The sequence below is a fragment of the Rathayibacter sp. AY1E6 genome (assembly GCF_002931115.1).
In the GTDB taxonomy this organism is placed as follows: domain Bacteria; phylum Actinomycetota; class Actinomycetes; order Actinomycetales; family Microbacteriaceae; genus Rathayibacter.
In genome coordinates this window covers 55,048-282,398 of sequence record NZ_PSVK01000003.1, presented here as the reverse complement: position 1 = coordinate 282,398, position 227,351 = coordinate 55,048, and the positions used below count along the sequence as shown (strand labels likewise).

Genomic DNA, 227,351 nt, shown 5'->3' with positions numbered 1-227,351 from the left:
TCACCCCGATGATCTGCTTCCCCGCCAGCAACGCCTCAGCGAGCTGTGCGGACTTCGACGCATCCCCACCGCGCGTGATCGGCTGGAACACACCCGACGTGGTCTCGAGCTGTTCGACGGCACGCTGCAGCTGCCCGTCGAGGACCTGCCGGTCCGAGACCACGATGACGCCGTCGAACACCTTCTGACCGGTCGCGTCGTGCAGCTGCGCCATCCGGTGCGCAGCCCACGCGATGGAGTCGGTCTTCCCCGAGCCGGCGGAGTGCTGGATCAGGTAGTTGTGACCAGGGCCCTCCTCCAGCACGGACCGCTCGAGCTTCGTGACGGCCCGCCACTGGTGATACCGCGGGAAGCGCAGCGACTTCGCGTACGTCTTCTTCCCATCGATCGGGTCGGTCTTCTCCTCGAACCGATAATGCAGAAACCGCCCGAGAAGATCCAGCCACGTACCCCGCTCGAGAATCTCCTTCCAGAAGTACGCCGTTGGGCTCGTCCCCGGAATAGCCGTGTTGCCCGCGCCGTTCGCTGCGCCGCGGTTGAAGGGGAGGAAGCGCGTGTTCGGCCCGTCGAGCTTCGTCGTCATGTGCACCTCCTCGTTCGTGACGACGAAATGCACGAGAGCACCCCGACCGAAGGTCAGCAGAGGCTCACCCTCCGGCTTCCGGTCCTGGGCGTACTGCTTTAACCCCGCGGCGAGGCCCTGCGTCAAATCGGTCTTCAACTCGATCGTCGACACCGGTATACCGTTCACGAACAAGACGAGATCGATACGATTCCCGTTCTTACCCGAGTAGACGACCTGACGCATCACCCGCAGACGATTCGCCGCGAAGCGCTCGGCCGTCTTCGAGTTCAGTGAAGTCGCAGGCCGCGTCTGAAACAGCGAGAACCTCGCGTTCAATGCCCCGACGGACGTCTTCAGCACGTTGAGTGTGCCGCCGCCGTTCATCGGATCATTCGTCTGCGCAGCGACGATGCGATCGAGGATCTGCTTACGCCCGACCACCTGGGACGCCTCGTTCGCACCCGGCTTCACCAGCTTGTCGAGCTGCTCCGGCTGCGTCGCCTCCAGCCACGCGAAAACGTCGGTGGGAAACAGTGCCCGCTCCGTGTCGTACCCCTCGTCATCGGTGGAGTACTCCCACCCGTGTGCCGCGAGGTACTCACACAGCTCAACCTCGAACGCGTCCTCGTGCTGGATCGCCATCAGTAACCCCCGGTCAACGCCCGCAGCCGTCAGGCCACGCCGCGCACATCGATCTTGCCCGTCACCGCCGCCGAGATGAGAGCGGCCCGCCGCTCCTTCGACAGCGCGATTGCCTCACGCGCATCGGCGATCGCGGCATCCAACGTTCCAACAATCTCGCTCGTCTCATTTACGACGCGTCTTTGCTCATCAAGGCTCGGCAAGGGGATGAAAACATCCTGGACAACCGCCGTGTTGAGCCTCTGCCTTGTTGACCCTCTCGCCATTAAGGTGAACCTTGCTCTGGTCTGTGGTGCCGAGAGCACCCAGGCGAGATACTCGCCGGTGACAAGTCCGTTTGATCTCACCCGGTAGCAGTCGGCTTTGACGATTGCAGGACCCAGATCAGGTACGACCGCGGCTCGACCAAGAGGCATGCGATCATCCCCAAGTCCCGCAACTACGACGTCCCCGGCACGAAGGGAGTGCGCTACAAGATCAGCAAAATAGGGCAACGGTATGAAGGCTCGGTCCGCGTCCTTGAACGAGTTGATGCCGATGTTACCGAGACGAACGACGCGCGCGCCCTCGTCAGAATAATGCGCCGAAGTAAGGCTCGATCCAAAAGGGCCATCGGTAACTGAGGATGTCACCCTGCGAAGTGGGACATCGGTCACGTTCAAACCATCGATAGCGGACTGCCAGCACGCATCTCGCCGCTCGGCGAGCAACGCGATGAGCTCCTCCTGATCCGCGATGAACGCGTCGATCTCCGCCGTCTCCCGATTAAGGAAGGCACAGATTGCTAACTGTTCATCACGAGAAGGCACTAGCACCGGAAAAGAAGTAAACATCGGTCGGCGCAAGGATGCGACAGTGGTCAGGGCCCCGCCATATGCCACAACCCGCTTGAACTGTGAGGAAAAGTAGTAATAGAGAAATCGTGGAAGAATGGTCCGAAAGTTTCGGAGCACGTAAACTCGCTGATGGACATCGAATTTTCCAGTGAGATGATGAAAGACCTCTCCAACATCTCCATCTCCCGCCGTGAGGATAGCCTCCGTATCGTAAGTAAAGCTGTCAATACTGAGAAGCGTTTTCGACCTCACGACGAATGGGTAGGACCCATTCGGTACGGAATCGATCGTATCTTTCGTTCCGGTTTCTACGACGGCTAGATATCGCAATGCCTGTAGCGACCATTTCATGGGAGCTTTTTCGAGCCATGGAACTGCAATACCTTGATACTCGGGATACGGCTTCAACTTCGTCATGACTTCACCGCCTCAAGGCGCGCGCGAATGCGGCCGAGCACCGCTTCGAGGTCAGCGTCGATCTCTTCGAGTGAGCGTGGTGGCACGTACTGGTAGAAGTGGCGCGTGAAGGGTATTTCGCAGCCCTCCTTCGTTTTCGACTCGTCGATCCACGCATCTGGGGCGAACGGCGTCACCTCGCGCTCGAAGTACTCGTGGATGCTTTCGGTCCACGGGACGTTCTCGGTGTCGCGAAGTGTGGCATCAGCCTCAGGGCGACCCTTCGCGTCCTTCACGATCGGCGCGTTCTCGTCCCGCTCCGACAGCGCGCCCAAGAAGGCCTTGTACTGCGCCGGAGTCATCACGACGCCGTCGTCGTCGAGCCGGCGCTTGAGCTGCTTGCGGAACTCCGCAAGGTCCGTGGTCGGCGCGATCCCCGCCTCCTCCACCGACGCGACGAAGTTCTTCCACTCCACCTTCGCCAGGGCCTTTATCTCCCGCGCGATGGCCAGCCGTTCCGGTGTGAGTGCCCAGTTCAGCCGCAGCGGGCGCTCGACGGTGATGGTGCGGTAGAAGAAGTCCTCTGTCGCGAAGGTCTTCGACCGCGCATCATCCGCCTCACCGCTGTAGAGCTTCACCAGCGTGTCGATGTCCTCGGGGCCCAGCTCGTTGCGCTTGGAGCCGAGGCCCTTGCGCATCTTGCGGAAAAGCTTGGTTCCGTCGATGAGCTGCACCTTGCCGACCCGGTCGGCGTTCTTCTTCGTCGCGAGTACCCAGATGTACGTCGCGATTCCGGTGTTGTAGAACATGTCGGTTGGCAGCGCGATGATCGCCTCGAGCAGGTCGCGCTCGAGCACCCATTTGCGGATGTTCGACTCCCCAGACCCCGCGCCGCCCGTGAAGAGCGGGCTGCCGTTGAGGACGATCGCGGCGCGCCCGCCGCCCTGCTCGGCAGTCCGCATCTTCGAGATGAGGTGCATCAGGAACAGCATCGAACCGTCCGACACCCGCGGCAGCCCGGCCCCGAACCGCCCCGCGTAACCACGGAGAGTGTGCTCCTCAGTGACCGCTCTTTGCTGCTTCTTCCAGTCGACGCCGAACGGGGGGTTGGAGAGTCCGTAGCTGAAGGTCGCGCCGGCGTGGCCGTCGTTGATGAGGGTGTCGCCGAAGTAGATCGCGTCGACCGACTGGCCCTTGACCGTCATGTCGGCCTTGCAGATCGCGTACGACTGCGGGTTGATCTCCTGGCCGGCGAGCGTGAGTACGGCAGACGGGTTCGCGCTGCGGATGTGATCCTCCGCGACCGAGAGCATGCCGCCGGTGCCGGCCGTCGGGTCGTAGACCGACCGCACGACGTTCGCCTTCGCGAGCGTGTCCGACTCCGGGGCGAGCAGCACATCGACCATCAGTTCGATCACGTCGCGGGGCGTGAAGTGCTCACCCGCCGTCTCGTTCGACGCCTCCGCGAACTTGCGGATGAGCTCCTCGAAGATGTGTCCCATCTCCTCGTTCGGCACCTGCGCCGGTGAGAGGTCGACCGCCGCGAAACGCTGCGTGACGTGAAACAGGAGGTCGTGCTCGTCGAGCTCGGCGATGCGGTCGGAAATCTTGTACTTGTCGAAGATGTCCTTCACGTTCTCCGAGAACCCGGAGACGTAGTCGAGCAGGTTCACCCCGAGGTTCTCCGAGTCGCCGAGGGCGGTCTTGAGGTCGAACTTCGACTCGTTCCAGAAGGAGTACGGGTGGCTCGCCTTGTTGCGCAGCAGCGACGCGCGCACGGGTATGCCGGCGGCCGCGGCCTGCTCCACCGCCGCGAACACCGCTTGCTTCGTGGGCTCGAGTACCGCGTCGAGGCGGCGGAGCACCGTGAACGGCAAAATGATGTCGCCGTACTGGTGCGCCTTGAAGCTCCCGCGAAGCAGGTCAGCGATTGACCAGATGAACGTGGCGTGATTATTACTCAAGTCTTCAGGACCCCTCATGAACTTGTGAACGAGTCTATTGACGGGAGCCGAGGCCTTGAACAGCGACGCGGCCGGTCAGTAGCGTGCTGGAACCGTGGGGGCATCACCGTCCCCTTCTCGGCCGAATGTAGACGGCGGCAAGGTGTCACCAGGAGGGCCATTCGCTTGCGGACTTCGCCAACTCCTTCAGCAGAGCCGCCACTCTCAGGGTCCCGTGGAGTGACACCATTGCGAACCCTACGTGGGGCGCCTCCCGACTGAGAGGTCGCCCGTACTCTGAGTGCACCGCCCACCCCAAGAACAGGACCAGCCGCTCATGGACGTGCAAGAGACCCGACTCCAGCAGGTCCTCGAGGGCGCCAAGCAGTACCGCGTGCCGCTGTACCAGCGCCCGTATTCCTGGACCGTGAAACAGCTCGATCGGCTCTGGTCAGACGTCGTCGACCTCGCCGAGCAGCGCGTCGACACTCCGGGCGCCACTCACTTCACCGGCTCCCTCGTCCTCTCGCTGGGCGAGATCGGGCCGGCAGGGTCGCAGTTCCTCGTCGTCGATGGTCAGCAACGCCTCACCACCCTCAGTCTGTTCATCTGCGCCCTCCGCGACCACTACGCGGAGACGGAGCCGGAGAACCCCGAGAAGGTGCAGCGGCTCGAAGAGACGTACCTGTTCGACCGGTTCAAGCGCGGCGATGATCGGTTGAAGGTCCTGCCCACGCAAGCCGACAGGCAGGCGTTCCGGGCGATCGTCGACGGGAACATCGATCAGTCCGTGGCGTCCGGCGTGCTCGACGCCTACCGGTTCTTCCGCACGAAGCTGCACGGCGCCGATGATCCCGACGACGCCTACGACATGGACCGCATCGAGTCGGCCGTTTTGAACGGTCTGGTCTTCGTCTCCATCACGGCGCACGCCCACGACAACGTGTACCGGATCTTCGAGTCGCTCAACAACACCGGCCTCAAGCTCACCCAGGGCGATCTGCTGCGCAATTACATCTTCATGCGGCTCGGGTCGCGCAGTGAGGAGATCTACGACGGCTGGTGGCTGCCCCTGCAGAAGGCTCTCTCGCCGGCAGATCTCGAAGCGCTCTTCTGGATCGACCTGATCTGGTCCACACCCGATGCGAAGCAGGGAGACATCTACTCGCTGCAGGTCGATCGGATGCGATCGCTCACTGAGGATCAGATCGTCGCCGAGGTCCGCCGGTACAGCGGACTCGCCCAGTTGCTGGCGGTGATCCGGAACCCCGAGAACGAGCCGGACCCGGACGTCCGAGCCGCGCTGCAGCGCAATGTGCAGTGGGGGCTCTCAGCGACCGATGCGCTCGTCCTCCACCTCCTCCGACTGCGCGACGCGGGCTCGGTGAGCTCCTCCGAGGTCGCCGAGTCGTTGCGGCTGCTCGAGTCGTTCATGGTCCGCCGAGTCATCATCGGAGCCAGCAGCGCGGCTCTTTCGCGGATCCTCTACCGCGCACCTCTCGAGGTCGGGGAATCGGATGGCGTGGCGACCCTCCACCGCTACTTCTCCGTGGGGCGGAAGTTCTTCGCCACCGACGCGCAGATCCGCGAAGCCGTCCTGTCGAAGCCCTTCTACTACCAGGGCCGACCAGCGCAACGGAAGATGATCCTTGCCTGGCTCGAGGACGCGACTCCCATAGAGTGGCGGAACAGAGACGTCTCCGCGAAGGAGCACACGGATCCCAGCGCAGCCACCATTGAGCACGTCATGCCGCAGACGCTCAGTCAGACCTGGCGCGAGGCGCTGGCCGGCGACCTCGAAACTTTCGACACCGTCGACGAGATGCACGAGTCCTACGTGCACACGCTCGCGAACCTGACTCTGACCTCGTACAACTCCGAGCTCAGCAATCGCCCGTTCGCCGAGAAGCGGGAGCTCCTCGACGCGTCGAGCTTCCGTCTCAACCGCGAGATCGCCGGCCAGACGGCCTGGACTCGGCGTCAGATCGTCGAGCGCGGCTCCGCGATCGCCGACAGGATCGTCTCGACGTGGGCCGCACCGCTCACTGACTCGGAGACCCGCGATTCCGGGGTCTCCTGGAGGCTCGTCCTCGACCTGGTCGCGGCGATCCCTGCGGGCCGGTGGGCGAGTTACGGCGACATCGCGACAGTCGCCGGAACCCATCCCGTTCCCCTCGGGCAGTACCTCACCCACAACCCGGTGCCGAACGCGTACCGGGTCCTCAAGCAGTCCGGGCAGATCTCGCCGGGCTTCGTCTGGGAGGCGGACAGCCCGCACGCGGAGGTCGCCCCTGACGAGCTGCTGAGGTCCGAGGGCCTGATCTTCGACCCCGCCGGCCGCGCTGATCCCGGTCAGAAGCTGACGGTTCCGGAGCTCGCGGAGCTTGTGGGGCTCTCGATCCACTCCGACATCGACTCCGTCCCCGACGAGGGGAACAGCGAGCGAGCCGATTTCCTCTCCGGCGTCGCCGACAGGCAGGCACCGTCGACCGTCCACGGTGTCGTCGAGCTCCTCGACGAGTGGGAACGTCTCGGAGGCATCCTGGACTTCGGTGCCGCGGAAGAGAAGTCGTGCTTCCTCGTCGCACGCGGCTCCACTCCGGCGTCGAAGAGCATCTGGCCGCTGACGCTCTACCCGAGCGGCAGTGTCGAGGTCGTCTTCCAGCACATGCGGAGCCGACCGCCGCTCGACTCCGTCACGCTCCGACAGGCGCTGCTCAGCCGCCTCAACGCGGTCAGCGGCGTCGACCTGCCCGCCGACCGATTGGAGAAGCGCCCATCCTTCGATCTCGAAGTCCTCGCCGACCGGACTGCTCGGCTGCAACTCGTCGAAGTGCTCGAGTGGTTCATGAGTGAGCTCGTGGTGTATGACAATGCGCGCATGGGCAGTAGCGAATGATCTGGCGACGGATCATTCGCTGCCGGCTCGAGGAGCGGATCCGATCCGGCGTGTGAAGTCGCAGTTTCACTGGCGCCACTCGCCGCATCCAGGACTCCGCGCCATGGCTTCGCTACCGCTCCTCGGTGTTCAGCTCCGTCCCCGACGTGACAGGAGAAGTCATCGCGAGCGCTTCGGGTGCTGTGATCGACCTGGCTCCGCGGTTCAGAGAGGGCCGACCTGCTCCGCTCCTCGCTTCTCGTCACCCGGACACCAAGCCTCCGGGACTTCAGGAGGAGAACGCCGTCCATCCCCATCCTCACTCAGCGAGCGACTTCCACAGCGAGGCGTTGGTCTCCGTCATCGCCCAGCCGTCGCCGGGCCAGAAGATCGGCCAGCGGGTGTCGCCGCCCATGCGGTTCTTCATCCACACCGTTGCCCGGCCGAACGCGCGCTGCATGGTCAGCGGCTCGACGCCGGTCACCTTCGCCACGTCCTCGAGGGCGACCGCCGACGGCGACGCCGCGGCAAGGACGTCGAGGACCTCGCAGAAGAGCTTGATGGACTTCGCTTCGCCGGACCGGAGGACCTCGAACTCCTCGAGGGTCCACTCTCGCGAGTCTTCGATCATCTCGTCATCGTTGTTCAAGACTCTTGCGGCCCCCAGGCTGCTCACGCTCGCAGCGCTGGAGTTCTGCGCTGCGATGAAACGCATCACAGGAATGACAAGGTCTCCGGGCACGGGCACGTTCACGTAGGCGGTCATTGTTCTTTCCTTTTCTCTGAGATGAAGTCGAACAAGAAGACAATAACACGTCTTGCATGAGTCTTGCAAGACCGGCCGGTGCTGGGCGTGCGCGCCAGCGCCCCCGAGCGCACGAGGCGAGCAGGAAGATCACCGCCGCCGCCCGGCGTCTCGAACGGGAGGCTCGGGCCACTGCCGTAGCCGAGAGGCCGGCTCCTCCCGCCTGCGCACACCGTCAAGCTGCCGAATAGGGCGCACCGATCGCCTCTGCGCAGAGGCTCACGATCTCCTACAGGAGTCCCCTCCGCCCCGTTCGATACCGTCTCCCCCATGCCCGACTCCACTCCCGACACCCCCGAGGTCGCCGCCGAGCACCTCCGCGCCGAGCTGCAGCTGCGGCGCTTCGGGCGGCTCCGCCTCACCATCGACATGGCGCTGGGCAGCGGGATCCTCGCGCCCTACGACCTCGTCGTCGTCCGCCTTGACACCGGCGCCGAGATCATCCGCGTGAAGGCCGATCTCACCGATCCCCACTACCTCCTCGGGCAGGTCGAGCTCGACCTCGAGACGAAGACGGTCGCCGAGTTCCTCGAGGAGTGGCGCCCCGCCTGACCGGGCCGGCACAGCCGCGATCCCGGGGAGAGCACGGCGCTGAAGCGACCGGAGCAGGACGGTGGAGATCCGTACCCCCTCGCCTCACAGATCCGCAGGAACCTTGTCCCGCTCGTCGGCGACCACCACCGGCACCCACGCTCCGCGCGCCGGCCGCCCCGCCCACCACACGTACACCCCGGCTGCGACCACAGCGCCTCCGGCCGCGACCGCCCACCACGGGAACCCGGCGACGTCGGGCGACTCCCCCGCCGCGTCCACGTCCGACTGCGGCGTCGGGATCACCCGTTCGCCGGTGACGAGGATGCGGTGGGTGTTGATCCCGAGCGGGGTGCAGGTGACGAGGGTCAGGAGGTCCTGGCCGGGCTGCACGAGGAGGCTCTGCGTGTCCTCCGGCTCGACGACCAGCGTCTCGCGCACGCGGTAGGTGACCACCTCGCCGTAGACCTCGATGGTGAAGGTGTCGCCCACGTCGACGCGGTCGAGGTGGGTGAAGAGCTCGGCCGAGGCGAGGCCGCGGTGGCCGGTGAGCACCGAGTGGGTGGACGGGCCGCCGACCGGCAGGGCGGTGCCCTCGAGGTGGCCGACGCCCCGCTCGAGGACGGCGTCGCTCGTGCCGTGGAAGATCGGCAGGTCCACGTCGATGGCGGGGATCCTGATCCGGGCCATCAGACCCTCGGCGTCGCCGCGCAGGAGAGAGGAGTAGCGCTCGCGGTCGGCGACCTGCTCGTCGTCGGCGAGGGGGAGGCGCTCGTTCGCGGCGACGGCCGCGCCGCCTCCGCTCAGGCTCTGGTTGTAGGCGCGGGCCTCGACGAGGTTCTGCCGGAGGGTCTCGGCGCCGAGGTCGGTGATGTCCTGCGTGAGGGAGTCGATCTCGCGCGCCTGCTCGACGGCGCTGAGCCAGCTCGCGGCGACGGGGTACAGCAGCAGCGCCACTCCCGAGAGGCTGATGAGCGCGATGACCAGCGGGGCGATCGGCAGCCGCCACCGCGGCCGGCGGTGGATCCGCCTCCGCGGAGGAAAAGGGCTGGAGACAGAGGAATGCGGGGCACCCGACGGGTGCCCCGCATTCGACTTCGTCATGGTGTGACGTTACTCCGCGGTCTGAGCAGCCAGCGCGGTGCGGCGGCGCGAGGCGATCAGGCCCGAACCGATCGCGAGGGCGAGGAGCGCGCCTCCACCGAGGGTGAACCACTGCGCGCCGCCACCGGTGAGGGGCAGGGCGAACGCCGGCACCTGGGTGTGGAGGAACTCGACGTAGTTCTGGATCGGCGCAGTGGCCGAGCTCGGTCCGGCGACGACCTGCGTCAGCACCTGGGCCGGGGTGGGCAGACGGAATCCGGCGGGCGGGGTCAGCTCGCGGACGTAGTAGTTGCCCGGCGTGATGATCGGGATCTCGACGAAGCCGTTCGCTCCGGTCGTCCAGTTCTGGTTGCCGTTGATGAACACCGGGTTCTGGCCGAGGTTGGCGTCGTTCTCGGTGAGGAACACCTGGTAGACCGCACCCGCGAGCGGCACACGGTTGGCGCCGTTGTTCTGGTACGCGTACACGGTCAGCTGACCGATCGGGGTGCTGCCGGTGACCGTCTCCGTGGCCCCGTTCACGACGCTCGTCGCCGAGTTGGTGATGATGCCGTTGGCCGGGATGGCGGTGGCGCGGGTGAGCACCGTGAGGGTGACGACACCGCCCTGCAGGCCCTGGAGCTTGGTGAGGCCGGACTGCAGGAAGTTCAGCGTCACGTTCCGGGTCGCGGCGTCGTAGCCGAGCGTGTAGTCCGTGTTCGCGATGAACGCCGGTGCGGGCGCGGTGCCTGCGGCGCTGGTCACCGTGATGCCGGTGGGCGCGACGCCGGCCGGTCCGGTCGGCAGGTAGGTCAGCTCGGCGGGGAGCGTGTCGGTGAGGGTGAACGTGTCGAGCGTGTCACCGGCGGCGAGCACCGGCACGTCCGAGGCGATGGCCCAGCGGATGAGGTCGGGGTTGCGCGCCTCGACCGAGTTCGCCGCCGCGGGGACGCGCGTCTTGGTGAGCTCCGTGACCGCGTTCTTGGGGTAGACGTGGACGTCGTAGATCCACTGGTTCGCCGGCGCACCGGTCGGGCCCGTCGGGAACGGCAGAGTCACGAGGAACGGCGCCGCGCCGTTGGTCGCTCCGGCGGGGAGCTGGGTCTCGGTCACGAGGTAGAGGCCGAGCGGCATGCTCGCGCCGTTGTTGAACACGGCCTCGCCGTCCGTGCCGCTGGTGGCGGTGAAGGTGTCGGCGGCGGTGACACGGGTCGCGGCGGTGCCCGGGGTCAGGTTCGCGACCTGGTTCCAGCCGTCGGGCGTGGTGAGGTCGACGCCCTGGACGCGCGCGGCGGTGAACACGGCGCCGGGCAGCGCGTCGCCGGGGACCGTGATCTCCTGGCCGGTGCCGATCGCCTGGCCGTTGTTGGAGCCCAGCGCGAGCTTGTGCACGGTGAGGGTGCGGCTGATGGTGGGGTCGATGTTGCCGGGCAGCGTGACCGCTGACGCCGGCGCGACGGCGGTGAACACCGCCGCAGCGCTCAGCGCGAGGACGCCGGCTGCGGCGGCGAGCCGCCTGGTGAGTGAGCGGGACATGTGATCTCTCCTACTGAGGTCGTGAGTGCTGATGTCGTGGAGTCGAAGGTGTGCGGGAAGGGGTCTGCGGGAGAGCGCCGGGGCTCTCGGTCGGGGCGTCACCGGGAGGGGCCTCGCAGCCTCCGGCGCCGCTCCCAGAGGAGGAGGCCGAGTGCGAGAGTGAGCACCGACCCCCCGCCCAGGAGGAACGCGTCGGTGCTGGCGCCACCGGTCAGCGGCAGGCGTGTGGGGTCCACGGGGGCGTTGACGAAGCGGTAGACCGCCGTCTGACCGGCCGTGGGGGCCGTGATCGTCCGCGAGGCGACCGGGGACCACGTCGTCCCGGTCAGGCGCTCGAGACGCAGTTCCTGGTAGGCGAGGCGGCGGGTCGGATCCGTCGCCGCCTCGGACAGCGTGTAGCCGTGACCCGGTCGCACCTCGAAGGTGCTCGCCGGGTTGCCCGCGGCGGCGTACTCCGCTCCGGCCCGGGTCTCCGTCGGGAGCGTCGCTCCGGCCAGTGCGGCGGGCGTCGCGGTGACGCGCCAGTCGGCGGCCTGGAAGCCGGGCTGGGGGCGCAGGACCTGCTTGACCACGGTGATCGTCGCGCTGGCGTTGTCCACGGTGCAGGTGACGGCGGCGCCGTTCGTCGGGGTCACGTCTCCGGCAGCGCTCACGGTGAGGGCGGCGCCGGTGTCGGTGCGGCACTGCCAGGGTGCGGTCTGCACGTAGGTCGCGGAACCGCCGGTCTCGGCGAGCCGGTAGGCCACACCCGGGGTGACGGGGATCGCCGACACGCCAGCGGAGCCCGCGCGGCCGGTCGGGCCGGGCAGGGCGCCGGTCGGGCCGGTGGCGCTGAGCGTGAAGTCGCTGGGCAGCGCGCTGCCGGAGCTCACCGTCTTCACGAGCGTGAGGGAGGCCGTGGGCCGGTTCACGATCGAGCACTCGACGACCGCCGCGGAGGCGATGCCGGTGAGGCTCGCGCTGATGACGGTCCCGGACTGCGAGAACGTGGTCGCCCGGGCGGTGCCGTTGACCGTGCAGGCGCCGCTGACGAACGCGAAGCCCGTCTGCTGCACCTCCGAGACGGTGAGCGTCGCCCGCGACGCCTCCGTGCCGAACAGGACGGTCCAGGCGGCCTGGCCCGCCGCGTCCGTCTGCTGGCGGGGCGACTGCTCCGGCAGCAGGGCGACGGCGCCCGCGGTGGCCGTCGCCGTCGTGCCCACCGTCCAGTCCACGCCGGGGCGGGTCGTACCGGAGGCGTCCCGGATCGTCTTGGTGATGCGCACCGTCGAGGCGGGGCGCGGGGAGTTGAAGAAGGTGCAGGTGACGTTGACGCCGAGCCGGTTCGGGAGGGTGACCGTCCCGGTCGGGTTCGAGCCCGTGCTCACCCGCACGCCGTCCGCGTAGCACTCGTAGATGCTCGTGTAGGCGGTGATCGGGGAGGCGGAGCCCGCGGCCATCGCCTCCGAGACCGTCACCGTGCTGTTGATCGGAGTGGGGAAGGGGCCGATCTGCGCGGTCTGGCGGCCGGTGGTGGCGCCGGTGGTGGTGGCCGTGGCGAACGGCGACGCCGGAGAGCCGGCGGCGGCGGTGAGCTGGAACTGGTCCGCGGCGGCCAGGCGACCCACCACGCTCTTCTGCACGGTGATCGTGGCCGGCGAGGAGCAGCCGGAGAGGTCGACGGCGTTGACGCTCACGCGCGGCGTGCCGCTGACGCGGGTCCACGTGGTGGCGTCGAATTCGTACGCGCTGCCGGGGATGGCGGGGACACCGTTCGCGGCGGCGACGTCGCCGTTGGCGAGGTAGACGGTTCCGCGCGGCGAGAAGGCGATGCCGTTGATGTTGGCGAAGGCGGCGTCGGTCCCCGTCACGGCCTTCGCGATCGACGTGTTCACCGGGAGGGTGCCGCCGGTCGCCGCGGCCAGGGCGTCGGCCGGCACGGTGAAGATCGCGGCGCTGCTCGCGTTGTTGACCGAGCCCGCGCCGACGACGTAGAGGTTGCCGCGAGCGTCGAACGCCATGTCGCCGTTGCCGTTGGGGGTTCCGGAGGTGGGGAAGGAGCCGACGAGGGCGAACCGGGTGGCGACGGGGTTGGCCTCGGTGAAGCTCCAGATGTAGAACTGGCCGCTCGCGAAGCTGCCGAACAGGTACCGGCCCGTCCGGAGGTCGACCGCGCCGGCGACGATGCTGCCGGTCACCTGCGCTCCGCCGGCCACGGTCGTGTACGCGCTGTTCGCGATCCTCTGGAAGCCCGCCTCCGGCGTCCACTTGAGGACGGCGTCGACGTCCGTCGCGTCGGACGAGCGGTCCAGCGCGTAGGCGAAGGCACCGTTCGCGCCGACGCCGAGCGCGTTGGCCTCGGCGGTCCCCGACCAGCTGCCGATCGAGGTCAGGGATCCCGTGACGATGTCGGCCTGCTGCAGGGCGCCGGCCGCCGTGAGGGAGTAGAAGCGGCCGGTGTCGCAGAACAGGCGCGGCGTCTGCACCGTGTTCGTGAAGGTGCAGAGCACCTCCGCTCCCGCCTCGCTGGGGATCGTGATCGACCCGGCGGCGGAGGCTCCGGAGGCGATGACCGTGCCGCCGCGCGAGCACTCGTAGCTGTTGGAGTACCCCAGGCCCGCGCCCGCGGTCTGCGCCTCGGCGATCGTGTACGTCGCTCCGGACTGCACGGTGAGGCGGCTGATCTGCGCGGCCTGGATCCCGGTGGCGGTGCCCGTGGTGGTCGCCGACGCGAGGACCGTCGTGCCGCTGCGCACCGAGAGCGTGAACTGGTCGCCCGTGGCGCTGCGCACCGGCAGGTTCTTCCGGACGGTGAGGGTCGTCGCGGCCTGGATCGTCACCGAGGTGGGGGCGGAGGCGATGAGGCCGGTGGGAGTCGTGGTCCCGGTGCTGTACGTCCCGGCGGCGGCGGCCACCACGTCCACGGAGATCGTGCACGAGGTCGCACCCGCGGCGAGATCGCCGCCGAGCGTCGAGACGGAGGAGGATCCGGCGGCCGCGGTCACGGCGAACGCCGTTCCGGTGACGTCGGTGCAGGACCCGCCGACAGCCGGCGTCGGGGCCACGACGAGGCCGGCCGGGAGAGCGGTCGAGAAGCGCCAGTCCGCCTTCGCGAGGAGGTCGCTGGTGTTGGTGACCGTGTAGGTCAGCGTGGTCGGCACCGTCGCGGTCGGCACGGCCTGCGTGAAGGCCGCATCGAGAGCGGGGGTGACGTCGAGCACGCGGAGGTCGTCGACGGCGAAGGCGCTTCCCGTGCCGGTGACCGTGTTCACGAGCTGCACCTGGGCCGCGGCGATCTGCGCCGGAGTGAGGAGCGCGGTGCTCGTGCCGGTGTAGGCGGCGGCGCGAGCGGAGGCGGGGAGCGCGGGATCGACGAGCGAGCCGAGCCCGCCGACCAGCGGGAGGGTCGGGGACGTGTAGAACACGCTGCCGGTCGCGGCGCAGGGCACGACCGGTGCGGCGAATCCGGTGAGGACGGTGGACCCGCCCGAGACCAGGTTGAGGGAGAGGGACGCGTTGTTCGTCCCGCACTGCCCGCCGGCGGCGTTCATGCCGACGGCGTAGTAGCGGGCGGCGGGAGCGGAGACGCCGATCCCTGCGGCGCTCTGGGCGACGGTCGTGCCGCCGGTGATGGTGGCGTACGGGTACTCGACCAGGGCGTGGTTCGCCTGCGTGCCGGTGTTCGAGCCGTTGGCCGGTGCGGTGCTGGAGGTGGACCCCGGCACTCCGGCCGCCACCTGTCCGAGGACGTCCGCCATCCGACGGGTCTCGCGTGCGGCCGACGATCCCGTGCCGACGGTGAGGAGGGGCCGGGTCGGGCAGAAGGCGGAGTTGGGGTAGGGCGCCGTGTAGTTGACCAGGACGCCGGTGCAGTTCGTGGCGGTCGACCAGCCGGTGGCGGCCGTGTAGCGGCCGTTCGCGTAGGCGGTGAGCGCGCTCGGTGCGGTCGTCAGACCCTGCTCGAAGGTCTCCGTCCACACCTGTCGCGGGGCCTCGGCGACGCCGGCGGCGAGTGTGGAGAAGCCTCCCGCTGCTCGCGCCGTCGCGGGTGGTCCGCGGTCCGACTCCTGATCGTCGTCCGAGGCCGCCGGAGGAGCGGGCGCCGACCCGGCCGGCGCCGGCTCGACGGGCTGCTCCGTCTCTGCGGCGCCGCGGGGTGCTGCGGGATCGGGCTCGTCCTGAGCGGGCTCCTCCGCCGTCGCACTCGGCGACTCCGCGGCCTCGGCGGGTGCCGACGGGGCGGACGCTGACGGAGTGGGTGCCGAGGTGGCAGATGCGGAGGGGGCGGGTGCCGGATCGGCCTCGGGGGCTGTCGGCGGTGTCGGTGCGACCGGCGTCGGGATAAGGGCGGGGGCGTCGCCGGCGACCGGATCCGCCTGGTTCGCGGCCTGAGCGGGAGACGAGGCGGAGACGTCGCCGAGCCCCCACGAGCCGACGAGGAGAGCGCCGATCGTCGCGAAGACGACGGCCCGCATTCCGAGGCGCGACGGCGCTCGGTGCCGTGAGTGGCGGCGCCGCCGGGTCGTGAAAGCCATGGTTCTGCTTCTCAGTCGTGTTGTCGATCGTGGAGATGAGCGAAACGTCGACACGACGAACGACACGGATGTCGCAGCGAGTGCGGAGGCCCCAGACTCCGGAGGGGAGCACGCATTCCCCGCGGGCTTCCGAAGATGAACGTATAGGTCGGCCTCCCTCTCGCCATAGAGAAGTGAGCCCCCCTTGTCGGGGCCATAACCGATGAGAAAAGGACCGGGGTGAAGCCGAATATGGCGCCTTTTGACGGGTCCTCGCGAAGGAGTTCTAAGAAGTGAGCGCGCGCGACCGGCTCGGCTCACTCCTCCCGTCAGGTCCCGTGCAACGCTCGGGCCCCACCCGGCCACGTACTCGGTAGACGCCCGACCGACGAAGGATGGACCCGATGACGCGACGCACACTCGACGACCTGCTCTCCCGCAGCGACCCCGCGACCGACGACCGGGCGCCCGGTGTCCGCACCGCCCTGCACAGCGTGATCGCCGAGACCCGCGAACGCGCGCCCCGCCGTCCCGCGCGGTCGAGGGCGTGGTGGCTGGCGGCTCCCGTCCTCCTCGTCCCGGGTCTCGTGCTGGCGACCAGCGCCGGCACCGACGTCCGCTCGGTCCCCGACTTCACGATCCCGATCAGCTACACCACCGACTCCGGCGCGGCGGTGTCGTGCTCGATCGACTACTTCAACGGCGAGATCGACTACCGCGAGGTCACCACCTCCGCGACCGACTACCTCCGCGCGCAGGACTGGAGCGGCGTCGGCCAGCGGATCCACGACGACGCGGTCGCCTACACGACCGACCCCGTCTGGCTGGCCTCGGACATGAACAGCGACGGCCCCGGCCTCTCGGACGAGACGATCCGCTGGCGCGCCTGGATCACCGCGGCGGACGACCACATCCTCGACACGATCCCCGAGGGCGTGATCGTCGAGGGCGACGGCGGCCTGGGCGGCAGCACCGACTGCACGGGAGAGCTGTGATGAGCGCCGGCGAGGCGGCGCCGTCCCTGGCCCGCAGCGTCGTCCGCTCCCCCGCGCGCGATCGGGAGGCCGAGATCACGGCCCTGGTCGAGCGGGAGGCGCCGGACCTGCTCCGCTACTTCGCGCGGCGGACGGCGAGCCCCGAGGACGCCGCGGACCTCCTCAGCGACACCCTCCTGATCCTCTGGCGGAAGGAGCGGTCGATCCCCGAGGACGAGACGCGCGCGCGGATGTGGGCGTTCGGCGTCGCACGGCGGGTGCTCTCGGGCCAGCGCCGCACCGCGACCCGGAGGAGCGCGCTCGTCGAGCGGCTGGCGGAGGAGCTCCGCATCACCCCGCCCGCACCCGCCGACGACGCGGCCGAGGACGTCCGCGCCGCGATCGCGCAGCTGAAGCCCGTCGACCAGGAGATCATCACCCTCGTCTACTGGGACGGCTTCTCCCTCGCCGAAGCGGCCGAGATCCTGTCCCTCCGCGCCGCGACCGTGCGGAGCCGGCACGCGCGGGCGCGGGCGACGCTGCGGGACGCGCTGGGGGCGGCGATGTGAGGAGGGGTGCGCAACCCTTCACCCGGCACCCCCGCCTGAGTAGCATCCCCCGCATGAGCAGGCTCGTCGTCTCCGTTCTCACCTCGCTCGACGGCCGCTTCGAGGGGCCCGGGCACGACCTCTCGGCGCTGCCGTTCGAGGACGCGTTCAACGACCACAACCTCGAGCTGCTGCGCCGCGCGGGCACGCTCGTCTACGGCGGCGGCTGGTTCCGCGACAACTGGGACAGCTGGAGCGCCGTCGCCGCGGACGGGACGGCGGGCGAGCGGGAGCACGAGACCGCGCGGCTGGTCACGTCGCTCGACGCGCTGGTGATCAGCGACTCCCTGGCTCCCGATCCGGCGGCGCCGTGGGCCGCCACCACGCGGATCGTGCCGCGGGAGCAGGGTCCGGCCGAGATCGGACGGCTCAAGCAGGGCGATGGGGGCGACCTGCTGATGTTCGGCAGTGGCACGACCTGGAATCCGCTCCTCGAGCAGGGTCTGGTGGACGAGCTGATCGTCCTCGTCGGCGCCGGACTCGCGGGCGGCGGGACGCCGCTCTACTCCGGGGCGCCGCAGCACGGGCTGCGCCTCCTCGACGCGACGGTTCTGCCGGGCTCGGAGCTGGTGCGGCTCCGCTACGACGCGAGCGGGGCCGGCGAGCGGCCGCACAACCTCCGCTGAGACAGGGCGGCCTCCCTCGGGAGCCCGCGCCCCCTCCTCTCAGCTGACGTCGTGCGCGCCCGAGGCCGGGGCAGCTGGTGAGAGCGAGCCTCCAGCGGACTCCTCCGGCCGGCGGAGTGCCCGAGCGCACAGCCGGACCCCCAGAAGCGCAGTCGCCGCGCCTCCCGCCAGCATCCCGGCCCCCACCACCGTCCACGTCGTCAGGCTGGAGCTCGGCGCGCCGTGCAGACCGTAGAAGAGCCCGACCCCGCTGCCGACCAGAGCGGCCGCGACCAGCGGGATCGCCAACGCCGATCCCTTCTCGGACCGCGTCCACGCCGAGCTGCAGAGAACGGCGACGGCGCCGATCAGCCAGCCGACGCCGGGGATCACCAGCCAGCCGAAGGCGAAGACCAGGGAGGCCGCGACCGCGAACCACGGGCGGTCGAGGACCGTCCGCTCGTCACCGCGATGGACTCCGGCCTCGACTCCGCTCGTCATGCGTCGGAGCCTACGGAGACGGCCCGGACCGCGGCACGAAGTGGCGCGGGATCGGCCGGACGGCGCCACACCCGCCTCCGCTCGGTCCTGAGGAGCCGGTCCTGCCGAGCCGGTCCTCGAGCGCTGGCACCCGGCCCACCTGAGGCACGCCCCGGCCTCCCTCACCCCGCGACCGTCAGCGACACCTCGACCGCCACGTCCTCCGGCCCCTCCCCCAGCACCGTCTGCCGCACCTCGACCCCGTCGAGCCGCAGGCCGCGGTCTCCGGCGGCGTCGAAGAGCGCGACGATCGCCGGATGCAGGGTCCCCTCGGGCGGTTCCTCCCCGTCGCGGGGGCGCCAGGTGGCGACCAGCTCGGTGCGCGCCGGGAGGATCGCGGCGAGATCGGCGAGGTCGCCCTCCGCCTCCGCCGACGTCGGCCAGCAGCAGACGAGCTCCACCGAACCCGGCTCGCCCGCCCGGAGCGCCGTCCAGAAACGTCCCGTCGGCCCGAGCCCTGCCGCGTGCACTCGGGTGGCGAGCGCGCCGAAGATCTCGTTCGCCTCGTCGTCGCCCGGCCCGTCGGCCTCGTCCAGGGCGATCGTGAGGACCTGGCCGACGTACGGCTGCGCCGGCATCGTCCGCTCGGCGACCTCGACCGGCACGGCGAGCGCCCGCAGCGTCACCTCGGCGGCCTCGAACGCCCGGTCCTCCTGCTCCCGCTCCGCGAGCACGCGCTCCCTGTGCGCCTGCAGCGCCTCCGCCGCGGTGCCGGCTCGAGTCGCCGCTGCGACCTCGGGCAGCGGCACCCCCGCGCTCCGGAGGGCGCTGATCACGACTCCGACCCGGACCTGGGCGTCGGCGTACCGGCGGTACGACGACCGCTCGTCGACCTCCGCCGGGACCAGCACGCCCTTCTCGTCGTAGTGCCGGAGCGCCTTCACGCTCAGACCCGTGATGCCTGCGTACTCCCCGATGCCCACCATGCCTCCAGCATCCCGTCTCCCCCGGCGGGAGGGTCAACGAGCGGGAGGGTCGATGGGCGGCAAGGTCCACCGACCGGCCGGTCGACCGGCGGCACGGGTCGACCAGCGGGACGGCCAGCAGCGGAGCCGGGCGGGAGGCGACGCGACCGGCGTCGGCGGACCCGACCCCGCATCATGCCACGCGCCGACGCCTCAGCCCGCCCGCCTCACCGCGCGCTCACCAGCCCTCGGGCCCCGCGCTCCCCGCCTCGTACTCGTCCAGCGGAGCGTCGCCCGCGGCCCAGGCGGAGAGCACCGGAGTGATGATGCGCCAGCACTGCTCGGCCACGTCGCCCGGGACCGAGAGCAGGGTGTCGCCCTGCAGGATCCCGGCGAGGACCTGCGCGTAGGGGTCGAGCGTGGCCGCGCCGGGCTGCGCCGTCAGGGTGGTGCGCTCGAGATCGGTCAGCTCGTCGGCGCTGTTCACGACCAGGTCGAGGCTGACGTCGCCGCCCTTGAGACCGATCCGGAGGACCGTCCCGGCGTCGCCCTCGGCCGCCTGCAGGCCGCGCGGGGGCGTGGCGGCGCGGAAGTGGATCGCCACCTCCCGGCGCGGGTCGCCGATCGCCTTGCCGGAGCGGAGGACGAAGGGGACGCCCGCCCAGCGCGGAGTGTCGACCTGGAGCAGCAGCTGCGCGAGGGTCTCGGTGCCGGTCTCGGGGTCGACGTCGGGCTCGTCGACGTAGGAGGGGAAGAAGCGGCCGTCGACGCGGCCCTCGGTGTAGCGGGCTCGGCGGGCGGAGGAGGGGTCGTCGCGCCAGAGCCGCACGGCGCCGAGCACCTCGGCCATGCGCGCGTGGACCTCGTCGGGCGCGACCTCGTCGGGGCGCTCCATCGTGGTCAGCGCGAGCACCATCAGGAGGTGGCTCTGCAGCATGTCGCGCAGCGCGCCGGTCTTCTCGTAGAAGGCCGCGCGGCCCTCGATGCCGAGCGTCTCGTCGTAGACGATCTCGACCTTCTCGATCCACTCGGCGCTCCAGCTCGCCTCCAGCAGGCTGTTGCCGAAGCGCAGGCCCAGCATCCCCAGCACGGTCGCGTTGCCGAGGAAGTGGTCGATGCGCCAGAGGCGGCTCTCGGGGAGGACTTTCGCGAACGCCGCGTTGAGGGCGATCGCGTCGTCGAGGTCCTCGCCGAACGGCTTCTCGATGGCGACGACCAGCTCCTCGGGCAGGTCGAGCTCGGCGAGCGAGGCGGCGACCTTGTGCCCCATCGCCGGCGGCAGGGCGACGTAGAGCACCGGAGTCGACGGGCAGGCGTCGAGGAGGGCCTTCAGCTGCTCCGGGTCGGAGGCGTCGGTGGCGACGAAGCGCGCGCGCGACGCGAGGGCCTCGACCGTGTGCGCGGCGACTCCGGCCGCCTCGAGGCTGCGGCGGACGAGGCTCTGCCACTCCTCGTCGGTCTGGGGCGTGCGCGCCGCGCCGATCAGCGTGAGCTCGAGGTCGCGCGCGAGCTCGGCCACCCGGCCCAGGCCCGGCAGCAGCAGCCGCTCGGTGAGGTCGCCGCCCGCTCCGAGGATCGCGATGCTCCGCCGCTCGCTCCCCAGTGCCGCGGCCTCGGGGATTCCGATCTGCTCCGTCATGGTGTCTCCCTCGTAGCCGTCGTGAGTCAGCCGCCACAGTACGCGCCGGGCCCTGGCGCGAGGCCGGGAGCCGGGAGGGGTTGAGGAAGCGGGCGCGGAGTGGCAGGGCGGCGCGGTCGGAGAGCTGCACGACCTCGGCCGAGAGGGGCCTGCCTGCCGTGTCGGGGCAGGGACCCCCTTCTCCGCCGACGTCGGGCCGCGACCCACGACGCCCGGCCCGCCGCAGCCGTCCCGCACAGCACGTCATCCCTCTCCGGTGCCGTCCGGCGGTACCCTGCCCGCATGCGCCTGCGCCAGGTCGTCCTCGACACGGAGGACGCTCGCGCCCTCTCCGCCTTCTACCTCGCCCTGCTCGGCGGCGAGTACCGCCCCGGCGACGAGCCGCCCGCGGACGGCTCGGACGACGAGGCGGAGTGGGTCGCGATCGTCACCGCCGACGGCGCGAAGCTCACGTTCCAGCGGGTGGCCGCCCTGCCGCGCGCGACCTGGCCGGAGGGGCCCGTCCCGCAGCAGCTGCACCTCGACTTCATGGTCGCGGACGCGGACGAGCTCGACCGGCAGAAGACCCGGGCGCTCGCCCTCGGCGCCGAGCTGATCGAGGACAGGAGCGTCGACCCGGAGGAGGCGCTCCACGTCCTCGCCGATCCGGCCGGCCACCCGTTCTGCGTCTTCGTCGCGCCCGACTACCCGGCGGAGTAGGGACGCGCGGCTTCAGCGAGTCGCACGCATCGGATCACATGCCGGTGATCGTGACCGTCGTCGTCGCCGCGATCACCGCGGCTCCCGTGACGCTCGCGGCGGTTCCCGCGAGGACGGCGGCGGCCGCCGGCCCTGCCCAGTGCTGCGCCGCGAGCGACCGGATCGCCTGCCGGTCCGGGATGCCGGGCCTCGGCGAGAGCGCTCCGGCCGCGTCGAGCAGGCCGATGAGCGCCGCGTCCGACGGAAGGGGCGCCGTCCGAGCCGCGAGGACCTCGGCGACCCGGATCCGCAGCCGCTCGTCCTCCACCGGCTCCACGGCGGCGACCCGCTCGAGGAGGGCGGCATGCAGCTCCCTCCGAGTGAGGCGGGCGATCCACCAGGAGACGCTGCGCGGTGCGCGCTCCGCTGCGATCCACCCGAGTGCCCCGTCGAGCACGGCGTCCCCGAGCGCCGACCGCTCCGGCCCGAGGGCGACGGCTCCGGCGTCCACCTCGACGCGCCGCTGGAGGGAGAGCTCTGCGAGGACGGAGGCGGCCAGGACGGTGTCGCGAGCGCCCGACGAAGCCGCGGGCCGCCCGTCGCTCCGCCGCAGCAGGAGGAGGAGAGCGACGGGGAGGGGCGGCTGCCCGGCTCCGGGGGGCGCAGCGGCCGGCGGGGTGGTGGGAGCGGGCTGTTCCGAGGAGTTCCGTGTCGAGTCGTCCATCCCTCGAGCCTGACACCGACCCCTCGAGACCGCATCCGCCGGGCGACGGGTCCTCCGTCGTCCCACCGATCGACCGGCCGGACACGCCCGAGAGCCCACGTCGCGCCCCGAAGCGGACCGCTCCTCCGCCACATCGGGCGTCAGACCACCTCCGCCGCCGTCCCCGACACGATCAGGTCGGCGCGGTCGCGAGTGGCCTCGATCAGCAGCGCGTTCCGCCCGTCGACCTCGGAGGCCCAGGCGGAGGCCGCCTCGGGGGCGCGGCCGAAGGAGACGTGGCGGTCGACCAGGCGCTCGAAGCGCTCGGTCTCGGGAGTCGCGCAGAACCAGGCCTCGTCGAACTCGGCGCGCAGCAGCGCCCACGGGCCCTCGTCGACGAGGAGGTAGTTGCCCTCCAGCACGACGAGCGACGCGGAGGGGTGCACGGCCAGCGCGCCGGCCACTCCCTCGTCGACGGTCCGCTCGAAGGTGGGCGCGTAGACGACGTGGTCGGTCTCGGCGCGCAGCCTCCGCACCAGGGCGAGGAAGCCCCAGCCGTCGAACGTGTCGAGGGCGCCCTTGCGGTCGTGGCGGCCGAGCTCGTCGAGCGTGGCGTTGGCGAGGTGGAAGCCGTCCATCGGCACGAAGGCGGCGGTCCCCTCCCCCGCGAGCTCGTTCGCGCGGGCGACCACCGCCCGGGCGAGCGTGGTCTTGCCGGCCCCGGGGCTGCCGGCGATCGCGACGATCGCGCGGCGGCCCGGCGAGGTCAGCGCGAGCGCGCGCCCGGCCAGCTCGTCGAGGCCGGGCCGCACCGCGTCGGGCGCGACCTCGGTCTCAGGCCTCGCCACGGCTGCTCTCCAGCGCGTTCACCAGGAAGCCGTGGGCGTGGCGGGCGAGCGCGGGGCCGTCGTTCCAGAGGTTCCGCCACACGGCGAGGTCGTTCGAGAGGGTCGGCGAGACGACGGCCGACGAGAACGACTCGAAGGTGATGGGTCCGCGGTAGTCGATCGCGGCGAGGGCGTGGAAGAACGTCGTGAAGTCGAGGTGGCCGCTGCCGAGGTAGCCGCGGTGGTTCTCGCCGATGTGGACATACCCGAGACGATCCCCGACCAGCAGCACCGGGCGGAAGAAGTCGTCCTCCTCGATGTTCATGTGGTACGTGTCCAGGTGGATCAGGACGTTGTCGGCGCCGATGTCGTCGGCGAGGCGCAGGGCGTCCGCCGCGGTGTTGATGACGTTGGTCTCGTAGCGGTTGCAGATCTCGAGGCCGAGGGTCATGCCCTTCGTCGAGGCCTCGGCGGCGAGGTCGGTCAGCACCGAGACGACGTTCGCGCGGCCCGCGGCCGAGAGGGGCGCGCTGTACTTCCCGAGCGCGCTGTAGAGGGCGCCGGTGAAGTGGGTGCCGCCGAGCGCGTGGGTGGTCTCGAGGGAGTCGGCGAGCAGCTTCGCGCCGCGGGCCACCACCTCCGGGTCGTCGCTGGAGACGTCGGCCGAGAAGGCGAGGCCGCGGGAGCAGACGATGCCGAGGTCGTTCGCCTCGAGTGCGGCGCGGGCGGAGGCGGTGTCGAGGTTCTGCACGTCGTGCAGCGAGAGCTCCAGCAGGTCGAATCCGGCCGCCTTGGTCTGCTCGATCGTCGCGGTCACTTCGTCGGGGGTGGTGCCGCCGGCGAAGACGAGGGCGTGCACTCCGAGAGGGTTCGTGGTCATGGTGGTACTCCTTGGTTCGAGAGGTTCAGGGGCGGCGTCGGGCCGCGGGGTCGGTGTCGAGCAGGTCCGCGAGGAATGCGCGGCCGGAGGTCGCGAGGGCGACGGGGTCGTGCCAGAGCTCGCGCCAGAGACCCATGCCCTCGGCCGAGGCCGGGGGCTGGACGGCGGGCGAGAAGCTCTCGAGGGTGAGCGGACCGCGGTAGCCGGAGTCGGCGAGCGCCGCCGCGAGCCCGGTCCAGTCGGTGCTCCCGGTGCCCAGCTCTCCGCGGTGGTTCTCGGAGGCGTGGAGGTAGCCGAGCAGGTCGCCGGCGTCGCGGACGGCGCTCGCGAGGTCGACCTCCTCGAGGTGGGCGTGGAAGGTGTCGAGGTGCAGGAGCACGTTCGGCGCGTCGAGCTCGCGGAGGAACCCTGCGGTCTGGGCGGCCGTGTTCAGCAGGTTGCTCTCGTAGCGGTTCACGTACTCCGCGCCGACGACGACGCCGGCGGGAGCGGCGGCCGCGGCGACCCTCCGCAGCACGTCGAGCGAGCGCGAGCGGGCAGCCGCGTCGGCCGCGTGCTCGTACTTGCGCATGGCCGAGTAGGTGACTCCGCCGACGTACCGCGCGCCGATCGCCTCGGCGAACCGCACGGCCGCCAGGAGCCGCTCCTCGCCGCGGCCGGCCGTGGCCTGGTCCGTGATGTCGGAGTCGGCGTCCAGCGCGAGCGAGACGACCGCGTCGATCCCGTGCTCGTCGAGCAGGTCGGCGGTCCACGCGGAGGCGTCGGGGTCGGCGGGAGCCGGGATCTCGATCAGGTCGAAGCCGATCGAGGCGGCGGCGCCGATCGCGCGGCGCCCCGACTCCGGCGTCCAGTCGCCGACGAGCAGGCCCGCGTGGACCCCGATCGGCGACGAGCGCTCCGTGCTCCCGCGGTGCAGGAACTCGGGGTGCATCAGGCGGCCTTCGCGCCCGTGATCAGCGAGACGAGCTCGTCGCCGCTGGTCTCGGCGGTGCGGCGGCCGGCGACGGCGAGGCCCGCGCGCATCACCCACACCTGGTCGCTCAGGCGCATCACCTGGTCGAAGTTGTGGCTGATCAGCAGCACGGCCACTCCGGCGTCGCGCAGCTTGAGGATGATCTTCTCGACGCGTGCCGTCTCCTGAACGCCGAGCGCCGCGGTCGGCTCGTCCATGATCACGATCTTGCTGCCCCAGCCCGCGGCCCGGGCGATCGCGACCGCCTGGCGCTGGCCGCCCGAGAGGCGGCGGACCTTGCTGGTGACCGGCGGGACGTTCACGGCGAGGTCGCCGAGAAGCTCCTGGGCCGTCTTCTTCATCTGCGTGCGGTCGAGGAACCGCACCCCGGGCACGCCCTTGGTGAGCTCGCGGCCGAGGAAGAAGTTCTGCCACACGGTCAGGTCCTCGACCAGGGCGAGGGTCTGGTGCACCGTCTCGATGCCGCCGTCCCGCGCGCCGAGCGGAGTGGTGAAGTGCACCACGTCGCCGTCGAGGGTGATGGTGCCGGAGTCGGCGGGGTGCACCCCGGAGAGGCAGCGGACGAGGGTGGACTTGCCCGCGCCGTTGTCGCCGATCAGGGCGGTGATCTCGCCGCGGCGCATCGACATCGACGCTCCCTTGAGAGCGTGGACGCCGCCGAAGGACTTCTTGATGTCCCGCGCTTCGAGCAGGATGTCGCTGGTCATGGCTGGGCTCACTTCTTCTGGTAGCGGGTGATGAGGGCGGCGAGCACGACCACCAGGCCGACGGCGAGGGGCTGGTAGAACTGCGAGACGCCGAGCAGGGTCAGGCCGTTGGTCAGCGCGGTCAGGAGGAACGCTCCGATGATCGGGCCGACGATCTTGGCCTTGCCGCCGGTGAGGCTCACTCCGCCGAGCACGACGGCCGCGATGGAGTTGAGCAGGTACTGCGTGTTGATGGCCGGCTCCGCGGCGCCGACGCGGGCGACGAGGAGGAGCGAGCCGACTCCGGCGAGGACGGCGGCGATGATGTACACCGCGATGCGCACGCGTCCGGCCTTGATGCCGTTGGCGACCGCGCTCTCCTCGTTGCCGCCGACCGCCTGCACGTGCAGGCCGAAGCGGGTGCGGAACATGACGACCCAGGCGACGACTCCGATGACCGCGGCCAGGATGATCGGGTAGCCGATGATCCCGATCGAGCCGGTGGTGAGGCGGAGCAGCTCGGGGCTGCCGACCGTGATCGGCTTGCCGTCGGAGACGATCAGCGCGAGTCCGGTCGCCACCGAGAGCGTGCCCAGTGTCGCGATGAAGTCGGTGACCTTGCCCTTCGCGATCAGGAAGCCGTTGATCACTCCGATCAGCCCCGCGAAGAGCAGGGCCGCGAGCGCCGAGAGCCAGAAGCCCCAGCCGGCGCTCCAGCCGATGCCGAAGCCGACCGCTCCGACGGTCATCGTCGCCGAGATCGAGAGGTCGATGCCGCCGGTGGTGATGACGAAGGACTGGCCGATCGAGAGGATGACCAGGATCGCGGCGGCGACGAGCATCGCCTTGATGTTGCCGAGGCTGAGGAACGTCGGCGTCGCGATCGAGAACACGATCACCAGGGCGACGAGCCCGATCGGTGCGGCGTTCTCGGCCCAGAAGCTGAGCTGACGGAGGTTCGACAGCAGCGGGGAGGCGCTGGCCGGGGGTCGGGCGGTGACTGAGGTCATGGTCGCTTCCTGGGTTGCCATGGGCGGGAGGTCCTACTTGCTGGGGACGAGCGCGGCGAGCGGGTTGTCGAACTCCTCGAACGGCTGGGGGAAGGCGCCGAGGGCCTGCTCCGCGGTCTCGGAGGTCACGAGCGCGGTGGGCGACTCGATCTCGGCGGGGATCTCCTCGCCGGCGCCGACGGCCTCGCACGCCTGCACGCCGAGCTGGCCGATCGCGTAGGGGTACTGGGCGACGGTGGCGGTGAGGCCGCCGTCCTTCACCGACTGCAGCGCGTCCTCGTTGCCGTCGACGCTGACCACCTGGACGGAGCCGGTGAGGCCCGCGTTCTCGACGGCCTTGACGATGCCGAGGCCCATGTCGTCGTTCGCGGCGAAGAACGCCTTCACGTCGGGGTTCGCGGCGAGGATGTCGGTCGCCTTGGTCAGCGCGACCTCGCGCTTCCAGTCGGCCGCGGCCTCCTGGACGACGGTGAGGTCGGAGCCGATCGCGGCGGTGAAGCCGTCGACGCGGGCGGCGCTGGTGACGTCTCCCGAGACTCCGCCGATGACGGCGACCTCGGAGCCGGCGGGCAGCTGCTGCAGGAGGAAGTCGCCGGCCTTGCCGCCCGCGGCCTCGTTGTCGGTGCCGATGTAGGTGGTGACGTCGAGGTTCGCGGCCTCGACCGCGTCGGGGTCGAGCGGGCTGTCGATGTTGACGATCGTCTTGCCGGTGGCGGAGGCGAGGGCCTGCACCAGGTTCGTGCCGCTGATCGGGTTGACGATCAGGCAGCCGAAGTCCTGGCCGGCGACCGTGGTGAGCTTGTCGGCCTGGCCGGTGGTGTCGCCGATGTCGGCGGCGGCCTGCACCGAGACGTCCACGGAGTCGTCCTTCGCGGTGTCCTCGATGCCGTTCTCCATCGCCTGGAAGAAGGGGTTGTCGAGGCCCTTGATGACCGCGGCGACCTTGGTCGATCCGGAGCCGCCGGCGGCCGTGTCGCCACCCGAGGCGCAGCCGGTGAGGAGGAGTGCGAGGGCGCCGACCGGTGCGAGAACCGGGAGGAGGCGGCGTGCTGTGCGGTTCATCGTCATCCTTGAGGATCAGTGGCACCACTGCGTGCCGGTGTGTGAAAACTACCGGGACTTTCGCGTTACCGCAATACGAAAGTCGGGGAACTTCAGGTTTCCCGTCGGCAGGCATGTACGCTGACCGTGACAAGAGGGGGAGCGATGACGGGGTACTCCACCGGCGAGGCCGGTTCGCACGTGGCCGACGTCCTCGCGCTGTTCCGCGAGCAGGGCGAGGTCTCGCGCAACGCGGTGATGGAGCAGACGGGGCTCTCCCGCTCCACCGTCAACCAGCGCCTCGCGACCCTCGTGGAGCTCGGCCTGATCGCCCCCACCACCGGCGGCGAGTCGACCGGCGGGCGCCCCTCGAGCATGTTCGCGATGAACCTGGTCGGCACGGTGTTCCTCACCGCCGACATCGGGGCGAGCGGATTCGTCGCCGCCGCCTGCGACCTGCGCGGCACCCCCCTCCGGCACGAGAGCGGCGTCGTCGACGTCTGGGAGGGGCCGGACGCCGTGCTCTCGCTGGTGATCGCCGCGTTCGAGCGGCTGCAGCAGGGCGACGCGGTCGCCGGCATCGGCGTCGGAGTCCCGGGGCCGGTCGAGTTCGCCGCCGGGCGCGTGCGCAACCCGCCGATCATGACCGGCTGGGACGACTTCGACATCGCCGGCTACTTCGCCGAGCCGTACGAGGGCGTGCAGGTCGTCATCGAGAACGACGCGAACGCCCGCGCCCTCGCCGAGTCGCGCCACCACGGCTCCGACAACCTGATCAGCCTGAAGCTCGGCACCGGCATCGGCTCGGGCCTCGTCTTCAACGGAGCGACGATCCGCGGAGCCGTCGGCGCGGCCGGCGACATCGGCCACACCCGCGCGGTCACGGGCACGGTCGACGCGGATCCGCTGCCCTGTCGCTGCGGCAACGCCGGCTGCGTGGAGGCGTATGCGAGCGGCTGGGCCCTCGTCCGCGACCTCTCGGCCGACGACCCCTCGATCAAGCACGTCGCCGACGTCACGGCCCGCGTGCTCCGCGGCGACATGCGCGCCACCCAGGCGGTGCGCCAGGCCGGCCGCGTCCTCGGCGAGGCGGTCGCCGACCTCGTCAACATCCTCAACCCGCGGACCATCGTGATCTCGGGCCAGCTCGGCGACTGCGGCGAGGTGCTGATGTCGGGCCTGCGCGAGCGCGTCTACCTGCGCACCCACCCGCTCGCCACGCGGCACCTGACCATCCACACGTCGGACCTGGGCGAGCTGGCGGGCGTGATCGGCCTCGCTCTGACGACAGCCGATCAGGTCTTCAGCCGCGAGCGCTTCGACCGCGAGGCGAGCGCCGAGAGCCCCCGCGCGGCGGCCGCCGCGAGCTGAACGGGAGCGCCCTGCCGCGCCCGGCAGCGGCGGGACCGGCGTGAGCGACCCCCTCCGCCCCGCGCACTGTTACGCCCGGCGACGAAGGATTACGCCGGGCGACGCGGGCCGGGACGGGCGGGCCCGCGGTGCTCCATCATCGTGTCCGGGACGACGCGGAGAGGCCGCGGCCGCCCGACCCGTCCGAAGGAACGCGATGATCCGGCTCGAGCAGCTCAGCAAGTCGTACGGTCCGGCGACCGTGCTCGACCGCCTCGACTTCTCGGTCGCGACCGGCGAGATCTTCGCCGTCGTCGGCCCGAGCGGCGCGGGCAAGAGCACGCTCGCCGCCTGCGTGAACCTCCTGGAGCGGCCCACCTCGGGCACGGTCGTCGTCAACGGGGAGGCGCTCTCGCAGCTCTCGGAGGAGCGGCTGCGCGTCGCCCGCCGCCGCATCGGCACCGTCTTCCAGTCCGACGGACTCTTCAGCCGCCGCACGGCCGAGCAGAACGTGGCGCTACCGCTGGAGTACCTCGGCGTCACCGCCGCCGAGACGAAGCGCCGCGTCGCGGAGCTGCTCGAGCGCGTCGGCCTCTCGGACCGCGCCCGCTACTACCCGCACCAGCTCTCCGGTGGTCAGCGCCAGCGCGTCGGCATCGCCCGCGCTCTCGCCCTCCGCCCCTCGGTGCTGCTCTCGGACGAGGCCACCTCGGGCCTCGACCCCGCCTCGACCACCGCGATCACCACGCTCCTGAAGGAGCTGCGCGACGACCTGGGCCTCTCGATCCTCTTCATCACCCACGAGATGGAGACGGTGCGCCAGGTGGCCGACTCCGTCGCCCGCCTCGACCACGGCCGCATCGTGGAGTCGGGGCGCCTCGTCGACCTGCTGCGCGACCCCGCGTCCCCGCTCGGCCTCGCCCTCAACCCGGTGCGCCCCTCCGTCGCGCCCGGCCCGGGTCTGGGCGAATGGGTGGTGGGCTACTCCCGCTCCGGAGTGCCGACCGACTGGGTCACCCGGCTCGCGGAGGCGGTCGGCCCCGTCTCGCTGCTCGGCGCGGCGATCGAGACGGTGGACGGGCAGGCGGTCGGCCACGCGACGATCGGGCTCGGCCCGGTCGACGAGGCGCGGCTCACCCGTGCGGCGGCCGAGCTCGGCCTGTCGGTCCGGCCCGCCGGCGTGCGCGTCCTCGCCGAGGAGGTGGCGGCATGATCCTCCACCTCGACAACAAGGTCCCGCTCGAGCAGATCCCCGCGCTGGTGCTGCCGGCGCTCGGCGAGACGCTGATCATGGTCGGCATCGTCATGGCGATCGTGGTGCTGGTCGGCGTGCCGCTGGGCGCTCTCGTGCACAACCTCGCTCCGGGCGGGCTGGCCGAGAACCGGGCCGCTCACCAGGTGCTCAGCGCCGTCATCAGCGTCGGCCGCTCGCTGCCGTTCCTCATCCTGATGGCGTCGATCATGCCGTTCACGCGCCTGATCACCGGCACCAACATCGGGATCGCGGCGGCCGTCGTGCCGATGTCGATCGCGGGGATCGCCTTCTTCACCCGCATCGTCGAGAACGCGCTGCGCAGCGTGCCGCTCTCGCTCACCCGCGTCGCCCGCGCCTCCGGAGCGTCGCGGCTGCAGGTGGTGCGGACCGCCCAGCTGAGCGAGGCGGTGCCGCAGATCATCGGCGGCCTGACGATCAACACGATCGCGATGATCGAGTACTCGGCGATCGCCGGCACGATCGGCGCCGGCGGCATCGGCTACGTCGCGGTGACCTACGGCTACCAGCGCTTCGACACCACCGTCATGCTCGCCACCATCGTGATCCTGGTCGCCACCGTCGCGACCGTGCAGCTCACCGGCGACGCCCTCGTCCGCGCGACCACGCCCGGCGCCTCCCGCTCGCGGCGAGCGCCCCGGGTCGCGGCCGCCGTCTAGAACCACCACTCCTCCTCCTGCGCCCTCGGGCGCCCCTCCCGCGCGCCCGCGCACCCCCTTTTCGAAAGGCACCGCCATGTCCACTCCCGACGACCTCGGATTCGATCTCAAGAAGAAGCGCCGCTGGCCCTGGATCGCCGGAGCGGCCGTCGTCGTGGTCGGCGTCGCCTCCGCGATCGCCGTCCCGCTCCTCTCCCCCGCCGTCTCGGCCAACGAGCAGGAGGGCGCGACGCTCTACGTCGCGACCGCCGAGGGCAACGCCTCCGAGCAGGCCCTGGTCGACTTCGTCGCGGAGGAGGTGGCGCCGCGCTACGGCATCACCGTCGCCTTCAAGGGGCTCTCGGACAGCAACACCATCAACCGCGCGGTGAGCGAGGGCGAGGTCGCGGCCACGGTGTACCAGCACAAGCTCTGGCTGGGACAGGTGCTCGAGGCCAACCCCGACTTCGAGGAGGAGGCGGCCACCCCCGTCTTCCGCTGGGGCTTCGGGCTCTGGAGCGACAAGTACTCCGACGTCTCCCAGATCCCCGACGGCGGCACGGTCTCGCTCTACTCCGACCCCGCCAACGAGGCGCAGGGCCTCTGGCTGCTGCAGAACGCCGGCCTGATCACGCTGAAGCCGGGCACGGAGCCGGGCACCGCGACCCAGGACGACATCGCCGAGAACCCGAAGAACCTGCAGTTCACCCTGCTCGACTTCGCCGCCCAGTCGCGCGCGCTGCCGGACCTCGACGCGGCCGTCGGCTACACCGAGTACTACCTCGCCGCCGGCATCCCGATCGAGCAGCAGATCTTCGCCCCGCAGGCCCCCGACGACTTCGCCGGGCAGCTCACCATCGGCTCGAAGTACCGCGACACCGAGAACGTGAAGAAGCTCGTCCAGGCCTTCCAGGACCCGGCCGTGCAGGAGTTCCTCGCCACGGACGAGACGGTGAAGGGGATCCTGCTGCCGATCGACGGCTGAGCAGGGCCGGAGCGACGGGTCGCCTGAGGAGTCGCGCGCGGCTTCCCGGGCGACTCGGCGTCTGCGGACGTAGCGTGGGCTCATGAACACGTTCACTCTCCACAACGGTGTCGAGATCCCCGCCCTCGGACTCGGCGTCTTCCAGACTCCGCCCGACGAGACCCGCGCCGCCGTCGCCGCCGCGCTCGACGCGGGGTACCGGCACATCGACACGGCGGCGGCCTACGGCAACGAGCGCGAGGTGGGCGAGGCGATCGCCGGCCGCGACGACGTCTTCCTCGAGACGAAGGTGTGGATCAGCGACTACGGCTACGACGAGACGCTGCACGCCTTCGACAAGAGCGCGGGCAAGCTCGGCGTCGAGCGGATCGACCTGCTGATCCTGCACCAGGCCCTGCCCGAGGCCTTCGATCGCACCCTCGACGCCTACCGGGCGCTCGAGCGGCTGCTCGCCGACGGGAGGGTGCGGGCGATCGGCGTGAGCAACTTCATGGTCGAGCACCTCACCCGCCTGCTCGCCGAGACCGACGTCGTCCCCGCGGTGAACCAGCTCGAGGTGCACCCGTACTTCCAGCAGCGGCGGGTCGAGCGCTTCGGCTGCGAGAACGACATCCTCACCCAGGCCTGGTCGCCGATCGGCGGCATCACCGCCTACCGCGACTCCCCGCGCCGCAGCTTCGACGACCCGGTGCTCCTCGAGCTCGGCGCCAAGTACGGGAAGACGGCCGCGCAGGTGATGCTGCGCTGGCACCTGCAGGAGGGCCGCCAGGTCATCCCGAAGTCGACCCGCCCCGAGCGCATCGCCGAGAACATCGACGTGTTCGACTTCGCGCTCTCCGGCTCGGAGCTCGCCCGGATCGACGCCCTCGAGGCCGGCGTGCGCGGCGGACCGGAGCCCGAGGCCGTGACGCTGGAGGCGTACGGCCGCGACATCCCCGAGGCGTGAGGAAGGCGCCCGCGACGGGAACACCGGAGCCGTCGCGGGCGTTGCCCTCACCATGAGCGTTCCCCTCTCCATCCTCGACCTCGCCCCCATCGCCCCCGGTGAGACCGCTCGCGACAGCTTCGCCGCCTCCGTCGCCCTGGCCCAGGAGGCCGAGCGCAACGGCTACCGCCGCGTCTGGTACGCCGAGCACCACAACATGGCGAGCATCGCCTCCAGCGCGACCTCTGTGCTCATCGCGCACGTCGCCTCGCAGACCTCCACGATCCGCCTCGGCTCCGGCGGCGTCATGCTGCCGAACCACTCCCCGCTCACCATCGCCGAGCAGTTCGGCACCCTCGAGACGCTGCACCCGGGCCGGATCGACCTCGGACTCGGCCGCGCCCCCGGCAGCGATCAGGCGACCTTCCGCGCGCTCCGCCGCGACCCCGACTCCTCCGAGCGCTTCCCGCAGGACGTGCTGGAGCTGCAGGCGTTCCTCGCCGGCGAGTCCCGCATCCCCGGAGTGAGCGCGACGCCGGGCGCCGGCACCCGCGTCCCCCTCTACATCCTCGGCTCCTCGCTCTTCGGCGCGCAGCTCGCGGCCGCTCTGGGCCTGCCGTACGCGTTCGCCTCGCACTTCGCTCCGGACGCGCTGCACCAGGCCGTCGCGGAGTACCGCCGCGGCTTCCGCCCCTCCGAGCAGCTCGACGCGCCCTACGTGATCGCCGGGATGAACGCCATCGCCTCCGACACCGAGGAGGACGCACAGGAGCAGTTCGCGCAGATGAAGCGCGCCCGCCTGATGATGCTGCTGCGCCAGAGTGGGCAGATCCCCGTCGGCCAGACCTTCGACGACGAGGAGCTCGACGCCCTGCTCAGCGCCCCGATCGGCGCCCACGTCGCGAGCATGACCACCTACACCGGTGTCGGCACCGGCGACCAGGTGGCCGACTACGCCGCCGACTTCGCCCGCTCCGCCGACGCCGACGAGGTCATCGTCGCCCACGCGTCGCTGCAGACGGAGGCGCGCCTGCGCTCGGTCGCTCTCCTCGCGCAGTCGAACGCGCGCGTCGCCGCCTGACGGGCGGGCCAGTCCGTCGACGCCGCCGCACGGGCCCCGCGCGCGACCGGGGCCGCACATCGGCGGGCGTGCGGCGCGCATCGGCGGACTCCTGTGAAAGTGAGCCTCTAACGGGGGCCACCTCACAGGGGGCGACCTCGGGAGGAGCGCGTCCGCGGTGCCAGGCTGAGCCCTGTGTCGACGATGACGGGCAAGCGGCTTGAGCCCGGGGACGGCCCTGCGCGGTCGGCGGCCCTGCTGCTGCGGGTCTGCGCGGGCGACCGGACCGCCTTCCGGCAGCTCTACTCGCTCACCGCGGGCAGGGTCGTCTCCGTCGCGGACGCCGTGCTCGACGACCGCGCCGCCGCCGAGGAGGTCGCGCAGGAGGTCTACCTCGAGCTCTGGCGCACCGCGCGCTCGCTCGACCCGGGCCGTCCCGTGCTCGCCTTCCTGGCCCAGGTCGCGCACCGCCGGGCCGTGGACCGCGCCCGTGCGGACCGGTCGGCGCGGCGCCGGGAGCTGCAGTACACGGTCCTCGACCGGCCGCGCGATCACGAGTGGGAGCGCTCGGACGTCCGGCTGGCCCTGGCGCCCGCGGCCGGCGCGATCCGGCAGCTCGCCGCCATCCACCACGACGTCCTCTACCTCGCCTACGTCCGCGGGTACAGCCACTCCGAAATAGCGGAGGAGCTGTCGATCCCGCTCGGCACCGTCAAGACCCGGCTGCGCGACACCCTCATCCGCCTGCACACCCACCTGCAGTCCGCCGGCCCGGCGGATCCGGACGGCGGACCGGGACGGCGCATCCGGCACTGACCGGTGGCGCGAACGCCTCTACGCGACCGGGGTCGCACGCTTCAGGACCGTGTCCGGCCCGCTCAGCCCGCCTGCGTCGCGCCCGAGACCGCGAGCCCGACGATCACCGTGAGCACCGTCGTCCACAGCGCGATCGCGACGCCCTGCCAGAGCAGGATCCGCCCGCGGCCGACTCCGGCGCCCGCCAGCATCACCGCGGTGAAGTGCGTCGGGAGCAGCAGCGGCCCCAGCAGGCTCACGCCCGGGACGCCGTAGCGGGTGAAGGCCCGCTGGAACTTCTCGCGCCGCGGAGTCGTCCGCTTCGCCTCCGAGCGGCCCGTGATCGCCGAGCGGACGCCGGTGCCCAGCAGCACGAGCAGCGCCACGCAGACGAAGTTGCCGATCGCCCCGGCGAGCCCGGCGACGACCGGGTGGATGCCGCCGATGATCCCGATGCTCGCCGCTCCCTCGCCCTCGATGAAGGGGACGGCCCCGGCCGCGGCGACGACGAGGGGCTGCACGAGCTCGGGAACGCGGCCGATCAGGTCCTGGAATCCGAGGATCGCGTCGCTGATGATCGTCATGGTCGTGCCTTCCGGTACGTGGCCCCGGCTCTCGGGACTCCTCCATCCGACCGTGTCCGCGCCCGACGCGGCAGTGCCGCCGGGTCACCGCGTCCCGGGAGGATCGACGGCCCGAGGGGTGACAAGTGTCATGGTCGTAGCCTGGGCCGCATGGTGAACTCGACCGAGGCGGATCCGCCCGTGCGCGCGGGCCGCGGCGTCGCCGTGACCTGGTGGTACACCCTCGCGTCGGCCGCCTCCTTCGTGGTGATCGTCCTGGCCGTCTGGTCCGTGGCGGTGCTGAGCGCCGAGGCCGAGGAGTGGCGGAAGGGCGCCTACTTCCTGGGCGCGGCCGCCTGGGTCGCGGTGTTCTCGCCGACCGCGCTCGCGTACCGGCGCGCCGACCGCGAGGGCCCGGTGCGCCTCCGGGCTGTGCCGACCCTGGTCTTCTGCCTCGGAGTGGCGGCCGCCGCGCTCACCGGCACGGCCGCCGGGAGCCTCGCGCTCGGGCTCTCGCTCGCCGCGACCCTGGTCGCCGTGCTGCCCTGGCAGAGCGGGGTGCGGCTCCGGGTGATGGTGCTCTGCACGATCGTCCTCGCGGTCGCGGCGGTGCTCGAGCAGACGCGAGCGGCGCCGGACGCGTCGGCCGCGCTCTCGACCCTCCTGCTGTTCGCGACGCTGCTGCCCCTGACGGTCGTCAGCGCGCTGTGGTGGTGGGACATCGTCCGCGAGCTCGACCGGGCGCGCGCCGCCGAGGGCCGACTCGCCGCCGCCCAGGAGCGCCTGCTGCTCGCCGGCGACGTGCACGACCTCCAGGGCCACCACCTCCAGGTCATCGCGCTGCAGCTCGAGCTCGCCGAGCGCCTTCTCGGCAGCGACCCGGAGGCCGCTCTCGAGCAGCTGCGCGCCGCACAGCGCTCGGTCGACGGCGCCCGCACCGGCACCCGCGAGCTCGCCACGCGCTTCCGCAGCGTCCCGCTCGCCGACGAGCTGGCCAACGCCGCCGACCTGCTCCGCTCGGCCGGGCTCCGCGTCGAGCTCGAGGTCGACCCGGCGGCGGCTCACGCACCGGCCGAGACGCTCGGGCCGGTGGTCCGCGAGACGACGACGAACATCCTCAAGCACGGCGGCGGCTCCAGCGCGCGGCTGCGGCTCGCGCGGGAGCGGGACGAGTGGCGGTTCGAGGCGGTGAACGACCTGGCACCGGACGCGGAGGAGGCGGACGGGACCGGCTCGGGCGTCCTCGGCATGGCGGAGCGGGTCGAGCGGGCAGGGGGGACGCTGCGCGCCGCGGCGGTCCGCCGCTCCTTCGAGCTGGACGCGCGCCTGCCGGTGGGGAGCGACTCGTGATCCGGGTGCTGATCGCCGACGACGAGGACATGATCCGCACGGCGCTGGCCGCGCTCCTCCGCCTCGAGGAGGACCTCGAGATCGTGGGCGAGTGCCGCGACGGCGAGCAGGCGGTCGCGGAGGCGCTGCGCCTGCAGCCCGACGTGTGCCTGTTCGACGTCGAGATGCCCGGGCTCGACGGGATCGAGGCGGCGGAGCGGCTGCGCCGGGTCTCCGCGACGCGGGTCGTGGTCGTCACCCGGCACGCGCGGCCGGGGGTCCTGCGGCGAGCGCTCGGAGCGGGCGTCAGCGGCTTCCTGCCGAAGTCGCGCCGGGTCGAGGACGTCGCCGAGGTGATCCGCCAGGTCGCGAGCGGACGCCGCTACGTCGATCCGGAGATCGCCGCCGACGCCCTGGCGAGCACGCGCAGCCCGCTGACCGACCGCGAGCTCGACGTGCTCAGCGCCGGCTCCCGCGGCGAGACGATCGGCGAGATCGGCGCGGCGCTGCACCTCTCCTCCGGCACCGTCCGCAACCACGTCTCGTCGATCCTCCGCAAGCTCGACGTCGACACCCGCCAGCGCGCGGTCATCGAGGCCCGCGAGCGCGGCTGGATCTGAGCGCGGGCGCCGCGACGGCAGCCACAACGCAGAAGTCGTCGCACTCACACTCGAGTGCGACGACTTCCGCGTTCTCGCGAAGCGGTGCCCGTCAGGCCGTCGGCGTCCAGATCCGCATCGTCGACGGCCCGCGGTTCGCCCAGCGGTGGTACGGCCGGAACTCCGCCTCGAAGCGGCGCCCCTCCTCCACAGGCACGGAGCCGTAGGGCCAGCCGGGAGCCGCCTCCCGCGCCACGAGGGACACGCGCGCTCCCTCCGCCGTCACGACGGGCGGCACCGAGGCGTCGACCGCGATGTGCTCTGTGTCCAGGCCCTCGGGCAGGTCGAGCGACTCGATCGCCAGCACGAACGGCCCGCGCTCGAGGGCGACCTGGCCGCGCACCGCGTCGATCCGGGGGTGCGGGGCGACGAAGCGGGCCGACATCGGCAGCGAGAGCCGCACGGTGTCGCCGGCGGAGAACGCCCGGCGGACGGTGACGGTCGGCGTCGAGACCGGCTCGCCGTCGAGCAGCGCCGAGCCCCGCGCGAACGGCGGCACCCGCAGCGTCAGCGCGAACTCCGCGTCCTCGAGGATCCGCACGACGATCTCGCCGTCTGCCGGGTACTCCGTCTCGACGCGCAGCGCGACGCCTCCGGTGCGCACCTCGTATGCGCCGTACTGGTGCAGCTGCACGCCCTCGTCGGTGGCGGTCGCGAAGCCGAGCTCGACGCTCGCGAGGGTGCGGGCGGTGTTGGTCGGGCAGCACGAGACCCAGAACCAGGGCGCGCGGAGACTGGACTGCGCGCGGTCGGTCTCGCGCGACTCGTCCGGCGCCACTCCGTCGACGCGCTGCTGCAGCGTGTTCGTGTAGAAGAAGGCGCGGCCGTCGTCGCGGGTGGCGGGGAGCACCGCGTTCAGCAGCGTCCGCTCCATCAGGTCCGCGTAGCGGTGCTCGTTCGAGCCGAGCAGGAGCCGCCAGCTGAGCATCGTGGAGCCGATCGCCGCGCAGGTCTCGGCATAGGCGCGATCCGGCGGCAGCTCGTAGTCGGCGCCGAACGCCTCGTCCTGGTGGTGCGAGCCCATCCCGCCCGTGACGTAGGTGCGCCGCTCGACGGTCGCCTCCCACTGGCGGCGGACCGCCTCCTCCAGCTCGGCGTCGCCGGTCTCGACCGCGACATCGAGAGCCCCGGAGGCGAGGTAGAGGGCCCGCACCGCGTGGCCGCGCAGCACCTCCGCGTCGCGCACGGGCACGTCGTCCTGGAAGTACTCGGCGCCGAACGCGATCGGCTTCAGCGTCCCCGTCCCGCGCCGCTCCACGAAGAGGCGGGCCAGCTCGAGGTAGCGCTCCTCCCCCGTCGCCCGCGCCAGCTCGGCGAGCGCCGGCTCGATCTCGGGGTGGCCGCACACGGCGACCCTCCCCTCGGGCCCGAACTCGCGGTGCACGTGGTCGGCGAGGCGCCGGGCGACCTGAGGCAGGAGGTCGTCGTGACCGGTGCGCAGCCGCGCCACGGCGGCCTGGATCAGGTGCCCGAAGCTGTACAGCTCGTGGCCCCACTCCAGGTCGGAGTAGCGCGCACGCTGGCCGGGCCGGCCGAAGCTCGTGTGCAGGTACCCGTCCGGGTCCTGGGCGGAGGCGACCCGCGCGACGAGGTCGTCGTACCGCTCCTGCAGCCCGGCGTCGTCGCTCCGGCCGAGCTCCCAGGCCATGGCCTCGAGGAGCTTGTAGACCTCGGAGTCCACGAACTCGATGCCCGCGTGCGCGTCGCCGCTCTCGGCGGACGAGATCGAGCCGTCGGCCGCGCGGTCGAAGTTGCCGGCCCAGCCGACGCGCTCGATCCACGAGCGGCAGTGCTCGATGACGGCGGAGGAGTTGAGGTCCTGGTAGTGCTTCCAGAAGCCGCCGGTGAGGCGGATCTCGTCCTGGCGGAGCGGCCGGAGCACGCTCCGCGAGGGGGCGACCGGGCCGCCGAGGGCGGTGGCGGTGGGGGCGGTGAGGGTCACGGTGTCTCCTTGGAGGGACGGGTCAGTCCTTGACGGCGCCGGCGGTGACTCCCGCCGAGACGTACCGCTGGGCGACGACGAGGAGGACGGCGGCCGGGAGCGAGGCGACCACGGCGGTCGCCATGATCGAGTTCCACTCCTGGTTGTTGTTGCCGATGTACTTGTAGATGCCGAGGGTGATCGGCTGGAGCTTCCCGCCGCTGTCGAGCGTCGAGGCGAAGATGAAGTCCGACCAGGCCCAGAGGAACGCGAACAGCGAGACGGTGACGACGGAGTTGCGGCTGATCGGCATGATCACCGAGGTGAAGGTGCGCCAGGCGCTCGCTCCGTCCATCCGGGCCGCCTGGGTGAGCTCGTCGGGGATCCCCGACATGAAGGCCGTGAAGATCAGCACGCCGAACGGCACCGCGATGGTGGAGTCGGCCACGATCAGGCCCGGGATCGAGTTGAGCAGCCCCAGGTTGAGGTAGATGGCGTAGAAGCCCATCGCCATGATGATCGCCGGGATCATCTGCGCGATCAGTAGCACGAACGAGAGCGCCTGCCCGCCGCGGGGCCGCAGCTTCGCCAGCGAGTAGGCGGCGGGAGCGGCGATCGCCACGGTCAGCAGCACCGTGCCGAGGCCGACGACGAGGCTGGTGCCCAGGTAGGGCAGCTGCTCGCTCAGCACCGCCTGGTAGCCGGTGAACGTGGGCGAGAACGGGAACCAGTCCGGCGGATCCTTCCGCATCGAGCCGGTCGGAGTGAGGGAGACGTTGATCATCCAGTAGACGGGGAACAGCATGACCGCCGTGAGGGCGATCCCGACCACCGTCAGGTACCAGGGGCGTCGGGCGGTCACGAGTCGGCCTGCTTCCGCTGGACCCGGATGTACACGAGGCCGAAGACGAGGGCCAGGATGATCAGCAGGTTGCCGACGGCCGCGGCCGGTCCGAAGTCGGGCAGCATCGAGCCGAAGCCGAGCTGGTACGTCCAGGTGGCGAGCGTGGTCGAGGAGTCGGCGGGGCCGCCCTTCGTCATGATCCAGATGATGTCGAACACCTTCAGCGTGTAGACGAGGCCGAGCAGGATCGTGATCGCCGACACCGGCCGCAGCAGCGGCAGCGTGATCCGCCAGAACTGCTGGGCGCCGGTCGCGCCGTCGAGCGAGGCCGCCTCGTAGAGGTCCTGCGAGATGTTCTGCAGGCCGGAGTAGAGGATCACCAGATTGAACGGGATGCCGATCCAGATGTTCGCGATCAGGACCGCGATCAGCGAGGTGGTCGGCGAGGTGAGCCAGTTGATCTGGCCGATCCCGAACGACTCCAGGAACGCGTTCACGATGCCGGAGTCGCTGTTGAGCATCCACGACCAGGTCGAGGCCGAGACGATCAGCGGCAGGAGCCACGGCACCAGGAACAGCGCCCGGAGCGTGCTCGCGAGCGGGAAGCGGCGGTAGAAGAACACGGCGAGCGCCAGCCCCAGCGTGAACTGGAAGAGGAGCGAGACGCCGGTGAAGACCGCCGTGTGCAGCAGCGCCGGGCCGAAGGTCGCGTCCTGGAACACCTGGACGTAGTTGTCGAACCAGACGAAGGGCGCGTTCCCCTGCACGAACGAGCGGACCGTGTAGTCCTTCAGGCTCAGCTCGAGGTTGCGGTAGAGCGGGAACGCGTAGAAGACGAGCAGGTAGGCGACGAGCGGGGCGAGGAACGCCCACGCGACCAGGCGGCCGCCTTCGGGTCGCCAGCGGCGCCGACGGCTCTCGGCGGCCGGGGCGGGCGGGGCCGGCGGCTCGGTGCCGCGCCGCAGGAGGCGGGCGGTCTCGGTGGCAGTGGTCATGGTCTCTCCCGTCCCCCCGGCCGGTGCGCGGAGCACCGGCCGGAAGGACCTCGTTCGGGGAGCGGGAGCCCCCGGTCGTCCTACTTCGTGGCGGATTCGGCGGCCGACTGGGCGGCCTTCAGGGCGTCCTCGGGAGACTGCGAGCCGCTGAGCACGGTCTGCACCGCGCCCCACAGCTGCTCCGAGATCTTCGGGTACTTCGTGCCGAGGTCGTCCGAGGTGCGGCCCTTCGCGGCCTGCACGGCGGTGACCCACGGCTCGAGGTCGGCGTTGCCGGCGACCTGCTCCTGCTGCGCCTCGGCCGTCGGCGCGATGTACGAGAGCGTGTTGTCGGTCGTGACCAGGCTCTCCGTCGAGGTCAGGCACTCGGCGATCTTCTTCGAGGTCTCGTAGCGCGCCGTGTCCGACTGCACCGGGAGGGTGAGGAACTCGCCTCCGGTCGGTGCGGGGGCCGCTCCGCCGTCCTTCGACGGGATGGTCAGGACGCCGTAGTCGATGCCCGAGGCCTTCGCGTTGGCCAGCTGCCAGGTGCCGTTCTCGCCGAACGCGTACTCGCCGGTCTCGAACTCCTGCCAGCTCGTGGTCTGCGTGTTGCCGATCACGGAGTTGGGCGCGTAGCCCTTCTCCAGCCAGTCGCTCCAGAGCGAGACGGCGTCGACCGCGGCGGGCGAGTCGAGGTCGGTCAGCTCGGCGCCGGAGCCCCAGAACCACGGCAGGAACTGGAAGGTCCCCTCCTCCGTGCCGATGCCGGAGAACGTGATGCCCTTGCCGCCGGAGGCGGTGACCTTCTCGAGCGCGTCGGTCAGCCCGGCCCAGTCGGTGATGGAGGCGGCGTCCACGCCGGCCTTCTCGAGCACGGCCTTGTTGTAGTACAGCGCGAGCGTGTTGGCGCCGATCGGCACGCCGAAGGTGTCGCTGCCGGTCTGGCCGGCCGCGAGGATGTTCGCGTCGATCCCCTCGGTGGAGAGCCCGGACTCGGCGGTCGTGGTCAGGATGCCCGACTCCGCGAGCGTCGAGACCACGGGGTTGTCGACGAGCAGGAGGTCGGGCGAGTTGCCCTGCTGCCCGGCGAGCAGCGCCTTGTTGGTCAGGTCGGTGGTGTCGTAGCCGGTGCGCTCGACGGTGACGCCGGCCTCGGTCCCGCAGGAGTCGATGAGCTTCGCCCAGTCGGACGACTCGTCGAACTGGGGGTACGGGTCCCAGAACGTGTAGCTGCCTCCCGCGGCGGAGCCGGAGTCTCCCCCGGAGCCGCTCGCGCAGCCGGTCAGTGCGGCGGCGGCCGTCCCCAGCAGGACGGCGGCGGCGAGGCCCCGAGCGTGCTTCCTCGTCTTCACGGATGATCCCTTCGTCGTTGATGGATTCCTCGGCAGTCGTCCCGATCGTCTGCGCCGGGCCGAAACTACTTTCTGTCGGGTAAACCTAGGCAGGCGCCGTCAGTGCGTCAAGAGATGCGGCCTTTTCGGTCCTTTCGGTTTTTCGCCGGAGTCGTGCGAGGATCGACGCGGCGGCCCGCCGGGCCCGGAACGGAGGCGCGGTGCCACCACGCAAGCCCACCGGCACCATCACGCTCACCGACGTGGCGGCCGCCGCCGGCGTCTCGATCGCCACAGCCTCCAAGGCGCTCAACGGCCGCGACCAGGTGCGCGCCGAGACCCGCCAGCGCGTGCTGGACGCCGCCGAGGCCCTCTCCTTCACCCCGAACCCGTTCGCGCAGGCCCTCAACTCCCGGCGCACGGGCACCATCGGGATGCTCACGAACGACCTCGACAACCGCTTCGTTCTCCCCGTGCTGCTCGGCGCCGAGGACGCGTTCGGCGCCGGATCGACGTCAGTGCTCCTCTGCGACGCCCGCGGCGACTCGATCCGCGAGCAGCACCACATCAAGAATCTGCTCGCCAAGCGCGTCGACGGGATCGTGGTGCTCGGCCGGACGACGAACCCGCGCCCTTCGATCACGCGCACCATCCCGGTGCCGGTCGTCTACGCCTATGCGCCCTCGGAGGATCCGCGCGACTCCTCCTTCACGCCCGACAACGTGCAGGCCGGCGTCCTCGCCGCCCGCCACCTGATCGAGCGCGGACGGACCAGGATCGCCCTCGTCAACGGCGAGCCGAGCTACACCGCCGCGCACGACCGCGCCCGGGGCGTCGAGCAGGCGCTGACGGAGGCGGGGCTGCCGCTGGTCGGCGGCGGCGTCCTCTTCGGGCAGTGGTCCGAGAGCTGGGGCCGCCAGTGCGCTGAGACGCTGCTGCGCGCGCATCCGGACCTCGACGCGATCATCTGCGCGAGCGACCAGATCGCCCGCGGCACCCTCGACCACCTGCGCGAGACCGGCCGGCGGGTGCCGCAGGACGTGGCCGTCGTCGGCTTCGACAACTGGGACCTCCTCGTCGAGGCCGCCCGCCCGCCGCTCTCGAGCATCGACATGATGCTCGACACGCTCGGCCGCGCCGCCGCGGAGGAGCTCTCGAACGCGATCCACGGACGTCCGACCGCGGGGGTGCAGGCCATGCCCGTCCGCCTCGTGCCGCGGGAGTCCTCCGGCTGACGCCCCCGCCCTCCGCGAGAACGTGGAGGACACCGCCTGCTCAGCGGTGTCCCGACGCTCGGAGCGGCGTCTCGACGCACGAGCGGGCCAGCGCGCATCGGCGAGGACACCGGAGGGACGGGCGGAGCGCGATCGAGGGCGCAGACGTGCGCCGGACCCCTCGGGAGTCCGGCGCACGGCCTGGCGGTGATCAGCTTCCGGTGATCAGCCGGGATCAGCTCCCGGTGCGCTCACCGCGGCGTCGGAGGGTGAGGAGCATCAGACCGCCGCCGAGCAGGGCGAGCAGGCCCAGCACTCCGGCGGTCGCCGTCGCTGCGGCGTCCACTCCGGTCGAGGCGAGAGCCGGACCGCGGGGACCGTTCGACCCGGACACGGGAACGACCGCGGCGTGGGAGGGCGCCGGTCGCGGCGCTGTGGTCGCGGTCGGAGTGGGCGAGGCAGTGGGCGTCGCGGTCGGCGTGGGGGTGGGGGTCGCCGTCGGAGCCACGGTCGGGGTCGCCGTCGGCGTGGTCGTCGGCGTGACCGTCGGAGCCACGGTGGGCGCGATCGTCGGAGTCACCGTCGGCACGACGGTGGGAGTCACCGTCGGAGTCACCGTCGGCACGACGGTGGGAGTCCCCGTCGGAGTCACCGTCGGCACGACGGTGGGAGTCCCCGTCGGAGTCACCGTCGGCACGACGGTGGGAGTCACCGTCGGAGTCACCGTCGGCACGACGGTGGGAGTCACCGTCGGAGTCACCGTCGGCACGACGGTGGGAGTCACCGTCGGGGTGACGGTGGGAGTCACGGTCGGCGTGACAGTGGGTGTGACCGTCGGCGTCACGGTCGGCGTGACGGTGGGGGTCACGGTCGGCGTGACGGTGGGGGTCACCGTCGGGGTCACGGTCGGAGTGATGGTCGGGGTCACCGTCGGCGTGACCGTGCGCGTCACGGTCGGCGTGACCGTGGGGGTCACGGTCGGCGTGACTGTCGGCGTGACCGTCGGCGTCACGGCGGGCGTGACCGTCGGGGTCACGGTCGGCGTCACGGTCGGCGTGACCGTCGGGGTCACGGTCGGCGTCACGGTCGGCGTGACCGTCGGGGTCACGGTCGGCGTGACCGTCGGCGTCACGGTCGGCGTCACGGTCGGCGTCACGGTCGGCGTGATGGTCGGCGACGATCCGCCGTCGGTGGGCTCGCAGCCCGGCTCGGTGAAGTCGTTGGAATCGAGCGTGACCGCTCCCGTGCGGGCCGGTGCGCGGCCCTCGACGGAGACGCCCGTCGTCACCGTGATCGAGACCGAGGCGAGCACGGAGCCCACGAAGTCCGAGTCGGTGCCGAGCGTCGCGGAGCTGCCGATCTGCCAGTAGACGTTGCAGGCCTGCGCTCCGTTGATCAGGGCCACCGTGCTCGACGAGGCCGTCGTCAGCGTCGACGCGGCGCGGATCACGAAGACCGCCTCGTTGACGCCCTCGGCGTCGAGCGTGAGCGTCCCCGTCACTCCGACCGGTCCGGCCGCGGTGTAGACCCCGGGCTTCAGCGTGCTGCCGCCGATCTCGGCGCCGATCTGCGCGGTCGTCGCCCGCGAGGCGAGCTGTCCGTAGGCGGTGCCCACGTCGGCCTGGGCCTGAGCCGCCTCCGCGTCTCCGCGGTGGGTCACTCCGTCCGTCCGTCCGGGCGGGAACCCGGTGACGGCGGTCAGCGGGCTGACCCCGACGCTCTGGTCCAGGACGCTCGACCCCGTGTTCGTCACGGTCGACGCGGCCAGGACCGAGTAGTCCTCCGCCGTGCCGAGGTCCGGAGCCGTGGCCGCCTGCGCCGAGACGCCGGCGAAGAGCGCGGCGCCGACGACGGCGAGGACGACACCCGTCCCGATCGCCCCTCTTCTGCGGTTCTGCCGATGACGGCGGAGCGAGGTGCGAGAGGACACGTGCGGCACAAGGCCAGCGATCTGCCCACGTCAGCGTGAGCTCAATAACCCGAGGTGGGAGGCTCGAACCGTAGGTCGCGCTCCTCGCCCGTGTCTACGCCGCGACCCTGACGGGGGGCAGGATCCGCCGACGGCGTCCCCCGACCCGGGACATGCCCGCCACTGGAGTCCTCGCGCCGGTGACGGCGGACCCGGCCGGCGGAGCGGATCAGCGGTGCCGCCCGCGGCACCCGAACCGGTCGGAGTGCCGTACGTCCCGGAGCCCTCAGCCGAGAGCCGCCACCCGCTCGATCACGCCCTCGCCCAGCCGGGCGACGTACCCCTCCGGATCCGGCCCGGCCGGGGCCAGCTGCACGTGGTCGATCCCCAGCGCCGCGTACTCCTCCATCGCGCGGACGAAGCCGTCGGGGTCGCCGATCGGATCGCCGCCCCCGGTGATGGTCTTCGTGATCGTCGCGTAGTCGCGCCCGAGGTCGTCGCAGTGCCGCTTCAGCACGTCGAGCTTGTGCGCCACGTCGTCCGCGCCGGTGCCGAACAGGTTGCAGGCGTCGCCGTACTGAGCGACCAGCCGCAGCGTCTTCCTCTCGCCTCCGCCGCCGATGAGGATGGGCGGGCCGGGCTGCTGGATCGGCGCCGGGTGGTTCAGCGTCTCGGCCAGCCGGTAGTGCGTCCCCTCGAACGGCCCGTCGTCGTCGCTCCACATCTGACGGCAGATCCGCAGCGTCTCCTCCAGCCGCTCGAACCGCTCCTTCAGCGGCGGGTACGGCACGCCGAGCCCGAGGTGCTCGCGCTCGTACCAGGCGGCGCCGATGCCGAGCATCGCGCGCCCGCCGGAGAGCACGTCGAGGGTGGTGACGATCTTCGCGAGCAGTCCCGGATGGCGGTACGTCACGCCGGTGACGAGGAGCCCCAGCCGCATCCGCTCCGTCCGGCCGGCGACGAAGCCGAGCGAGGTGTAGCCCTCGAGCATCGGATCCTCGCTCGTCGCGAAGTGCTCCATCTGGAAGTAGTGGTCCATCAGCGTGAACCAGGCGCAGCCGACGTCCTCGGCCGTCCGCGCGGTCGCTCCGAGGATCGGCGCGATCTGGGCGCTCCCCCCGGGCAGAGTGAAGTTCATGAAGTGAATGCCGAGCTGCACGCGCGTCTCCTGTCGTCCCGGGATGTCCAGGAGCCAGTGTGCGCCGAGCCACCGCTCAACACGCCGACGCGCCCGCCTCTGAGCGGCGTCTCATCCGTTCCGCGGCGTCTCGGCCGATCGCACCCGCCGAGGGGCGGCCGCCCTCACTCGCAGACGCGGAAGCGGTTCCGATCGAACCCGACGACGTCGCCGACGGCGAGCTGGCGCCCGCGGCGCAGATCCACTTCGCCGTTGACGGTCACCATCCCCTCGGCGACCGCCTGCTTGGCCTCGCCGCCCGAGAGGATCCCCGCGAACTTGAGGAACTGGCCCAGGCGGATCGACCCGCCGCCCAGCGGGACGTCGACGGGCTCGGGGACGGCAGCGGCACCTGTCACGTCAGACCGCCGGGATGTCGGCGAAGCGCGAGAAGTGGCCGTGGAAGCCCACGGTCACCGTGCGGGTCGGGCCGTTGCGGTGCTTGGCGACGATGAGGTCGGCCTCGCCCGCGCGCGGGTTGTCCTTCTCGTAGGCGCTCTCGCGGTGCAGGAGGATCACCATGTCGGCGTCCTGCTCGATCGAGCCGGACTCGCGGAGGTCCGAGATCGCGGGGAGCTTGTCGGCGCGCTGCTCGGGGCCTCGGTTCAGCTGCGAGAGCGCGATGACCGGCACCTGCAGCTCCTTCGCGAGGAGCTTGAGGGCACGCGAGAACTCCGAGACCTCCTGCTGGCGGCTCTCGACCTTCTTGCCGGAGGTCATCAGCTGCAGGTAGTCGATGACGACCATCTTGAGCCCGACCCGCTGCTTGAGCCGGCGGCACTTCGCCCGGATCTCGACGAGGGTCATGTTGGGCGAGTCGTCGATGTAGAGCGGCGCGTCGTTGATCCGGCCGCGGGTGGAGGCGATGGTCGTCCAGTCGCGCTGGTCGACCGTGCCCTTCCGCATGTGCTGCAGCGGCACGGACGCCTCGGCCGAGAGGAGGCGCATCGCGATCTCGCTGCGCCCCATCTCGAGGGAGAAGAAGATCGTGGCCATGTTGTGCTTGATCGCGGCGGCACGGGCGAAGTCGAGCGCCAGCGTCGACTTTCCGAGCGCGGGGCGCGCGGCGACGATGATCATCTGCCCGGCGTGGAAGCCGTTGGTCAGGTCGTCGAGGTCGGCGAAGCCGGTGGGGACGCCGGTGAAGCTGCCGTCCTTGTGAGCGGCCGCCTCGATCTCGTCGATCGCGACGGTCACCGCATCGGTCAGCGGGACGTAGTCCTCCGCCGTCTCGGAGCCGGTGACGTTGTAGATCTCGGCCTGCGCCGTGTTGACCAGGTCGAGCACCTCGCCCTCGCCCTGGTAGCCCATCTGCGCGATGCGGGTGCCCGCCTCGACGAGGCGGCGCAGCAGAGCGCGCTCGGCGACGATGGAGGCGTAGTACCCGGCGTTGGCCGCGGTGGGGACCATCGAGGTGAGCGTGTGCAGGTAGTCGGCGCCGCCGGCACGCTGCAGCTCGCCCTGCTTCGTGAGCTCGTCGGTGACCGCGATGACGTCGGTCGGCTCGCCGTGCGAGTAGAGGGCGAGGATCGCGTCGAAGACGATCTCGTGCTTGGGGATGTAGAAGTCGGTGCCCTTGACGCTCTCGACGACATCGGCGACCGCGTCCTTCGAGAGCAGCATGCCGCCCAGCGCCGACTGCTCGGCGAGGAGGTCGTGCGGAGGGGTCCGCTCGTTCCCGCGCGACTCGCCGCGGTCTCCGCGACCGTCCCGTCCGTCCGAGCCGGGTACCGCCAGGTGCGCGATCGTCATGCCTTCGCCTCCTCCTGTCGGGTGCTGCGCGTCCGGTCGAGCCGGTGCCGGGATCCGGACTACCAGCGACCTCCGACAGCGGCGCACGGGCGCCTGCCCGCACCCCTCGCGGGGCGCTGCGCCACCCTACGGACCGCCGCCCGCGGCACGCAAACCGCCCTGTGGAGAGAGCTGTGCAGAACCGAGGGGAAACGCCGGGCCCACTGTGGGCAACATGTGCACAACCCTGTGGGAACAGCGGCCGTCGGCAAGTTTTTTCTGGGCCCTGACCAGGCATTCACCGCTTTCCACAGGTGTGTGGGGAAAAGAGTCTCAAGACCACAGTGAAGGTTGGTCCCGCCGGAGGGTGTATGTGGATGGAGCTGTGGAGAACGGGAACGACGAAGGGCGGTGCGAGGGGACTCGGAAGTCCCGTCGCACCGCCCTCCGCGGCGTTCTCGCGGCCTTACTTGGCCGCGACCACCTGCAGCTTCACAGTGGCCTGGATGTCGTCGCGCAGACGCACCACGGCCTCGTGCTCGCCGACGTGCTTGATCGCGTTCGAGATGACGATCTTGCGCTTGTCGAGCTCGCCGAATCCGGCCGCCGCCACCGCGTTCGCGATGTCGGAGGTCTTCACCGAGCCGAACAGGCGGCCGTCCTTGCCGGCCTTGACCGTCAGCTTCACGCGGTTGGCCTCGAGGACCTGCTTGGTGTGCTGGGCCTCTTCGATGGTCTTGTGCTCACGAGCGGCTCGCGCCGACTTGATCTGCTCGACCTGCTTCTCGCCACCGCGGGTCCACGCGACGCCGAAGCCCTGCGGGATGAGGTAGTTGCGGGCGAACCCGTTCTTCACGTCGACGACGTCGCCGGCCGAGCCGAGTCCGTCGACCTCGTGGGTCAGGATGACCTTGGACATACCGTTACCTACCTTCCGCTGCCGGCGTAGGGCAGGAGCGCCATCTCGCGGGCGTTCTTGACGGCACGGGCGATGAGGCGCTGCTCCTGAACGGAGACGCCGGTGATACGACGGGCGCGGATCTTCCCGCGCTCCGAGATGAACTTGCGGAGGGTCGCGACGTCCTTGTAGTCGATGACACCCACGCGGACCGACTTCGCGGGGGCCGCGTTCTTCGCGCCCTTGCCGCGGATCGGCTTGCGGCGGTCGCCGCTGCTCTTTCCAGCCATAGTGGTTTCCTTAGATTCTGGTTCGCCCCTGCCCCGCCGCGAGCGATCGCGGTGCGGGGGAGGCGTGATTCAGGTGAGGAGAGCGTCCGAGCCGAGGCTCAGAACGGCGTCTCGTCGTTGTAGCTGCCCGGCGTGCTCCACACGTCGCCACCGGCGGGAGCGCTCGGCGCCCACGGCTCCTCGGCCTGACCGCCACGGTTGCCGCCGGCGTTGCCGGAGCCCCCCTGACCGCCGCCGCCGAAGCCGCCCTGGCCGCCGCCGATCTGACCGCCGTTGCCCTGGCCGCCACCGGCCTGGCCGCGTCCGCCTCCACCGGAGGCGCGCGTGACCTGCGCGGTCGCGTAGCGCAGCGAGGGCCCGATCTCGTCGATCTCGAGCTCGATGCTGGTGCGCTTCTCGCCTTCCTTCGTCTCGTAGGAGCGCTGCTTCAGGCGGCCGGTCGCGATGACGCGGCTGCCCTTGGTCAGCGTTCCTGCGACGTTCTCGGCGAACTCGCGCCAGACGGAGGCGCGGAGGAACAGCGCTTCGCCGTCCTTCCAGTCGTTCGCCTGACGGTCGAAGGTGCGCGGCGTGGAGGCGATGGTGAAGTTCGCGACCGCGAGCCCGCCCTGCGTGTAGCGCAGCTCGGGGTCGGCGGTGAGGTTCCCCACCACGGTGATGATCGTCTCGCCGGCCATGAGCGCTACGCCTTGGGAGCGGCCGAGGCCTTGGCGGCCTTGCGGGCGGCCTTCTCGTCGGCGAGCTTCGCGGCGGCCGCGACCTGGGCGATGCCCTCTTCGGCCCGCAGCACCTTGGTGCGCATGACGGCCTCGGACAGCTTCAGCTGACGGTCGAGCTCGTTCGCTGCGGCGGAGGTCGACGTGAAGTCGACGACGGCGTAGATGCCCTCGGACTTCTTGTTGATCTCGTACGCCAGACGACGGCGGCCCCAGACGTCGACCTTGTCGATGGATCCACCATCGGTGCGGATGACGTTGAGGAACTTGTCGAGACTCGGAGCGACGGTGCGCTCATCGATCTCGGGGTCCAGGATGACCATGATCTCGTACTGATGCGTCACTAACCCACCTCCTTCGGACTGAACGGCCACGGTATTTCCGTGACAGGAGGGTATGTAGCATCTGCCCACTCCCGCGGACGCGAGTGCGTCTGGTCGTGGACAACCTGTACAGACTACAACAGGACCGCCGCGACGCGCCGGACGGATCCGCTCGAGGCGCACCATCCCGGGCGCAGGGCGGGGCGAGCACGGGGCCCGGCTCAGCGCCTCAGCGCGACGCCCACCATTCGCGGAGCCGCTGCGTCGCGACCTCCTCGCCGAGCGGACCCTCCTCGAGCCGCAGCTCCAGCAGGAACCGGTACGCCTGCCCGACCTCGGGGCCTGGGGCGAGGCCGAGGATCTCCATGATCCGCGTGCCGTCGAGGTCGGGGCGCTTGGAGGCGAGCTCCTCCTTCTCGGCGAGCTCCGCGATGCGCGCCTCGAGGTCGTCGTAGGCGTGCGCGAGCCGGTCGGCTTTGCGACGGTTGCGCGTGGTCACGTCGGCCCGGGTGAGGATGTGCAGCCGCTCGAGCAGGGGCCCGGCGTCGGTCACGTAGCGGCGCACCGCGGAGTCGGTCCACGCGCCGTCCGTGTACCCGAAGAAGCGCAGGTGCAGCTCGATGAGGCGGGCCACGTCCTTCGTCGTCTGGTTGTCGAACTTCAGGGCGCGCATCCGCTTGATCGCGAGCTTGGAGCCGACCAGGTCGTGGTGGTGGAAGCTCACCGCTCCGGCCGGCTCGAGCCGCCGCGTGGCCGGCTTGCCGATGTCGTGCAGGAGGGCGGCGAGCCGCAGCACGACGTCGGGCGCGGCTCCGGGGTGCCGCGACTCCTCCAGCGCGATCGCCTGCTCCAGCACGGTGAGGCTGTGGGTGTAGACGTCCTTGTGGTGGTGGTGCTCGTCCTGCTCCAGGCGCAGCGCGGGCAGCTCCGGGAGGAAGCGACCGGCCAGACCGGTGTCGACGAGCAGCTCCAGGCCGGCTCGGGGCGAGGCGGTCGCGAGGAGCTTCCGCAGCTCCTCCTGCACGCGCTCCGCCGAGACGTCGTCGATCCGGCCGGCGAGCTCGGCCATCGCCCACTCGACCTCGTCGGTGGTGCGGAAGCCGAGCTGCGAGGTGAAGCGCGCGCCGCGGAGCATCCGGAGCGGATCGTCGCCGAAGGAGAGGTCGGCGGGGGAGGGGGTGCGCAGCCGGCCGGCGAGCAGGTCCTCCACTCCTCCCGAGGGATCGACGAGGACGACCTCCGGGAGCCGCAGCGCCATCGCGTTGACCGTGAAGTCGCGCCGCACCAGGTCGCCCTCGAGCGAGTCGCCGAACTCGACCTCGGGCTTGCGGCTCACCCCGTCGTAGCTGTCGCTGCGGTAGGTCGTGATCTCGACCGTCTCGCCGGCCACGCGAGCGCCGATCGTGCCGAAGGCCCGGCCGATGTCCCAGTGCGCCTCGGCGATCGGAGCGACGATCCGCACGATGTCGTCGGGGCGCGCGGAGGTGGTGAAGTCGAGGTCGTGCACGCCGTGGCCGAGGAAGGCGTCGCGGACCGGGCCGCCGACCAGCGCGAGCTCGTGGCCCTGGGCTGCGAACGCCTCCGCCAGCCGCGCCACCGTGGGCGTCCCCGCGAGCGCGCGGAGGGTCTCGAGAGCGGTCTGGACGCTGTGCATTCGCACGATCCTAGTGGCGGGGGGTGTCCCGTCAGCGGGTGACCGTGCCAGGGGGTTACAGGGGGAACCGCGTGCACAGCGGACGCACCGCCTGCCCCGAGGAGGGCTGCCCGTAGAATCACCCGCATGGAGGCCGAGTGAGTCCGATGCATCGGCGCGACCCCTCCCTCCGCTCCCGCCGCTCGCGGGCGGCACTCCTCCTGCTCCGCTCGGCAGGTGCCGCCGCCCTCGCGCTCGGCCTGACCGGCGTGGCCTCCCCCGCCCTCGCGGCCCCGGTCGCCGCCGCGACGGCGATCTCGACGCCCGCTCCCGGCACCGTCACCACGACCGCCGGGGCCGGCAGCGACGGCGTCCTGCGGCCCGGTCAGGACCTCGAGCTCTCGATCGCCGTGCGCAACGGCACCACGGAGGCGATCGACAGCGCCGACGTGACGGTCGCCCTCTCCTACGCCACCCTCGACACCCGCGCGGAGCTGCACGACTGGCTCGACGCCGAGGCCGACAACGACACCGACCCGGTCCGTGCGACCGCCCAGCTGCGCCTGCTGCCCTCCAGCACCGCCGAGGCCGGCCTCACCGTGCCGGTCGACCAGATCCCCTTCTCCAACGACCGGACCGCGCTCGGCACCCACGCCGTCCTCGTCACGGTCACCGGTCCAGGTGGTGTCGTCTCGACCGCCCGCACGGCCGTCGAGCTGACCGACGACGCGGCGGTCCCGGAGAGAGAGACCGGCGTCAGCGTCCTCGTCCCGCTCACCGTCCCGGACACGGCCGACGGCCTGCTCTCGGCCGAGGCCCTCGCCGACTACACCGACGGCACGGGAACCCTCACCCGGCAGCTCGACGCGGTCGCGGGGAAGGGCGTCACGATCGGGGTCGACCCGCGCATCCTCGCCTCGATCCGGATCCTCGGCAGCGCCGCTCCGGAGTCGGCCCTCGACTGGCTCGACCGGCTGCAGTCCGTGCCGAACGAGCGCTTCGCCCTGCCGTACGCCGACGCCGACGTCTCGGCCCAGGCGCAGGCCGGGCTCTCCGCCCTTCTCTCTCCCACCTCCTTCGAGTACGCGATCGACGACACCCGCTTCGCCGCGGTCCCCGGCACCGCCAGCCCGGCGCCCACGGTCGCCGTCGACTCCGACCAGCCGGCCGAGGACCTGCCGGCGCGTCCGAGCACCGAGTCGCTGCTCGCCTCCGACTGGAGCACTTCCCTCGGCAGCGTCGCCTGGCCCGACGAGGGCACCCTCCGCGGGTCGGACCTCGACGTCTACGCGGCCAGCGGCATGAACCGCACGGTCGTCCCCTCCTCCGGTCTCCTGCTGCCGGAGGAGGTGACCACGACCTCGCGCGCCACCGTCGGCGACTCGGACCTGGTCGTGGCCGACTCGCGCCTCACCGAGGCGTTCGACGCGGCCGCCACCGCCACCGACGACACCGAGTGGCGCGCCCGCATGTCCGAGATCGCCACCGATCTCGCCGAGGTGCAGGAGGAGGGGACCGCGCCGGACGTCGTGCTCACCCTCGGCCGCGGCTCGGCGATCGGCGCCGCGCGCCTCTCCGAGACCCTCGACGCGATCGAGTCGCTGCCCTGGGCCCGCGGAGTCGCCCTCTCCACCGCCCTCGCCGTCCCCGCGACCGAGGGCGCGAGCGTCGTCGACTCGCCGGAGTCGGAGTCGCGGCTCGACCGGGTGCGCGACCTGCTCGACGCCGGCTCCGAGGTCGAGGCGTTCTCCTCCGTGCTGCAGGAGCCGGAGCTGCTGTCGGGCAAGAGCCGCAACGACGTGCTGGCGCTGCTCTCGGTGACCTGGCGCGGAGACGGCAGCGGCTGGGGCGACGCCGTCGGCGCGGCCATGACCGAGGCCGACCGGACGCTCTCGCTGGTGTCGATCGACGCGACCGGCAGCATCCTGCAGGTCTCCCGCGACTCGAGCATCCCCGTGTACGTCCGCAACGAGCTCCCCTGGCCGATCGCCGTCCGCATCCAGGCCTCGACCTCGAACGCCGTCCTCGACATCGACGAGGAGGCGATCGAGACCACCGAGATCGACGCCCGCTCGCAGGGCCGCGTCCTCATCCCCGTGAAGGCCCGGGTCGGCAACGGCGAGACGAGCCTCGGCCTGCAGCTGACCTCGGCGCAGGGCGTCCCCATCGGCACCCCCACGGGCATGACGACCAGCGTCCGCGCCGACTGGGAGACCGTCGGCACCCTGGTCATCGGGATCGCGCTCGTCGTCGTCTTCGGAGCCGGCATCCTCCGCAACATCCGCCGTCGCCGTCGAGGCGACACCCCTGAGGACGAGGAGGACCCGAACGCCGTGCTCGAGGTCCAGCCCGATCTCGACGACCAGCGATCGGAACCGCGTGGCTAGCTTCTCCCTCGGACGCGCGAGCGCCGTCCTCGCCTCCGGCACGATGGTCTCGCGGATCCTCGGCTTCATCATGTCGATCGTCATGGCGAACACGATCGGAGCCGCGGTCGCGCCGGGCGCGGACGCCTTCACGACGGCGAACCTGCTCCCCAACACGATCTACTCGATCATCGCGGGCGGCGCTCTGAACGCCGTCCTCGTCCCGCAGATCGTGCGGGCGGGCCTCGACGCCGACGGCGGCCGCGGCTACATCAACCGCCTGCTGACCCTGGCGCTCGGCCTGCTCCTGGTGACCACGATCGCCGCCACGGTCCTCGCTCCCCTGCTCGTGCGCCTCTACGCGCCCGGCTACGGACCGGAGCAGTACCAGCTGGCCGTCGCCTTCGCGTTCTGGTGCCTGCCGCAGGTCTTCTTCTACGGCCTGTTCACGATCCTCGGCGAGGTGCTCAACGCCCGCGGCTCGTTCGGCCCCTTCACCTGGGCGCCCGTGCTGAACAACGTCGTGGTGATCGCCGGGCTCGTCGCCTTCATGGTGCTGTTCGGCGCCGATCCGGAGGGGAACCGTCCGGTCGACTCGTGGTCCCCGGCGATGGTCACCCTCCTCGGCGGGAGCGCGACGCTGGGCGTCGTCGTCCAGTCGCTGTTCCTGATGCTCTTCTGGCGGAGGGTCGGCCTCAGCTACCGCCCCGACTTCCGCTTCCGGGGCGTCGGCCTCGGCACGGCCGGGCGGATGTCGCTGTGGTCGTTCGCCACGGTGCTGCTGACCATCGTCGCCGGCATCGTCGAGAGCCAGGTCTCCTCCACCGCGTCCGGCGAGGGGCCCTCGGCCGCGGCGCTGCAGAAGGCGTGGCTGATCTTCATGCTGCCCCACTCGGTCATCGCGATCTCGATCGCCATGGCGTACTTCACCAAGATGAGCGGCCACACCGCACGGGGGGAGATGAAGGAGTTCCGCTCGGACGTCTCCACCTCGCTCCGCCTGGTGCTGATGATGCTCGTCTTCGCCGCCGCCGCGATCGTCGTGGTCGCAGTGCCGTTCGGCTCCGTCTTCACCGACTCGTTCGCGGACGCGCAGGCCATCGGAGCGATCGCCGTGGCGTACGTGATCGCCCTGCCGCTGTTCTCCTCGATCGCCATCATGCAGCGCGCGTTCTACGCCCTGAGCGACGGAGCGCGGCCGTTCCTGTTCACCCTGGTGCAGGTCGTCGTGGCGGTCGCCGGGTACCTGATCGTGCTCCGGCTCCCCGCCGACCGCACCGCCGTCGGCATCGCCGCTGCGACCTCGCTCGGCATCTGCGTGCAGGCCCTCGTGGCGGCCCTCCTCCTGCGCCGCCGGCTCGGCGGCCGCGGAGGCAGGCGGATCCTCGTCAGGCTCGCGCAGTTCGTCCTCGCCGCGCTGCCCTCCGCCGCCGCCGGCTACGGCGTCCTGGTCGCCCTCGGCGGCACGCGCGCGGGCGGTTTCGCCGTCTCGAACTACGTGGAGCCGCTGCTCTCGATGGCCGCGATCGGCACCGTGATGGCGCTCGTCTACTTCGCGGTCCTCTGGTTCCTCCGGGTGCCGGAGCTGCGCGCCGTCCTCGCTCCGGTGATCCGCCGACTCGGCCACTGATGCTGCTCCGGTAAAAGCCTGGTCAGATTGCATTTCCTGGGCTGCTGCATCGAGCGGCGCGTGGCACGACCGGCACTCCCGGGCCCGCGGAATAGTGCCCGCCTAGGATGTGTTGTAGCCCACGGAGCCGCGGAACGATTCGAGCGACCGGCTCCGGGTGCTCGGCTCCCGCCCCACCCGTCACCGCTCGTACAGACCCCGAGGAGTTGCCGTGCGCGACATCGTCATCATCGGATCCGGCCCCGCCGGCTGGACCGCCGCCATCTACGCGGCGCGCGCCGAGCTGCACCCGGTGGTCGTGGCCTCGTCGGTCGAGATCGGCGGCGACCTGATGAACACGACGGACGTCGAGAACTTCCCCGGCTTCCCCGACGGCGTCCTCGGCCCCGAGCTGATGACCTCGATGCAGGCGCAGGCCGAGAAGTTCGGCGCCGAGACCTTCTACGACGACGTCACCTCCCTCGACCTCGAGGGCGAGGTCAAGACCGTCCACCTCGGCTCCGGCGAGAGCATCGAGGCGAAGACCGTCGTCGTCGCGACCGGATCCGCCTACCGCAAGCTGGGCCTCCACGATGAGGACCGCCTGTCGGGACATGGAGTCTCGTGGTGCGCCACCTGCGACGGCTTCTTCTTCAAGGGCAAGACCATCGCCGTCGTCGGCGGAGGCGACTCCGCCATGGAGGAGGCGACCTTCCTCACCAAGCACGCCGCGAAGGTCTACGTGATCCACCGCAAGGACTCGCTCCGCGCCTCGAAGGTCATGCAGAAGCGCGCCTTCGACAACGAGAGGATCGAGTTCATCTGGAACGCCGAGGTCACCGGCATCACCGGCGAGAACCACGTGGACGGCGTGAAGCTGCGTGACACGGTCGACGGCACCGAGTCCCACCTCGACCTCGACGGCCTGTTCATCGCGATCGGCAACGACCCGCGCACGCACGTCGTGCACGGCAAGCTCGACCTCACCACCGAGGGCACCATCTCGGTGGTCGGCCGCTCCTCCCAGACCTCCGTTCCCGGCGTCTTCGCCGCGGGCGACGTGATCGACCCGACCTACCGTCAGGCCGTCACCGCCGCGGCATCCGGAACGGTCGCCGCCCTCGACGCGGAGCACTACCTCGCTTCGCTCGCCGATGGCACCGCCCACACCGAAGGCTCACCCCGGGCCGAGCTCATCACCCGCTGACCGTCCGGTCATCGCACATCGGAGCCGGCAGCCCGCCGACTCGTGAAGGAGAGAACACCATGTCCACCGCGAAGAGCGTCACCGACGCATCGTTCCAGTCCGACGTCCTCGACTCCGAGAAGACCGTCCTGGTCGACTTCTGGGCCGAGTGGTGCGGCCCCTGCCGCATGGTCGCGCCGATCCTCGACCAGATCTCGGCCGAGCACGGCGACAAGATCGAGATCGTCAAGCTGAACGTCGACGAGAACCCGCAGACCGCCGCGAAGTACCAGATCACGTCGATCCCGGCGATGAAGGTGTACCAGAAGGGTGAGGTCGTGAAGACCGTCATCGGCGCCAAGCCGAAGCCGGCCCTCGAGGCCGACCTGGCCGCGTTCCTCTGAGTTCGCACTCCTGACCGCCCTGCGGTCTCCGAGAGCCCCTGTCACGTCGTGACGGGGGCTCTCCTCGTGCAGGGCTGTTTCACGTGAAACAGCCCTGCTTTGGCGCAGGCCACGATCCCTGCAGTGGCGCCCGACCGCCCCGCCGCAGCACAGGACCGGCCGGTACTGTGGATCCACCCGGCTCCGGCCGGAGAGACCCTGTCCACCGAGCGAAGCGGAACCATCGTGACCAACCGCGGCACCAACCTCGACCCCTGGTACAACTCCTACGCGGAGCGCACGGCCGGTCTGGCCGCCAGCGAGGTCCGAGCCCTGTTCGCCGTCGCGTCACGCCCCGAAGTGGTCTCGCTCGCCGGCGGCATGCCGTTCGTGTCCGCGCTCCCCCAGGACCTGGTGACCGGCGCCATCGACACCGTGATGCGGGAGCAGGGACCCGTCGCGCTGCAGTACGGGTCGGGGCAGGGCGTCCCCGTCCTGCGCGAGCAGATCCTCGACGTCATGGCTCTTGAGGGCATCTCCGCCAGCGCGGACGACATCGTGGTCACCACGGGCTCTCAGCACGCCCTGGAGCTCGTCTCGAAGCTGTTCCTGGACCCGGGGGATGTCGTCCTCTCCGAGGGCCCCAGCTACGTCACGGCGATGGTCATCTTCCGGTCGTACCAGGCCGAAGTCGAGCACGTCCCCATGGACGAGCACGGGCTCATCCCCGCGGCCCTCCGCGAGCACATCGCCCGCGTGCGCGCCGCCGGGAAGACGATCAAGTTCCTGTACACGATCCCCACCTTCCACAACCCCGCAGGCGTGACCCTCAGCTGGGAGCGCCGCGTCGAGATCCTCGAGATCTGCAAGTCCGAGGGAATCCTCGTGCTCGAGGACAACCCCTACGGCCTCCTCTACTTCGAGGATGTCCCGCCGAAGGCGATGCGCTCGCTGGAGGAGGACGGGGTGATCTACCTCGGGACGTTCTCGAAGACGCTCGCTCCCGGCTTCCGGGTGGGCTGGGCTCTCGCTCCGCACGCGATCCGCGAGCGGCTGATCCTCGCCAACGAGGCGGCCGTCCTCAGTCCGTCGTCCTTCAGCCAGCTGGTCATCTCGAAGTACCTCGAGACGGCCGACTGGCGCGGACAGATCGACACCTTCCGCGGCGTCTACCGCGAGCGGAAGGAAGCGATGCTGAAGGGCCTGCAGACCCATCTGCCCGGCCTCAGCTGGACGAACCCGAACGGCGGCTTCTACGTCTGGGTCACGCTGCCCGAGGAGCTCGACTCCAAGGCGATGCTGCCGCGCGCGGTGAAGGAGCTCGTCGCGTACACGCCGGGCACTGCGTTCTACGGTAACGGAGACGGACGTCAGAACATCCGCCTCTCGTTCTGCTACCCGACGCCGGAGCGCATCGGTGACGGCATCCGCCGCCTCGCCACGGTCATCAACGGGGAGCTCGATCTGCTGTCGACCTTCGCGGGCACGGGCCGGCTGAGCAGCGCCGACGCGAGCAAGCGTGACGCCGTCCTGCCGCCGAACGTCTCCTGACACCGCTCCTTCGATAAGAAAGCCCTGGTCATGACTGATTTCTCTGTGCTCGACCGTACACTCGACATCGTCGTCATCAGCGGTGGCATCAGCCACGAGCGCGACGTCTCCTTGCGGTCGGGCCGTCGCGTGGCGGATCGTCTCTCCGCGATGGGCCACCGCGTCTCCCTGCACGAACCGGACGCCGGCCTCCTCTCGACGCTCCTGCAGAAGCGTCCGGACGTCGTCTGGCCCGCGGTGCACGGCGCGAGCGGTGAGGACGGTGCGCTCCTCGGGCTCCTCGAGGCGGCTGGCTTCGCCTACGTCGGCTCGCAGACGGACGCGGCGCGCCTGGCCTGGTTCAAGCCGACCGCGAAGACGCTCGTCGCTCGCGCGGGCTTCTCGACCCCGAGCTCCGTCACCCTCCCCCGCGAGACCTTCCGCGAGCTCGGAGCCGCCGGGATTCTGGAGCAGGTCGAGGCGCACCTGCCGGGCTCCCTCGTGGTGAAGCCCGCTCAGGGCGGTTCGGCCCAGGGCGTCAGCATCGTGACGGAGTCGTCGCAGCTCCCGCGAGCGATGGTCGAGGCGTACACCTATGGCGACGTCGTGCTCATCGAACAGCAGATCCAGGGGACCGAGGTCTCCGTCGGTGTTCTCGACCTCGGTGACGGTCCTTTCGCCCTGCCGCCTGTCGAGATCGCACCCGTCGCGGGCCAGTACACATTCGAGGCGCGCTACAACGCGGGGGAGACGCACTTCTACACGCCGGCACGGATCTCGCCGGAGATCACGGAGGAGGTGTCCCGCGTGGCCGTTGCGATCCACGAACTGCTGGGACTCCGCCACCTGTCGCGGCTCGACTTCATCATCGACGACGCCGGACTCCCCTGGTTCTTCGACGCGAACGTCCTTCCCGGAATGACCGAGACCTCACTCGTTCCCCAGGCCATTGAGGCATCCGGCCGCTACCTCGGCGACGTCTACTCCACCCTCGCGAAGCTCGCCGCCTCCTGACCTTCACCGTTTCACGTGAAACGGTCCGCTGCGCGTACGCTCCTGATCACGTGGCTGCTGAGTTCTGAACACTGCTCGAATCCATGCCAGACGAGTAATTGCGTCGCGGCCGATCAGGACCCTCTATCGCCGCCTTCTCCCTACAATGCGGGTCGAGTAGCCACTCAATAACGGTTCCACGTCTTCATCTGCAGACCAGTAGTGCCAACTTGGGGAAGAACCCGAGGCCGCGCATCGACTCCCACCAACGTTAGACATCTGTCGCCGCGCCGGTCGATTATCCGCAGATCAGCGTGGTACATCCCGCCCCCGCCGCCACCTTTTCACCAGGCTCGCGGGTATCCATCGCCACCTGGTCCTCGTCGTCATGCTGGTCGAGTAGACGCATTGCCGCGTATCGAGAACCGGCCACCCCCAGTGGGTCCCTGGCGGGCGTTGCCTGGAGCGATGTATCCACGCCCACTGTCTGGCCATATCCGCAGACATACCGGTGAAGAGCAGTAGTGCGTCGAATCGAGGCTCACCACGATTGCCACCCGCGCCATCTCTGGGGAGACACAACATGGTCGATCGACGCTGATCGACACCAGGCACCCGTCGCCATGCTGGTCGAGTAGCCACTACGCGACGTACCGAGACCCACGGCCCGAAGGGACCCCTTTAGCTTGGTTCTCCGACCTCAACTTCGCCTCGGGGGGGTGGTGTCTCTATTCCGCTGGTCAGGCGAGAAATCTCTTTCGAGCATTGCGGTCGAGTCGGTCCCACGATGATCCGCATGGGCGTCCACTGTTCTCGGCAGGGGCGTTTCACGTGAAACGCTTCCGCAGCCGTTGAGCAACTTCGATCCGAAATGTTGCGCCCGGTGGAGCGAGTCGAGCCAATGAGGGCCTCCTCTCCTACATGACAAGTTCGTAGCTCTTCAATGGCTAGGCCGCCCTAGAGCGGACCGTTTCACGTGAAACGGCCCTTCCATCATCTCTTTCAGTGCTCTCTGGGGGCGACCGCCGACGGGGTCCTCCTTCAAATCTCGGCGAACCCACTCATCACATCTGCATCGATCCGCGAGGACGAAGCGATACTGCATTTCGTCTAAACGTGCCCCCCGGCCGGCCAATTTCTGGAGGCTCAGGAAGCACTCCTCACCGGCTACTTGCGATGCACGGACAGCCGAGGTGATCCTCATCTCGGCGGCCAACGTAGGAATGTTTCACGTGAAACATTGTGCACGCGAATATCGGCGACCATGACGTCGCCCTGGGCAGCGGAGAGCGCCACCGAGTACGACCCGCCCAGGCACCCGTCCTGCGCCCGCCAGCGAGTCACCGAAAGCGACATGAACTCCGGAGGTCAACGAGGTCTGAACTCAGCCAACCCTAGATCCGGCGCTCCACGCCTACTCAACCGCCATATAGGCGCATCGTGAGCTGCTCTATCCAGAGATCAATGCCCCAGATACCCGGCGATCGTCACCGATCGGCAATACCAGCCGTATTCTCGACCAGGACCGGAGTAAGCAGCGCCCCGCAGAACCCGGAACCACTTCATCGGACTGTACCGGTCAGAAGGGCCTATCAATCAGAGAGAGGACGACAACCGAGAATCCTCAGCTCACAAGGCATCTCGAAGATCACCCCAAGCGTGCTGATCTGCGATCGCGGTGCCGACGAGGGGAGCGGATACCGCCACATCGGCGATTGCGGCCAAGAACACAGCGCGAGCACGCGCACGCCAGCCGCACGGCGAATCAGTGGCGGCCGCTAGGCCGGCCCTCTACGGAGCGAGCGACACCTCGGTCGGCTCCCCGATCTCGGCGAGGATGCGGTTCAAGTCCTGGATGGTCGCGAAGTCGATGACCATCTGACCCTTACGAGCGCCCAGGGTGACCTTGACGCGCGTGTTCAACCGGTCGCCTAGGTGATCCGCGATCGACGAGAGGTGTCCGGAGTGCCCGCCCTGCTCCTCCACCACGGGACGCACGGTCGTCCGCGGCGCCTTCATCAGCGCGGCGGCAGACTCGGCGGCACGGACGGACAGGTCCTCGTTGACGATCTTGTCGGCCAGGCGGCGCATCATCCCGACGTCGTCGAGCGACAGAACCGCTCGCGCGTGTCCCGCGGTCAGGACGCCGGCAGCGACACGGGCCTGCACGTCAGCCGGGAGGCGCAGAAGACGGAGTGTGTTCGAGATCTGCGGCCGCGAACGTCCGAGCCGCGTCGCCAGGGCCTCCTGGGTGATCCCGAAGTCGCTGAGGAGCTGCTGGTACGCGGACGCCTCCTCGAGAGGGTTGAGGTCGGCGCGGTGCAGGTTCTCCAGCAGCGCGTCGCGGAGCATGTTCTCATCGGCCGTGTCCTTGACGACCGCGGGGATGGTGGTCAGTCCCGCTGCCTTCGAGGCGCGGAACCGGCGCTCACCCATGACGAGCTCGTACTTCGCTCCGCCGCGAGCCGTCACGGGCCGGACGACGATCGGCTGCAGCACCCCGAACTCGCGGATGCTGTGGACGAGCTCCGCGAGGTCGTCCTCGTCGAACACCGACCGCGGCTGCGCCGTGTTGGGGGTGATGTCGGCGAGGGGGAGTCGCGCCAAGCGCGCTCCGGGGACCTCGAGGAGCTCCTCGGCACGGGCCGAATCGCCGACCTGATCAGGGAAGAAGACGTCGACGGGCCGGGAGCGCGACTCGTCGCTGGTCGGGATGAGCGAGCCGATCCCCCGGCCGAGTCCCGTGCGCTTGGTCGCCATCAGCGTGCCTCTCCTTCGTGTGCCGTCTCGGGTGTCTTCCGGGCTCCGCGTCGTGCGATCTCCGCGGCCGCCTCCAGATACGCCAGCGAACCGGACGACTGCGGGTCGTAGCTGATCACGCTCTGTCCGTAGCTCGGCGCCTCCGAGATCCTCACGTTGCGCGGGATCACCGCGCGCAGCACCTCCTTCGGGAAGTGCTCTCGGACATCCGCTGCCACCTGCTGGGAGAGGTTCGTGCGGCCGTCGTACATCGTCAGGAGGATCGTCGAGACACCGAGGTTCGGATTGAGGTGCCGCTCGATCAAGTCGATGTTCTTGAGCAGCTGGCTGAGCCCCTCGAGCGCGTAGTACTCGCACTGGATCGGGATGAGCACCTCGCGAGCGGCGACGAACGCGTTGATGGTCAGCAGACCGAGCGACGGCGGGCAGTCGATGAAGACGTAGTCGAACGGCTCGTCCATGGTGTCGAGCATGCGGTCGAGCGCACGCCGAAGACGCTGCTCGCGTGCGACGAGCGAGACCAGCTCGATCTCGGCGCCGGCCAGGTGGATGGTCGCCGGCACACCGTAGAGCGAGGCGAACTCCGGGCTCTTCTGCACGACGTCCGCGAGGGGAGTGTCGTTGACGATCACGTCGTACACGCTGGCCGTCTCGGCGCGGTGCTCGATGCCCAGGGCCGTCGATGCGTTACCCTGCGGATCGAGGTCGATGACGAGCACCTTCGCCTCACCGCGGGCGAGCCCGGCGGCGAGGTTGACGGTCGTCGTCGTCTTGCCGACGCCGCCCTTCTGGTTCGAGATCGTGATGACGCGCGTCGACTCGGGCTTGGGCAGCGGCTGGGCGTTCAGCAGTGCGCGCCGACGGGTCATGTCCGCGATCTCCCGGGCCAGGGGAGTCGAGGAATCGAAGCCTCCGGTCAGACCGGCGGAATCGGTTTGTTTCACGTGAAACCTTCGCTCAGCGAGTGGGACGGACATCAGCACCGAGGAGTCGACGGACGAGGAGTCGGGGGCTCACTGCGGCGTCGTGGCGATCAACCCACTGTAGCCCGGACGACCCTCGTCACCTCGGAGAGCACGCCGTCGCCGAGCACGACGACCTCGGGCGGGGAGACCCGGAAACGACGGATCTGCTTGGCCGCCGCCTCGATCTCCTTCTCGGCGTTGATGCCCTTCAGCAGGACCAGCTCGCCTCCGGGCCGCAGCAGCGGCGCGGTCAGCGGGATCAGCTTCGAGAGGGCGCTGACCGCCCGAGCGGTCACCTGGTCGAGAGGCTCCGCGAGCTCCGCCTCTTCAGCACGGGCTCGAAGAACTGAGACATTCTCGAGTCCGAGTCCGTCCACCTGCTCCTGAAGCCAGACGACGCGACGCTCCATCGGCTCGATGAGCACGAAGCGGACGTCGGGCCGCACGATGGCCAGGACGAGCCCGGGAAGGCCCGCGCCACTGCCGACATCACCCACCAGTCCCGGACGCAGGAGAGGGGCCACCAGGGCGCTGTTCAGCACGTGCCGCGTCCAGAGCCGGGGGAGCTCGAGGGGCCCGATCAGGCCGCGCGCCTCGCCCTGGTCGGCGAGAGCCTCCGTGAAGCGCCGCAGGAGGGGCAGGCGGTCGCCGGCGATCGCCGCAGCGGCTGCAGGCTCGGCCTCGAGGGTCGACTCCACGCCGCTCAGCCGCGGGTGATGACGGTGTGGCGCTCGCGCGCCTCGCCGCGCGACTCCGACACGAAGCCGCGCTCGCCCACCATGTCGTGGACCAGCTTGCGCTCGTACGACGACATGGGCGGGAGCGAGGCCGACGTGGCGCCGTCCTCGATCCGCTCGATCGCGCGGTCGACCAGCTGGGCGAGCTCCGCCTCGCGGGCGTCGCGGGAGCCGCCGATGTCGAGGATGAGGCGGGAGAACGCGCCGGTCTTCGTCTGGACCGCCAGGCGCGTCAGCTCCTGCAGTGCCTGGACGGCGTCGGGGCGGGAGAGCACCCGGAGGTTCGTGTCTCCGGAGGCGGTGACCGAGAGGTAGGCGCGGCCGTTGCGGACCTCGATGTCGATGTCGCCGTCGAGGTCGCAGATGTCGAGGAACTCCTCGATGTAGTCGGCGGCGACGTCGCCCTCGTCCTCGAGCTGCGAGAGCGTGGACTCGGGCGCCTCGTCGACGGCGGACGCGTCCACGTCCGCGGGTGCGGACGCGTCGTCGGTGATGGTCTGCATCGGATCGGTCATGGCGGCTCTACTTCTTTCCGGCTTGCTTCTTGGAGCGGTTCTTGCTCACGGGCTGCGTGCGCTGCACGGCCTTCTTCTCGACGAGGGTGACGTCGCCGGCGGCCGTGGTCTCCTCGACCAGCTTGCCCTTGCGGCGCAGGCGCTCCTCGCGGGCCTTGGCGGCCTCGCTGCCCGGGGTCGGCATGTTCCGGATGACGATGAACTGCTGGATCATCGTCCAGATGTTCGAGGTCAGCCAGTAGAACATCACGCCGAGGGGGAAGGCGAAGCCCGAGAAGGCGAAGACGAGGGGGAGGATGTAGAGCAGGATCCGCTGCTGCTTGAACGTCGGCGAGGCCTTCGCCTCGGGCGACATGTTCTTCGAGACGATCTGCAGCTGCGTGATGAACTGCGACGCGGTCATCAGGACGACCATGATCACCGCGATGATGATGACCGGCTCCTGGCCGCCCTCGGCGAGTGCGCCCTGGATCGACTGGTGCAGCGGTGCGACGCCGAAGAGGTTCGCCTCGCCGAACTGGCGGGCGAGCGTCTCGTCGAGCGGGCCCACGCCCTTCTGGCTGTGCTGCGCCGCGTTCAGCACCGAGAACAGGCTGAAGAAGATCGGCATCTGGATCAGCAGGGGCAGGCAGGAGGCGAGCGGGTTGGTGCCCGTCTTCTTATAGAGCTCCATGGTCTCGCGGGACATCGCCTCGCGGGACAGCTGGTCGCGCTTGCCCTTGTACTTGTCCTGGATCTTCTTGAGCTGGGGCGCGACCTCGAGCATCCGGCGCTGGCTCTTGATCTGCTTGACGAAGATCGGGATGAGCGCGGCGCGGATGACGATGACCAGGCCGACGATCGAGAGGACCCAGGTGATTCCCGCGGCCGCCTCCATGCCGGTGAAGGTCAGCAGCTGGTGGAAGGCGACGAGGAGCAGCTCGACCACCCACTTGAGGGGCCAGAGGATCGTGCCGAGGAGGTCCATGGAGTGGGGTCAGTCCTTTCGAGGGCCCACGACGAACCCGGCTCGCGTCACGGCGAAGCGGGTCCGGCCGGAAGCCGGTCGGTGCAGGGGGATCGAGGTCGGGACGTCGTCGATGCCGCCGGCCGCCCACGGGTGGCAGCGGAGCAGACGGCGGGCCGCGAGGACGGAGCCGAGGACGAGCCCGTGGAGCTGGACCGCCTGGAGCGCGTACGCGGAGCACGAGGGGTAGTAGCGGCAGACGTCCCCGTAGAGAGGGGACACGACCGCCCGGTAGACGATCAGGAGCAGGACGCCGATGTTCCGCGGCAGCAGGAGGATCGCCCACCCGAGCCGGGCGAACGGCGCCTCGCGGCGGGGGAGCACGGCGGTCACGAGGACGCCCCACTCTTCCGCGCGGCTCGCGCCATCGCGGACCACACCTCGGAGCGCAGCTCCGACCAGGGGGCGTCGGCGCTGCCGGGCAACGCGCGGACGACGACCTGGGTGCCGGGGTCGATCTCGGGGACGAGCTCGAACGCCACGGCCTTGAGCCGGCGGCGGACGGTGTTGCGCGTCACCGCGGTGCCGACCGTCTTGGCGACGATGAACCCGAACCGCGCCGGATCGCCCGCGGAGGACCGGCGGACATACGTGACGGTGTGCGGTCCTGTGGACCGCACACCGCGACGGACGACTGTCCGGTACTCGCCTCCGTGGACGATGCGATTGGCTCTGGCCAGCACCGCTGGTCGGTACCGCTCGCTGCTAGGCGGAGAGCTCGGTGCGCCCCTTGGCGCGGCGCGCGCTGAGGATGCCGCGGCCGGCACGGGTGCGCATGCGCAGACGGAAGCCGTGCACCTTGGCGCGACGACGGTTGTTCGGCTGGAAGGTTCGCTTGCTCATAATCAGATCTCCACGTACGTGTTCCGCGGCGCGAACCGGCACCACCCGCTCGGGCGGAGACTCGGATCCTCCGGGAAGAAGGGGTGCCCGGCTGCGGAATCCGCTCGGCCTGCGAGGGCCGCACGGACGACACCGGGCAGGCGTCAACTGATTTAAACTACGGCCTGTTCCGTCACCGGTCAAATGTGGACGGCGCTAAACCTCGATCATGCACACGGGACACGGGGTTCCGCGCATTGACACGCGGGTGTCGCTGTGGTGGATTTGTCTCCCGTCGGCTCCGTTCGTTACGGTGTTGAGCCGCAGTTATCCACAGGTGGGATCCGCGTCCTCCCGCGCCCGCACAGGCATCGCTCGAGGCCGGTGGACAACCCTGTGGAGAGAGCGGCACTCGAGACCCGGCTCCGCGCCCGGTCCGCGACGCCCCTGCAGCGGGCGGCGACGGGTCCGGCGGAGACGGCGATCCCGCAGCGACTTCACAGCGACAGCACCCAGGACCGGAGACAGATGGCAGACGACACGTCGATGGTCGACGCGTGGAACGTGATCCTCGGCGCACTGTCCCAGGACGAGCGGATCACCGCTCCCCTCTACGGGTTCGTCTCGCTCGTGGAGCCCAAGGGCATCATGGCGGGCACCTTCTACCTGGAGGTCCCGAACGAGTTCACCCGCGGAATGCTCGAGCAGCGCGTGCGCGTGCCCCTGCTCAGCGCGATCGGGACGCTCGACGACTCCTTCGGCGTCACGACGTTCGCCTTCGTGGTGAACCCCGACATCGAGCACGAGCCCCTCAGCTCCCCGTCGTCGCAGGAGTCGATGAACCCGTTCGAGCCGATCACCGCCTCCTCGGCGACGGTCGCGCCGACCCGCGGGGTCGAGGAGCTGCGGACCGTGCCGGCGACCGACACCCGGCTGAACCCGAAGTACAGCTTCGACAACTTCGTCATCGGAGGCTCCAACCGGTTCGCGCACGCCGCGGCCGTCGCCGTCGCCGAGGCTCCCGCCAAGGCCTACAACCCGCTCTTCGTCTACGGCGACTCCGGGCTCGGCAAGACGCACCTCCTCCACGCCATCGGCCACTACGCGATGAGCCTCTACCCGGGGATCCGCGTGCGGTACGTCTCGAGCGAGGAGTTCACGAACGACTTCATCAACTCGATCGCGAACAACCGGGGCAACGCCTTCCACGGCCGCTACCGCAACGTCGACATCCTCCTGATCGACGACATCCAGTTCCTGCAGGGGAAGGCGGAGACGCAGGAGGCGTTCTTCCACACCTTCAACCAGCTGCACGACCACAACAAGCAGGTCGTGATCACGTCCGATCTGCCGCCGAAGGCCCTGACGGGCTTCGAGGACCGGATGCGCTCGCGCTTCGAGTGGGGCCTCATCACCGATGTGCAGGCTCCCGACCTCGAGACCCGCATCGCGATCCTCCGCAAGAAGGCGGTCAGCGAGAAGCTGCTCGTGCCCGACGACATCCTCGAGTTCATGGCGTCGAAGGTGTCGAGCAACATCCGCGAGCTCGAGGGGACGCTCATCCGCGTCACCGCGTTCGCGAGCCTGAACCGCACGCCGGTCGACATGTCGCTCGTGCAGACGGTGCTCAAGGACCTGATCACGCTCGACGAGGACAACGTCATCTCGCCGGTCGACATCATCAACCACACCGCGGACTACTTCAAGCTCACGGTCGACGACCTCTACGGCTCGTCGCGCTCGCAGGCCGTCGCCACCGCGCGCCAGATCGCCATGTACCTGTGCCGCGAGCTGACGAACCTCTCGCTGCCCAAGATCGGCCAGCTGTTCGGCAACCGCGACCACACCACGGTCATGTACGCGAACAAGAAGATCTCGGAGCTCATGAAGGAGCGCCGCAGCATCTACAACCAGGTCACCGAGCTGACCACCCGCATCAAGACGAACCGCTAGCCGGCAGTCGTACGGTCCCCGGGACCACCTGTCCCGGGTGGCGTGCCCCGGGGTCCATCGGCGTCCGTGCGCGGTGGTCGGGTAGTCGCTCCCCTTTCCTCGTGTGAGGGGAGAGAGCGACGGGGATCGCGGCGCGAGCAGCAGGACGTCGGTGTCGGCGCGCGTGGAGGTCAGGCGAAGGCGCTGGCGGGGGTCTCGATACGGCTCGCTGGGGCTACTCGACCAGCATGAACCGCACGTGCTCAAGGGGTCCGGGTGAGCGGCTGAGCGGCCGGCGTGCGATCGGACGGTGTCGATCCGCCGTGCGTTGGCCCGGAGGGCAACGGGGGGAGAGGGAGCGCGCACTGTCTTCCGGGCCGCTCGGACGGCGGCAGCTGCCCTCGACGGTCTCCGTCGTGACCGGAGAAGTCGTCGACGGACTCCTCGGACCTTTCGCGCGCGCCTCGGACACGCCGCCTCGCGCGCCCCGGAGGGCCGATTTCCACAGTGTGAGGAACCTGTGGATAACTGTGGACAACCGCCTCGGGACTGTGCGCCGGGAGAGCCCGCCTGTGGAGGGCGACAGGTCGGCCCGGATCGCTCCACAGGGCCTCCACGGGCCCGCTCACACTCCCTCCACAGGGGCGGGTCCCTCCGATCCCACCCAGGAGTAGGGGTCCGAAGCGTTTTCCACAGTTTCCACACGTGTTAACACTGTTAACGCAGTTCTCTCTTTAATGAAGCCTCGACCGGCAACCTCTCCACAGCGGCTCGGGAGTGCTCGGCGGTCCACCCCCTTCCGAGCTCGTCGAGCCCGGCGGGTACGATGGGCGACGGTCTTCGTCCGCGACTCGTCAGGGGTGTACTCGTGAGGTTCCAAGCCAACCGCGATGTCTTCAGCGAGGCGGTGTCCTTCGCGGTCAAGCTGCTTCCGCAGCGCACGACCCTGCCGATCCTCTCCGGAGTCCTCATCGAGGCGACCTCCGAGGGTCTGACGCTGTCCTCCTTCGACTACGAGGTGTCCGCGCAGACGCAGATCGCGGCCGACGTGGAGGAGACGGGGACCGTGCTCGTCTCGGGCCGTCTGCTCGCCGACATCGCGAACCGCCTCCCCAACGCTCCCGTGCGCATCGCCACGGAGGAGTCGCGCGTCTCGGTCTCGGCCGGCTCGGCGCACTTCACGCTCCTGCAGATGCCCGTGGAGGAGTACCCGAGCATCCCCGAGATCGACGCCTCCACCGGCCTCGTCCCGGCCGACGCCTTCGCGGCCGCCGTCTCGCAGGTGGCGGTCGCCGCCTCCCGCGACGACGTGACCCCCGTCATCACCGGCGTGCAGCTTGAGATCACCGAGAACACGATCGGCCTCGTCGCGACGGATCGCTACCGCGTGGCCGTCCGCGAGATCGACTGGGACAACGGGGACAACCCCGCGCCCACCCAGCCGCTCACCGCCCTCGTGCCCGCGCGCACGCTGCAGGAGGTCGGCAAGACCTTCGGCCACTCCGGCACCGTCTCCGTCGCGATCACCAACCGCGACGAGCGCGAGCTGATCGCCTTCACCGCGGACCGCAAGACCGTCACCTCGCTGCTGATCAAGGGCAACTTCCCGCCCGTGAAGCGCCTCTTCCCCGCCTCCGTCGAGAACTACGCGGTCATGTCGACCAGCGACCTCATCGAGGCCACCCGCCGCGTCTCGCTCGTGCTCGAGCGCGAGGCGGCCCTCCGCTTCAGCTTCAGCAGCGACGGCCTCACCCTCGAGGCCATCGGCTCCGAGCAGGCGCAGGCGTCCGAGAGCATCGACGCGATCGTGACCGGCGACGACGTGGTCGTCTCGCTCAAGCCGCAGTTCCTGCTCGACGGCCTCGCCGCCGTCCACTCGGAGTTCGTGCGCATCGCGTTCACGAAGACCGAGAACCCCAACAAGCCCGGCCCCGTCCTGATCACCGCGCAGACCTCGCGGGAGCAGCCCGGCAGCGACAGCTACCGCTACCTGCTCCAGCCCAACCTGCTGCTGCGCTGACCACTCCCCGGATCGCAGAGCCGCGACCGCCCCGCTCCCGACGAGCGCCCGCCCGCCGGACAACGAATCCAGGAAGGTTCACCATGCACATCGGACTCGTCGGCCTCGGCAAGATGGGCGACAACATGCGCTCCCGCCTCCGCTCCAAGGGGCTCGAGGTCACCGGCTACGACCGCAATCCCGACGTCTCGGACGCGGCCTCTCTCGACGAGATGATCGCCGCACTCCCCTCGCCCCGCATCGTCTGGGTGATGGTGCCGGCCGGCGAGATCACCGACGCGGTCGTCAAGGACCTGTCGGAGAAGCTCAGCGAGGGCGACCTCGTCATCGACGGCGGCAACTCCCGCTTCACCGAGGACTTCAAGCACGACGCGCTGCTGAAGCCCAAGGGCATCCACTACATCGACGCGGGCGTCTCCGGCGGCGTCTGGGGACTCCAGAACGGCTACGGCCTGATGGTCGGCGGCCCGAAGGAGCTCGTCGAGTACGCCATGCCCGTCTTCGACGCGCTGCGCCCCGAGGGCCCCCGCGAGGAGGGCTTCGTCCACGTCGGCGAGGTCGGCGCCGGCCACTACGCGAAGATGGTCCACAACGGCATCGAGTACGCCCTGATGCAGGCGTTCGCCGAGGGCTACGAGCTGCTCGAGACCCGCAGCGACATCATCAAGGACGTCACCGGCACCTTCAAGGCCTGGCAGCGCGGCACGGTCGTGCGCTCCTGGCTGCTCGAGCTCCTCGTCCGCGCCCTCGAGCAGGACCCGGACTTCAAGAACATCGAGGGCTACGTGCAGGACTCGGGCGAGGGCCGCTGGACCATCGAGGAGGCCATCAACAACGCCGTCCCGGTGCCCACGATCAGCGCCTCGATCTTCGCCCGCTTCGTCTCCCGCCAGGAGGACTCCCCCGCGATGAAGGCCGTCGCAGCGCTCCGCAACCAGTTCGGCGGGCACTCCGTCAAGGCCGTCGACTGAGTGGGCTGGTGAGGACTGCCTCCGGCAGTCCTCACGGCGGTCGGCTTCCCGAGGGGGGCGCGTTCCGTAGAGCCGGTGACGGACGGCGGACTGCGGCCCGCCGCCCCCGTCAGGCAGGGATGCTCTCACGGAGGCGGCGGGCCTCCGGCCGCCTCCACCCTGCTACCGGGGTCGGGCGGCGAGCCTGCGGCCGCCTTCACGGGCAGGGACGGGGCGCCGCCGATCATGCTGGTCGAGTGGCCCCGCGACGGCGCATGGAGACCAGCCCGACGGATGGTCTTGCCAGCATGCTGGTCGAGTAGCCCCGGAGGGGCGTATCGAGGCTCGAGGCGAGGGCCTGGCCGGCGCTGGGAGAGCGGATCGCAGGCGCCGGAGCGGGTGGATCGGCCGATCGGGACGGGCGAGGAGCCCGCAGGGGTGCAGGGAAGGCCCGCGACGACGGGTGGAGGAGAGGAGCGCGACGTGCAGGTGACGCAGCTGGCGCTCAGCGACTTCCGGAACTACGAGTCGGTCGACGTCGAGCTCGTGCCCGGACCGAACCTCTTCGTCGGCCGCAACGGCCAGGGCAAGACGAACCTCGTCGAATCGCTCGGCTACCTCTCCACCCTGGGCTCGCACCGCGTGTCGAGCGACCAGGCGCTCATCCGCGCCGGCCGGGACAGCGCCGTGGTGCGCGCCCGCCTCCGCAACGGCGAGCGCGACCTGCTGGCCGAGGTGCAGATCAACCGCTCCTCCCCCAACCGCGCGCAGATCAACCGCGGCGGGATCAAGCCGCGCGAGCTCCCCCACTTCTTCTCCAGTGTCCTGTTCGCGCCGGAGGACCTCCTCCTCATCCGCGGCGATCCGTCGGCCCGCCGCCGCTTCCTCGACCAGCTGGTGATCCTCCGCTCCCCGCGGATGAGCGCCGTTCAGGCCGACTACGAGCGGGTGCTGCGCCAGCGCAACTCGCTGCTCAAGTCGGCGCGCGCGAGCGGCGTCCGCGACCCGTCGAAGCTCGGCACCCTCGACATCTGGGACGAGCGCCTGATCGCGCTCGGGACCGAGATCATGCAGTCGCGCCTCACCCTGGTGGAGGAGCTGAGCGGACCCGTGCGCGCCGCGTACGAGGCGGTCGCCGGTGCCGACCAGCGTCCGGTGCTCCGCTCCCGCCTGAGCATCGAGGGCGCGGTCGACGACGACGGCGAGCCCGTGGAGCAGCCGGGCGCCGCGTCACCGGCGGCGGGCGAGGGACTGGCGGAGGCGTTCGCGTCCGCCCTGGCCGGGGTGCGCCGCCGCGAACTCGACCGGGGCGTCTCCCTCGTCGGCCCGCACCGCGACGACGTGCAGTTCGAGCTGAACGCGCTGCCGGCCAAGGGCTACGCCAGCCACGGCGAGAGCTGGTCGTTCGCGCTGGCGCTGAAGCTGGGCGCCGCGGAGCTGCTCCGGCGCGACTCCCCCATGGGCGATCCGGTGCTGATGCTCGACGACGTCTTCGCCGAGCTGGACGCGCGCCGGCGCGAGCGGCTCGCCTCGGTGGTCGCCGACTACGAGCAGGTCCTGATCACCGCGGCCGTCTTCGACGACGTCCCGGAGGCGCTGGCCGCGCACACCGTGCGGATCGAGGCCGGCCGGATCGTCGGCACGGGCGCCGCCGCCGCGCCGATCGCCGTGCCGGAGCCGACCGCACCCGACTCCGCCTCGTCCGATCCGGTGTCCTCCGACTCCCCTCCTCCCGGTCCCGAGTCCTCCCGCTCCTCTTCTCCCGATCCGGTCTCGTCCGACTCCCCTTCTCCTGGTGTCGTCTCCTCCGCCGCGGAGCCCCCGCACCCGACTCCGAGGCCGCCCGCGTCTACCGCCACCTCAAGGAGGTGTTCGGCGCCGACGGCCCGCGCCGCATCCGGAAGACCGTCGAGCGCGCCGAGCCCAAGGGCGACGCGATCCCGTTCGGCAAGGGCCGCGACCCGCACGACCTCGGCGACGTCCTCGACTCCCTCACCGTGAAGCTCGGCTGGACGGCGCCGCTGGCGCAGGGCGACCTGATGTCGTCGTGGACGGCGATCGCCGGCGAGGAGACCGCGAAGCACTCGACTCCGGTGGGCGTCGTCGACGGCGTGCTGACGGTCGCGTGCGAGTCCACGGCGTGGTCGACGCAGCTCCGGCTGATGCGGATCGAGATCATGAACCACATCGCCGTGAACTTCCCCGACGCGGGCATCGCGTCGATCCGTTTCCAGGGCCCGGACGTCCCGAACTGGAAAAAGGGTCCCAGGTCGATTCCAGGGCGTGGTCCGCGCGACACCTACGGCTGAGGACGCATTTTCGGTCGACCGCCGATCTTTCGCGCCTCAGATCGCCGTCCAGCGCTTCGGATCGACCCGGCACGCGGTAGAATGGAGGGCCGCCGAACCGCAGTGACGCCGCCGCGCGGGCGATCTCCAGATCACCGTGCGCGTCGCGACGGACCGTCAGAGGAGAACTCCACAGCTATGACTCACGAGCCGAACGACTCCACGTCACCCGCAGCGAACGACCTGGACGCGAACGGCTCAGCAGCCCCCTCCGCTCCGCACGAGAGCATGTCGACCAAGTCGTCCGGCGACTACGGCGCGAACCAGATCCAGGTCCTCGAGGGCCTCGAGGCGGTCCGCAAGCGCCCCGGCATGTACATCGGATCCACGGGTCCGCGCGGTCTGCACCACCTGGTCTACGAGATCGTCGACAACGCCGTCGACGAGGCGCTCGCGGGCTACTGCGACAACATCGAGATCCTGATGCGCGCCGACGGAGGCGTCACCGTCTCCGACAACGGCCGCGGCATCCCGGTCGACATGCACCCGACCGAGGGCATCTCCACGGTCGAGCTGGTCCTCACCGTGCTGCACGCCGGCGGCAAGTTCGGCGGCGGCGGCTACGCGGTCTCCGGCGGCCTGCACGGCGTCGGCTCCTCCGTGGTCAACGCGCTGTCGACGCGACTCGACGTCGAGGTCAAGCGCCAGGGCGCCGTGTACCGGATGAGCTTCACCGACGGAGTGCCGGACGCCCCGCTCGAGAAGGGCGAGTCCAGCGACGAGACCGGCACGACGATCACCTTCTGGCCCAACGCCGGCATCTTCGAGACGGTCGAGTTCGACTACGAGACCCTGCGCGCGCGCTTCCAGCAGATGGCGTTCCTCAACAAGGGCCTGCGCATCGCGCTGACCGACCAGAACGAGGTCGAGTTCGAGGGGGAGGGCGAGAACGAGACCGAGGGCGACCGGACCGACGTCTTCCACTACGAGAAGGGCCTCGTCGACTACGTCGAGTACATCAACTCGCTGAAGAAGTCGGACCTCGTGCACTCCGAGATCATCGACTTCGAGTCCGAGGACACCGAGCGTCGCATCTCGCTCGAGGTCGCCATGCAGTGGACCACGGCCTACACCGAGAGCGTCCACACCTACGCGAACACCATCAACACCCACGAGGGCGGCACCCACGAGGAGGGCTTCCGCGCCGCGCTGACCACTCTGGTCAACCGCTACGCGCGCGCGAACAACCTGCTCAAGGAGAAGGACGAGAACCTCTCGGGCGACGACATCCGCGAGGGCCTCACCGCCGTCGTGTCGATCAAGCTCGGCGAGCCGCAGTTCGAGGGCCAGACCAAGACGAAGCTCGGCAACACCGAGGCGAAGGCGTTCGTGCAGCGCGTGGCCGGCGAGCAGCTGGCCGACTGGTTCGACCGCAACCCGAGCCAGGCCAAGGACATCATCCGCAAGGCGATCCAGGCGGCCTCGGCCCGCATGGCGGCGCGGAAGGCGCGCGAGACCGCCCGCCGCAAGGGCCTGCTCGAGGGCGGCGGCATGCCGGGCAAGCTCAAGGACTGCCAGTCCAAGGACCCGTCGATCTCCGAGATCTTCATCGTCGAGGGCGACTCGGCGGGCGGATCCGCGGTGCAGGGCCGCAACCCCGAGACGCAGGCGATCCTCCCCCTCCGCGGCAAGATCCTCAACGTCGAGAAGGCGCGGCTCGACCGCGCTCTCGGCAACAACGAGGTCCAGGCGATGATCACGGCGTTCGGCGCCGGCATCGGCGAGGACTTCAACCCCGACAAGGCGCGGTACCACAAGATCATCCTGATGGCCGACGCCGACGTCGACGGCCAGCACATCACGACGCTGCTGCTGACGCTCCTCTTCCGCTACATGCGCCCGCTGATCGACCTCGGCTACGTGTACCTCGCGCAGCCGCCGCTGTACCGCCTCAAGTGGTCGAACTCCCCGCACGAGTACGTCTACAGCGACCGCGAGCGCGACGCCCTGATCGCGCACGGCTCGGCGACCAACAAGCGCATGCCCAAGGAGAACGGCATTCAGCGCTACAAGGGCCTCGGCGAGATGGACTACAAGGAGCTGTGGGAGACCACGATGGACCCCGCCACGCGGACCCTCCTCCAGGTCACGCTCGACGACGCGGCCGCGGCCGACGAGATCTTCTCCACCCTCATGGGCGAGGACGTCGAGTCCCGCCGCTCCTTCATCCAGAAGAATGCGAAGGACGTGCGCTTCCTCGACATCTAGACGTCGAGGAAGCGGACGTCCTTCGAGAGGCGGCGGCCGGGCGGTCCAGTGGACCGCCCTCGCGACCACCTCGAACACGTGACGGCGGCCCTCGATGGGCCGCATCCTCGACCAGAACGCGACAGAGGCCCTCACCAGCCCGCACACCGACGACACACCTGACACCCAGCGCGACCGCCGCCCCCGCTCCTCCGGGGCACGGACCCACCTGAGAGACCAGAGATCATGGCAGAAGAACCCACCACCCCCACCGGCCCGGACGAGAGCGACGACATCGTCACCGAGACCGGTGTGGTGATCCACGGTCACGACAAGATCGAGCCGGTCGACCTGCAGCTCGAGATGCAGCGCTCCTACCTCGACTACGCGATGAGCGTCATCGTCGGGCGAGCCCTGCCGGAGGTGCGCGACGGCCTGAAGCCCGTGCACCGCCGCGTGATCTACGCCATGTACGACGGCGGCTACCGGCCCGACAAGGCGTTCTCGAAGTGCTCGCGCGTCGTCGGCGACGTGATGGGCCAGTTCCACCCGCACGGCGACTCCGCGATCTACGACGCGCTGGTCCGCCTGGTGCAGCCGTGGAGCCTCCGCTACCCGCTCGCGCTCGGGCAGGGCAACTTCGGCTCCCCCGGCAACGACGGCGCCGCCGCCCCCCGGTACACCGAGACCAAGATGGCGCCGCTCGCGCTCGAGATGGTCCGCGACATCGACAAGAACACCGTCGACTTCCAGGACAACTACGACGGCCGCACGCGCGAGCCGGCGATCCTGCCGGCCCGGTTCCCGAACCTGCTCGTCAACGGCTCCGTCGGCATCGCGGTCGGCATGGCGACCAACATCCCGCCGCACAACCTGCGCGAGGTCGCCGCCGGCGCCAAGTGGGCGCTCGAGAACCCCGACGCGACGCGCGAGGAGCTCCTCGAGGCGCTGCTGCAGCGGATCAAGGGACCCGACTTCCCCACCGGTGCGCAGATCCTCGGCGTCCGCGGCATCCAGGACGCGTACCGCACCGGCCGCGGCTCGATCACGATGCGCGCCGTCGTCTCCATCGAGGAGATCCAGGGCCGCACCTGCCTCGTCGTCACCGAGCTGCCGTACCAGGTGAACCCGGACAACCTGGCGATCAAGATCGCCGAGCTGGTCAAGGACGGGCGCGTCTCGGGCATCGCCGACATCCGCGACGAGACCTCCGGTCGCACCGGCCAGCGCCTCGTCGTCGTCCTCAAGCGCGACGCCGTGGCGAAGGTGGTGCTGAACAACCTCTACAAGCACACCCCGCTGCAGGAGAACTTCGGCGCGAACATGCTCGCCATCGTCGACGGCATCCCGCGCACGCTCTCGCTCGACGGCTTCATCCGCGCGTGGGTCGACCACCAGGTCGAGGTCATCGTGCGCCGAACCCAGTACCTCCTCGACGAGGCGGAGGCGCGGATCCACATCCTGCGCGGCTACCTCAAGGCGCTCGATGCGCTCGACGAGGTCATCGCCCTCATCCGCCGCTCCCCCACCGTGGAGGAGGCGCGCGACGGCCTCATGGAGCTGCTCGACATCGACGAGGTGCAGTCCCGCGCCATCCTCGACATGCAGCTGCGCCGCCTCGCGGCCCTCGAGCGCCAGAAGATCATCGACGAGCACGACCGGATCCAGGCCGAGATCGAGGACTACAAGTCGATCCTCGCGAGCCCCGAGCGCCAGCGCACGATCATCTCGGACGAGCTCGACGAGATCGTCGACCGCTTCGGCGACGACCGCCGCACCGAGATCCTCTTCGGGTTCGACGGCGACATGAGCGTCGAGGACCTGATCCCCGAGGAGGAGATGGTCGTCACCGTCACCCGCGGCGGCTACCTCAAGCGCACCCGGAGCGACTCCTACCGGGCGCAGCACCGCGGCGGCCGCGGCGTGCGCGGCGCGCAGCTGAAGGCCGACGACATCGTCGAGCACTTCTTCGTCACCACCACGCACCACTGGCTGCTGTTCTTCACGAACACCGGTCGCGTGTACCGCGCCAAGACCTACGAGCTGCAGGAGGCCGGCCGCGACGCCAAGGGCCAGCACATCGCGAACCTGCTCGCGCTCGAGCCGGGGGAGCAGATCGCGCAGATCCTCGACATCCGCGACTACGAGGCGGCCCGCTACCTCGTGCTCGCCACGCGCGACGGCCTCGTGAAGAAGACGGCCCTCTCGGAGTACGACACGAACCGCTCCGGCGGCATCATCGCGATCAAGCTGCGCGACGGCGACGAGCTCGTCTCGGCGCTCCTGGTCGAGGAGGACAGCGACGTGCTGCTGGTCTCCCGCAAGGGCATGTCGATCCGCTTCACCGCGTCCGACGAGGCGCTGCGTCCGATGGGCCGCTCCACCTCCGGAGTCCGCGGCATGTCGTTCCGCGGGGAGGACCGCCTCCTCGACGCGAACGTCGTCAGCGACGAGGGCTTCGTGTTCGTGGTCACCGAGGGCGGCTACGCCAAGCGCACCGCGGTCGACCAGTACCGCCTCCAGGGACGCGGCGGGCTGGGCATCAAGGTGGCCAAGCTGGAGGAGAAGCGCGGCGACCTCGTGGGCGCCATCATCACCGGAGAGGACGACGAGGTGCTCGTCGTGCTCGCCAGCGGCAAGGTGGTACGCTCTGCGGTGGCCGAGGTACCGGCCAAGGGTCGCGACACCATGGGAGTCGTCTTCGCACGATTCGCTGAGGACGACCGCATCATCGCACTCGCCAAGAACACCGAACGCAATCTCGACGCCCAGGACGAGGATCCCGACGCCGCGGCGCCGGGCGAGTCCGCTCCGGTGTCGGAGGAGGATGGGTCCGTAGATGAGTAGCACCGTCGCCGAGAAGCTCGCCAGGAAGTCCGCGAAGAGCCCGGCGGCGAAGCAGGTCCGCCTGAAGCTCGTCTACGTCGACTTCTGGTCGGCCGTGAAGCTCTCGTTCCTGCTGGGCCTGACGCTCGCGATCATCACGATCGTCGTCGTCTACCTGGTCTACACGGTCCTGGCCCAGACGGGCGTGTTCGACGAGGTCAACGGCCTCGTGCAGGACATCGCCGGCGCCGAGGCGTTCGACCTCAACACGATCATCTCGCTGCCGCAGGTCATGGGCTTCGCGATCGTCGTCGCGGTGCTGAACACCATCGTCACCACCGCGCTCGGCGCGATCGTGGCGCTGCTGTACAACCTCAGCGTCAAGATCACCGGCGGCCTCCTGGTGGGCTTCACCAACCAGTAGGGCGCACGGTCCGGCCGATTGGGATTCCTGCTCGATGTCGGGTAGAGTCTCCTCTGGCCATTCCGGGGGTATAGCTCAGGCGGTTAGAGCGCTTCACTGATAATGAAGAGGTCCCAGGTTCAAGTCCTGGTACCCCCACCCGGTCCGAACGGCCCGTCACCTCGCGGTGGCGGGCCGTTCGACTCTCGGAGACGGATCGCCCCGTCTCCGGCCCGGGGCCTTAGCTCAGTTGGTAGAGCGCCTGCTTTGCAAGCAGGATGTCAGGAGTTCGAATCTCCTAGGCTCCACACTTCCTCCCTCTCGCGGGTGCTTCCCCTTCGCCGGCCCTTCTGGTCCACCGGCCGACATCCGGGGTGGTCCCGCGTGTCGGCACTCTCGTCAGCGTGATCGCCGGCGGGCTCTCCTGTCGCCGACCGCGGGGTCGTGCGATCGAGGTCGCCACTCGGACGGCCGAGCCGCCCGCTCAGCGGTCCACGCAGGCGAGGCCGAGGAACTGCTGGACCGAGAGGGTCTCGGACGTGCCGTCGCGGATGTCGCCGACGATGATCTCACCGACGGAGAGCGTGTCGAACTGCTCGGCCGTGAAGACGACCGGGCGGGCGAGCACGGAGCGGTCGGTCGCGTAGGCGCCCAGCGCGAGGTCGACGCCGAGCGGGAACCGCTCGATCACCGTGTCGGCCGGCCAGACCGTGGATCCGGAGAGGTCGGTCGCGCCCAGCTGCGTGACCGGGGACGGGGAGACCCAGCGGGTGACCCTCCGCAGCCCGTCGCCGATGGTCAGGGGAGCGGAGTCGGAGGCGGCGAGGTCGAGGCCGTCGACGGACCCCGAGCACACGACGACGACCCCGAGGACCTCGCCTCGCTCGCCGCCCCGTCCGAGCCCGACCGCGGCCGTGGTCACCGGCTCCTCGGAGGCGCATCCCGAGAGCGCGAGGGCGCCGAGCAGAGCGACGGTGCTCGCGAGCGCAGCGCGACGGTGCATGGGTCCTCCCGCGGCCACCCTACGCGGGCAGGGCGAGGGCCAGAGCGGCGAGAGCCTGCGGGAGGGAGGGGGCGCCCTCCGCCCGGAAGACCACCTCTCCGGCCGTGTCCCGCACGACGACCGTGGGCGTCGAGCGGATGCCGGCGGCCTCGGCCTCGACGGGGTGGAAGGCCACGTCGCGCTCGCGGATCTCGGCGGCAGGGACGAGCTCCGCGGCGCGCTCCAGCACCGAGCGCGCGGCATGGCAGGCGCCGCAGAAGGCGGAGGTGTAGAGCTCGACGATCACGACGAAGGGAACGCCGGGGCGCGGCCGGGGATTCCCGGGCACCGTCAGCGGAGGAGCCAGGCCTCGTTCATGGTGAGGGCCGCGTCGACGAGCTCGACGCGCTCCAGCTCCTCGACGTCGCTCAGGGGGAACCAGGCGGCGGCGTCCGTGGAGCCGTCCACCTCGTGCGTGAGCTCGCCGCCCACGATGCGGGCGCGGTAGACGACGCGGATGGCGTGCAGGGGGCCGGCTCCGGGATCGCTGCGCCGGTGCGCGGGTATCACGTGCGAGTCCACGCCGATGAGGGCCTCGAGCTCGGCACGGTAGCCCGTCTCCTCGAAGATCTCGCGGACCGCGGCGTCGGCGGGCGACTCGCCCTCGTCGATCCCGCCGCCCGGAAGCGTCCAGGCCGACCAGGGGCCTTGGCTCCAGTGCGCGAGCAGCATCCGCTCATCGTCGATGATCACGCCGTACGCGGCGACCCGGATGTCCACCGCAGAAGCCTAACCCGGGCATGCAAAGGAGCCGGACCCCCTGAGGGGCCCGGCTCCAGCGACGAGAACGTCAGGAAGCGGTCGAGGCCGCGTTCTGCGCGGCGCTCTGCGGCTCGTCCTCGGCGACCCACAGCTCGTCGTCGGCGCGGAACGTCTGCCAGACGGCGTAGCCGATGCCGCCGACGGCGACCAGCGCGGCGCCGATCGCGAAGACTGTGCCGACCTTGCTCTTCTTCTTCGGCGGAGTGGTGAGCTCCTCCCAGCGCGCCTTCGAGATCTCGGCGAGCTTCGCGCGGTTCTTCGAGTCCTTGGCGGCCTCGAAGGCAGCGGCGGCCGTGCCGCCCACAGCGGTGAAGGTCGGGACGACCTTGTGCTTGTAGGCGTTGCGTGCCGAGGAGTACGTGCCCTCGACGGCCGAGACGCCGTTGTCGTAGACCGGCTTGACGCGCGAGTCGTACGTATCCTTGACGAAGGGGACGAGCTCCTTCTTGGCGTACTTGGACGCGTGGCGGCGGCTCTTCTCGAGCACGGAGGCCGCGTGCGCCAGCACCTCCTGCTGCTCGCCCCAGACCGCCTCGGCGTTCTTGCGAAGACGCTTGAGGTCCTTCTTGTGCTTACGTGACAGACCCATGTTGGTCCTCCATCGGCTACGAGCAGCGAACGCCTCAATACTGCCACTCATCGATCGGCGTCCGCATCGCGCACCCAGCGCATTGACACCGGGCGTTGCAGGGGCCTACAGACGCGCTGTGCGAGAATCCGAGCATGCCTTTGCACACCGCAGTCGCGACGTTCCACACCAACAAGGGCGACATCGTCGTCAACCTCTACGGGAACCACGCTCCCAAGACGGTCCGCAACTTCGTCGGTCTCGCGACCGGCGACATCGAGTGGACCCACCCCGCCACGGGTGCGAAGACCAAGGAGCCGCTCTACAACGGCACCGTCTTCCACCGCATCATCCCCGACTTCATGCTCCAGGGCGGCGACCCGCTCGGTCAGGGCATCGGCGGCCCGGGGTACCAGTTCGACGACGAGATCAACTCGGAGCTCGACTTCACCCAGCCCTACATCCTCGCGATGGCGAACGCCGGCAAGCAGGCGGGCCGCGGCACCAACGGCTCGCAGTTCTTCATCACCGTGGCGCCGACCACCTGGCTCCAGGGCAAGCACACCATCTTCGGCGCCGTCGCCGACGAGGAGTCGAAGAAGCTCGTGCAGTCGCTCTCGGCTGTTCCCACCGACGGCCGTGACAAGCCGCTCGAGGACGTCGTGATCGAGAGCGTCGAGATCACCGAGGTCTGATCGCCTCATCCACCACTCATTCGAGGGCCGGGTCCGTCAGGGCCCGGCCCTCGTTCTCCCCGGAGGCACGTCCGTGACCCAGGTCCCGCCGAGCAGCACCTACTCCTGCTACCGACACCCCGACCGGCAGAGCTTCGTGCGCTGCCAGCGGTGCGGCCGCACCATCTGCGGCGAGTGCCAGACGCCCGCTCCAGTCGGCGTGATCTGCCCGGACGACATGGCGCAGCAGCGCGCCACCGCGCCGCGCACCCGCGGTCCCCTCCTCTCCCGCGTGCGGGCCATGACCCGCGCCGACCAGCCGACGGTGACCTACGCGATCATCGCGCTCTGCATCGTGCTGTGGATCGTCGAGATCCTCCCCTTCGTCGGCGGGCCGGCGGTCAACGCGCTCCTGTACGCCCCCGCCTACACGCTCCCCGGCTTCGGCGCCGGCTTCGAGCCGTGGCGGATGCTCACCTCGGTGTTCCTCCACAGCACGTCGCTCTTCATCGTCATCCCGTTCCACCTGGTGCTGAACATGTACACGCTGTGGGTGTTCGGCATGGTGCTCGAGCGGATGCTGGGCCGCGGGCGCTACCTCACCCTCTTCCTCCTGAGCGGGTTCGCCGGATCGGTGGGCGTCCTGCTCCTCGCGAACCCGTTGACCCCGGTGATCGGCGCCTCCGGTGCGATCTTCGGGCTGATGGGCGCGTACCTGGTGATCCTCCGGCACCTGGGCGGTCAGGCGTCGCAGCTGCTGGTGCTGGTCGGACTGAACCTCGTCATCGGCTTCCTGCCCGGGATGAACGTGGCGTGGCAGGCGCACGTCGGCGGTCTGGTGGCGGGCGCGCTCATCGGGTTGGTCTTCACGAAGACCCGGCAGCGCGCCCAGCGGCGCACGCAGAACCTCCTCGTCGGGCTCATCGGAGTCGGACTGGTGGCGATCACCGCCGGCGCGTACGTCCTCGGCTGATCCCGTCCCCTCCCGCAGCGGCGGGTCCGGCAGTGCCTCGCGCACTCCCGGGCCCGCCGCTTCGTCGTTCCCGTGGCGACCGTCTCCACCGCTGTCCACAGGTGCTCTCAACAGGTGGGGAGGAAGTTATCCACAGAGTTGTTAACACTGGGGAGAACGTTCCGGGTGTCCTCCTCGGGAGGACGATCCGGGGACGGCGGCGCGTCCGAGGACCGGCGGACTGGTGCGGATCCGGGCCCTCCTCGCCTCGAGCAGGCCAGCTCGGCGGAGACCGCGGAGTTCTCCACAGGAGATTCCACAGTTGGGGATAATTACAGCGGTGTAGTTCTTCGGCGGACGGCCACCAGGGCGGTCGCCTCACGGTCGTCGTCGCGGTGCAGCGAGGTGGCGAACCCGGCCGCCTGGAACGCCGAGGCACTCGCCGCGGCCTGATCCGCGCCGACCTCGATCACGACGACGCCGTGGGGTGCGAGCCACGCCCCCGCCTCCTGAGCGATGCGGCGGTGCAGGGCGAGCCCGTCCGACCCGCCGTCGAGCGTGAGCATCGGCTCGTGTACCCGGGCCTCCGGCGGCATGAGCGCGATCGCCGCGGTGGGGACGTAGGGGGCGTTGACGACGACGACGTCGATCCGCCCGCGCTCACTCCCGGGGAGCGCGTCGAAGAGGTCGCCCTCGTGGACGTCGGCGCGGCCTGCGAGCGTGCGGCGCGCGCAGGCGACGGCGGCGGGGGAGAGGTCGGCCGCGAGCAGGCGGACGTCCGGCCGCTCCTCGGAGATCGACCGGGCGAGGGCGCCGGATCCGCAGCAGAGGTCGAGCACCACGGCGCCGTCCGGGAGGACCTCCAGGGCGCAGTCGACCAGCCACTCGGTGCGCACGCGGGGCACGAAGACGCCGGGTGCGACGGGGACGCGCAGGCCGCGGAAGGCGACCCAGCCGAGGATCTGCTCGAGGGGCTCGCCCGTCTCGCGGCGGCGGAGCAGCAGCTCGAGGTCGGAGGAGGAGTCGGCGGCCTCCTCGAGCAGGCCCGCCTCCTCCTCGGCGAAGACGCAGCCGGCGGCGCGCAGACGCTCCACCGACGACGAACGCCCCGTCGGCGGACCGGACGGGGCGTCGTTCACGACTGGGGGAGGCTCAGCGCCAGCGCGTCGTCATCAGGAAGCCGATGAACGCGATGCCGAAGCCGATCAGGATGTTGAGGTTGCCGAGATCGGGGATCGGCAGGGTGCCCTGGCTCACGTAGAAGACGATGATCCAGGCGAGTCCGAGCAGCATGAAGCCGAACATCACCGGCTTGAACCAGACCGGATTCGGTGCGTTCTCGCCGGTCCGGGCCTCGTCGCGCTCGGGCTTCGGGCTCTTCGTCGCTCGTGCCATGCCGACCACTGTACCGGGCGGAGGCTCCGGGCCGGGAGCGCCGGGGCTGCGCGGGTGCTGTGCGGACTCGCGGAGCGGCCGGTGCGGGCGCTCGAGTGATCCCATCGGGCCTCCTCAGGCGGCCATTCTGGAGGGCTCTCCACAGGTCCGGATCGTGCGCCACAGCCGGTCACGGCTCGCGCCTAGACTCGTCGCATGACCGCCCAGAACCCCGACGGGGCGGCTCTGCGGCCGCGAGCGAAGCGACGGAGGGCCCGCCCGGTCCGACGACTCTCGTTCTTCGGAGTCGTCGGTGAGCTCCTGATGACCGCCGGCGTCCTGGTCCTGCTCTTCCTGGCCTGGCAGCTCTGGTGGAACGACGCGGTGATCGCGGGCCGGCAGACGACGCAGGCGGCGGAGCTCCGCGAGACCTGGGGCGACTCCTCTCCGGCCCCGCAGCCGACCGAGGCCGCCCCGGCGGAGCCGGTCGTCGCGTCGGTCGCCGCCCTCGACACCTCCTTCGGCAACCTCTACATCCCCCGCTACGGCGAGGGGTGGGTGCGCACGATCGCCGAGGGCATCGACGCCGAGAACGTGCTCGACGAGGGGAGCATCGGCCACTACCCCGGGACGCAGATGCCCGGCCAGGCCGGCAACTTCGCGCTCGCCGCGCACCGCAGCGCGTACGGCGGAGGCATGCACCTGATCGACGAGCTCCAGCTCGGCGACCCGATCTACATCGAGACGGCGGACGGCTGGTACACCTACCGCTTCCGCAATCTCGAGTACGTCCAGCCCTCCGACGTCCAGGTGATCGACCCGGTTCCGTGGACTCCGGACGCGGCTCCGACCGATCGCCTGATCACGCTGACGAGCTGCAACCCGCTCTTATCGACGGCCGAGCGGATCATCGCGTACGGCGTCTTCGACTCGTTCCAGCCGCGGTCCGCGGGCGCCCCCGCCGAGATCGCCGCCTCGCTGGCTCAGGAGGGCTGACCGTGTACGCAGCGCTGTGGCGGCTCCTGCCCGGGCCGTGGTGGGTCCGGCTCCTGATCGTCCTCGTCCTCGTCGCGGCGGTCCTGGTGGCGCTCGATGAGTGGGTGTTCCCCTGGGTGCAGTCGCTCGTGCTCGACCGGAACGTGACCGTCGGCTCGTGACCGCCGGCGCGGCCCCGCGGATCCTGGTCGTCGACCACCACGACAGCTTCGTCTTCACGCTCGTCTCGTATCTCCGCGAGCTCGGTGCCGAGGTCGACGTGGTCGAGGGCGACGACCTCGGGACCACGGCGCTCCTGGCTCGCGCCGAGGAGGCGGACGGGGTCCTGGTCTCTCCCGGGCCGGGCCGTCCTGAGGACGTCCCCGCGTCGACGGCGCTCGTGCAGCGGGCGGAGGCGACCGGGCGGCCGCTGCTCGGAGTCTGCCTCGGCCACCAGGTGCTCGCCCATGCTCTCGGCGCCCGCGTCGCGGAGGCGCCGGAGCTGCTGCACGGCCGGACGTCCGCGGTCCTCCACGACGGAGATCCGCTCTTCGACGGCCTGCTCTCCGGATTCGCCGCGATGCGGTACCACTCGCTCGCGGTCGACGGCGAGAGCCTTCCCGAGGAGCTGCGGGTGACGGCGCGGACACCGGAGGGGGTGGTCATGGCCGTCCGGCACCGGAGTGCTCCGCTCGTGGGCGTGCAGTTCCATCCGGAGTCGGTCCTCACCGAGGGCGGGCGGCGGCTTCTCGAGAACTGGCTGCGCGAGGTGACGTCGATCGGGTCGTCCGTATCGGCCGACGACACGCCCGGACTCTCGATCTCGGCTCGATGAGGCGGATTTCGCCGGGCTTATCGGGCTGCTTATCGAATCGAGAGCGCTGAGAATGATCAGTGTCGGTCGTCCCCCGAACGGGGATGAAGCCCTGAGCGCGTTCTCACGCAGAAAACCGCCATGTGACGGCTAACTGGTCGTGCGCCGAGGAGTCCGCCCGGACAGGGTATGAGCGCGACCTTGTCCACCCCCTTGCGCACCCCCCGATCAGGTGGCGGGATTTGACGGGCTCCCGGCGGAGGATGCGGCCCCTTTTCCCTGCATAATCAGAGGGCGTCGACAGGGGGTCGGCGCCACAAGAGAAGTCCGGGGGGACCAGATGGTCGCATCGATCTCCTGGGCTTTCTCGGGAATCCGAGAACTAGAGAATCTCGGTCCGCGCATCGTCGTCAAACCCGGCACCGTTCCGAGCATCACCGGTTCGGGATTCGGCACCGCCGATCTGAGCGTCGTGCTGATGACGGTCTCGCCGCTGCGCGTCCTCCGCGGGACGTGGCCGGCCGACGACACATCCTTCCTCACCTTCAGCTTCCTCATCGACGGCTTCGTGCGCATGGTCGCCCCGGACCGAACGGTGCTGCTGCGTCCGGGCTCGATCTCGTACCAGCAGGGGACGACGACGTTCACGACCGAGTCGACGACTCCGGCCACGATCCTCCACCTCTCGCTGCGCGCCGACGAGATGCGCCGCTACGGCTTCGACACGTCGGCCCCGGTCTACGCGCTCGATCCCGACGCCCGGTCCACCCGCGCCGCATACGCCTTCACGACCGCCTTCGCCCTCGCGGCGGAGTCCGGGACGGGGCTGCCCGGCGAGGGCGAGGTCACCGGCTTCGCCCACGTGGTCAAGCAGCTCCTCACCAGCGCGTTCCTCGCGGCGGCGAGCTCGCAGCCCGGCACCACGAGCGTGCGCGCCGCCACGCTCGGGCGCGCGCGCACGGTCATCGACCGAACGCACCGCACGCCGCGCTGCACCCCGGAGGCGGTGGCCGACGCGGTCAACGTGTCCACCCGCTCCCTCCAGCGGCTCTTCGAGGACGCGGGCACCACGGTCGCGAGCGAGATCGAGCGCTCCCGGGTCGCCAGCGCCGTGGAGCTCCTGCGCCGCCGCCCGCGGGAGGTCCCGCTCGAGGCGATCGCCGCCGCGTCCGGATTCTCCTCGGCGGACCACCTCCGCCGTGCGCTCAAGCGCCGCGAGGGGCTCACCCCGAGCGACATCCGCGGCAGGATCGCACGCCCCGCCGATGGATCGGCAGCCGGCGAGGTCGTGCGGCTCCAGCCCCCGCTCGCCGACGCACGCCGGGCGTAGCCGTTCACCTCGGGGCTGTCGGCCTCGCGGAGCATCGACCCGACGAGCAACGTCCGGACGAGCCCTTCTCGGCGCGCAGAGCAGCGGCCCGGCCTCCACCGGGCACCGTCGGCCGACGCCGCAGCCGCAGCGGGCTGCAGGCCGGGTCAGCCCGCGCAGTAGCCGAGCTGGACGGTCGATCCCTGCGGGACGTCGCCCGGAGCCAGGGACTGGGTCGTGATGGGCGGGTTCGCCCGGGTCGCGTCGCAGGTCTCGTCCGGGACCTCGACCCCCACGAGCTGCAGCTTCTCGGAGGCGAGGGTGGCCAGCGCGCTGCTGAGGGATGTCCCGACGAGGTCGGGGAGCGTGACCTGGCCGGAGGAGACCGTGAGGTCGACCGGCGTGCCCGGGGCGACCTGCTGGCCCGCTCCGGGAGAGGCGGCGAGTACGACGTCGCCCGGGACGGTCGGCGAGTTCTCGCGGGTCTGGGAGCCCTCGACGAAGCCGACGGCGGTGAGCGCGTCGATGGCCTCGGCGAGGCTCTGCCCGACGGTGTCCGGCACGGCGACGGGCTGCGGGCCCTGGGACACGACGATGCGGATGACCGTCTCGGGTGCGACGATCGTGCCCGAGCCCGGATCCGTGCGGATCACCTCGCCCTCGGGGACGGTCGAGCTGTACTCCGCGACCTGGCTCGGCACGAGGTCGAGCTCGGTCAGGGTCGACTGGGCGCTGTCGTAGGTGGTCTCGGTGAGGGTGGGGACCTCGCGCGACTGCGACGGGAGGGTCGACGCGGGCTGGAGCGTCAGCACCCAGATCACGAGTGCGGCGACGATCACGGCCAGCACGACGATCGAGGACCAGATCCAGAGGACCGGCGGGCGGCGCTGGGTGCGGACGATCGAGTTGTCCTCGGCCAGCTGGCGGAGGGCGAGCTCGGAGTCGTTGACTCCACCCTGGCTGCGGGCCGCGAAGAGCGAGGTGGTCAGCTCGTCGATCGGGCGGTGGTCGGGGAGGCGTCCGGCGGCGGCGTCGCGCAGGTCGTCGCGGAACTCCGCAGCTCCCTGGAAGCGCTCGTAGCGGTCCTTGGAGAGTGCTCGGGCGACGACCGCGTCGAGCGCCGGCGTGACGGCCGGGTTGATGGAGCTCGGCGCCGGCGGCGTCTCGCTGACGTGCTGGTAGGCGACGGCCACCGGGGTGTCGCCGCGGAAGGGCGCACGGCCGGTGAGGAGCTCGAAGAGCACGATGCCGGCGGAGTAGAGGTCGCTGCGGGCGTCGACCTGCTCGCCCTTCGCCTGCTCGGGGGAGAAGTAGGCCGCGGTGCCGAGGATCGCCGTGGTCTGAGCGACCGTGGCGGCGGAGTCGGAGACGGCGCGGGCGATCCCGAAGTCCATCACCTTCACCTGGCCCGACGGGGTCAACATGATGTTGCCGGGCTTGATGTCGCGGTGGACGACGCCTGCGCGGTGCGAGTACTCGAGGGCGGTGAGGATGCCCTCCGTGATGCGGACGGCCTCGTCCACGTCGAGGGGGCCCTCGGCGATCAGGTCCTTGAGGAGGCGGCCCTCGATGTGCTCCATGACGATGAAGGGCCGGCGCGACTCGGCGCCGTTGTCGTCGAGCGAGACCTCCTCGCCCGCATCGAAGACCCGGACGATCGTGGGGTGCGACATGCGCGATGCGGACTGCGCCTCCTGGCGGAACCGCAGGCGGAAGGCGGAGTCGGAGGAGAGGGAGAGCTTCAGCTCCTTGATGGCGACGGTGCGGCCGAGCCGGGTGTCGGTGCCGAGGTACACCTCGGACATCCCGCCGCGGCCGAGCCGGGGCCCGACCTGGTACCGTCCCGCGATCAGGCGACCCTCATCCGTCACGCGCACGCTCCCGCCCTGTACTTCCGTGTGGTGCGGCCCCGAGGAGCCACGGCAAGTGTACCTATGGGCCCCTGGTGTTCCGGGCGGGGGCGCGACGCGACGGCCGCGAGGCGCCGGGCCGGAGCGGTGCCCCGGCCCGGCGCGCCGCCGCTACTCGGAGGGGGTGGGCGTCGAGGTGGCCTTCGAGGTGGGGGTCGGCGCCGGGGTCGGAGCCGGCTCCTCGACGGTGACGGAGAGGGTGGGCGAGGCCGCCGACTCCGACTCGCCGCAGAGCACGGTGTACGTGACGTCGATCGTGCCCGCCGTGGTGCCGGCCTGGATCGTCGCGGTCGTCGAGTTCGACGGGTTGGTGCTCGTCACGCTCGCGCCCTCGCCGGTCGCGGTCACCCGGTAACCGCTCACGGAGGTTCCGCTCGGGCACTGGTTGTAGTTGCTCCAGGTGACGTTGAACGTCGCGCCCGCCTCGACGCTGGAGGCGGCGGGGGTGACGGTCGGCACGGCGGTTGGTGCGTCCGGGGTCGCGACCTCGGTGAAGACGGAGACCTCGATGGTCGTGCCCTTCACCACGTTCGCGGTGGGGTTCACGTCCTCGACGAGTCCGACCTGCTCGGCGGTGGGGGCGCTCGGGCCGTCCGCGCGTCGGACGCCCATGCCCAGGGCCTCGAGCTCGGTCTCGACGTCGTCGAAGGAGCGCCCGACGTAGTCGGCCTTGTCGATGACCACCGTGTTCGAGGTCGGTGTCGGCGTGGGGCTCGGAGTCTCGGACGGCGTCGGCGACGGGGCCGTGCTGGTCGGCGCGGTGGGGGAGGCAGCCGGGTCGCTGCTCCCGCCGGTCGTCAGGGCGAAGATCGTGCCCGCGATGACGACGGCGAGGATCACGATGAGGGCGATCAGCGGCCAGGTCCAGGGGCTGCGCCTGCGCGGCTCCTCGACCGGCTCGAGCGGCTCCTCGATCGGCACGAACGGAGCGGCGGCCGCGGCCGCGGGCGCGCCGGAGGGCAGCACCGTGGTCGCCTGCGTCGCGCCCTGGTTGGAGGGGAGGACCGTGGTCGCCTGCGTCGCGGGAAGGTCGCTGAGGACCGCGGGGACGGCCAGCGCCGCTCCGCGCACGTCGCCCGAGCGCAGCGCCTGGGCCGCCCGCGCGAGGTGCGCGGCGGTGGCGGGGCGGTCGGCCGGCTTCTTGGCGATGCAGGAGTAGACGAGGTTGCGCACCGGCTCCGCGACCGTGACCGGCAGCTCCGGCGGGGTGTCGTTGATCTGCGCCATCGCGATGGCGACCTGCGACTCGCCCGTGAAGGGGCGGCGCCCGGCCAGGCACTCGTACGCGACGATGCCCAGCGAGTAGATGTCGGTGGCGGGGGAGGCGGGCTGGCCGCTCGCCTGCTCCGGGGACAGGTACTGGACCGTGCCCATGACCTGCCCGGTCGCCGTCAGCGGGACCTGGTCGGCGATGCGCGCGATGCCGAAGTCGGTGATCTTGACGCGGCCGTCCGGCGTGATGAGCAGGTTGCCCGGCTTCACATCGCGGTGCACGAGGCCCGCGGCGTGCGCGGCGTGCAGGGCGAGCGCGGTCTGCGCGACGATGTCGAGGACCTTGTCGGTCGAGAGTACGCGCTCGCGCTCGAGGACGGTCGAGAGCGCCTCGCCGGGGACGAGCTCCATGACCAGGTAGGCCGAGCCGTCCTCCTCGCCGTAGTCGTAGACGTTGGCGATGCCCTCGTGGTTGACCAGCGCCGCGTGGCGGGCCTCGGCGCGGAAGCGCTCGAGGAAGCCGGGGTCGCCGAGGTACTCGTCCTTCAGGATCTTGATCGCGATGGTGCGGCCGATGACCAGATCGGTCGCCTGCCACACCTCTCCCATGCCGCCGATGGCGATCCGGGACTGCAGCTCGTAGCGTCCCCCGAAGGTGAGGCCTGTCGTGGGTCTCATTTGTTCAGCACCGCCTCTAGTACCTGTTGTCCGATGGGTGCGGCGATCAGGTTGCCGTACCCGGTCTGGCCGAGCCCTCCACCGTTCTCCACGAGCACGGTGATGGCGTACTGCGGGTCGTCCGCAGGCGCGAAGCCGGTGAACCAGAGGGTGTACGGGTCGTCCCCGCCGTTCTCGGCGGTACCGGTCTTACCGGCCACAGTGACGCCCCCTATTGTTGCATTCGTCGCCGCGCCGCCCTGGACGCTGGCGACCATCATCGCCTCGACGGCGTCCGCGGTCTGCGTGCTCACCGCCCGGCCGAGCGACTTCTCCTGGAACTGCTGCAGCACGCTGAGGTCCTGCGAGCGGATCGAGTCGACCAGGTTCGGCTGCATCACCTCGCCGCCGTTCGCGATCGCCGCGGAGACCATGGCGATCTGCAGCGGCGTCGCACGCACCTCGTACTGTCCGAAGGCGGTGAGGGCCGTCTGGGCGTCGTCCGTCTTCGTCGGGTACGTGCTCGCCTCGACCGACATCGGGATCTCGAGCTCGGTGTCGAAGCCGAACTTCTCGGCCTGCGAGCGGATCGCGTCCGCTCCCAGCTGCACGCCCATCTCGGCCATCGGGACGTTGCAGGAGAGCGAGACGGCGGTGGCCAGCGTGACCGTCTCTCCGGAGCCGCAGAGACCGCCTCCGGAGTTGATCACCTGCGACGAGGAGCCGGGCAGCGTGTACGACTCGACGTTGGGGAAGCTCGAGTCGGCGGTGAAGCGGCCGGACTCGAGGGCGGCCGAGGCCACGACGAGCTTGAAGACGGAGCCGGGCGGGTTGAGCGAGCCGCCGATGGCCCGGTTCACGAGGGGCTCGGAGGAGTCGTCGTTCAGCGCCCGGTAGGCGGCGAGGACGTCGTCGGTGTCGTGGGAGGCCAGCGCGGTGGGGTCGAAGGTGGGCTTCGAGACCATCGCGAGGATGCGGCCGGTGGCCGGCTCCGTCACGACGACGGCCCCCGTGTAGTCGCCGAGCGCGTCGAAGGCGGCCTGCTGGGCGACCGGGTCGATCGAGAGCTCGACCGACGCGCCCTTCGGGTCCTGGCCCGTGACGAGGTTGTTGATCTCGTCGAAGAACTGCGAGTTCGAGGTGCCCGAGAGGTAGTCGTTGAGCGTGCGCTCGATGCCGGTGGTGCCCTGGTTCAGGGTGAAGTAGCCGGTCACGGCGGAGTAGAGCGGGCCGTTCGCGTACTGCCGCTGGAACTTGTAGAGGTCGTCCGACGGCGTCGATGAGGCGATCGGCTGACCGCCGGCGAGGATCGCACCGCGCTCGGTCGAGAAGCTCTCGTAGAGGGTCCGCGTGTTGCGGCCGTCCTCGTCGAGGGAGTCGGCCTGGATCACCTGGATGGTGGTGGTGGAGAGGAAGAGGGCCACGAACATCGTCAGCACGACGAGGCTCACCCGTTTGAGTTCTCGGTTCATCGACGGATCACACCACCAGACGAGGCTGACTGCGGACTGTGTCGGACAGGCGCAGCAGCACCGCCACGATCATCCAGTTCGCCACGAGGGAGGAGCCGCCGGCGGCGAGGAACGGCGTGGTCAGGCCGGTCAGCGGGATGACACGGGTGACGCCTCCGATGACGATGAAGCACTGCAGGGCGATCACGAACGAGAGGCCGACTCCCAGGAGGCGCCCGAAGTCGTCCTGCCCGGCGAAGCCGATGCGGAACCCGCGCGAGACCAGCAGGAGGTAGAGGCCGAAGATCGCGAAGAGCCCGGCGAGGCCCAGCTCCTCGCCGAGGCTGGCGATGATGTAGTCGGACTGCGGGACCGGCGTGAGATCCGGCATCCCCTGGCCGAGGCCCGTGCCGAGCAGCCCGCCGTGCGCGAGGCCGAAGAGGCCCTGCACGAGCTGGTAGCTGCCGCCCGGATCCGCCCCGTAGCGCTCGGCGCTGAAGGGCTCGAGCCAGTTGGCGAAGCGGTTGCCCACGTAGTCGAGCGTCTGGCTCGCCAGCAGCGCGCCGCCGAGGAACAGGCCGACGCCGATGAGGACCCAGCTGGTGCGCCCGGTCGCGACGTAGAGCATGACCAGGAACAGGCCGAAGTAGAGCAGAGCCGTCCCCAGGTCGCGCTGGAAGACGATGACGCCCATCGTGACCGCCCAGACCACCAGGATCGGGCCGAGGTCGCGCAGGCGCGGGAAGCGCATCCCGAGGACGGTGCGGCCCACCATCGAGAGGGAGTCGCGGTTGCGCACGAGGTAGCCGGCGAAGAAGACCGCGAGGGCGATCTTGGCGATCTCGCCGGGCTGGAAGCTCGCCACGTCGCCGATCCCGATCCAGACGCGCGCGCCGCTGACCTCGCGGCCGATGAAGGGCAGGAGCGGCAGCAGGAGCAGCACGATCGCCGCGAACCCGGCGACGTAGGTGTAGCGGAACAGCACGCGGTGGTTGCGGATGACCAGCAGCACCACGATCGCCGCGACGACGGCCAGGGCGCTCCAGAAGATCTGCCGCACCGCCACCGACTCCCAGCCGGTCGCGCCGTCGGCGATGTCGATCCGGTAGATCTCGGCGACGCCCAGGCCGTTCAGCACGGTGGCGATCGGGAGGAGGAAGGGGTCGGCCGCCGGGGCTGCGAAGCGCAGCACGACGTGCACGGCGAGCACGAGCGCCGAGAGGCCGGCGCCCAGCGAGACCAGCGTGGTGTCGATCGAGCCGAGGGCGCCGAGCTGCACGAGCACGATCGCGCCGGCATCGATGAGGCATGCGCCGATCAGGAGCAGGAGCTCGAGATTGCGCAGCTTCTGGCGGAAGAAGCCCTGCCGCTCGGGGGCGGGGCGGGCGGTGGCCGTGGCGGCGTCCGTCATGGTGCTCCGTTCGCGTCCGTGAGGCGCTCGACGATGTCGACTGCGCCGGCGTAGGAGTCGGCGCTGATCGTCTGCTCCAGCTGCTCGACGTCGTAGGCGCGGAGGGAGTCGAGCGGGATGCCCGTGTCCTCCTTCACCTCCGAGAGCGAGAGCGGGCCGACCGACTGCTGGATGCCCTGGTAGATGATCACGGTGTCCCCGTCGGTGCCGACGTAGAAGCGCGACTGCGTCCAGTCGTAGGCGAAGAGGATCCCGAGGAATCCGATGATGAGCACGAGGGACAGGCCGACGAGCCAGGTGATGCGGCGGCGCAGGTGCCGGCGGCGGTCCTCCTCGATCAGCTCGTCGAGGTAGTCCTCGGACGCGGGCTCGAAGTGGGTGGGGCCCTGCGCGGCGGGAGCCCGGGTGTGCAGGCGGAGGCCGGGGATCCGGACGCGGTTCTGCGAGTCGTCGGTGCTGAAGGGCGTGGGCGCGGCGGCCGATCCGACGACCACCGGCTCCTCCACGGGGGCGAGGATGCGCGCGGTGTCGCCCGCGCCGGGGATGTCGAGGACGACGACGGTGACGTTGTCCGGGGCGCCGTGCGAGAGGCTGTCGCGGATCAGGCGGTCGGCCACCTGCTGGGCGGTCTCGTCGCGGCTGAGCTCCTTGAGGATCTCGTCGTGCGGGACGACGCCGGAGAGGCCGTCGGAGCAGATCAGCCAGCGGTCGTGCGGCTCGGTCTCGAGCGTGAGCGTGTCGATCTCGGGGTTGGTGTGCACGTCGCCGAGGACCCGCATCAGGACGGAGCGGCGCGGATGCGTCATCGCCTCCTCCTCCGTGATGCGGCCGGAGTCCACGAGGCGCTGCACGAAGGTGTGGTCCGTCGTGACCTGCTCGAGCCGGCCGTCGCGGAGGACGTAGATGCGGGAGTCGCCGATGTGCGCGATCGCCACCGACTCGCCGACGCGGGCGATCGCGCTGACGGTGGTGCCCATGCCGGTGAGCTCGGGGTGGTCGACCACGGCGTCGGCCAGCAGGGTGTTGGCCGCCAGCAGGGTGCGCTTGAGCTCGTCCTCGGCCTCGTAGGTGGAGGCGTAGACGCGGTCCGCCTCCGCGATGCGCTTGATCGCGATGGAGGAGGCGACGTCGCCGCCCGCGTGACCGCCCATGCCGTCGGCGACGACGAAGAGCTGCCGGCCCGCGTAGCCGGAGTCCTGGTTGTTGGAGCGGATCCTGCCGACGTGCGAGACGGCGGCGCTCTCGCGCACCGCGCCGTGGCCGGAGCCGCTCTCCGGAGTGGGGGCCACGCGCTACGACCGCCGCAGTTCGAAGGTGGTGGTGCCGACCTTCACGGGCGTGTCCAGCGGCACCTTGGTGGGCGCGCCGACGCGGCGGCCGTCGAGGAAGGTGCCGTTGGTGGAGTCGAGGTCCTGGATCATCCACTCGTCGTTCCAGAGGAGAAGGCGCGCGTGGTGGGTCGAGGTGTAGTCGTCGCGGATGACCAGCGTCGACTCCGCGGAGCGGCCGATCGTCAGCGGGTCGCCGGTCAGCTCGAGCTCGGTGCCCCGCTTGGGGCCCGAGGTGATCACGAGGCGCTGCGCCGTGTGGACCGTGGCGGCGCCTCCCTGCTCGGCGCGCTCGGCGGCGGCCTCGCGGCTCCTCCGGGCCGAGGGGGCCGACGGGGAGGCGGGCTGCGCGGGCGCGGGAGCCGGGGCGGCCGCGGCGACCACGGGCTGGGCCGCCGTCACGAACGGGGCCTCGGGGGACGCGGCCTGCGCGCCGGGCGGCAGCTTGCGCACGCGCTGCCCGAACAGGTCGGAGCGCAGCGCGTAGACGATGCCGAACACGAAGAACCACAGCAGCGCGAGGAACGCGATGCGCAGCAGGAAGAGAGTGAGCTCGCTCATAGCCGGTCGTCCCAGAATCCCTCGGAGCCGCGTCCGGCTGCCCTGCCGGACGACGGACGGTCGGTGCGTGCGGGCGCGGAGCCCTGCACGACGCGGTAGACGATCGAGGTGCGCCCGATCGTGATGGTCTGCTCGGGGGCCAGGGGCGCCTGCGTGACGGGCCGGCCGTCGAGCTTGGAGCCGTTCGTGGACCCGAGGTCGTGCACCTGGGCACGGGAGCCGTCCCAGAGGATCTCGACGTGCTTGCGGGAGGTGCCCGAGTCGTCGACGGTGATGTCGGCGTCGCTGCCGCGGCCGATGACGGTGCGCGCCTTCGTGATCGGGTGGCGCCGGCCGTCGATGTCGAGGACGGGCGTGTAGGCGACGGTGCCCTTCACGCTGCGGGAGTCGACCTCGACCATGCCGTCGCTGAGCGCCGGATCGACGGCGAGGGAGATGTCGATCGGGCCGGGGAAGCGGAAGCCCTGCTTGGTGGCGTGCTCGGTGGCGACCGTGGTGAGCTCGTCGATCAGCGTGGCGCCGAGGCGCTGCATCCGGTCGAGGTCGGTCGCGGACATCCGCAGGACCAGGCTGTTGGGGACGAGGATGCGGTCTCGGCTGACCACGGCGGCGGAGGTGTCGAGCTCCCGGCGGAGGGCGGAGGCGAGCTCGACCGGCTGCAGACCCGACTTGAAGGTCCGCGCGAACGCGCCGTTGACGACGCGCTCGAGTCCCTTCTCGAAGTTGTCCAGTATGCCCACAGTCTTCCGATCTTCCGGTTCTTCGCCTTCTCGGCGGTCGCGCACGGATCGAGATGTCTGCGCGCCCGTCGCCGCTTCCTCTTCTTGGTCTGCGCCGCGCACGGCTACGGGCATGTTACTGGGATGGTCTGGATGCGCGATCCTCCGCAGTGGTTTCGCGGCAGGAGTGCCGTGTGCGCGCTCTCACCGGGGCGGCTCGGCGGCGGCTCCCGGGGGAGCGGCGGCCCGGGACGGTGAGCGCCGGTTCGGCTCGGGGGCCGGGGGATGCTACGATTTCTCGTCGGCGCTTCGGTGCCGCTGGTGAGCGCGAGTGGCGGAATAGGCAGACGCGCACGGTTCAGGTCCGTGTGCCCGAAAGGGCGTGGGGGTTCAACTCCCCCCTCGCGCACCAGAGTTCACGAGAACCGGAGTTCGAGAGAACCGGGTTCGAGAGAACCAGAGGAGAAGCCCCCGATCGGATGTCCGGTCGGGGGCTTCTCCCGTTCCCGTGTGCGGTGCGCCGCGGGGCGGGCTCCTGTCGTGTCGTTCTCGCGGACGGCGTCCCGCGGAGGCGCGGTGTTCACCGGGAGGTCGGCGGGAGGTCGTCCGGCGCGGGCACGCTCGCGGGGTGATCGCCCTCCGTGCCGACGTGTCCGCCCTCGATCCGCGGGCGCTGCCCGAGCTGCTCCGACGCCTCCGCCGGCACCGGAGCGTGCAGGTGGGGGAGCGCCAGTGGATCGCGGTGCTGCCCGGATCGGGCCCGGTGCTGCTGACCTCCGGCGACCGGCCCGTGCTCGAGCTGCTGATCGAGCGGCGCGCGCTGCTCCCCGTGGTGATCGACGCGCTCGAGGCGGAGCTGCGCAGCGGCGGCTTCCGCGAGCGGATCGCGCTGCGCTGGAGCACGCCGGACACGGTGCCCGTGCCGCTGCGCTGACGAGCCGCGGTCAGCGGCGGGTGAGCTCCACGACGGGGATGGTGCGGGTGGTGCGCTTCTCGTAGTCGAGGAAGCCGGCGGAGGCGGTGGTGAAGCGTGCCCAGCCGGCGTCGCGCTCCTCCCTGGCGAGGACGCGGGCCCGGACGTCGACGGTGCCGTCGTCGGGGGTCTCGATCGCCAGGTCCGGGTGGGCGATCATGTTGTGGAACCAGGCGGGGTGCTTCGGCGCACCGGCGGCGGACGCGGCGAGCAGCCAGACGTCGTCGGAGGGGTGCAGCGCCATCAGCGGAGTCACGCGCTCCTGACCGGAGCGGGCGCCGCGGTGGTGCACCAGCACGAGGCTCCTCCCGAAGCCGCCCGTGGTCACGGTCCCGCCGTTCGCGCGGAACTCCTCGATGATGGTGTCGTTCCAGTCGGCCATGCTCGTCCTCCTCGACGCGGTGCCGGCACTCGAGTGCCGGGGTCAGGCGCGGGCGCCCAGGGCGTCCTCGCGGCTGCTGCTCCCACCCGGCGGCTGCGCGCCCCCGGTGACGGCGGCAGGATCCGCCAGCGCCCGCCGCCAGGGTAGCTCCGCGGCGCCGACGAGTTCCAGCCTCGAGCGCAGGGCCGCGCGCTCGATCCGCACGCCGCGCGCGAGGTCGCTCAGGGCGCGGGCCGAGACGCGGGCGGCGAGGCGCTCGCGGTCGACGGTGAGCAGCGAGCCGAGGAAGCCGCCGAGCACGACCGCGGTGGGGTTGAAGAGGTTGATGTAGGTGGACAGGCCCTCCGAGAGCAGGTCGACCTGGCGGGCGACCTCGCCCAGGACGGCGGGGTCGCGGGAGGTGCCCAGGGCGATGTCGAGCTCGTCCTGGTCGAGGACGCGGGCGCCGAGGACGTCGAGGAGGGAGCGCATCCGGACCTCGGCCTCCAGGCAGCCGCGCCGGCCGCAGCCGCAGAGGCGGCCGTTCGTGGCGACGAGGGTGTGGCCCAGCTCGGCCGCGAACCCCGAGGAGCCCTGGAGCGGGACGCCGCCGATGATGACTCCTCCGCCGATGCCGCCCGCGCCGCCGGTGACGTAGACCACGTCGGCCACGCCGTGCGCGGCTCCGAAGAGGGACTCGCCGATGGCGCCGAGGGTCGCGTCGTTGCCGACGGCGACCGGGAGGTCGAGGGCGCGGCTGAGCTGGGTGGCGAGGTCGACGTCGCGCCAGCCCAGGTGCGGGGCGCGGTGGACGAAGCCGGAGTCGGCCTGGACGAGGCCGGGGACGGCGACGCCCGCGCCGACCAGCGTGCGCAGCGACTCCCGCTCGGAGCGGAAGCCCTCGACGATGCCGGTGACGACGCGGACCACCGTGGCCGGGCTCGCGGGCTTGGGGGTGTCGAAGCGGACGCGGCGCAGCAGCTCGCCGTGCAGCCCGACCAGGCCGACGATGATCGCATCGGTGTCGAGGTGGACGCCCACGGCCGCGAACCGGTCGCCGGGGACGACGGTGGCGCTGGGGCGGCCGATGCGGCCGTCGGGCGCGGTGGTCTCCTCCGCGACCCAGCCGAGCTCGCTCAGCTCGCCGACGAGGTTCGCGACGGCGGAGCGGTTGAGCCCGGTGAGGCGGCCGAGCTCGGCGCGGCTGGTGGGACCGGAGCGGTGCACCAGGGTCGCGAGGCTCGCGAGGTTCGTGCGGCGCAGCAGCGCGTTGCTGGAGGCTCCGACTGCTCCTGCCATGATCGCCTGCCTGTCGCTGGACCCCGACGGGTCTCGGATGCACTCGGGCGCGGCTCCCCCGAGGAGAAGCCGCGCCCGAGAACTGTAGAAGAGAAGGACGAGGAGCGCCGCTGGGCGGCGCCCGGCGTTCGCCTAGCGGCCGCCGGCGCGGCGCTTGTTGAAGATGTCGAACGCCACCGCGAGCAGGAGCACGAAGCCCTTGATCGCCATCTGCCAGGCCGCGTCGACCGAGAGGATGGAGAGGCCCATGTTGAGCACGCCCATCACGAGTCCGCCGATGACGGCTCCGACGACGGTGCCCACGCCTCCCTGGACGGCGGCGCCGCCGATGAAGACCGCGGCGATCGCGTCCAGCTCGTAGTTCTGTCCGGCCGAGGCGACCGCACCGCCGGCGCGGGCGGTGCTGACGATGCCCGCGACTCCGGCCAGTGCGCCCATGTTGACGAAGATGAAGAAGTTGACCCACTTCGTCTTGACGCCGGACATCATCGCGGCGAACAGGTTGCCGCCCATCGCGTAGATGTGGCGGCCGAAGACCGTCCGGCCGAGCACGAAGCTGTAGGCGAGGATCAGCACGGCGAGCACGATCAGGATGATCGGGGTTCCGCTGTAGCCGGCGAGCAGCCAGGAGAGGGCCATGATCGCGATGACGGCGATGGCCGACTTCGCGACCAGCGAGCCGATGGGCTCGCGGGGCAGCTCGAGACGGCGGAGGGTCGCGCGGCTGCGGAGCTGCTGGGCCACGAGGACGACGCAGACGATCAGGCCGAGGACCAGGGTGAGCGCGTCGCGGCCGGCGATGCCGCCGAGGACGCCCGGCAGCCAGCCGGCGCCGATCGCGGTGAACTCGGTGGGGAGGCCATTGATCGTTCCGCCGGTGAGGAGGACGAGGGTGAAGCCGCGGAAGATCAGCATGCCAGCGAGGGTCACGATGAATGCCGGTATGCCGACGAAGGCGACCCAGAAGCCCTGCCATGCTCCGACGGCGGCGCCGGTGACGAGGGCGACGACGACGGCCGCCCACCAGGGCAGGCCCCAGTTGTTCATCGCGATCGCCGAGATGGCGCCGACCATCGCCACGACCGAGCCGACCGAGAGGTCGATGTGGCCGGCGATGATGACCATCACCATGCCGATCGCGAGGATCAGCACATAGGCGTTCTGCTGGATCAGGTTGTTGACGTTGCCGGGCAGGAGCAGGCGCCCGCCGGTCAGCACCTGGAAGAGCAGGATGATGATGGCCAGCGCGGCGAGGATGCCGTACTGCCGGAGGTTGATGTTCAGCCGGCGCGAGCGCTTGGGCGGGGTGGAGGGCGTGTTGGCGGGCGTGTCCGCCGGCGCTGTGGTGGTCGTGGCGCTCATCGGGCCTGTTCCTTTCCGGCGGTCATGTAGTGCATGAGGTGCTCCTGGGTGGCATCGGCGCGATCGATCTCGCCCGTGATCCGTCCCTCGGAGATGGTGTAGATGCGGTCGGCGAGGCCGATCAGCTCGGGCAGCTCGGACGAGATGACGACGACCGCCTTGCCCTGGGCCGCGAGCTCGTTGATGATCCCGTAGATCTCGTACTTGGCTCCCACGTCGATGCCGCGGGTGGGCTCGTCGAGGATCAGCACGTCGGGACCGGAGAAGATCCACTTCGAGAGGACGACCTTCTGCTGGTTGCCGCCGGAGAGCTTCCCCGTGACGGCCGAGACGGTCGGCGCCTTGATGTTCATCTTCGATCGGTACGAGTCGGCGACCTTGTACTCGCGGTGCTTGTCGATCACGCCGAGCCGGGCCAGGCGCGAGAGCGCGGCGGCCGAGACGTTGACGGTGATGTCGCCGATGAGGTTGAGCCCGTAGCGCTTGCGGTCCTCGGTCGCGTAGGCGAGGCCGTTGCGGATCGCCTCGTCGACGGTGCGGGTCTGGATCTCCTTGCCGTCCTTGTAGACGCGGCCGGAGATGCCGGTGCCGTAGCTCCTCCCGAAGATGCTCATCGCGAGCTCGGTGCGTCCGGCGCCCATCAGGCCCGCGAAGCCGACGATCTCGCCGGCGCGGACGGTGAAGGAGGCGTCGTCGACGACCACGCGATTGATGTCGACGGGGTGGTGGACCGTCCAGTTCTCGACGCGCAGCTTCTCCTCGCCGATCTGCGGGTCGCGCGGCGGGAACATGCTGTTGAGGTCGCGGCCGACCATCGCGCGGATGATCCGGCTCTCGGACGCCTCCTCGCCGGCCATCGGGAAGCTCTCGATGGTGCGACCGTCGCGGATGATCGTGACGGTGTCCGCGATGGCGCGGATCTCCTTCAGCTTGTGGCTGATGATGATGCAGGTGATGCCCTGCTTGCGGAGCTGGTCGATCAGGCCGAGCAGGTGGTCGCTGTCCTCGTCGTTGAGGGCGGCGGTGGGCTCGTCGAGGATGAGGAGCTTCACCTCCTTGGCGAGGGCCTTGGCGATCTCGACGAGCTGCTGCTTGCCGACGCCCAGCTCGAGGATCTTGGTCGCGGGGCTCTCGGCGAGGCCGACGCGGGCGAGCAGCTTGGCCGCCTCCGCGTTGGTCGCGTTCCAGTTGATGACGCCGAGGGTCGACTTCTCGTTGCCGAGGAAGATGTTCTCGGCGATGGAGAGGTAGGGGCTGAGGGCGAGCTCCTGGTGGATGATCACGATGCCGTCGGCCTCGCTGTCGTTGATCGCCCGGTACTGCGCCTCCTCGCCCTCGAACTCGATGGTGCCCTCGAAGCTGCCGTACGGGTACACGCCGGAGAGGACTTTCATCAGGGTCGACTTGCCGGCGCCGTTCTCGCCGCAGATGGCGTGGACCTCGCCGGGCTGGACCGAGAGCGAGACGCCGTCGAGGGCGCGGACGCCGCCGCCGAACTCCTTGACGATGTCGCGCATGATGAGGATGGGACTGGCCAACAGGGCCTCACTTCGTTGGGGGGGGAGTGGTGTGCGGACGGGGAGGCGGGGGCGGGGAGGATCGCTCCTCCCCGCCCCCGCCCGACGGATCAGAGTCCGACGTCGCCGGCCTTGAGGAAGCCGGAGTCGACGAGGACCGACTGCACGTCGTCCTTCGTGACGACCTGCGGCTCCAGCAGGTAGGACGGGACGACCTTCTCGCCGTTGTCGTAGGTCTCGGTGTCGTTGACCTCGGGCTCCTCGCCCGCGACGATCGACTGCACCATCTGGAAGACGCGGTCGCCGAGGGTGCGGGTGTCCTTCCAGACCGTCATGGACTGCTCGTCGGCGAGGATCGCCTTGACGTTGGCCTTGTCGGCGTCCTGGCCGGTGATGACCGGGTAGTCGGCGCCGGGGGTGTAGCCGGCCGACTTCAGCGAGGCCTCGATGCCGATGGCCAGGCTGTCGTTGGGGGAGAGCACGACGTCGACCTTCTGGCCGCCGGTGTAGAAGGACGAGAGGCGGTTGTCCATCTCGGACTGCGCCTTGTCGGAGGCCCAGCCCTGGATGCCGATCGAGGCCCAGTCGTCGTCCGACGCGGGCGACTTGCCCGAGGGGACGGTGAGCTTGCCGCTCTCGATGTAGGGCTGCAGGACGTCCCACGCGCCGGAGAAGAAGAACTTCGCGTTGTTGTCGTCGGGGCTGCCGGCGAAGGGCTCGAGGGTGAAGGGACCCGCGGCGTTCTTCAGGTCGAGGGTCGACTCGATGTACTGGCCCTGGAGCTGGCCGACCTTGTAGTTGTCGAAGGTCGCGTAGTAGTCGACGTCCGCGGTGCCGTTGATGAGACGGTCGTAGGCGATGACGGTGGCGTTCTGCTTCTTCGCCTCGGCGAGGACGGGCGCGAGGGCCTCGCCGTCGATCGCGGCGATGACCAGGATCTTGGAGCCGCCGGCGATCTGGTTCTGGATCTGCGAGATCTGCTGATCGGTCTTGTTGTCCGCGTACTGGAGGTCGACGGTGCAGCCGTCGCCCTCGAGCTGCGACTGGAGGCCTTCGCCGTCGTTGATCCAGCGCTCGAGGCTGCGCGTGGGCATCGAGATGCCGACGGTGCAGTCGCCTTCCGCGCCGGCGCCGGCAGCGGCGCCTCCGGAGTTGGCGGGGCTCGCGGAACAGGCCGCGAGGCCGAGGGAGATGATGCCGGCGGCGGCCAGCGTGGTGATGCCGCGGGAGAACTTCATGGAGTGCATTCCTCTCTGAAAGCAGTGTCCGAGGGAGAGGACGACAAGAGGCGTGCACGTGTGGCGCACGTCGTCGTGTCGTCGCCCGGGAGGGCGGGAGAGCCCCGAGGGGCTTTGTCCACGGAGAGAACATATTCTTTCGATCGGGGGGAGTAAAGCGCGGGCGGCGAATTTGTCCAGGCGATGCCGAAATGTGATCTTCGGGACGTCGACCCCCGTCGTTGCTGGGAGAGAACGCTCTCACCGCTCGGCTCCCGCCCGGCTCGCGCCCCTCCGCCGGGCGCCCGCCGCCGTCCGCGTGAGGGAAACGCGAGGACTCCGGGCCGGGCCGTAGGGGAACCGTGAGGACCGCTCCGACGGGCCCCCGCGAGGTGTTGCATCGCTTCCTGTGCCGCTTCCCGGCAGGCGTCCGGTCCCGGGCGTCGTCCGCTCCCCGGATGGAGTCCTCCGTGCTCGACCTCGCCTACCTCCTCGGCGTGCTCGCCCTCTTCTCGCTCATCGCTCTCGCCGCGAAGGGGGTCGAGCGGCTGGGCGGACCGCCCCCCTCGGCGACCCGCGGGACCCGCGAGAAGGAGGCGGGCCGGTGATCGTCTTCGACGCCCTCGCGGCCGTGCTGGCGCTCGCCGCCGTCGTCTACCTCGTCGCGGCCCTGATCCGACCGGAGCGCTTCTGATGGATCCGCTCCTCGCCGTCCTCCAGGTCGCGACCGTCGGCCTGGCCGTCGCCCTCCTCCACCGCCCCCTCGGCGACCACATGTTCCGCGTCTACACCTCGACGCGCGACCTCGCCCTCGAGCGCGGCGTCTACCGCCTCATCGGCGTCGACTCCGCGGGCGAGCAGAGCTGGCGCGCCTACCTCCGGGCCGTGCTGGCCTTCTCGCTCGTCGGCGTGCTCCTGCTCTACGGGATGCAGCGCCTCCAGGCGGTCCTGCCCGGCTCCCTCGGCCTGCCCGCGGTGCCGGAGGGGCTGGCGTTCAACACCGCCGTCTCGTTCGTCACCAACACCAACTGGCAGTCCTACTCCCCGGAGGCGACCCTCGGCTTCGCGGTGCAGCTCGGCGGCCTCGCCGTGCAGAACTTCGTCTCGGCGGCCGTGGGCCTGGCCGTGGCGGTGGCGCTGATCCGCGGATTCGCGCGCCGCTCCTCCGGAACGCTCGGCAACTTCTGGGTCGACCTCGTGCGCGGCACGCTGCGCCTCCTGCTGCCCCTCGCGGTGGTGGCGGCGGTGGTGATGATCGCGGGCGGCGTGATCCAGAACCTGAACGGCCCGCTGACGGTGACCACGCTCACCGGCGGCGAGCAGAGCATCCCGGGCGGCGCGGTGGCCTCGCAGGAGGCGATCAAGCTGCTCGGCACCAACGGCGGCGGCTATTTCAACGCCAACTCCGCGCATCCGTTCGAGAACCCCTCGGCGTGGGTGTCGCTGCTGCAGATCGTGCTGATCCTCGCGATCCCGTTCTCGCTGCCGCGCACCTTCGGCCGGATGGTCGGCGACGTGCGGCAGGGGCGCGCGATCCTCGCGGCGATGGCGACGATCTTCGTCGTGTCGCTCGCGGCCCTCACCGCGCTGGAGGCGGCGGGCGGCGGATCCGCGGCGCAGGCCGCCGGAGCCGCGATGGAGGGCAAGGAGACGCGCTTCGGCATCGCCGGCTCCGCCCTCTACGCGACCGCCTCGACGCTCACCTCGACCGGCGCCGTCAACGCGATGCACGACTCCTTCACTGCGCTCGGCGGCATGCTGCCGATGCTCAACATGATGCTCGGCGAGGTCGCCCCCGGCGGCGTCGGCTCGGGCCTCTACGGGATGCTCGTGCTCGCGGTGCTGGCCGTGTTCGTCGGCGGGCTGCTGGTCGGCCGGACGCCCGAGTACCTGGGCAAGAAGCTCGGCCCGCGCGAGATCAAGCTCGCGAGCCTCTACATCCTCGTGACGCCGACGCTCGTGCTGGCCGGTACGGCCCTGAGCTTCGCGATCCCGGCGGTGCGGGAGGACGTGGAGAGCACGTCGATCCTGAACCCCGGGCTGCACGGGCTCTCGGAGGTGCTCTACGCCTTCACCTCCGCGTCCAACAACAACGGCTCGGCGTTCGCGGGGCTGACGGCGAACACGCCCTGGCTCAACACGGCGCTCGGCGTCGCGATGCTCCTCGGCCGCTTCCTCCCGATCCTGCTGGTGCTCGCCCTGGCCGGCTCGCTCGCGGCGCAGTCGCCGGTGCCCTCCAGCGCCGGCACGCTGCCCACCCACCGGCCGCAGTTCGTCGGCCTCCTCGTGGGCGTCACGGTCGTCGTGACCGCGCTCACCTACTTCCCCGTACTCGCGCTGGGCCCCCTGGCGGAAGGACTGCGACTCCGATGACCACTGCACTCACCGAGGCCCCCGCGGAACCCGCGCGCCCCACCCGCGCCGCCCTCGGGCCGCGCCAGCTCGCCTCCGCCCTCCCCGGAGCGCTGCGCAAGCTCGATCCGCGCCTGATGTGGCGCAACCCCGTGATGTTCATCGTCGAGGTCGGCGCCGCGCTGACCACGGTGCTGGCGATCGCCGAGCCGTTCCTCGGCGGGCCGGAGGAGTCGGGCGGATCGACGGTGCCCGGCACCTTCACGGCCGGCATCGCGATCTGGCTCTGGCTCACCGTGGTGTTCGCGAACCTCGCGGAGTCGGTGGCCGAGGGCCGCGGCAAGGCGCAGGCCGAGAGCCTGCGCGCCACCCGCACCAGCACTCCGGCCCGGCGCGTGACGGACTACGACCCCGCGGACCCCTCCGCCCTGTCGGCCCGCCTGGTCGAGGTCTCCTCGGCCGAGCTGCAGCTGGGCGACGTGGTCGTGGCGGAGGCGGGCGACCTCGTCCCCGGCGACGGCGACATCGTCTGGGGCATCGCCTCCATCGACGAGTCGGCGATCACGGGCGAGTCGGCGCCGGTCGTCCGCGAGAGCGGGGGCGACCGCAGCGCGGTGACGGGCGGCACGCGAGTGCTCTCGGACCGGATCGTGGTGCGCATCACCTCGCGGCCGGGCGAGACCTTCGTCGACCGGATGATCGGCCTGGTCGAGGGCGCGTCGCGGCAGAAGACGCCGAACGAGATCGCGCTCGACATCCTCTTGGCGAGCCTCTCGATCGTGTTCGTCGTGGTCGTGCTGACCCTGAACCCGATCGCCTCGTTCGCGGGAGCCTCCGTGAGCGTCCCGGTGCTGGTCGCCCTGCTCGTCTGCCTCATCCCGACCACCATCGGCGCCCTCCTCTCGGCCATCGGCATCGCCGGCATGGACCGGCTCGTGCAGCGCAACGTGCTCGCGATGTCCGGCCGGGCGGTGGAGGCGGCGGGCGACGTCACGACGCTCCTGCTCGACAAGACGGGGACCATCACCTACGGCAACCGCCGCGCTGTGGCGTTCCTCCCCCTCGACGGAGTGGCGCAGGCCGCCCTCGTCGACGCGGCCGCCTCCTCCTCGCTCAGCGACCCGACGCCCGAGGGGAAGTCGATCGTCGACCTCGCGGGCGACTCGGGCCGCCCCGCCGTCGAGCCCGCTCAGGCCGCCGTGGTGCCGTTCACCGCGCAGACCCGGATGAGCGGGCTCGACCTCCCCGACGGCTCCTCCATCCGCAAGGGCGCCGGCTCGGCCGTGCGCGCCTGGGTGGAGGAGGAGGGGCCGCTGCCGTCCGCGGTCGCGGCGCGCCTCACGGTGCTCGTCGACGGTGTCTCGGAGAGCGGCGGCACGCCCCTGGTCGTCGCGGTGAAGGACGCCCACGGCGCCCGCCTGCTCGGCGTCGTGCACCTGAAGGACGTGGTGAAGGACGGGCTCGCCGAGCGCTTCTCGGAGCTGCGCGCGATGGGCATCCGCACCGTGATGATCACGGGTGACAACCCGCTGACCGCGAAGGCGATCGCGGCGGAGGCGGGAGTCGACGACTACCTCGCCGAGGCGACCCCCGAGGACAAGCTCGCCCTGATCCGGCGCGAGCAGGAGGGCGGCGCGCTGGTCGCGATGACCGGCGACGGCACCAACGACGCCCCGGCCCTCGCGCAGGCCGACGTGGGCGTGGCGATGAACACCGGCACCTCGGCGGCGAAGGAGGCGGGCAACATGGTCGACCTCGACTCCGACCCCACCAAGCTCATCGACATCGTGCGGATCGGCAAGCAGCTGCTGATCACCCGCGGCGCGCTCACCACGTTCTCGATCGCGAACGACGTGGCGAAGTACTTCGCGATCATCCCGGCGATGTTCGCGGGGGTCTTCCCCGGGCTCGCGGTGCTGAACGTGATGCAGCTGCACTCGCCGGCCTCGGCGATCCTCTCGGCGATCGTGTTCAACGCGCTGGTGATCGTCGTGCTGATCCCGCTCGCGCTGCGCGGAGTGGCGTACCGCCCGGTCGCCGCCTCGCGCATCCTCAGCCGCAACCTCCTGGTCTACGGGTTGGGCGGAGTGATCGCTCCGTTCCTCGGGATCAAGCTCGTCGACCTGATCGTCGCCGCGATCCCCGGCTTCTGACCCGCCCGTCCCGACCACCGAAGACAGAGAGAAGAGACCATGTTCCGTCCCTACGGTGTCGCGCTGCGCGCGATGATCGTGCTCACCGTGCTGCTGGGAGCGGCGTACCCGCTCGCGGTGCTCGGGATCGGGCAGCTCGCCCTGCCCGCCCAGGCGAACGGCTCGCTGCTGCGCCAGGACGGCGCGGTGATCGGCTCGTCGCTGATCGGCCAGTCGTTCACGGACGCCGACGGAGCGCCCCTGCCGGAGTGGTTCCAGTCGCGTCCCTCCGCCGCGGGCTACGACGCCGCGGCCTCGACCGGCAGCAACCTCGGCCCCGAGAACGCCGACCTGGTCGCGTCCGTCGAGGAGCGCCGGGCCGCGATCGCCGCCTTCGAGGGCGTCGACCCGGCCGCGGTGCCGGCCGATGCGCTGACCGCCTCCGCCTCGGGGCTCGACCCCGCGATCAGCCCCGCCTACGCGCAGCTGCAGGCGCCCCGCGTCGCCGCCGCCCGCGGGCTCGACGTGAGCGCCGTGCGCGCGCTGGTCGAGGAGCACACCGCGGGCCGCGAGCTCGGGTACCTCGGCGAGCCGACGGTGGACGTGCTCGAGCTCAACGCCGCTCTCGCGCGGCTGTGACCGCTCCGGTGGCGCCTCCGGCTCGTAGAATCGCGATCGGCTCGTCGGGACCGTCCGATCGAGCGGATCGACGCCGGTCCCGCGAGCCCGGGACGCCCCGGAGCCGCGAGCACGAGGGGAGGCCGGGAGCATGACGAAGGGCCGCCTGCGCGTGCTCCTCGGAGCCGCGCCCGGAGTGGGCAAGACCTACACGATGCTCGAGGAGGGCCGCCGGCTCGCCGCCGAGGGCCGCGACGTCGTGGTGGCCGTGGTCGAGACGCACGGCCGCTCCGCCACCGCCGCGATGGTCGAGGGGCTGGAGGTCGTGCCGAGGAGGGCCGTCGAGCACCGCGGCGTGCTGCTCGACGAGATGGACCTCGACGCGGTGCTCGCCCGCCGGCCCGACGTCGCGCTGGTCGACGAGCTCGCGCACACCAACGCCCCCGGCTCCCGGCACGAGAAGCGCTGGGAGGACGTCAGGACGCTCCTCGACGCCGGCATCACCGTCTTCTCGACCGTGAACATCCAGCACATCGAGTCGCTCAACGACGTGGTGCACGCGATCACCGGAGCGCCGCAGCGCGAGACGATCCCGGACGCGGTCCTCCGCGCCGCCGATCAGATCGAGGTCGTCGACCTGGCGCCCCAGGCGCTGCGCGACCGCCTCGCCGACGGCCGGGTCTACCCGCCCGAGCGCATCGACGCGGCGCTGTCCAACTACTTCCGGCTCGGCAACCTGACGGCCCTGCGCGAGCTCGCGCTGCTCTGGCTCGCCGACGAGGTCGACAGCGCGCTGCGCGACTACCGCGTCGAGCACGGCATCGACAGCACCTGGGAGGCGCGCGAGCGCGTGGTCGTGACCCTCACCGGCGGGCCGGAGGGGGAGACCCTGCTGCGGCGCGGCGCGCGGATCGCGGCCCGCGCCTCCGGGGGCGACCTGCTCGCCGTGCACGTGGTGACCCCCGACGGCCTCCGCACTCCCCGGCCGCACGTGCTCGAGGCGCAGCGGGTGCTGGTCGAGAAGCTCGGCGGCAGCTACCACCAGGTGGTCGGCGAGGACGTGCCGCGGACGCTGGTCGAGTTCGCCCGCTCGGTGAACGCGACGCAGCTGGTGATCGGCGTGAGTAGGCGGGGCCGTCTCGCCTCGGCGCTGACGCCCGGCACGGCGTCGACGGTGATCCGCGAGTCCGGCAACATCGACGTGCACATCGTCAGCCACTCCGCCGCCGGGCGCACCGCGGTGCTGCCGAGGCTCGACGGGGCCCTGACGCTGCGGCGCCGCCTCCTGGGACTGGCCCTCGCCCTCGTGGGCGGCCCGCTGGTGACCTGGCTGCTCTCGAGCCTCCGCAGCGACGAGTCGATCACGAGCGACGTGCTCTCGTACCAGCTGCTGGTGGTGGTGGTCGCGCTGGTCGGCGGGCTCTGGCCGGCCCTCTTCGCGGCCGTGCTCTCGGGGCTGACCCTCGACTTCTTCTTCGTCGATCCGCTCTACACGATCACCGTCGACGAGCCTCTGCACGCGCTGGCGCTGGTGCTCTACGTGCTGAACGCGGCGCTCGTCAGCGCCGTGGTCGACCGCGCGGCCCGGCGGGCGCGGGCCGCCAAGCGGTCGGGGGCGGAGTCGGAGCTGCTGGCGACGATCGCGGGCGGCGTGATCCGCGGGCAGGGGGCGCTGCAGGCGATCCTCGAGCGCTCGCGCGAGGCGTTCGGGCTGACCGGCGTGCGGCTGCTGCGCGGCGGCGAGCTCGTCGCGGCCGACGGCGAGCCGCAGCCGGAGGGCGATCCCGCGCGCATCGCGGTGGGCGAGGGCGCGGTGCTCGAGCTGCACGGCCGCGAGCTGGAGGGGAGCGAGCGGCGGCTGCTCCAGGTCGTCGCCGCCCAGCTGGACTCGGTGCTCGAGAACGCGGCCCTCAGCGAGACGGCCAGCTCCCTCGCTCCGCTGGCCGAGACCGACCGGGTGCGCAGCGCCCTGCTGTCGGCCGTCAGCCACGATCTGCGCCGGCCCCTCGCCGCGGCCACCGCGGCCGTCAGCGGACTGCGCTCGCCCGAGGTGGTCTGGAGCGAGCGCGACCGGGAGGAGCTGCTCGCCACCGCCGACGAGAGCCTCACCGTGCTGGCCGCGCTGGTCACCGACCTGCTCGACGTGACGCGGCTGGAGGCGGGGGCGCTCGCCGTGGCGCTCGCCCCGCTCGACGCCGCCGACGTGGTGCTCCCCGCGCTCGACGAGCTCGGGCTCGGTCCCGGCGAGGTCGACCTCGACCTCGATCCGGAGGGCCCGGCGCTGCTCGCCGACGCGGTTCTGCTGCAGCGCGTCGTGGTCAACCTGCTCGCGAACGCCGTCCGCTACGCGCCGTCCGGCACCCGGGTGCGCGTGGCCGCCAGCGCCTTCGGCGGGAGCGCGCAGCTGCGGATCGTCGACCACGGCCCCGGGGTGCCCGAGGAGCGGCGCGCCGAGATCTTCGTGCCGTTCCAGCGGCTCGGCGACGACGACAACCTCACGGGCCTGGGCCTCGGCCTCGCGCTGTCGAAGGGGTTCACGGAGGGGATGGGCGGCACGCTCGAGACGGAGGACACTCCGGGGGGCGGGCTGACGATGGTGGTGACGCTGCCGCTGGCGCCGGAGACTGCTGGCGCTGCTCCTGCGGCTCACGTCGCTCCTGCCGCCCCGCACGACGGCGGGTCGGGCACCGCTCCGCACGAGGACTCCGGAGGAGCCGCATGAAGATCCTGATCGCCGACGACGACCCGCAGATCCTGCGCGCCCTGCGCATCACCCTCACCGCCCGCGGATACGACGTGGTGACGGCCGGCGACGGCACCGAGGCGATCAACCGCGCGGTGGACGAGCATCCGGACCTCTACATGATCGACCTCGGCATGCCCCGGCTCGACGGGGTCGAGGTCATCCACGGACTGCGCGGCTGGACGAGCGCGCCGATCCTGGTGGTGTCGGGGCGGACGGGCGCGGCCGACAAGGTGGGCGCGCTCGACGCCGGCGCGGACGACTACGTGACCAAGCCGTTCTCGATGGACGAGGTGCTCGCGCGCATCCGAGCCCTCTCTCGGCGGGTGCAGCCGGCGGACGGCGAGCCGCTGGTCGTGATCGGCGAGGTGACCGTGGACCTGGTGGCCAAGAGCGCGACGCGGGACGGCGTCTCCGTGCGGCTGACTCCGACGGAGTGGCAGGTGCTCGAGATCCTCATCCGCAACGCCGGCAAGCTGGTCACCCGCCGCTCGCTGCTGGCCGAGATCTGGGGCCCCGCGCACGTCACCGACACCGGCTACCTGCGCCTCTACCTCGCGCAGCTGCGCAAGAAGCTCGAGCCCGACCCCGCGCATCCGCGCCACCTGCTGACCGAGGCGGGCATGGGCTACCGCTTCGTGCCCTGACCGGCCTGTGCTCGGCGGGGGAACCCCGGACCGTCGAGGGGGCCCGCTGGTCGTGGCTCCCTCGACGGGCCGGGATCGCCTCGGCGGAGGGGGGCAGGTCACCAGTCGTGGACGGTGCCGTCGGCGAGTCGGTTGAAGGGCAGGTACGCGCGCACGTAGGGGTACTTCCCGGCGGCGTCGACGTCGAGCTCCACGCCCAGACCGGGGGCGTCGCCCGGGTGCAGCCGTCCCTCGCTCCAGGTGAACGACTGCTGGAAGACGCTGTCGGTCCGCTCGCCGTGCTTCATGTACTCCTGGATCCCGAAGTTGTGGATCGCCAGGCCCAGGTGCATCGCGGCCGCCATGCCCACCGGGGAGACGTCGGTGGGTCCGTGCATCCCGGACTTGATCTGGTACTGCGCGGCGTGGTCGAGGATCCTCCGGAGGTGGGAGACGCCTCCGGTGTGCGTGACCGCGCTGCGGATGTAGTCGATCAGCTGGTCGCGGATCAGGAGCTGGTAGTCCCAGACGGTGTTGAAGACCTCGCCGATCGCCAGGGGTGTGGTGGTGTGCTGCCGGACGAGGCGGAGGGCCTCCTGGTTCTCAGCGGGCGTGCAGTCCTCGAGCCAGAAGAGGTCGTACGGCTCGAGGGACTTGCCGAGGGCCGCGGCCTGGATCGGTGTCATCCGGTGGTGGCCGTCGTGGAGGAGGGGGAGCCCCGGCCCGAACTCGTTGCGGACGGCCTCGAAGACGCGGGGGACGTGGCGCAGGTAGGCGCGGGTGTCCCAGTCCTCCTCGGTCGGCAGGCCGCCGCGCTGCGCCGGTTCGTGGTCGTAGCGCACACCGGCGTTGCCCTCGAGGACGGCGTTGGAGGCGATGCCGTAGATCGAGGTCAGCCCCGGCACCGCGGTCTGCACGCGGATCGCGCGGTACCCCTCCTCCTGGTGCTCGCGGATGCTGTCGAACAGCTCCGCGTCCGTCCGCCCGGACGCGTGGCCGTAGGCGAGCAGGCCGGTACGGGACGCGCCTCCGAGCAGCTGGTAGAGCGGCATGCCGGCGGCCTTGCCCTTGATGTCCCAGAGGGCGGTGTCGACCGCCGCGATCGCCGCCATCGTGACCGGCCCGCGGCGCCAGTAGGACGACCGGTAGAGGAACTGCCAGGTGTCCTCGATGCGCGAGGCGTCGCGACCGAGGAGCAGCGGCACGACGTGGTCGGCGAGATAGGAGACCACGGCGAGCTCGCGGCCGTTGAGGGTCGCGTCGCCGAGGCCGGTCAGCCCGTCGTCGGTCGTGAGCTTGAGGGTGACGAAGTTGCGGTCGGGACTGGTGACGACGACCTCGGCCTTGTCGATCTTCATGGGATGCCTTTCGTGGTGGGGGATCGGGTCAGGGGTTCCGGCCGGGAGCGCGGTCCATCGAGAACGCGGCGGTCGAGAGGCCGGGCGCCACGGGCGCGGCCTGACCCGTGCTCTCGCGGCGCTCGGCGATCTCGGCGACGATCTGCGCGTGCCGGCGGTCGGTCAGCGGGTAGAACGCCATGATCAGCACCGCGAGCAGGGCCGCGACGGCCGGGATGAGGCCGGCGGCGGCGCGGATGCCCCACTCGGCGTGCTCGCTCTGCTCCGCGGCCCCGGCCACGTAGCCGCCCCAGGCCAGCGCGTACGCGGCGAGGGCGCCTCCGACCGCCTGGCCGGTCTTGCGGGTGAAGGAGAACAGGGCGTAGATCGTGCCCTCGGAGCGGATGCCGGTCTTCCACTCCCCGTACTCGACGGTGTCGGCCTCGATCGCCCAGACGAGCATGTTGACGAGCTGGATGCCGACGTAGGCGAGGACCAGTCCGCCGAAGCCGACCGCCACCGCGTCGCCCGGGGCGAGGAAGACGACCGTCCCGCCGCTGATCAGGACCGCGACTCCGGCCATGTAGGCGTTGCGCTTGCCGAACCGCCGCACGATCGTCGGGACGAGGGCGGCCAGGCCGAAGGTCAGGGCGAGCTGGATCAGCGACATCGCGGCGTAGAGCTGGACCGATCCGAGCACGTCGCGCAGGTAGTAGAGCTGCACGGTCTGGAGCGCGAGCGTCCCGGTGAGGAACAGGAACGAGCTGAGGCAGAGGAAGAGCAGCGGCCGGTTGGAGCGGAGGGTCGTCATGCTCTGACGGAACGTGACGTGCGCGACGTCGCGCTGGACGCGCTCCTTCGCGGTCAGGATCGTGAAGAGGTAGAGCGCGGAGCCGACGACGACGAAGCTCAGCGTGACGATCGAGAAGAGCGACTGCAGATCGGCGCCGGGGACGACCAGCGGGGCCATGAAGGTGCCGAGCCCGGCCCCCACGATCGCGCCGCCGATGGCGCGGGCGCTGGCGAGCTTCGCGCGCTCGGTGCCGACCTGCGTCATCGCTCCGGCGAGTGAGCCGTAGGGGATGTTGACGAGGCTGTAGGCGAGGCCGAGCGCGGCATAGCTCAGGTAGGCGTAGAGCAGGGTTCCGCTCTCGCCGATCTGCGGGACGGAGAAGGTCGCGGCCGAGAGCAGCAGGAGCGGAACCGACCCGAACATCAGGAAGGGCCGGAACTTGCCGAAGCGCCTGCTGTAGGTGCGGTCCACGACCCGGCCGGCGAAGACGTCGGCGAACGCGTCGAAGATCCGCACGACGAGCAGCAGCGTGCCCGCCGCGGCCGCGGAGATCCCGGCGACGTCGGTGTAGTAGACGAGCAGGAACATCGTGGCGGTGGTGAAGGCGAGGTTGTTCGCCGTGTCGCCGGCGCCGTAGCCCACGATGCTCAGCTTCGAGAGCTTCTCAGCGGCGGGCGCTCCGGGCGCGGTGGTGCGGGGGGTCATGCGGGCTCCTTTACCCGGGCGCGGACCCATCGGGGATCCGCGCCGCATCGAGACGGTGCGAGGGTGGCAATCGGTTGCCGACGGTGCCGGAAGGCACCGCGCGGAGAGGCGGGGTGGAGGTCTAGGCCGCCTGAGCGGCGACCGCGGCGACGAGGGCCGGGTCGTCGGCGAGGCGCGGTTCGACGAGCCGCAGCAGTGCCTCGACGGGTCGGGCGGAGCCGAGGGCGCGGTCGAGGGCGGGGCGCTGCGCGTCGGGCAGGCGGTCGCCCTGGAGCAGCAGTGCGATCCAGTCGGCGACGGCACGGAGGGAGGCGGCTCCGTCGTGTCCGCCCGCGCGCTCGGCGAGAAGCACGGGCGCGATCCGGATGCGGAGCTTGGCGGTCGCGTCGGCGCCGATCTGCTCGAGGCGGTGCTCGATCCGGGGGTTGCCGAAGCGCCCGAGGAGGGCGGCGCAGTAGGCGTCCGCGTCGAGACCGGCGGGGAGGCCGGACGCCGCCTCCGCCCAGAACGCCTCGACGGCGCTCCGGCAGGCGGGGTTCGCGATCGCCTCCGCGACGGTGGCGAGGCCCCGCCGGCGGCCGGTGGCGGCGAGGAGCGTGTGCGCGCCGTTGAGGAGTCGCAGCTTGCGCCGCTCGAAGGGCTCGATGTCGTCCACGAAGCGGGCTCCCGCGCGCTCCCAGGCGGGTCGGCCGGCGGGGAAGCCGCCGCAGAGGACCCAGTCGCGGAACGGCTCGGTCACGACGGACGCGGCGTCGCTGATGCCGATGAGCTCGGCCGCCGCCTCCCGGTCCGCCGCCGTGGTGGCCGGGGTGATCCGGTCGACGGAGGTCGCCACGAACGAGACGGTGCTGTCGATCCAGTCGGCGAGCGACGGGTCGAGCCGCTCGGCGAGCAGGAGCAGTCCACGGCGCACGAGAGGGCCGTTGCCGGAGAGGTTGTCGCAGGGGACGACGGCGAGCGGGCCGGAGCCGGCGTCGCGCCGGGCCGCGAGGCCGAGGAGGAGGCGGCCGAGTGCGGTCGCCGGCGCTCCTCCCGATCGGAGGGCGTCGAGGTCGCTCCGGACGGCGGGGTCGTCCAGGTCGGGGCCGCCGTCCGCGGCGAGACGGTACCCGGCCTCCGTGATTGTCAGCGTGACGATCGCCGTCCCTGGAGCCGCGACGAGCTCGACGAGACGCGCGACGTCCGCGCCGTCGACCGCCTCGACGATGCTGCCCACGACCGTCGCCGAGTCGCCCTCCGGTCCGCGCTCGATCAGCGTGAACAGGCCGTCCTGCGCGGCGAGCTCCTCGGCCGCGCGGGGGCTCCGGCCGGTGAATGCGGCGATGCCCCACTCGTGGTCGTCGTCGACGGCGTGCGTGTACCAGGCCTGATGCGCTCGGTGGAAGGCGCCGAGGCCGAGGTGGACGATGCGGACGGGAGCCGCCGGCAGGCCCGTCGATGCGCGATCGAGACCGCCTCCTCCGCCGTGCCCGCTCACAGCTTGAAGACCTTCCGCGGCTGGGAGTCGACGAGGTCCAGGATGACGGCGCTCGCCGTCTCGGAGTCGATCCGCCCCTCGGCGACCAGGCGCGCGAGGAACGCGGCGTCCAGCCTCCGAGCCATGTCGTGACGGGCCGGGATGGAGAGGAACGCGCGGGTGTCGTCGATGAAGCCGGAGCTCCGCGAGAAGCCGGCGGTCTCCGTCACGGCGGCGCGGAAGCGCAGCACCGCGTCGGGCGCGTCGAGGAACCACCACGGCGCTCCGAGGAACACCGACGGGTAGTAGCCGGCCAGGGGAGCGAGCTCGCGCGAGTGAGTGCTCTCGTCGATCCCGAAGAGGACGAGGTGGAAGCCCGGTGCGTTGCCGAGCTCCTGCAGCAGCGGGCGGAGGGGCTCGGCGAACCGGGTCGCGACGGGGATGTCGTGGCCGGTGTCGGGACCGAAGCGCTCGAAGGTCGGCCGATCGTGGTTGCGCAGCACGCCGGCGTGGACGGTCATCACCAGGCCGTCGTCGACGCTCATGCGGGCGGACTGCAGCAGCAGGTGCGCGGCGAGGACGCGGCTGCCCTCGGCGTCGATCGTGCCGGCGCGGGCGCGGGCGAAGAGGGACTGCGCCTCGGCGGGGTCGAGGTCGACGGTCAGCGGCTCCAGCACTCCGTGGTCGGCGGAGACGGCGCCGTGGTCGAGGAAGTGCCGGCGCCGGGCGCGGAGGGCCTCGAGGAATCCGGGGAAGCTGGACTCCTTCGTTCCGGTGGCGGCGGCCAGGGCGGCGACGCGCTCGGGCCAGCCGGGGGCGGAGGGATCGAGGTAGGCGTCGGGGCGGAAGGTCGGCAGCACGCGGCCCGGGAACGCCGGATCCTCCGCCAGAGCCCGGTGGACGGCCAGGTCGTCCAGCGGATCGTCGGTCGTCGCCAGCACCTCGATCCCGAACCGCTCGAAGAGCGCCCGCGGGCGGAAGGCGGCGGACGACAGCCGGGCCCCGATCGCCGCGAAGAGGGCGTCGGCGGTGGAGGCGTCGGGCTGCTCGGTGATGCCGAACTGCTCGGCGAGGATCGACTGGAGCCAGTAGCCCGAGGCGGTTCCCGCGAAGATCCGCCAGTGCGCGCAGAACGTGCGCCACACCTCCTCCGGGCCGGCGAGGCGCTCGCCTCCGGGGATGCCGAGATCGCCGAGGTCGATCCCGGCGGAGTGGAGCAGCCGGGTGACGTAGTGGTCGTGCCGGAGGAAGAGCTCGGATGCGTCGGCGAAGGGGCGGTCCTCGAGCAGGAGGCGCGGATCCACGTGCCCGTGCGGGGAGAGGATCGGCAGGTCGGCGACGCTCGCGTGGAGATCGCGGGCGATCGCCCGGGTCGTCGGGTCGATCGGCAGGAGTCGGTCGGGATCGTTCAGCAGCTTCGTCGGCACGGGGCCATCCAAGTATGGGTGCCGAGAAGTGTCAACCGATTGCCAGAGGTGTCGCACCGGATGGCGCGCCAGGCGCGGACCGGGGTCAGGAGTCGCGGCGGGGCCCCGTCGAGGCGCGCGGGACGAACTCCGTCGGCAGGTCGTCGGCCCGCTCCGGAGGCTCCTCGTCGCCGAGCACCCGGCGGACCGCCCGCTCGCCCATCCGGCCCAGCGGTGCGCTGATGGTCGACAGTGGCGGCGAGGTGAAGTCGCTCCCGAAGATGTCGTCGAAGCCGATGATGCTGAGCTGCTCCGGGATCGCGACGCCCGACTCCTGAGCCGCGCGCATCAGTCCGATGGCGACCAGGTCGTTGTAGGCGATCACCGCGCCGACGCCGGAGGCGGTCACCCTCGCGAGCGCGCTCCTCCCGCCCTCGAGGGTCGAGACGCCCGGCCCGATCTCGACGACCGTCATGCCCCGCTGCGGAGCGCGGTCGAGGAGGAGCTCCCATCGCGCGGCGCTCATCCACGAGTCGGGCGGACCGGCGATGAAGGCGAGGGAGCGGTGGCCGAGGGCCGCGAGGTGGTCGAGCGCGGCGTCGATCCCGGGGGCGAGATCGGGCACGATCCCCGCGACGCCGGGGACCACGCGGTTGAGGACGACGACCGGGATGCGCCCGGCCAGCGCGATGATCTCCTCGTCGCTGAGGCGGGTGCTGACGAGGACGAGCCCGTCGGTGGAGGCGGCGATGCGGTCGGCCGCCTCGGCCTCGCGCTCCCCGGACTCCTGCGACTCGGCGAGGATCATCGTGAAGCCGCGGAGCGACGCCGCCCGCTCCGCTCCGCGCACGGCGGGGAAGAAGGCCGGGTTGGTGATGTCGGCCACCAGCAGCCCGAGGGTCGAGGTGCGGCCCGTCGGCAGCGCGCGCGCCATCGGGTTGAGCCGGTAGCCCAGCTCCTTCGCGGCGGCGCGGATCCGCTGCTCGGTCGCAGCGTTCAGCCGTCCGGGCGTGCTCAGCCCGCGGGAGACGGTGGAGGGGGCGACGCCGGCGAGTCGGGCGACGTCGTAGATCGTCGTCGCGGAGCGGCCGCGGCGTCTCGCGGCGGAGGGGCCGGTGGGCGCGTCTTCGCTGGGCACGATCGCGGTCTTCTCTCGAGGGGCACGGCGGCGGACGGGGCGCCGTCCGCCGCCCATGCTGCCACAGGGCCGAGAAGCCCGCCCGGCCCGTCGCTCGCGTCCGGGTCGCGCCGGATCGAGGAGCCCGCGCTCCGGGAGGCCGCCGTCACCGGCCTGCCGCCCACCACTCCGGTCCCGTCCAGCGCGGCTCCGCCCCGTCAGCTCCGCTCCGGGAAGGCCCCCTCCTCGCGGATGCGCTCGTTGAGCGCCGCCAGGAACACGCCCTCGTCGAGGTCGAGCGGTACCTCGCGTCCCGTCCAGCTCGAGTAGTGGATGGCGTTGGCGAGCCGGACCCCGAGGATCCCCTCCGCCCCGGGTGCGAGCAGCGGCGTGCCGTGCAGGATGCTGTCCGCGAAGTCCTGCAGGACGGCCGTGTGCTGCTCGCCCCAGACCGACGCCGACTCGATCCGCTCCGTCGTGGAGAGGCCCGCGGTGTCGTAGCGACCGCTGAGCAGGAGGCCCACGTCCTCGGCGCTGAGGGCGGCGCTGACCTCGCGCTCGGGGGCGTTCAGTCGGGTGATCGTCGCGACCCGGGAGTCGTCGACGACGATCCGACCGCGGTCGCCGACGATCTCGAGGCGGTCGGTGCCGATCGGGTCGTGCGTCGTGGTGACCAGCACGCCGGTCGTGCCCCCGCCGAAGTCGGCGAGCACCGTCACCTCGTCCTCCACCGCGATGTCGCGGCACCGCCCGTAGCCGGCCTTCGCGACCACCGACTCCGGCACTCCGCACAGCCACTGCCACAGGTCGAGCTGGTGGGGCGCCTGGTTGACCAGGACGCCTCCGCCCTCGCCTCCCCAGGTCGCGCGCCACGCGCTCTGGTCGAAGTAGGCCTGCGGCCGCCACCAGGTCGTGATGATCCAGTTCGAGCGCAGGATCCGGCCGATCCCGCCCTCGTCGACGACCTCCTTGAGCCGGCGGTAGAGCGGGTTCGCCCGCTGGTTGAACATGATCGCGAAGCGCTGACCGGGACGGGCGGCGGCGGCCTCGTTCAGCTCCGCGACCTGCGCGGCGTAGACGCCCGCCGGCTTGTCGACCAGCACGTGCAGCCCGTGCTCGAGAGCGTCGATGCCGATCCCGGGGTGGAGGTAGTGCGGAGTGCAGACGACGACGGCGTCGACCTCTCCGCTCGCGAGGAGGGAGCGGTGGTCGGCGTGGAAGGACGCTCCGGGTGCGAGCGCGGCGGCCGCCGCCTCCCGGGCGGGGTCGACGTCGGCGACGGCGGTGACGACGAGGTCGCGCACTCTGCCGTCGGCGAGGAAGCGGGCGTAGGAGGAGCCCTGGGCGCCGAATCCGATGATGCCGAGGCGGACGGTGGTCATGGAAGGAGTCCTTCGTTCGGGGTGGAGTGGGGGATCCGCGCGGGCGCGCTCGGGGCGTAGGCGGCCTGGACGATCGCGAGCGACCTCGCCGCCTCGCGGGGCGAGATCCAGAAGGGCTCGTCCTCGCCGAGGCGGGCGTAGAAGTCGTGCACGAGCAGCTCGTGCGAGGCGCCCCAGTACGAGCGCCCGCCGGATCGGCGCTCCGTGTCCGGGACGACCTCGACGGGTCCGTCGTCGCGCCGCACGGTGAGGGCACCGCGCAACGAGACGGTGGCGCGCTCGGTGCGCAGGCGGAGCTCGACCGGCTCGTCCCACGCGTTCGCCACGGTCGCGTAGAGGACGCTGCGCGCGCCGGAGGCGTGGGTGAGCACCAGGTCGGCGGTGTCCTCGACCTCGATCGGCAGCAGGCGCGTGGAGGCGGAGCCGCTCACCGCGACCACCTCGCCGAGGAGCCACTGCAGGAGGTCGACGGTGTGGATCGCCTGGTTCATCAGCATCCCGCCGCCGCCCTCGGCCCGCATCCCGCGCCAGGGGCGGTCGAGGTAGTAGCCGGGAGCGCGGTGCCAGAGCACGGTCGCGGCCGCACCTGTCACGGCACCCAGGGAGCCGGACGCCAGCAGCTCGCGGAGGCGCTGCACGGGCGGGTTGTAGCGGTTCTGGAAGCAGACGCCGATGCGCGCCCCGCCCCGCTCGGCCGCGGCGATCACCTGCTCGCCCTCGGCGACGGAGGAGGCGAGCGGCTTCTCGAGGAGCACCGCGACGCCGCGGTCCAGGGCCGCGACCGCCAGCGCGGCGTGCGTGCTGTGCGGAGTGCAGACGTGCACGACGTCGGGGCGGACGGAGTCGAGCATCCGGACCGCCTCGGGGAAGCCCGGCACCGCGTGCCTCTCGGCGGCCGCGGCGAGCCGGCCCGGGTCGGTGTCGCAGACCGCCACCAGCTCCGCGCCGGGTGCGGTGCCGATCGCCGCGAGGTGGACGGAGGAGATGTCGCCGCAGCCGATCACCGCCGCGCGGACGGTCATCGCAGGTCGATCCCGAGCGAGGAGGCGAGCCCCCGGAAGGCCCGAGCGGCCACTCCGAACGACTCGGGGCCGGAGAATCCGCCGAGGGCGTCCGTGATCGCGAGGTGCGGCTCCAGCGAGGCGACGCCCGTCCAGCCGTCGTCGCGCAGGGCGGTGAGCGTCTCGCGCAGCTGGCCGTCGCCCTCGCCGGCGGGCACCACGGTGCCGGTCGCGGCCACCGCGTCCTTCACCTGCAGGTAGTCGACGTAGGGCCGCAGCGCCGTCCAGCCGTCGTCGAAGGGCCGCACCCCGCACTGCACGAAGTTCGCGTTGTCCCAGGCGAGGCGCAGGGCGGGCGAGCCGACGGACTCGACCAGGTCGAGGATCCGCTCGGGGACGTCGCCGTAGATGTCCTTCTCGTTCTCGTGCAGCAGCACCACGCCCTCGCGCTCGGCGCGATCGGCGAGCCTACGCATGCGCAGCAGGACGTCGTCGCGGATGCTCTCGACCGGCACTCCCTCGCCCCGGTAGAACGAGAAGACGCGGATGCTCGGTGTGCCGAGGGTGTGCGCGACGCGGATGACGCGGTCGAGGCGCGCCACCTCGAGCTTGGGGTCGAGGGCGACGTCGACCTTGCCGATGGGCGAGGCGACGGCCGAGACGGACTGGCCGCCGCGCTCGAGCACGGCGGCGAGGCGGGCGAGGCGCTCGTCGTCGAGGTCGACGACATTCCGGCCCCAGGCGCTTCGCACCTCGATGCTGTGCGCGCCGAGCGCTCGGAGGACGGCGACCTGGACGACCGGGTCGGGGTCGATCTCGTCGCCGAAGCCGGAGAGGGTCCAGGGTGCGGGGTTCGCGGGTGCGGTCGTCGCGGGTGCGGTGGTCACGGTGCGTGCCTCGTTCTCGTCGTCGGGAACCGGCGGGCAGGAGCGCCGCCGTGCCACGACCATACGCGTATTGGCAACCGATTGACAAGATCGGAGGCGCGCCTCTACCGTCGGGGGCGTTCCGGGCCGCGGAGACGCCGGCCCCCACCGCGACCGGGAGGACTGCCGTGACCAGGATCGGCGTGCAGGCGATGATGCTGAAGGACGCGTTCGCCTCGGCGGGCGCCTTCGCGACGCTCCGGGAGGTCCGAGCGATCGGCTACCGGTCGGTGGAGATCTCGCAGATCCCGCTGACGGCGGCCACCGTGGCCGAGCTGCAGCGGGCGCGGGACGAGCTCGGCGTCGAGATCGCGGCGATCTCGGCGGGCCTGGCACCGGGGGACTCCCCGGGCGCCGCGCTCGAGGGCGGGCTCGCCGGGATCGTCTCCGACGCCCGCGCGCTCGGCACGCGCACGGTCCGGATCGGCATGCTGCCCGCCTCCGCGGCGGTCTCGCCGGCCGCTCTGCTCGACTTCGCCGACCGCTGCCAGGCCGCCGCGGCGAGGCTCCGCGACGACGGGCTGCGGCTGCTGCTCCACAACCACCACCACGAGTTCGCGCGGCACGACGGCCGCCTCCTGCTCGACGTCGTCGCCGAGCGGGCTCCGCTGCTGGGGCTCGAGCTCGACGTGCACTGGGTGCAGCGGGGCGGGCTCGATCCCGTGACGACGCTGCGCCGGTACGGGGAGCGCGTCGCCCTGGTGCACCTGAAGGACTACCGGGTCGGGCCGCCCGCCGATGCGTCCGGCGGGTGGTCCGTGCACGCCTTCACCTCGAACGTGCAGTTCGCCGAGGTGGGGGAGGGCAACCTCGACTTCCCGGGGATCATCGGGACGAGCCTCGCGCTCGGCGTCGACCACCTCCTCGTCGAGCAGGACGAGCGCTACGGGCGGAGCGCGCTCGACTGCCTGCGGATCTCGCACGACAACCTCGTCGCGATGGGTTTCGCGGACCTGTTCTGAGGAGCGGCCGAGGCTCCTCCCCAGGGATCGGAGCGGCCCGTTCTCCACTGCTCAGGGGCACGGGTCCCCGCCGCGCCGGGCGCGACGGCATGCTCGACCCGTCGACGGAGGAGGTGGTGGCGGTGGTCGTTCCGGACAGTGTGCTCGGCGTGACGGCGCTCGTCGCGCTGGTGCTGTCCGGGGTGCTCCACGCCTCCGTGCGGGTCTGGGCGGCGGGGTCCCGCTGGACGACCGCACGGTCTCCGCGCGCCTGTTCAGGGCGGTCCTGGTGATCATCGCGCTCGACACGGCGTACCTCGTCGTGGCCGGCGAGGAGCTCTTCGCATCCGGGCGCAGCCCCGGAGAAGAAGCAGCCGGATCCGCCGGGGTCCGCCTCCGCTCCGCGGAGCGGAGGACAATGGAGGGACCCCCAGCGAAGGAGACCACCGTGGATCAGCCGCGCATGAACGTCGAGTCGTTCAACCTCGACCACCGCACCGTCGCAGCGCCGTACGTGCGCCTCGCCGACGCGAAGACGCTGCCCGGAGGCGACCACCTCGTCAAGTACGACGTGCGCTTCACCCAGCCCAACCGCGGGCACCTCGAGATGCCCACCGTGCACTCGCTCGAGCACCTGTTCGCCGAGAAGTCCCGCAACCACTCCGACCGCGTGATCGACTTCTCGCCGATGGGCTGCCAGACCGGCTTCTACCTGCTCCTCTCGGGCGAGCCCGAGCTCTCCGAGGTGCTCGGCCTGGTCGAGGCGACGCTCCAGGACATCACCGAGGCCGACGAGGTCCCGGCCGCCAACGAGACCCAGTGCGGCTGGGGCGCCAACCACTCCCTCGCGGGGGCGCAGGAGGCGGCGCGCACGTTCCTCGCGCACCGCTCGGAGTGGGAGACGGTCACCGCGTGAGCACGGCGATCGTCCTGGTCGCGATGGACGAGGAGGCCGCGCCGTTCCTCGCCGCCGCGTCCAGCGCCTCCGAGCCGCGCGCCGTCGGCAACGCGCTGCAGTGGGAGCTCGAGCTCGACTCCCGCGCGGTGCTGCTCGTCCGCACCGGCATCGGCCTCGTCAACGCGGCCGGCGGTCTCACCGCAGCGATCCTGCGGGAGGGCGGCTCCCGGCCGCTCGTGGTGAGCGCGGGGACCGCCGGCGGCCTGGGCGCCGACGTCCGCGTGGGCGAGGTCGTGATCGGCGCCGAGTACGTGCAGACCGACGCCGATGCGCGGGCGTTCGGCTACGCGCTCGGGCAGGTCCCGGGGATGCCCGCCCGCTACTCCGGGGACGACGCGGCGCTCGCCGCGGAGCTCGAGCTGCTGGAGGGGCCGCCGGTGCGTCGCGGCCTGATCGTCTCGAGCGACGTCTTCGTCTCGAGCGCCCACGTGGACCGCGTGCGGAACGACTTCCCCGGCGCGCTCGCCACCGACATGGAGTCCGTCGCCCTCGCGCAGACGGCGCACGTGCACGGGCTGCCGTTCGTCTCGGTCCGCGGGATCTCGGACCTCTGCGCCCCCGGCGAGTTCGAGGCGCACGTCGACGACGCGGCCGATCGCTCCGTCGCCGTGGTGCGGGCGCTGCTGCGCGGGCTCGGCGACCGGGACTGATGGACGGGCGGCCCTCCGCGACAGCGCGGAAGGGCCGCCCGGCGGTCAGTCGTTGCCGACGTGCTGGTCGCCGGCCTCCTGGGCCTTGTCGACCTGGCCGGCGAACTTCCCGCCGGTCGCGGAGTCGGCGGCGTCGCCCGCCTTGTCGAGTCCCTTGTCGGTCAGCTCCTCGCCCTTGTCGCTGTTCACGGCGTTCTTCGCCTTGTCCGCGAGTCCTCCGAGATCCACCATGGGGTCGTTCCTTCCGTCGATGAGCGCCCGTCAAGCAACGGGCCGCCGCCAGTCTCCGCCGCTCGGCGAGGATCTGCGCGGGGTTGCGTCTCACGGCCGCGCCGAGGACGATGCGCCTCCGGCCCGGCCCGTCAGCCCGCTGCGCCGAGCCCCGTCACCGCACCGGCGATCGCCGTCGTCTCCTCGCCGTCCGGCCAGCGCAGCCGCACGCCCGGCTCCGTGACGACGCTCCCCACCGCGGCCGTCGCGGTCCAGGGTGTGCCCATCCTCGACTCCCCCCGCCGGTCGGCGGTGATCATCGCGAAGCCGGGGAAGCAGCCGAGCCAGTCGGCGGTGCCGGCCGCCTCGGGGACGGGGACCGCCGCGAGGTCGATCACCGCTCCTCCTCCGCTGGCCTCGGCGAGCATGCCGACCGTCCCCACCAGCCCGGCCATGCTCACGTCCTTCGCCGCCCTCGGCCGCGCGAGTCCGACGGAGGCGGCCATCGCCCGGAGCTCCTCCGCGCGCCGGGACGACGTCGAGTCCCACTGGGCGCCCGCGAAGCCGGGCCGCCAGCCGCCGCCGAGGTCGGCCGTCAGCGAGAGCTCGTCGCCCGGAGCGGCGGCGCCCGGCACCGGCGCCGCGGTACGGCCGAGACCGGTGACGCTCAGGGCCGCCGGCACTCCGAGCTGGGTGTGCCCGCCGAGCACGGGGACGCCCCAGGCGGCGGAGGCGGCCCGCAGACCGCTCACGATGCGCGCGGCGGCGGCCGCGTCGCGAGCGCCGATCGCGTCCATCAGCCCGATGCCGGTCGCGCCCATCGCGGTGAGGTCGTTGACGTTGACCAGCACCGAGCACCACCCCGCCCACTCCGGGTGGCGCTCCACCATGGACGGGACGATCGCGTCGCAGACGGCGATCAGGTCGCTGCCCGGGACCGGTGCTCCGTCGTCGCCGACGAAGCCGGCCCCACCGAGGCCCCCCTCGGCCGCCAGCGGAGCCAGAAGGGCGCCGAGGGCCGCCTTGGCCGCGGTGGCCGCCCGGTCGAGCCGGTCGACCGGCCAGCGCATCCGGGCGTGCTCGACTCCGGCGACGGTGCTCGTGCCGATCCTCCGCCAGCCGAGCCGCCGGAACAGCACCTCGTTGCGCAGCTGCACCGAGGCCTCGAAGCGGAGCACCCCGCGCGCCTCCGCCTCCGCGCAGGCCGCGCGCACGAGGGCGGCACCGATCCCGGAGCCGCCCCGCGCCTCGCGCGCCACCACCAGGCGGCTGCCGGTCCACCAGCCCAGATCGCGTCCGCCGCCGACAGGCGCGATCCGGACCCCGCCGAGCACCGCGCCGTCCGGAGCCACCGCGACGAGCACCACCGAGCGCGAATCGTCGTCGGCGTCGTCGTGGTCGTCGCCCGCGAACAGCCCCTGCTCGGCGACGAAGACCTCGCGCCGCAGGGCCCGGTGCGCGGCGAGCTCGCGCTCCTCCGCCCGCACCACCGTGAACGCAGGCGCGACCCGAACACCCTCGAGGATCGAGAGCTCCACCATCAGGCGCCGGCCGTCTTCAGGACGCCGCAGGCCCCGCACGCCGCGCAGCCCGCACTCTGGCCGCTGCTCAGCATCCCGGCCTCGATCAGGAGCGCGGCGACCTCGGCGCTGACCCGCTCCAGCAGTGACCCGGCCGGCGGGAGCACGTGGTCGACCTCGGTCGCCAGGGTCCCGCGCAGCGGACGGAAGGGCACCACGAAGGGGTAGACCCCCATCCCGATCAGCTCGCGGGCGCTCGTGACCAGCTCGTCCGGGTCCTCGCCGAGGCCCACCAGGAGGTAGGTCGAGACCTGGTTGCGGCCGAAGATCCGCACCGCCTCGCGCCACGCCCAGCGGTACTCGTCCAGGCTGACCCGCGCCTTGCCCGGGGTCCAGCGCTGCCGCACCGCGTCGTCCATCGACTCCACGTGGATGCCGATCGAGACGGCGCCCGCGTCCTTCAGCGCCTGCAGCGCCGAGACGTCGGAGGGCGGCTCGCACTGCACCTGGATCGGCAGCCCGGGGACCGCCGCGAGCACCGCGCGGACGCAGCGCGCGAGGTGGGCCGCTCCGCGGTCGCGGCCCTTGGAGGTGCCGGTGGTCATCACCATCTGGCGCACGCCGTCGAGGCGGACCGCCGCCTCCGCGACCTCGGCGAGCTGGGCCGGGGTCTTGACCGCGATGGTCGCACCGGCTTCGAGCGAGGCCTCGATCGCGCAGAAGCGGCAGCGCTCCGCCTCGTCGTAGCGCATGCAGGTCTGGACGACGGTGGTCGCGAGGATGTCACGGCCGTGCAGCCGGGCGATCTTCTCGTAGGAGACGCCGTCGGCGGTGTCGAGATCGTAGAAGCGCGGGCGGCGGACGGGAGTCACGTCCAGGCCGATGTCGGCGCCCTCGAGCAGGAGGCGGTTCCCGCTCACCACGTAGGGGCTGTCGGGGTTCACCGGGATCGCGGCGCCCAGGCCGCCGAGCATCACGTGCCCGTCGTCGCTCGGGCCGGCGCCGGCCTCGCGGTGCACCGGTGCCTCGACGCGGATGCCCTGCAGGGCGATGTCGACGCGGGTGCGGAGGGCGGAGGGGCCGGTGCGGCGGATCCCGGTCGAGTGCGCCCCGCCCGGGGAGTGCGACCCGCCGACCGGGTGCGGGCCGGCGGCCGGGTGCGCCGCACCGGTTGCCGGCGGCGAGGACGCGGGGGAGGGACTGCGGAGATCGGTCACGAGGACTCCTTCGTGGCACCGCGGAGCGGGCCGGACGGGCCGCGCACAGCGGCGGCCGGGATGTCGGTGCGGTCGTCTCACCCCCCAGTCAAGGCGCCTCGTGTTTCGCCCTCGTGACGGGAGGAACGCGGTCTCGTTACGGATCCGCCGTCACGGGAGCTTCTTCCGGTGGAAACCACTCCGAAACATCCCGGCCGTTGACTGGACGCGTTCCACTCCGCACCACTGCTCCACCCCGGCGGACGTCGTCCCGCGTCGTCTCAGCGCATCCCGCCGGAGCCATGCACTCGCACGCCGCTTCGGCGGACCGACACCAGGAGGAACCATGTCCGTCTCCCAGGAGATCGAAGACCAGGTCAGCGCCAACATCGAGATGTCGCGCTCCGAGATCGCCCACCCGGCGCTCCCGAAGGGCAGCAACCTCTACGGCTCCACCAAGGTCTTCCCCGACTACCAGGCCGAGCCCGGGGAGTCGTACCTGACCCTCGTGCACGGCATCGCCCACGAGTCCTCGGTCAGCTTCGTCGCAGTGCTCCAGGCCACCCGCGCGGCGCGGAAGGGCTACGAGTCCGCGCTCTACTTCTACGGGCCCGGCACCATCAACGCGATGGCCACCCGCGGCTTCCCGACGGTCGGCGACTCCGGATTCCCCGGCGAGCAGAACCTCAACAACGCCATCGAGACCTTCATCCAGGAGGGGAACCGCGTCTTCGTCTGCCGGTTCGGCATGGCGCTCCACGGCCTCCGCGAGGAGGACCTGATCGAGGGCTGCATCCCCTGCCACCCGCTCGACGTGCAGGACGCGCTCATCCACTACGCCCGCAAGGGCGCGATCATCAACTCCACCTACAACCTGTAGGCGATCGCGATGACCCTCGTCGGATCGGTCGCGGCGAACTTCACCCGCGACCTGGATCAGAACTACGCGCTCATCGCCTCCCTGGCCGAGGAGGCCCGCGAGAGGGGAGTGCGCTTCCTGGTGCTCCCCGAGGCCGCGATCGGCGGCTACCTCTCCTCGCTCGGCAACCACGGCGACACGGTCGCCACCACCCGCCGCTCCCTCCCGCCGGCGGTGCGCCTGGACGGGCCGGAGCTGCGGCGGGTGCAGGAGATCGTCGGCGACCTGGTGGTGGCGATCGGCTTCTGCGAGCTCGACGACGACGGCGAGACCCGCTACAACGCGGCCGCGCTCCTGGACGGCGGGCAGGTCTACGGCAGCTACCGGAAGGTGCACCAGCCGCTGGGCGAGCACCTCTCGTACTCGCCGGGCCCGGGCTACGGCACCTTCGAGACGCCGGTCGGCCGGGTGGGCCTGCAGATCTGCTACGACAAGGCGTTCCCCGAGGCGGCGCGGTCGATGGCGCTGGACGGCGCCGAGATCATCGCCTCGCTCTCGGCGTGGCCGGCCGCTCGGACGGCGACGGCCGAGAACCTGCAGGAGGACCGCTGGACGTACCGGTTCAATCAGTTCGACATCGCCCGCGCCCTCGACAACCAGGTGTTCTGGCTCGCCTCGAACCAGTCGGGGACCTTCGGCTCGCTCCGCTACGTCGGGAACGCGAAGGTCGTCGATCCCGGCGGCAACGTGCTCGCGACGACGCTGCTCGGAGCAGGCATGGCCGTCGCCGACATCGACGTGCGCGGCGCCTTCGAGGCGATGCGCGGCGGGATGTTCCACCTGCGCGACCGGCGGCCCGACGCCTACGACATCGACCGGGTCTGGAACGGAGGACTCGTCCATGCCTGAGATGACCTTCCACGTCCGCTGGCCGGACGGCTCGGAGGAGCGCTGCTACTCGCCGAGCCTGGTCGTGCACGAGTTCCTCGGGACCGGGACCGCCTACTCGCTCGAGGACTTCGTCGCCCGTTCGAGTGAGGCGCTGCGCATCGCGTCGGACCGGGTGCGGGAGCGGTTCGGGTTCGCCTGCACCTCCGCGATGCAGCAGGAGTCCGACATCCTCCGCACGGCGCAGCGCTTCGAGGGCGGCACGGTCAGGGTGCTCGCGATGGAGCCGCCCGCTCCGGCCGGGCAGCGGGTGCGGCCGTGAGCGCCGCTATCGAGCCCGGGCGCCACGTCGAGGTCGCGGTGGTCGGAGGCGGGCAGGCCGGGCTCTCGATCAGCCGGCACCTGGTCGACGACGGCATCGAGCACGTCGTGCTCGAGCGCGCGACCATCGGCCACGACTGGATCGACCGCCGCTGGGACGCCTTCACCCTCGTCACGCCGAACTGGCAGTGCCGCCTCCCCGGGTACCCCTACGACGGGCCGGACCCGGACGGATTCATGACGCGCGACGAGGTGCACGCGTGGGTGCGCCGCTACGCGCAGAGCTTCGACGCCCCCGTGGTCGAGGGCGTGGAGGTGAGCCGGCTCCGCGAGCGCGCCGGGGGAGGGTTCGAGCTGATCACGAGCGCGGGCGCGATCACGGCCGACCAGGTCGTCGTGGCGACCGGCGGCTACCACCGCCCGGTCCTCCCCGCCGTCGCCGCGCGGCTGCCGTCGGACGTGCTGCAGCTCCACTCCGCCGACTACCGCTCGCCGGAGGCGCTCCCGCCCGGCGGCGTGCTCGTCGTCGGCTCCGGGCAGTCGGGCGCGCAGATCGCCGAGGACCTCTTCCTCGCCGGGCGCGAGGTCCACCTCGCCCTCGGCAGCGCGCCGCGGGTGGCGCGCTTCTACCGGGGCCGCGACTGCGTCGCCTGGCTCCAGGACATGGGCGTGTACGACGTCCCCGTCCACGCGCAGGTCGGCGGGCTCACCAAGCGGGAGTCGACCAACCACTACGTGACGGGGCGCGGGGGCGGGCGGGACATCGACCTGCGCGCCTTCGCCCGCGACGGGATGCACCTCTACGGCCGACTGGCCGGGGTGGAGGGGTCCCGGCTGCGCTTCGCCCCCACGGCGGAGGCGTCGCTCGACTACGCGGACTCGGTCGCGGAGTCGATCAAGGACGACATCGACCGCTACATCGCGGCGCACGGCATCGACGCTCCCGAGGAGGACCGCTGCCGTCCGGTCTGGCGGCCGGAGTCCGAGGCGACCGGGCTCGACCTCGCGCGCATCGGCAGCGTCGTCTGGGCGGTCGGGTTCCGCTCCGACTACCGCTGGGTCGAGATCGGCGTGTTCGACGGCGCCGGCCATCCCACCCACCAGCGCGGAGTGACGAGCGTGCCGGGCCTGTCGTTCCTCGGGCTGCCGTGGCTGCACACCTGGGGGTCCGGCCGCTTCGAGGCGATCGCCCGCGATGCGGGGCACCTGGCGGAGGAGGTCCGGCGAGTGCGCGAGGCGGGGCGCTTCGCTCGGGAGCGCGAGCCGGATCTCGCCGGATAGCCTCCTCGCATGACGGAGACGGTGATGGGTGCGGTCGCAGCGCACTTCGGTCGCGACATCGACCGCACCCTCGCCAAGCTCGCCGGCATCATCGCTCACGCCCGCGAGCGCTCGGTCGACCTGCTCGTGCTCCCGGACGCGACCCTCGGCGGCTACCTGCTCGACCTCCAGCACCCCGGGCCGGACCTGCCGCCGAGCCTCGAGCTCGATGGGCCGGAGGTCGCCCGCGTGGCCGAGCTGGCGGGCGATCTCACCGTGTGCTTCGGGATCGCGGAGCGCGCGCTCGAGGGCGGTCGCGAGGTCCGCTACGACACCGCGGTCTGCGTGCACGGCGGGCGCGTGATCGGCACGCACCGCAAGGTCCACCTGCCGCTGGGCGAGTCCGAGGCGTACCTGCCGGGTCGCGGCTTCGCCGCCTTCGACTCGCCGATCGGGAGGATGGGGATGCTGATCGACTTCGACAAGACCTTCCCTGAGTCCTCGCGCTCGCTGGCCCTCGACGGCGCGGAGGTGCTGGCCTGCCTCAGCGCGTGGCCCGCGAGCGTGACCGACCGCTCCGATCGGATCCGCAACGACCGCCAGGCCCACCTGTTCGATCTCTACGACTGCGCCCGCGCCGCCGAGAACCAGGTCTACCTCGTCTCCTCGAACCAGACCGGCGTGCTCGGCGGCCTGCGGTTCCTCGGGCAGGCGAAGGTCGTGGATCCGGCGGGAGAGATCATCGCGAAGACCTGGGCGAAGGGCGGGCTCGCGCTCGCCTCCGCTGACGTCGCCGGCTCCGTCGCCCGCGCCCGCCGCACGATGCACCACCTCCGCGACCGCGCGGAGCACGCCTACCGGAGCTGAGATGCGGATCTGCCTGCTGACCTACTCCACCCGGCCGCGCGGCGGGGTGGTGCACACCCTCGCCCTCGCCGAGGCGCTCGCGCGCGCCGGACACGACGTCACGGTGCGCACGCTCGCCCGGGGCGGCGACGACTCCTTCTTCCGCCCCGTCGATCCGTGCGTGACCGTGCGGGTGGTGCCCTTTCCGCACCGCGAGGGCGAGCCGGTCGGCGCCCGCATCGTCCGGTCCATCGCCGCGATGGCCGAGGCCCTGCGGGGCGAGGACGCCCCGGTCGTCCACGCGCAGGACTGCATCTCGGCCAACGCGGCGCTCGCCGCCGGACTCGCGCCGATCCGCACGATCCACCACCTGGACGACTTCACCACCCCGGAGCTGCGCGCCTGCCACGACCGCGCCGTCCGGCTCCCCCTGACCCGGCTGTGCGTGTCCGCTGCGGTCGCCGAGGAGGTGCGCGCCGGCTGGGGGCTGCTGCCCGACGTGATCCCGAACGGTGTCGACGCGGCGCGGTTCGCGGCCGCCGTCGACGATCCGCTGACCGGGGGGTGGCGGGCCGAGCTCGGCCCGTACCTCCTCGCCCTCGGCGGCATCGAGCCGCGGAAGGGCAGCATCGAGCTGCTCGAGGCGTGGGCTCTGCTGCGCGAGCGCGGCCACGACGTCGCGCTGGTGTTCGGCGGCGGCGAGACCCTGTTCGACTACCGCGAGTACCGGGCCGCCTTCGACCGGAGGGCGGCCGAGCTCGGGATCGCTCCGGTGATCCTCGGCACCGTTCCGGAGGAGAGGCTCGCTCCGCTCGTCGCCGGCGCCTCCGCGCTGGGCTTCGTCTCGGTGAAGGAGGGGTTCGGGCTGGCGGCGATGGAGGCGCTCGCCGCGGGGGTGCCGGTCGTGGCGCGGGAGCTGCCGGTGATCCACGAGGTGTTCGGGGACGCGGTCCGCTACGGGCGGGACCCCGCCTCCTTCGCCGACGCGCTGGAGGAGGCCCTGACGCTGCCCTCGCCGGACGGCCGGGCCCTGGCCGCCTCGCACTCCTGGGACGACGTCGCGGCCGCGCATCTGCGGTTCTACGAGCGGGTGCTCGACGGCTCGGTTCAGAGCTCAGGAGGAACTCCTCCGGACGGGCCGGGATCCGCGCGAGCAGGCGTGCCCGGATGACTCCGTCCTGCCGCCTGGACACGATCGGGCGCCGCCGGTGACCCGCCGGTCGATCTCGCGCATCGTCACCGGTCTCGCCGACGCCGATCCCGACCGGATCGTCGCCGTGGCCGACGAGGGCGCGCTGACGGCGGGGGAGCTCGACCGCGAGAGCACCCGCCTCGCCCGCGCCTACCGCGATCTCGGCGTCCGGACCGACGACCTCGTCACCGTCTCGCTCTCGAACTCGCTGGACGCGCTCGTCGTCTGCGCGGCGGTCTGGAAGGCGGGCGCCGTGCCGCAGCCGGTCTCGACCGGGCTGTCGGCGGCGGAGCGCGCCGAGGTGGAGCGGATCGCGCGGCCGGCGCTCGTCATCGGCGCGCCCTCCTCCTCCGCTGTCCCGTGGCGCGCGGGCGACTGGCGGCCCGGGCCGGAGGTGCCGGCCGGCTCGCTCGAGGACCGGTGGGCCTCGTCCTGGAAGGCGCCCACCTCCTCCGGCAGCACGGGGCGGCCGAAGGTGGTGCTGGCCGCGGGCCCGGCGCTGCTGGATCCGGACGCGCCGGTCGCGCCGTTCCTGCCGCGCGAGGGCGTGCAGCTGGTGAGCGGCCCGCTGATGCACTCGGCGACCTTCACCTACGCCTTCCGCGGGCTGATGACCGGGCAGCGCCTGGTGCTGCTGCCGCGGTTCGACGCCGCCCGGGTCCTCGCGGCGATCGAGGAGCACCGCGTCACCTGGACCCTGCTCGTCCCGACCACGATCCGCCGCCTGCTGGCTGCGCCCGACCGGTCGGGGGCGGACGTGTCCTCGCTCGCGACGGTGCTGCACCTCGGAGCGCCCTGCGCGCCCGCCGACAAGCGGGCGCTGATCGGCTGGCTCGGCCCGGAGCGGGTGGTCGAGGTCTATGCGGGCAGCGAGTCGAACGGACTGACGATGATCACGGGCCGGGAGTGGCTGGAGCACCCGGGCAGTGTCGGACGGCCGATCAGCGGGACGACCCTGCGCATCCAGCGGGAGGACGGCACGGAGGCTCCGACCGGCGAGCTCGGCCGCATCTGGCTGCACCGCGGCGAGGCCCCCGCCTACCGCTACCTCGGCGCGGGCTCGCGGCGGACGGAGGAGGGCTGGGACACCCTCGGCGACGTCGGCCGCGTCGACGGGGACGGGTGGCTCTGGGTGGTCGACCGCGCCGACGATCTGATCCTCCGGGGCGGAGTGAGCGTCTGGCCGGCCGAGGTCGAGCGGGTGCTGGAGGCCCTGCCCGGAGTCCGCGGGGCGGTCGCCTTCGGCGTGCCGGACACGGAGCTGGGGCAGGCGGTGGAGGCGGTCGTCGACGTGGGCGACGCGGGCGTGGACCCGGCCGGTCTGCTCGCTCGGGCGAACGCCGAGCTGGGCGCTGAGCGGCGCCTCCGGGCCCTCCGGATCGTGCACGAGCCCGTTCGGAGCGACGCGGGCAAGGTCCGTCGCTCCGCGCTCGCCCCCGTGGCGCAGACGCTCGGGACCCACCGTTCCGCCGGCACCCCGGATGGGCCAGAGTAGGCCCTGCGCCCCCGCGCACCGACCCCAGGGAGACCCGATGAAGTACATGCTGATCATGCGCGCGACCGATGCGGCGAAGGAGGCCTACGCCTCGATCCCGTTCGACGAGATCATCACCCGGATGGGGCAGTACAACGAGGCGATGATCGAGGCGGGCGTGCTGCTCTCGGGCGACGGCCTGGCCGACGACGTCGCCTCCTCCGGCTTCGTGGTCGACTTCTCCTCCGAGCCGCCGACCGTCGTCGACGGCGCCTACGGCCCGACCGAGTCGCTCTTCAACGGCTTCTGGATCATCGGGGTCGACTCCAAGGAGCAGGCCCGCGAGTGGGCGCTGCGCTGCCCCCTGGTGCCCGGCAACCGCCTCGAAGTGCGCCGGATCACCGACGAGAGCGACTTCGCGGAGTTCGCCGACAACGAGTACGTGCAGAAGGAGGCCGGCTGGCGCGAGGACGAGGCGGCCCGCGCCTCCGGGGACTGACGCGGCGGCGGGCGTCACGCCTCCGTGACGACGCCCGCCTCGACGTGCCAGTGCCGCGTCAGCTGCACCGTCTCGAGCATCCGCCGGTCGTGGGTGACCAGCAGCAGGGTGCCCTCGTACGCCTCGAGCGCCTCCTCCAGCTGCTCGATGGCGACGAGGTCGAGGTGGTTGGTCGGCTCGTCGAGCACCAGGAGGTTCGTGCCGCGGGCCTGGAGGAGCGCCAGGGCGGCCCGCGTCCGCTCGCCCGGCGAGAGCTCGCCGACGCGGCGGCCGACGTGGTCGGCCTTCAGCCCGAACTTGGCCAGCAGCGTGCGGACCTCGGCGGTCGGCCACTCGGGCACCAGCGCCTCGAACGCGTCCGCGAGCGGCACCTCGGCGGCGAGCATCCCGCGGGCCTGATCGATCTCGCCGATCGCCACGCTCGCTCCGAGGGAGGCGCCGCCCTCCTCCGGCTCGGCGCGGCCGAGGAGGAGCGACAGCAGCGTCGACTTGCCGGCGCCGTTGGGCCCGGTGATGCCGATCCGGTCGCCCGCGTCGACCTGGAGCGACACCGGCCCGAGCGTGAAGGCGCCGCGGCGGGCGACCGCGCCGTTCAGTGTCGAGACGACCGAGCTCGAGCGCGGGGCGCTGCCGATCGTGAAGGCGAGCTGCCACTCCTTGCGCGGCTCCTCGACCTCCTCGAGCCGCGCGATCCGGCTCTCCATCTGGCGCACCTTCTGCGCCTGCTTCTCGCTCGACTCCGCCGAGGCCTTGCGGCGGATCTTGTCGTTGTCGGGGGCCTTCTTCATCGCGTTGCGCACGCCCTGGCTCGACCACTCCCGCTGGGTGCGGGCGCGGGAGACCAGGTCGGCCTTCTGCTCGGCGAAGTCCTCGTACTTCTCGCGGCGCTGGCGCCGCGCGGTCTCGCGCTCCTCCAGGAACGCGTCGTAGCCGCCTCCGTAGACCCGGTTGGTGCCCTGCGCGAGATCGAGCTCGAGCACGCGGGTGACGCTGCGGGCGAGGAACTCGCGATCATGGCTCACGAGCACTGCGCCGCCGCGGAGTCCGCGGACGAAGGCCTCCAGGCGCTCCAGGCCGTCGAGGTCGAGGTCGTTGGTCGGCTCGTCGAGCAGCACCACGTCGAAGCGCGAGAGCAGCAGCGCCGCGAGGCCGACCCGCGCCGCCTGCCCGCCGGAGAGGGAGGTCATCGTCGAGGAGGCGGCCGCGGCTCCGAGCGACAGGCCCAGGTCGGCCAGGACGACCGGGGTGCGCTCGTCGAGGTCGGCCGCGCCGCTCGCGAGCCAGCGGTCGAGCGCGAGGGCGTAGCGGTCGGCGATCGAGCCGTCGGGATCGGGGTCGGCCAGGGCGGAGGCGGCGGCGTCGAGCTCGGCGGAGGCCTCTGCGCAGCCGGTGCGGCGCGCGATGTAGCCGGCGACGGTCTCGCCCTCGCGGCGCTCGTGCTCCTGCGGCAGCCAGCCGACGAAGGCGTCGCCCGGCGAGAGCACGACGGAGCCCTCGAGCGGAGCGGTCTCGCCCGCGAGGATGCGCAGGAGCGTCGACTTGCCGGCTCCATTCGCCCCCACGACGCCCACCACGTCCCCGGGGGCGACCGTCAGGTCGAGTCCGTCGAACAGGGTGCGGTGCGCATAGCCTCCGGAGAGGCCCTTGGCGACGAGGGTGGCGGTCACCGGTCCAGCGTAGGCGCGGGCGACTCGCTAGACGGCCTGGTGATCAGCCGGTCTAGGATGTGCGGATGAGCGACACGAGCCTGCGGAGCGGCGCCGGGTACTGGTACCCGGACGAGTCGTCCACCCGCCGTGCGGTCGAGGTGCTGAGCGCCATGCGCACGTACCGCGTCTCCGAGGTCTCGATGCGCCGCCGCACGCGCGAGCGGATGGCGATGGGCGAGACGGACCTGATCGCCATCCAGTACCTGCTCCGCCAGCAGCGCAAGGGCGAGCTGGTGACCGGCAAGGACCTGGCCTCGCACCTCTCCATCTCGTCCGCGTCGACCACGGTCCTCATCGACCGCCTGGTCCGCAGCGGCCACCTCGTGCGCAAGCCCAACCCGACCGACCGGCGCGGGATCGTCGTGGAGGCGACCGTCGACAGCGACGACGAGGTGCGCGCCACGCTCCAGGAGATGCACCGCCGGATGCTCGAGATCGCCGAGGACCTGGACGCACCCGAGGCCGAGGTCGTCGTCAATTTCCTCCGCCGGATGAGCGCGGCCGTCGACGAGATCGACGCGGAGCACGGCGACGGGCACGATACGGACGAAGTGGACGACGCGGAACCCTCCGCAGCCAAATAGCTAGACGGACTAGTAATAAGCCGAGGGGCCTATAGTCTGGCGGCATGGGTCAATTCCTCTACGGCACTCCTCCCGCCGTCATCGAGATCGAGGACCGGACCCTGGCCCACCTCCAGATCGTGATCTACGCGAAGTTCCGCCGCGACGAGCGCTTCAGCCTCACCCTCGACTCGATGCCCGAGGGCGCGCGCGGCCGCCACTCCTTCTGGATGAACCCGAACATCGCCCTGCAGTTCCACTTCGCGGGGAGCCGGCAGCCGACGATCAACCCGACCTGGGTCGAGCTCCTGATGGACGCGGCGAACAGCGGCGGCGGGCTGCGCCTGCTCCCCGAGCCCCCGTCGTGACCCGGTCCCGGTGAGGCCGACCCGGCCCGGACGACCGCGGAGCTCCCCGCACGACAGTGGATCCGCAGCACCGGCCTCCTGCGACAGCACGTGCCGCCGGCCGCCCCGTCTCCTAGGGTGGAGCGGGCGCCGCGGGGCGCGCGGAGGGCGGGGGACATGCGCAGGACGGTCATCGGAGCGACGGCACTGGCCGGGGTGCTCGCGCTCGCGGGGTGCTCGGCGCCCGCTCCGGCTCCCACGGTCACGGTCACCGTGTTCGCCACGGCGACGCCGACTCCGGTGCCGGACCCGACCGTCACGGCGGCGCTCCCGCAAGCGACGGCCACGGTCTTCGCGCCGGTCCCCGAGGCGACGGTCACCTTCACGCCGAACGCGACACCGGACATCCCCGAGACCGCCTTCGCGGTTGACAACGGCGCGGTTCCCGGGGCGAACGGCGAGCCGACCCGCGACGGGGAGGGGGACATCGTGAGCTACACCGTGGTGCAGGGCGACACGTTCTTCGACATCGCGCAGCGCTTCGGGATCCCGGTGCAGCAGCTGCTCCGGATGAACCCGACGATCGCCGGAGCCGGCGAGGCGGTCTACATCAATGCAGTCATCAACCTCGACGCGAGCACGCTGGGCTGAGCGGAGCGGCGAGCCGCGGAGGCGGTCGCCCGGAGCGACCCGGCTACTGCGACTTCGGCAGGACGTGGAACGCGACGGCGAGCGATCCCGAGATCATCAGGATGCCGCCGACGAAGAGGAATCCGGCGATGTCGGGCAGCAGGAACGAGTTGCCGAGAACGAGGATCCCGCCGAGGAACAGCACGAACGAGAGGACGACGCCCAGACCAGTCATGCCCTCATCGTACGCAGGTCACGGGAGCAGGAGGTCCGCGAGCTCCTCGGCGCCGGACACCAGCGCGATCGTCCCGACCGCCTCGAGCGGCGATCCGTAGCCCCACTCGACCATGATCGTCGGCACGCCGTGGGCGGCGGCGCCCTGCACGTCGTGCTCGCGGTCGCCCACCATCACCGGCGCCGAGAGGTCGACGCCGAGCTCGCGGAGCCGGCGCAGCGCCTCCTCCACGACGTCGGCCTTGGCGCTGCGGACCTCGTCCTCGGAGGCGCCGCAGATCACCGTGAAGTACTGCGCCAGTCCGTAGTGCTCGAGGATGCGCGTGGCCGCCGACTCCGGCTTGGAGGTCGCGAGCGAGAGCGGCACGCCGGCCTCGGCGATGCGCGCCAGCACCTCGGGCAGCCCCGGGTAGACCGAGGAGTCGAACAGCCCGCCCGCGTTGTAGCGGCGGCGGTAGACCACGAGCGCGGCCTGCGCCTCCTCGACGGTCATCCCGCCGAGCTCGCGGAACGCCTCGAGCAGCGGAGGGCCGACGTAGGCCAGCAGCTCGGCCGGAGCGGGCACGGGGCGGCCCAGCTCGACGAAGGTCTCGACGAGGGTGCCGGTGATGCCGGGGGCGGAGTCGGTGATCGTGCCGTCGAGGTCGAACAGGATGCAGGACCAGGTGCCGGCTCGCGCGTCGAGGCCGGTGGCGGCGAGGGTCGTGTCGGACATGGCGGGCTCCTGACCTCGGAGGACGGGGTGACGCCGGCGCTGCCCCGCCGGGGGCCACACTCTACGGCCGTTCGGCGTCCAGAGCCCGTTCGACGAACGAACGGGTGACGACCTGGGCGATCGAGCCGGGGTCGAGCTGCACGGCGACGAAGTCGGCGGTGCGGATCAGCGCGAAGGCCTCGCGTCCGGGGAGGACCAGCATCTGCACCCGCGGATGCTGCTGCCGGGGGACCGCGGTGCGCACCTCGTCCGTGGAGGTGAACAGCGGCAGGACCTGCTCCCCGGTGGTCGTCGCGACGGTGCGGACGTGCGGCACGCCTCCGGGCTGGGAGCCCGTGACGTCGACCACGAGGGAGCCGTCGAGGCAGGCCTCGAGCAGCCGGTCGACGGCCTCGGCGGTGGGAGCGGCGACGAGCGCCTCCAGCGCTTCCCGAGCCTCCGCATTGCGGTACGGACCGGGTCGCGCCGGGCGTGCAGGGGGTCCGCCTCGTCGTGCCATGGCTCCACGCTAACGAAGACCGGGGCGTGATCGGAATCGCCGGGACCGGTTCCCGGGAATGCGCGCGATCGGTGTCCGGAATCGTTACGGCCGTCTGCGGACACCGTGTCCTCCATTCGACAGCTGGTGGCGAACAGCTCGATTCAGCCGTGATTGCCTCCGCTTATCCTGAACATTCCCCTCGACATGGCGCGAGAAAGGGACGAATGGCGCCATTCATGGCGCACTCGATTGTGAAAGGGGGTAATGTCTCTCCCGGTCCGGGTCGAGACAGTCCGGTCCCGCGAACTCCAGGAGGAAAAGTGGCCCAGAAGATCACGCTTGTCGACGATATCGACGGAACCCTTATCGATTCCGGTGACGGCGGTACCGTCCGCTTCAGCATCGAGGGCGCCAACTACGAGATCGATCTCGGCCCCGACAACATCGCCGAGCTCCACTCGGCGCTCGAGAAGTTCGTCTCGAGCGCCCGCCGCGTCGGCTCGCGCCCCGCGGCCGCCACGAGCGTCGCGACCGCCTCCAAGAGCGACCCCAAGCAGCTCAAGGCCATCCGCGAGTGGGCGAACGCCAACGGCCACCCCGTCTCCGACCGCGGACGCATCCCCTCCGAGGTCCAGGCCGCCTACCAGGCCGCCCACAAGTAGCGGCCGCCGGGCTCTCGGCCCGGTGAGACGCCGCATTCCCGGGCCTCGCGCCCGGTGAGCGGAAGGCCCCCGTGATCCGATCGCGGGGGCCTTCGCCGTGCCTGTCAGAACAGGCGCGTGTGGGAGTCGTCGGTGCCGCGCATGGCCTCGTAGTCGAGCACCACACAGCGGATTCCGCGGTCCTCGGCGAGAGTCCGCGCCTGCGGCTTGATCTCCTGAGCGGCGAAGACTCCCGTCACCGGGAAGAGGTGCGGATCGCGATTCATCAGCTCGAGATAGCGGGTGAGCTGCTCGACTCCGTCGATCTCGCCGCGGCGCTTGATCTCGACGGCGACGGCGGCTCCCGAGGAATCGCGGGCGAGGATGTCGACCGGGCCGATCGCGGTCATGTACTCGCGCCGGACGAGAGTGTGCCCCTCTCCGAGGAGGCCGATCTGCTCGGCGAGAAGGCGCTGGAGATGCGACTCTACTCCGTCCTTGACGAGTCCCGGATCGACGCCGAGCTCGTGCGCCGAATCGTGCAGCACCTCGTGGATCGAGACGACGAGAGCGTCGCCGGTCTTGCGGTGCGCGACGGTCCACTGCTGCGTCACTCCCGCGGCGCGCGCCTCCCCGTCGGGCTCGCCCGTGATCAGCGTGCAGGGCGGGCTCATCCAGTTCAGCGGCTTGTAGGAGCCGCCGTCGGAGTGGATGAGGACGCTCCCGTCGGCCTTGACGAGCAGGAGGCGGGTGGCGAGCGGGAGGTGGGCGCTGAGACGGCCGGTGTAGTCGACGGAGCAGCGCGCGATGACGAGACGCACCCGTCGAGGATAGACGGCGCGGCTCCGGCGGGCTCCCGGCTCAGCGCGCGGCGACGGGAGGCCGGCGGCCGAGCGGAGGAGCGGGCGGCGGCACCGAGAGCGAGGCGCGCAGCGCGACCGCGAACTCGGCCGGCGCCTCCGCCCACGGGTGGTGGCCGCTCGACTCGATGACGGCCAGGCTCGCCTGCGGCAGGAGCGCGGTGAGCGCCTCCAGAGCGGCGACGCCCGTCACCGGATCGTCCTCGCCGCCGAGGACGACCGCGGGGCAGTCGAGGCGCTGCAGAGCGTCGCGGATCGCCGCGGTGTCGTCGGAGCCGGCGGGAGTCGTGTGACCGGCAGCCCGGTCGTCGATCCCGAGCCAGGCGGTGCCGGGGGCGATCAGGAGCAGGTGGGCGACGCGCTCGGGCGCGTCCACGGCGGCGAGCAGGACGGCGCGGCAGCCGGAGTCGTGCGCGGCGAGATCGAGCTCGTCGACGCCGAGGTGGCGGCGCAGGTCCTCCACGTCGGCGGCCGTCGTGGCCGGGGGAGCGGGAGGCAGCTCCGCGGAGTCGCCCACTCCGCGCGGGTGCAGCACGAGGACGCGGCGCGTGCAGGCGATCGAGGCGAACGAGCCGAGGTAGGAGGGGTGGCGCTCCGGCTCACCGGGGACGACCACCAGGGGCCGCCCCTGACCGGCTCCGTGCTCGTCGACGTGGAGCAGGGCGCCGTCGCGCGCTCGGTACCGCATCCGCTCCCCCTCCGCCGCCGTCCTGGGAAGCCTAGGGGGAGGCGCGCCGGGGCGCCCGGGCCCCACGGGGGCTTGCGGAGGCGCGTGGAGCGGGGCGGTCAGCTCCGTCGGCTGCGGGCGGCGGGGGAGGCGAGCCCGGCGACGACCACCAGGGCCAGCACCAGGAAGAGGGCGTTCAGCAGGCCGTAGTGCTCGCCGAGGAAGCCGATGGCCGGCGGTCCGACCAGGAACGCGACGTAGCCGAGCATCGCCACCGCGCTGACGCGGGCGGCCGAGTGCGGCCCCTCCGCCGCGGCCGACATGCCCACCGGGAAGCCGAGCGAGCAGCCCAGACCCCAGGCGACCGCGCCGACGACGACGAGCGCGTCGACCGGGGCGAGGATGAACAGCAGGATGCCGACGATCGCGAGCCCGGCGGAGGCGCGCAGCACCGGGACGCGGCCGAAGCGGTCGAGCACGGGCCCGCCGATCACGCGTCCGACGGTCATGGCGGCGACGAACACGCCGAACACGACGGCGGCGGTCGTCTTGTCGGTGCCGTGGCCGTCGACCATCGCCAGGGTCAGCCAGTCGTTCGCGGAGCCCTCGGCGAAGGCCATGCCCAGCATGATCAGGCCGATGAGGACGAGGCGGCCGTCGCGCCAGACGCCGAGGGAGGCGGCGACGCGCTCGCGGACCGGCGGCTTCACGGTGGTCGCCGCGCCGGAGGTGTCGAGCTCCTCGCGGACCGGGACGAAGCGGATCGCGATCACCGCGGTCACCGCGATCACCACGGCGATCGCGCCGAGGTGGACGGCGACGGGCACGGCCAGGGCGGAGGCGCCCGCGCCGATCAGCGCGCCGGCCACGGTGCCGAGGCTGAAGAAGGCGTGGAACAGCGGCAGGAGCGTCTTGCCGAAGGCCTTCTCGTTGGCCGCTCCCTCGACGTTCATCATCACGTCGACCGCTCCGTTGCCGAAGCCGAGCATCGCCATGCCGGCGAAGGCCGCGGGGAGGACGCCGATGACGTCGGCCGAGACGCCCAGCACCGCGAGCCCCGCCGCCGAGACGGTGAGGCCGAGCGCCATGCCGCGCCGGGCGCCGATCGCGCCCATGACCGGCGTCGAGAACGCGAGTCCGACGATCGCGCCGATCGACATCGAGAGGATCAGCAGGCCCACTCCGGCGGTCGAGAGCTGGAGCTCGTCGCGGATGGCGGGGGTGCGCGAGACCCAGGTGGCGATCGAGATCCCGCTGAGGACGAAGATCGTGAAGACGGCGTTGCGCCAGGCGACCAGCTGCGGGCGCGTGAGCGCGGACGTCGAGGTCATGGCGGTTCTCCTGGTGCGGGCGGGATCCGGACACCGGATCGAGAGGCACGGTCGAATCGATTCGAAGCGAGCCGGTCTAAGCTATCCGGAACCCCGGGGACGGTCAACCGACGACGAGCGCGCCGCCCCCACGAGGAGGAACGTGGAACCCCGCAAGAGCCCCCGGCCGACGCTCGCCCGCGTCGCGAGCCGGGCCGGAGTGTCCCCCTCCACCGCCTCGCTGGTCTTCAGCGGCTCCGGCCCCGTCTCGGAGGCCACGAAGGAGCGGGTGCTGCGCGCGGCGTCCGAGCTCGACTACGCCGGTCCCGACCCGCGGGCGCGCTCGCTCCGCCGCGGCCGCTCGGGGATCGTGGGGGTCGTCGTGGACGAGCGGATGCTGCACGCGTTCCGCGACCCGATCAAGATCGCCATGCTCGACGGGATCGCCGACGTGCTCGGCGGGGTCGACGCCGGGATCCTGCTGCTCACCGAGACCGGCGACGGCGCGGGCCTGCTGGCGACGGCCCCGGTCGACGCGATGATCCTGGTCGGCTGCAGCCCGTCGGTCGACGACTCCGTCGCCGTGCTGCGCCGCCGCGGGGTGCCGGTCGTCGTGGTCGAGGGCCTCTCGGAGCTGGGCGGCGCCGTGATCTCGCTCGACAACCGCGAGGCCAGCCGCACCCTCGCGGAGCACCTGCGCGAGCTCGGCCACGAGCGGGTCGCGGTGGTCGCGCTCCCGTTCGCGAAGGACCGCCGCCGCGGCGCGATCCCGCCCGGCTGGCGCTCGAGCCCCAGCATCACTCCGGTCGACCGCCTCCTCGGCGTGCAGGACGTCTTCCCGGAGGCGTCGGTCGTCGCCGCCGCGGCGAGCTCCGTCGACGAGGGCGTCGCCGCGGGCCGCACGCTGCTCGAGGGGGCGGAGCCGCCGACCGCGGTCGTCGCGCAGAGCGATCTGCTGGCCGCGGGCGTGATCCTCGCGGCGGAGGAGCGCGGGCTGCGCGTGCCCGAGGACCTCTCGGTGGTCGGCTTCGACGGCGTGCAGGTGCCCGGTCTCGCGGCCGAGTACGACCTCACGACGATGGCCCAGCCCGCGGTCGAGAAGGGCCGTGCGGCGGGACGGGCCGCGGTCGCGCTCCTGGCCGACGAGGAGGCGGAGGCGGTCTGCTTCCACGCCGTCTTCCACCGCGGGAACACCAGCGCTCCGCCGCGCTGACCGGAGTTGTCCACAGGCTTCTCCACAGGGGAGGAGTGCGGTCAGCGGAGCCAGACGTCGCTGCGGACCCGGAGCCCGAGGGTGACCGCGCGGGCGCCGAGGAAGCCGACGGCGAAGGCGAGCCAGAGCGCGAGGAGGCGCCATTCGGCGGGCGCGGCGGGGGCGAGCAGGGCGAGCGGGACGAAGACGGCGAGGTTCGCGAGGCCGCTGAGCGCCAGGTAGCGGCCGTCGCCGGCGCCGATCAGCACGCCGTCGAGCACGAAGATGTAGCCGCCGAGCGGAGCGGTGAGGCCCACGACGGCGATCGCCGCGGGCAGCAGCCGCAGCACCTCCTGGTCGCTCGAGAAGACGTACGGCAGGACACCGCTCAGACCGGTGACCAGCGCTCCGAGCACTACTCCCGCACCGATTCCCCAGGTCACACAGCGTTTCGTGACGGCGCGGGCCTGCTCGGCGTCGCCCGCGCCGAGGAGGCGGCCCAGCAGCGCCTGCGCGGCGATCGCCACCGCGTCGAGGGCGAAGGCGACTGTCGAGAACAGCGTCATCGCCACCTGGAAGGCGCCCAGCTCCTCCGCCCCGAGCGAGGTGGCGGTCGCGACCGCGAGCAGGATCGCCGCGCGGAGGCTCGCTGTGCGCAGCAGCATCCAGCCGCCGGATCCCGCGGAGGAGGCCAGGCCCGCGAGGTGCGGCCGCAGCGGCGCGCCGACCCTCCGGGCGAGCCGCAGCGCGACTCCCGCGTAGGCCGCGAGCATGGCCCACTGCGCGATCACCGTCCCCAGTGCGGAGCCGGTTATCCCCAGGCCGGCCGGGTAGATCAGCGCGGCGTTGAGAGCGGCGTTGAGAGCGAATCCGCCGGCGGCGATCACCAGCGGAGTGCGGGTGTCCTGGAAGCCGCGGAGGAGCCCGGTGAGCGCGAAGACGCCGAGCATGGCGGGAATCCCGGCCATGCTCACCGCCAGGTACCGCACGCCCGCCTCGGCCACCGCCGGCTCCGCGCCGAAGAGCGCCACGACGGCCGGAGCGGTCAGCGCGCCCACCACGGCGATGCCGGCGCCGAGGAGCAGGGCCAGCCAGCCGCCGTCGATCCCGGCCGCCACGGCCCTCCGCTCGTCGCCCTCGCCGAGGGCCCGGCCGACCCGCGGAGTGGTGCTGTACGCGAGGAAGACCATCAGGCCGACGATCGTCTGCAGCACCGTGCCGCCCAGCGCGAGCCCGGCGAGCGGGACGGCGCCGAGATGGCCGACCAGGGCGGAGTCGGTGAGCAGGAACAGCGGCTCGGCGACCAGCGAGCCCAGCGCCGGGACGGCGAGCCGGAGGATGCTGCGGTCGAGGGCGGAGGTCACCGCTCGACGCTAGCGGCTGCCGGAGCTCCGGGACCGGCGTACCGTGGGCGGGATGCAGCGCTTCGGGATCGGGCTGGCGGCCGTGGGCCGGCCGGCGTACATCACGGCAGGGCGCGACGACGACCTCGGCCCCGCGGCCGAGCGGAGCGTCGACGCGCTGCGCGAGCGCACGCACCTGCTGCTCGACGCGGCGTGGGACGCCGGCGTCCGCTTCCTCGACGCCGCGCGCTCCTACGGGCGCGCGGAGGAGTTCCTCGGCGGCTGGCTCGCCCGGCATCCGGAGCGGCGGGCGGCGCTCACGATCGAGTCGAAGTGGGGCTACGAGTACGTCGGCGGGTGGGCGATGGATGCGCCGGTGCACGAGCGCAAGGAGCACTCGGTCGCGATGCTCGACCGCCAGTGGCCGCTCACGCTCGACGCGCTCGGCTCGGCGCCTGACTCCTACCTCGTCCACTCGATCACTCCCGAGAGCCCGGCCCTCACCGACCGCCCGCTGCTGGACCGACTGCGCGGCCTCGCCGGCTCCGGAGTGCGCGTCGGCCTCTCCACCAGCGGACCCGAGCAGGCGCGCGTGATCGAGCTCGCCCGCGCGATCCCGGAGTCGCCGTTCAGCGCGGTCCAGAGCACCTGGAACCCGCTCGAGCAGTCCGCGGGCCGGGCGCTCGCCGCCGCGCACGACGACGGCTGGCTGGTGGTGGTCAAGGAGGCCCTCGCCAACGGGAGGCTCGTGGCGCACCCGATCGAGCACGCCGGCGCCGCGCCGGACGCCGTCGCCCTGGGGGCCGTCCTCGCGCAGCCCTGGGCCGACGTCGTGCTGAGCGGCGCGGCGACTCCGGAGCAGCTGCGGGCCAACCTGCGCGCGCAGCCCCGGGAGCTCCCGGACCTCCCGGCGCTCGCCGTGGATCCGGCCCGCTACTGGGCCGAGCGCTCCGCTCTCGACTGGACCTGAGAGCACTCGAACGAAGTGAGGCGTGCGCTCCGGCGCCGCACGGGATAGCGTTCCTCTCAGCGCCCCGTCTGCCCTCTCTGCGAGGGCTGGCGCGCGGATCGGCCCTCGTGATATCGCCCGAGGGGATCCGCCCCGGCCCGCCACCCCTCTTCGAGTGCGGGCGAATCGAGCTTCCGATTCTCAGGCGATCCGCAGGTTACGGGCGGGGTGACGGCAGTGCCAGAGGAAGCGGGGCGCGCGGGCTTAACGGGGGGTGACGCATCGGCGGGCTATTGCCGGGGAGGCCGGACGGCCGTGGTCCGAGGGGTCGATCTGGATGGCGCACTCGAGGAGCTCGGCGCTCCTCCACAGGGCGCGGATCAGCGCGGGCATCCCCGCGAACGATCGTCACGATCCCGAGCCCTCAGGACTCGGAGCCCCGCCGCACGCGGAGCCGCGTCTCCTCGAGGTCGAGCAGCGACTGGGCGTCGCGGAGGATGCGCTGCGGGTAGGCGCGGCGCGAGCGCGCGTCCAGCAGCGCCTCCCGCTCGGCCGCGACCACGGCGAGGCGCAGCGCTCGGTAGAGGCGGTGCGGAGTGTCCGCGACCGACCTCTCCGTGCCGCGCGAGCGCTCCCAGGCGGCCTCGGAGCGGAGGAACGACGTCTGCCGCACCCGCTCCAGGACGTCCGGAGCGACGCCGTCGGCGCCCTCGACGGCGTCGCCCGGGCGCTCCAGCACCGAGAGGCCCTTCTCGGTGATCTCGTCGAGCAGGCCCGCGAGCGCGCGCTGGTCCTCGGGCACGTCGATCCCGCGGATGCCCAGCGCCCGGATCAGCAGCGGCAGCGTGCTGCCCTGGATCAGCAGGGTCGCGACGGCCACGGTGAAGGCGATCAGCACGAGCTGCGGGCGGTAGGGGATGTCCTCGGGCAGCGACTGCGCGGCCGCGAGGGTCACCACTCCGCGCATCCCGGACCAGCCGAGCACCAGACCGCCGCGCCAGCCGATGCCGTTGCGGCTGAAGTGCCGGTAGTCGCTGCGCCGCAGCAGGTAGCGCCGCTTCGCCCGGCCGCGCTCCTCCTTCGGCAGCTCCTGCGCCTCGGGCGACTCGAGCAGCTCCTTCTGCTCGCGGGCCCGGCGCTCGGCCCGGCGGGTCTGCCAGCGCTCGCCGAGGAGGACCGGCCCGACCCAGAGGAAGCGCACGACGATCAGCCCGACCACCGCGATCAGCCCGATCCCGACCGCTCCGGGCACCGAGAGGCGCGCGCTGTCGGCGTCGTGGATCAGCGAGCGGATCTCGAGCCCGATCAGCAGGAACACGCCGTTCTCGAGCAGGAACTGCACGGTCCGCCAGTTGATCCGGTCGTTCACCCGCGACTGCGCGGTGAAGGCGCGGGAGGAGGCGTGTCCGGTGTGCAGGCCGGCGACGACCACGGCGAGCACGCCCGAGGCGCCCAGGCCCTCGGCGGGGATGAACGCGACGAAGGGGACGATGAAGGAGAGGACGGTGTTGAGCACCGGGTCCTCGAGCCGCGAGCGGACGAAGACGGTGACGACGCTGGCCACGAACCCGACCACGACGGCCACGACGACCGCGTAGAGGAAGTCGCCGATCGCGGCCCACGGCGTCGCGAGCGTCCCCGCGGCGGCGGCGAGGGCCGAGCGGAGGAGCACCAGCGCGGTCGCGTCGTTGATCAGCCCCTCGCCCTCGAGCAGGGTGAGCAGCCGCGGCGGGAGGCCGAGGCGCCGGCCGACCGAGGTCGCGGCGACCGCATCGGGCGGGCTGATGATCGCGCCCACGGCGATCGCCAGGCCCAGCCCGAGCTCGGGGAGGAGGAGGAAGAGGAGCGCGCCGACGCCGGCCGCCGAGATCAGCACCAGCACGACCGACAGGCCGGTGATGGTGGTGAGGTTCCGGCGGAAGTCGATGAACGGGACGCTGAGCGCCGCCGCGTACAGCAGCGGCGGCAGCACGCCGTCGAGCACCCACTCGTGCGGGACGACCACCTCCGGCACCCCGGGGATGTACGAGAGGCCGACGCCGGCGAGCACGAGGACGATCGGGGCGGCGACGCCGAGGCGCCGCGAGAAGACGGCGACCGCGACGAGGACCGAGACGCCGACGATCGCGGCGATGCCCAGCTCCATCAGCGGAGGCTCTCGAGGGCGCAGAAGGGCATGGTCTCGTCTCCAGGGGGTGGCGGGCGATCGCCCGGGACGAGTCTGCGCCTCTCGGCGGATGCGGGGCAGGGGGTTGCGAGCACCCGGCGTCCCGCGCCGGGGTCAGCCGTCGTCGCGAGCGGCGCGGCGGTCGAGCAGGCGGGCGAGCGCGAGGAGGAGCGCCATGGCGCCGAGCGCCGCGACGGCCAGGGCGAGCGCGGCGCCGGGCTCGAGCGTGATCCCGCGCTCGACGACCTGCGCGCGCAGCACCGGGTCGGCCGAGACGACGAGCAGGCCGATCGAGGCGGCGGCGAGGACGAGTCCGTAGAGGACGGCGCCGACGCGGATCCGCGGGCGGGCGGTGGCGGGGGTGGGCGTGGTGGTCATCGTGCGGCTCCGGTCTCGGGGGGGCGGCTCGGGGTGGGTGTCGGGGTGGCGTCGGCGTCCGGCGCGGTGGTGCCGGAGTCGGCGCCCGGTGTGGAGTCCTGGACGCGGATCGACCCGCCCTCCTGGGCGATGCGGACCACGAACGGCTCGGCCTCGGGATCGCCGAAGGTCTGCGTCCACAGCTGACGGCCGTCGGCGGTGCGGACCTCGCGGGGCGCGTCGATCGCGCCTCCGTCGGCGTCCAGAACGAGGAGCTCGGTGTCCTCCGTGGTCGCCTCGAGGCGGACCGCCGTTCCCGCCATCGTGGCGACGGACACGTGCCCGTAGCCGATCCAGAGGTCCAGCGGCTCGCCGGAGGTCTCGTAGCCGGGTGCGACCGTGACGCGCAGGTCGCTCGCCGCGAGCGTCGCGTAGCGGCCGGGAGCGGCGCTCGAGAAGCCGTAGGTGCCCAGCACGGGGAGCAGCTCGCGGTCGGTCGGCAGCACGGCGGCGCAGGCGGCCGTGACCAGCGCGACCGTCGCGAGGGCGATCAGCGCGATCGCGCGCCTCCGGAACAGGCCGGCGAGCACGATCACCACGGCGAGCACGAGCGCGGCCGAGGCGGCTCCGACGACGAGGGCCGTCGGCCCGGAGGCGGTGAGCGAGACCAGTGCGCCGGTCAGTGCGGCGGCGCCCAGGGCGAGCAGCGTGAGGCTCGCCCGCAGCCGGGGGTTCGCGGCGCGTCGCAGGCGCTGGCGCTGCAGGCGCGCGGCGGTGACGGCGGCGGCGGCGACTCGCGCCTCCTCCGCCCGGGCGCGGGCCGTCTCGCGGGCCGTCGCGCTCTGCTGGGCGCGGAAGGCCTCCCGCTCGGCCCGCCAGGCCTCCTGGCGCTCGCGCCACTCGGCGACGGCCTCGGGGGACGAGGGGCGCTCGTCCTGCAGCCCGGGGTCGGGTGCGGGGTAGCCGGGAGCGGAGGGCGCGGGGTAGGGGAGCGTCGCGGAGGGGTGTGCGGACGGGGAGCCCTGGGCCGGGTGAGCGGCCGCGTCGTCCGATCGCCGGCTCCGCCGCACGATCCAGACCACGAAGGCCACGATCAGCCCGAGCACCACGAGCGACCACAGCGTCCGCCCGGTCGCGGGCGCCCAGGGCATCGCCCCGGTGTACGCGCCGCCGAGCGACCAGAAGCCCTGCGCCACCGGCAGCATCGAGGCGAGCACGAGGACGCCGATCCCGGCGTGCACCCGGTCGAGCGAGCCGCGGAGCAGCCGCTCCACCGGCAGGGCGCCGTCCTGGTCGGGCAGCAGCAGCCAGGCCGCGGCGTAGAGGAGGAGCGCGGGCCCGCCCAGCACCGCGACGACGAGCACGATCCCGCGCACGATCAGCGGGTCGATGCCGAGCCGGTCGGCGATCCCCGCGCAGACGCCGCCGATCCAGCCGGGACGGCGGGGCAGGTCGAGGCCTCGCAGCCAGAGCACGAAGCGGTTCTCGGGCGCGGGGGGCGGATCGGCGGGGCCGGGGGCTCCCGGGTCGGGGCTCTCGGGGCCGGTGCTGTCCGGGCCGGCGCTGTCGGGTCCGGCCGCTCCGGGATCCGTCCCGATCGGCGTCGTCGCTGTGCTCGCCGCCTCCGTGCCGTCCGGCTCCGCGGAGCCCGGCGGGGTCGTGCTCTGTCCTGTCATGCTGCGAGTCTCCCGTGCGCTCCACGGCCCGAACCATCGGGGGAACCCCTGATCCGACCCCGAGAGCACCCCCGATCGTGCGGCCGACCTGTTTGGATTCAGGGGTGAGCACAGTCCCCGGCACCGCCGTCCGCCCCCCGCTGCAGCGGCCGCGGACGATGCTGCTCGGCGGAGTGTGCACCGCGGTCGCCGACCACCTCGGCTGGAGCGTGCGGAGGACCCGCCTCCTGGCCGTCCTCACGACCGCGCTCGGCGGGGGCGGCGCGCTCCTCTACCTCTGGCTCTGGGCGCTGGTGCCCCTCGCGCCGCTCGACTCGCGCGACGCGGATCCGGCCGTCCGCCGCTCCGCTCCCGTGGCCGGCCTGCTGACCCTCGCCGCCGCCGTCGCGGCGCTCGCCGTGCTGATCACCGTCGACAGCGGCGACGACGCCGACATCACGCGCGCGCTCGTCGCCGTCGGCCTGCTCGCGGGAGGAGCCGTCGGCTGGAGCCTCGGGCTCGACCGCGGCGACGCCGTCCGCCCCGCCCGGTACGGCTCCGCGGTGCGCCTCGCCTCCTGCGCGCTGCTGGTGCTCGCCGGAGCGGCCGTGCTCACCGGCCGCCCGAGCGCCCTCAACGCGGTCCTCGCCGTGGGCGTGCTGCTGATCGCCGCCGGCGTGCTGGCCGCGCCCCGGGTGGTGACCCTCTGGTCCGAGCTGATGGGCGAGCGCGCCGCCCGCGTGCGCGAGGAGCAGCGGGCCGAGATCGCCGCGCACCTGCACGACTCCGTGCTGCAGACCCTCGCGCTCATCCAGAACCGCGCCGGAGCCTCGAGCGAGGTCGCCCGCATCGCCCGCGCCCAGGAGCGGGAGCTGCGCGACTGGCTGTTCGAGCGCGACGTCCCGGTCGCCAACGACCTGGCCGCCGAGGTCCGGGCGATCGCCGCCGCCGTCGAGCTCGACTACCCCGTGCACCTCGAGGTGGTGGCCGTCGGAGCGTCCGTCCCCGGCGCCGCCGCGCTCCTCGCCGCGACCCGCGAGGCCGTGCTGAACGCGGCCCGGCACGCGGGCGGCGACGTCTCGGTGTACCTCGAGTCCTCCGTGCAGGGCGTCGACGTGTTCGTGCGCGACCGCGGCCCCGGCGTCGTCCTCGACGAGGTGCCCGGCGACCGCCTCGGCATCCGCGAGTCGATCATCGGCCGGATGGCGCGCGCGGGCGGCAGCGCGACCGTGCGCCCCGGAGTCGGCGGCACCGGCACCGAGGTGCATCTGCGACTCCCCGCGGAGGTCGAGCGGTGACCCGCGTGCTGCTGGTCGACGACCACTCGATTTTCCGCTCCGGCCTGCGGGCCGACCTCGCCCCCGAGCTCGAGGTCGTCGGGGAGGCGGCCGACGTCGACTCCGCCGTCGGCCTGGTCGCCTCGCTCGCGCCCGAGGTGGTGCTGCTCGACGTGCACCTGCCGGGCGGTGCGGGCGGAGGCGGGGCCGAGGTGCTGCGGCGCAGCGCCGGGTCGTCGTCGCGCTTCCTGGCGCTCAGCGTCTCGGACGCCGCGGAGGACGTGGTCGGCGTGATCCGCGCCGGCGCCCGCGGCTACATCACCAAGGCCAGCTCCGGAGCCGAGGTCAGCCGGGCCGTGCTCGCGGTGGCGGGCGGGGACGCCGTGTTCTCGCCGCGCCTGGCCGGCTTCGTGCTCGACGCCTTCGGGGCGCTGGCGGGCGAGCAGGCGGAGTCGGTGGACGAGCTCGACCGGCTCTCGGCCCGCGAGCGCGAGGTGATGCGCCTGATCGCCCGCGGCTACGCCTACAAGGAGGCGGCGGCCGAGCTCTTCATCTCGGTCAAGACGGTCGAGTCCCACGTCTCCGCCGTCCTCCGCAAGCTGCAGCTCTCCTCCCGCTACGAGCTCACCGCCTGGGCCTCCGCCCGCCGCCTGCTCTGAGGCGCGCGCGAGCAGTCAACCCCGTCCCTCCTCCCGCTCCTGCCGTCCGACACTGTCGGGACACGACAGGAAAGGACGACCCGATGGTGACCACCACCCCCGCTCTCCCGACCCTGGCCGAGCTCCTCCGCGACTCCCGGCCCGTGTCGCAGCTCTACGTCGACCTCGCGATCGACTCCGGGGATCCGCCGGACAGCTCGCTCGAGCGCGCCACGTCCCTCGGAGACGAGCTCGCCCGCCAGGGCGCCCCCCAGGCAGACATCGAGGCCCTTACCGCTCTGCTCGAGGGGGCCGGGCGCCCCCAGGGCGGCTGCTGCCTCTTCGCGGTCGCCGTGGACGGGAGGGTCGTGCTGAGCGAGGTGCTGCCGGGTCGGCCGGTCGCGCCCGAGGGCGTCTCCTACAGCCCGCTCCCGGACATCGTGCCGCTGCTGCAGCACCGGCCCGACCTGCGCGTCCTCGTCGTCGAGACCTCGCGGGACGGCGGCGAGATCCGCCTGCACCGCCTGGGCGCCCAGCGTCCCGAGGCCGAGCAGGCCGTGCAGGGCCGCACCGACACCCTCCACAAGGCGCAGGCCGGCGGCTGGCGGCACGACCGGTTCCACCACCACGCGGAGGAGATCTGGCGGCGCACGCAGGCCGAGCTCGCCGCCGCGGTGGACGAGCTCGTGCGCGTGCACCGGCCGTGCCTGCTGGTCGTCGCGGGGGACATCCACGCCCGGCAGCTGCTCGCGCAGCAGCTCTCGCCGAGCAGCGCCGCGATCCTGGCCGTCGAGCCCGTGAACACGCGGGCCGCCGGCAGCGAGGAGGGGGTGCTGGAGCGGTTCGTCGACGAGCAGCTCGACCGGATCCTGCTGCGCGAGAAGGAGGACGTGCTCGACGCCCTGCGCACCGGGGAGCCGCGCCGCACCGTCGAGTACTCGCTCGGCGCGATCGTCACCGCGCTGGCCTCGGCACAGGTCGAGACGCTGGTGCTCGACCCCGGCCGGCTGCGCGAGCGCGCTCTGCTGGCGCTCGCTGCGGAGCCGTGGGTCGCGTCGGCCCCGGAGGAGGCGCTGGGCGCCGAGGTGATCGACTCCGTCGACGCCGCCCTCGCGCTGGCCCGCGCCGCCGTGCTCACGGACGCGCGCGTGCTCGTCACCGACTCCCGCACCGCTCCGGAGGGGGCCGACGTGGTGACGCTGCCGCACGGCGCCGACGCCGCGGCGATCCTCCGCTGGCGCACCGGCCCGCCGGTCCCGGGGGCCTGAGCGGCGGGTCCCCGAGCGCGACAGGGCCCGGGCCCCGATCCTGCGATCGGTCCCGGGCCCTGTCCGGCCTCACGCCTGCGGGTCGTCCTCGCCCTCGGCGGCCGCGCGGCGGCGCGCTCCGAGTCCGAGCGCGGTGGCGCCCGCGGCCAGGAGCGCGGTGGCGCCCGCGATCAGGCCGACGCTCTCGACTCCGGTCGAGGCCAGCCCGCCGCCCGAGCCGCCGACGGGCAGCGGGGTCGGCGTGCCGGTCGGCGCGGTCGTGGGCACCGGGGACGGAGCCGCGGTGGGCGCCGCAGTCGGCCCGGCGGTCGGCGCCGTGGTGGGAGTCGCCGTGGGCGCGGTGGTCGGCGGGGTCGTCGGTGCCGTGGTCGGCCCGGCGGTCGGCGTCGGAGTCGGCGCCACCACCTGCGACGCCGGCAGGATCTGCACGATGGTCGGACGCGGTGCCGCCACCGCCCCCGCCGCCGTGGATCCGTAGTCCGGGAAGAACGAGGTCGGCGCCTCGAAGGTGCCCTCCTCGCCCGGGTGCTGCACCGCCACGAACACGTGCTGGTCGAGGTCGTGGACGATCGGTCCGCAGGTCTCGGCGTCGCGGGGCACCGAGAGGAACTGCTCCACCCTGCCGCGCGTCGCGCCCTCGAGCGCGACCTTGAAGAGCCCGTCGTTGTAGCCGATGCCGCTCGGGGCGCCGTCGGTCGAGATCCAGAGGTTCCCGACCGAGTCGAACGCCAGGTTGTCCGGGCACGAGATCGGCGAGACCTGGTCCGCCGGGAAGCCGGAGAAGTAGACGACGTCGCCCTGCGCCTGGTCGCCGCAGAGCATCAGCAGGTTCCAGGTGAAGGTGCGGCCGGTCTGGTCGCCGCCGTCCTCGATGATCTCGACGATGTGGCCGTCGCGGTTCTCGGTGCGCGGGTTGACCTCGGTCGCGCCCTCCTTGCCGCCCTCGGTGCCGCGGGCGGAGTTGTTGGTGCAGGCCACGTAGATCCGTCCGCTGACCAGGCTGGGCTGCACGTCCTCGCAGCGGTCCATCTTGGTCGCGCCCGCGGCGTCCGCCGCCTGGCGGGTGTGGACGAGCACCTCGGCGACGCTCATCCCGGCGATCGTCGAGGCGCCGTTCAGCACCAGGGGCAGCCACTCGCCGATCCCGTCGAAGCCGCCGTCCGAGGGGACCGCCCCGGTGCCGGTGATCTCGGCCACGGGGGAGTCGCCGGTGAAGCGGGCGACGTAGAGGTCGCCCTCCTCCAGCAGGGTCTTGTTGTGGGCGCGGTCGCCCTCGATGTAGCGCTTCGTCGAGACGAACTTGTAGAGGTAGTCGAAGCGCTCGTCGTCCCCCTGGTACGCGACCACGCGGCCGTCCGGGGCGATGATGACGTTCGCGCCCTCGTGCTTGAGCCGGCCGAGCGCCGTGTGCTTCTTCGGCGTGGAGTCGGGGTCGAAGGGGTCGAACTCCACGATCCAGCCGAAGCGGTTCGGCTCGTTCTCGTAGCCCGGGGTGCGGGCGTCGAAGCGGGGGTCGTCGAGCTCCCAGAGGCGCGAGGTCTCGGAGTCGGCGAGGCCGTAGCGCTTCTCGGCGTCGCTCGTGCCGACGGCGCGGAAGTAGCCGTTGAAGTTCTCCTCGCCCGAGAGGATCGTGCCCCACGGCGTCGTGCCCCCGGAGCAGTTGCCGAGCGTGCCGAGCACGGTGCGGCCCTCGGGGTCGGCGACCGTCTTCAGCAGGTCGGTGCCGGCGGCGGCGCCGGTCACCTCGTAGGGGGTGTCGAGCAGGTAGCGGCGGTTGCGCTCGCCCCCGCGGACGTAGGCCCACGGGCGGTCGACCGCGGTGCGGACCAGCTCGACGACGCTGAGGCCGTGGGCGGCGCGGCCGACGGCGCGCACGCGCTCCGGCTCCGCCTCGAGCTGCGCGGCCGGGAACATGATGCTCTCGTTCGTGTACTCGTGGTTCACGACGAGCAGGGCGCGGAGGCGCTTCGAGCCCGGGATCTCGACGATGTCGGTGTAGTCGTTGTTGTAGCCGAACTGCGCGGCCTGGGCGGCCTCCGTCTGGTCGGCGATGTCGAAGGCGGGGCTGTCGGCGAAGAGCGGGTCGCCCCAGCGGATGATCGGCTGCCAGGCGAAGCCCTCGGGGACGGTGAACCGGTCGACCGTGTACGGCACCGGAGCGATGGGAGTGAAGGCGAGCGGCGAGCCGTCGGCCGAGGTCGCCACGGCCGCCTCGGCGGTGGGTGCTCCTCCGGCGGACGCGACGGCGACGGTGACCGCGCCGGCCAGGCCGAGGCCGAGGGCGCTGCGGCGGGAGAGCTGCGACGAGACGATGTCGCGGAAGTAGCTGTTGTGCGACGTGTTGCAGGTCGCGGTGGAGCAGGCGTTGGCGCACTTCAGCGCGCAGGTGACGGGGCTGCGCTTGCCGCGCACGTGGCCGGCCATCGGGAGGAGGAGCGGGCGGCGGGCGGTGTCTGACATGGAGGTCCTTCGATCACGAGCAGGAGACGCGATCGAGGCAAGCAGGGGGAGGGGGCGCCGATGCCGCCGGGTGGAGGCTCCTCCCTGAACGGATTGTGAACGTTCTCACAAGAAGGTGAGGCTCACCTTCCCTCCCGGCGGCCCTCCGAGCGCGCCTCCAGGACCGCCCCGACGTTCCCCGCGATCCACTCGACGACCGGCAGCAGACGCTCCGCCAGCTCCGCTCCCAGCGGCGTCAGCCGGTACTCGACGTGCGGCGGGACGACCGGCCGCGCCTCGCGGTGCACGAAGCCGTCCTCCTCCAGGATCCGCAGCGTCTGGGCGAGCATCTTCTCGCTGATCCCGCCGATCCGGCGCCGCAGAGCGCCCCAGCGCAGCGTGCCCGGAGCGAGCGCCGCGAGCACCAGGACGCCCCACTTGCTGGTGACGTGCCCGAAGACCTCGCGGCTCGGGCAGTCGGCGGAGTAGACGTCCCCGGCGAGCAGGGGGGAGTCGGCGATCATCATGGGTGCTCCTCGGAACAGGTGTGATGACGGTACTAACGAAATAGTGGGTACTGCATTCCGGGAAGCAGGAGGAGGATGCGCCGGTTGCACCCTCCTGGCGGCGGACCCCGCCCGCCCCACCCGTCAGGAAGGACCCCTCATGACCCTCGTCGTCACCGGAGCCACCGGCCACCTCGGCCGTCTCGCCGTCGAGCACCTGCTCGCCCGCGGCACCGCCGCCTCCGACATCGTCGCCACCGGCCGCGACGCCGCGAAGCTCGAGGCGCTCGCCGCCGACCTCGGCGTCCGCACCGCCGTCGCGGACTTCGACGACCCCGCCTCGCTCGACGACGCCTTCTCCGGCGCCGAGGCCGTCCTCCTCGTCTCGGGCTCCGAGGTCGGCAGGCGCGTCGCACAGCACACCGCCGCGATCGACGCCGCCGTCCGCGCCGGCGCGCGCCTGGTCTACACGAGCGCCCCGAAGGCGACCACGAGCGCGCTCCTCCTCGCCCCCGAGCACAAGGCCACGGAGGAGGCGATCGCCGCCAGCGGCGTCCCCGCCGTCGTCCTCCGCAACGGCTGGTACAACGAGAACTACGAGCAGACCGTCGCCGAGCTCGCCTCGACCGGCAGCACCCTCTCGAGCGCCGGCGAGGGCCGCGTCGCCAGCGCCGCGCGCACCGACTACGCCGAGGCCGCAGCGGTCGCCCTGACCGACCCGTCCCTGGTCGGCACCGTGCACGAGCTCTCCGGCGACACCGCCTGGAGCTTCGACGAGCTGGCCGCGATCGTCGCCGAGGTCGCCGGACGCGACGCCGCGATCAGCCACGTCTCCTCCGACGAGCACGCCCGCGTCCTCACCGGCGCCGGCGTCCCCGAGGGCGGAGTCGGCTTCGTCGTCGGCCTCGACGCGAACATCGCCGACGGCCTCCTCGGCGGGACCGACGGCTCGCTCGCCCGCCTGATCGGGCGGCCGACCACGCCGATCCGCGCGTACGTCGAGGAGCAGCTCGGGCACTGACGCTCCGGCGTCCCCGTCGGCCGGGTCCGGCTCGCAGGAGCACCCCGCTCCCGCGAGCCGGACGGTGGCGCGCCCGGCCTCCCGCGGCGCCGCGCCGGTCACTCCCTTCCGCGGCTCCGCGCCCGCCCTCCGCGGCTCCGCGCCCGACCCGCCGCACCTCGCGCCACCGTGTCGGCGCCCCGACGTAGGCTGTCCGCCATGACCTCGACGACGCCTCGCTCCGGTATCGACCGCTCCGAACTCGACCCCGCGACGCGCCCGCAGGACGATCTCTACCGGCACGTCAACGGGCTCTGGATCGACCGCACCGAGATCCCCGCCGACAAGGCGCGCTACGGCTCCTTCCACGTCCTCCAGGAGGAGGCGGAGAAGGCCGTGCGCGACATCATCGTCGAGGCGCAGACCGCGCAGCACGGCACCGAGGAGCGCCTGTTCGGCGACCTCTACGCCTCCTTCATGGACGAGGAGCGGGCCGAGGAGCTCGGCGCCGCCCCGATCGCCGACGACCTCGCCGCCGTGCAGCGGGTCGACTCGATCCCCGGCCTGCTCCGCGCGGTCGGCGCCTTCGAGCGCACCGGCGTCCCCGGGCTCTTCGGCCTCTTCGTCGACAACGACCCGGGCAGCCCCGAGCGCTACCTCGTCTTCGTCAACCAGGGCGGCCTCGGCCTGCCGGACGAGAGCTACTACCGCGAGGAGGAGTTCGCCTCCGTCCGCGAGGCCTACACGCCGTTCGTCGCGCGGATGCTGGCCCTGGCCGGCATCGACGCCGCCGAGGCCCGCGCCGAGCGCATCGTCGCCCTCGAGACCGACCTGGCCGCCGCGCACTGGGACAAGGTCCGCAGCCGCGACAGCCAGGCGACCTACAACCTCCGCTCCTGGTCCGAGGTCGAGGAGCTCGCCGCGGGCGTCGACCTCGGCGTCTGGCTCACCGCGATGGGCGCTCCGGAGGGGGCGCTCGCCGAGGTGGTCGTCCGCCAGCCGAGCTTCCTCCAGGGTCTCGCGGGCCTGCTCACCGAGGACCGGCTCCCGGCCTGGCGCGACTGGCTGTCCTGGCAGGTGATCCGCGGAGCCGCGGCCTACCTGTCCAGCGGCTTCGTCGACGCCAACTTCGACTTCTACGGCCGCACCCTCACCGGCACCCCGCAGAAGCGGGAGCGCTGGAAGCGCGCCGTCTCGCTCGTCGAGGGCTCGCTCGGTGAGGCGGTCGGCCGCACCTACGTCGCCCGCCACTTCCCCGAGACGGCGAAGGCCGCGATGGACGTGCTGGTCGCGAACCTCATCGAGGCGTACCGCCGCTCCATCGTCGACCTGGAGTGGATGAGCCCCGCCACCCGCGAGCGCGCGCTCGAGAAGCTCGCGAAGTTCACGCCCAAGATCGGCTACCCGGTGCGCTGGCGCGACTACTCCGCCCTCTCGATCGACCCGGCCGACCTGCTCGGCAACGCCCGCCGCGTGGCCGAGTTCGAGTTCGCCCGCGAGCTCGGCAAGATCGGCCGCCCGCTCGACCGCGACGAGTGGTTCATGACCCCGCAGACGATCAACGCGTACTACAACCCGGGCTTCAACGAGATCGTCTTCCCTGCCGCGATCCTGCAGTTCCCCTTCTTCGACGAGGCCCGCGACCCCGCCGCGAACTACGGAGCGATCGGCGCCGTCATCGGTCACGAGATCGGCCACGGCTTCGACGACCAGGGCTCGCGCTTCGACGGCGACGGCCGCCTCACCGACTGGTGGACCGAGGAGGACCGGGCCGCGTTCGAGGAGCGGACGAAGGCGCTCATCGCGCAGTACGACGCGCTCGCTCCCGCGACCACGCCCGGGCACCACGTGAACGGCGCCCTGACCATCGGCGAGAACATCGGCGACCTCGGCGGTCTCGGCATCGCCTGGAAGGCTTACCTGCTCTCGCTGGACGGCGAGGAGCCGCCCGTCGTGGACGGCCTGACCGGCGCCGAGCGCTTCTTCCTCTCCTGGGCGCAGGCCTGGCAGCAGAAGTCGCGCGACGAGGAGACGATCCGCCTCCTCGCCATCGATCCGCACGCTCCGGCCGAGTTCCGCTGCAACCAGATCGTCCGGAACATCGACGAGTTCTACGCTACTTTTGACGTCTCCGAAGGCGACGCCCTCTGGCTCTCCCCGAGCGAGCGCGTCACCATCTGGTAGTCGCCGCCGACCACCTCCGCACCACGGACGAGGAGCCCCGGGCATCGAGAGCCGACCGATGCAGCGGGGTCGTCCGCCGATCGCGCGTCCTGCCGGCGCGTGAGGACCCAGGTCCCCCCTCCGCACGACCGCACTCCCGACCCGTAGAGGGGCCGTACCCGTGGTGATCCCCACCAGCGAGACCCGCCGTGAGAGCCGACGCAACCGCCGGGGGCGCCACAAGGGCGGCGGCGACCGCGAGAACTTCCAGCGCGGCTTCGACGCCCTCGGCCGTCTCGCGATCGACGGGGTCGTCGTCTCGGCGCGCGCCGTCGACCTGGCGACCGGCCGCACCCTGTTCGCGGTCGACGACTCCGTCTCGATGCCCACCGCCTCCCTCGGCACCGTCGTGCTGCTGATCGAGGTCGCCGCCCGGCTGGCGAACGAGCCGCAGGAGAACCTGCGCCTGGTCGACCGGACCGCGGCGGACGCGGTCTCGGGCTCCGGGCTCTGGCAGCACCTCCAGGTGCCGTCGATGCCGATCGCCGACCTCGCCGCCCTCGTCGGGGCCTCGAGCGACAACCTCGCGACCAACGTCCTGCTGCGCCGCGTCGGCCTCGATGCCGTGCGCGAGCGGGCGGAGGCGCTCGGCCTCTCCCGCACCGCCCTGCTCGACGTCGTGCGCGATGAGCGCGGCCCGGACGACGCGCCGCAGCTCTCGATCGGCTCCGCCCGCGAGCTGACCTGGCTGCTCGCCACGCTCGCGAACGGCGAGATCGTCGACGCCGCCGTGAGCTCGCGGGTGATCGGCTGGCTCTCGCTGGGCACCGACCTCTCGATGGTCGCCGCCTCGTTCGGGCTCGACCCGCTCGCCCACCGCCACCCCGACCACGGCGTCCTGCTCGTCAACGCGACCGGCACCGACGTCGGCGTCCGCGCCGAAGCCGGAGTCCTCCGCGGCCCGCGCGCCGGAGTCGCCTACGCGGTCGCCACCCAGTTCGACGACACGACCCTGCACTACCGCCTCGCGGTGCTGGAGGGCATGCGTACCCTCGGAGCCGACCTGCTCGAGTACGTGCACTGATGGCTGCCGGGGCGGAGGCTCCTCCGGAGCAGGCCGACCCCGCGGGGCCCCTCGGGTGCCCCGTCAAGTCCGTGACCGCCTCCGGGGGCGCGACCTAGGCTGCCCGCAGCGGCGCCGCCTCCCGGGCGCACCGCGGAGAGGGAACCATGAGCAGCTTCGGCTTCGACGCCCCCGAGGACGTCACCGACACCACCCGCCCCGACGGCGACTCCCTGCCGGTCCCGCCGGAGGACCCGGCCGAGATCGACGACCCCGAGTCGATCGACGAGGCGCTCGACCAGGGCGCCGACGCCCGCCTCGGCGACGACCAGGACCCGCCGGAGCACCCCTTCATCCCGTCGCCCAGCTGATCGGCCGGCCGGGCGCCCCAGCGGCGCCCGGCCTCCTCCGACCTGGCTTCTCCTCCGAGCCGATTACTCCTTCGACCCCGGCTTCAGGCGGTTCGCGAGGCGCTTGATCGGGTGGGCGGGCTCGCGCTCCGCCGGATCCTCGACCTCGAGGCCGTAGAACGTGCCGATGTCGCCGACGAACGCCTTGCGGCGGGCCTTGTCGTAGGCGCGGATCTCGCGGCGGAAGGCGATCACCGTCGCGACGCACATCAGGATCATCACGACGCTGAACGGCAGGGCCGAGAGGATCGCCGCGGTCTGCAGGGCGTCGAGGCCGCCGGCGATCAGGAGCGACAGGGCGAGCAGCGCGGTCGCGACGGCGAAGAACACGCGGATGCGGTTGCGCGGCTCCGGCTCGCCGCCGGTCGCGATCATCGACATCACGAGCGCTCCGGAGTCGGCGGAGGTCACGAAGAAGACGCCGATGAGGAGGATCGCGCCGATCGTCAGCACCGAGCCCGCGGGCAGTCCCTGCAGCATCGAGAAGAGCGCCAGGTTGGTGTCGACCGAGCCGTCGGCGCCGACCAGGCCGCCGTCGCCGTAGAGCTCCCGGTAGATGGCCGTGCCGCCGAGGACGCTGAACCAGAGGAAGGTCATGATGGTCGGCACGAGCAGCACGCCGCCGACGAACTCGCGGACCGTCCGGCCCTTGGAGACGCGGGCGATGAAGATGCCGACGAACGGCGCCCACGACATCCACCAGCCCCAGTAGAACGTGGTCCACGAGGCCTGCCACTGCTCGCCCTCGCGGCCGGCGTAGGCGCTGACCGTGAAGGTCAGGCCGATGAAGTTCTGCAGGTAGTTGCCGAGCGACTGCACGAACTCGCGCAGGAGGAACTGGGTCGGGCCGGCGACGAGCACGAAGACGAGGAGCGCCGCGGCGAGCAGCAGGTTGCCGGTCGAGAGCCACTTCATGCCCTTGCCGACGCCCGAGATCAGCGAGAGCACGGTCAGGCCGGTGACCACGGCGATGACCACGATCTGCACGGTGAGCGACGACTCCACGACGCCGCTCGCCTCCAGGCCCGCCGAGATCTGGGTGACGCCCAGGCCGAGCGAGGTCGCGACTCCGAACATGGTGCCGACCAGGGCGACCACGTCGATCGCGTTGCCCCAGCCGCCGCGGACCCGGCGGCCCAGCAGCGGCTCCAGCGCCCAGCGGATCGACACCGGCCGCTTGCGGCGGTGGATCGCGTAGGCGAGGGCGAGGCCGACCACCACGTAGATGGACCAGGCGTGGACGCCCCAGTGCAGGTAGGTCTGCGAGATCGCGCTCTGCGCGAGCTGCGTCTCGGTGCCGGTGACGCCCGGGCGCGGAGTGGCGAAGTGGGTGAGCGGCTCCGCGACGCCGTAGAAGACGAGGCCGATGCCCATGCCGGCGGCGAAGAGGAGCGAGATCCAGGCGAGCATCGAGAACTCGGGCTCGTCGTCGTCGGCGCCGAGCTTGATGTCGCCGAAGCGGCTGACGCCCATCCAGATCGCGAAGGCCACGAAGACCGCGGCGATCAGCACGTAGTACCAGCTGAACGTGTTGACGACGGTGGTCTGCAGCGTCGAGAACACGGAGGTCGCGGCGTCGGGCGCGAGGATCGCGAAGGCCGCGATCGACAGCGTCAGGACGGCGGCGGGCCAGAAGACCCACCGCGCGAGGCGGTGCGGAGGGGCGGTCGTGCCCGCGGTGGCGGGGGCGGTGTCCGGGGAGGACGGGTGCTCGGACATGGGGTCCTCTCGTCGGCGGCAACCGTCCACGGTACACGGGGGCCCGTCGGCGGCCCCGGCCGGGGGAGCCGGGCTGGCATGATCCGGCCCCGGTGCGGGAGGCTGGACCCGTGCAGTTCAGAGTGTTCACCGAACCCCAGCAGGGCGCGAGCTACGAGGACCTCCTCGCCGTCGCGCAGGCCGCCGAGAGCCTCGGCTACGACGGCTTCTTCCGCTCCGACCACTACCTCCGAATGGGGGACGGCGACCCCGGCGTGGGCCCGTCCGACGCGTGGACGACGCTCGCCGGCCTCGCCCGCGAGACCGAGCGGATCGCGCTCGGCACGCTCGTCTCCTCCGTCACCTACCGGCCGCCGGGGATCCTCGCGATCCAGGTCGCCCAGGTCGACGCGATGTCCGGGGGCCGTGCCGAGCTCGGCCTCGGCACCGGCTGGTTCGAGGAGGAGCACGCCGCGTACGGCATCCCCTTCCCTCCGCGCCGCTTCGACCTCCTCGAGGAGCAGCTCGAGATCGTGACCGGCCTGTGGTCGACGCCGGTCGGCGAGCGCTACTCCTTCGCCGGCGAGCACTACACGCTGACCGACTCCCCGGCCCTGCCCAAGCCCGCCCGCCTGCCGCTGCCGGTGATCGTCGGTGGCGGCGGCCCCAAGCGGACCCCGGCGCTCGCGGCGCGGTTCGCGAGCGAGTTCAACCTGCCCTTCCCCGATTTCGACGCGATCCCGGGGGCCTTCGAGCGCGTCGACGAGGCGTGCCGGGCGATCGGGCGCGAGCCCTCGTCGCTCGTGCACTCGGTCGCGCTGATCGCGGTCGGCGGAGGCGACGAGGCGGAGTTCACGCGCCGTGCCGCGGCGATCGGCCGCGAGCCCGCCGAGCTGCGCGAGCACGGAGTGGCCGGCGGCGTCGACGAGGCGGTCGACCGCCTCGAGTCCCTCCGCGAGGCCGGCTGCGAGCGCGTCTACCTGCAGTTCATGGACCTGCAGGACCTCGACCACCTCGACTTCTTCGCCCGGGAGGTCCTGCCGCGCCTGTCGGCGTAGGGCGGGCGCCGCTGCTGACTCTGCTCCGACCGTCCAGGAGTCGTCGCACTCGCGCTCGACTGCGACGACTCCTGGCTTCTCGCGGTCTCGTCCTCGCGGCTCCGCGCCGAGTGCGACGACTCCTGGTCACTCGCGGGCTGCGGGCAGCACGCTCCGGCCCGCGCGCCCGGGCGTCCGTCCGCGCTGCGGCCTACGCTGGAGGGATGGCGGACACGATCGAGCGCGCGGACGAGCGCCTGGCGACCCGCTCGGCGGCCGAGGTCCCGTGGATCGTGCTGGTCTGGGACGATCCGGTCAACCTGATGTCGTACGTCTCGTACGTCTTCCGCAGCTACTTCGGCTTCGGCCGGGCCGAGGCGGAGCGGCTGATGCTGCAGGTGCACACCGAGGGGCGCGCGGTCGTCGCGACCGGCAACCGCGAGGAGATGGAGCGGCACGTGGAGGCGATGCACGGCTACGGCCTGTGGGCGACGCTGCAGAAGGCCGACGCGTGAGCGCCCCGCTGCTCCCCGCCGCCGCGGAGACCGGAGAGCACCCCGCTCGCGGCATCCGAGGACTCGGCTGATGCGCGCGTTCCGCCGCGACTCCTCCGGAGCGGCCGTCGCCCGCTTCGACCGCGAGGAGGCCGGGATCCTCCGCCACCTGGCCGGCGAGATGCTCGAGCTGCTCGACCGCGGGGCGTCCTCGGAGGAGGCCCGCTCCGATCCAGCGCTCGCGCGCCTCCTGCCCGACGCCTACCGCGACGACGCCGAGGCGGCCGACGAGTTCCGCCGCTTCACCGCTCCGGACCTCGCCGCCCGCAAGATGGACGACGCCCGCGCCGTCACGGCGGCTCTCGACGCCGGCGACGGCACGAGTCACGGCCGGATCTTCGAGGGGCTGGGCGAGGTCGCGGTCCGTCTCGAGGAGCCACAGGCGATCGCCTGGCTCCGCGCACTGACCGACATGCGGCTCGCTCTGGCCGTGCGGCTGGGGATCGACGACACCGACGACGTCGTCCCGGAGGAGGGGAGCGCGGCCGCGATCCGCAGCGTCTACGACTGGCTGGGCGGCGTGCAGGACGGACTCGTCCGCGCCGTCGACGTGTGATCCGCTCGTCCTTCCAGCGATTCCACAGCTGTGGACAACCCTGTGGAAAGGTGTGGAGAACCGGCTCCGGGAGCACCTCCGAACGGCGGAGCGCCGGGCGCGGGGGTGTGGAAACGCGTAGCGTCCACCCTGTGAACACTCCGAGCACCGCCGACGCCCAGCGCACCGCCGACGACATCCAGGACTCGCGGGCGGTGCGGACCCTCGCCCGCGGCGGCTTCGCGGCGAACGGCCTCGTCCACCTCCTGATCGGAGTGATCGCGCTCGGCGTGGCCCGCGGCGGCGGAGGCGAGGCCGACCAGAGCGGTGCTCTCGGCGCCCTCGCGGCGCAGCCCGGCGGTCTGGTGATCCTCTGGATCTGCACGGTCGGCCTCTTCGGCCTGGCGCTCTGGGGGCTGCTCGAGGCGTTCCTCGTCCGCCCGCGCGAGAGCGCCCTGAAGACCTGGGGCAGCCGGCTGAAGGAGGCGGGCAAGGCCGTCGTCTACGGCGCCCTCGGCGTGACGGCGCTGAAGTTCGCGACGGGCGGCGGGTCGAGCTCGTCCGAGTCGTCCGAGAGCGCGAGCGCGCAGGTGCTCTCGGCGCCGGGCGGAGTCGTGCTGCTCGTGATCGCGGGACTGGCCGTCCTCGCGGTCGGCGGCGTCTTCGTGTACCGCGGAGCGAGCAGGAAGTTCCTCGAGAACGTCGCGGAGCCGGGCGGTACGGCGGGCACCGTCGTCACCGTGCTCGGCGTCGCCGGCTACGTCGCCAAGGGCGTGGTCCTCGGCGCTCTCGGCGTGCTGCTGATCGTCGCCGCCGTCACCCATGATCCGGAGCAGGCGGGCGGGCTCGACGAGGCGCTGAAGTCGCTCGTGGAGCTGCCGGCAGGTGTGCTCCTCCTCGGCTTCGTCGCCGTCGGGCTCATCGCCTACGGGCTCTTCTGCTTCGCCCGCGCGCGCTGGCCGCGCCTCTGATGTCGGATAGCGGATCCGCTCCTTACATGTCACCCCCCTTCCGCGCAACTGGTCCCGCCGTCCCGGAGTCGGTGACACGCTGAGGCCTGTGAGTGCTGGAGGCGAGGACGCGACCGGTGGACGGGTGCGTCCGCCGCTGACGCAGGACGCCGCCCGTCTGCTGACCCGCTCCGCCACGGGGGACGCCTCCGCTCTGGGAGAGCTCGTCGACCGCTTCGGCGGCCTCGTCTCGGCGTGCGTCGGCACGGTCCAGGCCGACCCGGCCGGCCGCGACCGGCTCTGCACCGACGTCTTCACCGCCGTCTGGCGCCGCTCCCGCGAGGGCGCCGGCTCGCCGGAGCCCGTGCTCTGGGTGCTCGAGGTCCTCTGCGAGACCCTCGGGTCCGCGCACGAGCTCGCCCGGCGTCCGCTCGGCAGCAGCCTGCTCGCCCTCGACTGCCCGGACCGCGAGCTCCTGCTGCTGGCTGCGGCCGGCGGCTTCTCGCAGGCCGAGATCTCGGCGCTGACCGGGATCGACGAGTTCCGGCTGCGCTCGATCCTCCGGAACGCGCTCGAGACGCTCCAGGGCCGCGACAGCGATCTTCTGACGGCCTGACCGCCGGAGCCGTCGCGGGAGTAAAGTTGAGTCCGTCGAACTCAACTTTCGAGCCACGGAGGAGACCACCATCATGCAGGCCGGTCGGATGCCCCAGCAGGACGAGAAGTCCGCACTCGAGCAGTACGGCGTCAACCTGACCGCCATCGCGGCGAGCGGCAAGCTCGACCCGGTGATCGGGAGGGACGCCGAGATCCGGCGCGTCAGCCAGGTGCTCACGCGCCGCACCAAGAACAACCCCGTCCTCATCGGCGAGCCCGGCGTCGGCAAGACCGCCGTCGTCGAGGGGCTCGCCCAGCGGATCGTCGCGGGCGACGTCGCCGAGAGCCTCAAGGGCAAGCAGCTCGTCAGCCTCGACCTCTCGGCCCTGATCGCCGGAGCGAAGTACCGCGGCGAGTTCGAGGAGCGGCTGAAGGCCGTGCTCCAGGAGATCGAGGAGTCCGACGGCCGGATCATCACCTTCATCGACGAGCTGCACACGCTGATGGGCGCGGGCGGCGGCGAGGGATCGGTGGCGGCCGCGAACATGCTCAAGCCCATGCTGGCGCGCGGCGAGCTGCGGATGATCGGCGCGACGACGCTCGACGAGTACCGCCAGTACATCGAGAAGGACGCCGCTCTCGAGCGCCGCTTCCAGCAGGTCTTCGTCGGCGAGCCGACCGTCGAGGACACCGTGGCGATCCTCCGCGGGCTGAAGGAGCGCTACGAGGCGCACCACAAGGTGGCGATCGCCGACTCCGCCCTGGTCGCCGCCGCGTCGCTCTCGAACCGCTACATCACCTCCCGCCAGCTGCCGGACAAGGCGATCGACCTGATCGACGAGGCCGCGTCGCGGCTGCGCATGGAGATCGACTCCGCTCCCGTCGAGATCGACGAGCTGCGCCGCTCCGTCGACCGGCTGAGGCTCGAGGAGCTGGCGCTGAAGAAGGAGAAGGACGAGGCCTCGAAGGCGCGGCTCGAGAAGCTGCGCGAGGACCTGGCCCGCCGCGGCGCCCAGCTCGAGGAGCTGCAGGAGCGGTGGGAGCGCGAGCGCGCCTCCCTCAACCGCGTCGGCGAGCTCAAGAACCGGCTCGACGCCCTGCGGATCGCCGCCGAGCGGGCGCAGCGCGAGGGCAAGCTCGAGCGCGCGTCGAAGCTGCTCTACGGCGACATCCCGGTGATCGAGCGCGAGCTCGCGGCCGCCGAGGCGGAGGAGGAGCCGGCCGAGGGCCGCATGGTCAACGAGCAGGTGACGGCCGACGACATCGCCGCGGTGATCGCCGCCTGGACGGGCATCCCCGTCGGGCGCCTCCTGCAGGGCGAGACCGAGAAGCTGCTGCACCTCGAGACCGAGCTGCACCGCCGACTGATCGGCCAGGACGAGGCGGTGTCGGCCGTCGCGGACGCGGTGCGCCGCACCCGCGCGGGCATCTCCGACCCCGACCGGCCGACCGGCTCCTTCCTCTTCCTCGGGCCGACCGGCGTCGGCAAGACCGAGCTGGCGAAGGCGCTCGCCGACCACCTCTTCGACGACGAGAAGGCGATGGTCCGCATCGACATGTCGGAGTACGGCGAGAAGTTCGCCGTCTCGCGGCTGGTCGGCGCCCCTCCCGGCTACATCGGCTACGAGCAGGGCGGCCAGCTCACGGAGGCGGTCCGCCGCCGCCCGTACTCGGTGGTGCTCCTCGACGAGATCGAGAAGGCGCACCCCGAGGTGTTCGACGTCCTGCTCCAGGTGCTCGACGACGGCCGGCTCACCGACGGCCAGGGGCGGACGGTCGACTTCCGCAACACGATCCTCATCCTCACCTCCAACCTGGGGTCGCAGTTCCTCGTGGACCCGGCGCTGTCGCGGCCGCAGAAGGAGGAGGCGGTCCAGCAGATGGTGCGCCAGGCCTTCAAGCCCGAGTTCGTGAACCGGCTCGACGACATCGTGATCTTCGACGCGCTCGACCGCACCGAGCTCGGCGAGATCGTGTCGCTGTACGTCGACCGGCTGTCGAGGAGGCTCTCGGAGCGACGGCTCGACCTGGCGGTGACGCCCGCGGCCCGCGGGTGGCTGGCCGAGCGCGGCTACGACCCGCAGTACGGCGCGCGGCCGCTGCGCCGGCTGATGCAGCGGGCGATCGACGACCAGCTGGCGACGGCGCTGCTCGGCGGCACGGTGCGCGACGGGGACGTGGTGCTGGTGGACGTGGCGCCGGACGGCGAGAGCCTGTCGGTGACGGCCGGGATGCCCGCGTCGGACTGACCGGGGTGCTCGACCCCTGTCGCGAGTCCGCAGAGGTCGCGGTGGTCGCGGTCGACGCCGACGTCTAGGGGGACGGGAAGGAGCGCGCCGGCGGTGACGGGAGGTCCCTCCACAGGGCGCTCACGGGCGGTACTCGTCCACAGTGGCGGGATCCGCGGGCGGCGCGTCCGGCGGGCTCCGTAGCGTCGGCGGCATGTCCTTCGAAACGCCCGGCCCCCGGATGGCCGACCTCCCTCCCGAGGAGAGGCCGAGGGAGCGCCTCCGCGCCTACGGACCGGAGGCGCTCACCGACGCCGAGACCCTCGCCGTGCTCATCGGGGCCGGCGTCCGCGGCGCCAACGCGACCGTCGTCGCGCAGCGCCTCCTCGCGCGCTTCGGCGGCATCGACGCCGTCGCCCGGGCCGGGGTGGGCGATCTGATGCGGCACCGCGGAGTCGGCGAGGTCGCCGCCTGCCGCCTGGTCGCCTCCTTCGAGCTGCGGCGGAGGATGAACCGCGCCTCGCGCGCCGCCCGGGTGACCGACGCCGCCGGCCTGGCCGGGCTCGTCGCTCCGCTGCTGGCCGCCCGGCCGGTCGAGACCGTGCTGGCGGTGGCGCTCGCCGAGTCCGGAGCCGTCCGCGACGTCCTGACGCTGGCCGACGGAGCCCCGGCGCACGCCGAGATCCCCGTCGCCGCCGTGCTCGCCGAGGTGCTGGCGCGCGGCGCGGCGGGCATCGGCCTGGCGCACAGCCACGCGGGCGAGGCCGTGGTGCTCCCCTCCGACCGTGCGGCGACGCGGGCGATCGCCGACGGGGCAGAGGCGTGCGGCCTGCGGTTCCTCGCGCACGTCGTGATCGGGCGCGACGGCTGGGCGGAGGCGCAGCCGTGACGCGGCGCAGGGCTGCTGCGGGGCCCCTCCGTTCCGGCAGGACGCCTCCCGCCCGGCGCCGGACCGCCCCCGGCCGCGCCCCGGCTCTCCACCTGGGCCGCGTCGGCGCGCGTTCGTGCAAGCCCCCGCCTCTCCGGCGCCCGCGGCCGGTCGCGGGCGTACCGTGGACGCCGACCCCATCCCCCTCCCGACCAGGAGCACCCATGCGAGCAACACTCATCCACGGCGAGCGCGACATCCGACTCGAGGAGGTCCCCGACCCGCAGCTCTCGACGGGGCGCGACGCGATCGTCCGCGTCACCGCGGCCTGCGTCTGCGGCTCGGACCTGTGGCCCTACCGCGGCGTCACGCCCACCAAGGAGGCGCACCGCATCGGCCACGAGTTCGTCGGCGTCGTCGAGGAGATCGGCGACGACGTGCACGACGTCGCGGTCGGCGACTTCGTGATCGCCCCGTTCTACGTCTGCGACGGCACCTGCGCGAACTGCGCCAACGGCGTCTCCACCTCGTGCCTCACCGGCGGCTGGTGGGGCGCCGAGGTCCGCGAGGAGGGCTTCGCGGACGGCGCCCAGGGCGAGAAGGTGCGCGTGCCCCTCGCCGACGGCACGCTCTTCCGCGTGGGCATCGATCCGGACCCGGCGCTCATCCCGAGCCTGCTCACCCTCGCCGATGTGATGGGGACCGGCCACCACGCCGCGGTCTCGGCCGGCGTCACCGCGGGCTCGACCGTCGCGGTCGTCGGCGACGGCGCGGTCGGCCTCTGCGCCGTCCTGGCGGCCAAGCGCCTCGGCGCGACCACGATCATCGCGATGTCGCGGCACGAGTCGCGGCAGAACCTCGCCCGCCGCTTCGGGGCGACCCACATCGTCGAGACCCGCGGCGACGAGGGCGTCGCGCGCGTCCGCGAGCTGACCGGCGGGATCGGCGCCGACTGCGTGCTCGAGTGCGTCGGCACCAAGGAGTCGATGCAGCAGGCCCTCGACTCCGCCCGCCCCGGCGGCATGGTCGGGTACGTCGGCGTCCCCAATGGAGGCCCCGAGCTGCCCGTCCGCCAGATGTTCGGCTCGAACGTGGGCGTCAACGGCGGAGTCGCGCCGGTCCGCGGCTACATGGCCGAGCTGCTGCCCGACGTGCTCAGCGGCGCGATCGAGCCCGGTCTGGTCTTCGACCTCGAGCTGCCCCTCGAGGAGATCGCCGAGGCGTACGCCGCCATGGACGAGCGCCGCGCGATCAAGACCCTCGTGCGTCCGTAGTCCCGCGGAGGGGCGCCGGCACGGCCGTGAGGAGTAGCCTCCCGCGCATGACCGCGTCAGCCCGCACCGCCGCGACGGCGCCCCTCTTCCACCCCGACCTCGCGCTCGGCCGCTTCCTCCCGCCGATCGTCCTCGGCCCGCGACTGCGGCGCCTCGCCACGCGACGCGCCGCCGAGGGAGGCGAGGCTCCGCCCGACATCGTGGTCGACGACGTCGAGATCCCCGTCGCCGGAGCCGCTCCCGTCCGGGCCCGCAGCTATCGGCCGCGCATCCTCCGCGGTACCGCTCCCGCGCTCCTCTGGGTGCACGGCGGCGGCATGGTGCTCGGCAGCCACCTCCAGGACGAGGCGTCCTGCATCGACTTCGCCCGCACCCTGGGCATCACGGTCGTCCCCGTCGACTACCGCCTCGCGCCCGCGCATCCGGCCCCGGCTGCCGTCGAGGACGTGCTGGCCGCGTTCGACTGGCTCGTCGAGCACGCGCAGGAGCGCGGCGTCGACCCGGCGCGCATCGCCGTCGGAGGCGCGAGCGCGGGCGGCGGCATCGCCGCGGGTGCGACCCTCCTCGCCCACGACCGCGGAGGAGCGCAGCCCGCGTTCCAGCTGCTCGTCTACCCGATGCTCGACGACCGCACCGTCACCCGGCCCGGTCCTCCTCCTCGCGGAGTCCGCGTCTGGACCCCGGGCAGCAACCGCTTCGGCTGGACCGCCTACCTCGCCGGCGAGCCCGGCGGCCCCGGCGTCACGGCCTACGCCGCCCCCGCCCGCCGCGACGACCTCACGGGCCTGCCGCCGGCCTGGATCGGCGTCGGCGGCCTCGACCTCTTCCACGACGAGGACGTCCGCTACGCCGAGCGCCTGCGCGCGGCCGGAGTGCCGTGCGGGCTCGAGATCGTTGAGGGCGCCTTCCACGGCTTCGACGCCCTGTTCCGCCGGACCGGTGTGGCGAAGCGCTTCTGGGCGGCGCAGGCCGCGGCGCTCGGCGAGGCCCTCCTCGCCTGACCTCCGCGTCGACGCGCCGGGCCGATTCCGTCTCCGGCGCTCGGCACTGCGAGGCTGAGGGGCGACGGCCGCCGCCCGCGCGTCATTTGTGCCGTGCCTGCCGCGCATCCCTCTCCGCCCGCCGCCCCGCCCCGCCCCGTCTCCCGGAGGACCCATGGACATCGACCGCCTCGCCACCCGCTACGAGATCGCCCTGCCCGCCTGGATCGGCGACGCCCTCCGCGACGTCCCCGAGGTCCTCCCGAGCCTCGAGGACCGGATGGCCCTCGTGCACGCGCTCGCCGACCGCAACTTCCGCGAGGGGAACGGCGGCCCGTTCGCGGCGATCGTCGTCGAGCGCGACTCCGGTCGTCTCGTCTCGGTCGGAGTGAACGTCGTCCTCGGCAGCGGGGTCTCGTCCGGCCACGCCGAGGTGACGGCGCTCGGTCTCGCGCAGACCGCGCTCGGCACCTGGGACCTCGGCGGCGAGGGCCTCCCCGCGCACGACCTGGTCGTCAACTGGCGCCCGTGCGTGCAGTGCTACGGAGCGACGATGTGGTCGGGGGTGCGCCGCCTGGTCGTCGCGGGCTCCGGCCCCGAGCTCGAGGAGATCAGCACCTTCGACGAGGGGCCGATGCGCGAGGACTGGGCCGCGCAGTTCGAGGCCCGCGGCATCGAGGTCGTCGACGGCGTGCTCCGCGACGAGGCCCTCGACGTGTTCCGCGCCTACCGCGCCTCCGTCGACTCCGGCGAGGTGCTCGTCTACAACGCCCGCGCCGACTCCTGATACCGCGGCGGGTCCGGTCCTCGCATCGGTTCCGCGCCGGACGCACGGGAGCCCCGCCTCAGCGGGGCCCGTGCGGTCCTGAGCTGCCGGCCGCTGGAAGCGGTCAGCGGCGGCTCAGCGCCACCAGTCGTCGAACATCGACAGCGGCACCTGGCGCTTGTGCTCGGTCGCGGCGTACCGCGCCTCGATGGCCTCGGCGACGGCTTGGTCGACCTCGCCGCCCTCGAGGTACGTGTCGAGGTCGGCGTAGGTGAGCCCGAGGTTCGTCTCGTCGGTCTGGCCGGGGTTGTCGTCGAGCAGGTCCGCCGTCGGCGCCTTCTCGTAGAGCCGGGCCGGTGCGTCCAGGTGCTCGAGGAGCGAGCGCCCCTGCCGCTTGGTGAGGCCGGTGAGCGGGAGGACGTCGGCGCCGCCGTCGCCGTACTTCGTGAAGAAGCCGGTGACCGCCTCGGCCGCGTGGTCGGTTCCGACGACGAGCATCCCGGCCTGGCCGGCGATCGCGTACTGCGCGATCATCCGCATCCGCGCCTTCACGTTGCCCTTCACGAAGTCGCTGATCGGCTCGTCGACCGCATCGCCGAATGCTGCGGCCACGCCGTCGACGCCCTGGTGGATGTCGAAGACGACCTGGCGGTCCGGGCGGATGAACGTGAGGGCGAGCTGGGCGTCCTCCTCGTCGGCCTGCACCTTGTACGGCAGGCGGACCGCGATGAAGGAGGCGTCGCCGCCGCTCGCGCGGACCTGCTCGACCGCGAGCTGGCAGAGGCGCCCGGCGAGGCTCGAGTCCTGGCCGCCGCTGATGCCGAGGACGAGGCCCTTCGCGCCGGTGCTGCGGAGGTAGTCGGCGAGGAATCCGCTGCGCCGTTCGACCTCGACGGCCGGATCGACGGCGGGGGAGACGTGGAGCTCGGAGATGATCTGCTGTTGGACGTCGCGCACGGCTTCACGCTACTCCGGATGCTCCCCGGCGGCCCCTCCTCGCCGCGGACGCGCAGGCTCCCGACGCCTCCCCGAAACAGGGTCCGCCCGCCGCGTCCGACTGGTGCGGCGCCTACCCGCGCTCGGCGACGATGCGGGCGATGCGCGCCGGGACGGTGTCGTCCTGGAGGCTCGTCACGTCTCCGAGCGGGCGGCCGTCGCGGATGTCGCCGAGCAGCCGCCGCATGATCTTGCCGGAGCGGGTCTTGGGCAGATCCGGCACCACCACCACGTCGCGCGGCTTGGCGATCGGACCGATCGCGACCGCCACGTGGTCGCGCAGGAGCGCCGAGAGCGTCGTGCCGAGCGCGGCCCAGTAGGCCGGGTCCTCCTCGGCGCGGTCGACGGCCTCGTCGGAGGGGATGACGAACGCCGCGATGGCCTGGCCGGTCGTCGCGTCGGCGACTCCGACGACTCCGGCCTCGCCGACGGCCGGATGGGCGACGAGTGCCGACTCGATCTCGATCGTGGACAGGCGGTGCCCGGAGACGTTGATGACGTCGTCGACGCGGCCGAGCACCCAGACGTCGCCGTCGGCGTCGTACTTCGCGCCGTCCCCCGAGAAGAACCACCCCTGGGACGCGTAGCGGGCCCAGTAGGAGTCGCGGTACCGCTCCGGGTCGCCCCACACGGTCCGGGCGAGCGCCGGCCCGGTCCGGTCGACCACGAGGTAGCCGCCGGAGCCGTTCGGCACCCGCTCGCCGTGCTCGTCCACCACGAGGACGCCGAGCCCGGGCAGGGCTCCGAGCGACGAGCCCGGCTTGAGGGTCGAGACGCCCGGCAGCGGGCACATCACCGCGGCGCCGGTCTCGGACTGCCACCAGGTGTCGACGATCGGGCAGCGACCGCCGCCGATCGCCTCGTGGAACCAGACCCAGGCCTCGGGGTTGATGGACTCGCCGACGGTGCCGAGAAGGCGCAGGCTCGACAGGTCGTACCGGGCGGGCACGCCCTCGGGGAACCAGGTCATCAGCGTCCGGATCAGCGTCGGCGCCGTGTAGTAGACGGTCACCCCGTACCGCTCGATGATCTCGAAGTGCCGGGCGGTGTGCGGGGTGCTCGGGGTGCCCTCGTAGATGACCTGGGTGAGCCCGTTCGAGAGCGGTCCGTAGATCTCGTAGGTGTGGGCGGTGACCCAGGCGAGGTCGGCGGTGCACCAGTGCACGTCGTCCGGCTTCGCGTCGAACACCGCCCAGTGCGTCCAGGAGGCCTGCGTGAGGTAGCCGCCGCTGGTGTGCACCAGCCCCTTGGGCTTCCCGGTCGTGCCGGAGGTGTAGATGATGAACAGCGGCGTCTCGGAGTCGAAGGCCTCGGCCTCGTGGACGTCGCTCTGCGCGTCGACCAGCTCGTGCCACCAGACGTCGCGGCCCGGGGTCCACGGGACGTCGGTCTCATCGGTGCGGCGGACGACGAGGACGTGCTCGATCGACGCGACGCCCTCGACCGCCCGGTCGGCGCTCGCCTTGACCGGCACCGCCGCTCCGCGCCGGAACTGCCCGTCCGTGGTGACCAGGAGCTTCGCGCCGGTGTCCTCCACGCGGAACCGCACCGCCTCGGCGGAGAAGCCGCCGAAGACGAGCGAGTGGATCGCTCCGATCCGCGCGATCGCGAGCGTGATGACGATGGTCTCGGGGATCACCGGGAGATAGACGACGACGCGGTCGCCCTTACCGATCCCGAGCGCGGTCAGCGCGTTCGCGGCGCGGGAGACCTCGCGCTGGAGCTCGGCGTAGGTGATCGACCGCCGGTCGCCGCGCTCGCCCTCGAAGTGGAGGGCGGTCTTCCCGCCGCGTCCCGCGTCCACGTGGCGGTCGACGCAGTTGACGGCCACGTTCAGCCGTCCGCCCTCGAACCAGGTCGTGCGCGGCACCGAGAGCGAGCCGTCGGGCAGCGGAGCGGCAGGCTCCCAGCTGTGGGCGGTGTGCCACGGCTCCGCCCACTCGAGGCGGCGGGCGGCCTCCTCCCAGAACGCGACCGGATCGGCGGCGGCGCGCGAGTACTCCTCCGCGCCCGCGTTCGCCTGCGCGGCGAAGGCCGCGGGCGGGGGGAACCGGCGGTGCTCGTCGAGCAGGTTGGCGATCGTCCCGCTCACGCTCGGAGCTCCCTCCCCGGCGCTCACGCCCACTTCCTCACGGCGTAGCGCTGGAACACGCCGACGACGGCATCGGTGAGCTTGCCCAGCACGGCCAGCAGGACGATCGCCAGGAACACCCGGTCGATCCGGCCGTTGTTCTGGCTGTCGATGAGGCGGAAGCCGAGGCCCATCGAGGAGGCGATGAGCTCGGAGGCGACCAGGAACAGCCACGACTGGGCGAGCGCGAGGCGCAGCCCGGAGATCACGGAGGGGATCACCGCGGGCAGCTGCACCGTCGTGAAGAGCCGGACGCCCGAGAGGCCGAAGGCGCGGCCCGCCTCGACGAGGTGCCGGTCGACGTGGCCGAGCGCCGTGGCCACCGTGGTGAAGACGGGGAAGAACGCGCCGATCGTGATCAGCGTGATCTTCGACTCCTCGCCGATGCCCATCCAGAGCAGCAGCAGCGGGACCCAGGCCAGCGACGGGACCGCCCGGATCGCGCCGAGGGTCGGGCCGAGGACGACCTCCCAGACGCGGGAGAGCCCGAAGAGCGCGCCGACCACGAGCCCGAGCGCCGAGCCGAGCGCGAACCCGATGAGCACGCGCTGCGTCGAGATGGCGACGTCCTGGCCGAGGTCGCCGCGCTGGGCGAGGTCGACGCCGGCCGCCCAGACCATCGCGGGCGAGGGGAAGACCGCCACCGAGACCATCCCGGTCGTCGTCGCGATCTGCCAGGCGGCGAGCAGCAGCACGGGCAGGATCGCGCCTCCCGCGACCACGAACCACCGTCGCGTGGTGAGCGGGTGGGAGCGGTCCTCGCGGAGGCGGCGCTGGGAGGCCGCGACCGACGGGCCCGCCGTCACGAGTCCGGGCTCACCCGGCATCGGCGCGGACAGCGCGCTCCGCCGCAGCACATCGGCGTCGGTCGCGGTGTCGTCGTCGCGGATCGTCATCGTCGGTCTCCTCGGATCACGGGGTCGGGGGCGGAGGGCCGGACCCTCAGGCGCCGATGGCGCTCGGGTCGGCCGCCGAGGCGTAGGTGTCGTCGAGCAGCGAGTCGAGCGCGTCGTCGACCTGCTGCTGCGAGGCGACGTCGCCGTTCTCGACGAAGATCGGGCCGATCACGGCGAGCACGTCGGTCTGCGCGGAGCCGGGGACGTTGTCGACGTCGAGGTTGCTGCGCTCGGTGATGACCGTCGTCGCCACCGCCACGTCGAGGCCGGCGACGGAGGCGAGGATGCTCGCCGTCTCGTCCTGGTTCTCGAGCGCCCAGGCGCGGGCGTGCTCGTACGCGTTCACGACGGTCTGCGCGAGGTCCGGCTTCTCGGCGAGGAAGCTCTCGGTCGCGTTGAGCAGGCCGTAGGAGTTGAAGTCGACGTTGCGGTAGAGCAGGGTCGCCCCGGCCGCCTCGGCGCCGGCCATGATCGGGTCCAGGCCCGCCCAGGCGTCCACGGAGCCGTTCTGCAGCGCCGCCCAGCCGTCGGCGTGCTGCAGGTTCTGCACCGTCACGTCGCCGATGCCCAGCCCGGCGGCCTCGAGCGCCTGCACCAGGAAGAAGTACGGGTCGGTGCCCTTGGTGGCCGCGATCTGCTTGCCCTCGAGCTGCTCGACCGACGTGATCGCCGAGCCGGCGGGGACGACGAGGGCCGACCACTCCGGCTGAGAGAAGATGTCGATCGTCCTGATCGGCGAGCCGTTCGAGCGAGCGAGCAGTGCGGCGGAGCCGGCGGTGGAGCCGACGTCGATCGCTCCGGCGCGCAGGGCCTCGTTGGCCTTGTTGGAGCCGGCCGACTGCACCCAGGCGACGGTGACCTGCTGCTCGGCGAGGGCGGCCTCGAGCCAGCCCTTCTCCTTGATGACCAGGCTCAGCGGGTTGTACGTCGCGAAGTCGAGCGTGAGCGTGCCGCCCTGAGTTCCTCCGGAGGCGGCGTCGGCGGTCGCGGCCGCCGCTCCTCCTCCGCCCTCGCCCTGCACGCAGCCCGCGAGGAGCGGGACGGCGGCGGCGGTGAGCAGACCGGCGAGAGCGGTGCGGCGGGTGAGCGGGGAGCTGGTGAACGACATGGGGGCCTCGGCTTCGGGGATGCGGTGACAGCGAGTGTGGACGCTGCGGGGGAGGGGCGGTGCGGGGAGGTGCTCGTGCGGTGGAGAGCGGGAGGAGGAGGCGGCTGGGGAGGGAGGTCGTGCCGCCCGGACCGTGCCGCCCCGGGTGGAGGGACGCGGGTCGATCCGCCCGGGGTCAGTGCCGCTCGATGCCCAGCCCCGCGAGGAGCTCGGCCCGGTGCTCGGCGAGCTCCGCCGAGCCGCGGTCGCGGGGCCGCGCGCCGGGGACGGTGACGATCCGCTGGATGCGCGAGACGCCTCCGGGCTCGTCGCGCCCGAGGAGCACGATGCGGTCGGCCAGCTGGAGGGCCTCGTCGACGTCGTGGGTGACGAGCAGGATCGTCGCCGGAGCCGCCGCGTGCACGTCGAGCAGCAGGTCCTGCATCCGCAGGCGGGTCAGCGCGTCGAGCGCCCCGAAGGGCTCGTCCAGGAGGAGCACGCCGGGGTTCCGGGCGAGGGCGCGGGCGAGGGAAGCGCGCTGGGCCATGCCTCCGGACACCTCGCGGGGCCGCGAGCGGGCGTGCGCGGTGAGGCCGACCAGCGAGAGCAGCTCGTCGACGGCGGCGCGGGCGGCCGGGCGCGGGGTGCCGCGCGGCAGGCCGAGCGCGACGTTGTCGGCGATGCTCCGCCAGGGCAGCAGCCGCGGCTCCTGGAACGCCACCGCGCAGCGCGGGTCGATGCCGGAGACGGGGGCGCCGTCGATGAGGACGGACCCCTCGGAGGCGGTGTCCAGGCCCGCCGCGATGCGCAGCAGCGTCGACTTGCCGCAGCCGCTCGGGCCGAGGATCGCGATGACCTCGCCCGCGGCGGCCTCGAGCGTCACGTCCGTCAGCACGGGGGACCCGGGCGCGAAGGTGCGGCCGACCCCCTCGAAGCGCACGGGGAACGCCGACTGGCCGAGCTCGGCGTCGAAGGCCAGGCTCGTGCGGGCGGCGGGGGTGGCGGGCATGTCTCTCCGGGCAGCGGGACGGGCGGGCGGATCGTCCGATCGTACGGAGAGGCTCCCGGCGGCACAGCGGGGACCGACACGGGGAGTAACACAGGGGGTGGGACGCGGAAGGCCTCCCCGGTCCGCGGACGGGGGAGGCCTTCCGCCGGAGGGCTAGGCCTGGACGAGCACGAGCTCCTCGAGGGGCAGGCGGGTGCGCGGCGCGGTCTCGCGCTCGCGGAGGGTCTCGTTCGCCAGCGCGTCGGCGTCGGCCGCGACTCCCACCGCGGCGATCGTCACCGGGTCGAAGCGCTCGTCGACGCTGAACGCGGCGCGGACGGCGTCCTTGTCGAAGCCGGCCATCTGGTGCACGTGCAGGCCCTCGTGGTGCGCCTGGACGCTGAGGTGGGCGATCGACTGGCCGAGGTCGTAGACGGCCCAGGGGCGCGGCTTCCCCTCGGAGTCGACGGTCTCGGCCAGCGCGACGACCAGGACGGCGGCGGAGCCGGCCCAGGCGCCGTTGAAGCCGGCGAGCGTCGAGACGATGCGGTCGAACCCGTCGGTTCCGCGGCGGGCGACGATGAAGCGCCACGGCTGCGAGTTGCTGGCGGACGGGGACCAGCGCGCGGCCTCGAGGAGGGACGCGAGGGTCTCGTCGGAGACGGTCGCGGACGCGTCGTAGGAGCGGGGGCTCCAGCGCTCCGCGAGGACGTCGAGGATCGGGGCGCTGGTGCTGGCGGTGCGGGAGGCGGTGGCGGACATCGCGGGGCTTCTTCCGTGCGGGGGACTGGGGGAGGGGCTCCGTCGCCCGTGGAGCCCAACCGTCCCCGCCCCGCGGGCATTCCCGCGCGTGCACGGCAGGCGCCCGCGCGCGCGTTCGCCCACGGAGGAGCGGGCCGCCTCCGAGCCCCGGAACGGTACGGTGGGAGACGGCGTGGTCACCCCGCGCACCACCATCCACGACTCTGGAGGATCATCCATGGCCCAGCACTTCGACGTCGTCGTCCTGGGGGCAGGCCCCGGCGGATACGTGGCCGCGATCCGCGCCGCCCAGCTCGGCAAGTCCGTCGCCGTCGTCGAGAAGCAGTACTGGGGCGGTGTCTGCCTCAACGTCGGCTGCATCCCGTCCAAGGCGCTGCTGCGCAACGCGGAGCTCGCCCACCTCTTCCACACCCAGGCGAAGCAGTTCGGCATCTCGGGCGACGTCTCGTTCGACTTCGGCGCGGCGTTCGACCGCAGCCGCTCGGTCGCGGACGGCCGCACCAAGGGCGTCCACTTCCTGATGAAGAAGAACAAGATCGCCGAGTTCGACGGCGTCGGCTCCTTCACCGGCCCGCAGGGCCTCGACGTGCAGCTGAGCAAGGGCGGCACGGAGTCGCTGACCTTCGACGACGCGATCATCGCGACCGGCGCGAGCGTCCGCCTCCTGCCCGGCGTCGAGCTCTCCGAGAACGTCGTCACCTACGAGACCCAGATCATGACCCGCGAGCTCCCCGACACGATGGCCATCGTGGGCGCGGGCGCGATCGGCATGGAGTTCGCCTACGTCCTCAAGAACTACGGCGTCGACGTGACGATCATCGAGTTCATGGACCGCGCCCTCCCCAACGAGGACCCGGACGTCTCCAAGGAGATCCAGAAGCAGTACAAGAAGCTCGGCGTCGAGATCCTGACCTCGACCAAGGTCGAGTCGGTCGTCGACAAGGACGGCTACGTCACGGTCACCTACACCGCGAAGGACGGCACGCAGTCGACCCTCGAGGTCGACAAGGTGCTCATGTCGATCGGCTGGGTCCCCCGCACCGAGGGCTTCGGCCTCGAGAAGACGGGCGTCGAGCTCACCGAGCGCGGCGCGATCGCGATCGACGACCACATGCGCACCAACGTGCCGCACATCTACGCCATCGGCGACGTCACCGCGAAGCTCCAGCTCGCGCACGTCGCGGAGGCGCAGGGCGTCGTCGCCGCCGAGACCCTCGCCGGTGCCGAGACCCAGACCCTGGGCGACTACCGGATGATGCCGCGCGCGACGTTCTGCCAGCCGCAGATCGCCTCCTTCGGCCTCACCGAGAAGCAGGCGAAGGACGAGGGACACGAGATCACCGTCTCGACCTTCCCCTTCATGGCGAACGGCAAGGCCCACGGCCTCGGCGAGCCCACCGGCTTCGTGAAGCTCATCGCGAGCAAGAAGTACGGCGAGCTCCTCGGCGCCCACATGATCGGCCCGGACGTCTCGGAGCTGCTCCCCGAGCTCACGCTCGCCCAGAAGTGGGACCTCACCGCGACCGAGCTGGCCCGGAACGTGCACACCCACCCGACGCTGTCAGAGGCGCTGCAGGAGGGCTTCCACGGCCTCAAGGGGCACATGATCAACATGTAGGGCTCGTCCCTCCACGGCCTCCGGCCCGCAGGATCCCGCTCGGCTCGTCCGCGGCGGATCCTGCGGGCCGGAGCCGTTTCCGGGGGCGTCCACAGGGCTCCGGCGCCGCTCCCGCTACCGTGGCCCGATGGATCCGCGCCTGCTCGACCGCCTCGCCGCCGACGCCTGGCCCGCGCTCGTGCGGCGCCCCCTCGGCGCGTGGGAGCTGCGCGCCTCCGCAGGAGTCACCAAGCGCGCGAACTCGGTGCTCGCGTCCGGCGACGTCGTCGACCAGGAGGCGGCGCTCGACGCGGCGGAGGCGTTCGCCCGCGAGCACGGGATCGCGCCCCTCGTGCAGATCGGGCCGCCGAGCCCCGCCGGTCTGACCGGGCTGCTCGCCGAGCGGGGCGCCGCGCCGATCGACCGGACGCTCGTGCTGACGGGTTCGGTGCAGGAGGCGCTCGCCGCCCTGTCCACGACGTCGGGGTCCGCGCCGTCGAGGCCAGTGCCGCCGAGGTCCGCGCCGCGGCCAGGCGTCCGCCTCTCCCCGGCTCCCGACGAGGACTGGCTCGCCCTCTGGTGGTCGGTGGACGGTCGCGGGGGAGCGGAGGAGCGCGCAGTCGCCGAGCGCATCCTCGCGGGCTGCCCCTCCTCCTACGCTCTCGCCGTCGACGGGGACGGCCCGGCCGCGACCGGCCGCCTCGCGCTCGTCACGGCGCCGGACGGCGAGCTCTGGGGCGGCCTCTTCGCGCTGGCGACCCGGCCGGACGCCCGGCGCCGCGGGCTCGCCTCCGCCGTGATCCGCGCCCTCCTCGAGGACGCGTCCGGCCGGGGCGTCGCGCGCTTCTGGCTCCAGGTGCTCGCCGAGAACGCCGGCGCCCGCCGCCTCTACGCGTCCCTCGGTTGCCGCGAGTCGTCCTGGTACGAGTACTGGCGCTGACCCGCTCGCGGAGGAGGAGCGGGGTGCCCGGGTCAGGCGTTCGCGAGCACGGCGCGGGCGACGGCCTCGGCCTTCGCCGCGTCGCCGGTGACGGTCACGCGCCACCACACGTCGTCGGCGAGCGCGTCGATCTCGCAGACGCCCGCCGCGCAGCCGGTGAGGGCCTTCTCGCCGAAGCCGTCGAGCGGCTCGAGCGGGATCGCCAGGCCCGAGGTCAGCGAGAGGTTCCGCCAGCCGTCGTCGCCGTTCGGGAGCGCGTCGACCGTCACGCCCGAGTAGGCGGCGCTGGAGGCGTCGCTCCAGCTGCAGGAGGCGTACCCGGCCCGGGCGGCGGCAGCGGCCGACGCGGTGGTCGGCGTCCCGGTCCCCGTCCCCGCGGTCGCCTGCGCGAGACCGGCGGCACCGGACAGCTGCTCGGCCGTCAGGACCTCGGTGCAGACGGGCGCCGTCGCGGTGACCGGCTCGTCGAGGGTGCCGAGCGCGGCGGAGGCGGTGCCGGTCGCCAGCGCGGCGAGGTCGACGGCCGCGGGGGCGCCGCGCAGCTGCAGCGTCACCCAGGTGGCGCCGGCGAGCAGGTCCAGGTCGCAGCTGCCGTCGGTGCAGGAGCCGTAGGCCTCGACGGCGGTCTCGAGGCGCGGGCCCGGACGGCCGGCGAAGGCCTCGGCGGCGTCGTCGACCGCGGCCGCGGTGATCGAGGCGTCCTCGTCGTACCAGGCGCAGCGGAGCACTCCGCCGTTCTCCTCCGCGGCCTCGCGGATCAGCTCGCCCGAGGAGCGCGTCGTCACCTCGCGGCTGCCCTCGAGAGCGCTGCGGGAGACCCCCAGCGCCGAGGCCGCCCGCGTGGCGGGGAGGAGGGAGTCACAGCCCAGGCGGGTCGAGGCCGTGGGCGTGGGCGAGGGCGTCGGAGTCGCGGAGGGAGTCGGAGCGGCGGTCTCGGACGCCGACGGGGTGGCCGCGACGTCCGAGCGTTCGGCCGACGTGCAGCCCGTCAGCGCGACGAGAACGGCGAGCGCGGCGCCGACCGTCGCCAGGCGCGGGAGGCGGGCCCTCACGCGGCCAGCTCGCGCTCGATCGCGGCCGTGAACGCGTCGATGTCGTCCTCCGTCGTGTCGAAGGAGCAGACCCAGCGGACCTCGCCGGTCGCCGGGTTCCAGTCGTAGAAGCGGTAGGCGGCGCGGAGCCGGTCCGCGACTCCGGGCGGCAGCGTCGCGAACACCGCGTTGGCCTGGGTCTGCTGCGTGAACTCGAGCCCGGTGATCCGGCCGGCGGCGATCGCCTCCTCGAGCCCCGAGCGCAGGCGCGCCGCCATGGCGTTCGCGTGCCGGGCCGAGCGGAGCCACAGGGGCTCCTCCTCGCCGCCGTCGCCGAGCAGGGCGAGCAGCTGCGCCGAGATGAAGCGCATCTTGGAGGACAGCTGCATGTTGGTCTTGCGGAGGAAGGTCAGCCCGGTCGAGGCCGCCGAGTCGAGCACGACGATCGCCTCGCCGAGCAGGATGCCGTTCTTGGTCCCGCCGAACGAGAGCACGTCGACGCCCGCGTCGGTCGTGAAGGAGCGCAGGGGCAGGCCGAGGGCGGCCGCGGCGTTCGCGATGCGCGCCCCGTCCATGTGCAGCCGCATGCCGAGGCCGTGCGCGTGGTCGGCGAGCGCGCGCACCTCCTCGGGTGTGTAGACGGTGCCGAGCTCGGAGGACTGGGTGATCGAGACCACGAGCGGCTGGGCGCGGTGCTCGTCGCCGAAGCCCCACGCCTCCTGGTCGACCAGCGCCGGGGTCAGCTTGCCGTCGGGCGTGGGGACCGTGAGGATCTTGATCCCGCCGACCTTCTCGGGCGCTCCGCCCTCGTCGGAGGTGATGTGCGCGGTGCCCGCCGAGACGACGGCGCCCCACCGGGGCAGCATCGACTGCAGGCCGGTGACGTTGGCGCCCGTGCCGTTGAAGACGGGGAAGGCCTGGGCCTGCTCGCCGAACTCGCGGCGGAACGCCTCCTGCAGGCGCTCGGTGTAGACGTCCTCGCCGTAGGCGATCTGGTGCGCTCCGTTGGCCGCGGCGATCGCGGCGAGGACCTCGTCGTGCACTCCGGAGTAGTTGTCGGAGGCGAAGCCGCGGACGTCGGGATCGTGCAGAGCGCTCATCCCTCCATCTTCGCAGCCCGCCGCCCGGAGGAGCCCCGGAGGCGCCCGCCGAGACACCCCTCCTGCCTCCCGCATGTTTCGGGCAGGTGAAAGGACGACGACCCGAAAGCCGATCTCCGTCAAGAAGTTGGTATCGGCTGGGAGGCAGGCCACTCTTGACGTATGCGCATGGACACGACGGGAGCTGTCCGCGACATGCCCGCCCCTCCCGGGGTGGACGAGATCGCGGCTCGCTTCGGCGATCCCGTCCTCGCGTTCGCGCCCCAGCCGAGGCTGGAGGAGTTCGCCGCGGCGCAGACGATGGCGCTCGGCCGCTTCGTCGAGATCTCGCTCTCGTACTCGTTCTACAAGAACCCGCGCAACCGCGCCGACCCCGTCAACCACGTCCCGCTGACCCCCGAGCAGAAGCGCGCGATCGAGCGCGCCGAGAACGACCACCTGCCGCCGTGGATGGTCGACCAGGTGACGCGGATGCGGTACCCGGTGCTCTGGGAGGCGGTCCGCACCTCCGTGCCGATCCCCGCCGAGCGCAGCCGGCCCCTGGAGTCCCGCCTCGCGGCCCACATGGGCGACGTGCTCCGCAACACCTTCCCGGGCCGCGTGCGCAGCCGCCGCGGCGGGATGCCGGTGGTCGCCGCCGCCCTCCGCGACGAGGACGTCGTGCGGGGCGTCCCGGTGATCGTGGACGGGGAGGCGCTGCGCGGCTACCGCGTGGACACCGATCCGGACGTGGTCGCGATCGGCGCCCGCGTCGACGGCCGCTACATGACGGTCGTGCTCGACCGGAAGATCGTGCCGGAGATCCGGATGGAGTTCGTCCGCCGCACCCCGCCGCGCCCGGCCTCGAGCCAGTCCCGGCGCTGACCGCCCGGCCGACCGCTCAGGGGCGCCCCGGTACCGCGATCCCGTGCTCGTAGGCGAACACGACCGCCTGGATCCGGTCGCGCACGCCGAGCTTCATCAGGATCTTCGAGACGTGCGTCTTCACGGTCGCCTCGCCCACGAACAGCTCGGCCGCGATCTCGGCGTTCGACCAGCCCCGCGCCAGGTGCACGAGCACCTCCCGCTCGCGGTCCGTCAGATCGGCCACTCCGGAGTGGTCGGCGGCGGCCGGCGTGCGCTCGGGCACGGACGCGAACCGCTCGATCACGCGCCGGGTGACGTCGGGGGCGAGCATCGCGTCGCCGCGGGCGACCACCTGCACGGCCTCGACCAGCTCCTCCGGCGACGCGTTCTTGAGCAGGAACCCGCTGGCGCCGGCCGAGAGCGCCTCGAAGAGGTAGTCGTCGCGGTCGAAGGTGGTGAGGATGAGCGCCCGCGAGCACAGGCGCGGGTCGGCCACGATCTCGCGGGTCGCGGCCAGGCCGTCGAGGCCGGGCATCTGCACGTCCATGCAGATCACGTCGGGGCGCAGCTCGGAGGCGCGCTGCAGGGCCTCGAGCCCGGTGCGGGCCTCGCCGACCACCTCGATCCCCGGCTCCGACTCGAGGATGATGCGGAAGCCCACGCGGACGAGCTCCTGGTCGTCGACGAGCAGCACGCGCACGTGCTCGGTCATGGGCGGCCCCCGCTCGCTCGCTCCTGACGCCCCCGCGACGTCTCCGACGACGGTACCGGGTCGTCGGCGTCCGGCACGCTCGCCCGGACGGGGGACAGCGGCACCCGGGCGTGCACGAGGTAGCCTCCGCCCCTCGGCCCCATCTCGATCCAGCCGCCGACCGAGGCCGCGCGCTCGCTCATGCCGGTGTGCCCCAGTCCGCAGGAGGCGGGAGCGCTCGGGTGCGGGCCGGACCCGCCGTCGTCGGCGATCTCGAGCTCGACCGCGTCGGGGGCGTAGCGGAGGCGCACCTCGGCGTGCGCGGCGCGCCCCGCGTGCTTGCGGACGTTCGTGAGCGACTCCTGCGCGATGCGGTAGAGGCTGAGCCCCACCGTCGCGGGGATCTCGCGGGGCGTGCCGAGGGTGAGGAACACGGTGGGCAGGCCCGACCCGCTGGACGCCGCGACCAGCTCCTCGAGCTGGGCCACCCCGCGGGTGGACGCGGCGTCGGTGAGCGGATTCGGGACCGCGTCCTCGGCGCGCAGCGCGACCAGGATGCGGTGCAGCTCCTCGATCGCCGAGCGCGCGTCGCCCTCGATGGCGCTGAGCGAGGCCGCCGCCCGCTCCGGATCCCGGGCCAGCACCCGCCGCGCCGCTCCCGCCTGCACGCCCATCACGCTGACGTGGTGCGCGACCACGTCGTGCAGCTCGCGCGCGATCCGCAGCCGCTCGGAGGACACGGCCTGCCGCGAGGAGCGCTCCCGCTCGTCGTCGAGCTCGGCCGTGCGCGTCTCGAGCGCCTCCAGCCGGCGGGCCGACTGCCACGACGCCTCGCCGAAGACGTAGGCGCTGCCGAAGTAGAGCAGGTTCGACACGACCGCGAGGGCCGACTCCGCCGCGTAGGGCGAGAGCAGGCCGGGGGAGTCGTCGACCGGCACGGAGCTGCCGAAGTACTCGCCCGTGGCGAGGGTGGTGAGCAGCCAGCCCAGCATCCCGACCGCGATCGCCACTCGGACGACGAGCGCCGTGCGCCGGTTCCGGCCCCACGCGCCGACCGTGTAGAGCGCGAGGAACAGGCAGATCTGGCCGAAGAGCGACTCCGGCACCTGGAGCACGATCCCGAGCGCGTAGACGACGGAGAGCCCGGCCGCCACGCTCGCGGGGAACCGGCGGCGCAGCGCGAGGGGAAGGGTCATCAGGACGGCCCAGTGGGCGCTGACGACGGGGTGCGCCGCGTCCGGGAATCCCGCCGAGGAGTACAGCGCGACGGAGACGACCGTCGCCACCAGCAGGATCCCCGCGGTGACCGCATCGCGCACGTATCCGGCCCGGCTCGGCGCTCGCCGGATCCAGCCCGCGTCGAGCGGGTCCGCGGCTCCGTCACCTGAGGGCATGCGCCCCACGCTAACCGACGCCGGTCGGACGGGGCCCCGGGAGGCGGAGGAGCGCACCCCGCCACCTCCCGGGCGCGACGTCAGTCCCGGCCGGTGATGCCCCGGGTCGAGGCGATGACGTCGCCCATCTTCTTCCCGAGGGCCTCGTAGAACATCGACAGCGGGAACTCGTCGTCCAGCACCGCGTCGGTGAGCCCGCGCGGGGCGCCGAGCAGCACCTCGTCCGGGAGCCCGCGGGCCCAGGCGGAGGCGGGGTGCGGAGCGAGAGTGGCCGCGATCAGCTCGTGCGCGGCCAGCCAGTGCGCCGTCTTCGGCCGGTCGATCGATCGCCAGTAGAGCTCGTCGATCGCGTCCGAGAGGGCGACGACCACGTCGGCGACGCCGTCCCACTCGAACGCCAGCCGGGTGTCGGTCCAGTGCAGGACGCCGTGCTGGTGCAGCCAGGCGAAGAGCAGCTGGCCGCCGAGGCCGTCGTAGTTGCGCACCCGCGACCCGGTGAGCGGGAAGCGGAAGAGCCGGTCGAACAGGATCGCGTACTGCACGAAGCGCGAGCGCTCGGCCAGCGCCTCCTCCTCGTCGTCGCGGCGGTCGAGCGCGCCGAGGCGGCGCTCGATGGCGACGGCCTCGCGGAAGGCGGTGAGGTCGCACCGCAGCTCCTCCAGCGAGTAGAGGAAGAAGGGCATCCGCTGCTTGATCATGAACGGGTCGAACGGCAGGTCGCCGCGCATGTGGGTGCGGTCGTGGATGAGGTCCCACATCACGAAGGACTCCTCCGCCAGGCGCTGGTCGGCCAGCAGGCGCTGCGCGTCCTCCGGGAGCTCGAGACGGGTGATCCGGGCCGCCTCCGTGACGACGCGGCGGAACCGGGCCGCCTCGCGGTCGGCGAAGATCGCGCCCCAGGTGAAGGACGGGACGGAGCGCATCGCGACCGTCTCGGGGAACAGCACAGCGCTGTCGGTGTCGTAGCCGGCGGTGAAGTCGACGAAGCGCACGGGCACGAAGAGGGCGTTGGAGTAGTCCCCGGCCTCCAGCTCGGCGACGAACCGCGGCCAGACGACCTCGACGAGGACGGCCTCGACGTGGCGGTCGCGGCTGCCGTTCTGGGTGTACATGGGGAAGACGACGAGGTGGCGGCGGCCGTCGACGCGCTCGAGCTGCGGCTGGAACGCGGTGAGCGAGTCGAGGAAGTCGGGCAGGCCGAGTCCGCCGGCGCTCCAGCGCTCGAGGTCGACGACCAGCGCGTCGAGGTACGCGGCGTCGTGCGGGAACGCGGGGGCGAGGGTGCGGACGCCGGCGACGATCCGCTCGACGAGGGTGCGCGCCTCCTCGAGCCGCTCGGGATCGGCGAGCGAGCCGTCCTGGGACTGGAGCGGCTGCAGCGCGGCGGCGGCCGCCTTCAGGTCGAGCCAGGCGGCGGAGTCCTCCACGCGGTCCTCGACGACCTCGGGTTCTCCGACGACGGTGCTCTGCACGGCTTGCGACATGGTGATCCTCCTCACGCTGGTGATACGGGGCTGCAGGAGCGGAACGCGCTCCGACTCCGAGCGTATGGGCTCGTGCGCGCGCTTTTCTTGCGTCTCAGCGGAGCGAAGCGGCGATCTCGCGGGGGCGGGCGCACGTCTCCGCCGCCCCTCGGAGGCCCCGCGGTCAGCGGCTGCCCAGGTGTTGTGCAGGTGCCACCCCCCGTCCGGGGCTAGATTCCTCACCGCTTCCGTTTCCCTCCCCTGATCGGGTCGAAAATGGGGCGACACCGTGTCCGCATCCCGAGTGCGGAGACATCCGATCGGACAGGCGCGCCGAACACCCTGGCGGCGCGCTCGATCGGCGAGCCATCCTGAGAGAGAGGATCGGAGCGCGTGACGGGACCCGAACCCGGAAGCGACCAGAGAACAGCCAGCATCGACCACCACCCCGAGAACCTCCGCCTGCTCCCCTGGCCGCAGGCGGACGCCTCCGTCCTGCGCGACACCCTCGCGCACGCGGGCGGCGGACTCGAGAGCGAGAGCGAGATCCTCGTGCGCCACGACCGCTACCTGCGCGGTTGGGCGGACGGCGACGCGTTCTTCTACGTGGTCGAGCTGGACGGACTCTCCGTCGGCTCCATCGGCTATTGGTACGGCTGCTCGCGCGGCGTCGTCGCCTACGAGGCGGCGTGGAGCATCGCTCCGCACGCCCGCGGCATCACCGCGGCCTCCGTGCGGATGCTGCTCGAGGAGGCGGCGGCGTTCCCCGTGCCCCGCTTCGTGCACGCCTTCGTGGCGGAGAGCGACCTGGACGCGGGCGCGACCTGCGTCGAGGCCGGCTTCGACCGGATCGACCTCGTCGAGCAGGGCGAACCGCCGGAGCTCTACGTGGACTGGGCGTTCGACCTGGCCGCCGTGGCCTGATCAGATCCCGTGGCGCTCCAGCCACGGCCGCAGCACCGCGAGGAACTCCTCGGGGTGCTCGAGGCCGGGCAGGTGCGCCGCGTCCTCGAGCACGTGCAGCTCGGCACCGCCCACCTCGGCGGCGAGGTGCTCGCAGACCGGCAGCGACTCGGAGAGGTCGTGCGCGCCCGCCACGACGAGGGTCGGCGCGGCGATCTCCCCGAGCCGCTCGCCCGCCGGCCCGGAGGGATCGATCGGGCGGGGGGCCTCCGCCTCGTGGCCGACGCCCGTGAGCGCGAGCTCCCGGACCCGCGCGAGGAACTCCGGAGCCACGTCGTCCGCGGAGCGGTCGGGACCCACGGCCCAGAGCTCCGCCTCGACGATCGCCGCGGCCTCCCGCTCGCCCGCGAGCTCCAGCGCCTCGACCTCCCCGAAGCGCCGCTCCTCCTCCGCCGTCAGCGCGGGGTAGTCGAAGCCCGCCAGGCCCGGCGCGATCACGACCAGGCCGGTCACCCGCTCCGGATGCTCGAGCGCCAGGTCGAGCGCGAGCGTCCCGCCCCGCGAGCAGCCGACGACCACCGCGCGCTCGACCCCGAGGTGGTCGAGCACGTCCAGGGCGTCCCGGCGCGGGTCGTACTCCACGTCCTCCGTGCTCGTTCCGCCCGCGCCGCGGACGTCGTAGCGGACCACCAGCCGGTCGCGCGAGAGGTCGGGGACGAGCGGGTCCCACATCCGCAGGTCGGCGATGCCCGCGTGCACGAGCAGCAGGGCGGGCGCGGAGGCGTGGCCGTCCGCCTCCCAGTAGAGGCTCGCGCCGGGGACCTCGAGATGCGGCATGCCGCACACCGTAGGCGCGTCCCGCCGGCGCTGCAACGCCCGGCCACTGCCTAGGGTGGAGGCGCGACAGCGGACGGGCCGCGGCGGGGAGGCGGCGGCGTGGAGGGCGTGCTCACCGGCTTCTCGATCATCGGGGTCGTCATCGCGGTCGGCTACCTGATCGCGCGGTTCCGGATCGTCCCGCCCGAGAGCCGGCTGATCCTGTCGCGGATCGCCTTCTTCGTCACGACGCCGGCGCTGCTGTTCACCGTGCTGTCGCGGGCCGACGTCTCCGTCCTCTTCTCCTCGTTCCTGCTCGTCTCGCTCCTGACGGTGCTGACCGTCGCCCTGCTCTACGTGCTGGCCTCGCGGCTGCTCTTCCCCCGCCCGCTGCCGGAGACGGTGATCGGGACCGCGGCCTCCTCCTACGTCAACGCCAACAACATCGGGCTGCCGGTCGCCATCTACGTGCTGGGCGATCCGCAGTGGGTGGCCCCGACGCTCCTCCTGCAGCTGATCGTCCTCGCGCCGACGATCCTGACGCTGCTCGACGTCTCGACGAGCGGGCGGACCTCGGTCGGCGCGATCCTCACGCAGCCGCTGCGGAATCCGATGATCATCGCCTCCGCCCTCGGCCTCGTCGTCGCCCTCACCGGCGTCGAGCTGCCCGCGCCCGTGCTGCAGCCGTTCTCGATCATCGGCAACGCGTCGATCCCGCTGGTGCTGATCGCCTTCGGGATGTCGCTGCGCGGGCAGCGGCCGCTGGAGGCGGGGCCGGCGCGGGTCGAGGTGGTCGTCGCCTCCGTGCTCAAGTCGCTGGTGATGCCGGCGGTCGCGCTGCTGCTGGGGCGCTTCGCGTTCCACCTCGACTCCGAGCACCTCTTCGTGGTGACGGTGACCGCCGCGCTGCCGACCGCGCAGAACATCTTCACCTTCGCCTCGCGCTACGACCGGGGCGTCGCCGTCGCCCGCGACACGGCCCTCGTGACCACGGTCGCCGCGGTGCCCGTGCTCATCGGGGTGTCCCTCCTGCTGGGCTGAGCGGAGCAGCATCCCCGGCTCCCGCTCGGGCCCGGCGGAGGCGCCGGACGGCCCGCGCATCCGCGTCGCGTGTCCCTCGTCCTGGGACGGGGCCGGTGGCGCGGGCCCGGTCGCACTCCGCCGACCGTCGCTTAGGCTCTCTCGAATGAGCACCACCACGTCCGCCGACCGCTCCGCCCGCGGCAGGCCGCGCCGCCGTCGCGGCCTCTGGATCACGCTGATCGTCCTCCTGGTCCTGCTGATCGGCGCCGTCGTCGCGGTGCTCCTCGGCGTGCGCACCTACGACAAGGCGATGACCGTCCGCGACAAGCTGACCGAGGCGATCCCGCTGGTGTCGCAGGTGACGGACAGGCTGACGACGTTCGACACCTCCGGGGCGGAGGAGACCGCGGGCCGGATCGCGACCCTCACCGGCGAGGCGCGCGACGAGACCGAGGACCCGGTGTGGCGGGTGATGGAGGTGGTGCCCGTCCTCGGGCCGAACCTGTCCGCGGTCCGCGCCGCGACCGAGATCGCCGACGACGTCTCCGGCCGGATCGTCACGCCGCTCTCCACGACCTCGCTCGACATCCTCAAGCCCGTCGACGGCAGGGTAGACCTCGCGGCGATCACCGAGCTGTCGCAGAAGATCACTGTCGCCAAGGAGGTCGTCGACGCGGCGCAGACCCGCGTCGAGGGCATCGACCGCGGCCCGCTGGTGCCGCAGGTCGCCTCGGCCCTCGACTCCTTCACTCCGCAGCTGGCGACCGCGACCGCGGCGATGGAGCAGGTCGAGCCGCTCACCGCGATCCTCCCCGACTCCCTCGGAGCGTCCGGTCCGCGCCACTACCTGGTGATGTTCCAGAACCTGGCGGAGTCGCAGGCTCTGGGCGGCGGCGCGTCGTCGGTGATGCAGCTCGACGTCGACGGCGGCGCGATATCGATCGGCCGTCAGCTGGGCAGCGGCGACTTCCGCGGTCTGGCGCCCGTCACCGTCGACCAGAGCGCGCTCGACACCATCGGCGAGAACATGGCGACGACCTTCAACGTCTCGACCAGCCGCCCCGACTTCCCGACGGCCGCCTCGATCGCCTCGCAGTTCTGGGCGCAAAAGTTCCCCGAGCAGAGGATCGACGGCGTCCTCGCGATCGACCCCGTCGCCCTCTCCTACCTCCTCGGCTCGACCGGGCCCGTGACCCTCACCGACGGCACGGTCCTCACGAGCGAGAACACCGTCTCGACCCTGCTCAACGAGGTCTACTTCCGCTACCCGGAGTCGGTCGTGGCCGAGCGCACCGACGAGTTCTTCTCGGAGGCGAGCGCGACGGTCCTGGGCAAGATCCTCGGCGGGGAGATGGAGCCGACGAAGATGCTCCCGGCGATCGTGAAGGCGGTCGACGAGAGCCGCATCCTCGCCTACAGCTCCGACGCCGACGAGCAGGCGCTCCTCGCGCCCACGCCGATCGCGGGGGTCCTGCCGCAGACGACGACCGACGGCACGACCACCGGAGTGTTCTTCCAGGACGCCTCGGGCGGCTCGAAGATGGACTACTACCTGAGCACGGCGGTCACGCAGTCGAGCGCGGGCCGGTGCGCCGCCTCGGGCGCGGTCTTCACCACCTCCGTCACCGTGACCAACACGATCTCGAAGGCGGTCGCTCGGACGCTGCCCGGCTACGTCGCCGCGGCCGGCGGGCGCGGTGCGTACCCCCTGGGCGACTTCGTCACCAACATCTACGTCTACGGCCCTCCCGGGACCACGGTGTCGAGCGCGGCCTGGGCCGACGGCACGGGCTACGGACCCGAGAGCCTCGACGACCTCGGCCGTCCCGTCTCGAAGGTCGCCGTGCAGCTCTCGCCCGGCCAGTCCGAGACGTTCGACGTGCAGTTCAGCGCCGGCGACGCCTCCGGCTTCGGCGACCAGACCGTGCGGGTGACCCCGATGATCAACCCCACCGCGGTCACGCTGAACGACGAGCCCGCCTGCGGCTGACCGCGCCGGCGGTCGGCGCCCCGGGTCGGTGCTGGACCAGCGCTGACCGCGCCGACCGCTGACGCGCCCCCGGGTCGGTGCTGGACCAGCGCCGACCGCGCCGACCGCTGACGCGCCCCCCGGGTCGGTGCTAGACCAGCGCCGACCCGGGGATCGAGCTCGTCACGAGCGAGGAGGCGAGGAACGCGGTGGCGATGCAGAGCACGAACCCGATGACCGGCACGAGGAACGCGCGACGGCCCACGAGGTAGCGCACGACCGTCACGGCCACGGCGATCAGCGTCAGCGCGGGCGGCCCGATCAGCGCGATCGAGACGCCCCAGTCGATCCGGTCGAAGTCGCAGGCGAAGTTCTGGCCCTCGCACTGCGCGGGGAAGACCGAGAGGATCGCGGCGAGGTAGCCGAGCACGATCGTCAGCAGGCCGAGGGCGAGGCAGCCGAGGATCGAGAGCACGAGGTCCCAGCGGCGCCGGCGCGGCTTCCCGGCGGCGATGATCTCGCCCACCGAGCGGTAGGCGTCGGACCGGAACTCGTCGTGCGCGGCTCCGGGACGGGCGGTCGCGGGGCGGGCGGTCGCAGGGCGTGCCGTCGCGGGTCGGGCGGCGGGGCGGGAGGCGCCGGCCGAGGCGGCCTGGGCCCGCGCGCGCTTCTTCTTCGACGAGGCCATGCTCAGAAGATCATCGGGCGGTCGTCGTCGAGGGTCGTCTCGAGGTCGAGGTCGACCACCACCGGGACGTGGTCGCTCGGGGCGTCGCCCTTGCGCTCGTCGCGGTGGATCGAGGCGCCGGTGACGAGCTCGCCGAACGCGGGGGAGCCGAGCACGAAGTCGATCCGCAGCCCCTCGTTGCGCGGGAAGCGGAGCTGCTTGTAGTCCCAGTAGGTGTAGCCCTCGGGCACGAGCGGGCGGACGACGTCGCGCAGGCCCGCGTCCTCGAAGGCGGCGAAGGCGGCGCGCTCGGGGATCGAGACGTGCGTGGATCCGGGGCCGAGGCTCGGGTCGCCCACGTCGCTGTCGAGCGGCGCGACGTTCCAGTCGCCGACCAGAGCGAGCGGCAGGTCGGGCTCGGCGGCCAGCCACTCGCGGGTGCTCGCCTCGAGGGCCGCGAGCCACTCGAGCTTGTAGAGGTAGTGCGGGTCGTCGACCGCGCGGCCGTTCGGGACGTAGAGGCTCCAGACGCGCACGCCGTCGACCGTGGCGCCGATCGCGCGGGCCTCGAGCGGGAAGGAGCCGTCGGCCGCCGCCTCCTTCGCGAAGCCGGGCATGCCCGGGAAGCCGATCTGCACGTCGTCCATCGGCAGGCGCGAGGCGATGCCGACGCCGTTCCACTGGCTGAGCCCGACCATCTCGACGTGGTAGCCGGCGTCGGCGAAGGCCTCGTGCGGGAACTGCTCGGGCTTGCACTTGAGCTCCTGCATGGCGAGGACGTCCACGTCCTCGCGCACGAGCCAGTCGACGACGCGGCCGGTGCGGGCCCGGATGGAGTTCACGTTCCAGGTGGCGATGCGCATCCTGGAAGTGTAGGAGCCGCCGCCGACACGTCTCCTGCGCGTCCTCCGCGCGTCCCGGCGGCCGCGGGCCGGGGGAGTCATCCCCTCGGCGGATTGCGGAACCGGTGTCGGTGGTCGATGGTTGTCTAGCGCCGTCCCGACCGGCCGTTCGTTGTGCCGTCCGGACGCCGCCGCCGCCCGCGCCGTGCGGGCCCGACGGGCTCCCCGGCGCTCCGCGCTCCCCAGCCCGGTCCACTCCCCTCCCGCTCCTGCTCCGCCCCTCCGGAGGACCCATGATCCTGCTCCGCCTCGCCTCCGCCTACGCGAAGCCCTACGCGCGCTGGGTGGCCGCCGTCGTCGTGCTGCAGCTCGTCGCGACGCTCGCCGCGCTCTACCTGCCGAGCCTCAACGCCGAGATCATCGACCAGGGCATCGGCCGCGGCGACACCGACTTCATCTGGGGCACCGGCATGACCATGCTCGGCGTCTGCGTCGTGCAGGTCGCCGCGGCGATCGGAGCCGTCTACTTCGGCGCCCGCACCGCCATGTCCGTCGGCCGCGACCTGCGCCGCGACGTCTACCGCCGCGTCGACTCGCTCAGCGGGCTCGAGGTCGGCGGCTTCGGCACGGCCACCCTGATCACCCGCGGCACGAACGACGTGCAGCAGGTGCAGATGCTCGTGCTGATGACCCTCAACTTCATGGTCTCCGCGCCGATCATGTGCGTCGGCGGCATCGTCTTCGCCCTGCGCGAGGACGCCGGCCTCTCCTGGCTGGTCTGGGTGTCGGTGCCGCTGCTGTTCGTCGTGGTCGGCTTCCTGGTGTTCCTGCTGCTGCCGCTGTTCCGCCTCATGCAGGACCGGATCGACGGGATCAACAGCGTGCTGCGCGAGCAGATCACGGGCATCCGCGTGGTGCGCGCCTTCGTGCGCGAGCCGTTCGAGTCCGAGCGGTACCGCAAGGCCAACGCGGCGATCACCGAGGTGTCGATCAAGGTCGGCAACATCTTCGTGCTGATGTTCCCCGCGATCATGATGATCCTGCACCTGGCCACCGCGGCCGTGCTGTGGTTCGGCGGGCAGCGGGTCAACGCAGGTCAGATGCAGGTGGGCTCGCTCACCGCGTTCCTGCAGTACCTCCTCCAGATCCTCACCGCCGTGATGATGGGCGTCTTCATGGTGATGATGATCCCGCGCGCGGTCGTCTGCGCCGAGCGGATCCAGCAGGTGCTCGACGCCCGCACCAGCCTCACCACGCCCCAGGGCGGAGTCCCGACGCCCGCGCGCGGCCGCGTCGAGTTCTCCGGGGTCGTCTTCGGCTACCCGGGCGCCGAGCGCCCCGTGCTCTCGGGCATCGACATCGTCGCGGAGCCGGGCCGCACCACGGCCGTCGTCGGCTCCACCGGCGCCGGCAAGACGACCCTGCTCGGCCTCGTGCCGCGCTTGTTCGACCCGCAGGAGGGCAGCGTCACGATCGACGGCGTGCCCGTCTCCTCCCTCGACCGGGCGCAGCTCGCCGAGGTGATCGGGCTCGTGCCCCAGCGCCCCTACCTCTTCTCGGGGACGATCGCCTCGAACCTGCGCTTCGGCCGCCCCGACGCGACGGACGCCGAGCTGTGGGAGGCGCTGCGCATCGCCCAGGGCGAGGACTTCGTGCGGAGCAAGGAGCACGGGCTCGACGAGCCGGTCTCGCAGGGCGGCACCAACGTCTCCGGCGGGCAGCGCCAGCGGCTCTGCATCGCGCGCGCCCTCGTCGCGAAGCCGCGGGTCTACCTGTTCGACGACTCGTTCTCGGCGCTCGACGTCGCGACCGATGCGCGGCTGCGGGAGTCGCTGGCCGACGCCACCACCGACGCGACCGTGATCATCGTGGCCCAGCGGGTGTCGACCATCCGCCACGCCGACCAGATCGTCGTGCTCGACGCGGGCCGCGTCGTCGGCCGCGGCACGCACGACGAGCTCCTCGAGACGAACGCGACCTACCGCGAGATCGTCGAATCCCAGCTGAGCGTCGAAGGAGTGTCCTGAGATGGCGCGCACACGCGACACCACCGTCCCCGAGGAGACGACGTCCCCCGAGCCCGAGTTCGAGCCCGGCGAGGGTGACGGCGGCATGTTCGGGGACGGGCCGCCCGCCCGCAAGGCGCAGAACTTCTGGCCCTCGGCCAAGCGCCTCTTCTCGCTGCTCGGCCCCGAGCGCGCTCGGATGGTCCTCGTGGTCGCCCTGGTCTCGCTGTCGGTCGTCCTCACCGTCATCGCGCCCAAGATCCTCGGGCAGGCGATGGACACGATCTTCAACGGCGTGATCGGCTCGCAGCTGCCCGCCGGCGTCCCGCTCGAGCAGATCATCGAGCAGCAGCGCGCCTCGGGCAACGGCACCTTCGCCGACATGCTGGCCAAGACCGACATCGTGCCCGGCGCGGGCATCGACTTCGTGGTCCTCGGCCGCCTGATCATCATCGTGCTGCTGATGTACGTCGTCGCGTCGGTGCTCATGTGGGCACAGGGCTACATCCTCAACGGCCTCGTGATGCGGGTGGTCTTCGACCTCCGCCAGGACATCGAGGCGAAGCTCAACCGCCTCCCGCTGCGCTTCTTCGACACCCGGCAGCGCGGCGACGTGATGTCGCGCGTCACGAACGACGTCGACAACATCCAGACGGCGCTGCAGCAGGCCTTCTCGCAGCTGGTGCAGTCGGTGCTCACCATCATCGGCATCGCCGCGATGATGTTCATCGTCTCGTGGCAGCTCGCGCTGATCGCGCTGATCTCGATCCCGCTCTCGGGCGTGATCGCAGGCGTGATCGGCGCCCGCTCCCAGAAGCTCTTCGCCGCCCAGTGGAAGAACACGGGCGCGCTCAACGGCCACATCGAGGAGACCTTCTCCGGGCTCGAGATCGTCCGCGCCTTCGGCCGCGACCGCGAGATGCTCGAGGAGTTCGACCGCCGCAACGACAGCCTCTACACCGCCTCGTTCGGCGCCCAGTTCGTCTCGGGCATGATCATGCCCGCGATGACCTTCGTCTCCTACCTCTCCTACGTGCTCATCGCCGTGGTCGGCGGCCTGCGGGTCGCCTCCGGTCAGCTGACGCTCGGCGACGCGACCGCGTTCATCCAGTACTCGCGCGAGTTCACCCAGCCGGTGACCCAGCTGGCGAGCATGGCGAACATGCTGCAGTCCGGCGTCGCCTCGGCCGAGCGCACGTTCGAGCTGCTCGACGCCGAGGAGCAGGAGCCGGAGACGGCGACCGCGTCGCTCCCGCAGCGCACCGACGGCCACGTGGAGTTCGAGGGCGTCTCGTTCTCGTACGACCCGGAGCAGCCGCTGATCGAGGACCTGACCTTCTCCGCGCAGCCCGGGCAGACGGTCGCCATCGTCGGTCCGACCGGGGCGGGGAAGACCACGCTGGTCAACCTGGTCATGCGCTTCTACGAGCTCACCGGAGGGCGCATCCTGCTCGACGGCGTCGACATCACGAGCCTCGCGCGCGGCGATCTGCGCTCGCGCGTGGGCATGGTGCTGCAGGACGCGTGGCTCTTCCAGGGCACCATCCGCGAGAACATCCGCTACGGGCGCCTGGACGCGACCGACGAGGAGATCGTCGACGCGGCGAAGGCCACCATGGTCGACCGCTTCGTGCGCCAGCTGCCCGACGGCTACGACACGGTGCTGGACGCCGACGGCGGCAGCGTCTCGGCGGGCGAGCGGCAGCTGATCACGATCGCGCGCGCGTTCCTCGCGAACCCGTCGCTGCTGATCCTCGACGAGGCCACCTCCTCGGTCGACACCCGCACGGAGCTGCTCGTGCAGCACGCGATGAACGCGCTGCGCACCGACCGGACCTCGTTCGTCATCGCGCACCGGCTCTCCACGATCCGCGACGCCGACACCATCCTGGTGATGGAGTCGGGCCGGATCGTCGAGCAGGGCGCGCACGAGGCGCTCCTGAAGCAGCGCGGCGCCTACTACGAGCTCTACATGACGCAGTTCCGCGGAGGAGGCGACGAGGCGGGCGAGCACGCCGCAGCGGGCGCGCTCCCGAGCGGGGGAGGGGTCGCCCCGTAGAGTAGGCGCGTGACCGACGCACGCCAGCAGCTCATCGAGTACATCGGCTCCGACGCCGTCTTCCACGGGGACTTCACCCTCACGAGCGGCAAGAAGGCGTCGTACTACGTCGACCTGCGCCGCGTGAGCCTCGACCACCGGGTCGCGCCGCTGATCGGGCAGGTCATGCTCGACCTCATCGCGCCGCTCGAGCGCGTCGACGCCGTCGGCGGCCTCACCATGGGAGCCGACCCGATCGCCGCCGCGATCCTCCATCAGGGCGCCGCCCGCGGTCTCGCCTACGACGCGTTCGTCGTGCGCAAGGAGCCCAAGGACCACGGCCGCGGCCGGCAGGTCGAGGGCCCCGACCTCGAGGGCAAGCGCGTCGTCGTCGTCGAGGACACGTCCACCACCGGCGGCTCGCCGCTGAAGGCGATCGAGGCCCTGCTGAAGGTCGGCGCCGAGATCGCAGGAGTCGCCGTCGTCGTCGACCGCGCGACCGGTGCCCGCGAGATCATCGAGGACGCCGGCTACCCGTACTTCGCCGCGATCGGTCTGGCCGACCTCGGCCTGAGCTGATGGTCGACGAGGGGGGACGCGGCGGGGGCCCGGGAGGCGGCGAGCACCCGGAGCCGGAGCGCCGCGGGTCCGAGGGCCGCGAGCCGGAGCCTGCCGGATCGGAGGCCTCCGAGCCGGAGCGTGCCGAGCCGGAGCGTGCCGAGCCGGAGCGACCCGAGCCGGAGCGTCCCGTCGGCAGCAGCGAGTGGCTGCTCCAGCAGCTCAGCGGCGGCCGCCTGAAGAGCATCTTCGACTCGCCCCGCCCCGTCCCTCCCGTGGAGGAGTCGCGCGCGGAGCGGACGTCCGGTCCTGCTGAGTCCGCAACCGACGAGGCCCACGCGTCAGCGGAGGAGCGGAGCGTTGCGAGCGAGTCGGCCTCCTCCGCCGACGCGGCCGGACCGTCGTCGAGCGACCGCGACCGCGACAGCAACAGCGACAGCGACAGCGACAGCAACTCCGACGCGGCGCCGCGCCGTGCCCCTGCCGCTCCGGTCGGCCTGTGGCCGGGGGAGCCCGTGCTGAGCGCGACGCCCGCCGCCGAGGAGGCCGACGGCGACCTCCCGAAACCCGCGGACGACTCCGCTCGGGTGGAGGAGCAGGACGCCGACGCCGACCGCGGAACGGTCGTGGAGCCGGAGCGCTCCTCCGACCGCGACGGCGTCTCCGCCGAGGGACGGAGCTCTCCGGGCGACGACACGGGAGTCTCCGACACGGGAGCCCGCGCCATGGGAGTGCACGAGGCGGGTGCCCGCGAGGCGAGTGCCCGCGAGACGGGTGTCCGCGAGGCGGGTGCCGGTGGGACGACTGCCCGCGACACGAGTGCCTCCGACGCGGACGTGTCCGACGAGGACGCCTTCGACGCGTTCTTCGCTCCCCTCCTCGACGACGATGCCGACGGCTCCGGCTCCGGCTCCGGCTCCGACGCCTCCGCCGATGCCGGCCGCACCGAGGTGCATCGCCGCGGGGCGGACTCCGTGCGCCCGGTCCTGCCGCACACCGACCCTCCCGCCGACCTGCCGACCGCCCCCGCCGGACTGCGCAGCGCCCACCGGCCGGACGACGAGCCCGATGCCGGATCCTCGACCGACGTCGACCCGGCGGACCGCTCCGGCGCCCTCTACCCCGCTGACGGACGCCCGGTCGGCGCGACCCCGCCGACTCCGCGCGAGCCGACTCCGCCCGCCGTCTACGAGTGGCCCGACCCGCGCGGGGACTGGGACCAGCCGCCCGTGTGGGAGCAGGTCGTCGCTCCGCAGGACGAGCCCGACGAGGACGGCGGCGACGAGGAGCTGTGGCGCGAGACCGCCGGCGCCTACTCGTGGAACCTCGAGCCGGCCGCCGAGCCCGCCGACCGCGCCGAGCCCGCGCCCTTCCGCACCGCTCCCGCGGCCGCCCACGTCAACGCCGCTCCGCCGCGGAAGCGCCGCTCCGCCCGGTCCCGACCCGAGAGCCGCGAGCGCGACTCGGCGCCCGCCGCAGCGCCCGCGTGGCGCACGCTCAGCCGACGCCGGCTCCTGATCGGCCTGATCGCGGCGGGTGCGGTGATCCTCCTCGCCGGGCTCTTCGCGATCGGCATCGCCGTCGGGAGCGCCGGCGGCCGAGCAGAGCCGCAGGCCGTCCCGGTCGTCAGCGAGACGCCCACGGCGGAGCCGACCCCCTCGCCCACGCCGACCGCGACCCTCCCGACCGTCGGACCGCTGCCCGTCGGCACCTGGGCCTGGAGCGCGCTCCTCGGCGGCGAGTGCGTCGAGCCCTTCGACTCCGTCTGGGCGGAGGAGTTCACCGTCGTGGACTGCGCGGGGGCCCACTCCGCCCAGCTCGTCTCCACCGCGGAGCTGACCGACGCGGCGTTCCCCGGCCAGGACGCCCTGGCCGTCACCGTCTCCTCGCTCTGCCAGGCGCAGGGCGTCGTGGACGTCGCCGCGGCCGAGACCTACGGCGACGTGCAGGTCGCCGGTGCGTTCCCCGTCACCCAGGAGCAGTGGGACGCGGGCGAGCGCAGCTACTACTGCTTCGTCGACCGGGCGGGCGGCGGCGAGCTGACCGGCTCCCTCGCCGGCACCCCCGCGGCCTGACGCGCGCCGTCGCTCGGGCCTCGGAGGATGCCGCCGGGCACCGGCCCGGTGCACCCGGCCGAGCCGCGGAGCGCCCAGTAGGATCGCTCGTCGTGCAGGAGAACGAGGCGACCCCCGCGACCGGACCCACCGCCTCCGTGGAGCTCACCACGAACGGCGTCGGCCCCTGGCAGGGCGAGCGGCCCGAGGACGACCGCCTCGACCCGGAGCTGCTGGAGCGCGGCGACGCGCGCAACGTGGTCGACCGCTTCCGCTACTGGCGGATGGACGCGATCGTCGCGGAGCTCGACCGCACGCGGCACCCGTTCCACGTCGCGATCGAGAACTGGCAGCACGACATGAACATCGGCTCGATCGTCCGCAGCGCGAACGCGTTCGGCGCGGAGGGCGTCCACATCGTCGGCCGGCGGCGGTGGAACAAGCGCGGCGCGATGGTCACCGACCGCTACCAGCACGTCCAGCACCACGAGACGGTGGCCGACCTCGTGCAGTGGGCCGCGGAGGCGGACGTGCCCCTCCTCGCCGTCGACAACGTCCCCGGCTGCGTGCCGCTCGAGACCTACCGGCTCCCCGAGCGCTGCCTCCTGCTGTTCGGGCAGGAGGGACCCGGCCTCTCGGAGGAGGCGATCGCCGCCTCGGAGGCCGTGCTCGAGATCACGCAGTTCGGCTCGACCCGGTCGATCAATGCCTCGGCGGCGGCAGCCGTCGCGATGCACGCCTGGGTGCTGCAGCACGTCCGCTTCTGACCCCCGCGAGCCGCGGTGCCGTATCAGGAACCGGCGCCCGGCCCGCTGCCGGGCCGCCGAAACTCAGACCGCCGAATCCGGCGGGAACTCCGACTCCAGCGGCTCCGACGACAGGAGCTCGTGCACCCCGCTCAGCACCTCGTCCGGGCGGAACGGATAGCGCTCGATCTCGGCCTCGTCGCTGATCCCCGTCAGCACCAGCACGGTGTGCAGGCCCGCCTCGATGCCCGCGACGATGTCGGTGTCCATCCGGTCGCCGATCATCCCGGTGTTCTCGCTGTGCGCGCCGATCTTGTTCATCGCCGAGCGGAACATCATCGGGTTCGGCTTGCCGACGACGTACGGATCCTTGCCCGTCGCCTTCGTGATGAGCGCCGCGATTGCCCCCGTCGCCGGGAGCACGCCCTCGGCGCTCGGCCCCGTCGCATCGGGATTGGTGACGATGAAGCGCGCACCCGCGACGATCAGGCGGATCGCCTTCGTGATCGCCTCGAAGCTGTAATTGCGGGTCTCGCCCACGACCACGTAGTCCGGCGCCGTCTCCGTCATGATGAAGCCCGCCTCGTGCAGCGCGGTGGTGATCCCCGCCTCGCCGATCACGAACGCGCTCCCGCCCGGCTTCTGCGACGCGCAGAAGTCCGCCGTCGCCAGAGCGCTCGTCCAGATCCGCTCCTCCGGCACGTGCAGCCCCGACCCGCGCAGCCGCGCCGCCAGATCCCGCGGCGTGAAGATCGAGTTGTTCGTCAGCACCAGGAACGGGGTGCCCGAATCGGTCCACTCCTGGATCAGCTCGGGCGCGCCGGGGAGCGCCTTGTTCTCGTGCACCAGCACGCCGTCCATGTCCGTGAGCCAGGCCTCGACTTCACTGCGGTTCGTCGCCATGGGTCGATGCTATCGGCGGCACCCCCGCGCACGACGGCGACGACCGGCGAACCGCCCGGCTCCCTCCGCTGACGCCCCTGTGGAGGGACGACCGTCGTGCGCCGGACGGCCGGACCCCGGACCCGCACAGCCCCGAGCGGGATAGCCTGGGAGGCATGAGTGGCGAGAACCTGCTGGGCCCCGAACCGACCCTCCTCCCCGACGAGCCCGCGGTCACCGCGGCCCTCGCGAAGCACGCGAACCCGGGAGCCGTCGAATTCGCCGCCCTCGCCGCCGCCCACCCGCGCTCCCCGCTGGCCTGGGCACTGCTCGCCGACAGCGTCTGGGGCATCGACGCGGCCCTCCCCTCCTACGCCTACGCCCGCGTCGGCTACCACCGCGGTCTGGACCTCCTGCGATCCGCCGGCTGGCGCGGCCAGGGTCCCATCCCGTGGCGCCACGGACCCAACCGCGGTTTCCTCCTCGCCCTCTACGCCCTCCGCCGCGCCGCCGACTCCATCGGCGAGACCGAGGAGGTCACCCGCCTCACCCAGTTCCTCCAGCAGGCCGACCCGATCGCCATCGACGAGATCGAGCGCTATCACGAGGACGCGCTTCCCCCCACTGCCGCCATCGTCATCCTCGGCAACGACTAGGCGGCGCCGGGGACGCGGTCCCGGGGGCGTCGGGCTCGGAGGCCGGCCCGGAGGGCTTGAGGCGGAGTCGCGATCCCGTCCACCCGCAGTCCTGCGCATCGTCTCCTGTCGGCGTGCCACCCGCCGGCGAGGATCCGGCGGAAGCCCGACCGCTCAGGTCCTCCTCGTCCCTTCCCCTGGGTAGTGTTCGCTCCTGTGACGCTCTTCTCGGACCTCCCCGTCCTTCCCGTCCTCAGGCGCGCACGCGAGCGCGATCGCCTCGCGTCCGCGGAAACGGGCTGCTGGGCGTGACACGGTCGGCCGGGGAGGCTCCGGTGAGCCGGTGGCGCCTGCGGGTCGCCGGGACCACGGCGGTCCTCGCCTTTCTGCTCCTGCTCGTCTGTGCCGATCCCTTCGGATCGGACTCCTCGCGGCAGTTCGTCCGGATCGCCCGCTCCCATGATCCGACTGGTCTCGTCCACGCCCTGGGTGGAGAAGGGATCGCAGTCTGCGCTCTCGCCTCACCGGCTGCAGCGGCGGCAGCCGCGCTGGTGGCGGCGAGCAGCCGTCGACCCTTCGTCCCCGCACTCGGAGTCCTCGCGCTGCTCGAGGGGGCGTCGACCGTCGAGATGATCGTCACTCCGCCGTCGGTCGGTGGCGTGCTGTACGGCCTCCTCTCGGTTCTCGCGGGCACGGCGGTCGGGGCGCTGGTCGGCACGATCCTCCGACGAGTCGTCCCGAATCGATCCGCCGCACGCTCACTGCGGATCCTCTGGCGCACGTGGCTCGCCGTCCTCCTCGCCGTCGCACTGCTCGCCGCGGTGGCGGTGCCCCTCTTCGTCCGACCCGTTCTCGATCCCGTGGGGGGAGCCGATGCGCTCGTGGTGCTGGGTCCTGCTACTGATCGCAGGGTCGGCCGTGCGCTCGCTCTGCTCGAGGAGCACCGGGATGTCACCCTCGTGCTCTCGACTCCGCGCCTGGAGAACGGTTCGTTCGCCCGAGCCGAATGCGATGCCGGCGAGGAGGTCAGAGTCGTCTGCTTCACTCCCTCCCCGTTCACTACGGGCGGTGAGATCTCCGAGCTGAACACGCTCTCCTCGGAGTACGACTGGACCTCGGTGGCACTGATGACCTCCACTCCGCATGTGACCCGGGTCCGCACGATCGCGTCTCGCTGCCTGCGCACACCGTTCTCGGTCGGCTCGGTCGACGAGCCGCGGCGGGTGAGCGAGTGGACTCTGGCGGTGGTCTATCAGGTGCTGGCGTTCGGCAAGCTGCTGGTCCTGCAATCCTGTGAGAGCGGCCGCTCGTGAAGAAGGATCCGCCCCTTGGGCCCCCCTTCTAGGGGCGGAACCATGGATCCGCGTCGTCGTTCCAGGAAAACGACAGAGTCTCCTCTGCTTCCCTCCGCGGTCGGGGGGTGCGGCCGTCGACAGACGATGGCGGGATGATCCGAGCATGAGGAGATGACGACGACTCTCGAAACAGGACCCGGATCCCGCCGCACGTTCCTCCGCTACGGAGGGGCCGCGGCCGCGGCCGCCGTCGTCGCCGCACCCGCCGCGGAAGCCGCGGACGAGACTATACCTGCGACCCGCGTCAACGGAATCCACAACTACCTCGAATTCGCCGGGACCACTGACGAGGACAAGCTCCGCGCCGCGATCGACTATTTCGTCGCCGCTCGCCAAGAGGTCACGTTGACGATCTCGAAGAGCTTCAAGATCACGCGCACCCTCGTGATCGACTCCTCGTACATCTCGCTCGAGTTCACCTGCGGTCCGCTGAATGCGACCGCCATCACCAGCGGTCCTGCTCTCACGGTGATCGGCAGTGCCACGTCCGGCTACCCCAACAACAGGGCGGCGATCACCGGACTCCGTCTGCTGGGGCCGGGAGCGTCCGCGACGGCCAGCACCGGAATCCTGTTCAACACCGACAGCACGACTGCCGCCACCACGCGCGGGCTCGGACTCTGGGGCCTGGAGATCTCGGGCTTCGGGACCGGCGTGTCCTTCGAGAACGATGCGTTCCTGATCAGCTTCTACAACTTCCACATCTTCCGCTGCAGGACGGCCGTTTCCATGCCCGCAGGCAGAGTCAACTACGGCGAGAACATCAAGTTCATCGGCGGTGGTATCGGCACCAGCACCCTCGGCGTCTACAACGCCAACCCGAACGGCGAGCTGCACTTCGTCTCGACGTCTATCGACTTCTGCGTGCAGGCCGTGAAGGTCGACGCGGGTCGGGTGATCCTGCACCAGCCGCATATCGAGATCAACGAGAGCGGCGCGAACTCCACGCTCTCGCAGTTCGTCACCGGGTCGAGTACAGCTGCGCAGATCTCGATCTCAGGCGGACACCTCTTCTTCCATCAGGTCCCGGTGGCCAACTACCTCTTCGAGACCACTGCAGGAGGGTGGGGCGGCGGAATCCAGGTCCATCAACTGTCGATGTTCAATACGCAGATGAAATCGGGATATCTCGCCGGTGGCACTGCGAAGGTCCGTATCAGCCAGCACGTCACCTCGGACGGGAACGGCAGCGGTTCGGGGCAGGGGTCGATTCTGCATTCGAAGGCGGCGAACAAGCTCGTCGACGGGAACTTCTCTCTCGCAGCGCCCGTCGACGCGTTCCTCAACGGCGCCGACGCGACGAGCCGCACCACCAGCCCGTCCATGACGCTGACCACCAGCGGCAACCAGCTGCTGATGACCCGAGTGGCCGGCGGTCCCGGTCCGGCGGTCTCCATCGACGTCCCCGTCACAGCGGGGCTGCTGTACGGCGTCGACTTCACCATCGCGGGATCCACGTCGACGGGCACGATGTACGTGTCCGAATCCTTCGTCGCCGTGACCGGCGTGTCCTCGTCGGGGATCCCGATCGTCGCTCGGAGCAGCGCTCGCCCGGTGTCGAATCTCGACCTCGCCGGCGCGAACGCGCAGGCTCCCTTCCGCAAGACCTATCAGCAGACGACCTGGAACCGGGTCGCTCCTGCGTGGGCGACGCACTTCCGGCTGCGGTTCACCTTCGGATCGGTGACAGCAGGAGTGACTCGCTTCTCGGAGATCGTCATCACCGAACTCTGACGGGGGCGGCGGGTGACGGACCTCGAGAAACCCGACTGGTAGCGTCAGACCATCCCTCGCCGGCCGAGGTCGTCCGCTCCGTCGCCGAAGCGGGCGTGTCGCGGTCCGATCACAGGCCGTGGTGCCCTCTCCCAGGTCGTCTCGTGGTGCCCGGGGCGGTCCGCCGAAGAGACGAACGAAGGAGAAGCACGCGAATGATCCGGGCGCTCTTCTCCGTGAAGGACTTCTCCGGCTCGAGCAACCCCTACATCGAGCTGCTCGTCGGTTCGTTCCCGGCGTCGGTGGAACCGGTCGCGTTCACCTGGCGACGTGCCCTTCTCGGGCGCTACGACGTCTTCCACGTGCACTGGCCGGAGTACCTCTTCCGTGCCCCGCGCGGCCCGCGCCGCTGGCTGAAGTCCGCCCTCGCCTTCGGGCTCATCGCCCGGCTGCTCGCGTCGGGGACGCCGGTCGTCGTGACGATGCACAACCTCCGACCGCACGAATCGGGCAGTGCCGTCGAGACTCTCCTCGCGCGCTGGCTGGACCGTCTCACGGACGTCCGCATCTATCTGAACGAGTCCGACGAGAACGACCTGGACCGGGGAGTCGTCGTCCTGCACGGCGCCTATCCGGAGTCGGCCTCTGTCCCGGGCCCCCGTGAAGCGGGTCGGCGCATCCTGTTCTTCGGGCAGATCCGGCCCTACAAGGGACTCGAGGAGCTGATCGCGGCCTTCAGCGCACTCACCGACGGCGAACTCGTCATCGCCGGCGCGGCCGCTGTCCCCGAGTACGCCGACGAGGTGCGCAGAGCGGTCGGAGCCGACGGTCGCGTCCACCTGCGGCTCGGCCACATCGACGACGCCGAGCTGGACGAGCTCCTGGCAGGCGCGGACCTCGTCACCCTGCCGTACAAGTACCTCTACAACTCCGGAGCCGCGCTGCTCGCCCTCGGCGCGCGGAAGACGATCCTGGTCCCGGCGACCGGATCGACGCGGGCCCTCGCCGCGGAGGTCGGGAGCGGCTGGGTGGAGCTGTTCGACGGCCCCGTGTCGCCGGCGGCGTTGGAGGCGGGCCTCGAGCGAGCGCGCCGGCACGGAGAGAGGGAGCGACCCGACCTGTCCAAGCGCGAGCGTTCCCTCGTGGGAGCGCTGCACGGCGCCGTGTACGAGGCGCTCGTCGCTGCAGGCCGAGGTCGAGGACGAGGCGGGAAGGGGAGGAGAGCGGCGACGCTCGCTCGCCTCCGCGCAGACCCCCGCTTCCTCCGGCATTCCGAGCTGAATCGATGAACGAGCCGCAGGGAGTCGCATGAGCACGGGGAGCGCCGCAGCGAAGGGCGCGAAGGTGACCCTCCTCGGGCAGTGGTCCAAGTTCGTCCTCCAGACCGCCAGCACTGTCGTTCTCGCGCGGCTGCTCGCGCCGGACGACTTCGGGCTCTTCGCGATGGTGGTCGCGATCGCGGGCCTCGCGACGCTGCTCGGCGACTTCGGGCTCTCGACCGCCTCCATCCAGGCGAAGGAGATCTCGCAGCACCAGCGCAGCAATCTCCTCTGGCTGAACGTCCTGGTCGGCCTCGTGGTTGCCGCGGTGTTCTTCTCCTGCTCGACGGTCATCGCCGCCTTCTACGCTCGTCCGGAGCTGGCGGACGTCGCCCGGGCGCTCTCGCTCAACTTCGTCCTGCAGTCGGTGACCACGCAGTTCGTCGCCAACGCCTCCCGCAACCTCCGCTTCCGACTGCTGGCCGTGGCGGACGTCAGCGCCCAGGCGGTGGCCTTCGCGACGGCCGTCGTCATCGCCTCGGTCGGCGGGGGTGTCTGGGCACTCGTCCTTCAGCAGCTCACGATCTCGGCAGCGATGCTCATCATCGTCGTCTCGACCTCGCGCTGGGTCCCGAGCCTCCCCCACCGCGCTCCGATGCGCCCGCTGCTGACCTTCGGCCTCAACACGTTCGGTGTCCAGGCCGTCAACTACATCAGCGCCAACGTCGACAACGTGCTCCTCGGCCGTTTCTGGGGACCGCAGGCCCTGGGCTTCTACGACCGCGCGTACCAGCTCTTCCGCCTGCCCGTGCAGCAGATCGCCGCTCCGATGTCACGGGTCGCCCTGCCGATCCTGTCGCGGCATCAGGACGACCTGAGGACCATGAACCGCTACCTCCAGCGCGCGCAGGTCTTCATCGTCTACGTTCTCGGCGCCGCGTTCTTCCTGGCGGCAGCCCTCGCTCCGCCGCTCGTCGAGCTGGTCCTCGGACCGCAGTGGAGCATCTCGGCCTCGCTCTTCGCGATCCTCGCGATCGGCGGGCTCTTCCAGTCGATGGGATACGTCTACTACTGGGCCTTCGTCTCGCTGGGACTCACGGGTCTGCAGCTGCGCTACTCCTTGATCACGCGGACCTTCATGGTGCTTCTGATCGTCGCGGGGGTCCCCTTCGGGTCCACGGGCGTCGCCCTCGCCGTGTCGCTCGGGCTCCTGCTGAACTGGCTCGTCCTGAGCCTGTTCCCCATGCGCCGGACCGGGCTCGACGTGGCGTCTCTTCTGCGCGGAGCCGCGCTCCCGATGCTCGTTCACGCCACCGTGTTCGCCGCGGTCTTCTCGGAGCGCTGGTTCCTCACCGTCCACCTGCTCGCTCCCGTCCAACTCGCCATCGGGGGGGTCACCGGGATCGCGTGCTACGCGATCTGGTTCCTGCTCTGCGCGCCGGTCCGTCGCGGAGTCCACGAGACCGTCGCCGTCGTCAGGAAGGCCCTATGAGCGTCGTCCGCTCCGTCCCCGTCTACAACTGGAACCCGGGCCGGAACACGCTCCCGTTCCTCGAGCGCTATCCGATCGGACCGCGCGTCAACAACTTCGGCGACCTCCTCGGACCGGTCGTCGTCCGCCGGATCCTCCAGGAGCGAGGAGTCGGGCACGCCCTCCGCCGGCCCGGCAGCGGGTCGGTCCTCTCCGTCGGATCCGTGATGCACAAGGGCCGGGACGGGGACATCGTCTGGGGTACCGGAGTGAACGGCAAGGTCGCGCTCTCCACTCACCGTTTCACTCGTCTGGATCTGCGCGCCGTCCGCGGACCGCGATCCCGCGACTGGCTCCGCGAGAACAAGGGACTCGACGCTCCCGCCGTCTACGGGGACCCTGCTCTCCTGCTTCCCGACCTCTTCCCGCGCCTCCGCGCGAGCGCGGCGACCAAGCGATCCGCGCTGGCGGTCGTCCCGAACCTCAACGAGATCGACCGCTTCCGCTCGCACCCTGCTTTCGTGGACCCGCAGCGGCCCCTCTGGGAGGTGCTCGACCGGATCGCGAGCAGCGACGTCGTCGTCGGCTCCTCTCTGCACGCCGTCGTGATCGGCGAGTCGCTCGGGATCCCGGTCGGCCTCATCGCGTCCAGCGCCGAGCCGCCGTTCAAGTACCAGGACTACTTCGAGGGGACAGGACGGACCGGGTCGGAGTACACCCTCTTCGACGATCTCGACTCCGCTGTGGCTCACGCGACGCGGATCCGGCTGCACTCCTAGACGCCCGCTGGCTGCGTGGGATCCGGCGCCCCTGCTGGACGCCTTCCCGATCGACCGCTGGCGGCGCTGAGGACGGGCCGTCAGCGCCGCACTCGGCGCGGTGCCGCCAGCACCGCGTCGAGCAGCTGTGCGAGGTCGGCGGCGCGACGGTGCCAGCCGTACTGCTCCGCGTAGACCGAGCCCTCCCGGTTGGGTCCCGACGCCGCAGCCTCCAGCGCGGACCGCAGCCCGTTCTCTGCGCCCGCAGGGTCGTCGTAGAGCCAGACGCCAGGGGCGGAGCGGGCTCGCAGTGCAGGGGAGGCGGACGAGACGATCCTGAGGCCGGCGGCGAGGTACTCGAAGTACTTCATCGGGCTGCGACCCGCGTTGCCCGGGTCGTCCGAGAGCGGGAGCAGCCCGACGCGGGCGCTCTTCAGCAGCGCGGGCGCCCGGGAGTAGGGCACGGCGCCGAGCAGCTCCACGTTCGCGGGCAGCGTCTCCACGTTCTTCGGGAGCGGACCGGCGAGTCGGAAGGGGACGTCAGGGAACGCCGAGGCGAGCATCCGGACTCCTCCCCAGTCGAAGCGGCGGTCGAGCGCCCCGAGGTAGACGACTCCCGCACGCTCGGCACCGAGACCGTGGAACCGCTCGTACTCGACTCCGTTCTCGAGGACCAGCGTGCGCTCCGGCGCGGCCACTCCCTCGGAGACCGCGCGCAGCACCGGCTCCGACGTGGCGACGAGAGCGTCCGCCCGCTCGAGGAGCTCGATCTCCGCCACCCGCATCCCCGGTTCGAAATGAGCGTCCGTGGGCCGGTAGACGACACGCTTCGGCTGCAGGAGCTCGAGGAGCGGCACGCCCATCAGGGGCTGGTCGACGATGAGGACATCAGGACGCATCGCCCCACTGGGCGCCCGCCAGGGCCGCAGCGGCACCCGCAGAGACGGCGTCCGCATCCGCGCCGGGAGCGATCCCAGTGGGGCGACGGTGAGCGGTTCGGCGTGCACGACGCCCGCCGCGTCCGTGCGTGGACCTCGCAGCGCAAGACCGAAGCGGGCCCGCACGGTGGCGTCCCGCAGGCGCCCCGCGTGCAGGAGCGAGGACGGCGTCGAGACGTGCGTCACCGTGTTCCCGAGGCGCGAGAGCTCGCGAGCCAGGTGGTGGCTCCCCACTCGGAAGACCCCGACCTCGGCGGTGTGGCTCGCGAAGACGATCTTCACGGGCGCCCGACCGGTCCGGAGGCGTCGACGAGGAGGTCGACGAGTCGTCCTCGCTGCATCCGCAGCGCCGACACGGAGTCTCCGACGCGCCTCCAGTAGTCGGACGGGTCCTCCCGCAGCTCAGCGATCTGGTCGCGGATGAGCGAGAGATCGGCGTCGAAGGCGTTGTGCACGAACCGGTCGATCCCGAGGTCGTCGTAGGCACCCCAGCCCTTCCGCTCGTAGCTCAGATGGACACTCGGAACGCCGCTGCGGATGGTCTGGATGCTGCCGTGCAGCCGGACCGAGACCACGACCGCCGGCCGATCCGCGACTCCGCTGCCGACCGCGTCGCGGAGCAGGCGGAATGGCCCGTCGTGGCCGAGCCGCTCGTAGAACTGCGGATCGTTGTTGCCGCGAGCGGTGGCTTGAGCGAGCAGCTCCGACTCCGGATCGCGCGCGAGGGCGTCGATCCGCGACTCGTAGGCGGCACGTCGCGACCGGCTCGAGGACAGCGCGCGGGCGACGATCCCGACGGGCCCGGGAGCTCCGGCCCGCACGACGGTCCTCGGATCGAACTCGTCGGGGAGGCCCAGAAGGGCCATGTCGGGAGCGCGGTGCACGTTCGCGAGGCCGGACAGCTCCTCGACGGAGCGGTCGTCCCGGGCGAAGACCCCGACGGCGCGGGCCAGTCGCGCCGCGATCACACGGCGGGTCCCGAGATTGAGCGGCCCGATGCTCTGCGGAAGGTAGACGAACGGAACGCGGTCGCTGCGCCGGGGCATCTGGACGAAGTTGGTGCACATCATCTTGACGACTTCGACGGGATTCTTGGTGCGGAGGTAGCCGCCCCCCACGCCGACGACGAGGTCGGACCCGGCGATCGCCCGGGCGTAGCCGGCGCTCCGGCGGCCGGAGAGCAGCGCGACCCCACCGCGTCGCAGCGTCTCGAGGCTGCCGATGCTGCCGGCACGGCCGGTGAGGGGGTGCAGGACACTCTCGTAGAGCTCCTCGTCGAAGCTCGCGGGATCGAGGGCGACGAGCGTGATCTCCGCCGTCGGCAGGGCCGAGAGGACCAGCTCCCGCGCCTCCTCGACGAGCAGGCCGTCGCCGGAGTTGGTGGTGCTGTAGGCGTGGACGATCGTGACCCTCACCGCGCGGCCTCCTCGAAGACGCGAGCATGCGCTGCGATGGAGTCCGACCAGTGGAATCGTCGAGCGTTGATCAGACCCCGGCTCCGCAGGTCGTTGCGGAGGGACGGATCGGCGACGATCTCGCGCATGTGATCGGCGATCGCCGTCGCGCCGATGTCGGTGAGCGTCAGCGCCGCGCCGCCCGCCACCTCGGCGAGCGACCCGCGATCGCTGCAGATGACGGGAACGCCGCACGCCATGGCCTCGACGACCGGGAAGCCGAAGCCCTCGTAGGTGGAGGGGAAGCAGAAGGCGAGCGCTCCCCGGAGCAGCGGGACGAGCGCCTCATCCGGTACGCGGCCGAGGTAGCGCACGCCGCGGGTTCCGCGGACCGCCTCGAGGATCGCGTCGCTCTCCCACGCCGGAGCGCCGGACACCAGGAGCGGCACCCCCGTCTCGTCGAAGACCTTCGAGGCGGCTCGGCACAGCTCGATGATGTTCTTGCGGGGGTCGAGGTTGCCCGCGTAGAGGAAGTACGGGCCGTCGATCCCCAGCTCGTCGAGCGCGACGGAGTCCTGGTCGGTGGAGCGGGTGTTGAACGTGTCGTGGTCGATCCCGTGCGGGATGGTGACGATCTTCCCGGCGGCGTCGGGTGCGACAGTCGCGATGTCCCGGGCGGAGGAATCGGAGACCGTGATGATCGTGGTCGAGAGTGCTGCGAGACGCGCGACGCGCAGGCGCCACAACCGGTCGGAGCTCCGGCTGCGCACATCGTCCACGTGGAGTGTCGCCAGCCCGTGGATCGTGCCGACGATCGGGAGGCGGCTCGGAACCAGCGGCCCCGTGTCCGCGGGGAAGTGGAGGACGTCGATCCCGGAGGGGCGGAGCCTCGGCAGCACGAGTCCCTCATAGGCGCCGTAGACGGCGCTGCGGGCTCGGCCCCCCTCGATCGGAGGTCGGGACAGCACGTGCTGCACGCCGTGTCCGGCGAGCCCGCTGTAGACGGTGCGGGCGTATCGGGTGTTGCCGCCGACCTGTCTGTCGAGGACACGGGCGGAGACGAGCACTGTCGTCATGGCTTCCTCCTCCGAGGGGCGGTCGGCAGCAGGCCGAGGTAGAGCCGCTCGAGCATCTGCGACTGGTGCTGCACGGTGTTCAGGGCGAGGGCGTGCTCGGCGGCGGCGACGAGACGGGAACGGGCCGCCGGGTCCTCCAGATCGCCCCAGTACGACGCCACATCGTGGGGGGAGTGCGCGACCAGGGGCAGGCCGAGGCGATCGAAGGCGGGGATGTCCCGCACGACGAGGGCCAGCCCCATGCCGTGCGCCTCCAGAACGGCCATCGGCATCCCCTCCCACTGCGCGCTGTGCAGGTACACGTCGGCATCGCCCAGTCGGCGGAGCGCCTCGTCGCGGCTGAGCCAGCCGGTGACGTGGACGCCGGCCTGGTCGAGGGCGGTGCGGTGACGCCCCTCGCCTCCGCCGATCCACGTCGCGTCGACGGAATGGCCGGCGGCGCGCACGGCCTCCACGGCCTCGGCGAAGAATCGGGGATCCTTGTGCGTCGAGAGCCGACCGGCGCCGACGAGGCGGAGAGGCCTCGGCCCGCCGGGGCGAGTGGCGGGCGGGAGCGAGGCGGGCACCGAGTTGGGGACGTGCACGACCTCCGCCCGGCTGAACGGCCACCGGCTCAGACGGGCCTCGCGAGCTGAGCAGGCGGCGAACACGGTGGTGTTGAAGGCGAGGACGCCCTCGAAGACCCGGAACGCCGCCCGGGCGGGCAGCGGGAGGTCTCGGCGCTCGAAGCCGTAGCAGTGCGGCGTGTAGACGATCGGACGTCGCCGGCCCGCCCGGACCGCGAGGCGCGCGTACGCTCCGCCGAAGCTGGAGTGCGCGTGCACGACAGCGCCCGGCATTCCGGCCAGAACCGTTCGCAGAGCGCGGACTCGGGCGACGTGCCCTGTCGGCAGCGCCGTCACGCCTGCGAACGACGCGAAGGCGCTCTCCGGTACCGGAGAGTCCTCCCGCGGTGAATACACGAGCCTGTGCTGGAAGGCGGGCGTGGCCGCTACGTAGTCGCTGATCGCCGACGCGGTACCTGCGCCGAAGCTCTCCGTCACGTGCACGATCGTGCGCTCGCCTTCGCGCCAGTCCTCAGCGAGTGTGGATCCGCTTGTCAACCGTTCGCGCCCTTCCGGCTTGGCCGAGCCGTGGAAGGCTCCGGTCCCTGTCGATGTCCATCGGACAGGATCCCTCACCGACCACGCGGTCCGTCGGCATGACTCCGTGAGCGATCCTATGTGCTCCCGGCCGACGGTATGAGGTCGAAAGGGGACCACCTCCGGGGGACCGGGACCGTGGTTAGTCTGTAGTCCTACAGAGCTGAACGGAGCTGCTGCAGGAGACGATCGATGATCGATCACGTCGGAGATGAGGCGCGCGATGGCTCGAGGGGGCGCTGCGACCGCGACGACGCGAGAGGGCGCGGCGCGTCTGGATGTCGTCCAGCGGCTTCTGTTCCTCGCCATCGTCTTCATGCCGTTCCAGCAGGCGCTCACCATTCAGGTCGGCTCTCCGCTGAAGATCACCGAGATCGCCGTCATCCTGGCCATCGGCTTCTCCGTGATCACCGTCCAGAAGGACCGGTACACGCCGGTGGGACGGGAGATCGTGCTGGGGCTCGGTGCGCTGGTCGTTCTGGCGACGATCTGGGCATTCCTGTTCAAGCAACCCGAGGTTCCAGCCGCCTACGGCTATGACCTGGGCTTCACCAACGACATGATCCTCTACTGCGGATACGCTCTGCTGGCCCTCGCGGTCTGGTGGTACGTCGGCCACCGACTGGGATTCCAGGACATGGAGCGGGCTCTCTCGATCGCCGTCCGCCTCGCTTTCGTCTTCTGCGCGATCCAGCTGGCCCTCCACCTCGCCGGGGTCCCGCTGCCCGCTCTCCTCAACTCGACGATTCAGATGGGGGCGACCTTCGGCGTCAGCCTGCCGAGGAACGGCCCGTTCCTCGAGGGGAACTACCTCGGTTTCTTCGCCGGGATCGCGCTGTTCGCCTGCCTGCGCCGTCGCGACCGCATCGGAATCGCCGCCGCCGTCGCCTGCCTCGTCTACTCGCAGTCGACGTCGGCACTGATCGCGACCGTCTCTGCGGCGGTCCTCACGGCGACGCTCCGCCCCCAGCGGGGAGTGGGAGTGCAGATCTTCAGCGTCGGCGCGCTGGGCGCGGTGATCGTCCTGCTCGTTCCCGCCCTGCAGCGCTTCGTCCTCGCGCAGCTCTCGAAGCTCGGACTGGGCACAGGCGCCGTCGACGTCGGCACCCGCTCGCTGAACGTCCGATCCCAGTCGTCGAGCACGGGCTTCACCATGGCCGCGGACAATCCGCTGTTCGGAGTCGGACCCGGCCGGTTCGGCGTGTGGAGGACCGACTACTCCCAGGCGGTGGCGGGGCTCACCTCGAACGGCGCCTCTCGCGGTCTCGCGAACAACGTCTACGCCCAGCTCGCTGCCGAGACCGGAGTGATCGCCCTGGCCCTCTTCGCCGTCCTCCTCGTGATGCTGATCGTGCGGGGATATCGGCGCAACGGGACGGCACTGGGTCTGGGGGTCTTCCTCGCCGTCGCTCTGGCCTCCGCCCCCGCGTGGACCGCCTTGACCGTGTGGATCGCGCTGGCGTACGCCGCATCGCTCGCCTCCGAGCCGCTGCCGGCGACGACCTCGATCGCCCGGTCCGGCCTCGACTCGGAGCGACGGGCAGCGGCGGTGTCGCGATCCATGGCGGTGCGTCCGGCGCCGTCCACCGGTCGGCACCGGCAGTTGTCGGATCGACGGTGAGCTCCGCACCCGCGACGACCGAGCTCTCCCTCGATGATGCGGTACACCTCGCACACGCCCTCACCGCGCACCTCTCCTCCACGCACGGGCTCCGCACCCTGTTCATCAAGGGGCCCACCGCCCATGCACAGGGCATCCGCACGAGACGCGTGTCCAGCGATGTCGACGTGCTCGTCCACCCGGCGGACGTCCAGCGCCTCGTCGACCTGCTGGCCGAGCGCGGATGGATCCCCCGGCCCGACCGCCCGGCCCCGCGCGCGTACCCGGTGCACTCCGTGACCCTGTTCCATCCGCAGTGGACCTGCGACATCGACGTGCACGACCGCTACCCCGGATTCTTCGCAGAGCCGGAGGAAGTCCTCGACGTGCTGTGGACGTCGCACCGGACCGTGACGATCGCGCACAGGAGGGTCGCTGTGCCCTCCCCGGTCGCGGGCGCGGTCGTCGTCGCGCTCCACGCGCTGAAGGATCCCCTCCTTGCCCGGAGCACGTCCGAGCTCGAGTCGGTCATCGGGTTCCTCAGGGGCGCGAGCGAATCGGACCGGGAGGCGCTGCTCCTGCTCGTCGAGAGCACCCGCAGCGCCTACCCCCTCCGCCCGGTGCTCCACGCCCTCGGGCTGGACGTGCCGGACGACCTGGCCGTGCACGAGCGCCGGTTGTGGGATCTGCGGGTGGCCGGAACGGGGCGGTCCAGCTATCACTGGGCGCTCGCCTTCGTCGAGGCCACAGGGAAGCGGCGCATCGTGCTGATCGTGTCCGCGCTGACGACCGTGATCGGTCTCACACGCCGGGCGCGCCGGAGGGCTGCGGAGACGGGGATGGTCCGCTTCGATCGGCCGTCGTTGTCAGATCTGCGGGCGTTCCTCGGGCTCGTGCGCTCGCTCGCCGCCGATCGTCGACGCCGTCGCCGAGAGAATGCGACCCACTCGTGACCACCGTCGATCCGGGAGCTCTGGATCACGCCGTGTGGGCGCGATCCGATCAGCTGGCCTTCGTCGAGGACGACGCGCAGGCGGTGCTGCTGAACCTGTTGTCGCCGTTTCCCGTGCCCCTCGTGCTGAAGGGCACGGCGCACGCGATCTGGAGAAGGCTCGAGCATCCGTCCACGACCGTCGAGATCCTCGCGGGGCTCGCCGACGAGTTCGGCGTCCCCCGAGAGGTCCTCGAGGAGGACGTGCTCAGTTTCCTCCTGGAGCTGAGCACAGCAGACGTGGTCCACCGGCTGCCCTCGCGCTGAAGGTGAGACATCGTGCAGCAGTGTGCGCCGTGCGGGGGGTGTGAACGGCGGTCGTGACGGCGGCCTTTCCTCCGTACTGTTCGGGAATGGGAGCATCATCGCGGGATCGAGGACGACGGGCGCTACTGAGCCTGACGGCGGCAGCGGGCGCGGGCGCCGTGACGGCGGTGGCGACGGCCCCCCCGGCGACAGCGGCCAACGCCTTCCCGGACGCACGGCTGGACGGCTTCCGGGACTCGACCGAGTTCCCGGGAGCGACTGCTGAGCAGCGGCTCCGGGCCGCTCTCGACGCGGCTCACGCCCTCACGACCGAGTCCTTCCTCGTCGTCTCCGAGCCCGTCGTGCTGACAGCACCCTTGACGATCGACCTCTCGCGTGTGTCGATGGAGTTCGCCGGAGGCGATGTCGATGCGACGGCGGTGTCGGGATCTGCGCTCGTCCTCACCGCCTCCGAGGCCTCCGACGATGCGCCGCACACGCGCGTGAGCCTGCGCGGACTGCGCCTCACGGGTCCCGGCCGAGCGGCTCCTGGATCCGTCGGCCTCGAGCTGTCCTCGGCGACAGGCGTCCGAGGCGCAGGACTGTACGGAGTGGAGATCATCGGATTCGAGACGGGTGTCCGGTTCGGTCCCGGCGCCGAGCATCTGCGCCTCTTCCACGTGGCCGTGGAGGAGTGCGGCACGGGCGTCCTGGTCGCCGGCACTGCCCCAGGGTCGAATCTCGCGATGGTCGGCGGTTCTGTGCGCTCGTGCACGACGGGACTGTCCTCCGCGTCGACCAGTGGCGAACTGCACACGACGTCGCTGGCCATCAGCGGATGCGATCGCGCGGTCGAGGCTTCAGGGGGTGCCGTCACGCTGCACGCTGCGACCGTCCGCCTGACCCCGGCGAGCACGGTCAGCGCGTTCTCCACCGCTGCGACGACGACGGCCAGGATCAGCATCAACGGCGGCACGGTCTCCGCCGCCGCCCCGCTGGCGGCGGCCACAGTCTTCGAGACGGCTCACAGGAGCTGGGGAGGCGGGATCGTCGTGACGAGCACCTCCTTCCGCAACGTCGCTCCGGCATCGGGCTACCTCGTCGGAGGGACCGGCCTCGTCCGGTTGGCGGACGTCTCGATCCTGGACGAGCCCTCCGTCGTGCCGACCTCGGTTCTCGTCCACCGCGCCGCGAACCGGCTCGTCGATGGAGCCTTCGATCTGGGCACGGTCGCGGACGCGTACCTGGACACTCCGGACGCCACCTCTCGGAGTGCGAGCCCGTCGGCCACGCTCGCCGTCGCGTCAGGGCGGCTCCTGGTCCGGAAGACAGGCACCGGACAGACGAGTCTCTCGTTCGATGTGCTCAGCAGACCCGGGCAGGTCTACGCCGCCGACCTCGTCATCGGACAGGCCGCTGCGAACGGGTCGATGATCGTCTCGGAGTCCTTCGTCACCGTCTCCGGTCGTGACGCCCGCGGCATCCCTGTCACCGTCCGCTCGGAGCCCGTCTCCTCGACGACGCAGTCGATGGCGGCGATGGCCGCGGCACTCCCGTTCCGGGTAAGACCCGCGACCGGCGTGGATCGCCAGGCGCCGTCCTGGGCGTCGCATTTCCGCGTGACCGTCGGCCTGAACGACCCCGCCGCGGGAACGGTCGGCATCGACGACGCGGTCGTCACCGAGATGTGAGGACCGGCCGCTCGCGCGGTGGCCCGATGCGTCAGTGGGCGCCGCCTCCGGGGGCGACGACGGCCTGCACGGTTCTCGCGAGCAGCGCGAGGTCCCCGGTGAACGACCAGTTCTCCACGTAGTAGAGATCCAGTCGGATGGCGTCCTCCCAGGAGAGCGTCGACCGCCCGCTGACCTGCCAGAGCCCGGTCATGCCCGGCTTGACGTTGAGGCGCCGGCGCGCGGCCTCGTCGTAGAGCTCGACTTCTCCCGCCACCTGCGGCCGCGGCCCGACGAGCGACATGTCGCCTCTCAGCACGTTGAAGAGCTGAGGGACCTCGTCGATCGAGTACTTGCGCATGAAGCGTCCGATCGGTGTGATGCGAGGGTCGTCGGTGATCTTGAACAGTGGTGTTCCGGACGTTCCCTGAGCGGCGAGCAGCTCGGCGAGCTGATCATGAGCGTTCACCACCATCGAGCGGAACTTGATCATGCCGAAGGGCTTGCCGTTGATGCCGATCCGCGTCTGGCGATAGAACAGGGGCCCCGAGCTCGTCAGCTTGACGGCCAGTGCGACCGAGGCGATGAGAGGCATCAGCACGGCGATGAGGCTCAGCGATCCGACGATGTCGAGGGCACGCTTGCGCGCCTGCTTGCTGCCCTCGAATCGAGGTGTCTCGATGTGCACGAGAGGAAGGCCCGCCACCGGGCGCATGTGGATCCTCGGTCCGCTGATGTCGGTGAGGCTCGGCGCCATGACCAGGTGCTGGCGCCTCGGCTCGAGACTCCAGCTCAACTGTCGGATCTGCTCGGGTGGCAGGTGGTCGCTGCTCGTGATGATGACGGTATCGGCGCCGGTCCGGTTCAGGATGCCCGGCACCGCATCCACCGTGATGTTCTCGAAGACAGGCACCCCCCACCCGCTCACCCGATCGCTGGCCAGATCCTCGGGGATGCACACGCCGACAACGAGATACCCGGCCCCGGGGGCGCGGACGAGCTCGCGGTAGATGTGCTCGACGCTCCGTGGCGAGCCGACGAGGACGACGGAGGAGGAGTACCGGCCCGCGCTCCGCTGCTGCCGCAGCCACACCCTCCAGGCTCCGCGTCCGAGCCAGAGCAGGACGAGGCCGAGCGGGAGCGCGGTGATGATGTACCCGCGGGCGAAGCCGATCTGGCCGAGGTAGGCGACGCACGTGATCACGGCGAACAGCAGGAGCGTCGCATCGAGGATGCGCTTGTACTCCGTCACCTCTCCGCCGAGGACACGGTCTTCGCGTGTGGCGTAGAACTTCAACAGGGCGGCCCACAGCACCACGATCATCGAGGAGACGATCCAGTAGTTCGCGAGCAGGCCCGCGATCTCCGGCTGATGGCCGGCCACGAACAATTCTCGGCTCTCCACTCCGAACCAGAAGAACTGACTGCTGAAGACCGAGAACACGATGACGAGGACATCGGTGATGACGAGTTTTCTGGCCACTGCTCGGGACCAGGAGCTCCGGCCCTTCTCGGAGGAAGAGCTCTTCGTGGAAGTGGGTGTTTGCAGTTTCACCGTGTGAGCCCTGTCTGCGACTGACCGCTGTTCTCTCGCATAAGCGACCTGCCCTCAGCGTAGTGGTCGGGCGTCGTGCTCCTCCGTCCTGAGCGAAGCTCCGCGCAAAGGCCCCTCCTAGGGGATGCTCTCGGCTATTCCGACTATTCCCCGACGATGAGGACGCGCTCGGACCTCCGTTGTGCGCCGTCGACGACCGCTCGGACGTCGGCGGCGGAGACGTCCCGAGCACGGGGAGTCGAGGTGGTTCGGCGGGTCGGATCCGTCGGGCGGCTCAGGTCTCTCGGCTCGCGCGGTCGGCGCTCGTGCGTCCGGTGCTGATGCGGTGTCGCGGCGTCCCGCCGCTGTCGATGGGGCGTGACGCGCAACGGCAGGAGAAGACTCGGGAGAGGCGCCGCGAGAGCTCGCGAGGGGAGACCGGCGGACGATCGTCGGGCACCGACGGCGGGCACGTCGTCGCCGGCAGGGACGAGCAGGACGCTTCCGCTGCCGGAAACGACGACGGCACACTCGTGCTCATCGAGACGGACAGGTGCTGCGCCGGAGTGCTCCTGGGCGTGGAGCCGAGATCGGCGCATGCGTCTGCGGTCATCGGCTCCGGCCACGGCCGCGGCCAGGCGCCCGTGGTCGGGCGCTCCGGGGGCGAGTGCCACGCCGGCGGACGATCCTGCCTCGACGGGGAGCTGCTCGGAGCCGATGACGAGCCGTGTCACGGCTTCCCGGGGCGCTTCCGCTCTCCGTTCAGGACGTCGCGGATCGCTCGGGTCGTGTCGGGTTCGGGCCGGTGAGCGCGACCGGGGATCGAGGCCCTGTCCCCGTCCGCCCGAGCCGGTCGTCCTGTGAGCGAGGCATCCGCTCGCACGAGCGGGTCCGGTGACGTCCTCCCTCGGTGATCGAGGGGAGGACGTCACCGGACCCGCGAGTCCTGCTCGGGGGGCGCGCCGTCGTCAGGGCGCCCCCTGGTGATCAGCTCAGCCGCAGAGTGCCGCGCCTGCCACGTAGAACGCGCGGATGCCGATGTTCGGCGTCGAGGCCGACGCCACGCTGGTGACGTTCGTGATCGTGACGACGGGGCTGCCGGTGCTGTTGCTGTCCCATGTCCCGGGGTTGCTCAACGGGGTGCGGTAGTACTGGTTGTTGTCGCCGATCACGTTGATCCAGTTGCCGCCGATCTCGACTCCGAGGTCCTTCGCCGTGCGTCCGGCCGGAAGTGCGGTGAGCTGGGTGCCGTCCTGGTCGAACACAGCGGCCGTCGTCGCGAAGATGCGACGCGTCGCGCCGAAGACCTGGGTGTCGGCGGCGACCTGACGCAGCCCGGTGACTGTGGCGAGGACCTGCGTCCACGGCGACCAAGACGCTCCGGCCTCGATGGTCTTCGTCGCCTCCCATGCCGTCCCGTCGGTCGCGACGAGCGACACCCGCCACAGGCTGTCGTCGCTGAACGACACGGCGATGTCGAGGACAGTGCGGCCTCCGGGCGCGGCCGCGAGCGCGACGCCGTCCCAGTCGTACACCGTGCTGCCGCTGGCCGAGAACAGGCGGGCTCCGCGGTCGCCGCCGGCGATGATCAGACCGTCATCCGCCGCGATGCTGGTCATGCCGATGCGGATGGGGGTCGTCGTGTCCCACTCGTAGAAGCCGCCGGAGGGGGCGGTGTGCGAGTAGACGTCGCCGTCCTGGGAGACGACGTAGCTCAGGTAGGTCGCAGACGCAGCCGTGTCACCGACGCCGGTCCACGCGACTGCGAAATCGACCACAGTGGTGACAGCTTCCGGCATCTCGGACTCGACATTGTTGCGACGTCCGCGGAAGGTCGAGGTGCGGGTGCCGCTGGTGCCGTTCACGATCGCTGCGGTGGTCGCATCGGCCACGGGAACGGTCGGCTGGGCCGGATTCACCACGCCTGCTGTCGTGGCCGTGATGGTGCCCGTCTGGCTGACTCCGGCGGTGGCGAAACGCAGACCGTTGAAGCCCTCCAGGAGGAGGCTTCCGCCGGCACCCGTGAACAGCGTGCGAGGTGTGGCCGTGCCGTCGTACCAGCGCAGCGCGGTCGGCAGAGTCACCGTCACCGCGATGCCTGCGGCGGCCGGAACTCCGGAATCGCTCACCTGGAGGTAGGCGTTGAACGGGTTGCAGCTGCTCGTCGTGTAGGAAGTAGTGGCATCGCCACCCTCCTGGTCGACGAAAGCGACCGTGCGCACGGTCACCGGGGCCGATGCGGCGGCGAGCGGCGCACCGATCGCCGCGACGACGACGGGAGTGGTCCATGCGGCCGCCTGCAGGACGGTCCGGCGGCCGGGAACCGCATTGCGAGCCGGAACGGGCGAATCAGAAGGGGACGTGTTCGACATAATATGCCTCTCTGGTTGGACGAATGGCCTGCGGATCTTCAACGAACGACCTGAGCCGTAGACGGCAGACGTTCCCTCGGAAGATCCACTGCTCATGTCGCAGCGTCCCGAGAGTTTTTCCGCGACGATTGATTTCGCGAGAGGGCTGTCCTTCCCGCGGCAGGCCTGAGACTACTGCACACCAAGTAATTCCACGCAACGGGGTTCGACGATCTCGAGACAGATGAGAGAGGCTCCGAAACGGCGGCGGAACGACTATCCGCCTCACTCCGAGGTCGCCCTGTTCTGCCGCAAGAGAGATGATCGATCGACAGGTGAGGCGCAGAGCCGTCTCCCGCTTGTGTTCCTTCTCTCTCCTGGCGGATCGATCGGGCCGTGAGTCCGGCCGGATGAGGCGCTCCGGTGTCGGCTGCCCGGATGCGTCTCCCCGCTCGCTTTCCCGCCCGAGGAACCCCTACAAGGCCGATCGGAGGATGGCCTCTACGGCCTTCGTGATTCCGTCACCAGGCGCGCACGGGCAGGACCGCCTCCCGAGGGCGTCCTCCTCGTTCAGGTGCAGCGTCTCCGTCGGCTGCACGGCCTCGTCGTGATCCGACTGATCGGCCTCACCTCGGCCGGGCGCGGGCTCGTTCGCGGATCCCCGGCGGCGAGAGGAGGATCGCCGGCGCATCCGCAGTCGCTCATCGACCCATCAGGACGTCCGCTCCGTTCCGGCTCCTCCGACGCTGCCGTCGCGTCGTCCGACCTCGGCGCCGGAGCGGCGGCGACGGGCGCCGCTCCGATGGGACTCGGGTCGGGTCCGGTGAGCGGGCGCGTTCCGCCTCCGGCGCAGTCGGGTGCGGGAGGATGATCGGATGGACGACACGGCGGTACGGCGGCTCCTCGAGGGGCTCGCGGGGGCGGAGGCGAGCTTCCCGTTCGGCCCGGGCACGCGGGTGTGGAAGGTCGCCGGGAAGGTCTTCGCGCTCGAGTCGGAGCGCTTCGAGCGCCCCGTCGTGAGCGTCAAGGCGCTGCCCGAGAACGTGGTGCACCTCGTCGCGGGGGTCGAGGGCATCGAGCCCGGGTACCACCTGAACAAGAAGCACTGGGTGACCGTCGATGCGGGCGGGGCGGTGGAGTCCGGGCTGGTGCTGGAGCTGATCGAGGAGTCCCACGCGATCGTCGTCGCCGGACTGCCCAAGCGGCTCCGGCTCGCCCTCGGCGGCACCGCCGCCGGCTCGCTGAACGAGGACCGCTGAACGCCGCCCGCCCGGCGCCGCCCTGCCGCAGCGCCCCCGCCGCGGCAGAGGCTCGCGGGGCGCGGCCTACAGGCCGTAGGAGCGGAGGTACGCGGCGGTGTCGTGCCAGCCCTCGACGGCGAAGCACTCGACGCCCATCGCCTTGACGGGGTAGTCGTTGCCGTCCGGGTCGAGGCGGTCGCCGACGAAGATCATGTCGTCGAGAGGGATGCCCGTCAGCTCGGTGAGCTTGTTCATCCCGTACGCCTTGTCGATGCCCTTCCGGGTGATGTCGACCGACGTCGAGCCGCCGGAGCGGACCTCGAGGTCGGGGAGCACGGCCTGCACGTTCTCACGGAGGGTGTTCTTCTTCTCGCCGTCCGGGTCCCAGGCCTGCTTGACCTCGACGGGCGCGGACTGGCCGAGGGCCGAGAAGGTGATCTGCGAGTCGCGGTCCTCGAGGATCGGGCCCCAGGTCTCGGACTCCCAGTAGCCGAGCTCCTTCGCCTTCTCCTCGACGGCGGCGAGCGCGCGCGACTTCTCGTCCTCGGTGAGGTTCTCGGCGTAGATCTGCGCCCAGTCGCCGTTCTCGTACCGGTAGTACTGCGTGCCGCAGGTGGGCATGAGGTGCAGCTTCGCGAGCACCTCGGGGTCGGCGCCCTCGAGGCGGTCGAGCACCTGCATCCGGAACTGGCCGATCTGGCCGCCCGAGATGATGCACACCTCGGTGGCCTGGAGCAGCTTCACGAAGAGGTCGGCCATCGCCGGGTCGACGGGGGACTTCGAGGCGGCGAGGGTGTCGTCGAGGTCGAAGGCCATCAGGCGGGGCAGGGTGCTCATGGAACTCGTTTCACGGTCTGCGGACGGGGCGGTAACGAGGATACGGGGCGCCGCCGGAACGCGCGCGCGGTCGGCGCGAGCGGGCTCCGAGCGCAGACTGGGGGGCATGACCGCCGCCACAGCGCCCGACGGAGGACGCCGCTCCGTTCTGCGCACTCTCGCCCGCATCCTCCTGGGCCTGCTGCTCGTCACGGCCGGCACGGCGCACCTGACCGTCGCGCGTCAGGCCTTCCAGGCGCAGGTCCCGCCGTGGCTGCCGGCCGACCCGGACCTGGTGGTCGTCGCGTCGGGCGTCGTCGAGATCGCGCTCGGGCTCGCGCTCGTCGTGCTCGTGCGGTGGCGCGTGATCGTGGGAGTCGTGGTGGCCGCGTTCTTCGTCGCGGTCTTCCCGGGGAACATCTCGCAGCTGGTGACGCGGACGCCGGCGTTCGGCCTCGAGACGGACGCGGCGCGCGCGGTGCGGCTCGTCTTCCAGCCCCTGCTGGTGGTCTGGGCGCTCTGGTCGACCGGGGCGTTCTCGGCCTGGCGGGCCCGCCGGTCGCGACGCCGCGGGGACTGAGCCGCCGGTCCGCGGCCCGATCGTCCCGCGATCCTCCGGAACGGCGAACGGCGGCCGGCGGGAGACCCCGCCGACCGCCGCCCGTGCCCTGCTCGGCTAGGCCGCGAGGCGGCGTCGCGCGACGACCAGCGCGAGACCCGACAGCAGCAGCACGAGGGCTCCGCCGATCAGGCCGGCCGCGTCGGCGCCGGTGTTCGCGAGCGAGCCCGGGCCGGAGCCTCCCGCGACGGGGGCCGCCGTGGTGGTGGGGTGCGGCGACGGAGCTGTGGTGGGCTGCTCCGTCGGGGTGCCGGGCTCGGTCGGCGCCGGGGTGACCGGGACCTCGGCGGCGGGCTCCGTCGTCAGCGACCAGTTGGGGTCGTAGAAGTCGGC

Annotated in this window: 205 protein-coding genes, 3 tRNA genes and 1 pseudogene (2 of these 209 only partly in view); 104 read left to right on the top strand and 105 right to left on the bottom strand. The window is 71.8% G+C overall.

Annotated features, from left to right (window positions below):
• The 3 genes in view from C5C46_RS04800 to C5C46_RS04790 are tightly spaced (at most 29 nt apart) and all read right to left on the bottom strand, a layout consistent with a single transcriptional unit that may run on beyond the window.
• On the bottom strand, positions 1–1,207 hold the 5' portion of the coding sequence (locus C5C46_RS04800; RefSeq protein ID WP_104225827.1) for a type I restriction endonuclease subunit R. Its footprint begins 1,889 nt before the window's first position; 1,207 of the gene's 3,096 nt are visible here — the first part of the coding sequence; it begins with the start codon at positions 1,205–1,207; its stop codon lies off the left edge, out of view.
• A 29-nt stretch (positions 1,208–1,236) separates the two neighbouring features.
• The gene (locus C5C46_RS04795) at positions 1,237–2,460 is read right to left on the bottom strand and encodes a restriction endonuclease subunit S (RefSeq protein WP_104225826.1); all 1,224 of its coding nucleotides are present in this window, start codon (positions 2,458–2,460) and stop codon (positions 1,237–1,239) included.
• Positions 2,457–4,421: a class I SAM-dependent DNA methyltransferase gene (locus tag C5C46_RS04790; RefSeq protein ID WP_104225825.1), complete on the bottom strand. Its 1,965-nt coding sequence runs from the start codon at positions 4,419–4,421 to the stop codon at positions 2,457–2,459. Before C5C46_RS04790 ends, C5C46_RS04795 begins: the two co-directional genes overlap by 4 nt.
• A 298-nt stretch (positions 4,422–4,719) precedes the next feature.
• On the opposite strand from C5C46_RS04790, the gene C5C46_RS04785 reads away from it, so the two are divergent.
• Positions 4,720–7,281, top strand: a complete 2,562-nt coding sequence (locus tag C5C46_RS04785; protein ID WP_104225824.1) for a DUF262 domain-containing protein — start codon at positions 4,720–4,722, stop codon at positions 7,279–7,281.
• A gap of 298 nt (positions 7,282–7,579) precedes the next feature.
• On the opposite strand, the gene C5C46_RS04780 is transcribed toward C5C46_RS04785, so the two are convergent.
• The gene (locus C5C46_RS04780) at positions 7,580–8,026 is read right to left on the bottom strand and encodes a hypothetical protein (protein WP_146078935.1); all 447 of its coding nucleotides are present in this window, start codon (positions 8,024–8,026) and stop codon (positions 7,580–7,582) included.
• 309 nt (positions 8,027–8,335) lie between these two features.
• On the opposite strand from C5C46_RS04780, the gene C5C46_RS04775 reads away from it, so the two are divergent.
• A complete protein-coding gene (locus tag C5C46_RS04775; protein ID WP_104225822.1) occupies positions 8,336–8,617 on the top strand; it encodes a hypothetical protein in 282 nt (93 codons plus the stop codon).
• A gap of 84 nt (positions 8,618–8,701) precedes the next feature.
• Here C5C46_RS04775 and C5C46_RS04770 read toward each other — a convergent pair whose 3' ends face one another.
• The 3 genes from C5C46_RS04770 to C5C46_RS04760 form a co-directional block, all read right to left on the bottom strand.
• Positions 8,702–9,700, bottom strand: coding sequence for a class C sortase (locus C5C46_RS04770; protein ID WP_219812261.1), 999 nt, complete (start codon positions 9,698–9,700; stop codon positions 8,702–8,704).
• 9 nt (positions 9,701–9,709) lie between these two features.
• Positions 9,710–11,215 (bottom strand): SpaH/EbpB family LPXTG-anchored major pilin, encoded by a 1,506-nt coding sequence (locus tag C5C46_RS04765; RefSeq protein ID WP_104225821.1) that lies wholly within the window; start codon positions 11,213–11,215, stop codon positions 9,710–9,712.
• 98 nt (positions 11,216–11,313) lie between these two features.
• Positions 11,314–15,729, bottom strand: a complete 4,416-nt coding sequence (locus C5C46_RS04760) for an LPXTG cell wall anchor domain-containing protein (RefSeq protein WP_146078934.1) — start codon at positions 15,727–15,729, stop codon at positions 11,314–11,316.
• 383 nt (positions 15,730–16,112) lie between these two features.
• Between C5C46_RS04760 and C5C46_RS04755 the strand changes: the two genes are divergently transcribed.
• The 3 genes from C5C46_RS04755 to C5C46_RS04745 are packed head-to-tail and all read left to right on the top strand — an operon-like array spanning position 16,113 to position 17,916.
• A complete protein-coding gene (locus C5C46_RS04755) occupies positions 16,113–16,703 on the top strand; it encodes a hypothetical protein (RefSeq protein WP_104250223.1) in 591 nt (196 codons plus the stop codon).
• A complete protein-coding gene (locus C5C46_RS04750; protein ID WP_104225818.1) occupies positions 16,703–17,251 on the top strand; it encodes an RNA polymerase sigma factor in 549 nt (182 codons plus the stop codon). Before C5C46_RS04755 ends, C5C46_RS04750 begins: the two co-directional genes overlap by 1 nt.
• A 53-nt stretch (positions 17,252–17,304) precedes the next feature.
• Positions 17,305–17,916: a dihydrofolate reductase family protein gene (locus C5C46_RS04745; protein WP_104225817.1), complete on the top strand. Its 612-nt coding sequence runs from the start codon at positions 17,305–17,307 to the stop codon at positions 17,914–17,916.
• Positions 17,917–17,955: 39 nt separating this feature from the next.
• On the opposite strand, the gene C5C46_RS04740 is transcribed toward C5C46_RS04745, so the two are convergent.
• From C5C46_RS04740 to C5C46_RS04730, 3 genes are all read right to left on the bottom strand, one after another.
• Positions 17,956–18,396: a hypothetical protein gene (locus tag C5C46_RS04740; protein WP_104225816.1), complete on the bottom strand. Its 441-nt coding sequence runs from the start codon at positions 18,394–18,396 to the stop codon at positions 17,956–17,958.
• Between the two features lie 161 nt (positions 18,397–18,557).
• On the bottom strand, positions 18,558–19,361 hold the full coding sequence (locus C5C46_RS04735; protein WP_104225815.1) for a MerR family transcriptional regulator: 804 nt from the start codon (positions 19,359–19,361) through the stop codon (positions 18,558–18,560).
• 217 nt (positions 19,362–19,578) lie between these two features.
• A complete protein-coding gene (locus C5C46_RS04730; RefSeq protein WP_104225814.1) occupies positions 19,579–20,979 on the bottom strand; it encodes a glucose-6-phosphate dehydrogenase in 1,401 nt (466 codons plus the stop codon).
• A gap of 282 nt (positions 20,980–21,261) precedes the next feature.
• Here C5C46_RS04730 and C5C46_RS04725 point away from each other — a divergent pair, with 282 nt between their 5' ends.
• Entirely contained in the window at positions 21,262–21,678 is a 417-nt protein-coding gene (locus tag C5C46_RS04725; RefSeq protein WP_104225813.1) for a VOC family protein, read from the top strand.
• 34 nt (positions 21,679–21,712) lie between these two features.
• Here C5C46_RS04725 and C5C46_RS04720 read toward each other — a convergent pair whose 3' ends face one another.
• From C5C46_RS04720 to C5C46_RS04690, 7 genes are all read right to left on the bottom strand, one after another.
• On the bottom strand, positions 21,713–22,381 hold the full coding sequence (locus tag C5C46_RS04720; protein ID WP_104225812.1) for a GPP34 family phosphoprotein: 669 nt from the start codon (positions 22,379–22,381) through the stop codon (positions 21,713–21,715).
• Positions 22,382–22,521: 140 nt separating this feature from the next.
• Complete coding sequence (locus C5C46_RS04715; protein WP_219812260.1) at positions 22,522–23,208, bottom strand: nucleoside/nucleotide kinase family protein; 687 nt, start codon at positions 23,206–23,208, stop codon at positions 22,522–22,524.
• The gene (locus tag C5C46_RS04710; RefSeq protein ID WP_104225811.1) at positions 23,195–24,067 is read right to left on the bottom strand and encodes a sugar phosphate isomerase/epimerase; all 873 of its coding nucleotides are present in this window, start codon (positions 24,065–24,067) and stop codon (positions 23,195–23,197) included. Before C5C46_RS04710 ends, C5C46_RS04715 begins: the two co-directional genes overlap by 14 nt.
• Positions 24,068–24,092: 25 nt before the next feature.
• Positions 24,093–24,998 (bottom strand): sugar phosphate isomerase/epimerase, encoded by a 906-nt coding sequence (locus C5C46_RS04705; RefSeq protein WP_104225810.1) that lies wholly within the window; start codon positions 24,996–24,998, stop codon positions 24,093–24,095.
• On the bottom strand, positions 24,998–25,747 hold the full coding sequence (locus C5C46_RS04700; protein ID WP_104222715.1) for an ATP-binding cassette domain-containing protein: 750 nt from the start codon (positions 25,745–25,747) through the stop codon (positions 24,998–25,000). Before C5C46_RS04700 ends, C5C46_RS04705 begins: the two co-directional genes overlap by 1 nt.
• 8 nt (positions 25,748–25,755) lie before the next feature.
• On the bottom strand, positions 25,756–26,736 hold the full coding sequence (locus C5C46_RS04695; protein ID WP_104225809.1) for an ABC transporter permease: 981 nt from the start codon (positions 26,734–26,736) through the stop codon (positions 25,756–25,758).
• A 33-nt stretch (positions 26,737–26,769) separates the two neighbouring features.
• Positions 26,770–27,798: a substrate-binding domain-containing protein gene (locus C5C46_RS04690; RefSeq protein WP_104222713.1), complete on the bottom strand. Its 1,029-nt coding sequence runs from the start codon at positions 27,796–27,798 to the stop codon at positions 26,770–26,772.
• Between the two features lie 144 nt (positions 27,799–27,942).
• Here C5C46_RS04690 and C5C46_RS04685 point away from each other — a divergent pair, with 144 nt between their 5' ends.
• The 7 genes from C5C46_RS04685 to C5C46_RS04655 all read left to right on the top strand — a co-directional run bounded on the left by C5C46_RS04685 (position 27,943) and on the right by C5C46_RS04655 (position 34,824).
• Positions 27,943–29,148: an ROK family transcriptional regulator gene (locus C5C46_RS04685; protein WP_104225808.1), complete on the top strand. Its 1,206-nt coding sequence runs from the start codon at positions 27,943–27,945 to the stop codon at positions 29,146–29,148.
• Positions 29,149–29,344: 196 nt separating this feature from the next.
• Complete coding sequence (locus C5C46_RS04680; protein ID WP_104222709.1) at positions 29,345–30,340, top strand: methionine ABC transporter ATP-binding protein; 996 nt, start codon at positions 29,345–29,347, stop codon at positions 30,338–30,340.
• Entirely contained in the window at positions 30,337–31,059 is a 723-nt protein-coding gene (locus C5C46_RS04675) for a methionine ABC transporter permease (protein ID WP_104222708.1), read from the top strand. Before C5C46_RS04680 ends, C5C46_RS04675 begins: the two co-directional genes overlap by 4 nt.
• A gap of 76 nt (positions 31,060–31,135) precedes the next feature.
• Complete coding sequence (locus tag C5C46_RS04670) at positions 31,136–32,023, top strand: MetQ/NlpA family ABC transporter substrate-binding protein (protein ID WP_104225807.1); 888 nt, start codon at positions 31,136–31,138, stop codon at positions 32,021–32,023.
• A gap of 82 nt (positions 32,024–32,105) precedes the next feature.
• Complete coding sequence (locus C5C46_RS04665; RefSeq protein WP_104222706.1) at positions 32,106–32,969, top strand: aldo/keto reductase; 864 nt, start codon at positions 32,106–32,108, stop codon at positions 32,967–32,969.
• 52 nt (positions 32,970–33,021) lie between these two features.
• Positions 33,022–34,029 carry an LLM class flavin-dependent oxidoreductase gene (locus C5C46_RS04660; RefSeq protein ID WP_104222705.1) on the top strand — a complete coding sequence of 336 codons (1,008 nt, stop codon included), beginning with the start codon at positions 33,022–33,024 and terminating at the stop codon, positions 34,027–34,029.
• 183 nt (positions 34,030–34,212) lie between these two features.
• Positions 34,213–34,824 (top strand): sigma-70 family RNA polymerase sigma factor, encoded by a 612-nt coding sequence (locus C5C46_RS04655; RefSeq protein WP_258059337.1) that lies wholly within the window; start codon positions 34,213–34,215, stop codon positions 34,822–34,824.
• A 62-nt stretch (positions 34,825–34,886) separates the two neighbouring features.
• Here C5C46_RS04655 and C5C46_RS04650 read toward each other — a convergent pair whose 3' ends face one another.
• Positions 34,887–35,387 (bottom strand): small multidrug efflux protein, encoded by a 501-nt coding sequence (locus C5C46_RS04650; protein WP_104225805.1) that lies wholly within the window; start codon positions 35,385–35,387, stop codon positions 34,887–34,889.
• Between the two features lie 150 nt (positions 35,388–35,537).
• Here C5C46_RS04650 and C5C46_RS04645 point away from each other — a divergent pair, with 150 nt between their 5' ends.
• Together C5C46_RS04645 and C5C46_RS04640 are read left to right on the top strand one after the other, a co-directional pair.
• Positions 35,538–36,716, top strand: a complete 1,179-nt coding sequence (locus C5C46_RS04645) for a sensor histidine kinase (RefSeq protein ID WP_104225804.1) — start codon at positions 35,538–35,540, stop codon at positions 36,714–36,716.
• Entirely contained in the window at positions 36,713–37,315 is a 603-nt protein-coding gene (locus C5C46_RS04640; protein WP_104222701.1) for a response regulator transcription factor, read from the top strand. Before C5C46_RS04645 ends, C5C46_RS04640 begins: the two co-directional genes overlap by 4 nt.
• A gap of 91 nt (positions 37,316–37,406) precedes the next feature.
• Here C5C46_RS04640 and C5C46_RS04635 read toward each other — a convergent pair whose 3' ends face one another.
• From C5C46_RS04635 to C5C46_RS04620, 4 genes are all read right to left on the bottom strand, one after another.
• Positions 37,407–39,296: a glycoside hydrolase family 127 protein gene (locus C5C46_RS04635; RefSeq protein ID WP_104225803.1), complete on the bottom strand. Its 1,890-nt coding sequence runs from the start codon at positions 39,294–39,296 to the stop codon at positions 37,407–37,409.
• Positions 39,297–39,318: 22 nt separating this feature from the next.
• A complete protein-coding gene (locus tag C5C46_RS04630; protein WP_104222699.1) occupies positions 39,319–40,137 on the bottom strand; it encodes a carbohydrate ABC transporter permease in 819 nt (272 codons plus the stop codon).
• Positions 40,134–41,114 (bottom strand): carbohydrate ABC transporter permease, encoded by a 981-nt coding sequence (locus C5C46_RS04625; protein ID WP_104225802.1) that lies wholly within the window; start codon positions 41,112–41,114, stop codon positions 40,134–40,136. Before C5C46_RS04625 ends, C5C46_RS04630 begins: the two co-directional genes overlap by 4 nt.
• 80 nt (positions 41,115–41,194) lie before the next feature.
• A complete protein-coding gene (locus tag C5C46_RS04620; RefSeq protein ID WP_104225801.1) occupies positions 41,195–42,448 on the bottom strand; it encodes an extracellular solute-binding protein in 1,254 nt (417 codons plus the stop codon).
• 200 nt (positions 42,449–42,648) lie between these two features.
• On the opposite strand from C5C46_RS04620, the gene C5C46_RS04615 reads away from it, so the two are divergent.
• Positions 42,649–43,662 (top strand): LacI family DNA-binding transcriptional regulator, encoded by a 1,014-nt coding sequence (locus tag C5C46_RS04615; protein WP_104225800.1) that lies wholly within the window; start codon positions 42,649–42,651, stop codon positions 43,660–43,662.
• A gap of 214 nt (positions 43,663–43,876) precedes the next feature.
• On the opposite strand, the gene C5C46_RS17195 is transcribed toward C5C46_RS04615, so the two are convergent.
• The 9 genes from C5C46_RS17195 to C5C46_RS04570 form a co-directional block, all read right to left on the bottom strand.
• Positions 43,877–45,571: an ice-binding family protein gene (locus C5C46_RS17195; protein WP_258059330.1), complete on the bottom strand. Its 1,695-nt coding sequence runs from the start codon at positions 45,569–45,571 to the stop codon at positions 43,877–43,879.
• A 265-nt stretch (positions 45,572–45,836) separates the two neighbouring features.
• Positions 45,837–46,709, bottom strand: coding sequence for an LLM class F420-dependent oxidoreductase (locus tag C5C46_RS04605; protein ID WP_244229529.1), 873 nt, complete (start codon positions 46,707–46,709; stop codon positions 45,837–45,839).
• 143 nt (positions 46,710–46,852) lie between these two features.
• Positions 46,853–47,086: an RNA-binding S4 domain-containing protein gene (locus tag C5C46_RS04600; protein ID WP_104225798.1), complete on the bottom strand. Its 234-nt coding sequence runs from the start codon at positions 47,084–47,086 to the stop codon at positions 46,853–46,855.
• Between the two features lies 1 nt (position 47,087).
• Positions 47,088–48,479, bottom strand: a complete 1,392-nt coding sequence (gene dnaB, locus C5C46_RS04595) for a replicative DNA helicase (RefSeq protein WP_104225797.1) — start codon at positions 48,477–48,479, stop codon at positions 47,088–47,090.
• A 445-nt stretch (positions 48,480–48,924) separates the two neighbouring features.
• Positions 48,925–49,377 (bottom strand): 50S ribosomal protein L9, encoded by a 453-nt coding sequence (gene rplI / locus C5C46_RS04590; protein WP_104222692.1) that lies wholly within the window; start codon positions 49,375–49,377, stop codon positions 48,925–48,927.
• 8 nt (positions 49,378–49,385) lie between these two features.
• Complete coding sequence (gene rpsR / locus C5C46_RS04585; protein ID WP_055784551.1) at positions 49,386–49,646, bottom strand: 30S ribosomal protein S18; 261 nt, start codon at positions 49,644–49,646, stop codon at positions 49,386–49,388.
• 98 nt (positions 49,647–49,744) lie between these two features.
• Positions 49,745–50,323, bottom strand: a complete 579-nt coding sequence (locus tag C5C46_RS04580; protein WP_104222691.1) for a single-stranded DNA-binding protein — start codon at positions 50,321–50,323, stop codon at positions 49,745–49,747.
• 5 nt (positions 50,324–50,328) lie between these two features.
• Positions 50,329–50,706: a 30S ribosomal protein S6 gene (gene rpsF / locus C5C46_RS04575; RefSeq protein ID WP_068207796.1), complete on the bottom strand. Its 378-nt coding sequence runs from the start codon at positions 50,704–50,706 to the stop codon at positions 50,329–50,331.
• 208 nt (positions 50,707–50,914) lie between these two features.
• Positions 50,915–52,339, bottom strand: coding sequence for a CCA tRNA nucleotidyltransferase (locus C5C46_RS04570; protein WP_104225796.1), 1,425 nt, complete (start codon positions 52,337–52,339; stop codon positions 50,915–50,917).
• 146 nt (positions 52,340–52,485) lie between these two features.
• On the opposite strand from C5C46_RS04570, the gene C5C46_RS04565 reads away from it, so the two are divergent.
• From C5C46_RS04565 to C5C46_RS04540, 6 genes are all read left to right on the top strand, one after another.
• Positions 52,486–54,705, top strand: coding sequence for a DUF6049 family protein (locus tag C5C46_RS04565; protein ID WP_104225795.1), 2,220 nt, complete (start codon positions 52,486–52,488; stop codon positions 54,703–54,705).
• On the top strand, positions 54,698–56,314 hold the full coding sequence (gene murJ, locus C5C46_RS04560; RefSeq protein WP_258059328.1) for a murein biosynthesis integral membrane protein MurJ: 1,617 nt from the start codon (positions 54,698–54,700) through the stop codon (positions 56,312–56,314). Before C5C46_RS04565 ends, murJ begins: the two co-directional genes overlap by 8 nt.
• Positions 56,315–56,525: 211 nt before the next feature.
• A complete protein-coding gene (gene trxB, locus C5C46_RS04555) occupies positions 56,526–57,500 on the top strand; it encodes a thioredoxin-disulfide reductase (protein WP_104225794.1) in 975 nt (324 codons plus the stop codon).
• Between the two features lie 59 nt (positions 57,501–57,559).
• On the top strand, positions 57,560–57,883 hold the full coding sequence (gene trxA, locus C5C46_RS04550) for a thioredoxin (protein ID WP_104222687.1): 324 nt from the start codon (positions 57,560–57,562) through the stop codon (positions 57,881–57,883).
• 225 nt (positions 57,884–58,108) lie between these two features.
• Positions 58,109–59,413, top strand: coding sequence for a PLP-dependent aminotransferase family protein (locus tag C5C46_RS04545; RefSeq protein ID WP_104225793.1), 1,305 nt, complete (start codon positions 58,109–58,111; stop codon positions 59,411–59,413).
• Positions 59,414–59,443: 30 nt separating this feature from the next.
• Complete coding sequence (locus tag C5C46_RS04540) at positions 59,444–60,406, top strand: ATP-grasp domain-containing protein (protein ID WP_104225792.1); 963 nt, start codon at positions 59,444–59,446, stop codon at positions 60,404–60,406.
• A gap of 1,770 nt (positions 60,407–62,176) precedes the next feature.
• Here the strand turns inward: C5C46_RS04540 and C5C46_RS04535 are convergent.
• The 8 genes from C5C46_RS04535 to rpmH all read right to left on the bottom strand — a co-directional run bounded on the left by C5C46_RS04535 (position 62,177) and on the right by rpmH (position 67,211).
• Positions 62,177–63,145, bottom strand: a complete 969-nt coding sequence (locus C5C46_RS04535) for a ParB/RepB/Spo0J family partition protein (protein ID WP_104225791.1) — start codon at positions 63,143–63,145, stop codon at positions 62,177–62,179.
• A complete protein-coding gene (locus C5C46_RS04530) occupies positions 63,145–64,014 on the bottom strand; it encodes a ParA family protein (protein WP_104247021.1) in 870 nt (289 codons plus the stop codon). The genes C5C46_RS04535 and C5C46_RS04530 overlap by 1 nt, the downstream gene beginning before the upstream one ends.
• A 164-nt stretch (positions 64,015–64,178) precedes the next feature.
• Positions 64,179–64,808 (bottom strand): 16S rRNA (guanine(527)-N(7))-methyltransferase RsmG, encoded by a 630-nt coding sequence (rsmG, locus tag C5C46_RS04525; RefSeq protein WP_104225790.1) that lies wholly within the window; start codon positions 64,806–64,808, stop codon positions 64,179–64,181.
• A 5-nt stretch (positions 64,809–64,813) separates the two neighbouring features.
• Positions 64,814–65,362, bottom strand: a complete 549-nt coding sequence (locus C5C46_RS04520) for a R3H domain-containing nucleic acid-binding protein (protein ID WP_244229531.1) — start codon at positions 65,360–65,362, stop codon at positions 64,814–64,816.
• A 7-nt stretch (positions 65,363–65,369) separates the two neighbouring features.
• Positions 65,370–66,329 (bottom strand): membrane protein insertase YidC, encoded by a 960-nt coding sequence (gene yidC / locus C5C46_RS04515; protein ID WP_104222681.1) that lies wholly within the window; start codon positions 66,327–66,329, stop codon positions 65,370–65,372.
• 9 nt (positions 66,330–66,338) lie between these two features.
• Entirely contained in the window at positions 66,339–66,692 is a 354-nt protein-coding gene (gene yidD, locus C5C46_RS04510) for a membrane protein insertion efficiency factor YidD (RefSeq protein WP_244230695.1), read from the bottom strand.
• Between the two features lie 5 nt (positions 66,693–66,697).
• Positions 66,698–67,051, bottom strand: coding sequence for a ribonuclease P protein component (gene rnpA / locus C5C46_RS04505; RefSeq protein WP_104222680.1), 354 nt, complete (start codon positions 67,049–67,051; stop codon positions 66,698–66,700).
• 22 nt (positions 67,052–67,073) lie between these two features.
• Positions 67,074–67,211, bottom strand: a complete 138-nt coding sequence (gene rpmH, locus C5C46_RS04500; RefSeq protein WP_055784512.1) for a 50S ribosomal protein L34 — start codon at positions 67,209–67,211, stop codon at positions 67,074–67,076.
• Positions 67,212–67,718: 507 nt separating this feature from the next.
• Between rpmH and dnaA the strand changes: the two genes are divergently transcribed.
• The 10 genes and pseudogenes from dnaA (at position 67,719) to C5C46_RS04450 (ending at position 80,164) form a co-directional block, all read left to right on the top strand.
• Positions 67,719–69,143 carry a chromosomal replication initiator protein DnaA gene (gene dnaA / locus C5C46_RS04495; protein WP_104225789.1) on the top strand — a complete coding sequence of 475 codons (1,425 nt, stop codon included), beginning with the start codon at positions 67,719–67,721 and terminating at the stop codon, positions 69,141–69,143.
• 847 nt (positions 69,144–69,990) lie between these two features.
• A complete protein-coding gene (gene dnaN, locus C5C46_RS04490; protein WP_104222678.1) occupies positions 69,991–71,142 on the top strand; it encodes a DNA polymerase III subunit beta in 1,152 nt (383 codons plus the stop codon).
• Between the two features lie 83 nt (positions 71,143–71,225).
• Entirely contained in the window at positions 71,226–72,113 is an 888-nt protein-coding gene (gene gnd / locus C5C46_RS04485; RefSeq protein WP_104222677.1) for a phosphogluconate dehydrogenase (NAD(+)-dependent, decarboxylating), read from the top strand.
• A gap of 462 nt (positions 72,114–72,575) precedes the next feature.
• Positions 72,576–73,739, top strand: a pseudogene (recF, locus tag C5C46_RS04480) (DNA replication/repair protein RecF); the annotation flags it as partial.
• A 350-nt stretch (positions 73,740–74,089) separates the two neighbouring features.
• Positions 74,090–74,401 carry a DUF721 domain-containing protein gene (locus C5C46_RS04475; protein ID WP_258059326.1) on the top strand — a complete coding sequence of 104 codons (312 nt, stop codon included), beginning with the start codon at positions 74,090–74,092 and terminating at the stop codon, positions 74,399–74,401.
• 267 nt (positions 74,402–74,668) lie between these two features.
• Complete coding sequence (gyrB, locus tag C5C46_RS04470) at positions 74,669–76,648, top strand: DNA topoisomerase (ATP-hydrolyzing) subunit B (RefSeq protein WP_219812266.1); 1,980 nt, start codon at positions 74,669–74,671, stop codon at positions 76,646–76,648.
• A gap of 225 nt (positions 76,649–76,873) precedes the next feature.
• Positions 76,874–79,474 carry a DNA gyrase subunit A gene (gene gyrA, locus C5C46_RS04465; protein ID WP_104225786.1) on the top strand — a complete coding sequence of 867 codons (2,601 nt, stop codon included), beginning with the start codon at positions 76,874–76,876 and terminating at the stop codon, positions 79,472–79,474.
• Positions 79,467–79,877, top strand: coding sequence for a DUF3566 domain-containing protein (locus tag C5C46_RS04460; protein WP_104222673.1), 411 nt, complete (start codon positions 79,467–79,469; stop codon positions 79,875–79,877). The genes gyrA and C5C46_RS04460 overlap by 8 nt, the downstream gene beginning before the upstream one ends.
• A gap of 64 nt (positions 79,878–79,941) precedes the next feature.
• Positions 79,942–80,015, top strand: a tRNA-Ile gene (locus C5C46_RS04455).
• 76 nt (positions 80,016–80,091) lie between these two features.
• Positions 80,092–80,164 (top strand) — tRNA-Ala (locus tag C5C46_RS04450).
• Between the two features lie 176 nt (positions 80,165–80,340).
• Here C5C46_RS04450 and C5C46_RS04445 read toward each other — a convergent pair.
• The 4 genes from C5C46_RS04445 to C5C46_RS04430 form a co-directional block, all read right to left on the bottom strand.
• A complete protein-coding gene (locus C5C46_RS04445; RefSeq protein ID WP_104225785.1) occupies positions 80,341–80,859 on the bottom strand; it encodes a hypothetical protein in 519 nt (172 codons plus the stop codon).
• Between the two features lie 19 nt (positions 80,860–80,878).
• Positions 80,879–81,187, bottom strand: coding sequence for a thioredoxin family protein (locus C5C46_RS04440; protein ID WP_258059325.1), 309 nt, complete (start codon positions 81,185–81,187; stop codon positions 80,879–80,881).
• A 2-nt stretch (positions 81,188–81,189) separates the two neighbouring features.
• On the bottom strand, positions 81,190–81,618 hold the full coding sequence (locus tag C5C46_RS04435) for an NUDIX hydrolase (protein WP_104225784.1): 429 nt from the start codon (positions 81,616–81,618) through the stop codon (positions 81,190–81,192).
• A gap of 70 nt (positions 81,619–81,688) precedes the next feature.
• A complete protein-coding gene (locus C5C46_RS04430; protein WP_104225783.1) occupies positions 81,689–82,249 on the bottom strand; it encodes a hypothetical protein in 561 nt (186 codons plus the stop codon).
• A gap of 134 nt (positions 82,250–82,383) precedes the next feature.
• On the opposite strand from C5C46_RS04430, the gene C5C46_RS04425 reads away from it, so the two are divergent.
• Complete coding sequence (locus C5C46_RS04425; RefSeq protein WP_104222669.1) at positions 82,384–82,923, top strand: peptidylprolyl isomerase; 540 nt, start codon at positions 82,384–82,386, stop codon at positions 82,921–82,923.
• 73 nt (positions 82,924–82,996) lie between these two features.
• Positions 82,997–83,875 (top strand): rhomboid family intramembrane serine protease, encoded by an 879-nt coding sequence (locus tag C5C46_RS04420; RefSeq protein WP_104222668.1) that lies wholly within the window; start codon positions 82,997–82,999, stop codon positions 83,873–83,875.
• Between the two features lie 311 nt (positions 83,876–84,186).
• Here the strand turns inward: C5C46_RS04420 and C5C46_RS04415 are convergent, their stop codons facing one another.
• Together C5C46_RS04415 and C5C46_RS04410 are read right to left on the bottom strand one after the other, a co-directional pair.
• Positions 84,187–84,993, bottom strand: coding sequence for a putative protein N(5)-glutamine methyltransferase (locus tag C5C46_RS04415; protein WP_181136486.1), 807 nt, complete (start codon positions 84,991–84,993; stop codon positions 84,187–84,189).
• Between the two features lie 13 nt (positions 84,994–85,006).
• Entirely contained in the window at positions 85,007–85,249 is a 243-nt protein-coding gene (locus tag C5C46_RS04410; RefSeq protein ID WP_104222667.1) for a cell division protein CrgA, read from the bottom strand.
• A 195-nt stretch (positions 85,250–85,444) separates the two neighbouring features.
• On the opposite strand from C5C46_RS04410, the gene C5C46_RS04405 reads away from it, so the two are divergent.
• The 4 genes from C5C46_RS04405 (at position 85,445) to C5C46_RS04395 (ending at position 88,347) form a co-directional block, all read left to right on the top strand.
• Positions 85,445–86,224 carry a class E sortase gene (locus C5C46_RS04405; protein ID WP_104225782.1) on the top strand — a complete coding sequence of 260 codons (780 nt, stop codon included), beginning with the start codon at positions 85,445–85,447 and terminating at the stop codon, positions 86,222–86,224.
• A 2-nt stretch (positions 86,225–86,226) separates the two neighbouring features.
• Positions 86,227–86,385, top strand: a complete 159-nt coding sequence (locus tag C5C46_RS16765) for a hypothetical protein (protein WP_167299010.1) — start codon at positions 86,227–86,229, stop codon at positions 86,383–86,385.
• Positions 86,382–87,038, top strand: coding sequence for an aminodeoxychorismate/anthranilate synthase component II (locus C5C46_RS04400; RefSeq protein WP_104225781.1), 657 nt, complete (start codon positions 86,382–86,384; stop codon positions 87,036–87,038). The genes C5C46_RS16765 and C5C46_RS04400 overlap by 4 nt, the downstream gene beginning before the upstream one ends.
• A 319-nt stretch (positions 87,039–87,357) precedes the next feature.
• The gene (locus C5C46_RS04395; RefSeq protein ID WP_104222664.1) at positions 87,358–88,347 is read left to right on the top strand and encodes a helix-turn-helix domain-containing protein; all 990 of its coding nucleotides are present in this window, start codon (positions 87,358–87,360) and stop codon (positions 88,345–88,347) included.
• 146 nt (positions 88,348–88,493) lie between these two features.
• Here C5C46_RS04395 and pknB read toward each other — a convergent pair whose 3' ends face one another.
• From pknB to C5C46_RS04360, 7 genes are all read right to left on the bottom strand, one after another.
• Positions 88,494–90,197: a Stk1 family PASTA domain-containing Ser/Thr kinase gene (gene pknB, locus C5C46_RS04390; RefSeq protein WP_104225780.1), complete on the bottom strand. Its 1,704-nt coding sequence runs from the start codon at positions 90,195–90,197 to the stop codon at positions 88,494–88,496.
• A gap of 150 nt (positions 90,198–90,347) precedes the next feature.
• Positions 90,348–92,126 (bottom strand): protein kinase, encoded by a 1,779-nt coding sequence (locus tag C5C46_RS04385; protein ID WP_104225779.1) that lies wholly within the window; start codon positions 92,124–92,126, stop codon positions 90,348–90,350.
• Positions 92,123–93,577, bottom strand: coding sequence for a penicillin-binding protein 2 (locus C5C46_RS04380; RefSeq protein ID WP_104225778.1), 1,455 nt, complete (start codon positions 93,575–93,577; stop codon positions 92,123–92,125). Before C5C46_RS04380 ends, C5C46_RS04385 begins: the two co-directional genes overlap by 4 nt.
• 7 nt (positions 93,578–93,584) lie before the next feature.
• Positions 93,585–94,967, bottom strand: coding sequence for an FtsW/RodA/SpoVE family cell cycle protein (locus C5C46_RS04375; RefSeq protein WP_104225777.1), 1,383 nt, complete (start codon positions 94,965–94,967; stop codon positions 93,585–93,587).
• Positions 94,964–96,256 (bottom strand): Stp1/IreP family PP2C-type Ser/Thr phosphatase, encoded by a 1,293-nt coding sequence (locus tag C5C46_RS04370; RefSeq protein WP_244229533.1) that lies wholly within the window; start codon positions 96,254–96,256, stop codon positions 94,964–94,966. Before C5C46_RS04370 ends, C5C46_RS04375 begins: the two co-directional genes overlap by 4 nt.
• Before the next feature lie 3 nt (positions 96,257–96,259).
• Entirely contained in the window at positions 96,260–96,856 is a 597-nt protein-coding gene (locus C5C46_RS04365; protein WP_104225776.1) for an FHA domain-containing protein, read from the bottom strand.
• Positions 96,853–97,596 carry a DUF3662 and FHA domain-containing protein gene (locus C5C46_RS04360; RefSeq protein WP_104225775.1) on the bottom strand — a complete coding sequence of 248 codons (744 nt, stop codon included), beginning with the start codon at positions 97,594–97,596 and terminating at the stop codon, positions 96,853–96,855. Before C5C46_RS04360 ends, C5C46_RS04365 begins: the two co-directional genes overlap by 4 nt.
• A gap of 304 nt (positions 97,597–97,900) precedes the next feature.
• Between C5C46_RS04360 and C5C46_RS04355 the strand changes: the two genes are divergently transcribed.
• Positions 97,901–97,987: transfer RNA gene (locus C5C46_RS04355), tRNA-Leu, on the top strand.
• 216 nt (positions 97,988–98,203) lie between these two features.
• Positions 98,204–98,509: a hypothetical protein gene (locus C5C46_RS04350; RefSeq protein ID WP_104225774.1), complete on the top strand. Its 306-nt coding sequence runs from the start codon at positions 98,204–98,206 to the stop codon at positions 98,507–98,509.
• Between the two features lie 10 nt (positions 98,510–98,519).
• Here C5C46_RS04350 and C5C46_RS04345 read toward each other — a convergent pair whose 3' ends face one another.
• The 5 genes from C5C46_RS04345 to chvE all read right to left on the bottom strand — a co-directional run bounded on the left by C5C46_RS04345 (position 98,520) and on the right by chvE (position 104,325).
• Positions 98,520–98,930 (bottom strand): nitroreductase/quinone reductase family protein, encoded by a 411-nt coding sequence (locus tag C5C46_RS04345; RefSeq protein ID WP_104225773.1) that lies wholly within the window; start codon positions 98,928–98,930, stop codon positions 98,520–98,522.
• 42 nt (positions 98,931–98,972) lie between these two features.
• Entirely contained in the window at positions 98,973–100,208 is a 1,236-nt protein-coding gene (locus C5C46_RS04340) for an ROK family transcriptional regulator (RefSeq protein ID WP_104222655.1), read from the bottom strand.
• Between the two features lie 132 nt (positions 100,209–100,340).
• Positions 100,341–101,570, bottom strand: coding sequence for a multiple monosaccharide ABC transporter permease (mmsB, locus tag C5C46_RS04335; protein ID WP_104222654.1), 1,230 nt, complete (start codon positions 101,568–101,570; stop codon positions 100,341–100,343).
• The gene (gene mmsA / locus C5C46_RS04330) at positions 101,567–103,087 is read right to left on the bottom strand and encodes a multiple monosaccharide ABC transporter ATP-binding protein (protein WP_104225772.1); all 1,521 of its coding nucleotides are present in this window, start codon (positions 103,085–103,087) and stop codon (positions 101,567–101,569) included. Before mmsA ends, mmsB begins: the two co-directional genes overlap by 4 nt.
• Positions 103,088–103,197: 110 nt before the next feature.
• Complete coding sequence (chvE, locus tag C5C46_RS04325; protein ID WP_374952918.1) at positions 103,198–104,325, bottom strand: multiple monosaccharide ABC transporter substrate-binding protein; 1,128 nt, start codon at positions 104,323–104,325, stop codon at positions 103,198–103,200.
• A gap of 437 nt (positions 104,326–104,762) precedes the next feature.
• On the opposite strand from chvE, the gene C5C46_RS16760 reads away from it, so the two are divergent.
• The 7 genes from C5C46_RS16760 to C5C46_RS04295 all read left to right on the top strand — a co-directional run bounded on the left by C5C46_RS16760 (position 104,763) and on the right by C5C46_RS04295 (position 112,796).
• Positions 104,763–104,912: a hypothetical protein gene (locus C5C46_RS16760; protein ID WP_167299012.1), complete on the top strand. Its 150-nt coding sequence runs from the start codon at positions 104,763–104,765 to the stop codon at positions 104,910–104,912.
• Positions 104,909–104,998, top strand: coding sequence for a K(+)-transporting ATPase subunit F (gene kdpF / locus C5C46_RS04320; protein WP_068209492.1), 90 nt, complete (start codon positions 104,909–104,911; stop codon positions 104,996–104,998). Before C5C46_RS16760 ends, kdpF begins: the two co-directional genes overlap by 4 nt.
• Positions 104,998–106,677, top strand: coding sequence for a potassium-transporting ATPase subunit KdpA (gene kdpA / locus C5C46_RS04315; RefSeq protein WP_104222651.1), 1,680 nt, complete (start codon positions 104,998–105,000; stop codon positions 106,675–106,677). Before kdpF ends, kdpA begins: the two co-directional genes overlap by 1 nt.
• Positions 106,674–108,809, top strand: coding sequence for a potassium-transporting ATPase subunit KdpB (gene kdpB / locus C5C46_RS04310; protein WP_104225771.1), 2,136 nt, complete (start codon positions 106,674–106,676; stop codon positions 108,807–108,809). Before kdpA ends, kdpB begins: the two co-directional genes overlap by 4 nt.
• 39 nt (positions 108,810–108,848) lie before the next feature.
• Positions 108,849–109,427, top strand: coding sequence for a K(+)-transporting ATPase subunit C (gene kdpC / locus C5C46_RS04305; RefSeq protein WP_104225770.1), 579 nt, complete (start codon positions 108,849–108,851; stop codon positions 109,425–109,427).
• 130 nt (positions 109,428–109,557) lie between these two features.
• Positions 109,558–112,128, top strand: coding sequence for an ATP-binding protein (locus C5C46_RS04300; RefSeq protein ID WP_104225769.1), 2,571 nt, complete (start codon positions 109,558–109,560; stop codon positions 112,126–112,128).
• Positions 112,125–112,796 carry a response regulator gene (locus tag C5C46_RS04295; protein ID WP_104222647.1) on the top strand — a complete coding sequence of 224 codons (672 nt, stop codon included), beginning with the start codon at positions 112,125–112,127 and terminating at the stop codon, positions 112,794–112,796. The genes C5C46_RS04300 and C5C46_RS04295 overlap by 4 nt, the downstream gene beginning before the upstream one ends.
• A 98-nt stretch (positions 112,797–112,894) precedes the next feature.
• Here C5C46_RS04295 and manD read toward each other — a convergent pair whose 3' ends face one another.
• From manD to C5C46_RS04255, 8 genes are all read right to left on the bottom strand, one after another.
• The gene (manD, locus tag C5C46_RS04290; RefSeq protein ID WP_104225768.1) at positions 112,895–114,133 is read right to left on the bottom strand and encodes a D-mannonate dehydratase ManD; all 1,239 of its coding nucleotides are present in this window, start codon (positions 114,131–114,133) and stop codon (positions 112,895–112,897) included.
• Between the two features lie 28 nt (positions 114,134–114,161).
• Complete coding sequence (uidB, locus tag C5C46_RS04285) at positions 114,162–115,610, bottom strand: glucuronide transporter (RefSeq protein ID WP_104225767.1); 1,449 nt, start codon at positions 115,608–115,610, stop codon at positions 114,162–114,164.
• 121 nt (positions 115,611–115,731) lie between these two features.
• Positions 115,732–117,087: a mannitol dehydrogenase family protein gene (locus tag C5C46_RS04280; RefSeq protein ID WP_181136485.1), complete on the bottom strand. Its 1,356-nt coding sequence runs from the start codon at positions 117,085–117,087 to the stop codon at positions 115,732–115,734.
• Positions 117,084–118,493 carry a glucuronate isomerase gene (uxaC, locus tag C5C46_RS04275; RefSeq protein ID WP_104225766.1) on the bottom strand — a complete coding sequence of 470 codons (1,410 nt, stop codon included), beginning with the start codon at positions 118,491–118,493 and terminating at the stop codon, positions 117,084–117,086. The genes C5C46_RS04280 and uxaC overlap by 4 nt, the downstream gene beginning before the upstream one ends.
• A gap of 85 nt (positions 118,494–118,578) precedes the next feature.
• Positions 118,579–119,610, bottom strand: coding sequence for a LacI family DNA-binding transcriptional regulator (locus C5C46_RS04270; RefSeq protein WP_159940282.1), 1,032 nt, complete (start codon positions 119,608–119,610; stop codon positions 118,579–118,581).
• A 197-nt stretch (positions 119,611–119,807) separates the two neighbouring features.
• Positions 119,808–120,971, bottom strand: a complete 1,164-nt coding sequence (locus C5C46_RS04265) for a Gfo/Idh/MocA family protein (protein ID WP_104225764.1) — start codon at positions 120,969–120,971, stop codon at positions 119,808–119,810.
• Complete coding sequence (locus C5C46_RS04260; protein WP_104225763.1) at positions 120,968–121,993, bottom strand: Gfo/Idh/MocA family protein; 1,026 nt, start codon at positions 121,991–121,993, stop codon at positions 120,968–120,970. Before C5C46_RS04260 ends, C5C46_RS04265 begins: the two co-directional genes overlap by 4 nt.
• Positions 121,990–122,859 (bottom strand): sugar phosphate isomerase/epimerase, encoded by an 870-nt coding sequence (locus C5C46_RS04255; protein ID WP_258059324.1) that lies wholly within the window; start codon positions 122,857–122,859, stop codon positions 121,990–121,992. Before C5C46_RS04255 ends, C5C46_RS04260 begins: the two co-directional genes overlap by 4 nt.
• A gap of 167 nt (positions 122,860–123,026) precedes the next feature.
• Here C5C46_RS04255 and C5C46_RS04250 point away from each other — a divergent pair, with 167 nt between their 5' ends.
• The 3 genes from C5C46_RS04250 (at position 123,027) to mtnN (ending at position 125,447) form a co-directional block, all read left to right on the top strand.
• Complete coding sequence (locus C5C46_RS04250; protein ID WP_258059323.1) at positions 123,027–123,860, top strand: sugar phosphate isomerase/epimerase; 834 nt, start codon at positions 123,027–123,029, stop codon at positions 123,858–123,860.
• Positions 123,861–124,302: 442 nt separating this feature from the next.
• Complete coding sequence (locus C5C46_RS04240) at positions 124,303–124,755, top strand: S-ribosylhomocysteine lyase (protein WP_181134715.1); 453 nt, start codon at positions 124,303–124,305, stop codon at positions 124,753–124,755.
• Positions 124,752–125,447 carry a 5'-methylthioadenosine/S-adenosylhomocysteine nucleosidase gene (mtnN, locus tag C5C46_RS04235; RefSeq protein ID WP_258059322.1) on the top strand — a complete coding sequence of 232 codons (696 nt, stop codon included), beginning with the start codon at positions 124,752–124,754 and terminating at the stop codon, positions 125,445–125,447. Before C5C46_RS04240 ends, mtnN begins: the two co-directional genes overlap by 4 nt.
• A 45-nt stretch (positions 125,448–125,492) precedes the next feature.
• On the opposite strand, the gene C5C46_RS04230 is transcribed toward mtnN, so the two are convergent.
• From C5C46_RS04230 to C5C46_RS04220, 3 genes are all read right to left on the bottom strand, one after another.
• A complete protein-coding gene (locus tag C5C46_RS04230) occupies positions 125,493–125,678 on the bottom strand; it encodes an antitoxin (RefSeq protein ID WP_104222638.1) in 186 nt (61 codons plus the stop codon).
• Between the two features lie 131 nt (positions 125,679–125,809).
• Positions 125,810–127,198, bottom strand: coding sequence for an MSMEG_0567/sll0787 family protein (locus tag C5C46_RS04225; RefSeq protein WP_104225761.1), 1,389 nt, complete (start codon positions 127,196–127,198; stop codon positions 125,810–125,812).
• Complete coding sequence (locus C5C46_RS04220) at positions 127,198–128,394, bottom strand: MSMEG_0568 family radical SAM protein (protein ID WP_258059320.1); 1,197 nt, start codon at positions 128,392–128,394, stop codon at positions 127,198–127,200. The genes C5C46_RS04225 and C5C46_RS04220 overlap by 1 nt, the downstream gene beginning before the upstream one ends.
• A gap of 325 nt (positions 128,395–128,719) precedes the next feature.
• On the opposite strand from C5C46_RS04220, the gene C5C46_RS04215 reads away from it, so the two are divergent.
• From C5C46_RS04215 to C5C46_RS04180, 8 genes are read left to right on the top strand one after another with little or no spacing between them, the layout of a single operon-like run.
• A complete protein-coding gene (locus C5C46_RS04215; protein WP_104222636.1) occupies positions 128,720–129,253 on the top strand; it encodes an MSMEG_0572/Sll0783 family nitrogen starvation response protein in 534 nt (177 codons plus the stop codon).
• Positions 129,254–129,262: 9 nt separating this feature from the next.
• The gene (locus C5C46_RS04210) at positions 129,263–130,141 is read left to right on the top strand and encodes a carbon-nitrogen hydrolase family protein (protein WP_104222635.1); all 879 of its coding nucleotides are present in this window, start codon (positions 129,263–129,265) and stop codon (positions 130,139–130,141) included.
• A complete protein-coding gene (locus tag C5C46_RS04205; RefSeq protein ID WP_104222634.1) occupies positions 130,134–130,442 on the top strand; it encodes an MSMEG_0570 family nitrogen starvation response protein in 309 nt (102 codons plus the stop codon). The genes C5C46_RS04210 and C5C46_RS04205 overlap by 8 nt, the downstream gene beginning before the upstream one ends.
• The gene (locus C5C46_RS04200) at positions 130,439–131,722 is read left to right on the top strand and encodes an MSMEG_0569 family flavin-dependent oxidoreductase (protein ID WP_219812201.1); all 1,284 of its coding nucleotides are present in this window, start codon (positions 130,439–130,441) and stop codon (positions 131,720–131,722) included. The genes C5C46_RS04205 and C5C46_RS04200 overlap by 4 nt, the downstream gene beginning before the upstream one ends.
• 9 nt (positions 131,723–131,731) lie before the next feature.
• Positions 131,732–132,568, top strand: coding sequence for a carbon-nitrogen hydrolase family protein (locus tag C5C46_RS04195; RefSeq protein ID WP_104222633.1), 837 nt, complete (start codon positions 131,732–131,734; stop codon positions 132,566–132,568).
• Between the two features lies 1 nt (position 132,569).
• On the top strand, positions 132,570–133,718 hold the full coding sequence (locus tag C5C46_RS04190) for an MSMEG_0565 family glycosyltransferase (protein WP_104222632.1): 1,149 nt from the start codon (positions 132,570–132,572) through the stop codon (positions 133,716–133,718).
• A gap of 37 nt (positions 133,719–133,755) precedes the next feature.
• Complete coding sequence (locus C5C46_RS04185) at positions 133,756–135,234, top strand: AMP-binding protein (RefSeq protein ID WP_104225760.1); 1,479 nt, start codon at positions 133,756–133,758, stop codon at positions 135,232–135,234.
• A gap of 37 nt (positions 135,235–135,271) precedes the next feature.
• Positions 135,272–135,712 (top strand): YciI family protein, encoded by a 441-nt coding sequence (locus C5C46_RS04180; RefSeq protein WP_104222630.1) that lies wholly within the window; start codon positions 135,272–135,274, stop codon positions 135,710–135,712.
• 14 nt (positions 135,713–135,726) lie between these two features.
• Here C5C46_RS04180 and C5C46_RS04175 read toward each other — a convergent pair whose 3' ends face one another.
• Positions 135,727–137,379, bottom strand: a complete 1,653-nt coding sequence (locus tag C5C46_RS04175; protein ID WP_104222629.1) for an ABC-F family ATP-binding cassette domain-containing protein — start codon at positions 137,377–137,379, stop codon at positions 135,727–135,729.
• A 65-nt stretch (positions 137,380–137,444) separates the two neighbouring features.
• Between C5C46_RS04175 and C5C46_RS04170 the strand changes: the two genes are divergently transcribed.
• From C5C46_RS04170 to C5C46_RS04160, 3 genes are all read left to right on the top strand, one after another.
• Entirely contained in the window at positions 137,445–138,005 is a 561-nt protein-coding gene (locus C5C46_RS04170; RefSeq protein WP_104225759.1) for a MarR family winged helix-turn-helix transcriptional regulator, read from the top strand.
• A 44-nt stretch (positions 138,006–138,049) separates the two neighbouring features.
• The gene (locus C5C46_RS04165; RefSeq protein ID WP_104225758.1) at positions 138,050–138,352 is read left to right on the top strand and encodes an ATP-dependent DNA ligase; all 303 of its coding nucleotides are present in this window, start codon (positions 138,050–138,052) and stop codon (positions 138,350–138,352) included.
• 156 nt (positions 138,353–138,508) lie between these two features.
• A complete protein-coding gene (locus tag C5C46_RS04160) occupies positions 138,509–138,982 on the top strand; it encodes a LysM domain-containing protein (protein ID WP_104222627.1) in 474 nt (157 codons plus the stop codon).
• Positions 138,983–139,025: 43 nt separating this feature from the next.
• On the opposite strand, the gene C5C46_RS16755 is transcribed toward C5C46_RS04160, so the two are convergent.
• The 3 genes from C5C46_RS16755 to C5C46_RS04150 form a co-directional block, all read right to left on the bottom strand.
• Complete coding sequence (locus C5C46_RS16755) at positions 139,026–139,196, bottom strand: hypothetical protein (protein ID WP_159911733.1); 171 nt, start codon at positions 139,194–139,196, stop codon at positions 139,026–139,028.
• 18 nt (positions 139,197–139,214) lie between these two features.
• Positions 139,215–139,910 carry an HAD hydrolase-like protein gene (locus tag C5C46_RS04155; RefSeq protein ID WP_104222626.1) on the bottom strand — a complete coding sequence of 232 codons (696 nt, stop codon included), beginning with the start codon at positions 139,908–139,910 and terminating at the stop codon, positions 139,215–139,217.
• Between the two features lie 61 nt (positions 139,911–139,971).
• Positions 139,972–140,409 (bottom strand): SseB family protein, encoded by a 438-nt coding sequence (locus tag C5C46_RS04150; RefSeq protein WP_104222625.1) that lies wholly within the window; start codon positions 140,407–140,409, stop codon positions 139,972–139,974.
• A 302-nt stretch (positions 140,410–140,711) separates the two neighbouring features.
• On the opposite strand from C5C46_RS04150, the gene C5C46_RS04145 reads away from it, so the two are divergent.
• A complete protein-coding gene (locus C5C46_RS04145; RefSeq protein ID WP_104222624.1) occupies positions 140,712–141,053 on the top strand; it encodes an Lsr2 family protein in 342 nt (113 codons plus the stop codon).
• Positions 141,054–141,157: 104 nt separating this feature from the next.
• Here the strand turns inward: C5C46_RS04145 and nucS are convergent, their stop codons facing one another.
• The 3 genes from nucS to C5C46_RS04130 all read right to left on the bottom strand — a co-directional run bounded on the left by nucS (position 141,158) and on the right by C5C46_RS04130 (position 143,890).
• Entirely contained in the window at positions 141,158–141,853 is a 696-nt protein-coding gene (gene nucS, locus C5C46_RS04140) for an endonuclease NucS (protein ID WP_104225757.1), read from the bottom strand.
• A gap of 40 nt (positions 141,854–141,893) precedes the next feature.
• Positions 141,894–142,580: an alpha/beta fold hydrolase gene (locus tag C5C46_RS04135; RefSeq protein ID WP_104225756.1), complete on the bottom strand. Its 687-nt coding sequence runs from the start codon at positions 142,578–142,580 to the stop codon at positions 141,894–141,896.
• 98 nt (positions 142,581–142,678) lie between these two features.
• Positions 142,679–143,890 (bottom strand): MFS transporter, encoded by a 1,212-nt coding sequence (locus tag C5C46_RS04130; protein ID WP_104225755.1) that lies wholly within the window; start codon positions 143,888–143,890, stop codon positions 142,679–142,681.
• A 142-nt stretch (positions 143,891–144,032) separates the two neighbouring features.
• Between C5C46_RS04130 and C5C46_RS04125 the strand changes: the two genes are divergently transcribed.
• Complete coding sequence (locus C5C46_RS04125; RefSeq protein ID WP_258059316.1) at positions 144,033–145,082, top strand: LacI family DNA-binding transcriptional regulator; 1,050 nt, start codon at positions 144,033–144,035, stop codon at positions 145,080–145,082.
• Between the two features lie 41 nt (positions 145,083–145,123).
• Here the strand turns inward: C5C46_RS04125 and C5C46_RS04120 are convergent, their stop codons facing one another.
• Entirely contained in the window at positions 145,124–146,425 is a 1,302-nt protein-coding gene (locus tag C5C46_RS04120) for an MATE family efflux transporter (protein WP_104225754.1), read from the bottom strand.
• A 52-nt stretch (positions 146,426–146,477) separates the two neighbouring features.
• On the opposite strand from C5C46_RS04120, the gene C5C46_RS04115 reads away from it, so the two are divergent.
• Positions 146,478–147,374, top strand: a complete 897-nt coding sequence (locus C5C46_RS04115; RefSeq protein WP_104225753.1) for an aldo/keto reductase — start codon at positions 146,478–146,480, stop codon at positions 147,372–147,374.
• 403 nt (positions 147,375–147,777) lie between these two features.
• Here C5C46_RS04115 and C5C46_RS04110 read toward each other — a convergent pair whose 3' ends face one another.
• The 3 genes from C5C46_RS04110 to C5C46_RS04100 form a co-directional block, all read right to left on the bottom strand.
• A complete protein-coding gene (locus C5C46_RS04110) occupies positions 147,778–149,499 on the bottom strand; it encodes a sodium:proton antiporter (protein WP_104225752.1) in 1,722 nt (573 codons plus the stop codon).
• A gap of 135 nt (positions 149,500–149,634) precedes the next feature.
• A complete protein-coding gene (locus tag C5C46_RS04105; RefSeq protein ID WP_104225751.1) occupies positions 149,635–149,898 on the bottom strand; it encodes a hypothetical protein in 264 nt (87 codons plus the stop codon).
• The gene (locus C5C46_RS04100) at positions 149,895–151,553 is read right to left on the bottom strand and encodes a PspC domain-containing protein (RefSeq protein ID WP_104225750.1); all 1,659 of its coding nucleotides are present in this window, start codon (positions 151,551–151,553) and stop codon (positions 149,895–149,897) included. Before C5C46_RS04100 ends, C5C46_RS04105 begins: the two co-directional genes overlap by 4 nt.
• Positions 151,554–151,657: 104 nt before the next feature.
• On the opposite strand from C5C46_RS04100, the gene C5C46_RS04095 reads away from it, so the two are divergent.
• The 3 genes from C5C46_RS04095 to C5C46_RS04085 all read left to right on the top strand — a co-directional run bounded on the left by C5C46_RS04095 (position 151,658) and on the right by C5C46_RS04085 (position 154,715).
• Positions 151,658–152,830: a sensor histidine kinase gene (locus C5C46_RS04095; RefSeq protein ID WP_104222840.1), complete on the top strand. Its 1,173-nt coding sequence runs from the start codon at positions 151,658–151,660 to the stop codon at positions 152,828–152,830.
• Positions 152,827–153,468, top strand: a complete 642-nt coding sequence (locus C5C46_RS04090; protein ID WP_104225749.1) for a response regulator transcription factor — start codon at positions 152,827–152,829, stop codon at positions 153,466–153,468. Before C5C46_RS04095 ends, C5C46_RS04090 begins: the two co-directional genes overlap by 4 nt.
• Positions 153,469–153,551: 83 nt before the next feature.
• Positions 153,552–154,715 carry a Vms1/Ankzf1 family peptidyl-tRNA hydrolase gene (locus tag C5C46_RS04085; protein WP_104225748.1) on the top strand — a complete coding sequence of 388 codons (1,164 nt, stop codon included), beginning with the start codon at positions 153,552–153,554 and terminating at the stop codon, positions 154,713–154,715.
• A gap of 69 nt (positions 154,716–154,784) precedes the next feature.
• Here C5C46_RS04085 and C5C46_RS04080 read toward each other — a convergent pair whose 3' ends face one another.
• The gene (locus C5C46_RS04080) at positions 154,785–157,175 is read right to left on the bottom strand and encodes a PhoX family phosphatase (RefSeq protein WP_104225747.1); all 2,391 of its coding nucleotides are present in this window, start codon (positions 157,173–157,175) and stop codon (positions 154,785–154,787) included.
• Positions 157,176–157,297: 122 nt separating this feature from the next.
• The gene (locus C5C46_RS04075) at positions 157,298–157,681 is read right to left on the bottom strand and encodes a helix-turn-helix domain-containing protein (RefSeq protein ID WP_104225746.1); all 384 of its coding nucleotides are present in this window, start codon (positions 157,679–157,681) and stop codon (positions 157,298–157,300) included.
• 139 nt (positions 157,682–157,820) lie between these two features.
• Here C5C46_RS04075 and C5C46_RS04070 point away from each other — a divergent pair, with 139 nt between their 5' ends.
• The 4 genes from C5C46_RS04070 (at position 157,821) to C5C46_RS04055 (ending at position 162,257) form a co-directional block, all read left to right on the top strand.
• Positions 157,821–158,681 carry an NmrA family NAD(P)-binding protein gene (locus tag C5C46_RS04070; RefSeq protein WP_104225745.1) on the top strand — a complete coding sequence of 287 codons (861 nt, stop codon included), beginning with the start codon at positions 157,821–157,823 and terminating at the stop codon, positions 158,679–158,681.
• A gap of 198 nt (positions 158,682–158,879) precedes the next feature.
• Positions 158,880–160,844 (top strand): M13 family metallopeptidase, encoded by a 1,965-nt coding sequence (locus tag C5C46_RS04065; protein ID WP_104222834.1) that lies wholly within the window; start codon positions 158,880–158,882, stop codon positions 160,842–160,844.
• Between the two features lie 160 nt (positions 160,845–161,004).
• Positions 161,005–161,907, top strand: coding sequence for a serine hydrolase (locus C5C46_RS04060; RefSeq protein WP_104222833.1), 903 nt, complete (start codon positions 161,005–161,007; stop codon positions 161,905–161,907).
• Between the two features lie 146 nt (positions 161,908–162,053).
• Entirely contained in the window at positions 162,054–162,257 is a 204-nt protein-coding gene (locus tag C5C46_RS04055) for a hypothetical protein (RefSeq protein ID WP_104222832.1), read from the top strand.
• A gap of 63 nt (positions 162,258–162,320) precedes the next feature.
• Here C5C46_RS04055 and C5C46_RS04050 read toward each other — a convergent pair whose 3' ends face one another.
• Positions 162,321–164,015: a BCCT family transporter gene (locus tag C5C46_RS04050; RefSeq protein WP_104225744.1), complete on the bottom strand. Its 1,695-nt coding sequence runs from the start codon at positions 164,013–164,015 to the stop codon at positions 162,321–162,323.
• A gap of 110 nt (positions 164,016–164,125) precedes the next feature.
• Here C5C46_RS04050 and C5C46_RS04045 point away from each other — a divergent pair, with 110 nt between their 5' ends.
• The 10 genes from C5C46_RS04045 (at position 164,126) to C5C46_RS04000 (ending at position 173,804) form a co-directional block, all read left to right on the top strand.
• A complete protein-coding gene (locus C5C46_RS04045) occupies positions 164,126–165,052 on the top strand; it encodes an LLM class F420-dependent oxidoreductase (RefSeq protein WP_104225743.1) in 927 nt (308 codons plus the stop codon).
• A gap of 203 nt (positions 165,053–165,255) precedes the next feature.
• Entirely contained in the window at positions 165,256–165,546 is a 291-nt protein-coding gene (gene clpS / locus C5C46_RS04040; protein ID WP_104222829.1) for an ATP-dependent Clp protease adapter ClpS, read from the top strand.
• 70 nt (positions 165,547–165,616) lie between these two features.
• Positions 165,617–166,141, top strand: a complete 525-nt coding sequence (locus tag C5C46_RS04035) for a DUF2017 domain-containing protein (RefSeq protein WP_104225742.1) — start codon at positions 165,617–165,619, stop codon at positions 166,139–166,141.
• Positions 166,142–166,272: 131 nt separating this feature from the next.
• On the top strand, positions 166,273–167,091 hold the full coding sequence (locus C5C46_RS04030; RefSeq protein WP_104225741.1) for a DUF1206 domain-containing protein: 819 nt from the start codon (positions 166,273–166,275) through the stop codon (positions 167,089–167,091).
• A gap of 88 nt (positions 167,092–167,179) precedes the next feature.
• Positions 167,180–167,686 (top strand): RNA polymerase sigma factor, encoded by a 507-nt coding sequence (locus C5C46_RS04025; RefSeq protein WP_146078933.1) that lies wholly within the window; start codon positions 167,180–167,182, stop codon positions 167,684–167,686.
• A gap of 88 nt (positions 167,687–167,774) precedes the next feature.
• Positions 167,775–169,916: an ATP-dependent Clp protease ATP-binding subunit gene (locus C5C46_RS04020; RefSeq protein ID WP_374952925.1), complete on the top strand. Its 2,142-nt coding sequence runs from the start codon at positions 167,775–167,777 to the stop codon at positions 169,914–169,916.
• Positions 169,917–170,109: 193 nt separating this feature from the next.
• Positions 170,110–170,784 carry a RadC family protein gene (locus C5C46_RS04015; RefSeq protein ID WP_104225738.1) on the top strand — a complete coding sequence of 225 codons (675 nt, stop codon included), beginning with the start codon at positions 170,110–170,112 and terminating at the stop codon, positions 170,782–170,784.
• 203 nt (positions 170,785–170,987) lie between these two features.
• A complete protein-coding gene (locus C5C46_RS04010; protein WP_104222823.1) occupies positions 170,988–172,037 on the top strand; it encodes a zinc-dependent alcohol dehydrogenase family protein in 1,050 nt (349 codons plus the stop codon).
• A gap of 47 nt (positions 172,038–172,084) precedes the next feature.
• A complete protein-coding gene (locus C5C46_RS04005; protein WP_104225737.1) occupies positions 172,085–173,038 on the top strand; it encodes an alpha/beta hydrolase fold domain-containing protein in 954 nt (317 codons plus the stop codon).
• Between the two features lie 154 nt (positions 173,039–173,192).
• The gene (locus tag C5C46_RS04000) at positions 173,193–173,804 is read left to right on the top strand and encodes a nucleoside deaminase (RefSeq protein ID WP_181027247.1); all 612 of its coding nucleotides are present in this window, start codon (positions 173,193–173,195) and stop codon (positions 173,802–173,804) included.
• 114 nt (positions 173,805–173,918) lie between these two features.
• On the opposite strand, the gene nadE is transcribed toward C5C46_RS04000, so the two are convergent.
• The 6 genes from nadE to C5C46_RS03970 all read right to left on the bottom strand — a co-directional run bounded on the left by nadE (position 173,919) and on the right by C5C46_RS03970 (position 180,643).
• Entirely contained in the window at positions 173,919–174,740 is an 822-nt protein-coding gene (gene nadE / locus C5C46_RS03995; protein ID WP_104225736.1) for an ammonia-dependent NAD(+) synthetase, read from the bottom strand.
• A gap of 112 nt (positions 174,741–174,852) precedes the next feature.
• Positions 174,853–176,871 (bottom strand): acetate--CoA ligase, encoded by a 2,019-nt coding sequence (acs, locus tag C5C46_RS03990; protein WP_104225883.1) that lies wholly within the window; start codon positions 176,869–176,871, stop codon positions 174,853–174,855.
• Between the two features lie 23 nt (positions 176,872–176,894).
• Positions 176,895–177,806 (bottom strand): ABC transporter permease, encoded by a 912-nt coding sequence (locus tag C5C46_RS03985; RefSeq protein ID WP_244229541.1) that lies wholly within the window; start codon positions 177,804–177,806, stop codon positions 176,895–176,897.
• 46 nt (positions 177,807–177,852) lie between these two features.
• On the bottom strand, positions 177,853–178,914 hold the full coding sequence (locus C5C46_RS03980) for an aliphatic sulfonate ABC transporter substrate-binding protein (protein ID WP_104225735.1): 1,062 nt from the start codon (positions 178,912–178,914) through the stop codon (positions 177,853–177,855).
• A gap of 175 nt (positions 178,915–179,089) precedes the next feature.
• Entirely contained in the window at positions 179,090–179,902 is an 813-nt protein-coding gene (locus tag C5C46_RS03975) for an ABC transporter ATP-binding protein (RefSeq protein WP_104222820.1), read from the bottom strand.
• A 153-nt stretch (positions 179,903–180,055) separates the two neighbouring features.
• A complete protein-coding gene (locus C5C46_RS03970) occupies positions 180,056–180,643 on the bottom strand; it encodes a nitroreductase family protein (protein ID WP_104225734.1) in 588 nt (195 codons plus the stop codon).
• A gap of 217 nt (positions 180,644–180,860) precedes the next feature.
• On the opposite strand from C5C46_RS03970, the gene lpdA reads away from it, so the two are divergent.
• Together lpdA and C5C46_RS03960 are read left to right on the top strand one after the other, a co-directional pair.
• On the top strand, positions 180,861–182,261 hold the full coding sequence (gene lpdA / locus C5C46_RS03965) for a dihydrolipoyl dehydrogenase (RefSeq protein ID WP_104225733.1): 1,401 nt from the start codon (positions 180,861–180,863) through the stop codon (positions 182,259–182,261).
• Positions 182,262–182,388: 127 nt separating this feature from the next.
• Positions 182,389–183,180: a GNAT family N-acetyltransferase gene (locus C5C46_RS03960; protein ID WP_104225732.1), complete on the top strand. Its 792-nt coding sequence runs from the start codon at positions 182,389–182,391 to the stop codon at positions 183,178–183,180.
• Positions 183,181–183,212: 32 nt separating this feature from the next.
• Here C5C46_RS03960 and C5C46_RS16750 read toward each other — a convergent pair whose 3' ends face one another.
• Entirely contained in the window at positions 183,213–184,232 is a 1,020-nt protein-coding gene (locus C5C46_RS16750) for a hypothetical protein (RefSeq protein WP_181027246.1), read from the bottom strand.
• Positions 184,229–185,311 (bottom strand): low specificity L-threonine aldolase, encoded by a 1,083-nt coding sequence (locus tag C5C46_RS03950; RefSeq protein WP_104225731.1) that lies wholly within the window; start codon positions 185,309–185,311, stop codon positions 184,229–184,231. The genes C5C46_RS16750 and C5C46_RS03950 overlap by 4 nt, the downstream gene beginning before the upstream one ends.
• Before the next feature lie 168 nt (positions 185,312–185,479).
• Here C5C46_RS03950 and C5C46_RS03945 point away from each other — a divergent pair, with 168 nt between their 5' ends.
• Positions 185,480–186,175 (top strand): hypothetical protein, encoded by a 696-nt coding sequence (locus C5C46_RS03945; RefSeq protein WP_104225730.1) that lies wholly within the window; start codon positions 185,480–185,482, stop codon positions 186,173–186,175.
• 16 nt (positions 186,176–186,191) lie between these two features.
• On the opposite strand, the gene C5C46_RS03940 is transcribed toward C5C46_RS03945, so the two are convergent.
• The 3 genes from C5C46_RS03940 to C5C46_RS03930 all read right to left on the bottom strand — a co-directional run bounded on the left by C5C46_RS03940 (position 186,192) and on the right by C5C46_RS03930 (position 189,726).
• Positions 186,192–186,869, bottom strand: a complete 678-nt coding sequence (locus C5C46_RS03940) for a response regulator transcription factor (RefSeq protein WP_104225729.1) — start codon at positions 186,867–186,869, stop codon at positions 186,192–186,194.
• Positions 186,866–188,242, bottom strand: a complete 1,377-nt coding sequence (locus tag C5C46_RS03935) for a sensor histidine kinase (RefSeq protein ID WP_104225728.1) — start codon at positions 188,240–188,242, stop codon at positions 186,866–186,868. Before C5C46_RS03935 ends, C5C46_RS03940 begins: the two co-directional genes overlap by 4 nt.
• Positions 188,243–188,322: 80 nt before the next feature.
• Positions 188,323–189,726 (bottom strand): DUF6421 family protein, encoded by a 1,404-nt coding sequence (locus C5C46_RS03930; protein ID WP_104222812.1) that lies wholly within the window; start codon positions 189,724–189,726, stop codon positions 188,323–188,325.
• A gap of 372 nt (positions 189,727–190,098) precedes the next feature.
• Here C5C46_RS03930 and C5C46_RS03925 point away from each other — a divergent pair, with 372 nt between their 5' ends.
• Entirely contained in the window at positions 190,099–190,629 is a 531-nt protein-coding gene (locus C5C46_RS03925) for a hypothetical protein (RefSeq protein ID WP_104222811.1), read from the top strand.
• Here C5C46_RS03925 and C5C46_RS03920 read toward each other — a convergent pair whose 3' ends face one another.
• Complete coding sequence (locus tag C5C46_RS03920) at positions 190,630–191,445, bottom strand: alpha/beta fold hydrolase (RefSeq protein WP_104222810.1); 816 nt, start codon at positions 191,443–191,445, stop codon at positions 190,630–190,632.
• 99 nt (positions 191,446–191,544) lie between these two features.
• On the opposite strand from C5C46_RS03920, the gene C5C46_RS03915 reads away from it, so the two are divergent.
• Complete coding sequence (locus C5C46_RS03915; protein WP_104222809.1) at positions 191,545–192,465, top strand: AEC family transporter; 921 nt, start codon at positions 191,545–191,547, stop codon at positions 192,463–192,465.
• A 145-nt stretch (positions 192,466–192,610) separates the two neighbouring features.
• Entirely contained in the window at positions 192,611–194,437 is a 1,827-nt protein-coding gene (locus tag C5C46_RS03910; RefSeq protein ID WP_104222808.1) for a DUF4012 domain-containing protein, read from the top strand.
• Between the two features lie 130 nt (positions 194,438–194,567).
• On the opposite strand, the gene C5C46_RS03905 is transcribed toward C5C46_RS03910, so the two are convergent.
• Complete coding sequence (locus C5C46_RS03905) at positions 194,568–195,104, bottom strand: hypothetical protein (RefSeq protein ID WP_104225727.1); 537 nt, start codon at positions 195,102–195,104, stop codon at positions 194,568–194,570.
• A gap of 2 nt (positions 195,105–195,106) precedes the next feature.
• Complete coding sequence (locus C5C46_RS03900; RefSeq protein ID WP_104225726.1) at positions 195,107–195,946, bottom strand: exodeoxyribonuclease III; 840 nt, start codon at positions 195,944–195,946, stop codon at positions 195,107–195,109.
• Positions 195,947–196,218: 272 nt separating this feature from the next.
• Between C5C46_RS03900 and C5C46_RS03895 the strand changes: the two genes are divergently transcribed.
• From C5C46_RS03895 to C5C46_RS03875, 5 genes are all read left to right on the top strand, one after another.
• Positions 196,219–197,952: an ABC transporter ATP-binding protein gene (locus C5C46_RS03895; protein ID WP_104222806.1), complete on the top strand. Its 1,734-nt coding sequence runs from the start codon at positions 196,219–196,221 to the stop codon at positions 197,950–197,952.
• A 1-nt stretch (position 197,953) separates the two neighbouring features.
• Positions 197,954–199,990: an ABC transporter ATP-binding protein gene (locus C5C46_RS03890; RefSeq protein WP_104225725.1), complete on the top strand. Its 2,037-nt coding sequence runs from the start codon at positions 197,954–197,956 to the stop codon at positions 199,988–199,990.
• A gap of 9 nt (positions 199,991–199,999) precedes the next feature.
• Entirely contained in the window at positions 200,000–200,548 is a 549-nt protein-coding gene (gene pyrE, locus C5C46_RS03885; RefSeq protein ID WP_104225724.1) for an orotate phosphoribosyltransferase, read from the top strand.
• Positions 200,548–202,602, top strand: coding sequence for a septum formation family protein (locus tag C5C46_RS03880; protein ID WP_104225723.1), 2,055 nt, complete (start codon positions 200,548–200,550; stop codon positions 202,600–202,602). Before pyrE ends, C5C46_RS03880 begins: the two co-directional genes overlap by 1 nt.
• Before the next feature lie 92 nt (positions 202,603–202,694).
• A complete protein-coding gene (locus C5C46_RS03875) occupies positions 202,695–203,348 on the top strand; it encodes a TrmH family RNA methyltransferase (RefSeq protein WP_104225722.1) in 654 nt (217 codons plus the stop codon).
• Between the two features lie 63 nt (positions 203,349–203,411).
• Here C5C46_RS03875 and C5C46_RS03870 read toward each other — a convergent pair whose 3' ends face one another.
• Positions 203,412–204,230, bottom strand: a complete 819-nt coding sequence (locus tag C5C46_RS03870) for an HAD-IIA family hydrolase (protein ID WP_104225721.1) — start codon at positions 204,228–204,230, stop codon at positions 203,412–203,414.
• Between the two features lie 155 nt (positions 204,231–204,385).
• Between C5C46_RS03870 and C5C46_RS03865 the strand changes: the two genes are divergently transcribed.
• The 6 genes from C5C46_RS03865 (at position 204,386) to C5C46_RS03840 (ending at position 211,421) form a co-directional block, all read left to right on the top strand.
• On the top strand, positions 204,386–204,865 hold the full coding sequence (locus C5C46_RS03865) for a DUF3151 domain-containing protein (RefSeq protein ID WP_104225720.1): 480 nt from the start codon (positions 204,386–204,388) through the stop codon (positions 204,863–204,865).
• 530 nt (positions 204,866–205,395) lie between these two features.
• Positions 205,396–206,157 carry an ElyC/SanA/YdcF family protein gene (locus tag C5C46_RS03860; RefSeq protein WP_146078932.1) on the top strand — a complete coding sequence of 254 codons (762 nt, stop codon included), beginning with the start codon at positions 205,396–205,398 and terminating at the stop codon, positions 206,155–206,157.
• A gap of 153 nt (positions 206,158–206,310) precedes the next feature.
• Positions 206,311–207,933 (top strand): twin-arginine translocation signal domain-containing protein, encoded by a 1,623-nt coding sequence (locus C5C46_RS03855; protein WP_104222798.1) that lies wholly within the window; start codon positions 206,311–206,313, stop codon positions 207,931–207,933.
• 194 nt (positions 207,934–208,127) lie between these two features.
• Complete coding sequence (locus C5C46_RS03850) at positions 208,128–209,201, top strand: glycosyltransferase (RefSeq protein WP_104222797.1); 1,074 nt, start codon at positions 208,128–208,130, stop codon at positions 209,199–209,201.
• 19 nt (positions 209,202–209,220) lie between these two features.
• Complete coding sequence (locus C5C46_RS03845; RefSeq protein ID WP_104225718.1) at positions 209,221–210,663, top strand: lipopolysaccharide biosynthesis protein; 1,443 nt, start codon at positions 209,221–209,223, stop codon at positions 210,661–210,663.
• Positions 210,660–211,421: a polysaccharide pyruvyl transferase family protein gene (locus C5C46_RS03840; RefSeq protein WP_104225717.1), complete on the top strand. Its 762-nt coding sequence runs from the start codon at positions 210,660–210,662 to the stop codon at positions 211,419–211,421. Before C5C46_RS03845 ends, C5C46_RS03840 begins: the two co-directional genes overlap by 4 nt.
• An 80-nt stretch (positions 211,422–211,501) precedes the next feature.
• Here C5C46_RS03840 and C5C46_RS03835 read toward each other — a convergent pair whose 3' ends face one another.
• From C5C46_RS03835 to C5C46_RS03820, 4 genes are read right to left on the bottom strand one after another with little or no spacing between them, the layout of a single operon-like run.
• Entirely contained in the window at positions 211,502–212,620 is a 1,119-nt protein-coding gene (locus C5C46_RS03835; RefSeq protein ID WP_104225716.1) for a glycosyltransferase, read from the bottom strand.
• Positions 212,617–213,753: a polysaccharide pyruvyl transferase family protein gene (locus tag C5C46_RS03830; protein WP_181136484.1), complete on the bottom strand. Its 1,137-nt coding sequence runs from the start codon at positions 213,751–213,753 to the stop codon at positions 212,617–212,619. The genes C5C46_RS03835 and C5C46_RS03830 overlap by 4 nt, the downstream gene beginning before the upstream one ends.
• A complete protein-coding gene (locus tag C5C46_RS03825; RefSeq protein ID WP_104225715.1) occupies positions 213,750–214,808 on the bottom strand; it encodes a glycosyltransferase family 1 protein in 1,059 nt (352 codons plus the stop codon). The genes C5C46_RS03830 and C5C46_RS03825 overlap by 4 nt, the downstream gene beginning before the upstream one ends.
• Complete coding sequence (locus C5C46_RS03820; protein ID WP_258059310.1) at positions 214,805–216,259, bottom strand: glycosyltransferase family 4 protein; 1,455 nt, start codon at positions 216,257–216,259, stop codon at positions 214,805–214,807. The genes C5C46_RS03825 and C5C46_RS03820 overlap by 4 nt, the downstream gene beginning before the upstream one ends.
• Between C5C46_RS03820 and C5C46_RS03815 the strand changes: the two genes are divergently transcribed.
• The 4 genes from C5C46_RS03815 to C5C46_RS03800 all read left to right on the top strand — a co-directional run bounded on the left by C5C46_RS03815 (position 216,174) and on the right by C5C46_RS03800 (position 220,478).
• Positions 216,174–217,571, top strand: coding sequence for an O-antigen ligase (locus C5C46_RS03815; RefSeq protein WP_181065640.1), 1,398 nt, complete (start codon positions 216,174–216,176; stop codon positions 217,569–217,571). The two genes, C5C46_RS03820 and C5C46_RS03815, sit on opposite strands and share 86 nt — an antisense overlap.
• Positions 217,568–218,503, top strand: a complete 936-nt coding sequence (locus C5C46_RS16540) for a nucleotidyltransferase family protein (RefSeq protein ID WP_181127690.1) — start codon at positions 217,568–217,570, stop codon at positions 218,501–218,503. Before C5C46_RS03815 ends, C5C46_RS16540 begins: the two co-directional genes overlap by 4 nt.
• Positions 218,500–218,808 (top strand): PqqD family protein, encoded by a 309-nt coding sequence (locus C5C46_RS16745; protein WP_181027179.1) that lies wholly within the window; start codon positions 218,500–218,502, stop codon positions 218,806–218,808. Before C5C46_RS16540 ends, C5C46_RS16745 begins: the two co-directional genes overlap by 4 nt.
• A gap of 167 nt (positions 218,809–218,975) precedes the next feature.
• Entirely contained in the window at positions 218,976–220,478 is a 1,503-nt protein-coding gene (locus C5C46_RS03800; RefSeq protein WP_146078929.1) for a hypothetical protein, read from the top strand.
• A 31-nt stretch (positions 220,479–220,509) separates the two neighbouring features.
• Here the strand turns inward: C5C46_RS03800 and C5C46_RS03795 are convergent, their stop codons facing one another.
• Both C5C46_RS03795 and C5C46_RS03785 read right to left on the bottom strand, forming a co-directional pair.
• Positions 220,510–221,940: a sugar transferase gene (locus C5C46_RS03795; RefSeq protein WP_258059309.1), complete on the bottom strand. Its 1,431-nt coding sequence runs from the start codon at positions 221,938–221,940 to the stop codon at positions 220,510–220,512.
• Positions 221,941–222,983: 1,043 nt separating this feature from the next.
• Entirely contained in the window at positions 222,984–224,363 is a 1,380-nt protein-coding gene (locus C5C46_RS03785; RefSeq protein ID WP_146078822.1) for a hypothetical protein, read from the bottom strand.
• Between the two features lie 854 nt (positions 224,364–225,217).
• On the opposite strand from C5C46_RS03785, the gene C5C46_RS03780 reads away from it, so the two are divergent.
• A complete protein-coding gene (locus C5C46_RS03780; RefSeq protein ID WP_104222787.1) occupies positions 225,218–225,601 on the top strand; it encodes an MmcQ/YjbR family DNA-binding protein in 384 nt (127 codons plus the stop codon).
• Between the two features lie 66 nt (positions 225,602–225,667).
• Here the strand turns inward: C5C46_RS03780 and C5C46_RS03775 are convergent, their stop codons facing one another.
• Positions 225,668–226,420 carry an HAD-IIB family hydrolase gene (locus tag C5C46_RS03775; protein WP_104225711.1) on the bottom strand — a complete coding sequence of 251 codons (753 nt, stop codon included), beginning with the start codon at positions 226,418–226,420 and terminating at the stop codon, positions 225,668–225,670.
• A gap of 106 nt (positions 226,421–226,526) precedes the next feature.
• Here C5C46_RS03775 and C5C46_RS03770 point away from each other — a divergent pair, with 106 nt between their 5' ends.
• Complete coding sequence (locus C5C46_RS03770) at positions 226,527–226,979, top strand: DoxX family membrane protein (RefSeq protein WP_104225710.1); 453 nt, start codon at positions 226,527–226,529, stop codon at positions 226,977–226,979.
• 96 nt (positions 226,980–227,075) lie between these two features.
• Here C5C46_RS03770 and C5C46_RS03765 read toward each other — a convergent pair whose 3' ends face one another.
• Positions 227,076–227,351, bottom strand: the 3' end of a protein-coding gene (locus C5C46_RS03765) for a bifunctional UDP-sugar hydrolase/5'-nucleotidase (RefSeq protein ID WP_104225709.1). 1,749 nt of this gene lie beyond the right edge of the window; the window shows 276 of its 2,025 coding nt (coding positions 1,750–2,025); its start codon lies beyond the right edge, outside the window — the gene reads right to left on this strand; the stop codon is at positions 227,076–227,078.

What these genes read in the sequence shown, in the direction of transcription:
- C5C46_RS04785 (WP_104225824.1), top strand. Translation starts at nt 4,720, where the DNA reads ATGGACGTGCAAGAGACCCGACTCCAGCAGGTCCTCGAGGGCGCCAAG.
- rpmH (WP_055784512.1), bottom strand. Translation starts at nt 67,211, where the DNA reads ATGAGCAAGCGAACCTTCCAGCCGAACAACCGTCGTCGCGCCAAGGTG.
- C5C46_RS04365 (WP_104225776.1), bottom strand. Translation starts at nt 96,856, where the DNA reads ATGAGCGAGCTCACTCTCTTCCTGCTGCGCATCGCGTTCCTCGCGCTG.
- C5C46_RS04580 (WP_104222691.1), bottom strand. Translation starts at nt 50,323, where the DNA reads ATGGCCGGCGAGACGATCATCACCGTGGTGGGGAACCTCACCGCCGAC.
- C5C46_RS03825 (WP_104225715.1), bottom strand. Translation starts at nt 214,808, where the DNA reads ATGACGACAGTGCTCGTCTCCGCCCGTGTCCTCGACAGACAGGTCGGC.
- C5C46_RS04105 (WP_104225751.1), bottom strand. Translation starts at nt 149,898, where the DNA reads ATGACCACCACGCCCACCCCCGCCACCGCCCGCCCGCGGATCCGCGTC.
- lpdA (WP_104225733.1), top strand. Translation starts at nt 180,861, where the DNA reads ATGGCCCAGCACTTCGACGTCGTCGTCCTGGGGGCAGGCCCCGGCGGA.
- C5C46_RS04670 (WP_104225807.1), top strand. Translation starts at nt 31,136, where the DNA reads ATGTCCACTCCCGACGACCTCGGATTCGATCTCAAGAAGAAGCGCCGC.
- C5C46_RS04340 (WP_104222655.1), bottom strand. Translation starts at nt 100,208, where the DNA reads ATGGCAGGAGCAGTCGGAGCCTCCAGCAACGCGCTGCTGCGCCGCACG.
- C5C46_RS04210 (WP_104222635.1), top strand. Translation starts at nt 129,263, where the DNA reads ATGACCCTCGTCGGATCGGTCGCGGCGAACTTCACCCGCGACCTGGAT.
- C5C46_RS04735 (WP_104225815.1), bottom strand. Translation starts at nt 19,361, where the DNA reads ATGGTGGGCATCGGGGAGTACGCAGGCATCACGGGTCTGAGCGTGAAG.
- C5C46_RS04790 (WP_104225825.1), bottom strand. Translation starts at nt 4,421, where the DNA reads ATGAGGGGTCCTGAAGACTTGAGTAATAATCACGCCACGTTCATCTGG.
- C5C46_RS04215 (WP_104222636.1), top strand. Translation starts at nt 128,720, where the DNA reads ATGTCCGTCTCCCAGGAGATCGAAGACCAGGTCAGCGCCAACATCGAG.
- C5C46_RS04745 (WP_104225817.1), top strand. Translation starts at nt 17,305, where the DNA reads ATGAGCAGGCTCGTCGTCTCCGTTCTCACCTCGCTCGACGGCCGCTTC.
- C5C46_RS04100 (WP_104225750.1), bottom strand. Translation starts at nt 151,553, where the DNA reads ATGACAGGACAGAGCACGACCCCGCCGGGCTCCGCGGAGCCGGACGGC.
- C5C46_RS03920 (WP_104222810.1), bottom strand. Translation starts at nt 191,445, where the DNA reads ATGCCGCATCTCGAGGTCCCCGGCGCGAGCCTCTACTGGGAGGCGGAC.
- clpS (WP_104222829.1), top strand. Translation starts at nt 165,256, where the DNA reads ATGGCGGACACGATCGAGCGCGCGGACGAGCGCCTGGCGACCCGCTCG.
- rplI (WP_104222692.1), bottom strand. Translation starts at nt 49,377, where the DNA reads ATGTCCAAGGTCATCCTGACCCACGAGGTCGACGGACTCGGCTCGGCC.
- manD (WP_104225768.1), bottom strand. Translation starts at nt 114,133, where the DNA reads ATGAAGATCGACAAGGCCGAGGTCGTCGTCACCAGTCCCGACCGCAAC.
- C5C46_RS04765 (WP_104225821.1), bottom strand. Translation starts at nt 11,215, where the DNA reads ATGTCCCGCTCACTCACCAGGCGGCTCGCCGCCGCAGCCGGCGTCCTC.
- C5C46_RS04445 (WP_104225785.1), bottom strand. Translation starts at nt 80,859, where the DNA reads ATGCACCGTCGCGCTGCGCTCGCGAGCACCGTCGCTCTGCTCGGCGCC.
- C5C46_RS03960 (WP_104225732.1), top strand. Translation starts at nt 182,389, where the DNA reads ATGGATCCGCGCCTGCTCGACCGCCTCGCCGCCGACGCCTGGCCCGCG.
- C5C46_RS04770 (WP_219812261.1), bottom strand. Translation starts at nt 9,700, where the DNA reads ATGACGAAGTCGAATGCGGGGCACCCGTCGGGTGCCCCGCATTCCTCT.
- C5C46_RS04655 (WP_258059337.1), top strand. Translation starts at nt 34,213, where the DNA reads ATGACGGGCAAGCGGCTTGAGCCCGGGGACGGCCCTGCGCGGTCGGCG.
- rpsR (WP_055784551.1), bottom strand. Translation starts at nt 49,646, where the DNA reads ATGGCTGGAAAGAGCAGCGGCGACCGCCGCAAGCCGATCCGCGGCAAG.
- C5C46_RS04225 (WP_104225761.1), bottom strand. Translation starts at nt 127,198, where the DNA reads ATGGTGGAGCTCTCGATCCTCGAGGGTGTTCGGGTCGCGCCTGCGTTC.
- C5C46_RS04665 (WP_104222706.1), top strand. Translation starts at nt 32,106, where the DNA reads ATGAACACGTTCACTCTCCACAACGGTGTCGAGATCCCCGCCCTCGGA.
- C5C46_RS04160 (WP_104222627.1), top strand. Translation starts at nt 138,509, where the DNA reads ATGCGCAGGACGGTCATCGGAGCGACGGCACTGGCCGGGGTGCTCGCG.
- C5C46_RS04755 (WP_104250223.1), top strand. Translation starts at nt 16,113, where the DNA reads ATGACGCGACGCACACTCGACGACCTGCTCTCCCGCAGCGACCCCGCG.
- C5C46_RS03820 (WP_258059310.1), bottom strand. Translation starts at nt 216,259, where the DNA reads ATGGCGAGGAACAGAAGCCGCTGGACGACATCCAGACGCGCCGCGCCC.
- C5C46_RS04110 (WP_104225752.1), bottom strand. Translation starts at nt 149,499, where the DNA reads ATGGAGCTGGGCATCGCCGCGATCGTCGGCGTCTCGGTCCTCGTCGCG.
- C5C46_RS04345 (WP_104225773.1), bottom strand. Translation starts at nt 98,930, where the DNA reads ATGGCCGACTGGAACGACACCATCATCGAGGAGTTCCGCGCGAACGGC.
- C5C46_RS04260 (WP_104225763.1), bottom strand. Translation starts at nt 121,993, where the DNA reads ATGACCGTCCGCGCGGCGGTGATCGGCTGCGGCGACATCTCCTCCGTC.
- C5C46_RS03910 (WP_104222808.1), top strand. Translation starts at nt 192,611, where the DNA reads ATGAGCACCACCACGTCCGCCGACCGCTCCGCCCGCGGCAGGCCGCGC.
- C5C46_RS04660 (WP_104222705.1), top strand. Translation starts at nt 33,022, where the DNA reads ATGAGCGTTCCCCTCTCCATCCTCGACCTCGCCCCCATCGCCCCCGGT.
- C5C46_RS03850 (WP_104222797.1), top strand. Translation starts at nt 208,128, where the DNA reads ATGATCCGGGCGCTCTTCTCCGTGAAGGACTTCTCCGGCTCGAGCAAC.
- C5C46_RS04295 (WP_104222647.1), top strand. Translation starts at nt 112,125, where the DNA reads ATGAAGATCCTGATCGCCGACGACGACCCGCAGATCCTGCGCGCCCTG.
- C5C46_RS04740 (WP_104225816.1), bottom strand. Translation starts at nt 18,396, where the DNA reads ATGACGAGCGGAGTCGAGGCCGGAGTCCATCGCGGTGACGAGCGGACG.
- C5C46_RS03930 (WP_104222812.1), bottom strand. Translation starts at nt 189,726, where the DNA reads ATGTCGCAAGCCGTGCAGAGCACCGTCGTCGGAGAACCCGAGGTCGTC.
- C5C46_RS16760 (WP_167299012.1), top strand. Translation starts at nt 104,763, where the DNA reads ATGGAGTCCTCCGTGCTCGACCTCGCCTACCTCCTCGGCGTGCTCGCC.
- C5C46_RS03895 (WP_104222806.1), top strand. Translation starts at nt 196,219, where the DNA reads ATGATCCTGCTCCGCCTCGCCTCCGCCTACGCGAAGCCCTACGCGCGC.
- C5C46_RS04725 (WP_104225813.1), top strand. Translation starts at nt 21,262, where the DNA reads ATGCGCCTGCGCCAGGTCGTCCTCGACACGGAGGACGCTCGCGCCCTC.
- C5C46_RS03985 (WP_244229541.1), bottom strand. Translation starts at nt 177,806, where the DNA reads ATGACGATCCGCGACGACGACACCGCGACCGACGCCGATGTGCTGCGG.
- C5C46_RS04375 (WP_104225777.1), bottom strand. Translation starts at nt 94,967, where the DNA reads ATGACGGACGCCGCCACGGCCACCGCCCGCCCCGCCCCCGAGCGGCAG.
- C5C46_RS04075 (WP_104225746.1), bottom strand. Translation starts at nt 157,681, where the DNA reads ATGATGATCGCCGACTCCCCCCTGCTCGCCGGGGACGTCTACTCCGCC.
- dnaB (WP_104225797.1), bottom strand. Translation starts at nt 48,479, where the DNA reads ATGACGATCGCGCACCTGGCGGTACCCGGCTCGGACGGACGGGACGGT.
- C5C46_RS04190 (WP_104222632.1), top strand. Translation starts at nt 132,570, where the DNA reads ATGCGGATCTGCCTGCTGACCTACTCCACCCGGCCGCGCGGCGGGGTG.
- C5C46_RS04195 (WP_104222633.1), top strand. Translation starts at nt 131,732, where the DNA reads ATGACGGAGACGGTGATGGGTGCGGTCGCAGCGCACTTCGGTCGCGAC.
- C5C46_RS03940 (WP_104225729.1), bottom strand. Translation starts at nt 186,869, where the DNA reads ATGACCGAGCACGTGCGCGTGCTGCTCGTCGACGACCAGGAGCTCGTC.
- C5C46_RS04130 (WP_104225755.1), bottom strand. Translation starts at nt 143,890, where the DNA reads ATGACCTCGACGTCCGCGCTCACGCGCCCGCAGCTGGTCGCCTGGCGC.
- C5C46_RS04405 (WP_104225782.1), top strand. Translation starts at nt 85,445, where the DNA reads ATGACCGCCCAGAACCCCGACGGGGCGGCTCTGCGGCCGCGAGCGAAG.
- C5C46_RS04395 (WP_104222664.1), top strand. Translation starts at nt 87,358, where the DNA reads ATGGTCGCATCGATCTCCTGGGCTTTCTCGGGAATCCGAGAACTAGAG.
- C5C46_RS04520 (WP_244229531.1), bottom strand. Translation starts at nt 65,362, where the DNA reads ATGACCGATCCGATGCAGACCATCACCGACGACGCGTCCGCACCCGCG.
- C5C46_RS03880 (WP_104225723.1), top strand. Translation starts at nt 200,548, where the DNA reads ATGGTCGACGAGGGGGGACGCGGCGGGGGCCCGGGAGGCGGCGAGCAC.
- C5C46_RS04780 (WP_146078935.1), bottom strand. Translation starts at nt 8,026, where the DNA reads ATGACCGCCTACGTGAACGTGCCCGTGCCCGGAGACCTTGTCATTCCT.
- C5C46_RS04020 (WP_374952925.1), top strand. Translation starts at nt 167,775, where the DNA reads ATGCCCCAGCAGGACGAGAAGTCCGCACTCGAGCAGTACGGCGTCAAC.
- kdpB (WP_104225771.1), top strand. Translation starts at nt 106,674, where the DNA reads ATGACCACTGCACTCACCGAGGCCCCCGCGGAACCCGCGCGCCCCACC.
- C5C46_RS04240 (WP_181134715.1), top strand. Translation starts at nt 124,303, where the DNA reads ATGAACGTCGAGTCGTTCAACCTCGACCACCGCACCGTCGCAGCGCCG.
- C5C46_RS03980 (WP_104225735.1), bottom strand. Translation starts at nt 178,914, where the DNA reads ATGTCGTTCACCAGCTCCCCGCTCACCCGCCGCACCGCTCTCGCCGGT.
- C5C46_RS03865 (WP_104225720.1), top strand. Translation starts at nt 204,386, where the DNA reads ATGAGTGGCGAGAACCTGCTGGGCCCCGAACCGACCCTCCTCCCCGAC.
- C5C46_RS04055 (WP_104222832.1), top strand. Translation starts at nt 162,054, where the DNA reads ATGAGCAGCTTCGGCTTCGACGCCCCCGAGGACGTCACCGACACCACC.
- dnaA (WP_104225789.1), top strand. Translation starts at nt 67,719, where the DNA reads ATGGCAGACGACACGTCGATGGTCGACGCGTGGAACGTGATCCTCGGC.
- C5C46_RS03900 (WP_104225726.1), bottom strand. Translation starts at nt 195,946, where the DNA reads ATGCGCATCGCCACCTGGAACGTGAACTCCATCCGGGCCCGCACCGGC.
- C5C46_RS04385 (WP_104225779.1), bottom strand. Translation starts at nt 92,126, where the DNA reads ATGAGACCCACGACAGGCCTCACCTTCGGGGGACGCTACGAGCTGCAG.
- C5C46_RS03855 (WP_104222798.1), top strand. Translation starts at nt 206,311, where the DNA reads ATGACGACGACTCTCGAAACAGGACCCGGATCCCGCCGCACGTTCCTC.
- C5C46_RS03845 (WP_104225718.1), top strand. Translation starts at nt 209,221, where the DNA reads ATGAGCACGGGGAGCGCCGCAGCGAAGGGCGCGAAGGTGACCCTCCTC.
- C5C46_RS04710 (WP_104225811.1), bottom strand. Translation starts at nt 24,067, where the DNA reads ATGACCACGAACCCTCTCGGAGTGCACGCCCTCGTCTTCGCCGGCGGC.
- C5C46_RS04775 (WP_104225822.1), top strand. Translation starts at nt 8,336, where the DNA reads ATGCCCGACTCCACTCCCGACACCCCCGAGGTCGCCGCCGAGCACCTC.
- C5C46_RS04135 (WP_104225756.1), bottom strand. Translation starts at nt 142,580, where the DNA reads ATGCGGTACCGAGCGCGCGACGGCGCCCTGCTCCACGTCGACGAGCAC.
- C5C46_RS04460 (WP_104222673.1), top strand. Translation starts at nt 79,467, where the DNA reads ATGAGTAGCACCGTCGCCGAGAAGCTCGCCAGGAAGTCCGCGAAGAGC.
- C5C46_RS03945 (WP_104225730.1), top strand. Translation starts at nt 185,480, where the DNA reads ATGGACACGACGGGAGCTGTCCGCGACATGCCCGCCCCTCCCGGGGTG.
- C5C46_RS04050 (WP_104225744.1), bottom strand. Translation starts at nt 164,015, where the DNA reads ATGTCCGAGCACCCGTCCTCCCCGGACACCGCCCCCGCCACCGCGGGC.
- C5C46_RS04010 (WP_104222823.1), top strand. Translation starts at nt 170,988, where the DNA reads ATGCGAGCAACACTCATCCACGGCGAGCGCGACATCCGACTCGAGGAG.
- C5C46_RS04685 (WP_104225808.1), top strand. Translation starts at nt 27,943, where the DNA reads ATGACGGGGTACTCCACCGGCGAGGCCGGTTCGCACGTGGCCGACGTC.
- C5C46_RS03840 (WP_104225717.1), top strand. Translation starts at nt 210,660, where the DNA reads ATGAGCGTCGTCCGCTCCGTCCCCGTCTACAACTGGAACCCGGGCCGG.
- C5C46_RS04730 (WP_104225814.1), bottom strand. Translation starts at nt 20,979, where the DNA reads ATGACGGAGCAGATCGGAATCCCCGAGGCCGCGGCACTGGGGAGCGAG.
- C5C46_RS04540 (WP_104225792.1), top strand. Translation starts at nt 59,444, where the DNA reads ATGACTGATTTCTCTGTGCTCGACCGTACACTCGACATCGTCGTCATC.
- C5C46_RS04680 (WP_104222709.1), top strand. Translation starts at nt 29,345, where the DNA reads ATGATCCGGCTCGAGCAGCTCAGCAAGTCGTACGGTCCGGCGACCGTG.
- C5C46_RS04675 (WP_104222708.1), top strand. Translation starts at nt 30,337, where the DNA reads ATGATCCTCCACCTCGACAACAAGGTCCCGCTCGAGCAGATCCCCGCG.
- C5C46_RS04425 (WP_104222669.1), top strand. Translation starts at nt 82,384, where the DNA reads ATGCCTTTGCACACCGCAGTCGCGACGTTCCACACCAACAAGGGCGAC.
- C5C46_RS04085 (WP_104225748.1), top strand. Translation starts at nt 153,552, where the DNA reads ATGGTGACCACCACCCCCGCTCTCCCGACCCTGGCCGAGCTCCTCCGC.
- C5C46_RS04720 (WP_104225812.1), bottom strand. Translation starts at nt 22,381, where the DNA reads ATGGACGACTCGACACGGAACTCCTCGGAACAGCCCGCTCCCACCACC.
- mmsB (WP_104222654.1), bottom strand. Translation starts at nt 101,570, where the DNA reads ATGAGCGCCACGACCACCACAGCGCCGGCGGACACGCCCGCCAACACG.
- C5C46_RS04230 (WP_104222638.1), bottom strand. Translation starts at nt 125,678, where the DNA reads ATGGTGGATCTCGGAGGACTCGCGGACAAGGCGAAGAACGCCGTGAAC.
- C5C46_RS04430 (WP_104225783.1), bottom strand. Translation starts at nt 82,249, where the DNA reads ATGGGTCTGTCACGTAAGCACAAGAAGGACCTCAAGCGTCTTCGCAAG.
- C5C46_RS04165 (WP_104225758.1), top strand. Translation starts at nt 138,050, where the DNA reads ATGGGTCAATTCCTCTACGGCACTCCTCCCGCCGTCATCGAGATCGAG.
- C5C46_RS04650 (WP_104225805.1), bottom strand. Translation starts at nt 35,387, where the DNA reads ATGACGATCATCAGCGACGCGATCCTCGGATTCCAGGACCTGATCGGC.
- gyrB (WP_219812266.1), top strand. Translation starts at nt 74,669, where the DNA reads ATGTCGACCAAGTCGTCCGGCGACTACGGCGCGAACCAGATCCAGGTC.
- C5C46_RS04180 (WP_104222630.1), top strand. Translation starts at nt 135,272, where the DNA reads ATGAAGTACATGCTGATCATGCGCGCGACCGATGCGGCGAAGGAGGCC.
- C5C46_RS04205 (WP_104222634.1), top strand. Translation starts at nt 130,134, where the DNA reads ATGCCTGAGATGACCTTCCACGTCCGCTGGCCGGACGGCTCGGAGGAG.
- C5C46_RS04070 (WP_104225745.1), top strand. Translation starts at nt 157,821, where the DNA reads ATGACCCTCGTCGTCACCGGAGCCACCGGCCACCTCGGCCGTCTCGCC.
- kdpA (WP_104222651.1), top strand. Translation starts at nt 104,998, where the DNA reads ATGGATCCGCTCCTCGCCGTCCTCCAGGTCGCGACCGTCGGCCTGGCC.
- C5C46_RS03890 (WP_104225725.1), top strand. Translation starts at nt 197,954, where the DNA reads ATGGCGCGCACACGCGACACCACCGTCCCCGAGGAGACGACGTCCCCC.
- C5C46_RS16755 (WP_159911733.1), bottom strand. Translation starts at nt 139,196, where the DNA reads ATGACTGGTCTGGGCGTCGTCCTCTCGTTCGTGCTGTTCCTCGGCGGG.
- C5C46_RS04380 (WP_104225778.1), bottom strand. Translation starts at nt 93,577, where the DNA reads ATGAACCGAGAACTCAAACGGGTGAGCCTCGTCGTGCTGACGATGTTC.
- C5C46_RS03905 (WP_104225727.1), bottom strand. Translation starts at nt 195,104, where the DNA reads ATGGCCTCGTCGAAGAAGAAGCGCGCGCGGGCCCAGGCCGCCTCGGCC.
- C5C46_RS04530 (WP_104247021.1), bottom strand. Translation starts at nt 64,014, where the DNA reads ATGACCCGTCGGCGCGCACTGCTGAACGCCCAGCCGCTGCCCAAGCCC.
- C5C46_RS04065 (WP_104222834.1), top strand. Translation starts at nt 158,880, where the DNA reads ATGACCTCGACGACGCCTCGCTCCGGTATCGACCGCTCCGAACTCGAC.
- C5C46_RS04080 (WP_104225747.1), bottom strand. Translation starts at nt 157,175, where the DNA reads ATGTCAGACACCGCCCGCCGCCCGCTCCTCCTCCCGATGGCCGGCCAC.
- C5C46_RS04005 (WP_104225737.1), top strand. Translation starts at nt 172,085, where the DNA reads ATGACCGCGTCAGCCCGCACCGCCGCGACGGCGCCCCTCTTCCACCCC.
- C5C46_RS03870 (WP_104225721.1), bottom strand. Translation starts at nt 204,230, where the DNA reads ATGGCGACGAACCGCAGTGAAGTCGAGGCCTGGCTCACGGACATGGAC.
- C5C46_RS03770 (WP_104225710.1), top strand. Translation starts at nt 226,527, where the DNA reads ATGACCGCCGCCACAGCGCCCGACGGAGGACGCCGCTCCGTTCTGCGC.
- C5C46_RS04645 (WP_104225804.1), top strand. Translation starts at nt 35,538, where the DNA reads ATGGTGAACTCGACCGAGGCGGATCCGCCCGTGCGCGCGGGCCGCGGC.
- C5C46_RS04760 (WP_146078934.1), bottom strand. Translation starts at nt 15,729, where the DNA reads ATGGCTTTCACGACCCGGCGGCGCCGCCACTCACGGCACCGAGCGCCG.
- C5C46_RS04570 (WP_104225796.1), bottom strand. Translation starts at nt 52,339, where the DNA reads ATGCACAGCGTCCAGACCGCTCTCGAGACCCTCCGCGCGCTCGCGGGG.
- C5C46_RS04115 (WP_104225753.1), top strand. Translation starts at nt 146,478, where the DNA reads ATGCAGCGCTTCGGGATCGGGCTGGCGGCCGTGGGCCGGCCGGCGTAC.
- C5C46_RS04150 (WP_104222625.1), bottom strand. Translation starts at nt 140,409, where the DNA reads ATGGCACGACGAGGCGGACCCCCTGCACGCCCGGCGCGACCCGGTCCG.
- C5C46_RS04535 (WP_104225791.1), bottom strand. Translation starts at nt 63,145, where the DNA reads ATGGCGACCAAGCGCACGGGACTCGGCCGGGGGATCGGCTCGCTCATC.
- C5C46_RS04695 (WP_104225809.1), bottom strand. Translation starts at nt 26,736, where the DNA reads ATGACCTCAGTCACCGCCCGACCCCCGGCCAGCGCCTCCCCGCTGCTG.
- C5C46_RS03785 (WP_146078822.1), bottom strand. Translation starts at nt 224,363, where the DNA reads ATGTCGAACACGTCCCCTTCTGATTCGCCCGTTCCGGCTCGCAATGCG.
- C5C46_RS04265 (WP_104225764.1), bottom strand. Translation starts at nt 120,971, where the DNA reads ATGACCACCGTCCGCCTCGGCATCATCGGATTCGGCGCCCAGGGCTCC.
- C5C46_RS03950 (WP_104225731.1), bottom strand. Translation starts at nt 185,311, where the DNA reads ATGAGCGCTCTGCACGATCCCGACGTCCGCGGCTTCGCCTCCGACAAC.
- C5C46_RS03935 (WP_104225728.1), bottom strand. Translation starts at nt 188,242, where the DNA reads ATGCCCTCAGGTGACGGAGCCGCGGACCCGCTCGACGCGGGCTGGATC.
- C5C46_RS03975 (WP_104222820.1), bottom strand. Translation starts at nt 179,902, where the DNA reads ATGCCCGCCACCCCCGCCGCCCGCACGAGCCTGGCCTTCGACGCCGAG.
- C5C46_RS03970 (WP_104225734.1), bottom strand. Translation starts at nt 180,643, where the DNA reads ATGTCCGCCACCGCCTCCCGCACCGCCAGCACCAGCGCCCCGATCCTC.
- C5C46_RS04170 (WP_104225759.1), top strand. Translation starts at nt 137,445, where the DNA reads ATGAGCGACACGAGCCTGCGGAGCGGCGCCGGGTACTGGTACCCGGAC.
- yidC (WP_104222681.1), bottom strand. Translation starts at nt 66,329, where the DNA reads ATGGACCTCCTCGGCACGATCCTCTGGCCCCTCAAGTGGGTGGTCGAG.
- C5C46_RS04410 (WP_104222667.1), bottom strand. Translation starts at nt 85,249, where the DNA reads ATGGCACGAGCGACGAAGAGCCCGAAGCCCGAGCGCGACGAGGCCCGG.
- C5C46_RS03775 (WP_104225711.1), bottom strand. Translation starts at nt 226,420, where the DNA reads ATGAGCACCCTGCCCCGCCTGATGGCCTTCGACCTCGACGACACCCTC.
- C5C46_RS03780 (WP_104222787.1), top strand. Translation starts at nt 225,218, where the DNA reads ATGGACGACACGGCGGTACGGCGGCTCCTCGAGGGGCTCGCGGGGGCG.
- C5C46_RS04565 (WP_104225795.1), top strand. Translation starts at nt 52,486, where the DNA reads ATGCATCGGCGCGACCCCTCCCTCCGCTCCCGCCGCTCGCGGGCGGCA.
- chvE (WP_374952918.1), bottom strand. Translation starts at nt 104,325, where the DNA reads ATGAAGTTCTCCCGCGGCATCACCACGCTGGCCGCCGCCGGCATCATC.
- trxA (WP_104222687.1), top strand. Translation starts at nt 57,560, where the DNA reads ATGTCCACCGCGAAGAGCGTCACCGACGCATCGTTCCAGTCCGACGTC.
- C5C46_RS04705 (WP_104225810.1), bottom strand. Translation starts at nt 24,998, where the DNA reads ATGCACCCCGAGTTCCTGCACCGCGGGAGCACGGAGCGCTCGTCGCCG.
- kdpC (WP_104225770.1), top strand. Translation starts at nt 108,849, where the DNA reads ATGTTCCGTCCCTACGGTGTCGCGCTGCGCGCGATGATCGTGCTCACC.
- gyrA (WP_104225786.1), top strand. Translation starts at nt 76,874, where the DNA reads ATGGCAGAAGAACCCACCACCCCCACCGGCCCGGACGAGAGCGACGAC.
- uidB (WP_104225767.1), bottom strand. Translation starts at nt 115,610, where the DNA reads ATGACCCCCCGCACCACCGCGCCCGGAGCGCCCGCCGCTGAGAAGCTC.
- C5C46_RS04690 (WP_104222713.1), bottom strand. Translation starts at nt 27,798, where the DNA reads ATGAACCGCACAGCACGCCGCCTCCTCCCGGTTCTCGCACCGGTCGGC.
- C5C46_RS04795 (WP_104225826.1), bottom strand. Translation starts at nt 2,460, where the DNA reads ATGACGAAGTTGAAGCCGTATCCCGAGTATCAAGGTATTGCAGTTCCA.
- C5C46_RS04300 (WP_104225769.1), top strand. Translation starts at nt 109,558, where the DNA reads ATGACGAAGGGCCGCCTGCGCGTGCTCCTCGGAGCCGCGCCCGGAGTG.
- C5C46_RS04700 (WP_104222715.1), bottom strand. Translation starts at nt 25,747, where the DNA reads ATGACCAGCGACATCCTGCTCGAAGCGCGGGACATCAAGAAGTCCTTC.
- C5C46_RS03815 (WP_181065640.1), top strand. Translation starts at nt 216,174, where the DNA reads ATGGCTCGAGGGGGCGCTGCGACCGCGACGACGCGAGAGGGCGCGGCG.
- C5C46_RS04625 (WP_104225802.1), bottom strand. Translation starts at nt 41,114, where the DNA reads ATGACCACTGCCACCGAGACCGCCCGCCTCCTGCGGCGCGGCACCGAG.
- C5C46_RS04155 (WP_104222626.1), bottom strand. Translation starts at nt 139,910, where the DNA reads ATGTCCGACACGACCCTCGCCGCCACCGGCCTCGACGCGCGAGCCGGC.
- C5C46_RS04750 (WP_104225818.1), top strand. Translation starts at nt 16,703, where the DNA reads ATGAGCGCCGGCGAGGCGGCGCCGTCCCTGGCCCGCAGCGTCGTCCGC.
- mmsA (WP_104225772.1), bottom strand. Translation starts at nt 103,087, where the DNA reads ATGCGCGACATCGTCAAGGAGTTCGGCGGCGGCGTCCGCGCCCTCGAC.
- C5C46_RS04015 (WP_104225738.1), top strand. Translation starts at nt 170,110, where the DNA reads ATGTCCTTCGAAACGCCCGGCCCCCGGATGGCCGACCTCCCTCCCGAG.
- C5C46_RS04035 (WP_104225742.1), top strand. Translation starts at nt 165,617, where the DNA reads ATGCGCGCGTTCCGCCGCGACTCCTCCGGAGCGGCCGTCGCCCGCTTC.
- C5C46_RS04000 (WP_181027247.1), top strand. Translation starts at nt 173,193, where the DNA reads ATGGACATCGACCGCCTCGCCACCCGCTACGAGATCGCCCTGCCCGCC.
- gnd (WP_104222677.1), top strand. Translation starts at nt 71,226, where the DNA reads ATGCACATCGGACTCGTCGGCCTCGGCAAGATGGGCGACAACATGCGC.